The 230,686-nt window shown below is 70.9% G+C and carries 192 protein-coding genes and 7 pseudogenes (1 of these 199 only partly in view); 128 read left to right on the forward strand and 71 right to left on the reverse strand.

Annotated elements, in window-relative coordinates; all coding sequences use genetic code 11:
* Nucleotides 1-997: the 3' portion of a helix-turn-helix domain-containing protein gene (locus tag ABZ795_RS00410; protein ID WP_357527598.1), read on the forward strand. It extends 179 nt beyond the left edge of the window; the window shows 997 of its 1,176 coding nt (coding positions 180-1,176); its start codon lies beyond the left edge, outside the window; it ends in the stop codon at nt 995-997.
* On the opposite strand, the gene ABZ795_RS00415 is transcribed toward ABZ795_RS00410, so the two are convergent.
* Nucleotides 894-1,400, reverse strand: a complete 507-nt coding sequence (locus ABZ795_RS00415) for a hypothetical protein (protein ID WP_357527600.1) — start codon at nt 1,398-1,400, stop codon at nt 894-896. The genes ABZ795_RS00410 and ABZ795_RS00415 overlap by 104 nt on opposite strands.
* A gap of 223 nt (nt 1,401-1,623) precedes the next feature.
* Here ABZ795_RS00415 and ABZ795_RS00420 point away from each other — a divergent pair, with 223 nt between their 5' ends.
* The 3 genes from ABZ795_RS00420 to ABZ795_RS00430 all read left to right on the forward strand — a co-directional run bounded on the left by ABZ795_RS00420 (nt 1,624) and on the right by ABZ795_RS00430 (nt 8,820).
* Nucleotides 1,624-4,728: a hypothetical protein gene (locus ABZ795_RS00420; protein WP_357527602.1), complete on the forward strand. Its 3,105-nt coding sequence runs from the start codon at nt 1,624-1,626 to the stop codon at nt 4,726-4,728.
* Between the two features lie 124 nt (nt 4,729-4,852).
* Nucleotides 4,853-7,810, forward strand: a complete 2,958-nt coding sequence (locus ABZ795_RS00425; protein ID WP_357527604.1) for a BTAD domain-containing putative transcriptional regulator — start codon at nt 4,853-4,855, stop codon at nt 7,808-7,810.
* 65 nt (nt 7,811-7,875) lie between these two features.
* Nucleotides 7,876-8,820 (forward strand): acyltransferase domain-containing protein, encoded by a 945-nt coding sequence (locus ABZ795_RS00430; protein ID WP_357527606.1) that lies wholly within the window; start codon nt 7,876-7,878, stop codon nt 8,818-8,820.
* On the opposite strand, the gene ABZ795_RS00435 is transcribed toward ABZ795_RS00430, so the two are convergent.
* The 3 genes from ABZ795_RS00435 to ABZ795_RS00445 all read right to left on the reverse strand — a co-directional run bounded on the left by ABZ795_RS00435 (nt 8,759) and on the right by ABZ795_RS00445 (nt 12,024).
* On the reverse strand, nt 8,759-10,267 hold the full coding sequence (locus tag ABZ795_RS00435; protein ID WP_357527608.1) for a GNAT family N-acetyltransferase: 1,509 nt from the start codon (nt 10,265-10,267) through the stop codon (nt 8,759-8,761). The genes ABZ795_RS00430 and ABZ795_RS00435 overlap by 62 nt on opposite strands.
* Before the next feature lie 255 nt (nt 10,268-10,522).
* The gene (locus ABZ795_RS00440) at nt 10,523-11,290 is read right to left on the reverse strand and encodes an ABC transporter permease (RefSeq protein WP_357527610.1); all 768 of its coding nucleotides are present in this window, start codon (nt 11,288-11,290) and stop codon (nt 10,523-10,525) included.
* On the reverse strand, nt 11,287-12,024 hold the full coding sequence (locus ABZ795_RS00445; RefSeq protein WP_357527612.1) for an ABC transporter ATP-binding protein: 738 nt from the start codon (nt 12,022-12,024) through the stop codon (nt 11,287-11,289). The genes ABZ795_RS00440 and ABZ795_RS00445 overlap by 4 nt, the downstream gene beginning before the upstream one ends.
* Before the next feature lie 111 nt (nt 12,025-12,135).
* Between ABZ795_RS00445 and ABZ795_RS00450 the strand changes: the two genes are divergently transcribed.
* The 3 genes from ABZ795_RS00450 to ABZ795_RS00460 all read left to right on the forward strand — a co-directional run bounded on the left by ABZ795_RS00450 (nt 12,136) and on the right by ABZ795_RS00460 (nt 15,232).
* On the forward strand, nt 12,136-13,239 hold the full coding sequence (locus ABZ795_RS00450; protein WP_357527614.1) for a sensor histidine kinase: 1,104 nt from the start codon (nt 12,136-12,138) through the stop codon (nt 13,237-13,239).
* Nucleotides 13,236-13,880 (forward strand): response regulator transcription factor, encoded by a 645-nt coding sequence (locus tag ABZ795_RS00455; protein ID WP_357527616.1) that lies wholly within the window; start codon nt 13,236-13,238, stop codon nt 13,878-13,880. Before ABZ795_RS00450 ends, ABZ795_RS00455 begins: the two co-directional genes overlap by 4 nt.
* Before the next feature lie 173 nt (nt 13,881-14,053).
* Complete coding sequence (locus ABZ795_RS00460) at nt 14,054-15,232, forward strand: acyl-CoA dehydrogenase family protein (protein WP_357527618.1); 1,179 nt, start codon at nt 14,054-14,056, stop codon at nt 15,230-15,232.
* Between the two features lie 41 nt (nt 15,233-15,273).
* Here the strand turns inward: ABZ795_RS00460 and ABZ795_RS00465 are convergent, their stop codons facing one another.
* From ABZ795_RS00465 to ABZ795_RS00475, 3 genes are read right to left on the reverse strand one after another with little or no spacing between them, the layout of a single operon-like run.
* Nucleotides 15,274-15,840: a TetR/AcrR family transcriptional regulator gene (locus tag ABZ795_RS00465; RefSeq protein ID WP_357527620.1), complete on the reverse strand. Its 567-nt coding sequence runs from the start codon at nt 15,838-15,840 to the stop codon at nt 15,274-15,276.
* On the reverse strand, nt 15,837-16,631 hold the full coding sequence (locus ABZ795_RS00470; RefSeq protein WP_357527622.1) for an ABC transporter permease: 795 nt from the start codon (nt 16,629-16,631) through the stop codon (nt 15,837-15,839). The genes ABZ795_RS00465 and ABZ795_RS00470 overlap by 4 nt, the downstream gene beginning before the upstream one ends.
* Nucleotides 16,632-16,651: 20 nt before the next feature.
* Nucleotides 16,652-17,581, reverse strand: coding sequence for an ABC transporter ATP-binding protein (locus ABZ795_RS00475; RefSeq protein WP_357527624.1), 930 nt, complete (start codon nt 17,579-17,581; stop codon nt 16,652-16,654).
* Between the two features lie 114 nt (nt 17,582-17,695).
* On the opposite strand from ABZ795_RS00475, the gene ABZ795_RS00480 reads away from it, so the two are divergent.
* The gene (locus tag ABZ795_RS00480; protein WP_357527626.1) at nt 17,696-18,667 is read left to right on the forward strand and encodes a GNAT family N-acetyltransferase; all 972 of its coding nucleotides are present in this window, start codon (nt 17,696-17,698) and stop codon (nt 18,665-18,667) included.
* On the opposite strand, the gene ABZ795_RS00485 is transcribed toward ABZ795_RS00480, so the two are convergent.
* The 7 genes from ABZ795_RS00485 to ABZ795_RS00515 form a co-directional block, all read right to left on the reverse strand.
* Nucleotides 18,661-19,497, reverse strand: a complete 837-nt coding sequence (locus ABZ795_RS00485) for a metallophosphoesterase (RefSeq protein ID WP_357527628.1) — start codon at nt 19,495-19,497, stop codon at nt 18,661-18,663. The genes ABZ795_RS00480 and ABZ795_RS00485 overlap by 7 nt on opposite strands.
* Before the next feature lie 78 nt (nt 19,498-19,575).
* Nucleotides 19,576-20,694, reverse strand: coding sequence for a beta-eliminating lyase-related protein (locus ABZ795_RS00490; RefSeq protein WP_357527630.1), 1,119 nt, complete (start codon nt 20,692-20,694; stop codon nt 19,576-19,578).
* 139 nt (nt 20,695-20,833) lie between these two features.
* Nucleotides 20,834-22,714 (reverse strand): Xaa-Pro dipeptidyl-peptidase, encoded by a 1,881-nt coding sequence (locus ABZ795_RS00495; protein ID WP_357527632.1) that lies wholly within the window; start codon nt 22,712-22,714, stop codon nt 20,834-20,836.
* Nucleotides 22,715-22,882: 168 nt separating this feature from the next.
* Nucleotides 22,883-24,505, reverse strand: a complete 1,623-nt coding sequence (locus ABZ795_RS00500; RefSeq protein WP_357527634.1) for a bifunctional 3-(3-hydroxy-phenyl)propionate/3-hydroxycinnamic acid hydroxylase — start codon at nt 24,503-24,505, stop codon at nt 22,883-22,885.
* 102 nt (nt 24,506-24,607) lie between these two features.
* The gene (locus ABZ795_RS00505) at nt 24,608-27,850 is read right to left on the reverse strand and encodes a BTAD domain-containing putative transcriptional regulator (RefSeq protein WP_357527636.1); all 3,243 of its coding nucleotides are present in this window, start codon (nt 27,848-27,850) and stop codon (nt 24,608-24,610) included.
* Between the two features lie 121 nt (nt 27,851-27,971).
* Entirely contained in the window at nt 27,972-28,490 is a 519-nt protein-coding gene (locus tag ABZ795_RS00510) for a DinB family protein (RefSeq protein ID WP_357527638.1), read from the reverse strand.
* A gap of 94 nt (nt 28,491-28,584) precedes the next feature.
* Nucleotides 28,585-29,310: a DUF305 domain-containing protein gene (locus ABZ795_RS00515; RefSeq protein ID WP_357527640.1), complete on the reverse strand. Its 726-nt coding sequence runs from the start codon at nt 29,308-29,310 to the stop codon at nt 28,585-28,587.
* 243 nt (nt 29,311-29,553) lie between these two features.
* On the opposite strand from ABZ795_RS00515, the pseudogene ABZ795_RS00520 reads away from it, so the two are divergent.
* Nucleotides 29,554-30,969: pseudogene (locus ABZ795_RS00520) on the forward strand (hypothetical protein); the annotation flags it as partial.
* Between the two features lie 376 nt (nt 30,970-31,345).
* Here ABZ795_RS00520 and ABZ795_RS00525 read toward each other — a convergent pair.
* Nucleotides 31,346-32,959: a hypothetical protein gene (locus tag ABZ795_RS00525; protein WP_357527641.1), complete on the reverse strand. Its 1,614-nt coding sequence runs from the start codon at nt 32,957-32,959 to the stop codon at nt 31,346-31,348.
* Between the two features lie 177 nt (nt 32,960-33,136).
* Here ABZ795_RS00525 and ABZ795_RS00530 point away from each other — a divergent pair, with 177 nt between their 5' ends.
* From ABZ795_RS00530 to ABZ795_RS00540, 3 genes are all read left to right on the forward strand, one after another.
* On the forward strand, nt 33,137-33,463 hold the full coding sequence (locus tag ABZ795_RS00530) for a plasmid stabilization protein (RefSeq protein WP_327026263.1): 327 nt from the start codon (nt 33,137-33,139) through the stop codon (nt 33,461-33,463).
* Between the two features lie 157 nt (nt 33,464-33,620).
* Nucleotides 33,621-33,995, forward strand: coding sequence for an MmcQ/YjbR family DNA-binding protein (locus ABZ795_RS00535; RefSeq protein WP_327026262.1), 375 nt, complete (start codon nt 33,621-33,623; stop codon nt 33,993-33,995).
* A 182-nt stretch (nt 33,996-34,177) separates the two neighbouring features.
* Entirely contained in the window at nt 34,178-36,532 is a 2,355-nt protein-coding gene (locus ABZ795_RS00540) for an alkaline phosphatase family protein (protein ID WP_357527644.1), read from the forward strand.
* Here ABZ795_RS00540 and ABZ795_RS00545 read toward each other — a convergent pair.
* Nucleotides 36,465-37,046: a VTT domain-containing protein gene (locus tag ABZ795_RS00545; protein ID WP_357527646.1), complete on the reverse strand. Its 582-nt coding sequence runs from the start codon at nt 37,044-37,046 to the stop codon at nt 36,465-36,467. The two genes, ABZ795_RS00540 and ABZ795_RS00545, sit on opposite strands and share 68 nt — an antisense overlap.
* Nucleotides 37,043-37,804, reverse strand: a complete 762-nt coding sequence (locus ABZ795_RS00550) for an MBL fold metallo-hydrolase (protein WP_327026259.1) — start codon at nt 37,802-37,804, stop codon at nt 37,043-37,045. Before ABZ795_RS00550 ends, ABZ795_RS00545 begins: the two co-directional genes overlap by 4 nt.
* A gap of 368 nt (nt 37,805-38,172) precedes the next feature.
* On the opposite strand from ABZ795_RS00550, the gene ABZ795_RS00555 reads away from it, so the two are divergent.
* Complete coding sequence (locus ABZ795_RS00555) at nt 38,173-39,936, forward strand: family 43 glycosylhydrolase (protein ID WP_357528295.1); 1,764 nt, start codon at nt 38,173-38,175, stop codon at nt 39,934-39,936.
* A gap of 31 nt (nt 39,937-39,967) precedes the next feature.
* Here ABZ795_RS00555 and ABZ795_RS00560 read toward each other — a convergent pair whose 3' ends face one another.
* From ABZ795_RS00560 to ABZ795_RS00575, 4 genes are all read right to left on the reverse strand, one after another.
* Complete coding sequence (locus tag ABZ795_RS00560) at nt 39,968-40,141, reverse strand: DUF6767 domain-containing protein (RefSeq protein WP_357527648.1); 174 nt, start codon at nt 40,139-40,141, stop codon at nt 39,968-39,970.
* 115 nt (nt 40,142-40,256) lie between these two features.
* Complete coding sequence (locus ABZ795_RS00565; protein WP_357527650.1) at nt 40,257-42,701, reverse strand: M14 family zinc carboxypeptidase; 2,445 nt, start codon at nt 42,699-42,701, stop codon at nt 40,257-40,259.
* Between the two features lie 122 nt (nt 42,702-42,823).
* The gene (locus ABZ795_RS00570; RefSeq protein WP_350697899.1) at nt 42,824-42,904 is read right to left on the reverse strand and encodes a putative leader peptide; all 81 of its coding nucleotides are present in this window, start codon (nt 42,902-42,904) and stop codon (nt 42,824-42,826) included.
* Nucleotides 42,905-42,957: 53 nt separating this feature from the next.
* Entirely contained in the window at nt 42,958-43,317 is a 360-nt protein-coding gene (locus ABZ795_RS00575) for a metalloregulator ArsR/SmtB family transcription factor (protein WP_327026256.1), read from the reverse strand.
* 38 nt (nt 43,318-43,355) lie between these two features.
* On the opposite strand from ABZ795_RS00575, the gene ABZ795_RS00580 reads away from it, so the two are divergent.
* On the forward strand, nt 43,356-43,814 hold the full coding sequence (locus ABZ795_RS00580; protein WP_357527653.1) for an SRPBCC family protein: 459 nt from the start codon (nt 43,356-43,358) through the stop codon (nt 43,812-43,814).
* 59 nt (nt 43,815-43,873) lie between these two features.
* Here ABZ795_RS00580 and ABZ795_RS00585 read toward each other — a convergent pair whose 3' ends face one another.
* Both ABZ795_RS00585 and ABZ795_RS00590 read right to left on the reverse strand, forming a co-directional pair.
* Entirely contained in the window at nt 43,874-46,693 is a 2,820-nt protein-coding gene (locus ABZ795_RS00585; RefSeq protein ID WP_357527655.1) for a M36 family metallopeptidase, read from the reverse strand.
* 153 nt (nt 46,694-46,846) lie between these two features.
* Entirely contained in the window at nt 46,847-49,663 is a 2,817-nt protein-coding gene (locus tag ABZ795_RS00590; RefSeq protein WP_357527657.1) for a M36 family metallopeptidase, read from the reverse strand.
* Between the two features lie 239 nt (nt 49,664-49,902).
* On the opposite strand from ABZ795_RS00590, the gene ABZ795_RS00595 reads away from it, so the two are divergent.
* On the forward strand, nt 49,903-50,388 hold the full coding sequence (locus ABZ795_RS00595; protein ID WP_357527659.1) for an SRPBCC family protein: 486 nt from the start codon (nt 49,903-49,905) through the stop codon (nt 50,386-50,388).
* On the opposite strand, the gene ABZ795_RS00600 is transcribed toward ABZ795_RS00595, so the two are convergent.
* Together ABZ795_RS00600 and ABZ795_RS00605 are read right to left on the reverse strand one after the other, a co-directional pair.
* Nucleotides 50,370-50,897 (reverse strand): DinB family protein, encoded by a 528-nt coding sequence (locus ABZ795_RS00600; protein ID WP_357527661.1) that lies wholly within the window; start codon nt 50,895-50,897, stop codon nt 50,370-50,372. The genes ABZ795_RS00595 and ABZ795_RS00600 overlap by 19 nt on opposite strands.
* A 59-nt stretch (nt 50,898-50,956) precedes the next feature.
* Nucleotides 50,957-53,824, reverse strand: a complete 2,868-nt coding sequence (locus ABZ795_RS00605; protein WP_357527663.1) for a condensation domain-containing protein — start codon at nt 53,822-53,824, stop codon at nt 50,957-50,959.
* Between the two features lie 137 nt (nt 53,825-53,961).
* On the opposite strand from ABZ795_RS00605, the gene ABZ795_RS00610 reads away from it, so the two are divergent.
* The 5 genes from ABZ795_RS00610 (at nt 53,962) to ABZ795_RS00630 (ending at nt 65,202) form a co-directional block, all read left to right on the forward strand.
* Nucleotides 53,962-59,457, forward strand: coding sequence for an amino acid adenylation domain-containing protein (locus ABZ795_RS00610; RefSeq protein ID WP_357527665.1), 5,496 nt, complete (start codon nt 53,962-53,964; stop codon nt 59,455-59,457).
* Between the two features lies 1 nt (nt 59,458).
* Entirely contained in the window at nt 59,459-60,952 is a 1,494-nt protein-coding gene (locus ABZ795_RS00615; RefSeq protein ID WP_357527667.1) for an AMP-binding protein, read from the forward strand.
* Between the two features lie 29 nt (nt 60,953-60,981).
* Nucleotides 60,982-64,038: an amino acid adenylation domain-containing protein gene (locus tag ABZ795_RS00620; protein WP_357527669.1), complete on the forward strand. Its 3,057-nt coding sequence runs from the start codon at nt 60,982-60,984 to the stop codon at nt 64,036-64,038.
* A 2-nt stretch (nt 64,039-64,040) separates the two neighbouring features.
* Nucleotides 64,041-64,307, forward strand: a complete 267-nt coding sequence (locus tag ABZ795_RS00625) for an acyl carrier protein (RefSeq protein WP_357527671.1) — start codon at nt 64,041-64,043, stop codon at nt 64,305-64,307.
* Between the two features lie 223 nt (nt 64,308-64,530).
* A complete protein-coding gene (locus ABZ795_RS00630) occupies nt 64,531-65,202 on the forward strand; it encodes a hypothetical protein (RefSeq protein WP_357527673.1) in 672 nt (223 codons plus the stop codon).
* Between the two features lie 109 nt (nt 65,203-65,311).
* Here the strand turns inward: ABZ795_RS00630 and ABZ795_RS00635 are convergent, their stop codons facing one another.
* Nucleotides 65,312-66,616 carry an FAD-dependent oxidoreductase gene (locus ABZ795_RS00635; RefSeq protein ID WP_327027136.1) on the reverse strand — a complete coding sequence of 435 codons (1,305 nt, stop codon included), beginning with the start codon at nt 66,614-66,616 and terminating at the stop codon, nt 65,312-65,314.
* 346 nt (nt 66,617-66,962) lie between these two features.
* On the opposite strand from ABZ795_RS00635, the pseudogene ABZ795_RS00640 reads away from it, so the two are divergent.
* From ABZ795_RS00640 to ABZ795_RS00655, 4 genes and pseudogenes are all read left to right on the forward strand, one after another.
* Nucleotides 66,963-67,313 (forward strand): annotated as a pseudogene (locus ABZ795_RS00640) (metalloregulator ArsR/SmtB family transcription factor); the annotation flags it as partial.
* Between the two features lie 75 nt (nt 67,314-67,388).
* Entirely contained in the window at nt 67,389-67,667 is a 279-nt protein-coding gene (locus ABZ795_RS00645) for a metalloregulator ArsR/SmtB family transcription factor (RefSeq protein WP_357528297.1), read from the forward strand.
* A 1-nt stretch (nt 67,668) separates the two neighbouring features.
* Nucleotides 67,669-68,751: an ACR3 family arsenite efflux transporter gene (gene arsB, locus ABZ795_RS00650; protein WP_357527674.1), complete on the forward strand. Its 1,083-nt coding sequence runs from the start codon at nt 67,669-67,671 to the stop codon at nt 68,749-68,751.
* A 10-nt stretch (nt 68,752-68,761) separates the two neighbouring features.
* On the forward strand, nt 68,762-69,175 hold the full coding sequence (locus ABZ795_RS00655) for an arsenate reductase ArsC (RefSeq protein ID WP_357527676.1): 414 nt from the start codon (nt 68,762-68,764) through the stop codon (nt 69,173-69,175).
* 71 nt (nt 69,176-69,246) lie between these two features.
* Here the strand turns inward: ABZ795_RS00655 and ABZ795_RS00660 are convergent.
* The 4 genes and pseudogenes from ABZ795_RS00660 to ABZ795_RS00675 all read right to left on the reverse strand — a co-directional run.
* Nucleotides 69,247-69,636: pseudogene (locus ABZ795_RS00660) on the reverse strand (cellulose binding domain-containing protein); the annotation flags it as partial.
* A gap of 30 nt (nt 69,637-69,666) precedes the next feature.
* Nucleotides 69,667-71,433, reverse strand: a pseudogene (locus ABZ795_RS00665) (CotH kinase family protein); the annotation flags it as partial.
* Nucleotides 71,331-72,155 (reverse strand): polyphosphate polymerase domain-containing protein, encoded by an 825-nt coding sequence (locus ABZ795_RS00670; protein WP_357527677.1) that lies wholly within the window; start codon nt 72,153-72,155, stop codon nt 71,331-71,333. The gene ABZ795_RS00670 and the pseudogene ABZ795_RS00665, both read right to left, overlap by 103 nt.
* A complete protein-coding gene (locus ABZ795_RS00675; RefSeq protein WP_203221366.1) occupies nt 72,152-72,757 on the reverse strand; it encodes a DUF4956 domain-containing protein in 606 nt (201 codons plus the stop codon). Before ABZ795_RS00675 ends, ABZ795_RS00670 begins: the two co-directional genes overlap by 4 nt.
* 685 nt (nt 72,758-73,442) lie before the next feature.
* On the opposite strand from ABZ795_RS00675, the gene ABZ795_RS00680 reads away from it, so the two are divergent.
* Nucleotides 73,443-74,828 carry an endo-1,4-beta-xylanase gene (locus ABZ795_RS00680; protein ID WP_327026241.1) on the forward strand — a complete coding sequence of 462 codons (1,386 nt, stop codon included), beginning with the start codon at nt 73,443-73,445 and terminating at the stop codon, nt 74,826-74,828.
* Nucleotides 74,829-74,973: 145 nt separating this feature from the next.
* Nucleotides 74,974-75,366, forward strand: a complete 393-nt coding sequence (locus tag ABZ795_RS00685; RefSeq protein ID WP_327026240.1) for a nuclear transport factor 2 family protein — start codon at nt 74,974-74,976, stop codon at nt 75,364-75,366.
* Between the two features lie 229 nt (nt 75,367-75,595).
* Here ABZ795_RS00685 and ABZ795_RS00690 read toward each other — a convergent pair whose 3' ends face one another.
* Both ABZ795_RS00690 and ABZ795_RS00695 read right to left on the reverse strand, forming a co-directional pair.
* Nucleotides 75,596-77,155: a glycoside hydrolase family 43 protein gene (locus ABZ795_RS00690; RefSeq protein ID WP_327026239.1), complete on the reverse strand. Its 1,560-nt coding sequence runs from the start codon at nt 77,153-77,155 to the stop codon at nt 75,596-75,598.
* Between the two features lie 47 nt (nt 77,156-77,202).
* Nucleotides 77,203-77,739: a cupin domain-containing protein gene (locus ABZ795_RS00695; protein WP_327026238.1), complete on the reverse strand. Its 537-nt coding sequence runs from the start codon at nt 77,737-77,739 to the stop codon at nt 77,203-77,205.
* 280 nt (nt 77,740-78,019) lie between these two features.
* Here ABZ795_RS00695 and ABZ795_RS00700 point away from each other — a divergent pair, with 280 nt between their 5' ends.
* The 11 genes from ABZ795_RS00700 (at nt 78,020) to ABZ795_RS00750 (ending at nt 88,783) form a co-directional block, all read left to right on the forward strand.
* On the forward strand, nt 78,020-79,627 hold the full coding sequence (locus tag ABZ795_RS00700; protein WP_357527681.1) for an ABC transporter substrate-binding protein: 1,608 nt from the start codon (nt 78,020-78,022) through the stop codon (nt 79,625-79,627).
* A 12-nt stretch (nt 79,628-79,639) separates the two neighbouring features.
* Nucleotides 79,640-80,731 carry an ABC transporter permease gene (locus ABZ795_RS00705; RefSeq protein ID WP_357527683.1) on the forward strand — a complete coding sequence of 364 codons (1,092 nt, stop codon included), beginning with the start codon at nt 79,640-79,642 and terminating at the stop codon, nt 80,729-80,731.
* Complete coding sequence (locus ABZ795_RS00710; RefSeq protein WP_357527685.1) at nt 80,728-81,645, forward strand: ABC transporter permease; 918 nt, start codon at nt 80,728-80,730, stop codon at nt 81,643-81,645. Before ABZ795_RS00705 ends, ABZ795_RS00710 begins: the two co-directional genes overlap by 4 nt.
* A gap of 1 nt (nt 81,646) precedes the next feature.
* A complete protein-coding gene (locus ABZ795_RS00715; protein ID WP_357527686.1) occupies nt 81,647-82,627 on the forward strand; it encodes an ABC transporter ATP-binding protein in 981 nt (326 codons plus the stop codon).
* Nucleotides 82,624-83,586 (forward strand): ABC transporter ATP-binding protein, encoded by a 963-nt coding sequence (locus ABZ795_RS00720; RefSeq protein ID WP_357527688.1) that lies wholly within the window; start codon nt 82,624-82,626, stop codon nt 83,584-83,586. The genes ABZ795_RS00715 and ABZ795_RS00720 overlap by 4 nt, the downstream gene beginning before the upstream one ends.
* Before the next feature lie 10 nt (nt 83,587-83,596).
* A complete protein-coding gene (locus tag ABZ795_RS00725; protein WP_357527690.1) occupies nt 83,597-84,835 on the forward strand; it encodes an amidohydrolase family protein in 1,239 nt (412 codons plus the stop codon).
* On the forward strand, nt 84,832-86,505 hold the full coding sequence (locus ABZ795_RS00730) for a DUF885 domain-containing protein (protein ID WP_357527692.1): 1,674 nt from the start codon (nt 84,832-84,834) through the stop codon (nt 86,503-86,505). The genes ABZ795_RS00725 and ABZ795_RS00730 overlap by 4 nt, the downstream gene beginning before the upstream one ends.
* A complete protein-coding gene (locus ABZ795_RS00735) occupies nt 86,502-86,876 on the forward strand; it encodes a nuclear transport factor 2 family protein (protein WP_357527694.1) in 375 nt (124 codons plus the stop codon). Before ABZ795_RS00730 ends, ABZ795_RS00735 begins: the two co-directional genes overlap by 4 nt.
* Nucleotides 86,873-87,202 (forward strand): TIGR04076 family protein, encoded by a 330-nt coding sequence (locus tag ABZ795_RS00740; protein ID WP_357527696.1) that lies wholly within the window; start codon nt 86,873-86,875, stop codon nt 87,200-87,202. The genes ABZ795_RS00735 and ABZ795_RS00740 overlap by 4 nt, the downstream gene beginning before the upstream one ends.
* The gene (locus tag ABZ795_RS00745) at nt 87,199-88,185 is read left to right on the forward strand and encodes an LLM class flavin-dependent oxidoreductase (protein ID WP_357527698.1); all 987 of its coding nucleotides are present in this window, start codon (nt 87,199-87,201) and stop codon (nt 88,183-88,185) included. Before ABZ795_RS00740 ends, ABZ795_RS00745 begins: the two co-directional genes overlap by 4 nt.
* 100 nt (nt 88,186-88,285) lie before the next feature.
* A complete protein-coding gene (locus ABZ795_RS00750; RefSeq protein WP_357527700.1) occupies nt 88,286-88,783 on the forward strand; it encodes a DinB family protein in 498 nt (165 codons plus the stop codon).
* 22 nt (nt 88,784-88,805) lie between these two features.
* On the opposite strand, the gene ABZ795_RS00755 is transcribed toward ABZ795_RS00750, so the two are convergent.
* The gene (locus ABZ795_RS00755; protein WP_357527702.1) at nt 88,806-90,347 is read right to left on the reverse strand and encodes a DUF3592 domain-containing protein; all 1,542 of its coding nucleotides are present in this window, start codon (nt 90,345-90,347) and stop codon (nt 88,806-88,808) included.
* A 67-nt stretch (nt 90,348-90,414) separates the two neighbouring features.
* Between ABZ795_RS00755 and ABZ795_RS00760 the strand changes: the two genes are divergently transcribed.
* Complete coding sequence (locus ABZ795_RS00760) at nt 90,415-91,182, forward strand: NAD-dependent deacylase (RefSeq protein WP_357527704.1); 768 nt, start codon at nt 90,415-90,417, stop codon at nt 91,180-91,182.
* On the opposite strand, the gene prfH is transcribed toward ABZ795_RS00760, so the two are convergent.
* Both prfH and ABZ795_RS00770 read right to left on the reverse strand, forming a co-directional pair.
* Entirely contained in the window at nt 91,183-91,791 is a 609-nt protein-coding gene (prfH, locus tag ABZ795_RS00765; protein WP_357527706.1) for a peptide chain release factor H, read from the reverse strand.
* Complete coding sequence (locus tag ABZ795_RS00770; RefSeq protein WP_357527708.1) at nt 91,788-92,966, reverse strand: RNA ligase RtcB family protein; 1,179 nt, start codon at nt 92,964-92,966, stop codon at nt 91,788-91,790. The genes prfH and ABZ795_RS00770 overlap by 4 nt, the downstream gene beginning before the upstream one ends.
* 208 nt (nt 92,967-93,174) lie before the next feature.
* Between ABZ795_RS00770 and ABZ795_RS00775 the strand changes: the two genes are divergently transcribed.
* Nucleotides 93,175-94,008, forward strand: coding sequence for a DUF4253 domain-containing protein (locus ABZ795_RS00775; protein WP_357527710.1), 834 nt, complete (start codon nt 93,175-93,177; stop codon nt 94,006-94,008).
* Between the two features lie 215 nt (nt 94,009-94,223).
* Nucleotides 94,224-95,726 (forward strand): M20/M25/M40 family metallo-hydrolase, encoded by a 1,503-nt coding sequence (locus tag ABZ795_RS00780; RefSeq protein WP_357527712.1) that lies wholly within the window; start codon nt 94,224-94,226, stop codon nt 95,724-95,726.
* Nucleotides 95,727-95,812: 86 nt separating this feature from the next.
* Here ABZ795_RS00780 and ABZ795_RS00785 read toward each other — a convergent pair whose 3' ends face one another.
* Together ABZ795_RS00785 and ABZ795_RS00790 are read right to left on the reverse strand one after the other, a co-directional pair.
* Nucleotides 95,813-96,640 (reverse strand): SgcJ/EcaC family oxidoreductase, encoded by an 828-nt coding sequence (locus ABZ795_RS00785; protein ID WP_357527714.1) that lies wholly within the window; start codon nt 96,638-96,640, stop codon nt 95,813-95,815.
* A gap of 61 nt (nt 96,641-96,701) precedes the next feature.
* Nucleotides 96,702-97,721: a sigma-70 family RNA polymerase sigma factor gene (locus tag ABZ795_RS00790; protein WP_357527716.1), complete on the reverse strand. Its 1,020-nt coding sequence runs from the start codon at nt 97,719-97,721 to the stop codon at nt 96,702-96,704.
* 234 nt (nt 97,722-97,955) lie between these two features.
* Here ABZ795_RS00790 and ABZ795_RS00795 point away from each other — a divergent pair, with 234 nt between their 5' ends.
* On the forward strand, nt 97,956-98,522 hold the full coding sequence (locus tag ABZ795_RS00795) for a nuclease (protein WP_327026218.1): 567 nt from the start codon (nt 97,956-97,958) through the stop codon (nt 98,520-98,522).
* Nucleotides 98,523-98,632: 110 nt separating this feature from the next.
* On the opposite strand, the gene ABZ795_RS00800 is transcribed toward ABZ795_RS00795, so the two are convergent.
* Nucleotides 98,633-99,115 (reverse strand): HAD domain-containing protein, encoded by a 483-nt coding sequence (locus ABZ795_RS00800; RefSeq protein ID WP_357528298.1) that lies wholly within the window; start codon nt 99,113-99,115, stop codon nt 98,633-98,635.
* A 141-nt stretch (nt 99,116-99,256) separates the two neighbouring features.
* Here ABZ795_RS00800 and ABZ795_RS00805 point away from each other — a divergent pair, with 141 nt between their 5' ends.
* The 3 genes from ABZ795_RS00805 (at nt 99,257) to ABZ795_RS00815 (ending at nt 101,792) form a co-directional block, all read left to right on the forward strand.
* Nucleotides 99,257-99,769 carry a hypothetical protein gene (locus tag ABZ795_RS00805; RefSeq protein ID WP_327026217.1) on the forward strand — a complete coding sequence of 171 codons (513 nt, stop codon included), beginning with the start codon at nt 99,257-99,259 and terminating at the stop codon, nt 99,767-99,769.
* Nucleotides 99,770-99,964: 195 nt separating this feature from the next.
* Nucleotides 99,965-100,588 (forward strand): alpha/beta hydrolase, encoded by a 624-nt coding sequence (locus ABZ795_RS00810; protein WP_357527718.1) that lies wholly within the window; start codon nt 99,965-99,967, stop codon nt 100,586-100,588.
* A 151-nt stretch (nt 100,589-100,739) separates the two neighbouring features.
* Nucleotides 100,740-101,792: a questin oxidase family protein gene (locus tag ABZ795_RS00815; protein ID WP_357527720.1), complete on the forward strand. Its 1,053-nt coding sequence runs from the start codon at nt 100,740-100,742 to the stop codon at nt 101,790-101,792.
* Between the two features lie 134 nt (nt 101,793-101,926).
* Here the strand turns inward: ABZ795_RS00815 and ABZ795_RS00820 are convergent, their stop codons facing one another.
* On the reverse strand, nt 101,927-102,067 hold the full coding sequence (locus ABZ795_RS00820) for a DUF397 domain-containing protein (protein ID WP_357527722.1): 141 nt from the start codon (nt 102,065-102,067) through the stop codon (nt 101,927-101,929).
* 42 nt (nt 102,068-102,109) lie between these two features.
* Between ABZ795_RS00820 and ABZ795_RS00825 the strand changes: the two genes are divergently transcribed.
* Nucleotides 102,110-102,343: a hypothetical protein gene (locus ABZ795_RS00825; RefSeq protein ID WP_357527724.1), complete on the forward strand. Its 234-nt coding sequence runs from the start codon at nt 102,110-102,112 to the stop codon at nt 102,341-102,343.
* A 27-nt stretch (nt 102,344-102,370) separates the two neighbouring features.
* Complete coding sequence (locus ABZ795_RS00830) at nt 102,371-102,934, forward strand: hypothetical protein (protein WP_357527726.1); 564 nt, start codon at nt 102,371-102,373, stop codon at nt 102,932-102,934.
* A 189-nt stretch (nt 102,935-103,123) separates the two neighbouring features.
* Here ABZ795_RS00830 and ABZ795_RS00835 read toward each other — a convergent pair whose 3' ends face one another.
* Complete coding sequence (locus ABZ795_RS00835) at nt 103,124-103,654, reverse strand: TetR family transcriptional regulator (protein WP_357527728.1); 531 nt, start codon at nt 103,652-103,654, stop codon at nt 103,124-103,126.
* 92 nt (nt 103,655-103,746) lie between these two features.
* On the opposite strand from ABZ795_RS00835, the gene ABZ795_RS00840 reads away from it, so the two are divergent.
* On the forward strand, nt 103,747-104,163 hold the full coding sequence (locus ABZ795_RS00840; RefSeq protein WP_357527729.1) for a nuclear transport factor 2 family protein: 417 nt from the start codon (nt 103,747-103,749) through the stop codon (nt 104,161-104,163).
* Entirely contained in the window at nt 104,160-104,999 is an 840-nt protein-coding gene (locus tag ABZ795_RS00845) for an ergot alkaloid biosynthesis protein (protein ID WP_357527731.1), read from the forward strand. The genes ABZ795_RS00840 and ABZ795_RS00845 overlap by 4 nt, the downstream gene beginning before the upstream one ends.
* Here the strand turns inward: ABZ795_RS00845 and ABZ795_RS00850 are convergent.
* Nucleotides 104,996-106,390: a short-chain fatty acyl-CoA regulator family protein gene (locus ABZ795_RS00850; RefSeq protein ID WP_357527733.1), complete on the reverse strand. Its 1,395-nt coding sequence runs from the start codon at nt 106,388-106,390 to the stop codon at nt 104,996-104,998. The two genes, ABZ795_RS00845 and ABZ795_RS00850, sit on opposite strands and share 4 nt — an antisense overlap.
* 216 nt (nt 106,391-106,606) lie before the next feature.
* On the opposite strand from ABZ795_RS00850, the gene aceA reads away from it, so the two are divergent.
* Together aceA and aceB are read left to right on the forward strand one after the other, a co-directional pair.
* Entirely contained in the window at nt 106,607-107,878 is a 1,272-nt protein-coding gene (gene aceA / locus ABZ795_RS00855; protein WP_357527735.1) for an isocitrate lyase, read from the forward strand.
* Entirely contained in the window at nt 107,875-109,485 is a 1,611-nt protein-coding gene (gene aceB / locus ABZ795_RS00860) for a malate synthase A (protein ID WP_357527737.1), read from the forward strand. Before aceA ends, aceB begins: the two co-directional genes overlap by 4 nt.
* A gap of 35 nt (nt 109,486-109,520) precedes the next feature.
* Here the strand turns inward: aceB and sthA are convergent, their stop codons facing one another.
* Nucleotides 109,521-110,924, reverse strand: a complete 1,404-nt coding sequence (gene sthA, locus ABZ795_RS00865; protein WP_357527739.1) for a Si-specific NAD(P)(+) transhydrogenase — start codon at nt 110,922-110,924, stop codon at nt 109,521-109,523.
* A 125-nt stretch (nt 110,925-111,049) separates the two neighbouring features.
* Here sthA and ABZ795_RS00870 point away from each other — a divergent pair, with 125 nt between their 5' ends.
* From ABZ795_RS00870 to ABZ795_RS00885, 4 genes are all read left to right on the forward strand, one after another.
* Nucleotides 111,050-111,334 carry a metalloregulator ArsR/SmtB family transcription factor gene (locus ABZ795_RS00870; protein ID WP_327026208.1) on the forward strand — a complete coding sequence of 95 codons (285 nt, stop codon included), beginning with the start codon at nt 111,050-111,052 and terminating at the stop codon, nt 111,332-111,334.
* Nucleotides 111,316-111,705 carry a VOC family protein gene (locus tag ABZ795_RS00875; RefSeq protein ID WP_357527741.1) on the forward strand — a complete coding sequence of 130 codons (390 nt, stop codon included), beginning with the start codon at nt 111,316-111,318 and terminating at the stop codon, nt 111,703-111,705. Before ABZ795_RS00870 ends, ABZ795_RS00875 begins: the two co-directional genes overlap by 19 nt.
* Before the next feature lie 318 nt (nt 111,706-112,023).
* On the forward strand, nt 112,024-112,665 hold the full coding sequence (locus ABZ795_RS00880) for a biliverdin-producing heme oxygenase (protein WP_357527743.1): 642 nt from the start codon (nt 112,024-112,026) through the stop codon (nt 112,663-112,665).
* The gene (locus ABZ795_RS00885; RefSeq protein ID WP_327026205.1) at nt 112,662-112,976 is read left to right on the forward strand and encodes a DUF2470 domain-containing protein; all 315 of its coding nucleotides are present in this window, start codon (nt 112,662-112,664) and stop codon (nt 112,974-112,976) included. The genes ABZ795_RS00880 and ABZ795_RS00885 overlap by 4 nt, the downstream gene beginning before the upstream one ends.
* 47 nt (nt 112,977-113,023) lie before the next feature.
* On the opposite strand, the gene ABZ795_RS00890 is transcribed toward ABZ795_RS00885, so the two are convergent.
* From ABZ795_RS00890 to ABZ795_RS00905, 4 genes are read right to left on the reverse strand one after another with little or no spacing between them, the layout of a single operon-like run.
* Nucleotides 113,024-113,821 carry a heme ABC transporter ATP-binding protein gene (locus tag ABZ795_RS00890; protein WP_357527746.1) on the reverse strand — a complete coding sequence of 266 codons (798 nt, stop codon included), beginning with the start codon at nt 113,819-113,821 and terminating at the stop codon, nt 113,024-113,026.
* Nucleotides 113,818-114,846: an iron ABC transporter permease gene (locus ABZ795_RS00895; protein ID WP_357527748.1), complete on the reverse strand. Its 1,029-nt coding sequence runs from the start codon at nt 114,844-114,846 to the stop codon at nt 113,818-113,820. Before ABZ795_RS00895 ends, ABZ795_RS00890 begins: the two co-directional genes overlap by 4 nt.
* Nucleotides 114,843-115,850, reverse strand: a complete 1,008-nt coding sequence (locus tag ABZ795_RS00900) for an ABC transporter substrate-binding protein (protein WP_357527750.1) — start codon at nt 115,848-115,850, stop codon at nt 114,843-114,845. The genes ABZ795_RS00895 and ABZ795_RS00900 overlap by 4 nt, the downstream gene beginning before the upstream one ends.
* Nucleotides 115,847-116,692, reverse strand: coding sequence for a hypothetical protein (locus tag ABZ795_RS00905; protein WP_357527752.1), 846 nt, complete (start codon nt 116,690-116,692; stop codon nt 115,847-115,849). The genes ABZ795_RS00900 and ABZ795_RS00905 overlap by 4 nt, the downstream gene beginning before the upstream one ends.
* 135 nt (nt 116,693-116,827) lie before the next feature.
* Between ABZ795_RS00905 and ABZ795_RS00910 the strand changes: the two genes are divergently transcribed.
* Both ABZ795_RS00910 and ABZ795_RS00915 read left to right on the forward strand, forming a co-directional pair.
* On the forward strand, nt 116,828-118,330 hold the full coding sequence (locus tag ABZ795_RS00910) for an HtaA domain-containing protein (protein WP_357527754.1): 1,503 nt from the start codon (nt 116,828-116,830) through the stop codon (nt 118,328-118,330).
* 33 nt (nt 118,331-118,363) lie between these two features.
* The gene (locus ABZ795_RS00915; protein WP_357527756.1) at nt 118,364-119,365 is read left to right on the forward strand and encodes a DUF916 domain-containing protein; all 1,002 of its coding nucleotides are present in this window, start codon (nt 118,364-118,366) and stop codon (nt 119,363-119,365) included.
* Nucleotides 119,366-119,432: 67 nt separating this feature from the next.
* Here ABZ795_RS00915 and ABZ795_RS00920 read toward each other — a convergent pair whose 3' ends face one another.
* The 3 genes from ABZ795_RS00920 to ABZ795_RS00930 form a co-directional block, all read right to left on the reverse strand.
* Nucleotides 119,433-119,705, reverse strand: a complete 273-nt coding sequence (locus ABZ795_RS00920; protein ID WP_357527758.1) for a hypothetical protein — start codon at nt 119,703-119,705, stop codon at nt 119,433-119,435.
* A 329-nt stretch (nt 119,706-120,034) separates the two neighbouring features.
* A complete protein-coding gene (locus tag ABZ795_RS00925; protein WP_357527760.1) occupies nt 120,035-120,397 on the reverse strand; it encodes an ATP-binding cassette domain-containing protein in 363 nt (120 codons plus the stop codon).
* Nucleotides 120,394-120,576 (reverse strand): hypothetical protein, encoded by a 183-nt coding sequence (locus ABZ795_RS00930; protein WP_357527762.1) that lies wholly within the window; start codon nt 120,574-120,576, stop codon nt 120,394-120,396. The genes ABZ795_RS00925 and ABZ795_RS00930 overlap by 4 nt, the downstream gene beginning before the upstream one ends.
* A 12-nt stretch (nt 120,577-120,588) precedes the next feature.
* Between ABZ795_RS00930 and ABZ795_RS00935 the strand changes: the two genes are divergently transcribed.
* Nucleotides 120,589-120,714, forward strand: coding sequence for a hypothetical protein (locus ABZ795_RS00935; protein WP_357527764.1), 126 nt, complete (start codon nt 120,589-120,591; stop codon nt 120,712-120,714).
* Between the two features lie 25 nt (nt 120,715-120,739).
* Here the strand turns inward: ABZ795_RS00935 and ABZ795_RS00940 are convergent, their stop codons facing one another.
* On the reverse strand, nt 120,740-121,450 hold the full coding sequence (locus ABZ795_RS00940; protein ID WP_357527766.1) for a TetR/AcrR family transcriptional regulator C-terminal domain-containing protein: 711 nt from the start codon (nt 121,448-121,450) through the stop codon (nt 120,740-120,742).
* 118 nt (nt 121,451-121,568) lie between these two features.
* Between ABZ795_RS00940 and ABZ795_RS00945 the strand changes: the two genes are divergently transcribed.
* The 5 genes from ABZ795_RS00945 (at nt 121,569) to ABZ795_RS00965 (ending at nt 126,848) form a co-directional block, all read left to right on the forward strand.
* Nucleotides 121,569-122,585, forward strand: coding sequence for an NAD(P)-dependent alcohol dehydrogenase (locus ABZ795_RS00945; RefSeq protein ID WP_357527768.1), 1,017 nt, complete (start codon nt 121,569-121,571; stop codon nt 122,583-122,585).
* A gap of 21 nt (nt 122,586-122,606) precedes the next feature.
* A complete protein-coding gene (locus tag ABZ795_RS00950; protein ID WP_327026191.1) occupies nt 122,607-122,969 on the forward strand; it encodes a metalloregulator ArsR/SmtB family transcription factor in 363 nt (120 codons plus the stop codon).
* Nucleotides 122,966-123,469 (forward strand): SRPBCC family protein, encoded by a 504-nt coding sequence (locus ABZ795_RS00955; protein ID WP_357527770.1) that lies wholly within the window; start codon nt 122,966-122,968, stop codon nt 123,467-123,469. The genes ABZ795_RS00950 and ABZ795_RS00955 overlap by 4 nt, the downstream gene beginning before the upstream one ends.
* A 140-nt stretch (nt 123,470-123,609) precedes the next feature.
* A complete protein-coding gene (locus ABZ795_RS00960) occupies nt 123,610-125,871 on the forward strand; it encodes a catalase (protein ID WP_357527772.1) in 2,262 nt (753 codons plus the stop codon).
* Between the two features lie 158 nt (nt 125,872-126,029).
* Nucleotides 126,030-126,848 (forward strand): hypothetical protein, encoded by an 819-nt coding sequence (locus tag ABZ795_RS00965; RefSeq protein ID WP_357527774.1) that lies wholly within the window; start codon nt 126,030-126,032, stop codon nt 126,846-126,848.
* Nucleotides 126,849-126,869: 21 nt separating this feature from the next.
* Here the strand turns inward: ABZ795_RS00965 and ABZ795_RS00970 are convergent, their stop codons facing one another.
* From ABZ795_RS00970 to ABZ795_RS00990, 5 genes are all read right to left on the reverse strand, one after another.
* Nucleotides 126,870-128,129 carry a cytochrome P450 gene (locus tag ABZ795_RS00970; RefSeq protein ID WP_357527776.1) on the reverse strand — a complete coding sequence of 420 codons (1,260 nt, stop codon included), beginning with the start codon at nt 128,127-128,129 and terminating at the stop codon, nt 126,870-126,872.
* Nucleotides 128,130-128,171: 42 nt separating this feature from the next.
* Nucleotides 128,172-128,660, reverse strand: coding sequence for a GNAT family N-acetyltransferase (locus tag ABZ795_RS00975; RefSeq protein WP_357527778.1), 489 nt, complete (start codon nt 128,658-128,660; stop codon nt 128,172-128,174).
* Between the two features lie 23 nt (nt 128,661-128,683).
* Nucleotides 128,684-130,105 carry a rifampin monooxygenase gene (gene rox, locus ABZ795_RS00980; RefSeq protein ID WP_357527780.1) on the reverse strand — a complete coding sequence of 474 codons (1,422 nt, stop codon included), beginning with the start codon at nt 130,103-130,105 and terminating at the stop codon, nt 128,684-128,686.
* A 298-nt stretch (nt 130,106-130,403) separates the two neighbouring features.
* Complete coding sequence (locus ABZ795_RS00985; protein ID WP_357527781.1) at nt 130,404-131,681, reverse strand: multidrug effflux MFS transporter; 1,278 nt, start codon at nt 131,679-131,681, stop codon at nt 130,404-130,406.
* 361 nt (nt 131,682-132,042) lie between these two features.
* Entirely contained in the window at nt 132,043-133,638 is a 1,596-nt protein-coding gene (locus ABZ795_RS00990) for a GMC family oxidoreductase N-terminal domain-containing protein (RefSeq protein WP_357527783.1), read from the reverse strand.
* A 201-nt stretch (nt 133,639-133,839) separates the two neighbouring features.
* Between ABZ795_RS00990 and ABZ795_RS00995 the strand changes: the two genes are divergently transcribed.
* The 3 genes from ABZ795_RS00995 to ABZ795_RS01005 all read left to right on the forward strand — a co-directional run bounded on the left by ABZ795_RS00995 (nt 133,840) and on the right by ABZ795_RS01005 (nt 135,940).
* Nucleotides 133,840-134,502 carry a hypothetical protein gene (locus tag ABZ795_RS00995; protein ID WP_357527785.1) on the forward strand — a complete coding sequence of 221 codons (663 nt, stop codon included), beginning with the start codon at nt 133,840-133,842 and terminating at the stop codon, nt 134,500-134,502.
* A gap of 98 nt (nt 134,503-134,600) precedes the next feature.
* Entirely contained in the window at nt 134,601-135,110 is a 510-nt protein-coding gene (locus ABZ795_RS01000; RefSeq protein WP_357527787.1) for a sigma-70 family RNA polymerase sigma factor, read from the forward strand.
* Complete coding sequence (locus ABZ795_RS01005) at nt 135,107-135,940, forward strand: hypothetical protein (protein WP_357527789.1); 834 nt, start codon at nt 135,107-135,109, stop codon at nt 135,938-135,940. The genes ABZ795_RS01000 and ABZ795_RS01005 overlap by 4 nt, the downstream gene beginning before the upstream one ends.
* Before the next feature lie 85 nt (nt 135,941-136,025).
* Here ABZ795_RS01005 and ABZ795_RS01010 read toward each other — a convergent pair whose 3' ends face one another.
* Both ABZ795_RS01010 and ABZ795_RS01015 read right to left on the reverse strand, forming a co-directional pair.
* Nucleotides 136,026-136,280: a hypothetical protein gene (locus ABZ795_RS01010; RefSeq protein ID WP_357527791.1), complete on the reverse strand. Its 255-nt coding sequence runs from the start codon at nt 136,278-136,280 to the stop codon at nt 136,026-136,028.
* Nucleotides 136,277-137,470: a helix-turn-helix domain-containing protein gene (locus ABZ795_RS01015; RefSeq protein WP_357527793.1), complete on the reverse strand. Its 1,194-nt coding sequence runs from the start codon at nt 137,468-137,470 to the stop codon at nt 136,277-136,279. Before ABZ795_RS01015 ends, ABZ795_RS01010 begins: the two co-directional genes overlap by 4 nt.
* Before the next feature lie 305 nt (nt 137,471-137,775).
* On the opposite strand from ABZ795_RS01015, the gene ABZ795_RS01020 reads away from it, so the two are divergent.
* The 4 genes from ABZ795_RS01020 (at nt 137,776) to ABZ795_RS01035 (ending at nt 139,378) form a co-directional block, all read left to right on the forward strand.
* Nucleotides 137,776-138,615 carry a helix-turn-helix transcriptional regulator gene (locus ABZ795_RS01020; protein WP_357527795.1) on the forward strand — a complete coding sequence of 280 codons (840 nt, stop codon included), beginning with the start codon at nt 137,776-137,778 and terminating at the stop codon, nt 138,613-138,615.
* Entirely contained in the window at nt 138,612-138,797 is a 186-nt protein-coding gene (locus ABZ795_RS01025; RefSeq protein WP_357527797.1) for a DUF397 domain-containing protein, read from the forward strand. Before ABZ795_RS01020 ends, ABZ795_RS01025 begins: the two co-directional genes overlap by 4 nt.
* 45 nt (nt 138,798-138,842) lie before the next feature.
* Entirely contained in the window at nt 138,843-139,079 is a 237-nt protein-coding gene (locus ABZ795_RS01030) for a winged helix-turn-helix domain-containing protein (protein ID WP_357527798.1), read from the forward strand.
* Nucleotides 139,080-139,150: 71 nt separating this feature from the next.
* Nucleotides 139,151-139,378 carry a winged helix-turn-helix domain-containing protein gene (locus ABZ795_RS01035; RefSeq protein ID WP_357528300.1) on the forward strand — a complete coding sequence of 76 codons (228 nt, stop codon included), beginning with the start codon at nt 139,151-139,153 and terminating at the stop codon, nt 139,376-139,378.
* Nucleotides 139,379-139,603: 225 nt separating this feature from the next.
* On the opposite strand, the gene ABZ795_RS01040 is transcribed toward ABZ795_RS01035, so the two are convergent.
* Entirely contained in the window at nt 139,604-143,032 is a 3,429-nt protein-coding gene (locus ABZ795_RS01040) for a helicase-related protein (RefSeq protein ID WP_357527800.1), read from the reverse strand.
* 187 nt (nt 143,033-143,219) lie between these two features.
* Between ABZ795_RS01040 and ABZ795_RS01045 the strand changes: the two genes are divergently transcribed.
* The 12 genes from ABZ795_RS01045 (at nt 143,220) to ABZ795_RS01100 (ending at nt 156,637) form a co-directional block, all read left to right on the forward strand.
* Nucleotides 143,220-145,910 (forward strand): DEAD/DEAH box helicase, encoded by a 2,691-nt coding sequence (locus tag ABZ795_RS01045; protein WP_357527802.1) that lies wholly within the window; start codon nt 143,220-143,222, stop codon nt 145,908-145,910.
* 183 nt (nt 145,911-146,093) lie between these two features.
* The gene (locus ABZ795_RS01050; protein WP_357527804.1) at nt 146,094-146,735 is read left to right on the forward strand and encodes a M23 family metallopeptidase; all 642 of its coding nucleotides are present in this window, start codon (nt 146,094-146,096) and stop codon (nt 146,733-146,735) included.
* A gap of 80 nt (nt 146,736-146,815) precedes the next feature.
* Nucleotides 146,816-148,351, forward strand: a complete 1,536-nt coding sequence (locus tag ABZ795_RS01055; protein WP_357527806.1) for an ABC transporter substrate-binding protein — start codon at nt 146,816-146,818, stop codon at nt 148,349-148,351.
* 18 nt (nt 148,352-148,369) lie between these two features.
* Nucleotides 148,370-149,314 carry an ABC transporter permease gene (locus ABZ795_RS01060; RefSeq protein ID WP_357527808.1) on the forward strand — a complete coding sequence of 315 codons (945 nt, stop codon included), beginning with the start codon at nt 148,370-148,372 and terminating at the stop codon, nt 149,312-149,314.
* Nucleotides 149,311-150,204, forward strand: coding sequence for an ABC transporter permease (locus tag ABZ795_RS01065; RefSeq protein ID WP_357527810.1), 894 nt, complete (start codon nt 149,311-149,313; stop codon nt 150,202-150,204). The genes ABZ795_RS01060 and ABZ795_RS01065 overlap by 4 nt, the downstream gene beginning before the upstream one ends.
* Entirely contained in the window at nt 150,201-151,184 is a 984-nt protein-coding gene (locus ABZ795_RS01070; RefSeq protein WP_357527812.1) for an ABC transporter ATP-binding protein, read from the forward strand. Before ABZ795_RS01065 ends, ABZ795_RS01070 begins: the two co-directional genes overlap by 4 nt.
* Entirely contained in the window at nt 151,184-152,206 is a 1,023-nt protein-coding gene (locus tag ABZ795_RS01075) for an ABC transporter ATP-binding protein (RefSeq protein WP_357527814.1), read from the forward strand. Before ABZ795_RS01070 ends, ABZ795_RS01075 begins: the two co-directional genes overlap by 1 nt.
* Nucleotides 152,207-152,302: 96 nt before the next feature.
* Nucleotides 152,303-152,737, forward strand: a complete 435-nt coding sequence (locus tag ABZ795_RS01080) for an Rrf2 family transcriptional regulator (RefSeq protein ID WP_357527816.1) — start codon at nt 152,303-152,305, stop codon at nt 152,735-152,737.
* Nucleotides 152,738-152,939: 202 nt separating this feature from the next.
* Nucleotides 152,940-153,959, forward strand: coding sequence for a sulfate ABC transporter substrate-binding protein (locus tag ABZ795_RS01085; protein ID WP_357527818.1), 1,020 nt, complete (start codon nt 152,940-152,942; stop codon nt 153,957-153,959).
* Nucleotides 153,956-154,804: a sulfate ABC transporter permease subunit CysT gene (gene cysT / locus ABZ795_RS01090; protein ID WP_357527820.1), complete on the forward strand. Its 849-nt coding sequence runs from the start codon at nt 153,956-153,958 to the stop codon at nt 154,802-154,804. The genes ABZ795_RS01085 and cysT overlap by 4 nt, the downstream gene beginning before the upstream one ends.
* Complete coding sequence (locus ABZ795_RS01095; protein ID WP_357527822.1) at nt 154,797-155,630, forward strand: sulfate ABC transporter permease subunit; 834 nt, start codon at nt 154,797-154,799, stop codon at nt 155,628-155,630. Before cysT ends, ABZ795_RS01095 begins: the two co-directional genes overlap by 8 nt.
* Complete coding sequence (locus ABZ795_RS01100; RefSeq protein WP_357527824.1) at nt 155,627-156,637, forward strand: TOBE-like domain-containing protein; 1,011 nt, start codon at nt 155,627-155,629, stop codon at nt 156,635-156,637. Before ABZ795_RS01095 ends, ABZ795_RS01100 begins: the two co-directional genes overlap by 4 nt.
* A 50-nt stretch (nt 156,638-156,687) precedes the next feature.
* Here ABZ795_RS01100 and ABZ795_RS01105 read toward each other — a convergent pair whose 3' ends face one another.
* Entirely contained in the window at nt 156,688-157,716 is a 1,029-nt protein-coding gene (locus ABZ795_RS01105) for a LacI family DNA-binding transcriptional regulator (RefSeq protein ID WP_357527826.1), read from the reverse strand.
* A gap of 177 nt (nt 157,717-157,893) precedes the next feature.
* Here ABZ795_RS01105 and ABZ795_RS01110 point away from each other — a divergent pair, with 177 nt between their 5' ends.
* The gene (locus ABZ795_RS01110) at nt 157,894-159,039 is read left to right on the forward strand and encodes a serine hydrolase domain-containing protein (protein ID WP_357527828.1); all 1,146 of its coding nucleotides are present in this window, start codon (nt 157,894-157,896) and stop codon (nt 159,037-159,039) included.
* Nucleotides 159,040-159,107: 68 nt separating this feature from the next.
* Here the strand turns inward: ABZ795_RS01110 and ABZ795_RS01115 are convergent, their stop codons facing one another.
* A complete protein-coding gene (locus ABZ795_RS01115) occupies nt 159,108-159,569 on the reverse strand; it encodes a VOC family protein (RefSeq protein ID WP_357527829.1) in 462 nt (153 codons plus the stop codon).
* 177 nt (nt 159,570-159,746) lie between these two features.
* Here ABZ795_RS01115 and ABZ795_RS01120 point away from each other — a divergent pair.
* A pseudogene (locus tag ABZ795_RS01120) lies at nt 159,747-159,932 on the forward strand (fuconate dehydratase); the annotation flags it as partial.
* Entirely contained in the window at nt 159,929-160,807 is an 879-nt protein-coding gene (locus tag ABZ795_RS01125; RefSeq protein ID WP_357527831.1) for an amidohydrolase family protein, read from the forward strand. The pseudogene ABZ795_RS01120 and the gene ABZ795_RS01125, both read left to right, overlap by 4 nt.
* Here the strand turns inward: ABZ795_RS01125 and ABZ795_RS01130 are convergent.
* Nucleotides 160,759-161,511, reverse strand: a complete 753-nt coding sequence (locus tag ABZ795_RS01130; protein ID WP_357527833.1) for a FadR/GntR family transcriptional regulator — start codon at nt 161,509-161,511, stop codon at nt 160,759-160,761. The genes ABZ795_RS01125 and ABZ795_RS01130 overlap by 49 nt on opposite strands.
* A gap of 170 nt (nt 161,512-161,681) precedes the next feature.
* On the opposite strand from ABZ795_RS01130, the gene ABZ795_RS01135 reads away from it, so the two are divergent.
* The 8 genes and pseudogenes from ABZ795_RS01135 to ABZ795_RS01170 form a co-directional block, all read left to right on the forward strand.
* Nucleotides 161,682-162,707 carry an alcohol dehydrogenase catalytic domain-containing protein gene (locus ABZ795_RS01135; protein WP_357527834.1) on the forward strand — a complete coding sequence of 342 codons (1,026 nt, stop codon included), beginning with the start codon at nt 161,682-161,684 and terminating at the stop codon, nt 162,705-162,707.
* A gap of 2 nt (nt 162,708-162,709) precedes the next feature.
* Nucleotides 162,710-163,465, forward strand: a complete 756-nt coding sequence (locus ABZ795_RS01140) for an SDR family oxidoreductase (protein ID WP_357528302.1) — start codon at nt 162,710-162,712, stop codon at nt 163,463-163,465.
* A 145-nt stretch (nt 163,466-163,610) separates the two neighbouring features.
* The gene (locus tag ABZ795_RS01145) at nt 163,611-164,075 is read left to right on the forward strand and encodes a hypothetical protein (RefSeq protein WP_357527836.1); all 465 of its coding nucleotides are present in this window, start codon (nt 163,611-163,613) and stop codon (nt 164,073-164,075) included.
* Between the two features lie 329 nt (nt 164,076-164,404).
* Nucleotides 164,405-167,407 (forward strand): glycoside hydrolase family 95 protein, encoded by a 3,003-nt coding sequence (locus ABZ795_RS01150; RefSeq protein WP_357527838.1) that lies wholly within the window; start codon nt 164,405-164,407, stop codon nt 167,405-167,407.
* A 264-nt stretch (nt 167,408-167,671) separates the two neighbouring features.
* Entirely contained in the window at nt 167,672-168,799 is a 1,128-nt protein-coding gene (gene chvE / locus ABZ795_RS01155; RefSeq protein ID WP_327026151.1) for a multiple monosaccharide ABC transporter substrate-binding protein, read from the forward strand.
* 104 nt (nt 168,800-168,903) lie between these two features.
* Nucleotides 168,904-170,439 (forward strand): multiple monosaccharide ABC transporter ATP-binding protein, encoded by a 1,536-nt coding sequence (gene mmsA, locus ABZ795_RS01160; RefSeq protein WP_357527840.1) that lies wholly within the window; start codon nt 168,904-168,906, stop codon nt 170,437-170,439.
* A complete protein-coding gene (mmsB, locus tag ABZ795_RS01165) occupies nt 170,439-171,689 on the forward strand; it encodes a multiple monosaccharide ABC transporter permease (protein ID WP_327026149.1) in 1,251 nt (416 codons plus the stop codon). Before mmsA ends, mmsB begins: the two co-directional genes overlap by 1 nt.
* 75 nt (nt 171,690-171,764) lie before the next feature.
* Nucleotides 171,765-172,470: pseudogene (locus ABZ795_RS01170) on the forward strand (ROK family transcriptional regulator); the annotation flags it as partial.
* A gap of 107 nt (nt 172,471-172,577) precedes the next feature.
* Here ABZ795_RS01170 and ABZ795_RS01175 read toward each other — a convergent pair.
* A complete protein-coding gene (locus ABZ795_RS01175; protein ID WP_357528304.1) occupies nt 172,578-174,098 on the reverse strand; it encodes an RICIN domain-containing protein in 1,521 nt (506 codons plus the stop codon).
* A gap of 985 nt (nt 174,099-175,083) precedes the next feature.
* Here ABZ795_RS01175 and araB point away from each other — a divergent pair.
* From araB to ABZ795_RS01220, 9 genes are all read left to right on the forward strand, one after another.
* Nucleotides 175,084-176,769 carry a ribulokinase gene (gene araB / locus ABZ795_RS01180; RefSeq protein WP_357527841.1) on the forward strand — a complete coding sequence of 562 codons (1,686 nt, stop codon included), beginning with the start codon at nt 175,084-175,086 and terminating at the stop codon, nt 176,767-176,769.
* Nucleotides 176,766-177,440, forward strand: coding sequence for an L-ribulose-5-phosphate 4-epimerase (locus tag ABZ795_RS01185; RefSeq protein ID WP_357527843.1), 675 nt, complete (start codon nt 176,766-176,768; stop codon nt 177,438-177,440). The genes araB and ABZ795_RS01185 overlap by 4 nt, the downstream gene beginning before the upstream one ends.
* Nucleotides 177,441-177,568: 128 nt before the next feature.
* Entirely contained in the window at nt 177,569-178,576 is a 1,008-nt protein-coding gene (locus ABZ795_RS01190) for an ABC transporter substrate-binding protein (protein ID WP_357527845.1), read from the forward strand.
* A 187-nt stretch (nt 178,577-178,763) separates the two neighbouring features.
* A complete protein-coding gene (locus ABZ795_RS01195; protein WP_357527847.1) occupies nt 178,764-180,305 on the forward strand; it encodes a sugar ABC transporter ATP-binding protein in 1,542 nt (513 codons plus the stop codon).
* Complete coding sequence (locus ABZ795_RS01200; RefSeq protein WP_357527849.1) at nt 180,302-181,366, forward strand: ABC transporter permease; 1,065 nt, start codon at nt 180,302-180,304, stop codon at nt 181,364-181,366. Before ABZ795_RS01195 ends, ABZ795_RS01200 begins: the two co-directional genes overlap by 4 nt.
* The gene (gene yjfF / locus ABZ795_RS01205; protein WP_327026143.1) at nt 181,363-182,352 is read left to right on the forward strand and encodes a galactofuranose ABC transporter, permease protein YjfF; all 990 of its coding nucleotides are present in this window, start codon (nt 181,363-181,365) and stop codon (nt 182,350-182,352) included. Before ABZ795_RS01200 ends, yjfF begins: the two co-directional genes overlap by 4 nt.
* Nucleotides 182,353-182,379: 27 nt before the next feature.
* Complete coding sequence (araA, locus tag ABZ795_RS01210) at nt 182,380-183,882, forward strand: L-arabinose isomerase (protein ID WP_357527851.1); 1,503 nt, start codon at nt 182,380-182,382, stop codon at nt 183,880-183,882.
* 338 nt (nt 183,883-184,220) lie between these two features.
* Nucleotides 184,221-186,326: an RICIN domain-containing protein gene (locus ABZ795_RS01215; RefSeq protein WP_357527853.1), complete on the forward strand. Its 2,106-nt coding sequence runs from the start codon at nt 184,221-184,223 to the stop codon at nt 186,324-186,326.
* Between the two features lie 404 nt (nt 186,327-186,730).
* Nucleotides 186,731-187,720, forward strand: coding sequence for a LacI family DNA-binding transcriptional regulator (locus ABZ795_RS01220; RefSeq protein ID WP_357527855.1), 990 nt, complete (start codon nt 186,731-186,733; stop codon nt 187,718-187,720).
* Between the two features lie 52 nt (nt 187,721-187,772).
* Here ABZ795_RS01220 and ABZ795_RS01225 read toward each other — a convergent pair whose 3' ends face one another.
* Complete coding sequence (locus tag ABZ795_RS01225; protein WP_357527857.1) at nt 187,773-190,514, reverse strand: beta-L-arabinofuranosidase domain-containing protein; 2,742 nt, start codon at nt 190,512-190,514, stop codon at nt 187,773-187,775.
* Nucleotides 190,515-191,051: 537 nt separating this feature from the next.
* Between ABZ795_RS01225 and ABZ795_RS01230 the strand changes: the two genes are divergently transcribed.
* The 8 genes from ABZ795_RS01230 (at nt 191,052) to ABZ795_RS01265 (ending at nt 203,033) form a co-directional block, all read left to right on the forward strand.
* The gene (locus ABZ795_RS01230) at nt 191,052-192,131 is read left to right on the forward strand and encodes a glycosyltransferase family 39 protein (protein WP_357527858.1); all 1,080 of its coding nucleotides are present in this window, start codon (nt 191,052-191,054) and stop codon (nt 192,129-192,131) included.
* A 210-nt stretch (nt 192,132-192,341) separates the two neighbouring features.
* Nucleotides 192,342-194,207 (forward strand): glycosyltransferase family 2 protein, encoded by a 1,866-nt coding sequence (locus ABZ795_RS01235; RefSeq protein ID WP_357527860.1) that lies wholly within the window; start codon nt 192,342-192,344, stop codon nt 194,205-194,207.
* On the forward strand, nt 194,195-195,331 hold the full coding sequence (locus tag ABZ795_RS01240; protein WP_357527862.1) for a glycosyl hydrolase: 1,137 nt from the start codon (nt 194,195-194,197) through the stop codon (nt 195,329-195,331). The genes ABZ795_RS01235 and ABZ795_RS01240 overlap by 13 nt, the downstream gene beginning before the upstream one ends.
* Before the next feature lie 161 nt (nt 195,332-195,492).
* Nucleotides 195,493-196,716, forward strand: coding sequence for an MFS transporter (locus tag ABZ795_RS01245; protein WP_357528306.1), 1,224 nt, complete (start codon nt 195,493-195,495; stop codon nt 196,714-196,716).
* A 97-nt stretch (nt 196,717-196,813) separates the two neighbouring features.
* Nucleotides 196,814-197,710, forward strand: a complete 897-nt coding sequence (locus ABZ795_RS01250) for a bifunctional helix-turn-helix transcriptional regulator/GNAT family N-acetyltransferase (RefSeq protein ID WP_357527863.1) — start codon at nt 196,814-196,816, stop codon at nt 197,708-197,710.
* Complete coding sequence (locus ABZ795_RS01255) at nt 197,707-199,335, forward strand: isovaleryl-CoA dehydrogenase (RefSeq protein ID WP_357527865.1); 1,629 nt, start codon at nt 197,707-197,709, stop codon at nt 199,333-199,335. Before ABZ795_RS01250 ends, ABZ795_RS01255 begins: the two co-directional genes overlap by 4 nt.
* Nucleotides 199,336-199,877: 542 nt before the next feature.
* Complete coding sequence (locus ABZ795_RS01260) at nt 199,878-201,989, forward strand: cellulose binding domain-containing protein (protein WP_357527867.1); 2,112 nt, start codon at nt 199,878-199,880, stop codon at nt 201,987-201,989.
* Between the two features lie 108 nt (nt 201,990-202,097).
* Nucleotides 202,098-203,033: an oxidoreductase gene (locus ABZ795_RS01265; protein ID WP_357527870.1), complete on the forward strand. Its 936-nt coding sequence runs from the start codon at nt 202,098-202,100 to the stop codon at nt 203,031-203,033.
* A 78-nt stretch (nt 203,034-203,111) separates the two neighbouring features.
* Here ABZ795_RS01265 and ABZ795_RS01270 read toward each other — a convergent pair whose 3' ends face one another.
* Nucleotides 203,112-204,497, reverse strand: coding sequence for a PHB depolymerase family esterase (locus ABZ795_RS01270; RefSeq protein ID WP_357527872.1), 1,386 nt, complete (start codon nt 204,495-204,497; stop codon nt 203,112-203,114).
* A 336-nt stretch (nt 204,498-204,833) separates the two neighbouring features.
* On the opposite strand from ABZ795_RS01270, the gene ABZ795_RS01275 reads away from it, so the two are divergent.
* The 4 genes from ABZ795_RS01275 (at nt 204,834) to ABZ795_RS01290 (ending at nt 208,873) form a co-directional block, all read left to right on the forward strand.
* Nucleotides 204,834-206,123 carry an MFS transporter gene (locus tag ABZ795_RS01275; RefSeq protein WP_357527873.1) on the forward strand — a complete coding sequence of 430 codons (1,290 nt, stop codon included), beginning with the start codon at nt 204,834-204,836 and terminating at the stop codon, nt 206,121-206,123.
* A gap of 160 nt (nt 206,124-206,283) precedes the next feature.
* A complete protein-coding gene (locus ABZ795_RS01280) occupies nt 206,284-207,135 on the forward strand; it encodes a fumarylacetoacetate hydrolase family protein (RefSeq protein WP_357527875.1) in 852 nt (283 codons plus the stop codon).
* Entirely contained in the window at nt 207,132-207,914 is a 783-nt protein-coding gene (locus ABZ795_RS01285; protein WP_357527877.1) for an SDR family oxidoreductase, read from the forward strand. Before ABZ795_RS01280 ends, ABZ795_RS01285 begins: the two co-directional genes overlap by 4 nt.
* Entirely contained in the window at nt 207,911-208,873 is a 963-nt protein-coding gene (locus ABZ795_RS01290; protein ID WP_357527879.1) for an aldo/keto reductase, read from the forward strand. Before ABZ795_RS01285 ends, ABZ795_RS01290 begins: the two co-directional genes overlap by 4 nt.
* Nucleotides 208,874-208,880: 7 nt before the next feature.
* Here ABZ795_RS01290 and ABZ795_RS01295 read toward each other — a convergent pair whose 3' ends face one another.
* Together ABZ795_RS01295 and ABZ795_RS01300 are read right to left on the reverse strand one after the other, a co-directional pair.
* Nucleotides 208,881-210,152 carry a glycoside hydrolase family 95-like protein gene (locus tag ABZ795_RS01295; protein WP_357527881.1) on the reverse strand — a complete coding sequence of 424 codons (1,272 nt, stop codon included), beginning with the start codon at nt 210,150-210,152 and terminating at the stop codon, nt 208,881-208,883.
* A gap of 304 nt (nt 210,153-210,456) precedes the next feature.
* Nucleotides 210,457-210,999, reverse strand: a pseudogene (locus ABZ795_RS01300) (glycoside hydrolase N-terminal domain-containing protein); the annotation flags it as partial.
* Nucleotides 211,000-211,337: 338 nt separating this feature from the next.
* On the opposite strand from ABZ795_RS01300, the gene ABZ795_RS01305 reads away from it, so the two are divergent.
* Both ABZ795_RS01305 and ABZ795_RS01310 read left to right on the forward strand, forming a co-directional pair.
* Nucleotides 211,338-212,519 (forward strand): macrolide family glycosyltransferase, encoded by a 1,182-nt coding sequence (locus ABZ795_RS01305; RefSeq protein WP_357527883.1) that lies wholly within the window; start codon nt 211,338-211,340, stop codon nt 212,517-212,519.
* A 170-nt stretch (nt 212,520-212,689) separates the two neighbouring features.
* Complete coding sequence (locus ABZ795_RS01310) at nt 212,690-213,187, forward strand: N-acetyltransferase family protein (protein ID WP_357527885.1); 498 nt, start codon at nt 212,690-212,692, stop codon at nt 213,185-213,187.
* A 109-nt stretch (nt 213,188-213,296) separates the two neighbouring features.
* Here ABZ795_RS01310 and ABZ795_RS01315 read toward each other — a convergent pair whose 3' ends face one another.
* On the reverse strand, nt 213,297-214,469 hold the full coding sequence (locus ABZ795_RS01315; protein WP_357527887.1) for a 4-hydroxybenzoate 3-monooxygenase: 1,173 nt from the start codon (nt 214,467-214,469) through the stop codon (nt 213,297-213,299).
* Between the two features lie 136 nt (nt 214,470-214,605).
* Complete coding sequence (locus ABZ795_RS01320; protein WP_357527889.1) at nt 214,606-215,391, reverse strand: IclR family transcriptional regulator; 786 nt, start codon at nt 215,389-215,391, stop codon at nt 214,606-214,608.
* Nucleotides 215,392-215,609: 218 nt separating this feature from the next.
* Here ABZ795_RS01320 and ABZ795_RS01325 point away from each other — a divergent pair, with 218 nt between their 5' ends.
* From ABZ795_RS01325 to ABZ795_RS01365, 9 genes are read left to right on the forward strand one after another with little or no spacing between them, the layout of a single operon-like run.
* The gene (locus ABZ795_RS01325; protein WP_357527891.1) at nt 215,610-216,428 is read left to right on the forward strand and encodes a CoA-transferase; all 819 of its coding nucleotides are present in this window, start codon (nt 215,610-215,612) and stop codon (nt 216,426-216,428) included.
* A 23-nt stretch (nt 216,429-216,451) separates the two neighbouring features.
* Nucleotides 216,452-217,192, forward strand: a complete 741-nt coding sequence (locus tag ABZ795_RS01330) for a CoA-transferase (protein WP_357528308.1) — start codon at nt 216,452-216,454, stop codon at nt 217,190-217,192.
* A 26-nt stretch (nt 217,193-217,218) separates the two neighbouring features.
* The gene (gene pcaH, locus ABZ795_RS01335) at nt 217,219-217,956 is read left to right on the forward strand and encodes a protocatechuate 3,4-dioxygenase subunit beta (protein ID WP_357527893.1); all 738 of its coding nucleotides are present in this window, start codon (nt 217,219-217,221) and stop codon (nt 217,954-217,956) included.
* Nucleotides 217,949-218,518 carry a protocatechuate 3,4-dioxygenase subunit alpha gene (gene pcaG, locus ABZ795_RS01340; RefSeq protein WP_357527895.1) on the forward strand — a complete coding sequence of 190 codons (570 nt, stop codon included), beginning with the start codon at nt 217,949-217,951 and terminating at the stop codon, nt 218,516-218,518. The genes pcaH and pcaG overlap by 8 nt, the downstream gene beginning before the upstream one ends.
* Entirely contained in the window at nt 218,493-219,833 is a 1,341-nt protein-coding gene (gene pcaB, locus ABZ795_RS01345) for a 3-carboxy-cis,cis-muconate cycloisomerase (protein WP_357527897.1), read from the forward strand. Before pcaG ends, pcaB begins: the two co-directional genes overlap by 26 nt.
* Nucleotides 219,830-220,606, forward strand: a complete 777-nt coding sequence (gene pcaD, locus ABZ795_RS01350) for a 3-oxoadipate enol-lactonase (protein ID WP_357527899.1) — start codon at nt 219,830-219,832, stop codon at nt 220,604-220,606. Before pcaB ends, pcaD begins: the two co-directional genes overlap by 4 nt.
* Nucleotides 220,603-220,983, forward strand: coding sequence for a 4-carboxymuconolactone decarboxylase (pcaC, locus tag ABZ795_RS01355; protein WP_327026114.1), 381 nt, complete (start codon nt 220,603-220,605; stop codon nt 220,981-220,983). Before pcaD ends, pcaC begins: the two co-directional genes overlap by 4 nt.
* Complete coding sequence (locus ABZ795_RS01360) at nt 220,980-221,762, forward strand: IclR family transcriptional regulator (RefSeq protein WP_357527901.1); 783 nt, start codon at nt 220,980-220,982, stop codon at nt 221,760-221,762. The genes pcaC and ABZ795_RS01360 overlap by 4 nt, the downstream gene beginning before the upstream one ends.
* 39 nt (nt 221,763-221,801) lie before the next feature.
* On the forward strand, nt 221,802-223,400 hold the full coding sequence (locus ABZ795_RS01365) for a Na+/H+ antiporter (RefSeq protein ID WP_357527903.1): 1,599 nt from the start codon (nt 221,802-221,804) through the stop codon (nt 223,398-223,400).
* A gap of 9 nt (nt 223,401-223,409) precedes the next feature.
* Here the strand turns inward: ABZ795_RS01365 and ABZ795_RS01370 are convergent, their stop codons facing one another.
* Nucleotides 223,410-224,639 (reverse strand): helix-turn-helix domain-containing protein, encoded by a 1,230-nt coding sequence (locus tag ABZ795_RS01370; RefSeq protein ID WP_357527904.1) that lies wholly within the window; start codon nt 224,637-224,639, stop codon nt 223,410-223,412.
* A gap of 83 nt (nt 224,640-224,722) precedes the next feature.
* Between ABZ795_RS01370 and ABZ795_RS01375 the strand changes: the two genes are divergently transcribed.
* Nucleotides 224,723-225,814, forward strand: coding sequence for a ferredoxin reductase (locus ABZ795_RS01375; protein WP_357527905.1), 1,092 nt, complete (start codon nt 224,723-224,725; stop codon nt 225,812-225,814).
* A gap of 15 nt (nt 225,815-225,829) precedes the next feature.
* Nucleotides 225,830-226,975: an acyl-CoA desaturase gene (locus ABZ795_RS01380; RefSeq protein ID WP_327026109.1), complete on the forward strand. Its 1,146-nt coding sequence runs from the start codon at nt 225,830-225,832 to the stop codon at nt 226,973-226,975.
* A gap of 79 nt (nt 226,976-227,054) precedes the next feature.
* On the opposite strand, the gene ABZ795_RS01385 is transcribed toward ABZ795_RS01380, so the two are convergent.
* A complete protein-coding gene (locus ABZ795_RS01385; protein WP_357527907.1) occupies nt 227,055-227,231 on the reverse strand; it encodes a hypothetical protein in 177 nt (58 codons plus the stop codon).
* A 184-nt stretch (nt 227,232-227,415) separates the two neighbouring features.
* On the opposite strand from ABZ795_RS01385, the gene eccB reads away from it, so the two are divergent.
* A complete protein-coding gene (gene eccB / locus ABZ795_RS01390; RefSeq protein ID WP_357527909.1) occupies nt 227,416-228,798 on the forward strand; it encodes a type VII secretion protein EccB in 1,383 nt (460 codons plus the stop codon).
* On the opposite strand, the gene ABZ795_RS01395 is transcribed toward eccB, so the two are convergent.
* Nucleotides 228,795-229,688 (reverse strand): dihydrodipicolinate synthase family protein, encoded by an 894-nt coding sequence (locus tag ABZ795_RS01395; RefSeq protein WP_357527911.1) that lies wholly within the window; start codon nt 229,686-229,688, stop codon nt 228,795-228,797. The genes eccB and ABZ795_RS01395 overlap by 4 nt on opposite strands.
* A gap of 70 nt (nt 229,689-229,758) precedes the next feature.
* Here ABZ795_RS01395 and ABZ795_RS01400 point away from each other — a divergent pair, with 70 nt between their 5' ends.
* Nucleotides 229,759-230,664: a LysR family transcriptional regulator gene (locus ABZ795_RS01400; protein ID WP_327026105.1), complete on the forward strand. Its 906-nt coding sequence runs from the start codon at nt 229,759-229,761 to the stop codon at nt 230,662-230,664.
* Nucleotides 230,665-230,686: the final 22 nt, after the last annotated feature.

Raw genomic sequence — 230,686 nt, forward strand, 5'->3', positions numbered from 1 at the left:
GGTCGCGCTCGACCGTTTCCTCGACCTGGTCGGCACCGACGAGCCCGCGCTGCCGGGCTCCTTTCGGGAGGTCTTCGTCGCCCTGGGTGCGGCCGAGGCCCGCGAGGAACGCGGACCGGAGGCGCTGCTCGCCGCGCTGCGGATGGCGGCGCGGCAACTGCTGCGTACCGCGTCACAGTCACTTTCCCGGGTGCGTCCGGTCGGGACCGAGGAGTTGATCGACCTTTCCGACGCCGTCATCGCGTACGTCGACGAGTTGGCCGCCGCGAGCACCGACGGGTACGCCCTCCAACTGCGTGAGCAGGCCGGCGAGGGCGACCGTCGCCGACAACTCGCCGAGCTGCTGCTGCGCGGCGACGGCATGCCCAGCACGGTCGCTGCGGCGGCGGCCCGGATCGGCTGGCCCGACCTCGACGTCGTGGTGCCGGTGCTGCTGCCGCTGAACCAGGCCCGAGACCTGCGGTTCCGGTACGGCCCGGACGGGTTGGTGGTCGAGCGTGGCCGCGACGCGGTGCTGCTGCTGCGGGCCGGACCCCGCGCCACCCGGGCCGCGCTGACCGAGGCGCTGGCCGGGCGGTGGACCGTGGTCGGCCCGGCACTCGCGTGGTCCCAGGTGCCGGCGGCGGTCCGGCTCGCCGAGGTGGCCGCCGGGCTGCTCGGGCCCGACCCGGGCCCGATCTTCGTCGACGATCACCTGGTCGCACTGGCCCTGCGCGGGGAGACCGGTGCACTGGCGGTGCTCACCGCCCGCCGCCTCGCACCGCTGGCCGACCTGCGCCCCACGCAGCGGGAGAACCTGCTGCCCACCCTGCACAGCTGGCTGCGACACTGGGGCTCGCGGGCCGAGGTGTCCGCCGAGTTGTTCGTGCACCCGCAGACGGTCAGCTACCGGCTCAAGCGCCTGCGCGAGTTGTACGGCGACCAGTTGGACGACCCGAGCGCCCGATTCGAGCTGATGGTGGTGCTGGCCAGCCGGCGACGGGCGTACGACCCTTGAGCCGGTCCACCGACCAGATGGCGGCCGCCGGAGCGGCGAACACGGTGGCGAACACAGCGACCGTGGTCGCGCCGACGCCGATCCAGGCCATGGTGGAGAGCTCCTGCACGTGACCGAGCTCTTCGGAGGAGATGCCGATGGCGGGCACCATCAGAAACGCCGTCCCCACCGCTGCGGCGATCCAGCGCCACCGCCGCATCGTGATCGCGGCCGCAAGCGCGGCCGGTGCCACAGCGACGACGTAGATGAGCACGATGAAGAACGTCCCCGACCAGTTGAACCTGGGGTCACCGTCGGCCGCGAGGGTCACGAGGCGCATGAACAGGCGCGACAGCAGCCCCAGGACGACACCGGAGCCGATCGCACCGACAACCGCACTCGCCAGAACCTTGATTGCCCGCATGGAGGCGGAGTTTAGGCAGGTGAGCGGGTGATGGCCACACCATTGTCGATCTCCTTACCGAAGATCCATTGCCGGCAGTGCGGCATCAGCCGGTGGCGGCGCGGTTTCCCATTGAGTTCCCACTGGCCTCCCACTCACGCGGGTCAAGCTGCATCGACGGCCAAACGGCCGAGGATGATGAGGGTAGAAAGTGCACAGCCAACTCAATGCCACCGGTGGCGCGGTGGCATCCAGGGCGGACCTACCGGTCGGCCTGCAACGGGGCGGTCGACACCGCTGGTGGCGTAGCCGCGGTCTGCGGACCCTGACCGCGCTCGTGGTCGCAGTGGGCATGGCGGCGTCAGGCATCGTCGTCGCGCCATCGGCCTCCGCCAACAACGCCTCCGTCTCGGTCGACGATGCGAGCCTGCGTCGGGCCCTGTTCACCATGCACATGCGGGCGCGAATCAACGGCGCGGACGGCTTCAAGGACATGATGCTCAGCGCGGAGATGGTCGCCTACCGCCAGTTGCATCCGCAGGCCACCCGACAGCAGATCATCGAGCACTCCGTCATCCGGCGGAACTTCTACAACAGCCGGCTGACCGCGGACGACCTGGAGCGTCCGGCGTACCAGTTCGTGCTCAAGCTGCTGGAGCTGAGCGCGATGGCACCCGGCGGCACGGTCGCCGCGCCCATCATGCGGGAGTTGATGGAGTCGACCGTCGGCACCCAATTGCGCAACTACGGCTCGATGGTGGATCAAATCACCGCCGCGCAGTTCCAGCATTCCTGGTTCCAGCAGGCGTACGAGGTGCAGAACTGGATCTGGCACGGGGTAGCGAACCTCTCGCTGGCCGACAGCACCTTCCGTGACGCCTGGAATGCCACGTTCGGCGTGCAGTACAACGTGGACGGTGGGGCGACCATCGACAGTCTCGCCGCCGACCCGTACCTGGCGACCTGGCTGAACGTCAACGCGATCCTCGACAACCAGCAGAACAACCAGCAGTGGCTGGCCGACACGATGGCGCAGCTCGAAGACCTGCTGGGTGCGATCGGCGGCCGGGTGGACGGCTACAACGAGGCGTTGCGCGAGCTGCTGGAGCGCTTCCCGCTGGACAACGGGGCCCCGCAGCCCACCGCACAGGACCGCCAGGCCGCGATGCGGCAGGCCAACACCGCACAGCAGTGGATCAACGGGGCGGCCAGCGCGGTGGAGGTGCTCGCGCTACTCGCCGGCTTCGTCGACCCGCGGGCCGGGCAGACGGTCGCCGCGGTAGGCCGAGCGGCCAGCCAGATCGCCACGGCCATCAACCAGTATCTGCCGACCGTTGCGGGCCTCGGGCTCGGTGCGGCGCTGACCTCGATGAGCACGCTGGCGCTGACCGGCAACGTGCTGGGGGCGATCTCGGCTCTGCTGCCGATCTTCGCCGGTGGTCCCAGCCCGGAGGAGCAGATCCTGGAGCAACTGCGGGCGCTGCGGCAGGATGTAGCTGATCTGCGGACCAACATGAACGACCGCTTCGACCGGATCGAGCGCGGGCTGAGCACCATCTACGCCGACATGTTGGAGCAGTTCGGTGTGGTGATCGAGCTGCAGAACGCCACGAACAGCCAGCTCATCCAGATCAACGAGCGGCTCGCCAAGCTGACCGAGCAGGTCGACATGTGGGGCAGCGCCATTTTCGCCAACCAGAAGACGGCGGCGGTGAGCGACATCAAGCGTCGGATCAACCGGGGCGTCGGGTACGAGGCCCGGACCGGGCAGCGGCTGCCGTACTCCGACACCAGCGTCAACTACAGCGACCTCGCCGAGGACCTCGTCTTCGACGCCACCGAGGTGGCGCGCGACAGTCGATTCATCGCGCCACTGGGCGCGACCGACTCGAATCAGGCCCTGGACATGTACGGCACCTACGGCTCCATCGGTTACCTGCACAACTACGGCAAGGGCAACGGGCTCGGCTCGGGCAGCAACGAGGTGCACAACCCGGTCGACGCGGAGGCGTGGCTGCTGGCGGCCACCGGGTACCAGATGCTGCTGGCGCAGAACCCGCAGCATGGCGCCCGCACCGACAGCGAGCAGTCCGACCGGCTGCTCGCGGCCGGCAACCAGATTCAGGAGGCGGCGCGGGACCTGAGCCGGGCGAAGAAGGACCCGGTTGCGCCCTACGGCCACCTGAACGACCTCATGCGCAACGCCATCATGCAGTACCGGGTGACGGCGTGGGAGATGTCGAAGCGGGCCGCCGTGATCCGCGACGAGATCCGCGGTGGGGGCCAGCACAACCCGTTCGCGGGCCCGAAGCAGGACGTGCCGGCCGGCCAGAAGCCGACGGCTGACCCGGCCACCGTGCCGTCCTGCACGGACGGCGGAGTGGCCCTGAGTCGACCGAGTCAGGTCCGCTACGCCGACCTGCCGCAGGCGCTCTGGGTGGCGCAGTACGGCCGGGCCGACTCGCCGGTCCAGCTCTGCCACGATTCGGGTTGGACCAACGTGGACATCCGCACCTCCGGTCGGTGGGAGGTCACCACCGCCGATCTCCAGTTCACCATGCGGGTGCGGCAGAAGTGGAATGGCACCTGGCGGGTGGTGCGGGAGTGGAAGAAGGTCTTCGCTCTGGGTGAGGTCTGCCGGGTGCACGTGGACGGCACGCCCGGCGCCTGCCGTCGGGCGTCGGAGGACATCGCCAAGTGGGACTCCACCTACAAGGCGCAGTTCCAGCAGTCCGCCAGCTACGTCGACAACACCGAAGATGCCCGCGTACGGTCGACCAACTGGCTGCACCAGCAGGCCGCGGACTACTACACCCGGGTCAGCCGGGAGCTGACCAACCCCAACCCGACCAAGCCGGAGGAAACCCTCTACCACCTGAACCAGCAGCTCACCAAGCAGGCGCGGTTGATGACGTCGTACATCAAGCTCGGTTTCGGCACCGCCCTGCAACAGGATGAACGGATCAGCAGCAACCTGGTGGGTCGGTTGCGCACTCCGTCCGACATGGATGGAATGAACCTGGTCACCGGCCCGTACGAGCACGCGCGGTCGAACTACTGTGCCGACAACGCGTTCCCGTGCAAGCTGAAGCCGGAAGCCGCGATCGAGACGTCGCCGTTGACCGGCGAGTCCCGACTCGGCTGCAATCTCCAGACCACCCTCGACCCGGTCGCGTACTGCCTGGAGTACCTCACCTACCAGCGCACCGACGTGATGCGGGACCAGCTGGTGCTCTGGTCGAAGAAGCTGGCCGACAAGGAGTACGTGGAGGGACTGCCGGCGGTCGAGCTGGCGTTGCAGAGCATCCGCACCGCCCAGGCGGTCGCCGCGGCGACGCCGGTCCAGTAAGTCCACACCGATGAGATGGCAGATGCCCGGCGAACCGCCGGGCATCTGTCGTTCTCTGGATTGGGACTTGCCTGAACTCCCGGCACTCTGTTGTGATCATCGACGGCCGATGATCATAAGAGCAGTGGCACCCGGCGTCGCGGCCGACGCCGGTCCGGTGGGGAGATTCGTGCACGTCCACTTCCGGGTTCTCGGTCCGTTGGTCGCGGAGGTCGACGGCCGGGAAGTAGACCTTGGCGGCCCCCGTCAACGGGCCGTGCTCGCCGTCCTGCTGACCGCCCACGGCAGCAGCGTCTCGGCGGAACGGCTCCTGGCGCAGGTGTGGAGCGACCGGGAACCGCCCGCCATGACCACCCTCCTCGGCTACGTGGCCGCGTTGCGTCGGGCGTTGGAACCCGACCGGGCCGCGCGCGCCGCCGCTCGACTGCTGGTTCGTGAAGGCCCGGGATACGCGCTGCGGATCCCGGCCGAGGCAGTCGACGCGGAGCGCTTCACCCGCCTGGTCACCGAGGGCGGCCGACACCTGGACCGCGGTGAACCCCAGGCCGCCCTCGACCACCTCGACGAGGGGCTTGGGCTCTGGCGCGGACCCGCGTACGCCGATTTTCCCGACGCACCGTTCGCCGCCTCGACGGTGGCTCGCCTGGATTCGTTGCACGCGACGGCCCGGGAGCTTCGGCTCGCCGCCCTGCTCGACGTCGGCGAGCTTGCCACCGCGATCGGTGAGTTGCAGGCACTCGTCATCGAGCATCCGCTGCGTGAGCGAGGCTGGGAACTGCTGGCGATCGCCCTCTACCGGGCGGGCCGTCAGGGCGACGCGTTAGCCGTGCTGCGCGAGGCACGCGAGCGGCTCGCCACCGAACTCGGCACCGACCCCGGCCCGTCGTTGCTGCGGGTCCAGGACGCCATTCTGCGGCAGGACGAGGCGTTGGGCGCGGCTGCACCACCGGCACCCGCCAAGGCCGTCACCAGCATGCCGGCGAACCGGAACCTGCCCGCCGCCATCTCCTCCTTCGTGGGACGCACCACCGAACAGGCCCGACTGCACGCCCTGCTCGCCGCCCACCACCTGGTGACCGTGACGGGCCCCGGTGGGGTGGGCAAGACCCGGCTGGTCACCGAGAGCCTGCGCACCCGCACCGACCCCGACGGCCCGTGGCTGGTCGAACTGGCCGGGGTGCCCGACGACGCGTTGCTGACACGTACCGTCGCCGACGCCCTCGGCCTGCCGGTCCCGGCGGGTCCGGCCGAGCTGGCCCGGCTCGTCGGTCCACGGCGCACGCTCATCGTTCTGGACAACGCCGAGCACCTGGTGGGTGGGGTCGCCGAGCTGGCCAGCGGGCTGCTCAGCGCCGGTGAAGAGGTGCGAATCCTGGTGACGAGCCGAGAGCCGCTGGGCATTCCCGGCGAGGCGCTGCTGGAGCTGGCCTCGTTGCCGCCGGAGGACGCGGTGCGGCTGCTGATCGCCCGGATGGCGCTGGTGTTGCCCGGCGACGCGCAGACCGAGGTGGACTGGCCAGCCGCCCGGAAACTCTGCGAGGAACTGGACGGCCTGCCGCTGGCCATCGAACTGGCCGCCGCGCAGTGCCGGGCGTTGTCGTTGCGGGACATCCTGAGCCAGTTGGACGACCGCTTCGCGCTGCTCGGCACCGGGCCCTCCGGGAACCACCGGCACGTCACGCTGAAGCGGACCATCGAGTGGAGCTATCAGCTGCTCACCCCGGCCGAACAGCAGGTGTTCCGCCGACTCAGCGTCTTCGCCGGTGGGTTCGACCTGGACGCCGCCCAGCAGGTCGGCGCGAGCCCCGAGGTGCCCCGAGTCCTCGCGGTGCTGCTCGGTCTGGTCCGCAAGTCGCTGGTCACGGTCGAGGGCGCACACCAGCCCCGGCGTTACCGGATGCTGGATTCCATTCGGCACTACGCCGCCGATCTGCTGTCCGAGGCCGAAGGGGCGGCTCTGCGGCTGCGGCATCGGGCCTGGCTGCTCGGCCTGGTGGAGGCCGCCGAGCCGCGACTGCTCACCACCGACGGCGCGCACTGGATGCGGCGGCTCCGGCTGGAACGGGACAACATCGCGGCCGGCCTGGAATCGGCCCTGGCCGCCGGGGACACCCTCGGCGCGGCCCGGATCTGCGCCGCCCTGGCCTGGTTCTGGTTCCGGACCGGGCAGATCACCGACGGCACCCGGTGGGGGTGGGCCGCCGAGGCGGCCCTGCGTGACGAGGTCGCCTCCGACAGCGCACACGAGAAGGAACTGCTGCTGATCCGGGCCCGGCTGCTCCTCGCGATCGGCGGGGTCACCTACCTGGTCGGGGACCACGCCCAGGCGGCGGAGGTCTTCCGTATCTCGGCCGAACTCGCCGAGCGGGTCGATGCCCGAGACGTCCGGGCGACCGCGGTCAGCTATCTGGCGTCGATGCTCATGATGGGCGGCGACGTGCCCGGCGCGCTGAGCCTGGCCGACCAGGCCGTAGCGCTGGCCGAGGCGGTCGGAAACCCGGGCGCGCGGGCGGAGGCGCTCACCGTACGCGGCCAGATCAGTCGCGCCGTCGCAGACCTGGACCGGGCACACCGGGAGTTGACCGAGGCGAACCGGCTGGCCCGCGAATGTGGCCACTGGTGGGCCGTGCTCTCCTCGGCCTGGGCCGACAGCAAGGTCAGCGTCGACCAGGGGCGTCCGGAGCAGGCCCTGCATACGCTGCAGGCGCTGGCGCGCGAGACCGACCCGGGTAACGACCGGGCGAGTTGGCTGGCGCTCGTGCACTCCCTGGCCGGGGTGCTGGCCCGCCTCGGCCAGGCCGACCGCGGTGCGGTGCTGCTCGGCGCGGTGGCGGCGCTCGGCGCAGCCATCGGCTACTTCCCGGAGCGGATGGACCCGTACGACGCCCCGGCTAGCGCGCGCGCCGTCCGGGAGGCGCTCAGTGACGAGGCATACCAGGCGGCGACGGCACGGGGTCGCGTGCTGGACTGGGCGGAGTTGGTGTCGCTGGTACGCCAGGACGACCGCGGTCACCCCACGGCGGCACAGCGTGCGGATGCGGCCCCCACCGAGCCTGCTGTCGCGGCTGTCGTGAGGAGTTAGCCGGGGCGCGGTCCGCACGAGATGAGGCATGGTGCCCCGGGCCGCCGGTCGGTAGGGTCGGCCCCGTGGACGCTGTCGACACCGCCGCCCGACTCGGGGTGCCCGTCGAGGAGGTCGAGCGGGTGCACCGGCTCGCCGGTGACCGGCCGTCGGCGCCGCTACCCGCCAGAGCCGACGCACCGGCGTTGCTCGACCGGCTCGCGGTTCCGCCCGACGACGCCGCCGAGATCCTCGCGGGCTGGCCCGAATCCGGCTCACCACAGTGGACGCCGGAGCTGCGCTGGCTGCTCGACCGCTCGATCGCGCTGGTTCGCGCCAACCTCGGGGGCCACGGCTGGCTGCCGCCCGGTCCGGAGTTGCCCCGCGACCGAGGACCCGCCTGGCGGCACCTCTACGTGTACGCGTACCTGGCCCTGGTCGACGTCGTCATGGCGTACCACCGCGATCACGGCATCCCCGGCGCGGTGTCCTGGACGACCTTCGCCGACATCGGCCGGAACCTGGCGATCGACCGACGGATGAACGGCGAGGGCTGGCCGGTCATGCAGAGTTGGCTGACGCTGCACATGCGCGGCAGCCTGTACGAGCTTGGCAGGTTGCAGTACCACCGCGCCGGCACCACCATCGACCTGCACATCCCCGACTCCGGCCCGTTGACCCCGGAGGCGATCGACACGTCGCTCAACGAGGCCCGGGAGTTCTTCCCACGCCACTTCCCCGACGAGCACTACACCGCCTTCGCCTGCGGCTCGTGGCTGCTGGATCCGCAACTGGCGGAGTACCTGCCGGAGGACTCCAACATCGTCCGGTTCCAGCGCCGGTTCGAGTTGGAGCCCTACGAGCAGCCCGAAGGGCTGGATCCCGACGTCGAAGTCCTGCGGTTCGTCTTCCGTACCCTCACCACGCCGCTGGACGCCCTGCCCCGCCGTACCCTGCTGCAACGCGCGGTCATCGACCACCTGACGGCCGGTCGCCACTGGCAGTGGCGGCGCGGCCGATTTCCCCGCTAGCGCGGGCCGAACGGCGATCGCCGTGCCCTGCCGCCGCCAACACCTCGGCGAGCATCCGATGACCCTGGGCTTCGAACGACTCGTCACCCACCTGGTGGGCCCACGCCGCGGTGCCGATCGCCGCGCGGACCAGGGTGCGGTACCACGCGCCCGCCTCGCGCGGATCGGCGCCGTAGCCTTCGAGGAAGGCCGCTTCCAGGCGCGGATCCCGACGGAATTCCTGTACGGCCAGCCGGGCGAAGTCGGTGAACGCGGGCCGCAGCGCCGCCCGGCCGAAGTCGATGATGCTCACGACGCCGTCGTGCACGAGCCAGTTGCGGGGCTGCCAGTCACCGTGGGTGGGGACGAGGATCGCGGGCGGGGTCGGCCAGTCGGCGATCTCGGCCCGCAGCCGCGCGACGGTGCGCGCGGCGATCCGGTGCGGTCGGTCGAGCCAGAGCAGCGACCTCTCGTTCTCCCGCAGTTCGTAGTCGTCGTCGCTCACGGCGTTCTGGGCGTGCAGCAGCGCCAGCAACGCGCCCGCCTGCCGGTACGTGTCGGGCTGCTCAGCGTTGGTGGTGCCGAGCACCAGTTCTCCGGGCAGGTAGCGGGTGACCAGGAGTTTCTCCGGCACGCTGCCGTGCACCAGGGTCGGCGCGCGACCCCGGTCGGCCCAGGGCCGCAACCAGTGGCGGTGGGCGTGCAGTTCCCGCTCTGTCTGGCGGTCGTCGGCACCACCGGCCTTGACGATGAACCGTGACCCGGCGCAGGAAACCTCGATCACCCTCGTCGCCACCAGACCCCAGCTGTGGTCCCGCACGAGGGTCGCGCCCGGAAGCCACCGCCGCAGCAGGGCCCGCTGCCGTGGCGCGAGGGCCTCGTCCCAGCCCGGCACTGCGGCAGGAAACGGCCCGGTGCGATCGGCCCGGTCGGATGTCAGCCCCTCGTCGACCAGTTGGCCGGCGATGACGAACGCGGCGGCGGTGCCAGCGGTGTCCTTCGCCGACTGCGCCGTCGGAGGGTGGGCGTACTGCGTGATCCAGAGACCGGGGACGACCGCCACCTCGCCGGTGCGCACGAACCCGAGACCCTCGTACAGCCTTCTGGCGGGCCGGTTGTCCCGTCCCGTCGCCACGACGGTTCGACGGTGACCGGCCGAGGCGAGAACTGCGCCCACCAACGCCCGGCCGGCACCGCGCCGATGCGCCGCCGGATCGACGACGAGCCGGTCGATGTCCACCACCGAGTCGTCCTCCGACCAGCCGATCGCCCCGATCAGCCGGTGTTCCTGGAAGGCGCCGAGCCACTTCAGCGGCGCAGCACGCAACTCGTCGAGAGTCTCGTACAGCGGCGGGATCCGGTCGTCGCCGATGATCGCCGCCTCCACCGCGTACGCCGCATGCTGCACCGCCAGCAGCGCCCGTGCCAGGGACTCGTCCCCGCCGGGTGCGATCTCCCGGATCTCCATGGCTCGATCCCGCCTCCCGAATCAAATTTTGGGCGACCGCCCGATCCTGCACCATGACGGGCATGGGGAAGGCGCAGGTCGCCCGCCCATGATCGCGCTCGATCCGGGATCGAGTGGCTATCCTGCGATGGATAGCCACTCGATGCTAGATCGAGCGTGAACTCTCGCCGTCGTGGCCGGGTGGCCGCATGCGGGGTCAAGCGCCGCCGTCGTGGTCGCGGGGCGATGTCAGGGTGTCGCGGAGTCCGTCGGGGGTCATTCCCAGCGGAACAGGAGGGCGGCTACCAGGGTGCCGACGATCACTGTCGCGCCGAGACCGAGCAGGGGTGCTGCCTCGACGGCGGAGCCGGTCCAGGCGGACGAGATGGCCTCCACGGCGGCACCGAAGGGCAGCCAGCCACCGAGGTCGGCGAGCGGATCGGGCAGCGCGTCCCGGCCGCCGAACATGCCGCCGAGGGCGCCGAGAAGGAAGAACGCGACCAGGCCGAGGGCCACGGCCGAGTTGGGCGTCGGTGCGACCGCCGCGACCATCATGCCGATGGCGTACATCGCCGCCATCGTGAGCGCCAGCACGCCGAGCGCCACGGCGATGTCGGCGGGCGGGCGTGCGTCGAACACCAGCAGCGCCACCCCGGCGGCCAGCGTGATGCCGGTCAGGGTCTGTGCGATGCTCACGATCGCCTGGGCGGCCAGCACCAGAGCCGGCGAGACCGGGGTGACCGCCAGCCGCCGCAGGATGCCCGAGCGTCGGTAGTAGGCCAGGAAACTCGGCATGTTGATGATGCCGATCATCGCCACGACCATGGTGACCACCAGCGGGAGGACGTACACCTCCAACGCCGTACGCCCGTCGGCCACGACCTGGCTACCGGCGGAACCCGCACTGGTCAGCAGGATCAGCAGCGGCAGGCCCAGCGGGACGATCAGCCCGGCGGTGTCCCGTACGACCATCCTGGCCTCACATCCGACCAGGACCAGCAGGGCGCGCGCCCCGGGGCGATGGGGCAGGGCAGCGGTCGTCATGCCGCCTCCTCCAGGTTCTTGCCGGTCAACGCGACGAAGGCTTCGTCCAGGGTGTCGGTGCCGGCCCGACTGCGCAGACCGGCGGGGGTGTCCACGGCGATGACCCGGCCGGCGTCCAGGACGGCTACCCGGTCGCAGAGCCGTTCGACCTCCTCCATCGCGTGGCTGACCAGCAGAAGGGTGACCTGATCGGACCTGAGCCGTTCGATGGTGCCCCACATGCGGCGCCGGGCGGTCGGGTCCAGGCCGGTGGTCAGCTCGTCGAGGATGGCCACCCGGGGCCGCCCGACCAGCGCCAGGGCGATCGAAAGCCGCTGTTTCTGCCCGCCGGAGAGCTTCTCGAAGATGGTCCGGCGTTGCCGGGTCAGGTCGACCAGGTCCAGCAGTTCGTCCGTGGGACGGGGATCGGGGTAGAAGCTGCGGTACAGCTCGACCAGTTCGCTGACCCGCAGCGCATGATGCAGGTAGGCGTCCTGGAGCTGCACGCCGAGCACCTGCCGCAGCCGGGCCCGGTCACGGCGGGGATCCAGGCCGAGAACGCGTACCCGCCCCCGGTCGGGGACCCGGAGCCCGGCGATCATCTCGACGGTCGTCGTCTTGCCCGCGCCGTTGGTGCCGCACAGGCCCATCGTCTCACCGTGCGCGATGCGCAGGCTGACCCCGGTCACCGCCTGGACGCGGCCGTAGCGCTTGGCTAGGTCTTCGGCGAGGACCGCCGGCTCGGAACTGGTCATGTCCGCCACGCTACGAGCACAACCATGGTCGATTCCCGTACCGGAAGTCATGACCCCCGACCATGACTTCCGGCACCGGTTATCGGGGCGAAACCCATCTAGGGTGGCCACATGCGACGTGTCGGCACCGAGGAGTGGTCCGGTCTCGCGATGCTCGTGGTGGCGGTGGCCGTCGCCACCCCCGGTCTGTTCGGCGGCGCCGAACTGCGGATCGGGCGGGGCTGGTGGATCGCCCTGTTCGTGCTGCTGCTGGCGGCGCTGCTGACCGCACCGGCCGCGTCCGGGCAGCGCCGGGTGCGGCACCTGGCGTACGGGGTGGCGGTGGTCGCGGCCTGGGCGCTGGTGCTCACCATCCACCAGGTGGGGCTGCTGCCGGTGCTGCTGGTCCTCACCGCCGCGGTGAGCGTCTACCTGGTTCCGCTGCCGGTCGGGCTGGTCGTGGTAGCCCTCAACACGGGGGTGATCATCCTTGTCGCGGTGCCGACCACCCGTACGCCGGGGGAGCTGGGCCTGATAGTGGGTTTCTACCTGCTGATCCAGTTGGCCTCGCTGCTGAGTGCGATGACCCTGCTGCGGGAACAGCGGATGCGCCGGGAACTCGCCGCGGCCCATGTGGAGTTGAAGGCCGCCGGGTTGCGGTTGGAGGAGTCCGCCCGGACGGAGGAACGGCTGCGGATCTCCCGGGAGCTGCACGACCTGATCGGTCACCAGTTGACCGTGCTGACTCTGGAGTTGGAGACCGCCCGACACCTCGACGGCCCTGCGGCGCGACAGCATGTGGAGCGGGCCGACCGGGTGGCCCGGGAACTGCTCAGCGACGTCCGCACCACGGTCGGACACCTCAGGGCGGAGGCCGTCGACCTCGAGGAGGCCCTCCGGCGGTTGGCCCGTGACCTGCCCGGCCTGGAGGTGTCGATCGAGGTGTCACCGCAGGTGTGGGTGGACGACGAACGGGCAGCGGCCCTCGTCCGCGCCGCCCAGGAGATCATCACCAACACGATCCGGCATGCCGAGGCGCGCGAACTGCGGATCTCGATCACCGGTGACGACGCGGGGATCGTGCTCGACGCGCGCGACGACGGGCGGGGTGCGGGTGATCCGGCGTTCGGTAACGGGCTACGTGGCCTGCGGGAACGGTTCGAGGCCCTCGGCGGCGACCTGGCGGTGGAGGGCTCGGCCGGGTTCCGGGTGACCGCGCGGATGCCGACGCCATGATCCGGGTGGTGGTCGTCGACGACCAGACCCTGATCCGGCAGGGCATCCGTGGGCTGCTGGAGGTCGCCCAGGTCGATGTCGTCGGTGAGGCGGCCGACGGTCGGGAGGCCCTGGCGGTGATCGAGCGAACCGCACCCGACGTGATCCTGCTGGACCTGCGGATGCCCCGCTACGACGGCATCTGGACCATCGAGCAGTTGCAGGCCGCCGGCATCGACATCCCGGTGCTGGTGCTGACCACCTTCAACGACGACGCGCTGGTGCTGGCGGCCCTGCACGCGGGGGCCCGCGGCTACCTGCTCAAGGATGTGACCTTGGCACAGCTCACCCGGGCGATCCGCACCCTGGCCGACGGCGGCACCCTGATCGCCCCCTCGATCACCGAGCGGATGCTGCGGGCGATCCGCTCCGGTCCCTCCCCGGCCGGCCCGGACGCACCCAGGGTGGCCCGCCTGACCGAGCGGGAGCGGCAGGTGCTGCGGCTGGTCGCGCACGGCTACAACAACCGCGAGATCGCCGGTGCGCTGTTCCTGGCCGAGGGCACGGTCAAGAACCACGTCTCCACGATCCTGACCAAGCTGGGTGCCCGGGACCGGACGAACGCGGTGCTGCGTGCCCTGCACGAGGGCATTTTGGACTGACCCGGGGCGTCGATGTCCCGCACCCCGAGCCTGCGGACCTGCCGGGACCCTGCTAGACCATCCTCAGGGCCTGGCCACCGCGCACCGGGTGGCGGGGACCCTCGACGCGCTCGGCGCCACGGCCTGGCCGTGGCGTGATCGCGCACCTGAACCGCGCCGGAAGGAAACCGCCCGTGACCCTGACCGTACCCGCGTCCACCCTCGACTACTTCGGGATCGACTCCCTCATCGACGAGGACACCCGGCACCTCCAGGCCGCCGTGCGGGCCTTCGTCGACCGGCGGGTCCGGCCGCACATCGCCACCTGGTACGAGGACGGTCAGTTGCCGGCCCGGGAACTGGCCCGGGAACTCGGGGAACTCGGCGTGCTGGGGATGCACCTGACCGGGTACGGCTGCGCCGGCACCTCGGCCACCGCCTACGGGCTGGCCTGCTACGAGTTGGAGGCCGGCGACTCCGGGTTGCGCTCCCTGGTCTCCGTGCAGGGTTCCCTGGCCATGTACGCGATCTGGCGGTTCGGGTCGGAGGAGCAGAAGCAGCAGTGGCTGCCCCGGATGGCCGCCGGTGAGGCGATCGGCTGCTTCGGGCTGACCGAGCCGGACTTCGGCTCGGACCCCTCCGGCATGCGCACCCGGGCCCGCCGGGACGGCGGCGACTGGGTGCTCGACGGCACCAAGATGTGGATCACCAACGGGTCGATCGCGGACGTGGCCGTGGTGTGGGCCCGCACCGACGAGGGGGTACGGGGGTTCCTGGTGCCCGCCGGCACCCCCGGCTTCACCGCACCGGAGATCACCCGCAAGCAGTCCCTGCGCGCCTCGGTCACCTCCGAACTCGTCCTGGACGGGGTCCGGCTGCCCGCCGAGGCCATGCTGCCGGAGGCGGCCGGGTTGTCCGGGCCGCTGTCCTGCCTCAACGAGGCCCGGTTCGGCATCGTCTTCGGGGCCCTCGGCGCGGCCCAGGACTGCCTTCAGGCCACCATCGAGTACGCCCGCACCCGGCAGATCTTCGACCGGCCGCTGGCCGCGTACCAAGCCACCCAGCTCAAGCTCGCCGACATGAGCCTGGAACTGGGCAAGGGCATGCTGCTGGCCATGCACCTGGGGGTGGCCAAGGACGCCGGCACCCTGGACCACCGGCAGGTGAGTCTCGGCAAGCTCAACAGCGTCCGGGAGGCCATCGCGATCGCCCGGGAATGCCGCACCATCCTCGGGGCGGCCGGCATCACCCTGGACTATCCGGTCATCCGGCACGCCGCGAACCTGGAATCCGTGCTGACCTACGAGGGCACCTCCGAGGTGCACCAGTTGATCATCGGCCAGGTGCTCACCGGCCACTCCGCCTTCCGCTGAGCCGACCCGCCCCGGGGTTTCCCCCGGGGCGCACAGGCCGGTCAGCCGGTGCTGCGGGGGCGGGCGCCGTCGAGGAAGAGGGCGACGATCCGGGCCGGGCCGGTGTCGTCGGTCAGGTCGGCGGCGCGGGCCAGGTGCAGGAAGGCGTTCATCAGGAACTCCGGTTCCCCGGCGACCAGGCCCGCCTGTCGTGCCTCGGTGAAGAACTCGGTGACCGGGGCCAGCAGCAGGGCGACGTAGCGGGCCGAGACGTGGTCCCTGGTCGCCTCGCTGACCAGGGGAAGGGCGTCGTAGATGCGCTGTTCGAAGGTGATCGCCTCACCCTTCTGCCCGGCCACCACGGTGGCCAGGGCGTGCAGCCGCTGCTCGACCGCACCCGGGTCGGCCAGGGCGGCGGCGACCTGCCCGCCGACGGCCTGGATGTAGCGTTCGGCGACCGCGATGTAGAGGTCCTCCTTGCCACCGGGGAAGTGGTGGTAGATGGAGGGCTTCTGGATGCCGACGGTCCGCCCCACCTGCGCCAGGGAGATCCCCGGGTAGCCGGTGGCGGCCAGTTGCTCGGCGAAGGCGTCCATGATCTGGACGCGGGTGTCAGGCTGCGGACTCATCGGTTCTTCCTAGCGGTGCGCAGGGCCAGGGCACAGGCGGCCATCCCGGCGACGATCAGGACGGCGACTGCGGCCACCCCGGCGGGGGCGGCGGTCAGCGGGTCGCCGCCACCGAGCTGACGGGCGGTTTCGACGATATAGGTCAGCGGGTTGACCATCGCGATCACCCGCATCCAGGTGGCCAGGTCGTCCACCGGCGCGAAGACCCCGGTGAAGAAGGAGAGCCCGAACACGGCGAGGGTGACCAGGCCGGTGGTGGAGGCCGAGACCGACCGGATGGCCAGCGCGGTGCTCAGCAGCGCGACCCCGAGCCCCAGGGCCGCCAGCAACAGGAACACCCCCAGCACCCCGGGCCAGCTCTGCGGACGGTAGCCGATCAGGGCCGCGCCGAGGACCGTGACGACCATCTGCACGGCGACCGCCAGCAGGGCGGCGACGACCGGGCCGACCAGGAACGGCACCGTGCTGCCGTGGGCCAGCCGCAGCCGGTCCAGGTAACCGCTGGTCAGGTCGCGCAGGACCAGGGTGCCGGCGGCGCCCGCCCCGGTGGCCACCCCGGTGAGCAGGATCAGCGGCAGCAGGAAGGCGATGAAGTTCGTCCCGTGCAGGTAGCTACTGCCGACCGTGGTGAGCTGCCCGGCGTAGACGAGCAGGAAGAACAGGCTCTGCGCGACCGGTGAGATCAGCAGCGCGGGCGAGCGGAGCACGGCCCGGGTGGATCGGCGTACGGCGGCGAGAACGACCGGAGCCGGAGTGCGACGGGGCGGGGCGACCGCCAGCGGGAGGGTCATCGGATGCCTTTCGGTGGGGGTCAGCGGGCGGCCAGGGCGACGAACACGTCATCGAGCGAGGGTTCGCGCAGGTGCAGTCCGGTGAGGTCTCCGGTGCGGTCGCGGATCTCGTCCAGGGCGTCGCGCAGGGCGGCCGGGTCCTCGGAGATGCTCAGGCGTACCCGGTCGCCGTGCTCCTCGTCGGCATGGAAGCCGATCCGGGAGTGGGCGACGAGGGCCTTGGCGGCGGCCTCGCTGGTCAACTCCAGGGTCAGGGTGCGGGTGCCCACCCGTTGTTTGAGGGAGGTCGGGGTGCCCTGGGCGACCAGCCGTCCCTCGCGCAGCACCGCGATGTCGGTGGCCAGGACGTCGGCCTCGTGCAGGTCCTGGGTCGAGATGAGCAGGGTGGTGCCGCCCTGGTTGAGCCGGTTCAGTTCGGCCCAGAAGTCGAGCCGGGCCAGGGGGTCCAGGCCGGTGGTGGGCTCGTCCAGGATCACCAGCCTGGGCTCGGCGACCAGGGCCACGGCCAGGTCCAGCTTCCGGCGGGTGCCGCCGGAGAGGGTGGCCACCCGGGAGTCGCGGTGCTCGCCCAGGTCGAACAGGTCCAGCAGGTCGCGGGTGCGCTGGGTCCGCTGCCGCCGCCCCAACCCCAGGGCCACCGCCTGGAAGTCGAGCACCTCGGCCGGGGTGGCCAGCGGGTCCAGGGCGTTCGACTGCGGCGCCAGGCCGATCAGGCGTCCGGCCTCGCGGGCCTGGGTCACGGTGTCGAACCCGCCGACCCGGACCGAGCCGCTGGTCGGTACGCGCAGGGTGGCGATGATCTCCAGCAGGGTCGATTTGCCCGCGCCGTTGTGCCCGAGGACGACGAAGCGGCTGCCCGGCTCGACCCGGAGGGTCAGCTCGTCCAGGGCTCGGCGGGTTTTGTAGATCTTGGTGAGATCGGTGATCTGCACGATGGGATCCGGGGTCATGGCACCAGCCTACCTACCGATAGGTAGGGCGTTCGAACGGGAGTCGACCAGCCCCCGTGCGGGGCGCAAATACCCGGTGCCCGGGTGTGTTGGCGGGCACTAGGGTGTCGCCCCATGAGCCCTGCGGAGATTCGGCCCTTGGCCGCCGGTGACCTGACGGCCTGCGGCGAACTGCTGGCCCAGCGGCACCGTCGGCACCGCACCGCACAGCCGTTGCTGTCCGCGCGCTTCGAGACACCGGAGGCCGCCGTAGCCGAGGTCAGGGCCGCCTTCGAGACCCCGGAAGCCTCCGGGGCGGTGGCGATCCGGGCCGGGGTACCGGTCGGCTTCGTGCTCGGGGCGCCGAAGACCTCGCCGCTGTGGGGGCCGAACATCTGGGTCGAAGCGGCCGGGCAGGCGACCGTCGACCCCGAGGTGATGCGCGACCTGTACGCCGCCGCCGCGACCCGCTGGGTCGACGAGGGCCGTACCGCCCACTATGTCGTCGTACCGGCCCATGACGAGGATCTGGTCCGGGCCTGGTTCCGGCTGGGCTTCGGCCAGCAGCACGCCCACGCCGTCCGACCGGCCACCAGGCCGGCGGCGGCACCCCGGCCGGAAGGGCTGTCGGTGCGCCGGGCCACCCCGGCCGACATTCCGGACCTGGCCCGGCTCGACCTGGAACTACCGGTGCACCAGGGACTGTCCCCGACCTTCTCGGCCGGCCGGGTCGGCACCGTCGAGGAGGGCCTGGAGGACTGGGCCGAGGAGATCGACGACCCGGAGTACGTCACCTTCGTCGCCGTCCGCGACGGCAAGGTGGTCGGCTCCGCGATCGGGTGCGCCTTGGAGAGGTCGAGCGCTCACCTGGGCCCGGCCCGCCCGGACAACGCCGGGTTCCTCGGCTTCGCCGCGGTGTTCCCCGCCGCCCGTGGGGCCGGTGCCGGTCGGGCCCTCGGCACCGCCGTCCTCGACTGGGCGGTCGACAGCGGTTTCGACTGCGTGGTCACCGACTGGCGGGTGACCAACCTGCTGTCGTCGCGCACCTGGCCCCGGCTCGGCTTCACGGAGACCTTCCTGCGCCTGCACCGCACGATCGGCTACTGACCGGGGGCCCCGAAGATCCGGCGCAGGGGGTTGGGGGCCGGTCCTCGCTTGCTCCACTCCCGGGGATAGCCGAGCGAGACCTCCTCGAACCGTACCCCGTCGTAGTGGGTGGTGCGGGGGATGTGCAGGTGGCCGTAGACCACCGCGGCGGCCCGGAACCGGACATGCCAGTCCGCGGTGAGCACGGTCCCGCACCACTGGGCGAACTCCGGGTACCACAGCACCTCGGTGGGCTGACGCACCAGCGGCCAGTGGTTGACCAGCAGGGTCGGCAGGGCCGGGTCGGTGGCGGCCAGGCGACGTTCGGACTCGGCCACCCGGGCGTGACACCAGGACTCCCGGTCCGGATAGGGGTCCGGATGCAGCAGCATCTCGTCGGTGCAGACCACCCCGGTGGCGTACGCCTGCCGCAGCGCCTCCTCCTTGGTGGCCGCCCCCGGCGGCCGGAAGGTGTAGTCGTAGAGCAGGAACAGCGGCGCGATCGTCACCGGCCCGCCCGGCCCGTGCCAGACGGCGTAGTCGTCCTCCGGGGTGAGGACCCCGATGTCCCGACACATCCGGACCAGCTCCCGGTACCGGTGCTCGCCGCGCAGGCGTACCGGATCGGCGGTGTGGGTCCACAGCTCGTGGTTGCCGGGGGCCCAGATGACCTGGGCGAACCGGCTGCGCAGCAGGCGCAGGGTGGCCTCGATGTCCGCGAAGCGTTCGCCGACGTCACCGGCGACGATCAGCCAGTCGTCCGCCGACTCCGGCTCGATCCGGTCGACGATCCGTCGGTTGTCCGGGTACGCGACATGCAGGTCGCTGGTAGCGAAGAGTGATCCGGTCATCCCCCCGATCATGCCAGCCCGCCGGCCGTCCGACAGCCCTCGAAAGTGCCGTAGTGCCGCGCACCTGACCCTCGACCGTCAGGTGGCGTGCCTGAGCAGGTGATGCAGGAGGCTGACGACCTCCTCGGGAGTGAACTCCATGGCGTTCTCCCCGACGGTCACCTCGAACGAGCACCGGTCGGGGTCCGGCGCCGACCGGGTACGGCCGAACAGCTCCACCCCGGTGTCGGCGAGCAGGGTCTCGGCGGCCCGCTCGGCGGCGGCCGGGCCGACCGGCAGGTGCACATGGAACAGCGGCGTCTGCGGTGGGTTCGGCACCACCCGGGCCACCCCGTCGGCCGTGATGGCCGCCGCGATCGCCACCGCGTGGTCGCGGTATGCCGCCAGCCGGGGCAGGTGGGTGTCCAGGCCGTGCAGGGCGGCGAGCGCGATGGGCCAGGCGTCGTAGACGTCGCCACCGAGCCGACGCCGCCAGACCCGGGCCTCCGCTAGGAGGTCACGCGGCCCGGCGAGCACCGCCCCGCCGGTGCCCTGAAGCCCCTTGTAGAGCGAGACGTACGCGGTGTCGAACAATCCGGCGATCTCCGCGAACGGCCGGGCGTAGTACGTCTGGGCCTCCCACAGGCGCGCACCGTCGAGGTGGATCGCCGCACCCCGTTCGCGCATCGCCGAGGTCTGGGCGACCAGGTCCTCCCACTCCGGCAGCAGCCCGCCGATGTCGCGCTGCGGGAGTTCCCAGAGCACCGCCGCCAGCGGTTCGCCGAGGGCGGCCAGGTCGGTAAGGCGCATCAGCCGGTGCCGGTCGCCGACCGGGTGACACCGCAGACCGTGCACGACGGCGTACCCCTGATGCTCCCAGACCTCCAGGTGGCTCTGCGGATGGGCGGCGAACGCCCGACGCCCCCGGCGGTCGGCGTGAATGCGCAGGGTGACCTGCTGCGCCATCGTCCCGGACGGGAAGAACAGCGCCTCCTCCTTGCCGAGCAGCGAGGCGATCCGCCGTTCCAGGACGGCCACCGGACCGTCCGGGCCGTTGGGCGGTGTGTCGGCGTCGACCTGCGACAGCATCGCCCGCAGCAGCTCCTGCGGGCGGCGACGCAGGGCGGAGTGCAGGAACAGGGACCGTCGTACGGCCCGGGCCGGCGCGGGCTCCTGGGGCTGGCCGGCGTCCTGCGACGGAGAGGGCTCGGGGCTCATGCCGAGCAGCCTAGCTTGTTGCAAACTAGTTGCAATAGCCAAGATCATGTGATCGGGCGGGGCTCCCGACGAGAACGAGCGGGTCCGCCACCGCAGTACCGGTGGCGGACCCGTGGGTCGTACGTGGTGGGCTACCGGCTCAGAAGACGAGGGCCTTCTTGCCGCCGACCACCGGCAGGCGCAGCTCACTGTGCTTGGGTGCGACCCGCAACTCGGTGCCGCCCAGCGGCAGCAGGGTGTACGCCTGGTCGGTGGAGAAGACCACCACACCGATGCGGTGACCCGCCGGGAAGACGTAGTCCTTCGGCTCCAGGGTCCACGTGAAGTCGTACAGCTTGCCCTGCTTCAGCGGCTCGCTGCGCGAGGCGCTCTTGCGGTTCTGCGGGTCCATCCATCCCCGGGTCACCACGGTCGGTGCGGCGGTCGAGCCCTCCGGGCCGTAGTTGACCAGGTACGCGGTCAGGTTGGCGTTCGGCTTGTTCTCGATCGCCATCCGCAGCCGCATCTCGGCCCGCCCGGAGATCCGTACCTCCTCGGTCAGCGCCGGGGTGCGGTAGACCAGCCGGTTGGGGTTGGCCACGTCCGGGGCGGCGACCAGCGAGTTCGGCGTCAGGGTGCGGCCGTTGTCGACGAAGCTCTGCTCGGTGGTGGCGTCCTTGGGCCGCTTGCCGGCGGTCAGGGTGCCCGGGCCGGTCGGGTCGGTGGCGCCGAGCTGGAGCTTCACCTCCCGGGTGGCCGGGTCCGGCCAGTTGGCGTACGTGGCGTTGACCCGGTTCTCACGCTGCACCACCGCGGTGGGCTCGTTCATGATGCCGTTGGGCACGTTCCACAGCCAGAAGTCGAACCAGCGGTTCTCGGTCTGCTTGTAGGTCCAGGTCTGACCGTCCGGCAGGGTAACCGCGGCGGTGTTGCCGGGGGAGCTGTGCCCACCCTGGTGCAGCCAGATCTTGCGCGGCACCTTGTGCTCGGCCAGCTCGTCCCACCAGCCGGCGAACTGCTCGGTGCGCACGTTCCAGTCGTTGAGGCCGTGCACCACGAAGACGCTGGCCTTGACCTTCTTGGCGTCGAGGTAGTCCCGGTCGGCCCAGAACTTCGAGTAGTCGCCGGTGACCCGGTCCTGCTCCTCGGTCAGCTGCGCCATCTCGTCGGCGCAGTGGCCCTCGGAGCGGGCCCGGCCGGCGGTGTACTTGGCCAGGATGTCGGCGTCCTCGCCCTGGTAGCCGCCGGGGGCGACGACCAGGCCGTTGGCCCGGTAGTAGTCGTACCAGCTGCTGATCGCCGCGACCGGGACGATGGTCTTGAGACCCTTGACCCCGGTGGTGGCGACCTGGTTGGGCAGGGTGCCGTTGTAGGAGGCGCCGGTCATGCCGACCGCACCGGTGCTCCAGTCGGCCTTGGCCGGCGCGCCGGCGGCGTCGTAGCCCTCGGCCCGGCCGTTGAGCCAGTCGATGACCGCCTTGGTGCCGAGGGTCTCGGCCTGGTCACCGCTGGTCGGGCAGCCGTCCGAGTCGCCGGTGCCGACGCTCTGGCCGAGCACCACCGCGTACCCGCGCGGCACGTAGTAGTCGTCCAGCTGGCCGGGCAGGTTGGGCTTGGTCACCGCGCCCTGGTCCTCGACGTCGGCGGACAGCGAGGCGGACCGACGGGTCAGGCCGTTCTGCGGCAGGTCGTCGACCAGCACGCTGTGGTAGGGCACGCTGCCCCAGGTGCCCTTGCGGTACGGGCTGTGCTCGAAGATGACCGGCACCTTGAAGCCTTCGGTGGCGGTCTCCCGGGGACGGGAGATGTCGATCGCCACCCGGTCACGACGGCCGTCGCTGTCGGTGTCCAGCGGGGTCTCGACGTACACCCGCTCGACGATCGCGTCGGCGAAGGAGAAGACCGGCTGGGTCATGCCGTCGGCTACCACGATGCCGGGGGTGGCGGCGGGCGCGGGTTTCGCGGAGACCGGGCTGGCGCTGAGCACCAGGGCACCGGTCACACCCACGCCCACCAGGGCTAGATGGGGGGTTCGACGCACGTAAATTCCCTTCACTCGGCTGTTGGCCGAAGTCAACAAGGGGGTTGGGGGTTGATGATCCACATGCTAGACCTGGTCACCGGGCCGGCGGCACCCCCACTCACCCCAACTGACGTGCGAAAGTCTGAATGGGAGGCCGATGCCGTCTATTCGGTCCACCCTGGTGGGTCAGGCGGCCGCCGCCTGACCCACCGACCTGGACCCTCGCAGGGTCCCCGCCAGGGCGCCCAGCACCTCCACGGTGGAGCCGAGGGCGAAGACGAAACGGTCCGGTCGCAGCAGCACCGCCTCGCAGCGGTGCCGCCGCAGCCAGGGGATGATCACGCTGTCGAGGTCGATGACATGTACCCGCTCATCGGCGGGCTCTGCCCCGGGTGACGCCGGGCCGGCGGCGTCGCCGGGGTGCACCACGATCGCGCGGACCGGCGGACGAGCCGGTCCGCCGGCCGGTACAGAGGTGCCCAGCACCGCGAAACCGGCACCCAGCACCTCGTCCAGCAGGACCGGGACCCCCGACCCGAGCAGGGCCACCCGCGGCTGCGGGAACATCGTGCCCACCGCCCCGTAACGCCGCCCACCGGCGAACAACCCCTGGTCGTACGCCGGAAGGGGCTTGAACTCGAAACGTCGCACGAACCGGCGGACCCGGGGCAGGGTCTGCGCGGCCCGTAGCGCGGTGTCCCGCAGCCAGGCCGCGCGACGGTCGCGGGCCAGGAACACCCGCCCCAGCCGGACACTGGTGGCGGCCATCGCGGCGGTGTGTGGACGTCGCTCGGTCTCGTAGCTGTCCAACAGGGCCGGGTCCGCCTCCCCGTCCAGCACCAGGGCGAGTTTCCAGGTCAGGTTCGCCGCGTCACGCAGCCCGCTGCACAGCCCCTGACCGAGGAAGGGGGGCATCTGATGAGCGGCGTCGCCCAGCAGGAACACCCGACGCTCCCGCCACCGGCGGGCGATGAGCTGGTGGAAGGTGTAGATCACCGCCCGGGTGACGGTGAACCGGGCCGGATCGACATACGGCTCGACCAGGGCGGCGATCCGATCCGGTCGGGTCATCTCGGCCTCGGTCTCGCCCGGCCGGAGCATGAACTCGGCCCGGTAGCTACCCCGGGCACCGGGGGAGACGAAGGCCGGGCGCCGCCAGTCGCAGACGAAGGTGGTGTGCGCCCGGCGGATCCCCTCCGGCGGCACCTCACCGGAGACGGCCAGCCACGGTTCGGCGTAACTGGCCCCGGCCAGGGGGATGTGCACGGCCGCCCGGGTGGTGCTGCGGGCACCGTCGCAGCCCAGCACGTACCGGGCCCGCACCGGGTACGACTGGTCGGTGTGCACGTCGCGCAGCACCAGGTGCACCCGCTGGTCGTCCTGGTATAGGCTGACCAGTTCGGTGCCCAGCCGCAGTTCCACCTGGTCGTAGCGGTCCAGCCCGGCACGCAGTACCCCCTCCAGCCGAGGCTGGTCGAAGAAGTTCAGCGGGGCGTGGCCGAAGCCGAAGTCGACCTGGGAGAAGTCGATGGTGGCGAAGGTACGGCCGGCGGCGTTGAGATAGTCGGCCCGGGTCGGCTGGTGCAGGTCGGCACCGATGGAGTCCAGCAGGCCGACCTGCTGGTAGATCCGCAGCGCCTCGTCGTCGCAGGAGAAGGCCCGGGGCTGACCGTGCGGTGTCGTGCTGCGCTCCACCACCAGGGTGCTGACCCCGCGCAGACCGAGCAGGTTGGCGGTCAACGCCCCGACCGGGCCGCATCCGACCACCACGACGTCGACCTCTGCGGCTGCTGGCTGAGCGGGCTTCATGACTGTTCCTCCCACGGGACCGCCCGACGCTCCGGGCGTGGATCTGACCGGGTCAGCACAGCAACCGGGGGTGGAAGGCCCGTGGAGATGATGTGGAGGTGGTCAGGGACCGGCCGTGGAGAAACCGTTGAGCGGCGGTGGGAAGCGGGCGAGCAGCAGGCCGGCGCCCTGCGCCGCGGCGAGCCGGGCGCCGGTGGCCAGCGCGGCCGGATCCTCGCGGGCCAGACCGCGTACCCGGTGCAGTTCGGCGGCGAACACGGTCTCACCGAGCCGGTCGGCCACGGCCAGGCCCTCCCGCGCCAGCTCCGCCGCAGTGTCGCGGTCACCGGCGGCCAGGTACGCCTCCGCCATCCCGCCGTAGGTGACCGTGCGGGTGGCGCGCAGCCCGGGACGGTAGATGCCCTCCGCGGCGGCCCGCATAGCGGCCAGCCGCTCGGGGGCGCCGTCGCGGGCGGCGGCCCACTCCAGGAAGAACTCACCGGTGGCCACGAAGTGCGGCATACCGTGGGCCGCGCCGATCTCCCGGCATCGGTCGGCGGCGGCCCGCACGGTCGGCACCTCCCGCTCCTGAAGCCCCATCCAGGCGGCGAACAAGGCGGCGTTGGCCCGGCCGTACAGGTCGTCCGTCCGCTCGGCTAGCAGCTCGGCGTCGCGGATGTCCCGGCGGGCGGCCACCGGGTCACCGCGCAGGGACCGGACCAGGGCCCGGAAGTTGTGGGCGGCAAGCACCGGCAGCCGACCCACCTGCCGGCCGAGCTGCCGGGTGTCGACCCCCCGAAGCCGGTCGATAGCGGCGGTGAGCCGATCCTCGGCCACCTCCAGCCGCCCGGTGAAGTAGCCGACCACACCGAGCAGGTACTCACCGGCCGCGACCGTCAGCTCCGTACCGTCGCCCTCGGCCAGCCGCTCGGCCAGCTCGGCGGCACCGGCGTAGTCGGCCTGGTTGGCGGCCAGCTCACCCAGCGCCCACAGGGCCGGCCGCACATCGGTCTGCGGGTCGACCAGGGCCAGCAGGTCACGAGCCCGGGCACAGACCTGGTCGACGGCGTCGGCACCCACACCCACCGTCATCTGGAGCAGGGCGGCCCGGTGCAGTTGCACCTCGAGTTCGGTGCGGGCCGCCGCCGGGGAGGCGGCGACCCGGGCCAGCCGCTGCGCCGCCCGGTCCAGATGACCCAGGGCGTCCTCGTAGGCGAACCGGCGGGTGGCGTCGTCGGCCGCGGCCAGGGTCCACCGCAGATGCTCCTCCTCGTGACCGAGACCGACCGCCCGCCCGTAGTGGTGTGCCAGCTCGGCCGGGCCGACGACCCCGCAGCGCTCGTACGCCTGCGCCAACCGGGCGTGCAGGGTGGCCCGCCGGGGCGGGGCCAACTGCCCGTAGGCGACCTCGGCGAACAGGGGGTGCCGGAACCACACCGCGCCGGGCTCGGCCTCGGCCACCAACTCGGCGGTGTAGGCCGCGCTCAGCGCCTCGGCGATCTCCTCGGCCGGCATCCCGAGGACCTCGGCCATCGTGGTGGCATCCAGATCGCGCCCGGCCACCCCCAGCAGGGCCAGGCAGTCGCGGGCCGGGGCGGGCAGCCTGCCCAGGCGCAGTCGGACGGTGTCCCGGATGCTCGGTGGCAGGTCCGTGCCGGCCGGGTCGGCCCGCAGCAGTTCGGTGATGAAGAAGGGGTTGCCGCCGGTCCGGTTGACCAGCCGCGCCAGCACCGGCTCGGCCGGTGCGGCCCCGGTGCGCTGCCGCACCAGGTCGGCCACCGCCTCCGCCGCCAGCCCGGTCAGCCGCAGTTGGTCGAATCCCGGTCCGCGGGCCAGTTCCGCCACCGTGGCCACCAGCGCCGGGTCATGGTCGTACGGCCGCAGGGTGGCCAGGACCAGCGCGCGGGCACCGGCCAGGGCCGGGACGAGGAACCGCAGCAGCAGCAGGGAATCCGGGTCGGCGGCGTGCAGGTCGTCCAGCACCACGAGCAGCCCGGCCGGCTCGGCCGCCGCGCGGACCAGTTCCGCCACCGCCTCGTACGCCTGGAACCGGGCCGCCGGATCGGGGGACACCTGGCCGGTCGGATCGTGGGCCGGCCCGACGGCGAACCCCTCCAGGCCGGGTACCGATCCGCTGGTCCCGACCTGCGGCATGGCCACCAGGGCCCGCACCACCTGCCGCCACAGCCAGAACGGCGGCGCCTGCCCGAGATCGGGACAGCGCCCCCACACCACCGCCACCCCCTCGGCCTGGGCCAGGGCGGTGACCCTGGTGGCCAGGCTGGTCTTGCCGATGCCCGGCTCGCCGACCAGCACGGCGGTGCGGCCGTGCTCGCGGGTAGCCGCGGTCAACGCCGCCACCAGCCGGGTCAGCTCCGCGCCCCGACCCACCAGCGGCCCCGCAGGGTCACCGGGGGCCCTCGGCCCGAGGTGGGTGTCGGGGGTCCTGGGCGCGAGGTGGGCCCCGGGGGTCTCCGGCAGGTGGTGTGCGCCGGAGGTCCTCGGCAGGTGGTGGGCGTCGGGGGTGTCCGAGGCGGACAGCACGGCAGTCTGATCGCCGGTGCCGGTGCCGGTGCCGGTGCGGGGGAGGACCGGTGGGCCGGCGGCCGGCTCGACCGCCTGGTCCAGGATCGCGGCGTGCAGCTCACGTAGCTGCACCCCCGGATCGATGCCGTACTCCTCGGCCAGGATCCGACGCCCCTCGTCGTAGGCGGCCAGCGCCTCGGTCTGCCGCCCGGCCCGGTACAGCGCCAGCATCAACTGGGCGCGGGCGGCTTCGCGTACCGGGTGGTCGGCCACGAACTGGCGCAGCTCGGCGAGGACGGCGCCGTGCCGACCGGCGGCGACGGCCGCGGTGAACCGGCCCTCCTCGGCGATGAGCCGCAGCTCGGTCAGCCGCGCCGCCTCGGGACGCACCACGGTCAGCTCGGCGGCCCCGGTCATCGGCTCGCCCCGCCACAGCCGCAGGGCGTCGAGGTAGTCGCGTTCGGCGACCGCGGGTGCCCCGGCGCTCAGCCGGTCGGCCGCCCGGTCCACCAGTCGTCGGAACCGGACGGCGTCGATGTCGTCCGGGTCCACCCGCAGCTGGTAGCCCTTCGGCTGGCTACACAGGACCCGGGCCGCCTCGCCGGGGGAGCGGTGCGGCTCCACCGCCCGCCGCAGTCCGGCTACGTGGGTGCGTAGGGTGATCTCGGCACTGGGCGGGGGCCGGCCGTCCCACAGGGCGTCGACCAGCCAGTCGGTGGCGACGAACCGGTTCGGCCGAAGCAGCAGCAGCACCAGCAACGCCCGCTGTTTCGGCCCACCGAGCGGCACCACCTGCCCGTCCCGGACCACCTCCGGCGGCCCCAGCACCCGGAACTGCACCCCACCACCATCTTCGGCCCGACCTGGCCCGGCCGAGTATGCCAGGCGATGATCCGCCGGACCTGTCATCGCTCAACCGGTGTCCTGATCGGAATCCGACAGTCGTCGCGCTGGCGGAGGATCAGCCCATGCTCTTGGCGCCGTCGATGGCCTCGCGGATGATGTCGGCGTGACCGGCGTGCTGGGCGGTCTCGGCGATGAGGTGCAGCAGCACCCGACGGGCGGACCAGCGGGCCCCGGGGGTGAACCACGGCGCATCGGGCAGCGGCTGGCTGAAATCCAGATCCGGCAGGGTGCGGATCAGGTCGTCGGTCTGCTTGGCGGCCTCGTCGTAGGTCGCGAGCACGCCGGCCAGGGTCTCGCCCGGCGACATCTGGAACATCTTCGCGTACTGCTCGAGACTGGCCGGGTCACCGGCGTCAGGCAACGCGGTCGGCCCGGCCTGGATGAAGTTCACCCAGTTCCGCTCGGTGCCGGCGACATGCTTGATCAGCCCGCCCAGGCACAACTCGCTGACGGTGCTGCGCAGGCCGATCTGCTCGTCGGTCAGGTCACGCGTGGTGTTCCGCAGGAAGAACCGGTGCAGTTGCAGGGTCTCCAGCAGGTCGGCGCGCTCGGCGGACAGGGTGGGCTCGGCCATCACAGGCCCCTCTCGTCGGTGTCAGCCGCACGCTATCGGCCACCCCCGACACCTTCACCGGTCCCGACGAGCGCGACCGGTGCGGCACGGAGGGTCAGCTGCCCGCCAGTGCCTCGCGCATCCGGTTGATCTCGACGTTCTGCTCCACGATCACGCTGCTGGCCAGCTCGTTGACGAGGCGATCGGAGCCGAGCACGAGCACCTCCTCGGCCATCTTGATCGCGCCCTCGTGATGCTCGGTCATCATGGTCACGAACATCCGGTCGAACTCCGCCCCGCGAGCGGCGGTCAGACGGTTCAGCGCCTCCGCCGTCTGCATGCCGGACATGGTGTGGCGGTGGTCGCCGCCGGAGTTGCGGTTCAGACCGCGTTCGGCCAGCCAGGTCTCCATGTACTTGATCTCGGGTTCCTGGGCCGCCAGCATCCGTTCCGCCATGCGCTCGAGCTTCTCGTTCTCGGCCCGTTCGGCGACCAGTCGGGCCATCACCAGGGCCTGCTCGTGGTGCGGGATCATCATCGTCATGAATCGGACGTCGGCGTTGTTGTGCGGGTCCCGGGGCAGGGCCGACACCTCGTTCGCCGGCGCCGTCCGGGCCGCCTCACCGGGACGGCCGGGCATCAACACCGGTGCGGTGGAGTCCGGCAGGACGGGGGACTCGGTCGACTGCGAGGGGCTGGCGGTCGCCGCCGGCTCCGACCTGTCGTCCGGCAGCAGGAACAGCACCGCCGCCCCGACGACGGCCACCGCCAGTACCGCCAGTTCGATGAGGACGACCGCCCGCGACTGGCGGAGAACCTTGCCTATCCGTACGCCTTGCACGACTTGCCTCCCGCGGTGGACCTAGCCTGGCCGGGATCGTAACGCGACCTGCGGATATGACAGCAGGGGTTGGTGGCGAGAAAAAGGCGTCATTAGTCGTTCCTGCGGTTGTTCGTGCTCCCGGTGTTGCCTAATCGTGATCATGGTGTCCGGTCTACTGTGGCCCAAATCACAAAAATTCTCGGTGCCGCAGGTTATCGTCCCGCTACCCCCAATTTCACCCACGACGAAGGGTGTAACTACATGTCACAACCGACTGCGCGAGGGAAGCGGAGGGCCGTCCTCGGCCTCGCCGCCACTGGCGCCCTCCTCCTCAGCACGGTCGCGGCGGCGCCGGCAAGCGCCGCCGCGAACGTGATCCCGGGCGTTGACGAGATCGTCAGCAGCGCCAACCTCACCCAGATCGCCAACGTGCCGAAGTTCGGCGGCCTCGCCGCCGAGTCCTCGTACAACAGCGACCTGGCCTTCCAGGGCGACCACGTGTTCGCCGGCAACTACAACGGGTTCAACGTCTACGACGTCAGCAACCCGGCTTCGCCGCAGGTGGTCAGCCAGGTCATCTGCCCCGGCGGCCAGGGTGACCCGTCGGTCTTCGGTGACCTGCTGTTCTTCGCGGTCGACTCGGCCCGCAGCGACGACTCGTGCAACAGCGGTGCCGGCTCGGTGGCCAACCCGGACCACTGGGAAGGTGTGCGGATCTTCGACGTCAGCGACAAGGCGAACCCGCGGTACATCAAGTCGGTCCGCACCGACTGCGGTTCGCACACGCTGACGCTGGTCCCCGGCAAGGACAAGGTCGTCGGCAAGGGCAAGAAGGCCAAGACGGTCAAGGCGACGGACCTCTACGTCTACGTCCAGTCGTACAGCCCGTCGGCGACCGCGGCCTACTGCAAGACGCCGCACGACAAGATCTCGATCATCAAGGTTCCGCTGGCGAACCCGACCAGCGCCTCCGTGGTGTCCACTCCGGTGCTCTTCCCGGACGGCGGCGGCGCCCGCACCAGCGGTTGCCACGACATCACCGCCTACCCGGAGCTGGACCTCGCGGCCGGCGCCTGCATGGGTGACGGTGTGCTGATGGACATCTCCGACCGGGAGAACCCGGTGGTGCTGAGCCAGGTCCAGGACACGAACTTCGCGTTCTGGCACTCGGCCACCTTCAACAACGCCGGCACCAAGGTGATGTTCACCGACGAGCTCGGCGGCGGCAGCGGCGCGATCTGCACCTCGGCCTACCGGACCAACCAGGGCGCGAACGCGTTCTACGACATCGTCGGCTCCGGCGCCGACCGTCGCCTGGTCTTCGCGAGCTACTTCAAGATCCCGCGGGAGAACAGCAACACCGAGAACTGCGTGGCCCACAACGGCTCGCTGATCCCGGTGATGGGCCGCGACGTCATGGTCCAGGCCTGGTACCAGGGCGGCATCTCGGTGATCGACTTCACCGACTCCGCCAACCCGGTCGAGCTCGCCTACTGGGAGCGGGGCCCGCTGTCGGACACCACTCGCATCCTGGGTGGCTCCTGGTCGGCGTACTGGCACAACGGCTACATCTACTCGAACGACATCCAGAAGGGCTTCGACGTCCTCAAGTTGGACGACCCGCGTACCAACAACGCGCGGGCGATCGCCTTCGAGGAGCTCAACGTCCAGACCCAGCCCAGCTACCCGGCCTGCACCAAGGTGCTGACCGGTAAGCAGAAGAAGGGCAAGCTGGAGGTCAAGTCCGGCATCACCTGCATGGACGGGGCGAGCGTGAACGGCTCGATCAAGGTCAAGGAAGGCGCTGGCCTGATCATCTTCAACTCGACGGTGAACGGTTCCATCGACGCGAAGAAGGCCTCGGTGGTGTCGATCGTGGAGAGCACCGTCAAGGGCAAGGTCAAGACCGAGGACATGGACCACAAGCACTGCCACGTCCACAAGAGCAAGGTCACCGGCGGCGTGCACAAGCGCTGATCCGGTAGCTGTCAACAGCACCACAAGCTCCGGCCCGGCGGTCTCCCCGCCGGGCCGGAGCCCTTGGTGGTCCGGGTCAGTCCCGACACAGGGGTACGTCCGGCTCCACGACTGTGCGGTTGATGATGTCCTTGCTGATCAGGGTCGCCTCCTTCGGGATCGGCACCCCCAGCACGATCTCGATCGCCTTGGCCAGGGGTTGGGAGACGTTCAGGCCCTCACCGGCCCGGGCGGTCACCACCAGGGTGGTACCCCGACACTTCACCGCCGGCCCGGCCAGGGGCAGACCCACCCGCCCGGCCGCCGAACCGTTGGTCAACCCCAGGGAGGCCACCACGCCGACGAAGGGGCCCGCGCCGGCCACCGGCAGGCCGAGCATCAGACCGAAGCGGAACTCCGCGGCCACCACGATCGCCTCGACACCCACCGACACCCCGCGCAGGGACTGCATGATGCTCTCCTGCACGGAGAAGGTCGGGGTCAGCACCGAGCCCCCCTCGTACCCGATCGGGCCGGTCAGTCCCCACCGGCCGGTACCCGAGATGTTGCCGTTCTTGGCGGTGAAGGCCGTCTGGACCAGGAACTTGAAGGTCTGCTTGAGGGTGGCCGGGAAGCCACCGATGATGATCGGCTGGCTCAGCTCGATCGGCAGCTCGATCCGCGCCTTCTTGTTGTCGCTCAACCCGCCCTGGGCCCCGGCCGCGATCGTGATGGCCAGGCCCTGCACCCCGTCGATGCGGAACCGGGGGTGGGGGATCACCCCGTTGGTCACCTTCACCTTGCCGGACAGCCGCAGGTTGTCGAGCAGCAACTGGATGTCGAAGTCGACCTTGAGGCCGGAGGCCGCCGTACTGTGCTGAGCGGTCAGGCCCACCTTGGTCCGGCCCGCGTACGCGGTGACCCCCCACCCGCCGATCTTCCGTTCCATGCTGTGGGCCGCACCCGCCCCGCCCGGGGCCCGCGCCGGCCCGAGGACGATCGGGGGTACGGCCAGGTGCAGGTCGGACAGTCCGGCGGGGTCCGCGCCCAGGCCGCTAGCGCCGCTCCCTGAGCCGAGTGCGCTCCCGCCTGGGCCGATGGTGTTCCCGCCCAGGCCGATGGCGTTGCCGCCCAGGCCGATGGCGTTGCCGGTCAGGCCGGTGGCCTGCGCCGGGTCGGGCAGCACGGGGGTGGCCGGTGCCTCCTGCTCGACCACCTCACCGAGCAGGTCGGGTAGCGCACTGAACTGCTGCGTGGTCAGATCCAGCGGTTGGTCGATGGTGAGGTCCGCGTCCCGGATCACCTCGGTCAACTGCACCGGAGCCAGGGTGACCGCCCGGTCCCCGCCGGACTTCTGGACCCGTACCACCCGGCCGACCGCCTGACTGGTGGCAAACATGATCTTGCCGGGCTCCAGGTCCTCCGCTCCCGGCGCGTCCCCGTCGATGACATAGGTGAACCCGTCGTCGCTGACCGAGCGGATGACCTTGCCACCGCCCTCGACGAGCACCACGTCCGGCTGGTAGACCACGGAGTCGTCCGGCTTCGGGGCGTACCCGTACCGGTCGTCGGCCGCCCCGCCGCCACCCGGCAGCTTGACCCCGCTGCATCCGGCGGTCAGCACGACGGCACAGATCAGGGCCAGTGCACCGGCCGATCCACGACGGATGACGGCCGCGTCGACCCGGCCGGCGAACGGATTGCTCAGCATCTTGTGACGCTATGCCGGAGCAGGCCCGCGCCGAATCCGGTGTTTCCCTACGAATCACAGCTGACGCTTGTGTGGCCCTCTCCCGGTCGAGGCGTCGACTGTCGATATGTTTGGCCCCGCCGGGCCGGGGCATGTCTGCCCCCGAGAGGGCAACGTCCCAGGTCGCGGGAGGAAGCGATGCCAGCAGGATCGAGTCCCAAGCGGGAACGGCAGTACGAACACATCAAGGCCAGCGCCAAGAAGCGCGGGGTGGGGGAGCGCCGCGCCGAGGAGATCGCCGCGCGTACGGTCAACAAGGAACGGGCCCGCGCCGGCGAGTCGCGTACCGTCAGCCGATCGTCGCTCGACGACGTCTCCTCCGGCCACCGGGGCGGCAAGCGGTCGCACCGCGGGGCGCAGGGGCGCACCAGAGAACAGCTCTACAACGAGGCCCGCCAACGCGGCATCCGAGGCCGCTCCCAGATGTCGAAGGCCCAGCTGGAGAAGGCCCTGTCGGCTCGGTGAGGCCCGCCGCCATGACGCCGAAACGGCGGGGTGGGCAGCGGCGGGAAACCGCCGTTTCGGCGTAACGGAGTCGATCAGCCCGCGACCGGCGTCGGGATGTCCGACCCGCCCACTAGCCTGGGCGGTATGCAGCAGGCAGTGTCCGGTGGCGGCCCCCATGGCTGACGCCGAGGACGTACGGCGACTGGCGCTGGCGTTGCCCCAGGTGGTGGAGATCGAGAGCAAGGGCTTCGACTTCCGGGTGGCCGACAAGGGCTTCGTCTGGTCGTATCCCGAGCGTCGACCCGGCAAGCCCCGCGTCATCCGCACCGACATCGCCGTGCTGTACGTCGGCGACGAGGCCGAGAAGCAGGCGCTGCTGCTGGGGGAACCGGACAAGTTCTTCACCACCGGCGGCTACGAGGGGTTACCCCTGGTCATGCTGCGACTGGCGCGGGTGGACGCCGACCGCCTCGCCGAACTGGTCACGGACGCCTGGCGGATGCGCGCCCCGGAATCCCTCCTAGCCGAGATCGAGGAGCGCACCGGCTGACCCACGCCTCCGTCCAGACCAGGCCACCGCCTGCCCCGTTGAGGCTGCCGCCTGCGCCCTGACGTTGCTCCCGCTCAGTCGCGGTGCCCGCGCCGTTGAACCTGGCCTCGGGGGTGTCCGGGCAGCCGCCCACCGGACCCGCATTTTGGATCTTGGTGGTTCGGCTGTGGCATGGTGACGGAATGGAACCGCAGGTGGCAGCCGGACAGGCCCGACCCGAGACCGTTCGGCCCGGCCTGCGGTTGCTGCGGGACTACCACCGGCCGACCCTCGCCCGGATGCGGGCGCTGCTGCGCAGCATGACGACCTCGTTCGTGGTGCTCAGCGCGACATTCTGGCTGTTGCCCGGGGTGAACACCACCGGCCTGGTGGGCCTGCTGTGGCTGGTCGGTCTGGTCACCGCGGTCGGCGCGGTGCTACGACCCCTGCTGCTGGCGCTGGCCACCGCCCTCGGTGGACTGGGTGCCCTGGGCATCGGGGTGGGGGTGCAGGCCGTCGTGATGTACGTGGCGCTGCGGCTGGCCCCGGAGGCCCAGGTGGCCGGGTTCCCGGTGGCCTTCGCCGCCGCCTGGCTGGCGGTGGCGCTCGCCGCGCTGGTGAACTGGCTGGCCGACGCCGGCACGGACGACTCGTTCGTCAGTGAGATGCTGCGGTTGATGGGTCGGGTCCGCCGAAGCGCGGACGGCCGCCCGCACTGGCGACGGTGGCGCCGGCGTACGGTCGCGACCACCGGAACCACCGAGGTGGCCGAACCGGCCGAGGGGTTGTTGATCATCCAGCTCGACGGGGTGGCCACCCCGGTGGTGCAGTGGGCGGTGCGCGCGGGCAACCTGCCCACCATCGGCCGCTGGCTGCGTTCGGGCAGTCACCGGATGACCCGCTGGCACACCGGGCTGCCGGCCACCACCCCGGCCGCCCAGGCCGGCCTGCTGTACGGCGAGGTCAACCAGGTGCCGGCCTACCGCTGGTACGAGAAGGCCGATGCCGAGGGTGCACCGGGTCGGCTCGTGGTCACCAGCCGTCCCCGGGACGCGGCCGAGGTCGAGCGGCGGGTCTCCACCGGTCGGGGTCTGCTGCGCGACGGCGGGGTCAGCATCAGCACCGCCTTCTCCGGTGACGCTCCCACCAGCCTGTTCACCATCAGCCGCGCCGGGCTGCCGGGGCGCTCCACCCCGGGCTATGCGGCCTTCATGACCAGCCCGTACGGCTTCGCCCGGGCCTTGGTGCTCGGTGCCGGTCAGGTGTTGCGGGATGTGCACGGGGCCCGACGGCGGCGGGTGCGGGGGGTGCAGCCCAGAGCCGACCGGCGGGGGGCCTATCTGGCCCTGCGGCCCCTGGCCAATCTGCTCAACGACCTCAACGTGGCGCTCATCGCCGAGCAGATGGCCCGCGGTGCCCCCGTGGTCTTCTGCGACTTCGTCGACTACGACGAGGTGGCCCACCATGCCGGGCCGGCCCGGCCGGAGGCGATGGCGGCCCTGGAGGCGCTGGACCACACTCTCGGCATCCTGCAACGACTGGCCGCCGACGGGTCCCGGCGCTACCACGTCGTGGTGCTCAGTGACCACGGGCAGAGTCAGGGTGCCACCTTCCGCCAGCGCTACGGCGAGTCGCTGACCCAGTTGGTCCGGCGACTGAACTCCACCCAGGCGGTCCTGCCGGAGCCCACCGACGAGGAGCAGGCGGGACGCCCCGAGACGTGGGAGCGGGTAGACCGGCTGCTGACCGAGGTGACCGGCCGCAGCGGGATGACCGCCACGGCGACCCGGGTGGCGGTCCGGTCGGCGGCCGAACGCACCGAGCCGATGCGGGCGGCCGAACGCACCGAGCCGGTGCCGGCGGCAGGGCGCACCGAACCCGTGCCGGCGGTGGAGGATTCCGAGCCGGAGACCGTGGTGGTGGCCTCCGGCAACCTGGCGATGATCTACCTGGCCCGTCATCCGGGGCGGCTGACCCGCGACCGGGTCGACACCCTGGCCCCCGGGCTGATCGACGGCCTGGCCGCACACCCCGGCATCGGGCTGGTCGTGGTCGACTCGGCCGCCGGTCCGTTGGCCATCGGGGCGCGGGGGGTGCACCGGCTGCGCGACGGCCAGGTCGAGGGGGAGGACCCGCTGGCACCGTACGGGCCGCGAGCCCGCCAGGACCTGCTGCGCCACCAGCGGATGGCGCACGTCGGTGACCTGGTGGTGATCAGCGCCGTGGAGCCCGGTCTGGAGGAGGTGCCGGCCTTCGAGGAACTGGTCGGCAGCCACGGTGGGCTGGGCGGATGGCAGAACGAGGCGCTGCTCATCCATCCCGCCGACTGGCCGCAGGAGGGTGACCTGGTCGGGCCGGAGGCGGTGCACCACCAACTGCTGCGGTGGCTGCACCACCTGGACCTGCGCGCTCCGGACCCGGCCGAGCCGTCGGAGGAACTGGCCACCCCGGGTTCCGCCGACCGGGTGCACCGGCCGAGGCGGGTGCCGGCTACGGCGTCGCCGGTGGCTGCACCGGCACCGGCCGACGCCGTCCCCACCAGCCCAGTACCTGGCTGACCAGCAGCACGAGCACGATCGCGGCGATCACGCTCTGCCAGGGTTCCGGGAAGACGGCCCGGCCCAGCACCCCGATGGCGGCGTACAGGGCCGACCACAGCAGACTGGCCGGCAGGTTGAGCACGGCGAAACGACGCCAGGTCACTCCGGAGACCGCCGCGGCCAGCAGCACCGGCAACCTGCCGCCGGGGATCAGCCGGGACACCAGGAACAGTGATACCCCGGCCTCGCGTACCCGGGCGGAGACCCGGTCCAGTCGCTGCGGGCCGCGCAGCCAGCGCAGCCGCCGGGCGATGCGCTCCCCGCCCCAGCGAAGGGCCAGGTAGACCGCCAGGTCACCGAGGTAGGCCCCGATCGCCCCGGCCAGCACCACGAGCAGCACGATCAGCGGATCCTGGTACGCGGCCAGGGCGGCGGCACCGCTGACCGCCGCGCCGGTCGGCACCACCGGGACGACGGCCCCGAACAGCACCACCACTGCCAGCCAGGCCAGCGCGCCGAGGGTGGCGGTCATCGCTGCGGCACGGTGACGGACTGACCCGGGTGCAGCACCCGCACCCGGGTGCCGGGGGCGATGGTCGAGGTGTGCCGGGCGAAGTCCTCCCCGGGATCGAAGAACCGGTCCGGACGGATCCGTTCACACCCGACGGGCCAGAAGGTGCCGTAGTGGATGGGCACCGCCCAGGCCGCGGCGGCCCGGCGTACCGCCTCGGCCGCGCCCTGCGGGTCCAGGTGGCCGGGCCCGAGGGTGGGACCCCAGCCGCCGACCGGAATCAACGCCAGGTCGACCGGACCCAGGTCGGCCATCTGGTCGTGCAGGCCGGTGTCCCCGGCGAACCAGGTGCGGGTCCCGCCCTCGACCAGGTAGCCGATGGCGGGTGCCTGCTGCCGGGACCAGGGGCCCCGGCCGGCGGGGTGGACCGCCGGTACGGCGTGGACGGTGACCGGGCCGATGGTGGTCTGCCGGCCGGGGGCCAGTTCGATGCAGTCGCCCGCGGCCGGGCCCAGCCTGCGGCGGACCAGGGGTGCGGCGCCGGCCGGCACCACCAGCGGGGTCCGGGTGGGCAGCCGGCGTAGCGAGGCGAAGTCCAGGTGGTCGGCGTGCAGGTGCGACACGAGTACGGCGTCCGGGGTCCCGGACAGTCGGGGGGTGGGGCCGCGTCTGCGCCGCAGGTGGGCCAGCCGATCCCGCAGCAGGGGGTCGGTGAGCAGCCGCACGCCGGAATCCTCCAGCCACACCGTGCTGTGCCCGTGCCAGGTCAGATGGGCCACACCGACACCCGTACCGCCGCCATGCCTGCCACCGTATCCGCCCGGGTGACCGGCGCCCTCACCCGCCACCCACCGGGGACCGCGGGCCAGCCTTGCAGGAATCGATGAACTTCTTGTTGTGTGATCGCTCACATGTTAGCGTCACAAGCGGCTAGTGGGAGCCGAGAAACACTTGATGTTGGCGCTAACATCTACCAACTCCGATGGCCTTGGCGGTTCCCGGCCACCGCGGTCCCGTCCCGGACCGGCCAGGTGAACCCGAAGCCCACCACCACCCTCAGGAGCCCATGGTGAAACCCGTACCCTCGCTGCTGCCCGGCGCCAGAGGTCGGCGTCGGCTCGCCTGGCTGGCCGTACCCCTACTGCTGGTGACCTTCTTCGCCGCCCCGGCGAAGGCGGACAACCCCATCGTCCAGCACGTCTACACCGCCGACCCGGCACCCCTGGTGCACAACGGTCGGCTCTACGTCTACACCGGCCGCGACGAGGACGCCTCGACCTACTTCACCATGCGGGAGTGGCGGGTCTTCTCCACCACGGACATGTCGAACTGGACCGACCACGGGGTGCCGATGAGCCTGAGCACCTTCGCCTGGGCGGACGCGAACGCCTGGGCCGGGCACGTCATCGAACGCAACGGCCAGTTCTACTGGTACGTGCCGGTGCGGCAACGGTCGAACGGGCAGATGGTCATCGGGGTGGGGGTGTCGAACTCACCCACCGGGCCGTTCCGGGACGCCCTGGGCCGCCCGCTCACCGGCAACGGGGAGATCGACCCGCACGCCTTCATCGACGACAACGGGCAGGCCTACCTCTACTGGGGCAACCCGAACCTGTGGTACGTCCGGCTCAACCAGGACATGATCTCCTTCTCCGGCAGCCCGACCCAGATCCCCCTGACCACGGCCGGGTTCGGCACCCGCACCGGCAACTCCAGCCGCCCCACCCTGTACGAGGAGGGTCCCTGGGTCTACAAGCGCAACGGGATCTACTACAACGTCTTCGCGGCGGAGTGTTGCAGCGAGTTCATCGCCTACTCCACCGCACCCGGCCCCACCGGACCCTGGACCTACCGGGGGACGGTGATGCCCCGGCAGGGTGCCAGCTTCACCAACCACCCGGGGATCATCGACTACGCCGGAAATTCGTACTTCTTCTACCACAACGGTGCCCTGCCCGGCGGCAGCGGCTACACCCGCTCGGTGGCGGTGGAACGCTTCACCTACAACGCCGACGGGTCGATCCCGCTGATGAACATGACCACCGGTGGTGCGCCGCAGATCGGCACCCTGAACCCGTACGTCACCCAGGAGGCCGAGACCATCAACTGGGGCAACGGCATCGAGACCGAGGCCTCCAGCGAGGGCGGGGTGAACGTCGGCTGGATCGAGAACGGCGACTGGATCCGGGTCCGGGGTGTCGCCTTCGGCACCGGGGCCTCCTCCTTCACCGCCCGGGTGGCCTCCGGGTCCAGCGGCGGCAACATCGAACTGCGCCTGGACAGCGCCACCGGCCCCCTGGTCGGCACCTGCGCGGTCCCCGGCACCGGCGGCTGGCAGACCTGGACCAACACCTCGTGCGCCGTCAGCGGCGTCACCGGCACCCGCGACCTCTACCTGCGGTTCACCGGCGGCAGCGGCTACCTGTTGAACATCAACAACTGGCGGTTCACCGGCGGCTCGGCCACCGGCGGGAACCTGCTGACCAACGGCACCATGGAGAACGGCACGACCGGCTGGTCGGTGTTCGGCAGCGGCACCCTCTCCTCGGCCACCACGGTGTTCCGCAGCGGATCACGGTCCCTGCTGCACAGCGGGCGCACCGGCTCCTGGAACGGCCCCAGCCAGGAGGTGACCTCGGCGCTGACCAACGGGCGGACGTACACCACGACCGTCTGGGTGCGTTCGCAGAGCGGCACCCCCTCGGTCCGGCCCACCCTGGCGCTGACCGCCAACGGCACCACGAACTATGTGCAGCTGACCCCGGCGGCGACGGTCAACGCCAACGGCTGGACCCAGCTCACCGGTACGGCCACCGTGTCGTGGAGCGGCACCCTGACCCAGGCCCGCTTCTACGTCGAGACGGCCTCCGGCACCGACGGCCTCTACCTGGACGACGTCTCCTTCCAGTGACCCACAGGCACCACACCATCACCGGCCCGGATCAGCCCGGCCGGTGGTGGTGGGCGGCCTGTCGCGTACCGGCCCACAACTCCTCGTCGGTCATCACCAGGTAGACCAGCGGGCAGTCCTGCGGCCCGGTCACGTCCAGTTGGCACAGGGTGCACGGCTGCCCGGGGCGCAGCGGACATCTGGCATCGGGTTTCCGGCCCGTCATGCGCTCATGATGTCCACAGCGCAGACCCGGGACCAGGGCATTCGGTCCCTGTTCGGAGGGCGGAATGGCGGTGCGGGCCCCGGCGTGGTCGCCGGGGCCCGCACCAAGGGTCAACTCACGGTTGCGCGGCCCAGAGCAGGGCCCGGCCCAACTGCGGTTGCAGCCCCTTCGGGTGCAGCCGGAACGTCGGGTTGGTGCCGAAGAGCACCACCCCGTTGCCGCCCGCACTCACCGTGCGCACGATGCTGGCCTGGTTCGAGGCGGAGGCCTGCCCGTTGGCTCCGGTCCTCGCCCACCAGCCGGCCAGCAGCGGGTCCGCCGCGTACGACTGCTCCACGCTCACCCCGGCCCCGAGGTTGGTGAACCAGACCGGCTGGTTGATGAAGCTGTACGCGCTGGCCTCGGCGGTGACCGGTCCACCCCGGTTCACCACGTTGACCACCCCGCTGGCCAGCGACGGCCCGGCGGTGGCGGTGACGCTGAGCAGCGCGGTCGCGTTGCCGAAGTTCGCCCCGGCGGTGCCGAGGCCGACCACCCCGCCGCCGCGGGCCAGGAAGGCGTCCAACGCCGCCCGGTTGGCCGCAGTCAGGTTCGCCACGTTGAGGTTGCTCGCCACCAGCAGCACGTCGACGTCGTCGGTCAGCGTGTCGGCGAGGGTCGCGGCGGTGACCGCCCGGGTGGCGAAGCCGAGGGCGGCCACGGTGTCCCGGGCCTCGACGCCGCCCAGGTAGCCGACGACGATCTCCTTCACCGGGGTGCCCCGCCAGCGGGCCGGGGCCCGCTCGAAGGTGACCCCGTGGGTACGGACCGCCTCCTGCAGCAGCTTGCGGCTGCCCGGGGTGGTCTGCACCACCACGGACCCGTCGGCCAGCCGGTGCACCCGCAGGCCCTTGCGGATCAGCGAGTTGACCACCAGCAGGTCGGCGGAGTCCTGGAGGTTCAGCCGCACGTCGGTGTTGGCCGGCGGCAGGGTGCCGCTGGCCACCCCGTCGTACACCCGGGTCAGCTGCACCTTGGGCAGCTTGGCGTCCCACAGGGTGTCGACGGTGGCACCCCAGGTCAGCCCGTGGCTCCAGGCCGCCGGACCGGCGTAGAGGTCGTCCACCCGGTCGGTCAGATCGATGCCCGGTTCCAGCAGGGAGTTGACCAGGCCCCGCTTGGGTTGGTGCAGGTCGATGACGTACGAGCCGGCCGGGTAGCTCTTGCCGGCGGCCCGGAAGGGGTGCTTGGCCCGCCACACCCGGCCACCACTGCCGATCAGCAGGTCCACCAGGCGTGCGGCGGCCGGCTCGGAGCGCTGCCCGGCGCCGGTCGGGATCACGTACCCCCGGGGGAAGACCGTCTGGTAGTTGTCCTCCGGGCCCCAGCCCGGCACGAAGCCGTCCGGGATGTCCCGCAACGGCTCACCGGCCCAGCCGCGCCGGTAGACCTCCGCCTGGTCGAAGATCAGTTGGTTGCGGTGGTCCTGGATGTAGCGCAGCGAGGACTTGATCGCCACCTCGTGCACGTCGGTGTTGATGCCGGAGCGCCGAACCCGCTCCTGCGGGGTCAGGTTGGTCCCGCGCGGGTTCAGCGGCGCCTCGATGGTGTACGGGATGCTGCTCTGCAACAACGCGAAGGACGGCACGTAGATCGGCGGGAAGTCGTCCCAGACCCCCGGCGCGTCGTCCCGGAACGGGATGCGGGCCCGCTGGGTCTCGGGGTGGCCGAGCGCCCGCAGGTCCTCCTCGATGCCGAGGGCGTTCGGCAGGGCATGCTTGATGAACAGGTCGTACTCGTTGTTGACGTTGTGCGGCGGGGTGCTCGGGTGCAGCAGGGTCGGGTTGACGTAGCCGTGCAGATCCAGGGTGATGATCGGCTTGGTGTCGATGATCAGCTCGCGGATCAGGTTCGTCTCCGGCTGGGAGACGATGGTCAGATCCCGGTTGAGGTCGTACCCGTTGCCGTTGGGCCGGGTACCGGCGATCCGGCCGTCCGGGTTGGCGGTCACGTTGAAGATCAGGCGGTTGCGCTCCAGCAACCGGACCACCTCGGGGTCGCGGCTGGTGGCGAACTCCTCGATGACCCGCAGCGCCGCGTCGGTGCCCTCCCACTCGTTGCCGTGGAGGTTGCCGTTGACGAACAGCGGGGTCTTGTACCCGGCCAGCAGCTTGCGGTCGGTGCGCGCCCGGACCGGGTCCTCCTCGATGAGGCGCTTCCACTCCTCCTGCTGGCGGGCCTGCTGCCGGGTCTCCGGGGCGGTGACGACGACCGCGTACAGGTCGTATCCGCCGCTGGAGGTGCCGGCCACCCGGGCGGAGACCCGGTCGCTGGCGGCCTGCAAGGCGTTCAGCTTCGGGGCGATGTCGTGGTAGGGGATGACGCCGATCGGGATGGAGGCGTCGGCGGGGTTGGCCGGCCAGACCGGGAGCACGTTCTGCCGGGGGTAACCGGTGATCTGGTGAATGCTCGGTGAGGACGGTGGCACGGCCGGCAACGCCGAGGCGTTGGCCGGCGCGGCCCAGGCTGTCGTGCCGAGCAGGGCTAGGGAGAGCCCGGCGGTGGCCAGGCGTACGGACATGGTGTGCACGATGGACAGATCTCCTGTCGGATGAAGCGATTGCCGTACACGGGCGTGCGGATAGGGCCGGAGACCTACGGCAGGGAGTCGCCCGCTGCGGGCGGGAAGGGGATGACCCGGCGTCAGCGGCAGGGTCGACAGGCAGCGCTGGCGACGCGCAGGAGGTCGATGTGACCTCGCTTCGTCAGGTAGGCGCTTCGCACGACAATGATCTTTATGGAGACACGTCAGAGTGTCAAGGGCCATGCGCTGACCGTCATCCCGAGGTGGGCCGCTCCAGGGTGGACCTGAGGGCGGCCAGCCGGTCCACCGCCGCACTGGCGTACGCCCCGATCCACCGGTCGTGGATGCGCTTGATCGGCAGAGGGTCCAGGTGGTTCCACCGTTCGCGCCCCTTGCGTTGGGCGATGACCAGCCCGGCGGCCTCCAGCACCCGCAGGTGTTGCAGCACCGTGGTCCGGTCCAGGGGGGCCAGCCGTTCGCACAGGTCGCCGGTGGTGCGGGCCTGGTCCTTGAGCAGGTCGAGCAGGCGCCGTCGGGTCGGTGAGGCGAGTGCCTTGAACACCTCGTCCAGATCCTGGTCCGGGTTGTCGGGCTCGGCGCGACCGTCTGACATGTTATAAAAATACAACATGTCAGCGTGAGGAGATCAGCATGGACCTGCGGTTCAAGATCGCCGGCCGGATCAGCCGTCCGGTGCATGAGGTTTTCGAGGCCGTCGTCGACCCGGAGCAGCTCTCCCACTACTTCACCACCGGGGGAGCCAAGGGACGGCTGGCCACCGGGGCCACCGTCAGCTGGGACTTCGCCGACTTCCCCGGCGCCTTCCCGGTCGAGGTCGTCGAGGTGCAGCAGGACCGACGGATCGTGCTGCGCTGGGCGGCCGACGACGGCGAGGAGTCGACCGGGGCCTACCAGACCACCGTCACCATGGAATTCGAGCCGCTGGGCGCCGACCGCACCCTGGTCACCATCGCCGAGGAGGGCTGGCGACCCACCCCGCAGGGGCAGCGTGCCTCGTACGGCAACTGTGAGGGGTGGACGAACATGCTCTGCTGCCTCAAGGCGTGGCTGGAGCACGGCATCGAGCTACGGACCGGCTTCTACGCCTGACCGATGCCGACCGGGGAGCGTTCCGCGGCTCGGAACGCTCCCCGGCTCTCGGCCAACGGTCAGCCGACGAACTTGAAGTAGGTGCGGTACTGGAATCCGTTGTCGAGGGTCAGCACGAACTCCCGGCAGGTGCCGGCCCAGGCGGGGTCGGTCTTCCAGACGTAGTTGTACCGACCGTTGGCGTTGGCGGACATCTTCGAGTTACCCGGGTTGACCGCCTTGACCGGGGTCGGTCGCGGGGTGATGGTGCCGTCCGGGTTGACGGTCTCGAGGGTGTCGCAGTCGACCAGACGCGAGTACGGGGAGTTGCTGGCCAGGATGTCCAGGCCCCGGTTGCCGGCCAGTTGGAACTGCATCGGCACGGCCGATCCGGCGGTGATGGTGTTCATCCCCGAACGGTTGATGAAGTCGCCCCGGCAGGACGGGTGGGTGTCGAAGGCCTCGGTGTTGTCGTCGCGGTTGGTGGTGCCCTGCACGGCGCTGTAGCCCAGCCCACGGCGGGCGAAGGAGGCCCACAGGGTGCAGGAGTTCTCCCCGCCGGTGAGGGCGGCGTCCGCGGCGATGATGGCGTTGCGGCCGGTGACGAAGCCGGGGCCGCAGCCCTGCATCTTCAACCCGTCCATCACCAGTTGCAGGGCCAGGTTGTTGCCCCCGGTGTTCCACGGGTCGTAGACGTTCGGGTTGAACCCGTGCCGGTCGATCAGGTCCCAGGTCATGTCCCAGAGCACAGCGGCCCAGCCGTGACCGATGCCGTGCGGGGCAGCCAGGGAGGTGCCGTTGAGCCAGCCACCGGTCTTGATGCTGTCGTAGGTGAAGGGCTGGATCTCCATGTTCCGCGAGTACGGGCGCGGCCGGAAACCGTCACCGGTGCGGCTGTCCTGGAACAGGGCGTACTGCCCGTAGCCGCGCGGACCCTCGGGGTTGTCGAGGGCGGGGTTGATCAGGGAGACGATCGCGAGGAAGTCGCTCCAGCCCTCGCCCATCTGCTCGTTGCCGGTCAGGCAGTTGACCGTCGGGCCACCGGTGAGCCGCAGCGAGACCCCGTGACCGTACTCGTGGAAGATGGTCTCCGCGCGGAAGGAGGCGTCCCGCATGGCCGGGCGGTCCAGGTTGCGGTGCACCCGACCGGCGGAGGGCAGGGCGGCCTTGATGGCGTTGCCGTCGGCCTGGCTCACCATCACCGCGGGGATGCCGACCGCCGGGTTCATCGACCCGTTCATCACCACCGGGGCGCTGGCCACGTTGTTGACCACCACCACGGCGGCCGCCCCGGCCTGCTCGGCGTTGCTGACCTGGGTGTGGTAGTTGCAGCTGCTGCTGCGGTCGAGCACGGCGATCGCCCCGGCCGGCAGGCTGTACGCGGTGCAGCCGTCACCGGTGTTGCCGACACCGTCGTCGACAAGCGCCATGGCACCGGCGAAGCCGGCCCGGGTGGGCGCGGGGGTGAACCGGGCGTACTCCGCCTGGTAGGTCGCGGCGCCGGCACCCGAGCCGACCGTCACCGCGTTGGGCAGGCCGAACTGGTTGCCCGGCCAGAGGAACATCTGCATCCGGGGCCGGCCGCCGTCCATCGCCGGGGTGGAGAAGTTGGCGTTGTTCTGGCCGGAGCCGTCGTGCGCCTCGCACATCACGTCGTCGCCGCCGACCCCGCCACGGCCGTAGTTGTTGACCTGGAAGTTGCCGGCCGGCTCGTCGAATCCGTAGCCGTAGGTGAGGTCGTGGACGACGTTGCACCAGTAGAACTGGTTGACCACCGCGGCGTCCCGGTAGGTCTGCGGGTGCTCGTCCAGGTCGGCCGGAAAGTCGAAGTTCAGACCCGGTCCGCCGTCCGGGGAGCTGCCCGGGTCGACCTGGTTGTTGGCGTCCCGGTCGGTGTAGGCGTGGGCGTTGTTGCCCCGGGTGATGGTGTACTCCGGACCCGGGGTCCCGTCGGTGTCGTGCCAACCGTACGGCGAGGCGGTCCCCTCGGCCGGGTTGGTCACCAGGTTGCGCGGCCCCTCGTTGGCGTCGTTCTTCGGGAACTCGAAGACCCGGTAGCTGGACCCGTCGAGGACCTGGTTGCGCGGCAGGACGGCCGGGATCTCGATGTCCGCGGCGGTGGTGGCCGCCTGCTGCTCCGGCCGACCCAGGGTGGCGGCCAGGTCCTTGGGGTGGTCGTGGGTGGTCCAGTCGTCGCTGTCCAGCAGCTCACCGGTCTGCGCGTCGACGGCCACGTTCCACAGGTGCGGGTCCGAGGAGTCGTCGATGACCAGCTGCCAGGCCAGCCGCAGCCCCTCCTCGGTCGGCTGCCAACCCAGCTTCGCCGGAATCGGCTGCTCGGAGATGCCGCTGCCGGAGACCACGGTCCGCTGGGCCGCACCACCGGCCCGGCTCATCACCCGTGGGCTCTTGGGATCGGCCAGGTCCAGGGCCTCGGCCGCGGCCTCGACCGCCTCGACCGCGTCCAGCGAGGCCGCGCCGGAGGCCTTCTCGGCCAGGTCGGCCACCAGGCTGTCACCGACGAAGACGACACTGCCGTCCCGGGCCAGGTTCACCGTGGCGGTGGCCCCGAACACCTCCAGGTTCTGGTGCCGCTGGGCCAGGTTCACGTGGGTGACCCCGTTGTGTCGGCTGGTGTACATCGAGGCCACCGCGAGGTCGCTGAGGTCGGCGGCGTCGACCCCGTGCTGGACCGGGTTGGCCCGCAGGTAGTTGACGGCGAGGGCCTCCGGGGCACCCTCGTTCGGGCCGGTGAGGAAGATCGGGTTCGAGTTACCCGCGTCCTCCTCCGGCGCCGCGGAGGCGGGCGCGGAAACCGATGTCAGGGACACGACGAGGGTGGTGGACAACACCAGCGCGGCGTTGCGTCGACCACGAGATCTCCGGGGGGATGAGGGCACCAGAGGCTCCTTCGCTGTACGGGAAACGGCGGCTTGTCGCCGCGCTGCCCCGCGGCCCTGGTAAGCCGCGATGGCAGGGGCCGAACGCACCGGAGGGAGCGTTCCGACGTGCGGGACGCTCCCTCCGGCTCTACCTCAGATCGTTGCCGTGGATCAGCCGATGAACTTGAAGTAGGTGCGGTACTGGAATCCGTTGTCGAGGGTCAGCACGAACTCCCGGCAGGTACCGGCCCAGGCAGGGTCGGTCTTCCACACGTAGTTGTACCGACCGTGGGCATTGACGGACATCTTCGACTTTCCGGGGTTGACCGCCTTGACGGGGGTCGGCCGCGGGGTGATCGTGCCGTCCGGGTTGACGGTCTGCAGGGTGTCGCAGTCCACCAGCCGCGAGTACGGGGAGTTGCTGGCCAGGATGTCCAGGCCCCGGTTGCTGGCGAGCTGGAACTGCATCGGGGCAGCGTCGCCGGCGTCCAGGGTGGTCATCCCCGTACGGTTGATGAAGTCACCGCGGCAGGACGGGTGGGTGTCGAACGCCTCGGTGTTGTCGTTGCGGTTGGTGGTGCCCTGCACGGCGCTGTAACCCAGGCCCCGGCGGGCGAAGGAGGCCCACAGGGTGCAGGCGTTGTCGCCACCGGTGAGGGCGGCGTCCGCGGCGATGATGCCGTCGCGGCCGGCGACCAGGCCGGGGCCGCAGCCCTGCATCTTGAGGCCGTCCATCACGAGCTGGAGCGACAGGTTGTTACCGCCGGTGTTCCACGAGTCGTAGACGTTCGGGTTGAACCCGTGCCGGTCGATCAGGTCCCAGGTCATGTCCCACAGCACGGCGGCCCAGCCGTGACCGATGCCGTGCGGCGTGGCCAGCGAAGCACCGTTGAGCCAGCCACCGGTCTTGATGCTGTCGTAGGTGAACGGCTGGATGTCCATGTTCCGCGAGTACGGGCGCGGCCGGATGCCGGCACCGCTGCGGTCGTCCTGGAAGAGGGCGTACGGACCCATGCCGCGAACCCCGTCGGCGGTGTCGACGCTCGGGTCGAGCAGCATGGTGACCGCGAAGTAGTCGCTCCAGCCCTCACCCATCTGCTCGTTGCCGCTGAGGCAGTTGATGTTCGGACCACCGGTCAGGCGGTTGGAGATGCCGTGACCGTACTCGTGGATGATGATGCCCGCGTCGAAGTCGCCGTCGCGGATGCCCGGGTGGCTGGGGTGCTTGCGCACCGAGCCGGTCACGTCACCGGCGGCGATGGCGGCCTTGATGGCGTTGCCGTCGGCCTGGCTCACGGCGACCGCCGGGATGGCGACCGGCGTGCCGGTCATGGAGCCGGTCAGCACCGGCGCGGCGCTGGTGGCGTTGTGCGCCACCACGACGGCCTTGGCGCCGAGGGACTGGGCCACCTGGGTACGCAGCAGGTAGGTGCAGGCCGCAGTGCCGCCGTCGACGACCGCGATCCAGTTGCCGCTCGGCAGGGTCGCCGGGTAGGTGGCCGGGGTGCAGCCGGTGCCGCCGTAGACGTAGCGGTGACCCGGCAGACCGGCCACCGTGGGGGCGGGGCTGAACCGCGACCAGGTCGCGTCGAAGGAGCCCACGCCGTCCACGACGACCTGGTTCTGGGCACCGAACTGGGGGCCCGGCCACAGGAACATCTGCATCCGCGGGGCGGCACCGTCGGCGGCCGGGGTGGAGAAGTTGGCGTTGTTGGTGCCAGTGCCGTCGGCGGCCTCGGCCCGGACGTAGTCGCCGCCCACGCCGCCACGGCCGTAGTTGTTCATCTGGAAGTTGCCCGACGCCTCGTCGAACCCGTAACGGTGGGTGACGTCGTGGATGATGTTGTTCCAGTAGAACAGGTTCGCCGTCGCCGCGTCCCGGTAGTTCTGCGCGTGCTCGTTCAGGTCGACCGGGTTGTCGAAGGTCAGGCTCGGCCCACCGTCCGGGCTGCTGCCGAAGTCGGGGGCGTTGTTGGCGTCGGTGTCCTGGTACGCGTGGACGTTGTTGCCCTGGGTGGTGGTGTACTCCGCACCCGGGGCCCCGTCGGTGTCGTGCCAGCCGTACGGCGAGGCGACCCGGTCGGCCGGGTTGGTCACCACGGTGCGGGGGCCGTCGTTCGGGCTCTCGGCCGGTCCGGCGTACACGTTGTAGCTGGAGCCGTCCTGCACCGGCTCGTGGGTGTGGAACGCGGCCGTGTTCAGGGTCTTGGACCGGTTGGGGGCGAGGGCGTCCAGGTTCTCGGCGACCTCGTTGTGCTCGTGCTGGGTCGTCCAGTCGTCGACGTCGAGCAGCTCGCCGCTCTCCGCGTCGATGGTGGCGTTCCACAGGTGCGAGTCCGAGGAGTCGTCGATGACCAGCTGCCAGGCCAGGCGCAGCCCGTCCTCGGTCGGCTGCCAACCCAGCTTCGCCGGGATCGGCTCGTCGGAGATGCCACTCTCCGACACCATGGTCTTCTGCGCCGCGCCACCGGCCCGGCTGAGGACCTTGGGGCTCTTCGGCGTGGCCAGGTCCAGGGCGTCGGCGGCGGCCTCGACCGCGTCGACGGCGTTGAGGTCCGCCGTGCCGGAGGTGCCCTTCGCCAGGTCCGAGACCAGGGTGCCACCGGCCAGGATGACGCTGCCGTCCTTGGCGATGTTCACCGTGGCGGCCGCACCGAAGACCTCAAGGTTCTGGTAGCGCTGGGCCAGGTTGACGTGGGTGACACCGTTGTGCCGGCTGGTGTAGCTGGACAGGATGCTCAGATCGCTGAGATCCGCGGCGTTCACCCCCTGAGCGGCGGGGTTGCCGCGCAGGTAGCGAATGGCGATGTCCTCGGCGGCACCGTCGTTCGGGCCGGTGAGGAAGAACGGGTTCGACTGGGCCGGGGCCTCCTCGGGTGCGGCCGAGGCGGGATTGGCGGCGAGTGTGGTCAGTGACGCGACGAGGGTGGTGGTGAGCACCACTCCTGCGGCACGTCGGCCACGAGATCGATGGGGCTGTAGGGGCACCTTTGCTCCTTTTGGGGGTTGAAAGGACAGCGCGGGCTCCGATTCACCACCGCCGGGGCGGTCCGTCACGACTGTCCGCGACACTCGCCTGGTGGTCACTGTGCGTGACCGGGTCCGTGCGAGGTGAATCGCGTTGACGCTACGGTGCAGCTCACGACCGGTCATCCGACGGGTGACCAAACATTTCGATGATTCGCTTATACATATGTCGATTGCATCGGCCGTGACAGGATGGCAGGGTGCCCGACCGGTCGGCTCCCGCCATCGCTTTCGCGACAACCTTTCTGGTGTCCTCCTCTGTGGAGGAGGTCTTCGACCATCTCAGTGATCCGCACAGCTACCTCGGACTGTCGCCGTTGATCGTGGCGGTGGACGAGGTACGCATCAGCCGGGACCCCGAGGGCCGCACGGTGGCCGACTACGTCGCGGTCGAGCGGTTCCGGTTCCTCCGCCTGCTGCGCTGGGACAACCGGATCCGGGTACGCATGGTCACCACCCGGCCGGGCGCCCAACTGGTCAGCGAGGTGGCCAGCCCCGGAGGGGTGCGACTGCGGGCGGTGGTGGACCTGACCGCCGAGGCGACCGGGACCCGGGTGCACGAGCAGGTCACCGCTACCGCCCCGGCCCTGCTGCGGCGCTTCGTGGCCGACCAGGCCCGTCAGGTGGCGGCCTACCGGGCGGCCGAGTTGACCCGCCGGATGAAGGGTCAGGCCGGTTCCGCCTGATGCAGCAGCCGCAGCTGACCGATCTCGGCGACGTTCTTCATCAGCTCCGCGTTGACCCAGGCCAGCAGGTGCGCCACGGTGTGCTCCGGGTCGTGCGGCCACGGGAACGGCGCCACCCGGTCGAGGTCGGCCTCGGTGACCCCGTCCAGCATCTGCTGCCACTGCGTCCGTAGCTCACCCAGCCAGGCGATGGTGGGCGTACCGTCACCGGGCCAGTGAATCTCGGTGCGCTCGCGGGGTGTCCGGCCCTGCAGGTGGTCGAGGGCGACGCTCCACCACCAGCCGATGTGCCAGGTGAGCCAGGCGATGGTGGGCACGGGTATCGGATCGGGCTCGGTGTCGGCCCAGTCCGGCACCCAGTGGCCCGCCGGATCCCGGCGGACCGTCCAGCAGTGTGTGACCGGCTCCCAGCGGAACTGCTCCGGCGTCAACCGCTGAAGGTGGTGGTCGAACAACGACCAGGTCAGGTCGAACTGCCAGCGCAGCAGGTCGCGACGCGAGGAGGACATCGTCGGATCATCGCACCAGGACGTCGTACCGGCCGAGGGGTTTTCGACCGGCGGGCGGCTCACCCGGCGGCGGGCTGCGGCTGCCCGGCGGCGGTGCCGCGTGTCCAGGGCCAGGGCACCTCCCGGTAGGCCGCCTGCACCAGCAGCGCCTCGATGCCGCGCAGGAACGGCTCGATCCGCGCGGCCGGGAAGTACCGGGTATCGGCGGTGACGACCAACTCGATGCCCTCGGGGGCGTCGAGAACCTGGAGGCGGCATCGCCACGGGAAGTGATCAAGATCGGTCAACCAGCGGAAGCGGCTGTCCGGCAGCATCGTCCGCAGAGCGGCCCCGTCCGGGCCCGACCGCCCCGGGTCGACCTCGCGCAGCAGCCGGGCATCGTTGAGATAGCAGTAGGGCGCCAGGAAGGTCCGGTGATCGTGACCCAGGTCGGTGAAGGTGCGCTCCCACACCGCCGGGTCGTAGTAGGCGTGCCGGTAGGCGTCCAACGCCGCCCGCCCGGCCCGGGACAGCAACTCGGTGAAGCCGGGTCGGCCGGACAGGTCCAGTCGACACAACCCGATCTGGTTGAGGGTACCGATGGCCTCGGCGTGCCCGGGTTGGAAGCGGTTGTTGGCCATCACCACGATCCCGCAGGTCTGCTGGCCGTCGCCGGTCAGCCCGGCGGCGGTGGCCGCCAGGATCACGTTGGCGGTGCTGGTCCGGTTCCGCGCCGCCACCAGCCGCACCGCGTGGTGCGCCGCCGTGGACACCAGCGAGCCACGTCGGTAGCGGGGCTCCGGCGCCGGCCCGACCGGGTCGGACAGGCTGGGGGTGAGGTCCGCCAACTGCCGCACCCAGTACTCCACCGCCCGCTGTGAGCGCCGCTGCTCGACCTCGCGCTCCCGACCGGCCAGACCCAGCGACTGAAGGCCGGCAGCGGCGGGTGTGGAGCCGGCCAGCAACACCCGCAGATCGCGCAGCACCAGGTCGGCGGCGTGCACGTCGACGGTGGCGTGACTGAAGACCACCACCACCTGCCGTACCCGGCCGTCCACCGTGACCAGGGCGGCCCGCAGCGGCCACTCGGCCACATGGTCGAACCGGGGTGTCGCCAGCCGGGTGGTCAACCCGGTCGCGGCCGCCCGGCCGTCGGGGTCCTCGGCGGGCCGCGGCACCGGGTGTACGAGCACGGGCAGCCGACCCGAGGCAGCCGCCTCCTGATGCAGTTCGTCGTCACGGCGACGGAACCGGGTACGCAGGGACTCGTGCCGCTCCAGCAGGGCACCGATCGCCGTGACCGCCCGCGCGACCGTCAGCTCCGTGCGGGCGGGGACCGGCAGCTGACGGGGCAGGCACAGCGCCCGGTACCCGGCGGGGGAGTCGAACTCCTCCAGGCTGCGCCACATCGCCCGCTGCCCCCAGGTCAGCGGCGCGTTGGCGGCCCGTCCACCGGCGAAGGAGGCGGAGACGACCTCCTCGCCCTCGGCCAGGACCGCCACGCCCCCCGACTCGCCGCCGACCGGGGCGATGACGGGCGACGCACCGGTGGTGGCCCCCGGTGACCAGGGCCAGGGCACCTCGTCGTGGGCCGCGGCCACCACCAGTTCCTCCATCTCGCGCAGGTGGGTGTGCACGGCGTCCATCCCGATGTACCGGGTGTCGGCGGACAGGGTGATGCCCACCCCGCCGGGTTCGTCCACGACATGGGTCAACATGTGCCAGGCCGTCTGATCCAGCCCCTCCGTCCAGGACAGGGTGCTGGCGGCCATGGCGGCCCGAAGATCGGCGGGGGTAGCCGCCGGTGGCCGCCCGCCACCACCCACCGACAGCCGTACGTCGTTGAAGTAGTACTGCGGCCCGAACATCGCGTCGAAGTCGATGCCCTGCTCCTCGAAGGTCCCGCGTAGCGAGGCCGAGTGGTAGTAGGCGTGCCGCAGGCCGTTGAGCGAGGCGGTCCAGACCCGGGAGAGCACCTCGGTGAAGTCGGGCCGGCCGGACAGGTCCATCACGCAGAAGCCGACCTGACCCAGGTTCGCCACGGCCTCGGCGTAGTCGGTGCGGAATCGGTTGTGCGCCATCGGAAACAGGCCCACCAGGGTACGCCCGCTGTGCCGGGCGGCGACCGCGTGATAGGCCGCCAGCAGCACCGCGGAGGCGCTGACCCGGTGCCGGGCGGCGACCATCCGGGCGGCGGTGCCGATGGCGGACGAGACCAGCACCCCCCGACGTACCGGCGGGTCCAGCCCCGGGCCGGTCTCCTCCCATGGTTCCTGCGGCAGCCGCCGGTACTCCCGCAACCAGTAGGCCGCCGACCGCTCGGAGCGTCGGAGGTCCGGGCCGTGCTGGAGCAGGGCCACCTCGGTCGACTGGGGACCGGGTGGGGTGGGCAGACTTCCGCGCAGCAACAGCAGCCGGAGATCACGCAGCACCACCTCGGCGGCGTGCGCGTCCACCGTGGTGTGACTGAACACCAGCACCACCTGGCGTACCCGGTCGTCCACCGTCACCAGCGCCACCCGCAGGGGCCACTCGGCGCTGTGGTCGAAGGCGACGTCGCCGAGCCGGGTGGCGGCCGCCCGGGCCGCCTCGGCACCGTCGTCCACCCCGGGGCAGACCAGCACCGGTAGCACCCCGCTGGCCACCGCCTCCTGTCGCGGCTCGCCGTCGATCACCGGAAGCCGGGTGCGCAGCGCGGCGTGCCGACTGACCAGCGCACCCACCGCCCGCAGGGCCGTCGGCAGGTCCTTCGCGGCCCGCGCCGAGATCACGATGGTACGCCGCAGATTGAGGAAGCGATGGTTGGAGCCGAACCGGCTGATCGAGCGCCAGAGCACCTGCTGGGCCCAGGTCAGCGGCGCCGTGGCGGCGCCGGTACCGCTGAACTCGACCGGGGCCAGGGGCTCCGAGGCCCACTCGACCGGGATGACGACGTCCGCGAATGGCATTCCTGACGGTAAGACGGACCGTACGGGTGTCGGATCGATCGATCGAGTCTTGCACAGTGGACCGATCAGCCGATTCGCGCTTTCCGATGCGCGATGCAGACTACGGACTCCCATCCGTCATCGGAGTGAGGCGCTGCGTGACAAACGTTGACGCGCCGGCGTGGAGTCCTGCCCGCTCGCCGGAACTGCCCCGATCCACCGATCCCCCGCGTCTGTCGTTCGGCCAGGAGAGAATCTGGTTCACCGAGCAGCTGACCCCGGGCACCCCCGCCTACGTCATCTACTCGACGCTGCGACTGCACGGCCCGCTGGAGATCGATCTGCTCCGGGCCGCCCTGGACGCCACCGCCGCCCGACACGACAGCCTGCGGATGCGGTTCACCGAGAACGCCGACGGGGAACCGGTCGTGCAGGTGGCGCCCGAGGTGCGGGTACCGGTCACGGTCACCACCGCCGAATCCGACCAGGCCGCCCGGGAACTGGTCGCCGCCGCCGTCGACACCCCCTTCGACCTGACCGCCGCGCCGCTGCTGCGGGCCCTGGTGGTCCGGATCGACGACGAACAGCACCTGCTGCATCTGGCGATGCACCACATCGTCAGCGACGGCTGGTCGCTGGACATCGTGATCGGCGAGGTCGCCGCCACCTACGGCGCGCTGCGCGACGGCGGCACCGCCCCCACCGCCCCGACCACCGGGTACCTGGACTACGCCGCCTGGCAGCGGGCCCGACTGGACGGCCCGGCCAGCGGCGACGGGTTCGCCTACTGGCGTACGGCGCTGACCGAGGTGCCGCCGCTGGAACTGCCCACCGACCGGCCCCGCCCGGCCGTGCTGTCGTACGCCGGGGGCACCCACCGCTTCGCCTTCGACGCCGAGCTGACCGACGGGCTGCGCCGACTCAGCCGTACCCACCGCAGCACCCTGTACATGACGCTGCTCACCGGCCTGCAGGCCGTCCTGTTCCGCTACAGCGGCCAGCGGGACTTCGCCATCGGCTCCCCGGTCGCCGGCCGGGTGGTGCCGGAGCTGGAACGACTGGTCGGCCTGTTCGTCAACACCCTGGCCCTGCGCGCCGACCTGTCGCCGACCACCAGCGGCCCGGACACCCCCGCCGAACCCAGCTTCGCGGCCCTGCTCAAGCGCACCCGGGGCACGGTGATGCGGGCGCTGGCCCACCAGGAGGTCCCGTTCGAGCGGCTGGTCGCCGACCTCAATGTGGCGCGTGACGTCAGCCGTACCCCGGTCTTCCAGGTGTTGTTCACCCTGCAGAACTACGACCAGGGCGGCACCGGTTGGCCGGCCGGGCTGCGGGCCGAGGGGGTGGGTACGGACGCCGCGACCGCCCGGTTCGACCTGTCGCTGTACGTCGGGGAGAGCGCCGACGGCCTGCGCGGCATGTTCGTCTACAACAGCGACCTGTTCGACGCCGCGACCGTACGGCGACTGGCGGCCAGCTTCGAGACCCTGCTGCGCGGCGCGATCGCGGCACCGGACCGCCCGGTGGTCGACCTGGACCTGCTGGACCCGGCCGAACGGGACCGCACCCTGGCCCTGGGGCGACCCGACACCGACGACACCACCGGGGTCACCGGCGGCGCCACCACCCTGGCCGACCTGATCGACCGGCATGTCGCCGCCACCCCGGACGCCCCGGCGGTGGTCGGTGAACAGTCGCAGACCCTGACCTACCGGGAGCTGGACCGCCGGGCCAACCGACTGGCCGCCTGGCTGCGCGGGCGGGGGGTCGGCCCGGACAGCCTGGTCGGGGTGCTGCTGGAACAGTCCGTGGAGTTGGCCGCCACCCTGCTAGGGGTGCTCCGCGCCGGCGGGGCCTACCTGCCGCTGGATCCGGAGCAGCCGGCCGCCCGGCTGGGCCTGATGCTCGCGGACGCCCGCCCCAGCATCGTGCTGACCAGCGCCGACCTGCGAGACCTGCTGCCGGCCGAGCTGCACACGGCCTGCCTGGAGGAGGTGGCCGCCGACATCGCCGCCGGCCCGGACACCCCACCCGAGGCCACCGCGACCGGTGACAACCTGGCCTACGTCATCTACACCTCCGGCTCCACCGGCGTCCCCAAGGGGGTGGCGGTGGCCCACCGGCAGGTGCTGCGCTACCTCGACGGGGTAGCCGACCGGTTCGCCGTCGTCCCGGCCGCCCGGTACGGGCTGCTTCAGTCGATGTCCTTCGACTTCAGTGTCACCGTCTTCTATCTGGCCCTGGCCACCGGCGGTGCGGTGCACCTGCTGCCCCGCCGGTGCACCGGCGCGGAACTCGCCGAGCGGCTGCGGGCCCGGCACATCGACTACCTGAAGATCACCCCCTCGCACCTGACCGCGCTCACCGCCGACGCCGAACCGGATGACCTGCTGCCCGCCCGGGCGCTGATCCTCGGCGGGGAGGCCTCCGAACTGGAGCGGATCGCCCCCCTGGCCGCCGGTCCGGCCCGGGTGTTCAACCACTACGGCCCCACCGAGGCCACCGTCGGCGTGACCACCTACGAGGTACCCCCCACCGAGACCGGCGCCGGCCCGGTGCCGATCGGTCGGCCCCTGCCACACGCCCGGGTCTATGTCCTCGACGAGCGGATGCGCCCGGTGCCGGTCGGGGTGCCCGGCGAGCTGTACCTCGGCGGCGACCGGCTGGCCCGTGGCTACCTGAACCAGCCCGAGCTGACCGAGCAACGGTTCCTGCCCGACCCGTACGGCCCACCCGGCGCCCGCCTCTACCGCACCGGCGACCTGGCCCGCTGGCGCAACGACGGGCAGCTGATGTTCCTCGGCCGACGCGACCACCAGGTGAAGATCCGCGGCTACCGGGTCGAACTGGGGGAGATCGAAGCCGCCCTGCGGGACTGCCCCGAGATCCGGCAGGCGGCGGTGCTGCTGCGCGAGGACCGGCTGGTGGCCTACCTGGAACCGGCCACCGAGGTGGACCCGCCCCAACCGGCGCAGCTACGCCGCCGACTCGCCGAACGGCTGCCCGAGCACATGCTGCCCAGCCGCTGGGTGCTGCTGGACCGGCTGCCGTTGCAGGACCACGGCAAGGTGGACCGGCGGGCCCTGCCCGCCCCGACCGACGAGCCGACCACCGATGCCGAACAGGTGGCGCCGGAGGGGCCGGTGGAGATCCTGATCGCCGGGATCTGGCAGGCGGTGCTCGGGGTGGCCCAGGTCGGCGCCGGGGACGACTTCTTCGACCTGGGCGGGCACTCCCTGCTGGCCACCCAGGTGGTGGCCCGGCTGCGGCGGGAACTGCCCGAGGTGCTCGGCGCCGCCGCACCGACGGTCAGCGTGATGGACCTGTTCCGCCACCGCACCGTACGCGAACTGGCCCAACTGGTCGGCGGTGGCGCCACCGGCGACAGCGGGCTGCTGTACGAGCTGACCCCGCCGGTGCCCGCCGGAGCGCGCATCGCCACCATGGTCTGCGTCCCGTACGGCGGCGGCAGCGCGGTGGTGTACCAGCCGCTGGCCGACGCGCTGCCCCCCGGATACCGGCTGCTGTCCGTGGCCGTACCCGGACATGACATCGGGGTGGCCGACGACCCCGCGCCCATCGAGGAGGTCGCGGCCGAGGTCGTCGCGGAGATCCTGGACCGGGTCAGCGGCCCGCTGATCCTCTACGGACACTGCGGTCCCGGCGGGGCCCTGGCGGTGGAGGTGGCCCGGCGGCTGGAGACGACCGGCCGGGAGTTGGAGGCGGTGTATCTCGGCGCGGTCTTCCCCTTCGGCCGACCCGCCGGTGGCCTGCTCGGCCCGCTGCTGCGGCTGCGGCTGGCCGAACGGCTGCGCAGCGACCGGATCTACCGCACCTGGCTCCAGGCCCAGGGCACCAACATCGGGCAACTGGCCCCCGAGGAGGTGCGGTTCCTGATCCGGGCGATGCGCCACGACGCCGAGGTGTCCGAGGAGTACTTCACCGAGCTGATGCGCCAGCGGGTGACCCCACTGCGGGCGCCGATCATCTCCGTGGTGGGGGAGCGGGACCGGGGCACCGAGTTCCACGAGGAGCGCTACCGCGAGTGGCACTTCCTCAGCGACCGCACCGCCCTGGCCGTGATCGACGAAGGGGGCCACTACTTCCTCAAGTACCGGGCCCCCGAACTGGCCGAGATCGTCACCGAGGTGCACCGGCGCCTCGACACCCCCACCCCGGTGGTCGAGACCGGGGTCGACCCCGAGCCGGCCTGGCAGTTGGCCGCCGTCTCCGACCGGGGCGCCGAACCGCCGCCGACCGGCCGGAGCCGGACGGACACCGCGCCCCCACCGAGCATGCGGCGCTTCGGCATGGTCGCCGCCGGACAGATCACCTCCGGCCTGGGCACCGCGCTGACCACCTTCGCCGTACCACTGTGGATCTACACCCAGACCGGCTCACTGGCCCGGTTCGCGCTGTTCGCCGTCCTGGCGCTGCTGCCCGGCCTGCTCATCGCGCCGTTGGCCGGCGCGCTGATCGACCGGTTCAGCCGGCGGGCCGTCCTGCTGACGGCCTGCGCCGCCGCCGGCGGCGGCAACGCCGCGCTGGCCGTACTGGTGCTCCTGGACCGGGTCGAGATCTGGCACTTCTACCCCTTCACCGCCTGGCTGTCGGTGGCGCTGGCCTTCCAACGCCTGGCCTTCGTCTCGGCGGTGCCGCAACTGGTGCCCAAACGGTTCCTGGGTCACGCCAACGGCTTGGCCCAGACCGCCGTCGGCCTCACCCAGTTCGTGGTGCCGCTGGCCGCGGTGGCCCTGCTCCAGGCCGTCGGCCTACGCGGCATCCTCCTGGTCGACGTGGCCTGCTACCTCTTCGCCATCACGGTGCTGGCGGTGGTGAAGTTCCCCCGCACCCTGGCCCTGCAACGCCGCGAGAGCATCGGCGCGGAGATCCTCGCCGGACTGCGGTACGCGCTGCGCCGCCGGGAGTTCCGGGCCATGCTGGCCTTCTTCGCCGCCCTGAACCTCTTCCTCTTCCCGGTGCTGTTCCTGCTCTCCCCACTGGTGCTCGGCTTCGCCGGCCTCGACGAGGTGGCCCAGGTGGCCCTCACCGGCGGGATCGGGGCGGCCACCGGCGGCCTGGTGATGCTGGTCTGGGGTGGTCCCCGGCACCACCGGATGCGCGCGGTGCTGCTGGGCACCCTCGGCATCGCCGTGGCCGCCATGCTGACCGGGCTGCGCCCCAACCTGGCCCTGATCGCCGCCGGCGCCTTCGGGATGTACGCCTGTCTGGCCATCGTCAACGGGGTCTACGCCACGATCATCCAGACCAAGGTGCCGCCGCGCGTACACGGCCGGGTCTTCGCACTCAACCAGATGGTCGCGCAATCCACCCTGCCCCTGGGCTGGGGTCTGATCGCCCCGGCCGCCGCCCGGATCGCCGAACCGATGCTGCTGCCCGGCGGTGCCCTGGCCGACACGGTCGGCGTCGTCCTCGGGGTCGGCCCGGGACGCGGCCACGGCCTGCTCTACGTGCTGTTCGGGCTCTGCATCGCGGTCACCGCACTGGTCTCGCTGGTGATCCCGGTGCTGGCTCGCTTCGACGACCAGGTGCCGGACGCCCCGCCGGACGACCTGGTCGGCATCGAGGAACGCCAGGCCCGGGCCGCCGCCGTGACGACCAGCCCGGCACCGGCCCTCCGGAAGGCGGCCTGAGGTGGCCACGACGACCCCCGCCCCCCGTACGGTGCCGGACCTGCTGGACTGGCGCGCCGGCCTGCACCCGGAACAGGTGGCCGTCGAGGTGCACGGCGTGGCCACCCTGACCTTCGCCGACTGGGCCGCCGAGTCGAACCGGCTGGCCGCCGCCCTGCTGGCCCGGGGACTGTGTCGGGGGGACCGGGTGGGCCTGCTGTTCGGTGCCCACGACTGGACCCGCTTCGCGGTCGCGTACTGCGGGGTGCTGCGGGCCGGCGGGGTGGCCGTGCCCCTGTCCGACCGGCTGGCCGCCGGACAACTCGAGTACGCCCTGACCCACTGCGCGGCCACCGCCGTGCTGCACGGCGACGGGACCCCCGCCCCGACCGTACCGGCCGGGCTGCCGGTCTGGACCTGCGCGGACCTGCTCACCGAGGCGGCCCCTGTCGAGGCCACGGCGGCCCGCCCCGGTGACCTGGCCCAGATCCTCTACACCTCCGGCACCACCGGGCGGCCCAAGGGGGTGGCGGCCAGCCACGCCAACCTGACCGTCGGGGCACCCCGGCATCCCCGCCGGCTGGCCCTGGCTCACTCCCGGCGGTTCCTGCACGCCTTCGCCATCGGCACCAACGCCGGGCAGACCATGCTGCTCAACGCGCTCACCGCCAAGGCCGGTGCGCTGACCCTGCCCCGCTTCACCCCGGTCCGGTTCGCCCGGCTGGTCGAGGCACCCGGCACCGGCACCGTCTTCGTGGTCCCATCGATCGCCGTCGAACTGCTCGACTCCGGCGCCCTGCGCGGGCGGGACACCAGCGGGGTACAGCTGATCGGGTCCACCGCCGCGCCACTGGCACCGGCGGTCGCCGCCCGGCTGGCCGAGGTCTTCCCGGCGGCCACCATCGTCAACTACTACACCTCCACCGAGGCGGCCCCCGCGCAGACCACGATGATCTACGACCCGGCGCGGCGGGAGGCGGTCGGCCGACCGGTCGGCGGGCAGCTGATGGTCGCCGACGCCGACGGCAACCCCCTGCCGGTCGGCACCACCGGCGACGTGTGGCTGCGGGCCCCCTTCACTCGCGCCTACTACCGGGACGAGGCCGCCAACCGGGCCACCTTCCGCGACGGGTGGGTGCGGATGGGCGACATCGGCCGGCTGGACGCCGACGGCTACCTGTACCTCACCGACCGACACCAGGATGTGATCAAGACCGGGGCGTTCAAGGTCTCCACCCTGGAGGTGGAAGCGGCACTGTACGAACACCCCCTGGTCGCGGAGGCCGCCGTGGTGGGGGTGCCGCACCCGGTGCTCGGCTCGGCGGTCGCCGCCGCCCTGGTACCCCGCCCACCGGCCGGCCCGGACGACCTGACCCTGCCGGTGGTCCGCGGCTTCCTCGCCGACCGGCTGGCCGACTACCAGTTGCCCGCCCGGGTCCTGGTGCTCGACCGGCTGCCGCACAACGAGGGCGGCAAGGTGCTCAAACGGCAGCTCACCGACCTGTTCGAGAAATGACAGACACCAGCACAACCAGGGGAGCAGATGTGGGCACCGCCGAGGCGACCTACGCACAGCACGCGGTCTGGTTCACCGAGCAGGCCGGGACCGCCGGCACGGCGTATCACATGGCGTTGGGGGTGCGGTTCGGCGCCGAACTGGACACCCAGTCCCTCGTAGCGGCGTGCACCAGCGTGATCGAGCGGCATCCCATCCTGTCCGCCCGGCTCACCGGCGACGACGACGGCACCCCCCGCCTGGCCCCGGCCGACACCCGCCCCTCGGTCGGCTTCGGCGACCTGACCGATGCCCGGATCGCCGATGAGATCGCCCGCCCCTTCGACCTGCACACCGGGCCCCTGGCCCGGTTCACCCTGCTCACCGGCGCCGAGGGTGACCATCTGCTGCTGGTAGCCGCACACCATGTGGCCTTCGACGGCACCTCCAAGGACGTCCTGGCCCGGGACCTGGCCGTCGCGTACGCCGCCGCCCGGGCGCAGGAGCCCACCGAACCGTTGACCCGCGCGAACGACCACACCGACCTGGCCGCGGCCGAACAGCAGCGGGTCGCCGCCGACCTGCCCGCCGCCCGCGAGTACTGGGCCCGGCACTGGTCCGGCCCCGGTGACGTCGTCCTGCCCGGTCTGCGTCGGCTGCCCACCGGTGCCGAACCCGGTGTCGCCGTGGCCGCGGACCTGCCGGCCGACCTGGTCGAGGGGGTCGACCGGCTGGCCGCAACGCTGGGGGTGACCCGCTTCGAGGTGCTCTTCGCGGCCCTGCACGCCCTGCTGGCCCGCTACGGCAACCAGCACACCCCGGTGGGGGTGGCGCTGTCCACCCGTACCCCCGAACAGGCCGACCTGATCGGACTCTTCGTCAACGAACTGCCGGTCACCGCCGAGACCGGCCCGGCGACCTTCCGCGACCACGCCCAGGCGCTGCGGACCCGGCTGCGGGAGGTGTACCGGCACCGGGCCGTGCCGCTGGCCCATGCCGTGACCGGCCTGCGGCCGGCACCGGCGCTCACCCCGGTCAGCATCGGCTACCGGCGCCGTGGTGCCGAGCCGGTCTTTCCCGGGGTACCCAGCCGGGTGGAGTGGACCCTGTTCAGCGGTGCCGCCCGCAACGCCCTGCACGTGCAGATCGTCGACGCACCCACCGGCATCATGGTCAGCCTCCAGCACAGCCCCACCGCCATCGACACCGAGGCGGTACGCCGCATCGGCGGACACCTGCACACCCTGCTGGCCGCCGTGGTCGCCGACCCGGACCGGCCGGTGGCGCGGCTGCCGCTGCTGTCCGACGAGGAACTCGACCAGGTAGACCGGGCCGGCACCGACACCGCCCGCAGCTATCCGGTCGCGACCGTACCGGACCTGTTCGCCGCCCAGGTCGCCGCGGCCCCGGAGGCCCCGGCCGTGCTCGACGGTGACCTGACGTTGAGCTATGGCCGACTCGACGAGGCCGCCCGGCGGCTGGCTGGGGCGTTGCGGCAGCGCGGGGTCGGCCCCGCATCGCTGGTGGCGATGCCACTGGAGCGGTCCTGGCAGGCGGTGGTGACCATGCTGGCGGTGCTCCGCTGCGGCGCCGCCTACCTGCCGATCGACCCGGCTCACCCGGCCGCCCGGCAGGAGATGGTGCTGGCCGACGCCGCCCCGACCCTGGTGGTGACCGCCACCGGGACCACCTCGGACCGGCCCACCCTGGCCCTGGACGAGGTCGCCCTGCTCGACGGCCCGGTGCCGCCGGACCCGGCCGAACGCCCCGGCGCCGATGCGCTGGCCTATGTGCTCTACACCTCCGGATCCACCGGCCGTCCCAAGGGGGTGGCGGTGAGCCACGGGCCCCTGGCGAACATGCTGTTCGGGTTCCGGGACCTGCTGGACAGCGGGCCGGCCCACCGGTGGCTGCATCTGACCTCGCTGTCGTTCGACATCTTCGCGGTGGAGGTCCTGCTGCCCCTGGTCACCGGCGGGCAGGTGGTGGTGGCTTCGAAGGTCAGCGCCCTGGAAGGCGCGGCCGTGTCGGCGTTGATCCGCGCGGCCGGCGTCACCCACGCCCAGGCCACCCCGTCCGGCTGGCGGGTGCTGCTGGAGGCCGGCCTCGGCGCCCCGGACGACCCCACGCCGCCGCTGGTCGCCCTCGCCGGTGGCGAGGCCCTGCCGGTCACCCTGGCCCGGGAGCTGCGGGCCCGCACCGCCCGGTTGATCAACGCGTACGGGCCGACCGAAGCCACCGTGTACGCCACCGTGGCGGACATTCCCGCCGACCCCGCTGAAGTCACCATCGGCACCCCGCTGCCGAACGTGCGGGCGTACATCCTGGACGCCGCCGGTCTGCCCGCGCCCATCGGCCTGCCCGGTGAGCTGTACCTGGCCGGTGCCGGGCTGGCCCTCGGCTACCTGGGGCGCGACGACCTGACCGCGCAACGGTTCGTACCCGACCCCTACGGTCCGGTCGACGCCCGGATGTACCGCACCGGTGACCGGTGCCGGTGGCGGCCGGACGGGCAGATCGAGTTTCTCGGCCGCACCGATCACCAGGTCAAGATCCGGGGCCACCGGATCGAGTTGGGGGAGATCGACGCTCGGCTGCTGGACCACCCCGGGGTGGCCGAGGCGGTCACCGTGCTCCGGCAGGACACCGACGAGCCGCGCCTGGTCGCCTACCTGGTGCCCCGACCCGGCGCTCTGCCGGAGTCGGCCGACCTGCGGCACCACCTTGCGGCGAGCCTGCCCCAGGCGGCCCTGCCCAGCGACTACGTCACCCTGGACCGGTTGCCGCTGAGCGCCAACGGCAAGGTGGACCGGGCCGCCCTGCCCGCCCCGGCCGAGCGGCCGACCGAGCCCGAGGCCACCGCCCCGGTCGACGACGATCCGCTGATCGCGGAGTTGCGGCTGATCTGGCAGGAGGTGCTGCGGATTCCCGACATCGGGGTGCACGAGGACCTGTTCGACCTGGGTGGACACTCGCTGACCATCACCCGGATCAGCGGACGCATCCAGCAACGACTAGGGGTGGAGGTACCGCTGGACGCCTTCTTCGACACCCCGACCATCGCCGAGATCGCCGACATCGTCCGACAGTTGACGAAGGAGTCCTGAGAGTGGCTGACACTGAACTGCGCGAGCGGGTCGCGGCCCTGGTGGGCGAGGCCACGGCCGGCGAGGTGGCGGCGGCCGACGTACTGACCGGCGACTCCCTGGTCGCCCTCGGCGTCGACTCCCTGGCACTGCTGCGCCTGGTCGACGCGATCGAGCTGGAGTACGGCGTGGAGATCGACCTGGCCGCCGCGCCCGCCCTGGACACCCTCGACGACCTGGTGGCCCTACTGACCACCACCCACCCGGCGCCCACCCCCGACCAGGCCTGACCGGTCGACGGGGTCGGCGTCCGTCGTCGGCCCCGCCCTCGGCCCGGGGTGGGCCCCGCCATATCGGCGATATGGCGGTGTCACCTGCGGTGGGACACCGCCATTCCGACGTAACGGCGGCCTCCCACCGGAGGCCGCCGCCTGCCGGAGGTTGGTGATCGCATTGGTCGGCGCCGCTGTGCGCTAATCTCCCAGCCAGATGGTCGTCGATGCGAGGAGCGTGATGTCCCCCAAGACCGGAAGGCCCTCCTACCTGCTCGATCCGCCCGCCCGCAAGGCCTCTGCCCGGACCCGTCTACTGGCCGGCCTCGCCGCGGCGGCCCTGGTTGCCGGCCTGCTCGGTGGTCTGATCGGCTACTCCGTGGGACGGCCGGGCGAGACCGAGGCGAGCATCGCGCGGCTCCAGAAGGCCGAGGCCGAGCGCGACGTGCAGCAGATCATCGAGCTCACCGAGCTGGCCCACCGCACCGGAGAGGAGCTGTCGCCCATCCTCACCACCATCCGGCAGGCCTCGGAGGCCGGTCGCCCGCCGGAGGCGGCGCAGGTCGGCCAGTGGCAGCAGACCATGCGCCGGCTGGCCGAACAGTTCGCCGATCCGCCGTCGGGTACCACCGCCACCAACGTCGCCCGTGGCGGGCTGCGCAGCTCCGTGGAGCAGGCCGCCATCGCGGTCGACTCGCTGGCCCTGCCCGCTGCCGCGAACACAGCCGAGGAGCGGCTGAGGCTGGCCGCCCGGCAGGCGGCCGTCGCCGTGACCACCTGGTCGGTGGCCGCCACCCAGCTGGATCAGATCAACATCGACGCCGGACAGGGCCACCAGCACGTACACCTGGACACCGGTGGCGCGGACGGCGCCCTGACCCCCGACGGCGCGGCCGAGGGACACGGCGGCTGACCCGCCGCCAGCCCACCCCGGGCGGTGGCGACGGGTGCCGGGTCCGCAGTCCACATCCGGGTGGTCCCTGCCGGTATCGGCCCGGTGGGGATCCGGATGCCGTAGTCGGTCATCCTTCGCAGCAGCCGCCACCGGGGGAGAGGCTGACCAGCGGCAGGTCCCCGCTCGGGGTGACGGAGCAGACGCCGGTCTCGGGCAGGTCCAGCTGCACGTCACGGGCGGCGGTCCAGTCCCCGGCCAGGGCTGCGGCGATGGAGCGGACCTGCTCGTACCCGGTGGCCATCAGGAAGGTCGGGGCCCGACCGTAGGACTTCATGCCGACCGCGAAGTAGCCGGGTTCGGGTTGGGTCAGTTCGTCGACGCCGTGCGGGCGGACGGTGCCGCAGGAGTGGTCGTTCGGGTCGATCAGGGGGGCGAGGGCCCGGGTGCAGCCCAGCACGGGATCGAGGTCGAGGCGCAGTTCGGCGGCGATGCGGTGGTCGGGCCGGAAGCCGGTGGCGGCGATGATCCGGTCGGCGGTCAACGCCCGCCCGTCGGCGGCGGTCAACTGGAGGTGCCCGTCGACGGCGGCGACGGCGTGCACGGCGAAGCCGGTGACCAACCGGACCCGACCGGAGTCGACGAGCAGCTTGACTCCGGTGCCCAACGCCCCCCGGCCGGGTAGCGCGTCGGCGTCCCCGCCGCCGATCGCCCGGTCGATGGAGCCGCCCCGGGTGACCCAGGTGATGGTGGTGTCCGGCTCCTGCTCGGCCAGTTCGGCGAGCGCGAGCAGGGTGTTCGCGGCAGAGTGTCCCGCGCCGACGACGATGGTGTGCCGGCCGGCGTACCGCTCGCGGTCGGTGCCGAGCACGTCCGGCAGCGCCGGGTCGATCAGGGTCCTGGTCCGCGGGTCGGTCTCGCCGTGCGCGGGGAGTCCGTTGGCGCCGAGCACGTTCGGGGTGTGCCAGGTGCCGGAGGCGTCGATGACGGCGGCGGCGTGAAGGTCCTCGCCGGTGGCCAGCCGTACGACGAACGGCGCCTGTTCACGGCCGGCGGTCCGGACCCGGTCGACACCGACGCGGCCGATCGCCGCGACCGGGGCCTCGTAGCGGAGGTGCGGGGCGATCTGCGGCAGGGCCGCCAGCGGTCGCAGGTACGCCTCGACCAGCTCCGCGCCGGTGGGCATGAGTTCGAGGTCGGGGGTGGTCCATCCGGCGGCGGCCAGCAGCCGCTGGGCGGCCTGGTCGAGGTTGTACCGCCAGGGGGAGAACAGTCGCACATGTCCCCACTCGGCCACGGCCGCTCCGGCCGAGGGGCCGGCCTCCAGCACGGTGAAGGGCAGCCCCCGCTCGTACAGGTGGGCCGCCGCGGCCAGACCCACCGGCCCCGCGCCGATCACCACGACCGGGTACGGTCCCTCGACCCGTCCAGCCAGTGGAGCCGTCGCGCTGACATCAGGCGCGACTGATGTGTCGACCGGGTCGCAGCAGCCCGCCTCCGCCGTCACGTTCTCGCTCGGGCCGCAACCGGTGTCGGTCTGCCCAGTGGCCGCAACGGTGCCGCAGCATGCCGCGGCGGTCTGCTCCTCGCTCATGTTCACGACTCTCTCTGCTTGTTGACGTGGGCGGACGCGCGTCGCCGCGACCCGTCCGTCGATCAGGTGATCCGGCCCGCGACCGCGCCCCGGGCGCAACGCGTCAGCCTTCGATCGGTGGCTCGATTCCTGTCGAACCGGTGCCCACTACCTTGCATCCTGGCTAGACAACTGTCAAGCTAGACGCATGTCTGTCCTTCCCGTGCTGGACGCCGCGCCGGGCTGCTGCCCGCCCCTGGCGGTGCAGCCTCTCGCGCCCCCGGTGGCCGGCGAGCTGGCGCCGCTGTTCAAGGCCCTGGGTGATCCGGTCAGGCTGCGGCTGCTGTCCCTGATCGCCTCCAGCACGGAGGTCTGCGTCTGTGAACTGACCGAGGCCTTCGAGGTCACCGGGGCCACCATCTCGCACCACCTGCGGGTGCTGCGCGAGTCCGGCCTGGTCGACAGTGAACGCCGGGGCACCTGGGTCTACTACTGGGTCCGCCGGGAGGTCCTGGACCTGCTCGGCAACCTGCTGTCCGGCGACACCGGCACCCCGAGTCGTGGGGCGCCCGCGCCACCGCCTGCGCGACCCGAAACGCATCAGAATCCGCTGATATCAGCCAATCCTGATGTGGTGCGGTTGTTGGCGGATCCGTTGCGGGCGCGGATCGTGCAGATCCTCGCCGAGGGCCCGGCGACCACCTCGCATCTGGTCGCGGACACCGCAGCGAAGCAGCCCAACGTGTCCGGACACCTCAAGCTGCTGCGCGAGGCCGGTGTGGTGACCGCCGAGCCACGGGGACGCTTCACCTACTACCGGCTGGTCCCGGACCTCCTCCAGGGTGCCGCGCTGCACCTGGCCGACCTGGCCGCGCAGGCCCGGGCCAACTCCGAGAACTTCCGGGCCTGCTGACGTGAGGGCCACCCCGGCCGGCGGAGCACCGTCGGCGGTCGTCGCGCGGCTGTCGCGCCTCGACCGGTTCCTCCCGTTGTGGATCGGTCTGGCCATGGCCGCCGGCCTGCTGCTCGGCCGGCTCGTCCCCGGTCTGGACACCGCCCTGGAGGCGGTCACGGTCGGCGGGATCTCCCTGCCGATCGCCCTCGGCCTGCTCGTCATGATGTACCCGGTGCTGGCCAGGGTCCGCTACGACCGGCTCGACTCGGTCACCGGCGACCGCCGGCTGCTGCTGTCCTCGCTGCTGCTCAACTGGATCCTCGGCCCGGCTCTCATGTTCGCCCTGGCCTGGATCTTCCTGGCCGAGCACGCCGAGTACCGCACCGGCCTGATCATCGTCGGCCTGGCCCGCTGCATCGCCATGGTCATCATCTGGAACGACCTGGCCTGCGGCGACCGCGAAGCCGCCGCCGTCCTCGTCGCCCTCAACTCGGTGTTCCAGGTCCTGGCCTTCGGCCTGCTCGGCTGGTTCTACCTGTCCGTGCTGCCGAGCTGGCTCAACCTCAGCGGCGCCGAGTTGCAGATCTCCGGGTGGGACATCGCGGTCAACGTGCTGATCTTCCTCGGTATCCCGCTGCTGGCCGGCTACCTCACCCGCCGGTTCGGCGAACGCATGAAGGGCCGCACCTGGTACGAGCGCCGCTTCCTGCCGAGGATCGGCCCGGTCGCCCTCCACGGGCTGCTGTTCACCATCGTCATCCTGTTCGCACTACAGGGCGACGCCATCACCTCCCAGCCCTGGGACGTCTTGCTGATCGCGGTGCCGCTGCTGGTGTACTTCGCGGTCATGTGGGCCGGCGCCTACGCCCTCGGCCGGGCCATCGGCCTGACCTACGCCCGCACCACCACCCTCGCGTTCACCGCCGCCGGGAACAACTTCGAGCTGGCCATCGCCGTGGCCGTCGGCACCTTCGGCATCACCAGCGGCCAGGCCCTGGCCGGCGTGGTCGGCCCGCTCATCGAGGTTCCGGTGCTGGTCGCCCTGGTCTACGTCAGCCTCGCCCTGCGCCGCCGCCTCTTCTCCACTGGCCTCGACCGATAAGGAAGGTCTCGTGTCCGACGACAAGCCCAGCGTCCTGTTCGTCTGTGTGCACAATGCCGGCCGCTCCCAGATGGCCGCCGGCTGGCTGCGCCACCTGGCCGGCGACACCGTCGAGGTCCGCTCCGCCGGCTCCGCCCCGGCCGAGACCATCAACCACGCCGCCGTCGAGGTCATGCGCGAAGTCGGCATCGACATCACCGACCAGACGCCCCGGCTCCTGGGGTACGACACTGTGGAAGCCTCTGACGTCGTCATCACCATGGGCTGCGGTGATGTCTGCCCCGTCTTCCCCAGCAAGCGTTACGAGGACTGGAAGCTCGACGACCCGGCAGGCAAGGACGTCGAGGCCGTACGCCCCATCCGCGACGCGATCAGGACCCGCGTAGAGGCGCTGCTCGCCGACCTCCTGCCGACGACCACCTGAGGCGCGGCACGGTTCACGGGTGTTCCTGGCACCGAAGCGGGCTGCCCCGGTGCCAGGAACGGATCGGCCGGTCAGCTCGCCGTGCAGCTCGGGGTCGGGGCGGTGTTCGTGCCACCGAACGTGCCGAGGAAGCCGAACGTGGTGCTGGTGCCCGGGGCCAGGGTGCCGTTGTAGCTGACGTTGCGGGCGGTGACCGCCGATCCCTGGCTGGTGACGGTCGCGTTCCACGCCTGGCTGATCGTCTGCCCGTTGGCGAAGGTCCAGGTCACCGTCCAGTTGCTGATCGCGGCCGAGCCGGCGGTGACGCGTACCTCGGCCTGGAAGCCGCCGGTCCACTGGTTGGTCACCGCGTACGTCGCCGTGCAGGCCTCACCGCCCGGCGGCGGGGTGGTCGGGCCCGGCGGTGGGGTGGTGGGTCCCGGCGGTGGGGTGGTCGGCGGGGGAGTGGTGGTGGGGCCGCCCCAACCGGCGGTCGAGTCCAGCCAGGCGGCGCGGCGCAGCATCCAGTCCCGCAGGTACTGCACCTGTCCCTGCCAGGTGGGTGCGGTCGGGGTGATGAACGGGCCGATCATCCGCGTGCTCAGGTTGGGCCAGCGTTGGAAGTTGCGCTGTGCCGCGTTGGTCAGCGGCGTGCTGAGCGCGTTGAGGCGGGACTGCAGCGCCGCGTCGGACAGCGGGCCGCGGCGCAGCGTCTGCCAGCGCAGCCGGACCTGGTTGACGAAGGCGGGGTCGCGCAGCAGTTGCGTGAACCAGTCGTTGGCCAGTGGCTGTCGTCCCTGCTGGTGCTGCCAGCCGGAGGTCTGGTCGTTGGCGAAGTAGCCACCCACCCCGAAGCTGAGGTCGTAGTCCCACAGCGGCCCGGCGAAGATCTTGGTGTCCCGGTCCTTGTAGAAGTACGCGCTGCGCACGTACGAGTCCATCTCCCGGCTCAGCTCGTTGACGATGAGCTGATCGATGAAGGAGTCCACGTCGATGTACGCGCGATAGCCGGTCGTGGGGTCGGCGAAGTTCGGTGCCCGCAGCACGTTGTGGAACTCCTGGATGTGGTTGCGTAGCCAGTCGCGCTGTTCCGGCTGCAACGGCGACGGGTCGGCGACCTCCAGGTAGTTCCAGCAGGTGGCGGCGGGGCCGGTGCACGGCAGGGTCGGTTCCTCGGCGGCCATCCACTCGAATTTGAAGATGTAGCCGCCGGTGATCCTCGGCAGCGTCCGGTCGTCGGCGCGCAACTGCTTGAGGTCGAGGCGGTTCTTCGAGTTCTTGATCGTCTCGACGATCATGTAGACGCCCATGTAGTCGTCGGCGCCGACCGGTCCGGCGTCGGTGTTCAGATAAAACTCGGCGAAGGCGTACCGGGGGGCGGGCAGGCCCATCTCCCGACCCAGGTCGTAGACGAACGCCTCCCGGATCAGCGCCTTGTCGGTGAACGGGCCGCGCAGCACCCAGTCCGAGTCGGCCGGCATGCCCAGCACCGGGTAGTCGGCGTCATCGTCGTCGTTGTCCCAGAACTCGATCCGGTACGGCGTCTTGTCGAAGCTCGACGACGACTGCCCGCGCAGCCGGAACCCGGCGCGGGTCGCCACGGTGGGCGCGGCGGCCAGCGAGGTGCTGCCCCCACCAGGTTCGAAGATCATGGTGGCGGCGTCGAAGTAGTCCCGCTGGGGACGCCCGGCGCCGTACGAGTCGATCAGGATCACCGGCAGGTCGTGGGCGGTGGTGGTGTTACGGGCGACGTACATGGCGGTGCCGGGCGCGCCGGTGGCGGTCTGCCCGACGAAGGCCTGGGCGCGCAGTTGGGTGGTCCGGATCAGCCGCAGCGGTGCGCCGGAGTACAGCGTCGACGCGGCGGTGGGCAGCCGGCCATCGGTGGTGTAGCGGATCTGGGCGCCGCTGACGGTGGTGCCCAGCGAAACCGTGACCTCGCCGGCGAAGGTGCCGCTGGGAACGGAGAAGGTGATGTCACCGACCAGGTCGTCGGCGGCGGCAGCCGCGACGGCATCGGCCGTGGCGCTGGCGGGGTGGTCGCCGATGCCGGCGGTGGCTGGTTCGGCGCCGGCCGGGGGCGGTGCCGGGACGAGCAGTCCGGCGACCAGCACGGCGGCGACGACGCCGCCGATAGCGCGTGCCGGGGCGGCTGCGATGCGTGTTCTGCGGGCGGTCAGACGCACGATGCCTCCTGGACGGATCGGGGGATGGTGGATGGGGCGGTGCCTGCCGACGGTCTGCTGTCGCGGAAGTGCCGGCGTAGCGTCCGTCGCCACGGCGAGTCCGGCAGTTCCGGGCGCAGGGCGGCCAGCCCGGTGGCGTACTTGGAGATGCGGACGGGCCGCGTTCCCCGCTGCCACAGCATTCGATCGGCCGGTGAGGCGGCCCGGCTGGTCTTGGTCTCGACCACGGCGAGGTCGGGCAGCCGCAGCGTGCGGTCGCCGTCCTGCCAGGTCAGTTCGGTGTCGATGGTGACCCGGCTGGCCGTGGCGGGCAGCAGCAGGGTCATCCGCTGATAGGTGGTGACGAGCACCGGATCCAGCGTGCTGCCCGAGGGCGGACAGATCGCCTCGCGTGCCAACGCCTCCTGCACGAAATCACGTCCGGGATGCACGGTGGCGCGGTCCTGCGGCCGGTACGGCAACCGGTGCTTGGTGATGCTGCCCCGCGCTCCACTGATCTTGACTTCCAGCCAGCACTGCGCGGAATCCAGGTAGCTGCGGGTGCGCACCTTGAAGCGCCTGCGTCGTCGGTACGCCGCGCAGTGGTAGCTGGCCAGCACCGGGGTGTCGAAGTACACCGACTCGTAGCGGAAGGCGCGGACACCATCGATCTCCAACACCCGGGCGTGCGGGGACAACTGGGCCAGCAGGTGCGGGACCTCGTCGAGGGGTACGACGTACTTGCGGTCGATGCGGGTCTGTAGCGCGGCCTGGTCGACGAGTTCGGTCAGCCCGACCGGCGCGAGTTCCGCCAGCGGAGCGGTGATCGGGGTCATCGACCCGCTCCCGCCTGGGCCGGCCTGCCGGCCGCCACCGGGGCGCCACCTCGACCCCGCACCGAGTACCGCACGTCGACCAGGGTGGTCTCGTTGACCAGGTCGAGTCGTTGCACGGTGGCGGTGTGCACCCGGGCGCCGAGCAGCTGTTCCAGTTGGGCGACGAGCGTGACCTGATCGGTGACGGCGGAGTCGAGCACGATGATCTGGTGCCGGTAGTGGCGGAGCAGCCGGGGATGGTCGCCGAGGAACATCACCACGAGGATGAGACCCATCAGGCCGCCGCTGAGCCAGACCGAGGTGGTGCTCAGCGCACCGAGGATGCCCAGGGCCAGGGCGGAGAAGTAGTAGGCCACCTCGTGCTGGTCGAGCTCCGTCGACCGCAGCCGGATGATCGACAGTACGCCGAACAGCGCCAGCCCCAACCCGAGCCCTGCACCGACGTTGCTGGCGCTCAGCGCGCTGGCCACGGCGAGGACGCCGACGTTGACGCCCAGATAGGCGACGACGAGATCGCGGCGACGGTGGCGTGGGAAATAGAGCCCGAAGACGAGCAGTACCACCGCGCAGATGTCGATGGCGAACAGGACGAGCTGCGGCATCTTCTCCGTCCTCCTGGGTCGCTGCCGCGCCGGCCTGGCATCGTCCACGCGATGTGCCGTGCGCGAGTGACGAGCGGCCGAACACGGCCGGAACTTCCGGTGAACTTGCGGGAACGATTGCGGAATCGTAAGCCTATGCATCGAAATAGGTCAATGCTGATCACATGGTCGCCATTGCGACGGCGCTGCCTCCGGCGGTGGTCGGCCGGGTTGATCGGTAGCCCCCGCCTGTCGGAACGGCTAGTTGGTCGGCGGCCTGGCCGGCTGTGCCGCGGGCGCGAGGGCCTCGGTTCCGAAAGCCTTCAGAGCCTTATTGGTATTTGCACTTCCACTGCCGGAATTCGCCGAACCACCATTGATAGACGTCGATCATCTGAGGCGTCCTGCTAGGGGGGTTCAGGTGATCACGGGTCGTGGGGTGCTCGTCGGAGACGAGTGCGGCACCTTCCGGAGCTCCGGCCGTACGGCACCCGGTTCTCCGGGTGTCGTCAACCGTGGGGTAGGCGACGTCGAAACTTCCGAAAAACTTCCGGAAGTCATTGACGTACGTGAAACCGCGCTGTAATACTTCCGGCCAGTAAGGCCGATGCGATCCCTTTGTCAGGGAATCGCGGGCATCGTCCCTAACCCGCGAGTCCGGATTCACGCTGCCCACTCGGGCCACCGGACCCGGAAGGAGCACCAGATGAGCAAGGATTCCCGAGCACCCGGCCGGCCGAGACGGCTGCGGGCGGCCCTGGCGCTGTCTGCTGTCGGTCTGATGGCCGCGGCGGGTGCGGTGGTGTTGCCGAGCAACGCCAGCGCCGCCGAGACCACCCTCGGTGCCGCAGCAGCGCAGAGCGGCCGGTACTTCGGTACCGCCGTGGCGGTGAACCGACTCAACGACGCGGCCTACACGAACATCCTGAACCGCGAGTTCAACCAGGTCACCGCCGAGAACGAGATGAAGATCGACGCCCTCCAGCCGCAGCAGGGGCAGTTCAACTGGGGCAACGGCGACCGACTCGTCCAGCACGCGCGCAGCCGCAACATGCAGGTCCGGGGCCACACCCTGGCCTGGCACTCGCAGCAGCCCGAGTGGATGCGCAACATGTCCGGTCAGCAGCTGCGCAACGCCATGCTCAACCACGTGACCCAGGTCGCCACCCACTACCGGGGCCAGATCGCGTGGTGGGACGTGGTGAACGAGGCATTCGAGGACGGCTCCAGCGGCGCCCGCCGTAACTCCAACCTGGAGCGCACCGGTAGCGACTGGATCGAGGCGGCCTTCCGGGCGGCCCGGGCGGCCGACCCGAACGCCCAGCTCTGCTACAACGACTACAACATCGACAACTGGAACGACGCGAAGACCCAGGCCGTCTACCGGATGGTGCGGGACTTCAAGCAGCGGGGCGTGCCGATCGACTGCGTCGGTCTCCAGTCGCACTTCACCGGTGGCTCGAACTACCCGAGCAACTATCGCACCACCCTGTCCAGCTTCGCCGCCCTCGGCGTCGACGTGCACATCACCGAGCTGGACATCCGCAACGCGCCGAGCGACGCCTACCGCAACACGGTGAACGACTGCCTGGCCGTGCCGCGCTGCAAGGGCATCACCGTCTGGGGCATCCGGGACTCCGACTCGTGGCGTTCCAACGAGAGCCCGCTGCTGTTCGACGGTGGCGGCAACAAGAAGGCCGCCTACACCGCGGTGCTCAACGCCCTGAACAGCGCCGCCCCCGGTGGCGGCGACCCGACCACCCCGCCGCCCGGCACCACCCCGCCGCCCGGCACCACTCCGCCGCCCACCAACCCGGGTGGCTGCACCGCGACGATGACCCCCGGCCAGGTCTGGGGTGACCGCTACAACACCTCGGTCACGGTCAGCGGAGCCAACAACTGGTCCGTGGTCGTCAACATCACCCCGCCGCAGCGGATCTCCGCCACCTGGAGTGGCAGCCCCACCTGGGACGGCAGCGGCAACGTGATGACGATGCGCTCCAACGGCAGCGGCAACACCTTCGGTTTCACCACCATGATGAACGGCAACTCCGGGGCTCGACCCCAGATCGTGTCCTGCACCGCAAGCTGATCACACCACCACCGGTCGTCGGCCGTGCGGGGATCTCCCCGCACGGCCGACGCCCTTTCGGTGCTGCGGCGGCCAACCACCCGCTCGGATACCGTCAGCGCGCCGAACCGGCGTCGAATAGGCGAGGGGTGGCAGGCTGGCAGGCATGGACAGGGAGCAGGTGACCGGCTGGATCGCGGCCTACGAGCGGGCCTGGCGTACGCCGGGCACGGAGGCGCTCGCCACGATCTTCACCGAGCAGGCGAGCTACCGGCAGGGGCCGTACCGGAAACCGGTGGTGGGTCTGCCGGCGATAGCCCGGATGTGGGAAGCCGAGCGGGACGGCCCGGACGAGGTGTTCCAGATGACCAGCGAGGTCGTCGCGGTCGAGGGCGACACCGCGGTGGCGCGACTGGAGGTCCGGTACGGCGACCCGGTCGACCAGGAGTACCGCGATCTGTGGATCATGCGGTTCGCCGAGGACGGGCGGTGCGCGTCCTTCGAGGAGTGGCCCTTCTGGCCGCCGAAGCCGACCGCCGCCCAACCCACCGAAAGCTGACGCCGCAGCGCCTGCCCACGACCTGACCGGCCGCCCCCGTCACCCCGCCGTGCAGGACCGCGACCGGCGGCGGTGAAGCCCACCGGCTCGCCGATGCCGGGTTGCTGGTCGTCGACCGGCCGGTGCGGGTGGCGCCGAGCTTGTCGCCCGGCGCTCCGGAGCAGCTTCACCTGCGCCGCGAGCGTCCGTCCGGCACACCCGAGGCGGACGCCCGCGAACTGGTGGCCGGTCAGGATCGGGCGCTCGGGCGGTAGTCGAACCAGTCGAAGGCCGCGCTGCCCTCGGTGACGTAGAGGCCGAACACCCGACCGGTGAAACCGGCCGCGACCTCGGTGGACAGGTACCGTCCGTCGAGTTCGGCGAGCACTACCGGCCCGGTGTCGGTCAGCACCTCGAAGCTGACCGTGTCGCAGCCGGCCGGGCGTACCCCGAAGGGGGCGCCGGGGGCCGTCACCTGGTCGGCGGCGGTCACCGTCGGGGGGAGCAGGTCATCGGTACGGGTGGCGATGGTCAGGGTGACCGGGCCGGTCGGCACCGACAGCTCGCCGAAGACCTGCCGGAAGGGTCCCACCCGGCCGATCACCTGCACCAGTCCGTCGGCGACCTCGATGTCGTAGTGGTGGGCCTCGTCGATGCGCAGGGTCAGTCCGGCCCGTCCCGCACCGGGGTCCAGGTGCACGCCGGCCCGGCAGTCGTGGTGCTGCTGCCGACGGGCGACCAGGGTGGCCCCGGACCGGTCCAGGGTCGTACCGGTGGCGTGCAGGGTCAGCCAGCCGGGCCGCTCGGTCAGCGACCAGCTCTCCTTCGGCCGCTCCCGCAGCGAGATCCACTCCGGCGTGAGCGCCTCGGTGGCGTCGAAGTCGTCCCGATAACCGCCGGTAGCGGGCGGTGCGGCCAGGGCGGGTGGGCTGCCGGCCGGGGCGGTCATGGTCTCCTCCACCGGGTCCACCACCGGCCAGCCGTCCACCCAGCGCACCGGCACCAGGAAGGTCTCCCGGCCGAGTACGTGGTACGGCGGCCACTGGCCCTTGGCCCGGATGCCCAGCAGCACCATCCACCAACTGCCGTCGGTGGCCTGCACCAGATCGGCGTGGCCGGTGGCCTGCACCAGCCGATCCGTGCTGCGGTGGGTCAGGAAGGGGTTGACCGGGCCGGGCTCGAAGGGGCCCCGGATGCTGCGCGAGCGGGCGATGGAGACGGCGTGCCCGGTGTGCGTACCGCCCTCGGAGACCAGCAGGTACCACCAGTCGCCGATCCGGTACAGGTGGGGGGCCTCCGGGTACTGCCCGCCGGTGCCCGACCACATCGGCACCGGACCCTCCAGCACCGCGCCGGTCTCCGGATCGATCCGGTACGACTCGACCCCGGACACCGTCAACCAGCAGTCCCCGTTGTCGTCCCAGGTCAGCGAGGGGTCGATGTGCGGCACGTCGAGGTGGACCGGCTCCGACCAGGGGCCGGCCGGGTCGGTGGCGGTGACCAGCAGGTGGCGGCCGGTGGTGACATTGGTGGTCACCATGTAGAAGTGGCCGTCGTGGTGCCGGATGGTCGGGGCGTAGATGCCGGCGGAGGCGTGTGTGTCCGGCGGCAGTTCCAGTTGGCTGGGCCGGTCCAGCACGTTGCCGATCTGCCGCCAGTTCACCAGGTCCCGGCTGTGGAAGATGGGTACGCCGGGGAAGTACTCGAAGCTGGAGCAGACCAGGTAGTAGTCCTCGCCCACCCGACACACGCTGGGATCGGGGTGGAAGCCGGGTACGACGGGGTTGCCGAAGGTGGCGGAGTCGGTCATGTGCATCGATGCTAGGCGGCACCCTGCCCGACTCGTACCCCCGGTTCTCAGGGGTTGGGTGGGGTGACCGCGATGATCAGGTGGGCCGGCTCGTCGCTGGCGTTGCGGTAGAGGTGGGCCAGGCGGGAGTCGAAGGTGACCGCCTCCCCGGCGGCCAGGGCGTGCTTCTCCCCGCCGATCTCGGCGACCACCTCGCCGGTGATGACGATCGCGCACTCGGTGGAGGGGTGGGCCCAGGGCTCGGCCGAACTGGCGTCGCCCGGGGCCAGGTAGGCCTGCAGCACCTCCAGGTCCCCCCGTCCCGGGGTCAGCCGTTCGTAGGTGATCTGGCCGGGGGGAGCGGTCAGTCGGCTGCGGGTGCCGGCGCGGCTCAGGTGCACCGCGGGGGCCTCGGGTTCGGAGAACAGTTCGGCGATCGAGGTGTCGAAGACCTGGGCGAGTTTCCGCAGGGTGGCCAGGCTGGGGTCGGTAGCGCCGTTCTCGATCTGGCTGAGCAGCGCGGGGGACACCTCGGCGGCTGTGGCGAGCTGACGCAGCGTGAGGGAGTGCTGCTGTCGGAGGTCGCGGAGCCGGTCACCGAGCATCTAGAACCTCGATCCGATAACAGTGTGGCTGAAATTGTTTGACCAAGCTATACAGGCCTGTCTAGGGTGGTCAAACAACATCCGGGCAATGTTTGGTGTAGGTATACACGCCTCGTTCGGGCAGGAACCGGACGAACGCGAGTCCAGCTACATCCAACCCTGAGACGACGTTCCTGAAAACCCGAGACACCGCGACCGGCGACACCGGCGTCACGTCCCAGGTCGTTGACAATTCGCGGCCCACCCTCAGCGGACCGCGCCGTACGAAGGTAGGAACAGCATGTCGGTGTTCCCCCGCCGGCTTCGCGTCGGAGCATCCGCTCTGGCGGCGCTGGCCATCATCTCCACCACCGCCTGCACGGCCGGCGGCGGTGGCGGAAACGCTACTGGTGGCGGCGCGGCCACCCTCACCGTCAACACCTCGTTCGTCCTCAAGACCCTCGACCCGGGTCGGGTGTACGAGGCCACCGGCCTGACCGCGGTGCACGCCCTCTACGACACCCTGCTCACCTTCGAGGGCTCGGACGTCAGCAAGCCGGTCCCGGCCCTGGCCGAGTCGTACGAGGTCTCTCCGGACGCCAAGACCTTCACCTTCAAGCTGCGCCAGGGGGTGAAGTTCTCCGACGGCAGCCCGCTCACCGCCGACGACGTGGTGTTCTCCCTCAACCGGCTGAAGAACCTCAAGGCCAGCCCGGCGGTCACCGTCAGCGAGCTGAGTGTCAGCAAGACCGACGACAGCACCGTCGTGGTCACCTCGGCGACTCCCAACCCCAACGTGCCGGTGGTGCTGTCGATGCCCTCCACCGCCGTGATCAACTCCGAGGTCGCCCAGCAGAACGGCGCCAAGGACGGCGAGGACGCCGCGCAGGGCGACACCGCCCAGCAGTACCTCGACACCACCTCCATCGGCAGTGGCCCCTACCTGCTCAAGTCGTACGAGCCGGAGTCCCAGGTGGTGCTGGAGGCCAACCCCGAGTACTGGGGTGACAAGCCGAAGTTCGACCGGGTCGTGCTGCGCAACATGGACGTGCAGACCCAGAAGCTGACCATGCAGCGGGCCGAGGCCAACGAGATCTCCCTGGACATCTCCGGCCGGCTGCTCGACGGCCTGCCGGACACCCTGCAGACCTCCGGGGTGCAGGACACCGTCTACTTCCTGTTCCTCAACGCCGACCCGGCCGTGTCCGCGGTGACCGCCGACCCGAAGTTCAACCAGGCCCTGCGGGCCGCCATCGACTACCAGGGCATCGCCGCCCTCTACGGCACCGGTGCCGCACCGGGCGCCGGGCTGGTCGCCCCCGCCTTCCCCGGCGCGCTGCCCGAGGGTGAGGCCTCGACCCGGGACCTGGCCAAGGCCAAGGCGCTGCTGGCCGAGGCGGGCCTGACCAACCCCAAGGTCACCTTCAGCTACCCGGCCATCACCTACAAGGGGGTGGACCTCGGCACCGTGGCCACCAAGGTGCAGGGCGACGCCGCCGAGGCCGGCATCACCCTGGAGTTGAACCCGCAGCCGCTGACCACCTTCCTGGACGAGATGCGCGCCGGGAAGATGCCGATGGGCTTCACCCCGCAGAGCCTGAACTACCCGGTCGCCGACTCCCTGATCAACAACATGGCGCCCGGACAGCCCACCGCCCTGCGGTCCGGCTGGACGGTGGAGCGGGCCGACCCGGCGGTCGTGGCCGCCGGCAAGCAGGTCACCGAGACCCTCGACCTGGCCCAGCGGGCCACCGCGATGCAGGAATGGCAGCGACTGATGAACCAGTCCTCCCCGTACATCGTGCTGGCCAGCAACTCCTCCACGGTGGTGGCCACGGCCGACCTGACCGGTGCGGACTACACCGCGGCCGGCTGGCAGGTCGACGTCGCCGCGGTCGGCCGCAAGTAGCCGGCAGCACCGATGACGACAGTGCAGGACGGCGAGCCGGGCGCGGTCACCACGACCGCGTCCCGGCCCCGGCCGGGCCGCGCGTACCCCCTGCTGGTCTTCCTGGCCAAGCGGCTGGCGATCACCGCGGGCCTGCTGCTGGGGGTCACCGTGGTGACCTTCGGGCTGGTCAACGTGGTGCCCGGTGACCCGGTCACGGCGAACCTGTCCGACCAGGCCCTCAACGATCCGGCCACGGTGGCCGCCTTCCGCGAGAAGTGGGGCCTGGACCAGCCGCTCTGGGCGCAGTACTTCCAGTACCTGGGCAACCTGGTCACCGGTGACCTGGGCATCTCCCAGCAGACCGGCCGCTCCGTCCTGGACGACCTGGTGCGGTACGTGCCGGCGACCATGGAACTGGCCATCCCCACCATGGTGCTGGCGTTGCTGATCGGCACCGGCGTCGGCATGCTCGCCGCGGTCCGCAACGGCCGGTTCACCGACCAGTTGGTCCGGGTGGGCTCCCTGCTGGGCCTGTCCACCCCGCCGTTCTGGCTGTCCCTCGTCGTGCTCTACGTCTTCTTCTACAAACTGGGCCTGGCCCCCAGCGGGGGAAGGCTCTCCACCGCCTTCAGCCCACCACCCACCGTCACCGGCATGTACACCGTCGACGCGGCCCTGGCCGGGCAGTGGGACGTGGCCTGGGACGCCGCCCAGCACCTGGTCCTGCCGGTGCTGGTGCTGACCTCCCTGACGGTGGCGCTGCTGGTGCGCTTCGTCCGCTCCGCCATGCTGGAGGTGCTCCAGCAGGACTACATCCGCGCCGCGTACGCCAAGGGTCTGCCGACCCGGGTGGTGCTGCGCCGGCACCTGCTGCGCGCCGGCCTGGTGCCGGTGGTCACCGTCTCCGGCCTGGCCTTCGCCTCCCTGCTGTCCGGCACCGTGCTGGTGGAGAGCATCTTCGGCTGGCCCGGCCTCGGCCAGTACGCCTACCGCAGCGCCACCGCCCTGGACCTGCCCTCGATCCTCGGCGTCAGCCTCTTCGTGGCGCTGGTCTACACCCTGGTCAACCTGACCGTAGACCTGCTGTACGGCCTCATCGACCCGAGGATCCGGCTGTCATGACCACGATCGCACCGGACCCGGTGGCCCCGGACCCCAAGGTGGACCGGGCCCTGAACCGACGTCGCTGGCTGGGCCGGCTGCGCGGGGGGTCGACCGGTCGGCCGATCTGGCGGCAGCCCATCGCCCTGGTGGCCCTGATCATCCTCGGCGGATGGCTGCTGGTGGCGCTGTTCGCCCCGCTGATCGCCCCCTACGACCCGCTGGCCCAGAGCCCGCAGGCGTACGCCCCACCCTCGGCGACCCACTGGTTCGGCACCGACTCCCTGGGCCGGGACATCCTCAGCCGGGTGATCCACGGCGCCCGGCTGTCCATCCCCCTGGCCCTGGCCATCGTCTGCCTGGCCCTGCTGATCGGCGGCCTGCTCGGGCTGCTCGCCGGCTACCTGGGCCGGTTCGTCGACGAGGCGCTGATGCGCCTGACCGACCTGGTCTTCGCCTTCCCCCAGATCATCCTCGCGATGGCGGTCACCGCCGCCTTCGGCCCGAACACCCGCAACGCCGTCCTCGCCCTGGTCATCGTCTCCTGGCCGGTCTACGCTCGGGTCATCCGCAGCGCCGTGCTGAGCATGCGCGGCGACGACTACCTCAACGCCGCCCGGCTGCTCGGCGTCGGGCCGGTCAAGGCCCTGCGCCGCGACGTACTGCCCAACAGCATCGGTCCGGCGATCGTGCTGGCCACCCTGGAACTCGGCAACGCGGTGCTGCTGCTGGCGGCGCTCTCCTTCCTCGGCCTGGGGCCCCGACCACCGGCCGCCGAATGGGGCTCGATGGTCGCCCTCGGCTCCCAGGACCTGTCGATGTGGTGGGTCAGCGTCTTCCCCGGCCTGGCCATCCTCACCGTCGTGATGGCGTTCAACGTGCTCGGCGACGCACTGCGCGACCGGCTGGACCCCCGCTACGCGAAGGGACGCTGAGATGGCGCCGCTGCTCGACGTCGACTCCCTGGCCGTCACCCTGCCCGGCCCGCGCGGCCCACTGCCGATCCTGCACGACGTGTCGTTGACCGTCGAGGAGGGCGAACTGGTCGGCATCGCGGGGGAGAGCGGCTGCGGCAAGAGCCTCACCGCCCAGACCCTGCTGGGTCTGCTGCCGGCCGGTGCCAGGGTCAGCGGTTCCGCCCGGTTCGCCGGCACCGACCTGCTCGGCCTGGACCAGCGCGGCTGGCAGCGGGTCCGGGGGGCGGGCATCGCCATGGTCTTCCAGGACCCCACCGCGGCCCTGCACCCGATGCTCACTATCGGCCGGCAGCTCACCGAACACATGCGGGTGCACCTGCGGATGGACCGCCGGACCGCGAACCGGCGGGCGGTGGAACTGCTCGACCAGGTCCGTATCCCCGACCCCGAACGGGCCCTGCGTTCCTACCCCCACCAGTTCTCCGGCGGAATGCGGCAACGGGCGGCCATCGCCATCGCCCTGGCCGCCCGCCCCCGGCTGCTGATCGCCGATGAACCCACCACCGCCCTGGACGTCACCGTGCAGGCCGGCATTCTCACCCTGCTGGACCGGCTGCGCGCCGAGACCGGCCTGGCCGTCGCCTTCATCACCCACGACCTGGGGGTGCTCAGCGCGTTGACCACTCGGGGCTACGTGTTCTACGCCGGGCGGGTGGTGGAGACCGGCCCGACCGGGGCCCTGCTCACCGCACCCACCCATCCGTACACTGCGGCGCTGCTCGGCGCCCGCCCGCACGGCACCCAGGCCGTCGGTACCCTGCGGCCCATCCCGGGCGGCCCACCGGCACCCGGCCAGGCCCCGCCGGGCTGCCCGTTCCAACCCCGCTGCGGGTACGCCGAACCCGCCTGCGGCAACGCTCCACCGCCCCTGGCCCCGGCCGGTGAGCACCGGTCGGTGGCCTGCGTGGTCCGCCCACACCTGGAGGTGGCAGCGAGATGAGCGACCTGCTGCGGATCAGTCAGGTGCAGGTGGAGTACCGCGCCCGGGGCGGTGGGCGGGTCCAGGCGGTCGCCGGGGTCGACCTTCAGGTGGCCCCCGGCCAGATCGTCGGCCTGGTCGGCGAATCCGGCTGCGGCAAGTCCTCGCTGGCCCGGGTGGCCGTCGGGCTGACCCCGCCGAGCGCCGGGGAGGTCAGCTTCGCCGGCCGCCCGATCACCCCGCTGGGCTGGCGGCGCAGACCGGAGACCGAAATCGGTCTCCAGATGGTCTTCCAGAATCCGTACGCCTCCCTCAACCCCCGGCGCACCGTCGGCGCCCAACTGCGCGACGGCATCCCGGCGACGGTCACCGGCGCGGCCCGCGAGGCGCGAGTGACCGAACTGCTCGACCGGGTGGGCATGCCCGCCGAGGCCGCCGACCGCTACCCGCACCAGTTCTCCGGCGGGCAACGGCAACGACTGGCCATCGCCCGGGCCCTGGCCCCGCAACCCCGCATGATCATCGCGGACGAGCCGGTGACCGCCCTGGACGCCTCCTCCCAGGCCCAGGTGGTCAACCTGCTGGTCGGGCTGGTCCGGGAACTCGACATGGGCATGCTCTTCATCTCCCACGACCTGGCCCTGGTCCACGAGATCGCCGACGTCACCGCGGTGATGTACCTGGGCCGGATCGTGGAGACCGCACCCACCCGGGACCTGTGGCGCGACCCCCGCCACCCCTACACCCGGGCCCTGATCGACGCGGTGCCCCAGATCGGCCCCACCCCCCGGCTGCCCGCCACCCTCGCCGGAGAGGTACCCGACCCGGCCAACGCACCCACCGGCTGCCGGTTCCGGCCCCGCTGCGCCCACGCCTTCGCCCCCTGCGGTGACCAGCCACCCCACCTCGACCTCGGCGGACGCAGCGCCGCCTGCTGGCTCAACGACCCCACCACGGCCCCGTCCGTGGCCGCCCACTGAGGACGCCGCCATGCATCACGCAACCGAACAGGTCCTGGTCAACCTCGCCCTCTACGACGGCATCGACGACCACCTCCAGTCCGACCGGGGCGTCTGGATCGGCGCCGACGGGATGATCCGCGCCGTCGGCCCGGTCGACGAGGTGCTCGCCGAGGCCGGCGACGTCCGGGTGGTCGACCTCGGCGGTGACGTGGTGATGCCCGGCCTGACCAACATGCACGTGCACCTCTCCCTGGGCCTGCCCGGTCACCTGGCCGACGAGGTGCACCGGTCCAACCTGGCCGAACTGGTGCTGCTGATGGCCGACTCGGCGCGGCGCACCCTGCACGCCGGGGTCACCACCGTCCGGCTGGTCGGCGAGGGCCGCTACGCCGACTTCGCGCTGCGTAAGGGCATCGAGGCCGGTGCGGTGGACGGTCCCCGGATCTTCACCGCCGGGCACGCACTCTGCTGCACCGGGGGCCACGGCTGGGAGGCCGACGCCCTGGAGGCCGACGGGGCCGACGGGTTCCGCAAACTGACCCGAGCCCAGATCCGGGCCGGCGCCGACCTGATCAAGGTGTGCATCTCCGGCGGCATCGCCGGCCAGTACGAGGCCATCGACACCCCGCAACTGCTCGACGACGAGATGGCCGCCGTCATCCAGGTCGCCCACGACTGGGGCCGCAAGGTCACCGCGCACGCCGGCCCGGCCGACACCGTACGCCGGGCGGTCCAACTGGGCCTGGACTGCGTCGAGCACGGCTACGAGCTGACCGACGAGGTCACCCGGCTGATGGCCGAACGCGACGTCTGGTACGTCCCGACCATCGTGGTCAGCCGCTGCGAACAGTTCTTCCGCGACTCCGGGGTGCCCGGCTGGCTGATGGAGCGGGCCCTGGGGGCCGGCCCTCGGCACTGGGAGAGCCTGCAACACGCCATCCGCAACGGGGTGCCGATCGCCCTGGGCAGCGACATGCCGCCGCACGCCGGCTACGACGAGACCACCGCCACCGTGCGGGAGTTGGAGTTCATGGTGGAGGCCGGGATGCCGGTCGCGGACGCCCTGAAGGCCGCCACCATCCGCCCCGCCCAGTGGCTCGACGCCGACGACCGGCTGGGCAGCCTCACCGCCGGCAAACACGCCGACCTGCTGGTGCTGCGCGACGACCCGACCCGGTCGGTGTCCGCCCTGCGTACCCTGCACACGGTCATGAAGGGCGGGGTCGTCTACCGCGACGACCACGGCCGTACCCGGACATCCCGATGACCGCCGTCGGTGCGGTCGCCGACGACTACCTGGCCGCGCTGGCCCACCTGGACCCGCAGGCCGCCGAGGCGGCCGGGGGCACCCCGGAGTCGCAGTTGGCGGACCTCTCCCCGGAGGCCTTCGAGGCCCGCGCGGCGCTGGCCCGGCGGACCGCCGCCGCGTTGACCACGGCGACCGCCCAGGACCCGGCGCAGCGGGCCCTGGCCGGTGCCCTGGCCGAGCGGCTGGACAGCGAGATCGCCCTGCACGAGGCCGGTTTCACCACCCGGCTGCTGGCCCCCCTGGCCACCCCGGTCCACCTGGCCCGGCAGGTCTTCGACAACCTGCCCCGGAACACCGCCGCCGACTGGGCCGACCTCGCCGCCCACCTGCACCGGCTCCCCACCACTTTGGACCAGTACGCCGCCACCCTGCGCCACTGCGCCCAGCGCGGCCACCTGGCCGCCCGACGGCAGGTGCGGGTGGTCGCCGAGCAGTGTGCCGACTGGACCGCCACGGACTTCTACGGTCGCCTGATCGCCGGCTACCCCGGCGGCCCGCTGGCCGACCGGCTAGGCGAAGGGGCCCGCCGGGCCACCGCCGCCACCGAGGGGTTCGCCGCCTTCCTGCGCACCGAACTGGCCCCGATGGCCTCCGATGTGGACGGTGTCGGCCGGGAGCTGTACGAGGTGACCTCCCGCGCCTTCCTCGGTGCCACGGTCGACCTCGACGAGCTGTACGCGTACGGCTGGGAGGAGCTGGCGCGCACCGAGGCCGAACTGCACGCCGCGGCGGCCGACTGCGGCTACCCGGACCCGGTCACGGCCCGCACCGCCCTGGACGCCGACCCCGCCGGGCGGGTACCGGTCGGACCGCTGCTGGAACAGTGGCTGCGCAAGCGCACCGCTCTGCTCACCGACCAGCTCGACGGCACCCACTTCGACATCCCGGCGGCCACCCGCCAGGTCGAGTGCCGGATCAGCCCGGCCGCCTCCGGGGTCATGTACTACACCCCGCCGGACGCCCACCTGACCCGCCCGGGTGCCATCTGGTGGTCCGTGCCCCCGGGCCAGTCCAGCGTGCCGGTGTGGCGGCATGTAGGGACCCTCTGCCACGAAGGGCTGCCCGGTCACCACCTGCAACACGCCATCACCCTGACCACCGCCGAGCTGCATCCCTGGCAGCGCCACCTGTGCCAGGTGCACGGGTACGCCGAGGGCTGGGCCCACTACGCCGAACGCCTCGCCGACGAACTGGGCCTCTTCGCCGGCCCCGGTGAACGCCTCGGCATGCTCGACGGGCAGATGTGGCGGGCCGCCCGGGTCGTCATCGACCTCGGTCTGCACCTGGACCTGCCGATCCCGGCCGGCAACGGATTCACCGACGCCGACCGGTGGACCCCGGCCGTGGCCGTGGACCTGCTGACCCGGGTAGCCGGGCTGGATCCCGCGACCGCCCGCTTCGAGGTCGACCGGTACCTGGGCTGGCCGGCCCAGGCCCTGGCCTTCAAGGTGGGGGCCCGGCTGTGGCAGCAGACCCGCCGGGACGCCGAACGTCGCGCCGGTGCCGCCTTCGACCGCAAACGGTTCCACCACACCGCCCTGGCGCTCGGGCCGATGGGCCTGGACCCCCTGCGCGCCCGCCTGGCCGAGACCCTGCCCCCGCGACCCGAGCCGGAAGTGACCCGATGAGCATCGACGAACTGACCAGCACCATCAGCGACATGTACCGGTCCCTGGGCGACCGGCCCGCCTTCGACGCCCACCTGCACCCCGAGCTGACCATCTGGGAATCCGACGCCGAGGACCTGCTGACCGGCCTGGCCGCCCTGGACGACCTGCGGGACTCCCGGGCCGCCGCCGCCATCGGCCCGGCCCCGACCAGCGTGGCGCCGGAGCAGATGCAGGCCGAGAGCTGGGGCGACACCGGCCTGGTCCGGTACCTGCTGCGGGCCCGCTTCGGCGAGGGCCGCCCGGACACCTGCTTCCGGGTCACCGACGTACTGCGCCGCGACGACACCGGCTGGCGCATCGTGCACCACCACGCGGAGGCGATCCGATGAGCACCGAGGAAGAACCCACCACCCAGGTGTACGACCTGCGGGTCGTGGTCGAACGGATCGAGGGCCGCTCGGTGTGCGGCATGAAGGTCGGCGACCACATCGACCTGACCGAATCCAGCCGGCTGAGCCTCCCCGAAGGCCAACACTTCTGCATGTACGCGCTGGCCGCCTGCCTGCCGCTGCTGCCCGCCAAGCAGCGGGCCCTGGCCGAGGGGGACTGGATGGCCCAGGACAGCCATGTGGCCTGCCCGGACCCCGAGGAGCGGCTCATCATGCGCATCGAACGCACCGACCTGCGGCAGATCCCCACCGAGGAGTTGACGTGACCGGCGAGCACCTGGTCGGCATCGGCCTACAGTCGGACAAGTCCGCCGACGAGTACGCCGAACTCGCCGAGTTGACCGAACAGCACGGCTTCGACGTGCTGTCGGTCTTCGGTGACCTGATGTACCAGCCGCCGGTCTTCCCGCTGCTGGTGGCCGCCCGGCACACCCGCCGGATCCGGCTCGGCGCGGCCTGCCTCAACCCGTTCACCCTGCACCCCGTGGAGATCGCCGGTCAGGTGGCCGCCCTGGACCTGGCCTCCCACGGCCGGGCCTACCTGGGCCTGGCCCGGGGCACCTGGCTCCAGGAGGTCGGGGTCACACAGGCCCGGCCGCTGCGACGCATCGCCGAGACGGTGCAGATCGTCCGGCGGCTGCTGGCCGGTGACGACAGCGGTTTCCAGGGTCGGGAGTTCACCCTGGCCCCGGGCACCGCCCTGCGCTACACCCCGGCCCGTCCCGACGTGCCGGTGCTGGTCGGCACCTGGGGGCAGCAGACCGCCCGATCCGCAGCCGGATACGCCGCCGAGGTCAAGGTCGGTGGTTCGGCGAACCCGGCCATGGCCAAGACGATGCGGGCCTGGCTGGACGAGGCGGCCGGTCACCGCACCGGGGTGGTGCTGGGCGCGGTGACCGTGGTCGACCTGGACGGGGAACTGGCCCGGCGGGTGGCCCGCACCGAGGTGGCCATGTATCTCGCGGTGGTCGCCGCCCTGGACCCCACCGTCGAGGTGGACCCGGAACTGCTGGCCCGGATCCAGGAGCATGTGGCCCGCCGGGAGGACGCCGAGGCAGGTGCCCTTATCGGCGACGACCTGCTCGACCTGTTCGCCTTCTCCGGCACCCCTGAACAGGTTGCCGCGCAGGCGGCAGCGGTGTTCGACGCGGGGGCGAGTCGGGTCGAGTTCGGCACCCCGCACGGACTCACCCCGCGTACCGGGATCGACCTGCTCGGCCGGCGGGTGCTGCCGCTGCTGCGCGGCTGACCAGCGCCACCCGGAACGGCCCAGCTCGCATCGGGAAGGGTCGCCGCCCGCGTCGGCCCGGTGCGTTGCCACCGGCGGGCGGGCTTGGGATGCTGACCGCATGTCCTCCCTGCCGACGACGTCCGTCGATGACGTGCGTGACCAGCCGATCCGGCCGCAGTTCGAGGTCTTCCTCGACCAGCACCGCGCCGCGCTGAACGCCTGCCTGGACGGGCTCACCGAGGAGCAGGCCCGCCGCTCGCTGGTGCCCTCCCGCACCACCCTGCTGGGCCTGGTGAAACACGCGACCTTCGTCGAACAGGTCTGGTTCGACGAGGCGATCACCGGCCGCTCGCGCGCCGAGATCGGCATCCCGGCGACCCCGGACGAGTCCTTCGTCCTCGCCGACACCGACACCATCGCCGACGTGCAACGCCGGCATCGGCAGGTCTGTGAGCAGTCCCGCCGGGCCACCGCGCCGCTCGACCTGGACGACCTGGTGTACGGCAACCGGCGCGGCCCGCTGCCGTTGCGCTGGGTGTACCTGCATGTGCTGCGGGAGTTGGCCCAGCACTGCGGGCACGCCGACATCCTGCGCGAACAGATCCTGGCCGAGTGATCCGGCCGGGCACCAAGCGACGTCAGCGGCGCAGGGCGTAGAAACCGCGCCAGGGTGCCCCACCACCCCACAGTCGGTAGCCGCCGATCAACGCCAGCAGGTAGGCGGCGGTGGCCGGACCGGCCAGCAGCCAACCGCCTCCGGCCAGGACGGTCAACGCCAGCAGAATCGCCAGGTGTCTGCCCGTCGGCTCGGCGAGGCCGAACAGGTGCAGCTCGACCGGGCTCAGCGCACAGTCGCGGGGCGGCCGGGCCCGGGCGGTGCTCGCCGGCCAGAGCCGCCCCACCCCGGCGACGTCGACCAGGTACATCCGCCGCAACCCTGGGCAGCGGCGCAGCTCGACGCTCAGCGGCAGCTGCGCACCGCCGGCCGGGTCACCGGCCAGCCGGCGCACCAGCCGACGATCCCAGACGATCCGCTGGTACCAGATCCGGTCCTCGTCGCGTAGTTCGAGCCAGAACGATGTCGGCTCGATGCCCCAGTGCCGTTGCGCCACCATGACCCAAGCCTCGGCCGGTCGACCACGACGCCACGCGCCGAGCAGCCAGCGCCCGAGCCGCCACGTCCACGCCCAGGCCAACACGTACCCGGGCAGCAGCACCAGATGGACGAGCACCTCCCGCCCTCGTGATTCGATCTCGAAGAACTCGGGATAGGCCGGCATCACCTCGTACGGCTGAGCCGGGTCGTACCGCACCGGCACCTGGCCGCCCTCCCGGTAGCTGTCCGGGTCCACCGGCTTCCACCGCACCCGCCATTCGGCTCCGGTGGCGTCGTGGTAGGCGACCTCGATCCGGTCCTCCGCGCCGAGCCGGGCCCCGGTGACCGTGCCCAGGGCCTGCCCGGTCAACGACGCCACCTCCTGGCGCTCCCACTCCATCAGGTGCCACACCGTGCCGGCGATGGTCAGCACCAGCAGCAGCCAGCCGATCAGCACCTTCCCGACGGTGAGGTTCGCCCGCTTCGGTGCGTCGACGATCGACACCGGTGGCGGCGCTGCGGCTGCCGGGGCCGACGGCGCGAGGACGTGTTCCCACTCGATGAGGAACGCGCGGGCCCGTGCGGAGATCGCCGCGAGTTCGGGATCGACCGGCGGCGTCGCCACCTCGCGCTCGATTCGCAGGGCGGAACGCAGGGAGTAGACGCCGATCCCGAGGAAGAGGACGGTGAACCCGGTTCCCCACATCCAGAACCGGCCGTCGGTGTGCAGAGTGTCCGCCGTAGGGCTGCTGACCCGTCCCGTCACCGTCACACCGTCTTCGAGGGGGTCGCCGTGGCGGGGCGTGAGCTTCACCGCGTCGATGCGGACGGCGCCGTCGGCGGAGACGAACGGCCCGGAACAGGTCCACTGGGGTCCGTCCTCGGTGTCGGCGTACACGCAGTCCTCGACGGTCACCGCACCGGCCACCCCGCCGTACGTCGCCCGCAACGAGTCGACCGCGAGGACGGCCATCCAGATCGCGACACCGAAGATGACCGTGACGCACGAGAGCATCAACCAGTGGTGCAGCTCGAACGCGGGCATCCGGCGCAACGGCCCTCCCCGATCGTCGTCTCGTCGCATGGCGACAGGGTGATCCGACACTGTAGGCGAGCCCGGCGAGCGACCCGAGCGCCGATAGTCTCGACGGATGACCGATACGGCTACAGCGCAGGCCGCGAAGCTGCTCGGCCGGGCCCGACGGGTGGTGGTCTTCACCGGCGCGGGCATGTCCGCCGAGAGCGGGGTGCCGACCTTCCGCGACGCCCTCACCGGCCTGTGGCAGCGCTACGACCCCCAGGAGTTGGCCACCCCGGAGGCCTTCGAGGCCGACCCGGCCCTCGTCTGGGGCTGGTACGAGTGGCGGCGCGCGATCGTCGCGCGGGCCCAACCGCACCCGGGGCACCTGGCCGTGGCCGCGATCGAGGCCCACGTCCCGCACACTCTGCTGGTCACCCAGAACGTGGACGATCTGCACGAGCGGGCCGGCTCCACCGACCCGCTGCACCTGCACGGCAGCCTGTTCGCGTCCCGCTGCTCCGCCTGCGCCCATCCGGCACCGACACCCCCGGCAGATGATCCGACCGAGGGACGCCGGCTGCCCCCGCCGCGCTGCGACCGCTGTTCGGCGCCGGTCCGACCCGGGGTGGTGTGGTTCGGTGAGGGGTTGCCGCAGTCGGCCCTGGAAGCCGCCGCCGAGGCCGCCGCCTCCTGCGAGGTACTGCTGACCGTCGGCACCTCCGGCCTGGTCTATCCGGCCGCGGAGATCCCGCACGTCGCGGCCCGCTCCGGCGCCACGGTCATCCAGATCAATCCCGAACCGACCCCACTGGACCCGGTGTGCGAGATCAACCTGCGTGGCCCGGCCGCCCGGGTGCTTCCCGCCCTGGTCGAGGCCGCCTGGGGCGACGCCGGGTGACTACGGGCGTTCGACCCGGACCGGGTCACCGCGTACCAGCCGGTCGTGCAGCTGCCACCGCGCGGTGGTGGCGTCGCGTACCGCGCTCTCGTCCCGGTCCGCGAGCCGCTGCCGCAGCAACCGCAGTGCGATCCGGCGGTTGAGGCTGAACTGCCGCTCGGTGTCGACCACGACCACCAACCCGGTCGGGCGGTGGGTCGCCCGTACCGCCGTGCTGGCCTTGTTCCGGTGCTGACCACCGGGCCCGCCGGTGCGGCAGGCGACGACCTCCACCTCGGACTCCTCGAAGGAGGTGGCCTCCGTGTCCGCCGGGCAGGGCTGGGCGGTCACGTACCAGTTCTTCCGACCGACCCCGGCCCGGTACGGGCTGGGGGCCTGCCAGCACAACGTGCCGGTCCAGGAGGCGGTGAAGCCCTCGGCACCCGCGCCGTCGATCTCCACCAGCACCGAGCGGTAGGTGCCGGGCCGGTCACCGGCCACCGTGTCGATGCGGTGTACCCCTAGCCGCCGCCGTGCGGCCTCGGCTTCCAGGCGTCGCAGCAGCTGGGCCAGCGCCCAGGCGCATTCCTGCGGGCCGCGTCCGGCCGACAACAGCAGGCGTACCCTCATCGCCGGCCCCGCCGCCGTCGCTCGTCGCGCCGCGACCCGACCGCCAGGTCGGCCGTCTTGTACGTGACCAGGGGAATGGTGGTCGCGATCGGGGTGGCCAACCGGTGCGTGACCAGGTCCGCGATCACCTGCTCGATCCGTTTGTACGCCCCCGGCGCCTCCTCGAAGAGCAGTTGGCGGTCGCCACACACCACCAGGGACCCCACCGGGGTACGCCGAAGCTCCTCGACGGTGTGCTTGGCCCGCCCCCGACGCAGCGCGTCGGCCCGGGACATCTTCCGCCCGGCACCGTGCGCCACCGAGTAGTTCGCCTCCGGACCGGCATGTGCCGCCACCAGATAGGAGGGGGTACCCCGGGTGCCGGCGATCAGCACGTCCCGGCCGTCACCCGGTGCCGCACCCTTGCGGTGCAGGTAGCCGCCGTCGCGTACCTCCACCAGGTTGTGGCACTGGTCCACGATCGGCTCGCTCGGCGCGGCACCCAGGGCGTACGCGACCCGGGCGGCCAACAGCCGACGGTTCAGCGCACCCCACCGTACGGCCTCGTCGTGCCGGGCCAGGTAGGCCTGCGGATCCGGGGCCGGGCCCGCGCCGTGCCCTTCGGTGTGCTCCCGCAGGATCCGCTCGCCCAGCCCTCGGGAACCGGAGTGCACGACGAGCACCAGGTCATCGGCGGCCAACCCGAGCCGACCAGCGTGGGTGGGGTCGAGCACCGTCCCGATCCGGGCCAGCTCGACGAAGTGGTTGCCCCGGCCCACCGTGCCCAGGCCCTCGAGGTGGCCGGCGGGTATCTCGCCGGTCAGCACCGTCCAGGCCGGATGGTCGGCGTCCAGGTCGGGATGCAGCGGCCGGTCCAGGTCGGGGAACCGGGCGGCCAACTTCTCCGGTACGGGTCGCTTGAGCCGGATCGGGAACACCCCGATGCCGCAGCCGATGTCGGATCCGACGAGGAACGGATACAGCACGCGAGACGTCATCGCGGCCCCGATCGGGGCGCCCTTACCCGGATGCAGATCGGGCATGGCGGCGACGTGGATCATGCCGTCGAGGGCGGCGACCTGACGGCACTGGGTGTGGGCGTCGGACTCGATCCAACTGGTGGGTGAGGCGAAGACGCTGATCGTGGCGGGGGCGGAGGCGGGCAGCGTCGACTGCCGCAGGTGCAGCTCAGACAAGGAGTTCTCTCCCGAGGAGAATGAGGAGGCACGGACGGTGGGTGAGGGCACGAGGGGGCGCGCGGAGGGGTCTCGGCGCGGCGGGGTGCGATCCGTCAGTACGTCATGCGCCCACCCTGGCGCAGCCCACCGCCCCGGGCAACCGGTTTTAAGGTGCCGCCGCGCGGAGCGCGGAAAAAGTCAGCCCCGGCCGCTACTCTCACGCCTCGTGACGTCGCAGTTGAACGAGATGCCCGCCGACCTGCTGGAACTGTTCCCGGACGATGCTCCGCGAACCCTCGCCGTGCCGCTGCCGCCCGGCCAGACCGTACGCGGCAGCGAGGGTGTCGACGATCGGCCGGTGTTGTGGATGAGCGAGGAGCCGGCACCGGCCGGGCTGTGGTCGCGCCTGCACGCCGCACATCAGGACTCCGGGTTGTGGCCGGTGCTGCTGGACGGGCTCGGCGGTGACATGTCCCGCCCCTGGACAGACGGTGAGCTCTGGCCCGCGGCCTCCACCCCCGACCAGCATGACGTCGAGGGGGTGCTCACCGACCGGTGGGCCGCGCTGACCGACGACGACTCGCCGCCCCCGGCCGATGAGGATTCCCTCACCGCCCCGTACGGCCGGACCTGGCCGGGCCTGGCCCCGGCGCTGCCGTCCCGGGTGGGGGTGCGACAGCACGCCGACCACTGGGCCGAGCAACTGTCGCAGGCCCAGCCGGAGATGCATCTCGGACTGGTCGCCGCGCCGCGCGGCAGCGACGTGTTGGCCACCCTCGGGTGGCACGGCGCGATCAACCACATCGGGGTCGCCGAACTGTGCGCGGTGCTGCGCAGCTGGGAGGACCGCTTCGGGGTGCGAGTGATCGGGGTCGGCTTCGCCGAGCTGTACCTCAGCGTCGCCGCGCCGCCTAGCAACCTGGACGAAGCGCTGCCCATCGCCGCCGAACACTTCGCCTTCTGCCCGGACAACATCCTGCAAGGGCAGCGTCCGTACACTCTCGCCGCCTACGCGGAGCGTCTCGTCGACGCCCCGACCTGGGCCTTCTGGTGGGACTGAGCCCCCTGCTCAGACCTGCGGCTTCGGCGGCCGGCGGGCGGTCAGGGTGACCAGAGGCGCGACGTGGGCGGTGGTCCGGTCGCAGACTCCCACCTAGCTCCTCGTCACGCTATGGATAAAGCGGTATAGGGCGATGTGTTTACGCCATTCTCCGCACGGTCCTAATCTGCGGCTGCCGGTGGTGCCGGCGTTTCCCTACCCGGTAGGAGAAGACGTTGCGAGTAACTACGGTGTTGCGTGCCTGCACGGCACTGGCCCTGACCCTCGTCGCCGTGGTCGCCGTGCCGACCACCGCTCCCGCTACCACCCCGGTGGCTTCCGCCCTGGCGGTGCCGGACATCTCGCTGACCAACACCAAGGCGCACATTCAGCAGTTCCAGACGATCGCGAACAACAACGGCGGCAACCGACGCGCCACCGGCGCCGGCTACACCGCCTCGGTGACCTACGTCTACAACAGACTGGCCGCCGCCGGGTTCACCGTTACCCGACAGAACTGCACCTCCGGCTGCACCAGCGGCGCCGGTCCTAACGTGATCGCCGACTGGCCGGGTGGTGGGGACCCGAACAGCATCTACATGTTCGGCGCCCACCTGGACGGGGTGTCGGCCGGTCCCGGCATCAACGACAACGCCTCCGGCTCGGCGACCCTGCTGGAGATCGCCCTGACCCTCGCGGCGACCAATCCGAGCCTGACCAGCCGGGTCCGGTTCGCCTTCTGGACCGACGAGGAGCAGGGCCTCAACGGGTCCCGGTTCTACGCCAACTCCCTGTCCAGCACGGAACGGGCGAAGATCAAGGCCTACTTCAACTTCGACATGGTCGGTTCCGTCAACGGCGGCTACTTCATCAACCGGATCACCTCCGTGCCCGGCCAGACCCTGAAGGCGTACTACGACTCCATCGGGGTGCCGACCGAGGAGAACACCGAAGGCGCCGGCCGTTCCGACGACGCCCCCTTCAACGCGATCGGGGTGCAGACCTCCGGGGTGGCGGCGGGCGCCTCCCGGGTGAAGACCGCCGCGGAGGTGACCAAGTGGGGCGGCACCCAGAGCGCCTTCGACCCCTGCTACCACCGGTCCTGCGACACGTACCCGAGCAACATCTCCGACACTGTGCTCAACCGGGCCGGTGACGCCGCCGCGTACGCCCTCTGGACCCTGGCCGCCGGCACCCCGGCGACGACGGTCTGGTCGGACACCTTCGAGACCTCCACCGGCTGGACCACCAACCCGGCCGGCACCGACACCGCCACCAGTGGAAACTGGGAGCGCGGCGTGCCGCAGGCCACCAACTCCAGCGGCGCCAAGCAACTCACCGCCCTCTCCGGCACGAACAGCCTGGTCACCGGCCGACTGGCCGGCACCTCCGCCGGCGACCACGACATCGACGGCGGTACGACCAGCGTCCGCTCACCCGCCATCACCCTGCCCGCCACCGGCCCGCTGACCCTGAAGATGTCCTGGTACCTGGCCCACGGCAGCAACGCCACCAGCGCCGACTACTTCCGGGTCTCCGTGATCCACAACGCCGGCACCACCCCCCTCTTCACCCAGTCCGCCACCGCCACCAACCGCAACGCCACCTGGACCTCAAGCAGTTGGAGCCTGACCCCCTATCCCGGCCAAACTGTAAGAATCCTCATCGAAGCCGCCGACGCGGGCACCGCCAGCCTGGTAGAGGCCGCCGTAGACGACGTCACCATCACCCAGGGCTAACCCTCGCGTCGACATCCGCTAGCACCATCTCCGTTGATCATGAGGTTGGCGGCAGCGTGGATCAACGACTGCCGTCAACCTCATGATCAACCATTGCGGGCGGGGGGTGGGGGTGGGAGAGGGTGGGAGAGGTGTTGGTGGGTCAGGCGCCAGGTGCCAGCGCGGCGGGTGAAGATTCGGGTGCCGCGGGACCAGGTTTCCGTGCTTTCGCCGTCGGGCGGGGTTACTCGTATGCGGTTGAGGCCCCAGGAGACGGCCAGGTCGCCGGCTATCAGGATGGTCTGGTTGGGGATCTCCCAGGTCACCTTGCCGTCGGCGGCGGCGTCCAGACCGGCCTGGCAGACCTCACGTACCGCTGGTGCGCCCACGTATTGCAAGGGGCCGTCGTGTTCGTACGACACGATGTCGGGGGCGATGGGCTCCATCAGGGCGTCGAGGTCCTGGGCGGCGGTCGCGGCGAACCACCGCTGGTGCAGTTCGCGTAGCTCCCGTTCGTCGGCGGCCGGGTCCCGCACGGCGGTGTCGAGCGGGAAGGAATGGTGCTCGTGGGTCACCACCCAGCGCCCGTCCTGACGGCGCAGACCCAGCGTGAGGCGTAGTCGCCGGTCAGGCGCCGCGGCGAGGTCCGCCGCCGTGCCGCAGCGCAGCAGGGCGTACGCGAACGCCACCTCGCCGCCGGCCGTGACCTCCAACGACTCGATCTCGAACGAGGCGCCCTGGGCCTGCCAGCGGAAGAACGGCGGCCAGCTCTGCCGGTAGGCGGCCAGCCCTCGTACCCCCTGCTGCGGCGGCGGCACGTCGAACATCACGATGTCCTCGGCGTGGTCGGCCAGCACGGCATCGAGGTCGCCGCGGTGCACCGCGGCGACCCAGCGTTCGATCAGGGTGCGGATCTGTTCCTCGTCAGTCGCCATGATCGGTCCTTCCGGGTCGTTCGGGGTCCGTCACCCCTACAACCCGGGCCGGGCGGCAAACTCATCGCACCCCGGCTGGCTCGCCGTCGAGTCGGGCCGGCAGCCCGTAGCGTGGGAAAGCGGCGTCGAGGAATGAGACCACCTCGGCGATCCGGGCGCCGCGCAGCGTGAGCAGGTCCAGACCCGCCGGCAGGTAGGCGCCCTGGGCTTCGTCCCAGCGGTACGTGCCGAACGCCAGCTGCCCGTTGGCCCGGCCCGGCAGGAAACGCCAGCGGTACGAACCCACCACCTCGACGAGGAAACCTCGGATCGCCGGCCGGCCCTCGTACCAGACCCGCAGTGGCGGCATCGAGTACCGCGCGTCGTCGGTCAACATCGCCACGATGGCCTCGACGTCACCGGCCTCCCAGGCCGCCGCGTACCGGAGGGCCAACTCCCGCTGTCCCGCGTCGCCGAGCGCCCCCAGGGTCCGTTGCTGGGTCTGCTCGGGCAGCAGACCGGTGAGGACCGCGCGGGCCCGCTGCAAGGCGCTGTTGACCGCCGCGACTGTGGTGCCCAGCAGGTCGGCGGCCTCCCTGGCCGAATAGCCGAGCACCTCGCGCAGCAGCAGCACCGCCCGCTGCCGGGCCGACAGATGCTGCAACGCGGCGACGAACGCCAGCTCCAGGCTCTCCCGGGCGATCATCCGGGTCTCCGGGCCGAGCTGCTCGGTCCACCCCATCAACCGCTGGGGGTACGGCTCCAACCACGCCAGCTCGGCCGGCGCCGCGGCGTCCGGTCGAAGGTCGGTGGGCAACTCCCGGCGCCCCCGCCGCTCGATCAGGGTCAACGCCCGATTCGTGGCGATCCTGTAGAGCCAGGGCCGGATCGATCCATGGTCATCCTGGAACCGGGCGAGGTTCCGCCAGGCTCGATCCAGGGTGTCCTGGACGGCGTCCTCGGCGTCGTGCAGGGACCCGAGCATCCGGTAGCAGTGGGCGCGCAACTCCTCGCGCAGCGGCCCGACCAGCCGCCCGAACGCCTCCCCGTCGCCCGCCCGCGCCGCGTCGAGCAGTTCCCCGTACCCCTGCTTGCGCTCCATCATCGGCAGGCTACGCCGACCCTGACCCCGCCTGCCGCCGGCGACCGTGCGTGAGTCGGCATCACTCTCCGGTACGACACGGAGACCCCCGGTGGCCGGAACCCCCGACTCTCGAGGCTGCCGAGGTGCGGCGGCCGGTCAGCCAATACCCTTGACCACGAGCATGGCTTCTGGCACGTCACACGCTCGGGCTGGACCGGTCCGCGCTGGCTGCTCCACTCGAGAGGTACCTCTATGCCCGGTATATCGGAATCCGTCACGTACCTCATCGTGGACGGGGAGAACATCGACGCCACTCTCGGCAACAGTGTTCTGGAGCGCCGGCCGGCCCCTGCGGAGCGACCCCGGTGGGAGCGTCTGCGGGAGTTCGCGCGCGACACCTGGCGGCAGCCGGTGAAGGGCCTGTTCTTCCTCAACGCCTCCGGTGGCGTACTGCCGATGCCGTTCGTCCGGGCCCTGCTGAGCATGGATTACCGGCCCATCCCGCTAGCTGGTTCATCGGATCAAAAGGTGGTGGACATCGGCATCCAGCGGACTTTGCAGGCCATCGCCCGGCGCCCGGGCAATGTGATGCTGGCCAGCCACGACGGTGACTTCCTGCCGCAGCTCGGCGAGCTGCTGCTCGACGGCGATCGTCAGGTCGCGGTCGTCGGGTTCAAGGAATTCCTCAACGCCGGCTTCGCCGAGCTGCCGGGCCTACAGATATTCGACATCGAGGAGGACGCGGACTGCTTCACCAACGTGCTTCCTCGGGTCCGCATCATCGACCTCGAAAGCTTCGACCCGGAGCGCTTCCTGTAGGCGGCGCGAGCTGGCCGGCGGAGCGGCCTTCACCACCGCGCCGCCGGACCGGATCCGCGTACCGGCCGCCAGGGCTGTGGTCGCCGCGCTGCTGCGGCACGGCGGACCGATCAGCCGTGCCGGTCCAGCCAGCGACTCACCGCCGCGAGGTCGATCCGGGTCAGTCCCCGGTCCGGGTCGACACGATGCGGGAGTGCAGGTTGCGGATGCTGGGCGGCCACCCATCGCCGGTCGGCGTCGCTGATCTCGTCGTCCAGCCAGACGAACGGGCGACCTGCCGCCCACCGCACCAAAGGCTTGGTCTTCCAGTGCACTCCACGTGGTGGTTCCTCGCCATCGTCGGGCCAGTCGACGAAGGGTAGAGCGGGCAGACCGATCCGGGGCGCCACGACCTCGTTGGCCTCGGCCACCCAGGTGCTGGCCCAGACCAGCTCACCCGGCAGGGCCAGCAGCCGATCACCGTCGGCAGGATCGAGACGGTCCAACAGCGGATTCCCGTGCTGATCCGGACCGTCGTCATGCCCACCAGCACAAACTGCGTACGGCCGGGACCGTAGCGGGATCAGCACCCCGTCGATGTCCACGAAGATCAACGATGGTCCGACGCTGCCAGCCACCGCCGAACCGTACCGCCCGAGTGGTGCACGCAGGAACGCGAGCACGGTTACCAGGCGGCCGATAAACGCCTACGGCATGACAGGGCATATAGCGCGCCATGATCCATGATGGCTGGCATGCGAACCGTCCCCACCGGCCCAACTCCCAGTCAGACTGTTCGCGGCCGGCTGCGCTCGCTGGCTGCCCTGGAACTCATAAACATCCCACTGCAAGCTTGGATATGGTTCGGCCTGGTCGGGCTCCCAGCCACGGCAACCAACCTGCTCGGCTTCGCCTTGTTCGCGCTCCTGCTGATCGAAGGCGCCGCCTACTGGGCAGCCAAACTGCATCGGCTCAACGCCCGCCACCCCCACCTCCCGGCGCTACCGGCCTTCCGCGCAGCCCGCACCGCCAACCCACTGCTCCTAGCCGCCGCCCTCCTGGCCACCGGCTACGCAGCCGTGACAACCCCAGGCCGCACCTCCTGGCCGGGACTGGCCTTCGCCCTGTTCGCCATCCTGGAACACATCAACTACTTCCACCTCCAACTGATGTACGACACCCCCACAGACCTCCGCCGTCTCCGCTCAACCGGCCCCCGCCCCTCCCATCTGGCCCGCGACCTCACCCGCCCAACCCCTCCCCGTTGATCATGAGGTTGGCGGCACTGTGGAGATCAACAACTGCCGCGAACCTCATGATCAACGGGGAGGAGGGGGGTCTGCTGGGAGCGGAATCGGTTGGTGTCCAGCGGCGATGTCAGTGATGGTTGCCTGGTGCCCGATCTGATTGACGTCGCGCTCGGTGATGTTCGCCTTTCGTTGCGGGTGTGGCCAACTGGTGGTGTGGGCCGTATCCCGGTGGTGCTGTTGCCCGCCACCGGCCGGACGGCCCAGGACTGGGACGTGATCGCGGCGGAACTGGCCGCCGAGCGGACGGTGTACGCCGTCGATCTGCGCGGTCACGGAGGCAGCGACTGGCCTGGTGAGTACCGGCTGGAACTGTTCGCCCGGGACGTCCTGGGCCTCCTCGAACGCCTCGATATCGGCCCGGTCGACCTGATCGGCCATTCCCTCGGCGGCCTCATCGCCTGCCGGGCGGCGGCGGCAGCCGGACCGCAGCACCTCCGTCGCCTGGTGTTGGAGGACATCGGCTTTCCGCGCCCTCGTCCACCTGCGCCACCGGAGCGGCCGGCGGGGGAGTTGCCATTCGACTGGCGGGTGGTGGAGCAGGTCCGCCCCGAGATCGACGACCCATCCTCAGAATGGCCCGACATCATCGCCCGGATCACCGTACCCACCCTGCTGCTCGGCGGCGGCCCGTCGAGCCCAGTGCCCCAGCGACACGTCGCCGAACTCGCCGACCGGTTGGCCGACGCCCGACTGGTCACCATCGACGCCGGGCACTTGGTGCACGAGACCGAGCCGGATGCCTACCTCGACACGGTGATCGCGTTTCTCGACGCGTAGCCGCAGCGACGGCGAGCGGATGGGCGGGATGGTGACGTCGACCCAGTCTCTGCCCGCCTCCCACCGTCGTGGCCACGACCCGCTGGCACTGGGCCCGGACGGCATCGGTCGTGGTTGACCTCAACCTTCCTTCAGCTCCTACCGTCAGCGCATGAGTGAACTCGACGAGGCTTACCAGCGGGTCCGGCTCTCCGGCCCGGAACGAAACGGGTGGCTCTCCAACCACGCACCCATGGCGGTCGAGGCCATGGCCCGCCACGGCCACGGCGAGGCGCTGCACCGCTGGTTGGACGGGTACGCCGACCGGCTGGAAGACCGGCCCCGGGGGATCGCGCCCATCGCCGCCGACGAATGGCGCGACCCGCTCGGCGACCCGGTGCGTACCGGTGACTGGCTCGACTACTTCGACCGCGAACTCGCCGACGAGCCCTGGCGGCAGGTGCTCGCCCGATGGTGGCCCCGCCTACTGCCGGGCATCGCCGCCGGCGCCACCCATGGCGTGATCCGGGTCGGCCACGCGGTGCGCGCCCTGTTGGAGCAGGAAACCGCACCCCGGGTCGCTGAACTCGGCCAAGGACTGGCCTACTGGGCAGCCCGCTGGCAGCCCCTCGCACCGCCCGGCGCCGGCCCGTACCGGGCCACCGACCCACGCACCGCGCTCGACGCGGTGCCACGCGTACCCGACCAGCGTTTCGGAATCCGGTCCCGCCTCGCCCAACTCGCCGACCTTCCAGGCTGGCCGGCGGCGGCCGGGGCGGTGCCGTACCTTGAGGAACCCGTCGGGCAAACCACCGATGAAGACGACGTCCCGGCCCGGCTGGCCGGCATCGTGCACGCGGCGGTCGTCCGGCACGGCACCCACGGGTACGCCGAGCCGGTCATGCTGGTGCACGCCGCGACCGCGCCGAACGCGGTCCTGCGTACCCTGCCCGCTCTGCCCGGGACGCTCTGGGCGGCCAGCCTCGCTGCCGCCTGGGCCGCCACGGCGGCCGTCACCGCCGCGTATGCCCCGGCAACCGGACACCCCGCTCCGCCGGCCGCACCCGACGTAGGCCCCGCCGAAGTCATGCGGCGCGCGGTGGACTCCGCCGGAGCGCACGCCATCAAGTTCGCCGACACCGCCCTCGACGCGTACGCCGGCACTAGCGACACCACCGTCCTCGCAGCTTCGCTTCACGCGACCGTACAGACCGGACGGTGGTGAGAACCTTGAAGTGCCTCTGGTTCTCCAGTCCCGGATGTTCCGGGTTGCACTACGCAGTCCTCGACGGCGGGCCTGCCAGCGGACGAATCGCTTGCGGTTGCCGGGCTCGATGTCGGCTGCACCCGGCGTCGCGTTCAGGCGTCGAACTTGCCTGACTTGATGCGCTGGACGAAGTCGGTCCACTGGTCGGCGGTGAAGGCCAGCGTCGGCCCCTGCCGGTCCTTGCTATCGCGGATCGTGACGGCAGGACTGCGCGTCGCCCCGCCATCGGCCATCAACAAGCCGCTCCCTGGATACCGCCGTCGATCACGAGGTTGATGGCGGCTTGGAGATCACGCTCGTTCCATGAGAAGCGGCGTGAGCACGGCTGTCGGCGTGCCCAGGTCTATTTCGATCCTGACGATGCGCGGCGGACGTGGTGCATCTTCGACTGGGACGCGAAGGGCTATGAAGGGTTCCTCGCCGACCCGGAGATCCCGGCAATCGCACGGCAGCTCGGGATTCAGGCTCCGCCCGGTTACGCGACCGCCGTGGTCGACCTCGACGCATGACTCCTCAGTCAGCGGAAGGATTTCGACATGTCTGACACGTCCGCGCAGGTCCGCCGGTTCAGCTCGGTGATCGACGACGAAGATGCCGTCCGCTTCGGCGACAAGATTCTGATCGCGCCAGGGCTGCGTAAAGAGGTCGGCCGGTCGATGAGCGCCTACCCGGCGTTCTTCCCTGCCGGGGCGCGTGCCGACCTGCCGGCCCCTTATGCGGAGGTCTGGGTGGTGATCAGCGGTGTGTTACGGGTGGGTGCCGAGGGCGACGCCGTGACGGTTCGTGCGGGCGACTTCGTGCATGTGCCGGAGCGGGCTCCGGGGATCGTCGAGGCACTTGAGGACACCACCATGGTCTGTGTCTCGGTGCCCGCCCATATTGACCGCGGGCGACGATGTTCCCCGTACGGAGGGCATGTCGGGCCAGGCGGGGCTGGCCGCCGACCGGTCGGTGTACGCCGTCGACCTGCGCGGCCACGGAGACAGCGCGATCCGGATCCACGCTGGGGCGACCTCGTCGCCCGATCACCGCACCTACCTGCTGATCGGCGGTGGCCCGTCGAGCCCGGTATCCCAGCAGCACGTCGCCGAACTCCCTGACCGGTTGGCCGACGCTCGTCTCGTCACCATCACCGCCGGCCACCTGGTGCACGAGACCGCGCCGGCCGCTGCCTCGACGCGGTGCCGCATTCCTCGTTGCGTAGGCGCAGCGACGAAGGTTGCATGGACGTTTGGGGCTACGGCACCGGCGGGCGACAGCCCAACGCACCTGAGGGAACCTGCCGAGCGCTAGCCGAGCACGTCGTACACCAGCTCGCGCAGGCCGGCTTCGGCGTCGATTTCGGGGTGGTTGCGCAGGTGCTCGATGAGGTCGCTCCGCACGGCGGCGATCAGCGCGTGGGCCAGGAAGGCGGCGTTGTCGGTGCCGCGTGCCTGGCCGACGAGGTCGGTGAGTTGGGCGTGTAGTTGGGTGTAGCCGCTGTTCTGGTACGGGCTGCCAGAGCCCTCCCGCTCCAGGGCGAGGGTGAGGATGCGATGGCGTTGTTTGAACCGCCAGGTGCGGGTCAACAGTTCCAGGGCGGTCTGCGCCGGCGTCTCTTCGGCGACCGGCGCGGTGAGTTCACGGTCTATGTGCTCCTGGTAGAGCGCGAGAAGCAGACCGCGCCGGTCACCGAAGCCCCGGAAGATCGTGCCCTTGCCGACACCTGCGGCGGCGGCGACGGCGTCCATCGAGACCTCATCCGGGTGGGTGGCCTCGTGAAACAGGCGGGCAGCGGCAGCCAGCACCATGTCCCGGTTGCGCGCCTTGTCGACTCGCATGGCACTCCCTTGACAAAACGGACCGTCAGTCCGCTACAGTGAAGCGGACCAGTGGTCCGAATCTTAGCGGCCACCGATCCGAGGAGGAACCTGTGTCCGACACCCCCGTGGAGATCTTCCGCCGCGCCACCGACCGCCTGCTCGCTCACGACATGGCCGGGTTCACCGCGCTGTACGCGGACGACGCCGTCATGGAGTTCCCGTTCGCGCCACCAGGCTGGCCGCAACGCCTCGACGGGCGCAAAGCCGTCGAGGCATACCTGGACGGCTACACCGATCGGCTGGACGTCCAGCGCGTGCACGACGTCGTCGTGCACGAGACCACCGACCCGGACGTCATCGTCGCCGAGATGGCGATCAGCGGCCGGATCGTCGCCAACGGCGAGCCGTACACCGTCCGCTACGTCGCCGTGCTGACCATCGCCGGCGGACTCATCCGGCATTACCGCGACTACTGGAACCCCCTCATCCTCACCGAGACCATGATGGAGACGGAGGTATCGGCATGACGGTGTTGGTGACCGCAGCGACCGGGACCACCGGCAGCCGTCTCGCCCGGCGACTGGCCGGCGAGAACATCCCGGTACGCCGGGCCGGCCGCTCGCCGGGCGCGGACGTGCGATTCGACTGGGCCGATCCCACCACGTACCCACGGGCCGTCGACGGCGTGCGGGCGATCTACCTGGTGGCACCACCGGGCGCCGTCGACCCCGAGCCGGTCGTCGTGCCGTTCCTGGAGCAGGCCCGGCGGGCCGGCGTACGCCGAATTGCGCTGCTCAGCTCGTCGGCAGTGCCGATCGGCAGTCCTGGTCTCGGCATGTTCGGCGCGCGTCTCGCCGATTTTGTGCCGGAGCCGGTGGTGCTGCGGCCGACCTGGTTCGCCAGCAACTTCACCGGCGACCGCCCACACGCTCAGTCCGCCCGGCGCGACGGCGAGATCGTCAGCGCCACCGGCCGGGGGCGGATCCCATTCATCGACCCCGGGGACATCGCCGCCGTCGCCGCGCGGGCACTCACCGACGCCGAGGTGCCCGGCGGCGACCTCGTCCTGACCGGTCCGGAGCCGCTGAGCTTCGACGAGGTCGCCGAGATCCTGAGCGACACCACCGGCCGGGCCGTGCGCCACCGCGAGGTCACCTCGAAGGAGCTCTCCGAGCGGCACCAACGGAACGGCGTGCCGGCCGCCTTCGCCGACGTCCTCGCCGCCATGGACGTGATGATCGCGGAGGGCGCCGAGGACCGGACGACCACCACCGTCGAGGACGTGACAGGTGTGCCGCCGCGATCACTACGGCAGTTCCTCCTGGCCGAACGCATGGCGACGGCTCTGCCCTCGACGCCCTAGTCGCGGAGGGGGTAGGGGACGAAGGTGCTGCGGTTCTCGTCCACGTCCAGGTGGCGGCTGATGGGTGGGGCGGCGCGTTGGGGGCAGGTCATCCGGTCGCAGGTCTTGCAGCCGGGGCCGATGGGGGTGGCGGCCTCGGCGGCGTGCAGGTCCACCCCGGTGGAGTAGACCAGGCGGCCGGCGTGGCGGGTCTCGCAGCCCAGGCCGATGGCGTACACCTTGCCGGGTTGGCCGTAGCCGCCGTGGTGGCGGGTGATGGTGCGGGCGATCCACAGGTAGCGTTGCCCGTCCGGCATCGCGGCCACCTGGGTGACCACCCGGCCGGGCGCGCCGAACGCCTCGTAGACGTTCCATAGTGGACAGGTCCCGCCGGTACGGGAGAACGGGAAGCCGGTGGCGGACTGACGCTTGGACATGTTGCCGGCCCGGTCCACCCGGACGAAGGAGAAGGGCACCCCGCGGGCCCGGGGCCGCTGCAACGTGCTCAGCCGGTGGCAGACCGTCTCCCAGCCGATCGCGTAGTGCTGGGTGAGCAGTTCGATGTCGTACCGGCGCTGCTCGGCAGCGGTCAAAAACTGTTCGTACGGCAGGATCAGCGCCGCCGCGAAGTAGTTGGCCAACCCGACCCGGGTGAGGATCTGGGTCTGCGGGTCGTCGAAGTGCTCCGATTCGACGATCTCGTCGATGACGTCGGCGAATTCCAGCAGCGCGATCTGGGCGGCCATCCGCATCGCCTCCTGCCCGCCGCGCAGCGAGGTGGACAGGTGCAGGGTGCGGGTCTGCGGGCGGTAGCGGTGCAGTTCCCCGCCGAGGGTGCCGGCGTCCTCGCGCAGGATGCGTACCCCGTGCCGCTGGGCCAGCCGGTCGCGCAACCTGCCGCGGACCTCGCCGCGCCGCAGCCCTGTCGCCGCGGCCAGCCGCTCGGCCTCCTCGTCCAGCTCCGGTACGTAGTTCTGCCGCCGGTAGAAGAACTCGGTGACCTGGTCGTGCGGGCTGCGCCCGAGCCGTTCCCGGTCGCCGACCAGCTCGGCGAGCTGCTCGTCGGCCTGCTGGTAGCGCCGGTGCAGGTCGATGACGGCGGCGGCGACCTCGGGCAGCCGGGTGGCCAGCTCGGTCAGGTCGGCGAGGCTGGCCCGGCTGGGCAGAGCCTCCCGCAGCCCGGTGACCAGGCGCGGGGTGTCGTGGGCGGCGAAGACGGTGGGGTCGACCCCGAACAGTTCGGTGATGCGCAGCAGCACCGGCACGGTCAGCGGCCGGGTGTCGTGCTCGATCTGGTTGAGGTAGCTGGGGGAGATGCCCAGGTGCCGGGCCAGCTCGGTCTGACTGAGTGCCCGTTCCTCCCGCAGCCGGCGTAGCCGGGCCCCGGCGAAGGTCTTGCTGATCGTCCCCACCTCCCACCCCAGCAGGTTTGTCGGGTCACATTAGCACCGCTGCCAATAGGGCAATTAACAACTTTGCAAAACGCCTCTCAGGATTTACAAGAATTGGCATTTTCCGTCCCTCGACCCGGCTGACGAGCCCATGTGACCGTGGGTTCCACACCGGCGGCCGGCAGCGGCGCTTGAGCGGCAACGGTGTGGCCACGAATTGTGAAGGGACGAGAGACGATGCCTACCCCGGTCGAGCAGTTGCAGCACGAATGGGACACCAACCCCCGCTGGCGGGGTGTGCGACGTAGCTACCGCGCCGAGGACGTGGTGCGGTTGCGGGGCGCGATCCAGGAGGAGCACACCCTGGCCCGGCACGGCGCCAACCGGCTGTGGCGCCTGCTGAACAGCGAGGACTACATCCACGCCCTCGGTGCCCTCACCGGCAACCAGGCCGTGCAGATGGTCCGGGCCGGGCTCAAGGCGATCTACCTGTCCGGCTGGCAGGTGGCCGCCGACGCCAACCTGGCCGGCCACACCTACCCCGACCAGAGCCTCTACCCGGCCAACTCGGTGCCCGCGGTGGTCCGCCGGATCAACAACGCGCTGCTGCGCGCCGCCCAGATCACCACCGCCGAGGGGGACCCCTCCGGCATCGACTGGCTGGCCCCGATCGTCGCCGACGCCGAGGCCGGTTTCGGTGGGGTGCTCAACGCGTACGAGCTGATGAACGCCATGATCGCGGCCGGCGCGGCCGGGGTGCACTGGGAGGACCAGCTAGCCAGCGAGAAGAAGTGCGGCCACCTCGGCGGCAAGGTGCTCATCCCCACCGGGCAGCACGTCCGCACCCTGGAGGCGGCCCGGCTGGCCGCCGACGTGGCCGGGGTGCCGAGCGTGGTCATCGCCCGAACCGACGCCCAGGCGGCCACCCTGCTCACCACGGACGTGGACGAGCGTGACCAGCCCTTCGCCACCGGCGAGCGGACCGCCGAGGGCTTCTACCGGGTGCGCAACGGCATCGAACCGTGCATCGGCCGGGGCCTGGCGTACGCCCCGCACGCCGACCTGCTGTGGATGGAGACCAGCACCCCGGACCTGGAGGTCGCCCGCCGCTTCGCCGAGGCGATCAAGGCGGAGTACCCGGACCAGCTGCTGGCCTACAACTGCTCGCCGTCGTTCAACTGGCGCAAGCACCTCGACGACGCCACCATCGCCAAGTTCCAGCGGGAACTCGGCCACATGGGCTACAAGTTCCAGTTCATCACCCTGGCCGGGTTCCACGCCCTGAACTACTCGATGTTCGACCTGGCCCGGGGCTACGCCGCCGAGGGCATGTCGGCGTACGTGTCGCTGCAGGAGCGGGAGTTCGCCGCCGAGCCGGCCGGCTACACCGCAGTCAAGCACCAGCGCGAGGTGGGTACGGGCTACTTCGACCTGATCAGCACCGTGCTCAACCCGACCGCCGAGACCACCGCGCTGCGTGGCTCCACCGAAGAGGAGCAGTTCGCATGAGGTACGAGATCATCGGCCCGATGGCCGAACGCTTCGACGAGGTGCTCACCCCCGAGGCGCTGGAGTTCCTGGTCACCCTGGACAGCGAGTTCGCCGCCCGGCGGGTGGCCCTGCTGGACACCCGCCGGGCCCGGCGGGACCGGTTCGCCACCGGTCAGCTGCCCGACTTCCTGCCGGAGACCATCGGGGTGCGGGCCGACCCGACCTGGCGGGTGGCCCCACCGGCACCGGGGCTGGAAGACCGGCGGGTGGAGATCACCGGCCCCCCGGAGCGCAAGATGACCATCAACGCGTTGAACTCCGGCGCCAAGGTGTGGCTCGCCGACTTCGAGGACGCCACCGCCCCGACCTGGCACAACGTCATCTCCGGGCAGCTCAACCTGATGGACGCCCTGGACCGGCGGATCGACTTCACCGACCCGCGCGGCAAGCGGTACGCCCTCGGCGAGGAGTTGGCCACCATCGTGGTCCGGCCGCGCGGCTGGCACCTGGTGGAGAAGGGCATCGTGGTGGACGGCCGGCCGATCTCGGCCAGCCTGGTCGACTTCGGGCTCTACCTGTTCCACTGCGCCCGTCGGCAACTAGCCGCCGGTGCGGGACCGTACTTCTACCTGCCGAAGCTGGAGGACCACCGCGAGGCGCGGCTCTGGAACGACATCTTCGTCTTCGCCCAGCACTACCTGAAGCTGCCGCAGGGCACCATCCGGGCGACCACCCTGATCGAGACGATCACGGCGGCCTTCGAGATGGAGGAGATCCTCTACGAGCTGCGCGAGCACTCGGCCGGATTGAACGCCGGCCGGTGGGACTACATCTTCAGCATCATCAAGAACTTCGGGCAGTGGCCGGACTTCGTCCTGCCGGACCGGGCCGCGGTCACCATGACGGTGCCGTTCATGCGGGCGTACACCGAATTGCTGGTGCGGACCTGTCACCGGCGCGGCGCCCACGCGATCGGGGGGATGGCCGCCTTCGTGCCGGCCCGTGACCCGGAGGTCAACGCCACCGCCCTGGCCAAGGTGCGGGCGGACAAGCAGCGGGAGGCCGGCGACGGGTTCGACGGCTCCTGGGTGGCCCACCCCGGCCTGGTGTCGACCTGCCGGGAGGTGTTCGACGCGGTGCTCGGCGAGCGCCCGAACCAGCTCGACCGGCAGCGTGACGAGGTGTCCGTGACCGCCGCCGACCTGCTCTCGGTGGACAAGACCCCGGGTCAGGTCACCGAGAGCGGTCTGCGCTCCAACATCGCGGTGGCGCTGCACTACATCGACGCCTGGCTCGGGGGAGCAGGCGCGGTGGCGCTGTGGAACCTGATGGAGGACGCCGCCACCGCCGAGATCGCCCGCTGCCAGCTGTGGCAGTGGCTGCACCACGGTACGCCGCTGGCCGAGGGGGGCAGCGTCACCGAGGAACTGGTGCGGGCGATGTTGGCCGAGGAGGTGGCGACCCTGTCCGAGGGGCGGGGGGAGGCCGAGCGGGAACGCGCCGCGCAGGCGGCGCGCATCGTCGAGGAGACCGCGCTGGGCGAGGGACTGCCGGCCTTCTTCACCACCGGCGCGTACGCCCGGCACCTGGGACCGCGCCGCCGGTCACTCGCGACGGCCGGCTGAGAACGACCGGGGTGGGGCTTTGTGCCCCGCCCCGGTCAGCCGTCGATGCGGGTGATGTTGCGGATCTTGTTGGCGGCGTCCAGGGCGGCCACCTTGTACGCCTCGGCGAGGGTGGGGTAGTTGAACACCGCGTCGATCAGGTAGTCGACCGTGCCGCCGCAGCCCATCACGGTCTGTCCGATGTGTACGATCTCGGTGGCGCCGGTGCCGAAGACGTGCACACCCAGCAGGCGTCCGTCGTCCGGCGAGACGAGCAACTTCAACATTCCGTACGAGTCACCGACGATCTGCCCCCGGGCCAGCTCGCGGTAGCGGGCGATGCCGACCTCGAATGGGGTGGCGCTGTCGGTCAACTCCTGCTCGGTCCTACCGACGAAGCTGATCTCCGGGATGGTGTAGATCCCGATCGGCTGCAACTGGTGCATGGCCCGCACCGGCTCGCCGCAGGCGTGCTGGGCGGCCAGCCGACCCTGTTCCATCGAGGTCGAGGCCAGCGCCGGGAAGCCGATCACGTCACCGACGGCGTAGATGTTCTCCACGGCGGTGCGGTAGTTCGCGTCGACCTCGATGCGACCCCGCCGATCGGCGGTCAGGCCGGCGGCATCCAGGTCCAGCCCGTCGGTCTGCCCCTGCCGCCCGGCGGAGTACATCACCGTGTCCGCGACGATCTTCTTGCCGCTCCTGAGGATGCACAGCGCGGCGGTCTGGTGCTTCTCCACCGCGGCGACCTCCTCGCCGAAGCGGAAGGTGACCGACAGGTCCCGCAGGTGGTACTTCAGGGACTCGACGATCTCCTCATCGCAGAAGTCGAGCATCCGCTCCCGGCGTTCGACCACGGTCACCTTGGTCCCGAGGGCGGCGAACATGGAGGCGTACTCCATGCCGATCACCCCGGCGCCGACCACCACCATGCTGCGCGGTACGGCCTGGAGGTTGATCACGCCGTCGGAGTCCACGATGGTGCGGTCGTCGAAGTCGACGCTGTCCGGGCGGGCCGGGCGGGTGCCGGCGGCGATGATCGCCTTGTCGAAGGTCACCTTGGATTCCTGGCCGGATCCGCCGTCCACCCAGACCGAGTGGGGGTCGGCGAACCGCCCGGTGCCGGTGATCACCGCTATCCGGTTGCGGGCCAACTGGTTGCGGATCACGTCGGTCTGCCGGTTGATCACGTGCTGGGTGCGGGCGGCCAGGTCGCTGACGGTGATGTCTTCCTTGACCCGGTAACTGCTGCCGTACAGGTCTCGCTGGTTCAGGCCGGTCAGGTAGAGCACGGCCTCGCGCAGGGTCTTGGAGGGCACGGTGCCGGTGTTGATGCACACCCCGCCGATCATGTCGCGTCGTTCCACCAGGCCGACCCGTCGGCCGAGCTTGGCGGCGGCGATCGCGGCCTTCTGACCGCTGGGTCCGGAACCCAGCACCAACACGTCGTAGTCGTACACGAGCGTAAGGGTCGCAAGATGCGTCCGCCCGCGCCAGGCCAGTGGGCCGTCCGGGGCCAGGGTTTACCTACTCGGAACATCGTCGATGTTTGACATGCAAGTGAGCACTTGCCTATGGTGCCGTGGTGGGCGACGTGTACAAGGCGCTGGCAGATCCCACCCGGCGGGCCATCCTCGACGAGTTGCAGGAACGCAGTGGCCAGACCCTGTTCGAGTTGTGCGTCCGGTTGACGGGTAAGGGGTTCACCTCCACCCGCCAGGCCATCTCCCAGCACCTGGCGGTGTTGGCCGAGGCGGGGCTGGTGGTGCTGCGCCGTCAGGGCCGGTACACCTTCATCGACCTTGACACGTCCCCACTTCAGCAGATCTATCGGAGATGGCGGGTGGGACCATGCGAATCGGACACGTGAGTGTTCTCGTCGACGACCAGGCCAAGGCCCTGGCCTTCTACACCGGGGTGCTCGGCTTCACCAAGAAGACCGAGGTGCCGCTGGGCGAATACAGCTGGTTGACCGTGGTCTCCCCGGAGGACCCGGAGGGGGTGGAACTGCTCCTCGAACCGGATCAGCACCCGGCCGCCCTCGCCTACAAGAAGGCCCTCGTCGCCGACGGGATCCCGGTCACCATGTTCACCGTCGCGGACGTGTCGGCCGAGTACGAGCGGCTGACCGCGCAGGGAGTGACCTTCACCCAGCCGCCGTTGGACGCGGGGAGCGTGACGACCGCCGTCTTCGACGACACCTGCGGCAACCTCATCCAGATCGTGGCGCCGCACGGGTAGGGCTGTCACCTACCGGGGCGCCCCGGCGGGCGGGACGGGGGCTTGCGCCGGTGGCGTACGCCCGCCCGCCGGGGCCGACCTGCGCCTCAGCAGTTGGCCCCGCTCCCCGTCACCGGGCGGCGCGATCACGTTGTCGGAGAACTCGGCGTCCGAGGGGGCCAGTTCGCCCAAGCGGTGTCAACGTTCCTCGCGCGTCGCCATGCCGGGGCGTCGGTAGAGGTGGTTTCCCCTGTCCAGGCGTCCGGGCTGGCACTTTCGGCCATCTCCACGAAGAAGCTTGATCATGATAGGTTAGGCTTACCTAACCAGGAGGTGCTTATGGGGTTCGCCGCAGAGGTGCGTGAGCTGACCAGGGCGGACCATCGGGCCGCGCAGAGTGTGACGTACTTCGACGCGTTGTTGTCGGGACATCTGGACCGGGCCGGGTATGCTGCGCTGCTCGAACAGCTGCATGTGGTCTACCAGACCTTGGAAGAGGCCGCCGACACGATGCGCGACGATCCGGTGGCCGGCCCGTTCGTCGTCGACGAACTGCGTCGACTGCCGCGCATCGTCGATGATCTGTCCTTCCTGCACGGTCCGGACTGGACCGGTCGGGTCACCCCGAGTGACGCCACCGCGCAATACCGGGCACGCCTGCGCGAGGTGGCCTTCTCCTGGCCGGCCGGTTTCGTCGCCCACCACTACACCCGATACCTGGGTGACCTCTCCGGTGGTCAGGTGATGGCCCGCGCGCTGCGCCGCACCTTCGACTTCGACACCGACGGGACCCGCTTCTTCATCTTCCCCGGCCTGGACGCGCGTACCGTCAAGCAGCACTACCGCGAACTGCTCGACGCGGCGCCCTGGGACGCCGTCGAGCGGCAACGCTTCCTGGGCGAGGTGTCGTACGCCTACCGGCTGAACACCGCCATGCTCGACGACCTGGGGCTGGCGGTCACGCAAGGGAGCGCGGCGTGACCGCTACGAACCCCGTCACCCCCGAGGTGGTCGTGGCGGTGCTGCGACACATGAACACCGACCACGCCGACGACTGTCGGGTGATCTGCCAGGGGTTGGGCGGCCAGCCGACGGCCACTGCGGCCACCATGTCGGGCATGGACGCCGAAGCGATGGAGTTCCTGGCCGTCGTGGACGGCGTCGAGGTGCCGGTCCGCATTCCGTTCGCCGACCGGATCGTCGAGCGCCGGCAGATCCGCGCCGAGGCCGCCCGGATGTACCGCGAGGCGTGCGCCGCGCTGGGCCGTACCCCACGACCGGACGCCAGCTGAGCTGACCGGATCACCGTAGACCTGACGCCCCTGACCAGCCCGGCTGGTCAGGGGCGTACCGGCAGCACGAGCGGGACACCGGTGTGCGGGTGCGGCAGCACCTCGACCTCGTGCTGGTAGACCTCGCTGAGGCGATCGGCGGTGAACACTGTGCCCGGTGGCCCGTCGGCGACCAGCCGGCCACCGGCCAGCAACGCGATGCGGTCCGCGTACGCCGCCGCCAGGCCCAGGTCGTGCAGCACGATCACGACGCTGCCACCCTGCCGGGCCCGATCGCGGGCCAGCCTGAGCACCAACTCCTGGTGATGCAGGTCCAGTGCGGCGGTCGGCTCGTCCAGCAGCAGCATCGGGGTGCGCTGGGCGAGCACCCGGGCCAGTGCCGCGCGTGCCTGCTCGCCACCGGAGAGCGCGGAGAACACCCGGCCGGCGAACGCCTGCATCCCGGTCAGCCGCAACGCCTCGGCCACCGCGTCGTCGTCCTCGGCGGCGAGCCGCGTACCGGCCCACGGGGCACGTCCCATCGCGACGACCTCGGCCACGGTGAACGGGAACGACATGGTGGCGCGCTGCGGCAGCATGGCGCGCAGTCGGGCCAGCTCGACCGGTGCCCAACGGGTCAGCGGCCGGCCGGCGAACTCGATGGTGCCGGTGGCGGGAGCCAGGTCACCGCAGATCGCGGCGAGCAGGGTGCTCTTGCCGGCACCGTTGGGGCCGGCCAGCGCCAGCAGTTCGCCGGGGCGCACCGCGAGGGACACCTCGGACAGGATCGGTCGCGTGTCGCGCCGGATGCTCAGGCGCTCGACCCGCAGGCCGATCTGGTCCGGATCGACATCGGTCCACATCATCCCCAACCTCCCGCTCGGGCCCGAGTCCGGCGCAGCAGCCAGAAGAAGCACGGTCCGCCGACCACGGCGGTCAACACGCCCAGCGGCAGTTCCTGGTAGTCGACCAGGGTGCGGGCGGCCAGATCCCCGGCGACGACCACGATGGCCCCGCCCAGGGCGCTGGCCGGCAGCAGCAGCCGGTGTCCGGGGCCGGCGACCATCCGGACCAGGTGCGGCACCACCAGACCGACGAAGGAGATCACCCCGGTGAAGGCCACGGCCGCGGCACCGAGCAGGGCGGTCACCGCGACCATCGCCAGCCGCAGCCGTTCGACGTGGACGCCGAGGTGCCGGGCCGACCGGTCGCCGAGGGCGAGCAGGTCGAGGCGGCGGGCGGCGGCGACAGCGACCGCGATGCCGACCGCCGCGCACGGGGCGGTGACCGCCACCGCCGCCCAGTTCGCCTGCGCCAGGCTGCCGAGCTGCCAGAAGGCGATGGCCCGTACGGCGTCCGCGTCACCGAAGAACATCAGCAGGCCGATCAGCGCGCCGGCCACCGCGTTGACCGCGATGCCGGTCAGCACCAGGGTGACCACCTCGGTCCGCCCGCCGACGCGCGACATCGAGTAGACCACGGCGGTGGCGGCGAGACCGCCCAGGAACGCCCCGGCGGCCACGGTCCAGCCGCCGAAGGTGGCCGCTCCGGTGATGATGACCGTCGCTGCGCCGACCGCCGCGCCGGAGGAGACGCCGATGACGCCGGGCTCGGCCAGGGGGTTGCCGAAGACGCCCTGCATCAGCGCACCGGCACAGCCGAGCGCGGCCCCGACGATCACGGCGAGCACGACCCGGGGGAAGCGCACCACCCACAGCGCGCTCTCGCCGTGGGTGGCGCTCGGTGTCGGTCCGATGTCGAGGCCGATGCGGTGCAGGATCGAGCCGAGCACCTCCGCCGGGGGGACCCGGACCTGCCCGGTGCCGGCGGCGACGAGGCAGAGCAGCAGCAGGGCGACCGCGAGGCCCGCGACCAGGCTTACCCGTCTCACGCGCATGATCCGTACACCGCGTCGGCCAACGCCCGGATGGCCCGGCCGGTACGCGCGCCGAAGGTGAGCAGCAGCCCGTCGTCCATGTCCACGATGCGGCGGTGCTGACCGGCCGGGGTCTGGGCCACCCCGGGCAGGGTGAGCAACCCGTCGACACCCTTGACCGACTCCAGCCCTTCGGTCATCACCAGGATGACGTCGGGTGCCGCGTTGATCAGTCCTTCGCTGGTCAGCGGCCGGAAGTGGGACAACCCGATCTCGGTGCCGGCGTCGGTGGCGCCGATGGCGCGGATCATCTCGTCGGATCCGGCGCCCCTGCCACCGATCAGGTAGACCCCGGCGGTGCCGCGGACGTACAGGAACGCGATGCGCAGTGGTGCGACGTCGGGTGGTGCGACCCGGCGGGCCGCGGCGATGTCGCTCTCCACCCGGGTCACCAGCAGTTCCCCGGCCTCCGGTACGCCGAGCGCGGCGGCGATGGTCCGGATGTTGCGGCCGATGGCGGCCAGGCTCTGGTCGTCGTCGACGAGGACCACCGGGATGCCGGCGCGGCGCAGTTGGGCGAGCACCTCGGGCGGGCCGATGCTGTCGTCGGCGAGTACGACGGTGGGGTTGAGGCGCAGAATGGCCTCGGTGGACAGGTCGTGTCCGGCCGGGGTGACCACGGGCAGGTCGCTGGCGGCCGGGAAGGTGGTGGAGGTGTCCCGGCCGATGACCCGGTCACCGAGCCCGAGACTGAACACGATCTCGGCGATCGAACCGTAGAGGTTCACCGGCAGGATGCGGCTGGCGTCGGTGACCGTCACGCTGGAGCCGTCGGCCGAGGCGACCGTGGCCGGCAGGGTGCTGCCGGGATCGACGCCGATCGGCGCGATGTCCACGTCGGTGACCACGGCCGTGGTCGGTCCGCAGCCCGTCGTCGGGGCCGCCGTCGAAGCGGCGGGCGCACAGGCGGCGAGGCCGAGCAGCGCGGGCAGCGTCAGCAGCGTCAGGCACCTTCTCATCGCTGTTCCCGGCGTCGGCCCCGCATCCGCAGCGCCACCACGACGACCAGCAGCACGGCAAGTCCCGCCAGGACCGCGGTGAACCAGCCTCCCGCGCCGGAGGTGTCGCTGACCTGCGTGGTGAGCAGGGGCTGTTCGGCGCCGGGTGCCGGTGCGGCCTCGCCGCCGGCGGCGTCGGTGGCCCCGGCAGCGGCGGCCGAGCCGACGATGGCTGCGGGCGCCGAGCCGGTGGCGGCCGGTGTGGTCGAGGTGGAGGTGTTCGTCGGCGCGGCGGAGGTGTTCGTGGGCGCGGCGGGAGCGGGTGCGGCCGGGGCGGCAGCGGGTGCGCTCGGGCTGGCCGGGGTGACGAAGGTTACCGGCACCTTGACGTCCTGGGAGCGGTCCGAGGCGCGGGTGTGGTCGTTGCGGCTGGCCACCACGCAGCGGCCGGTGGTGCAGTCCACGTCACCGATCTTCGAGGTGATCTTCACCTGCACGGTGAACGATCCGCCCGCGCCATACGCGACGGTCAGCCCTTCGGCGTACGAGGGTGGATTGGAAGAGATCCAGTGCGAGGCGCCGGTGGAGCCGGTGGTGTCGACGCCGCCGCCGCAGGGTGAGGGTGCCATGCCCGCGCCATTGTCGACGCAGTACGCGACGTAGATCCCCTTGCTGGTGTCGTAGCCGGAACCGGTGACGGTGACGGTGGTGCCGACGAGCGGAATCCCATTCGTCTTGCTGACGGAGAGCCGTTGACCGTTTGGTCCCTCGCCGACCGTGTTCGCGTACGCGGGGCTGGCCGGAAGGGTGCCGAGGGCCAGCAGTATCGCGCTGACCAGGGCGGCGGCTAGGCGGGCAGGCATGACTAACCTCCGTTGGTATGGTTAGGCTAACCTAAGTCGATCTTGCCAATCGCGCAAGAGGGCGTCCGGGGGATTCTCCAAAAAGTTAGGTGAGCCTAACCTAACCCTGCCCTCCCCCTGCTGAGAGGAAGACACATGTCCGTACCCAGACCCGGCGGTGTTCGCCGACGGTCGTACCGGTGGGTGACGGCCGCGGTACTCGGTGCCGCCGCCGCACTGACCGTGGTGACCCCGGCCACGGCGGCACCCACCGCTGTCACCGGGGGAAGCCTCGACTGGGGCTTCAAGAGTTCATTCCGCGCCTACGTGTCGACCGGCAACGGCAACCCGCCGATCGCGGTCACCGACGGTGCGACCCGCAACGCCGACGGCACCTTCAAGTTCCCGGCCACCGGCGGCACGTACGACAGTGCCACCGGAGCGACGACGGTGAACTACGGCGGCACGGTGGTGTTCTCGTACCCTGCGCACTTCTTCACCATCACCCTGGCCAACCCGACCGTGGTCCTCGACGGCGCCGGCGGCTCCCTGCTCGCCGACGTCGACCTGCAGGCCAGCGGCGGTGGCTTCCAGCCGGTGCGCATCGAGCAGGCGGCCATCGCCACCCTCGCCACGAGCAGCCCGACGGCCTCCGGCGGCACGGCCTCCTGGAGCAACCTCACCACCACGCTCACCGAGACCGGGGCCACCGCGTTCTCCGGCTTCTTCACCGCCGGCACCGTGCTCGACCCGGCGTCGTTCACCCTCACCACCGGCGTCGATGGCGGTCCCGCCGCCCCGTCGGTGACGGTGAACCCGTCCGCCGCTCTCGACCCTGAGGGCGCCACCGTCACCGTCACCGGTACCGGCTTCGACCCGGAGGCCAACGGTGGCGTCGGCTTCTACCTGGCCTTCGGGCCCAAGGGCGAGAACCACTGGACGAACTCGCGTCCCTACAAGCCGGTCAAGTGGGTGCACAAGAACGCCTCGTCGTCCGCCGCCCAGGTGCGGCTGCCCGCCGACGGCAGCTTCTCCACCACCCTGGACCTGGTGCCGACCTACATCGACGGCAACGGCAACAGCGTCGACTGCACCGCGATCCAGTGCTACGTGATGACCTTCGCGGCGCACGCCTCCAGCGACCGCAGCCAGGACACCTTCACCCCGATCACCTTCGGCGGTGGCCCGAGCGGCGCCGAGCAGCAGATCACCGCCGAGGTGCTCCAGTCCGGCCCGCTGACGCTGACCGCCTCGGGCCGCAGCGTTGCACTGTCCGCCGTACACCCCGGCGCCTTCGCCGGCGGCGCACTCCACGCGGTGACGGTCAGCGACCTGCGCGGCACCAACGCCGGCTGGAACGTCGTCGGTCAGGTGGAGGAGTTCACCAGCGCGCTCGGTGGCGCCATCGCCGCCGACAACCTCGGCTGGACGCCGAGCGCGTCCGTGCTCGCCGACGGTCTGGTGGGCGCAACCGGGGTGGTCAACCCCGGTGCCCCGGCCAACCCGGGTAACGGCCTGGGCAGCGCCCGTACGCTGTGCGCCGCCGGGGCCGGGGCCAGCGCCGGCAGCTTCCAGTGCGGTGCCGACCTGAGCCTCGGGGTCCCGCCCGCCGCCGCGCCGGGTGACTACACCGCCACCCTCACCCTGACCCTGTCCTGACGCGTGGAAGGGCACCTTGTTGTGCGCAGACTGATGACGAGGTGCCCTTCTCCGCACCTGGTCGCCGCGACCGCGGTCCTCACCGTGCTAGCCACCGTCCTGGCCGGCGGCCCGGCCGCCGCGTCGGCACCCGCCCCGACCCCGAGCGCCACCGGCTTCACCTGGGCGGTCCAGCCCTCCGGCCCGTCCGGGCCCACCGGGCGCAGCTACTTCGTCCACGATGCCGAACCCGGCCGGCGCATCGACGACCGGGTCGCCATCACCAACCTGAGCAAACGCGCGATGACCTTCGCGGTGTACGGCGCCGACGCGTTCACCACCACCGACGGCGGGTTCGCCCTGCAACCGGCCAGTCGCCCCGCCACCGACGTGGGCGCCTGGACCACCTTCGCCGAGCGGACCTACCGGGTGCCCGCCGGGGAACAGGTGATCCTGCCGTTCCAGATCACCGTGCCGGCCAACGCCACACCCGGCGACCACGCCGGCGGCGTGGTCGCCTCGATCGCCCAGGTGCAGTCCGCCGGCGACGGGGGACAGGTCAACCTGGACCGGCGGGTCGCGGCCCGGATCTACCTGCGGGTGGCCGGCCCGGTCCGTCCCGGCCTGCAGGTCGAGGCGATGCGGATCGGCTACGACAACCCGCTCAACCCGTTCGGCACCGGCCCGGTCGTGGTCAGCTACCGGTTGCGCAACACCGGTAACACCCGACTGACCGGCACCACCCAGGTACGCCTGACCGCCCCGTTCGGTCTCCGGCTGGCCCGTACCGTACCCGTCGACGTGCCCGAACTGCTGCCCGGCGCGGCGATCACCATCACCAAACAGATCAACGGCGTGGCACCAGTCGGTCGGCTGACCGCCGCCGTGGTCGTCGACCCGGCCACCCCCGACCAGATCCTGCCCACGGTGCGCCGTACCGTCGGCACCTGGGCCGTACCGTGGGTCTGGGCCGCCGTCCTGCTCACCGGTCTCGGCTGGCTGCTGGTCATCCGGCTGCGCTCGGCGCGGCGTCGACCGCCGACGGTCGAGAAGTGAGGCTCCCGACCTCCGCTCTCGCCCTGGTCGCCGCCCTCGCCCTGACCGGCGCCCCGGATCCCGGCCCTCACGTCGGCGTGGACCGGACCGAGGCGAAGTCGGGGGAGCAGGTGCTGGTCCGGCTCACCGGCTGGCCCGGCGGTACGGTCCGCATCGAGCTGTGTGGCACGGGCACGCCGGCACGCTGCGCGGTGGACAGTTCGGCACAGATCCACCTGCCGGCTGGCGGCACCGGTGGGACTCCGCTGACCGTCGTGGCGCCACCCGGCGGTTGTCCCTGCCAGGTGCGAGTGATCACTCTGGACAACTCGCTGTCGGCCACCGCGCCGCTGGTCGTCACCGGGGCACCCGCACCGGTCGATGACACCGTCCGGCAGGCGGCCACCCGGCCCCCGACCGTCCTCGCGGCGCATCTGGAACGCGCCGACGGGTGGACCGCCCACTTCGGCGCGCCGGCCCGCCGGACGCTCGTGCTGCGACTGCGCAACGAGCAGCCCGCACCGGTGAACGTGGCCTGGTCGTTCAGCGTCGGTCGAGGCCCGGACCCGACCGGCTTCGTCATCCCACCCGACCCGGACGAATTCGCCGCCGGGGAGGAACGTGAGATCCGGGTGCCGGTCACCCTGCCGGCCCTCGCCGTCGGCAATTACCAGATCCAGGGCGACATCGTCACGGCGGGAGCGGCGAGCCGGGTGACGGCGAGTACCGACCACCAGCCCTGGGGACTGGCCGGAATGCTCGGGTTCGTGCTGACCGCGCTGGCGGTGGTCCGACCGCGTCGCCGTCGCAGGCCGCACCCGCGCGTGCCTTTGCCGACCGCAATCGGCTCAAGGGTGCGTCTGCAGGATGGTCGCTACCGGAGCTGGGCCGCAGCAGACCGGTCATGACGTTGATCAGTGTGGACTTTCCTGCACCGTTGGGGCCCAGCAGTCCGAGTACCCGCCCGGCGGGGATATCCAGGGTCACGCCGTCCAGCGCGGTCGTGTCGTTGTATCGGCGAGTGAGGTCGAGTGCGCGGGCGAGGACGGTCATGAGGCGGCCTCCGGGATCTGTCGGTTCGGGTCGGACATGATCGACGGGATACCGGGGAAGGCGAAGGCGCCCGGCTCGCCGTGCGGCACGACCGGCCACGCCTGTCCGGTCCCGCCGGAGGCCAGCACCAGTTCGGCGACCTCGGCGACCCGTTCGGGCGAAAGGACCGCCACTCCCATGTCGGCGCAGCGGTGCTGAAAGTCGAACTGCTGCCCGCCCGCTACCCGAAGGCGGAGGTGTCGCCGGCCGCGTACGCCGGCAGTGTCGCCGCCGAGGGCCGGCTACCCGAGGCGGACGGATCACAACAGCCGGACTGAGCGCCGCGGCCGGCACCGACCGTTCTCACCGATGCACTGAGGTCCATCCCTGCTGCTGCAACCGTTCGATGCCGTCCAGCAGCAGGTCCAGCGCGAACTCGAACTCGAACTGGTCGTCGCAGCCGGATCCCACCACCGAGGCGTCGTCGTGGGAGGCGGCCGTGGCGATCGCCGCGAGGTGCGGGAACCGGGCTGCGACCTCCGGCGGCAGGGCGGCCGGCTGCGGCACGGTGGCCGGGCCGGACCGGCCGGCGTCCCGGGCGGTGTCGAACAGTTCCTGGCTGAAGCCGAGGACCCGGCTGCCCAGGGCGTGCATCACATGGTGGGCCAGGTCGGCGGAGAGGCCGCCGGATCGCAGGGTGGCGACCACCGAGTCGAGGTAACCCAGGATCGCCGGGGTCGCCATGTTCCGGGACTCGATCGCCAGCGCCGCCCAGGGATGGCGTCGCAACGCCGCCCGCGCCGAGAGGATCCCTCCCCGGACGGACTGCTTCCAGTCGGCGTCGGGCGTCGGCGGGTCGATCTCGCCGACCACCATGTCGATCATGGCGTCGAGCAGTTCGTCCTTGTTGGCCAGATGCTTGTAGAGGGCCATGGGCACCACACCCAGTTCCTGGGCGAGGTTGCGCATGCTCAGCGACTCGATCCCGGCCGTGTCGGCGAGAGCGACGGCGGTGCGCAGGACCCGGTCTCGGCTCAGCGGCGTCCGCCGGGGCGTTCCTGCCTGCTCAGCCATCGTGATCCTCGTCTTTCCGGGTGCCGGGAGAACCATAACCGCCTTGACAGGTGTACGGCGTACACCTATCGTCAAATCGCACAGGTGTACGCCGTACACCCCCGATGGGGAGGCCATGATGAGAGCGATCGTCCAGGACCGGTACGGACCGCCGGAGACCCTGCACCTGGCCGAGGTCGAGGTGCCGGTGCCCGCCGCCGACGAGGTGCTCGTGCGCATCGAGGCGGCCGCGGTCAACGCGTACGACTGGCATGTCATGCGGGGCGATCCGCGGATGGCCCGGCTCAGCCTGGGCCCGGTGAAGCCCCGGGCCCGGATCCGGGGCCGTGACTTCGCCGGGCGGGTGAGCGCCGTCGGCGCTGAGGTTCGGCGGCTGCGCCCCGGCGACGCCGTCTTCGGTGACCTCGGCGAGGCCAACGGGGCCTTCGCCGAGTACGCCTGCGTACCCGAGAAGCTGGTAGCGCAGGCGCCGGTCAACCTGACGCCGCAGCAGGCGGCTGCCCTGCCACTGGCCGGGGTCACCGCCCTGATGGGACTGGCCGACGTCGGAGGGGTCGAGCCGGGTCAGCAGGTCCTCATCAACGGCGCCTCGGGCGGGGTCGGCACCCTGGCCGTGCAGTTGGCCAAGGCCCTCGGCGCGACCGTCACGGCGGTGTGTTCCACCCGCAACGTCGACCTGGTCCGCACCCTGGGGGCCGACCACGTCATCGACTACACCCGCGACGATTTCACCCGCGCGGGTCGCCGCCACGACCTGGTGTTCGACCTGGTCGGCAACCGCTCGCTGGCCGCCCTGCGGCGCGCGGTGACCCCGACCGGGACCCTCCTGCTCTCCGGCGGAGGGGTCTACCGGGACGGCAGTCTGCTCGGGCCGGTCTGGCTGCTGGCCCGGGGGCGGCTGCTGGCGCCCTTCGTCCGGCAGCGCATCGCCGTCCTGACCACGACACCCAGCCGCGCGCACCTCGACACCCTCCGCGGGTACGCCGAAGCCGGGCAGTTGACCCCGGTCATCGACCGGAGCTACCCCCTGGCCGAGGTGCCCCAGGCCATCGGCTACCTCGAGGGCGAACACGCTCGAGCGAAGGTGGTCATCGCCGTTGCGCACGCTCCCGCCGCGGCGATGGAAAACCCGTAACCCATCGGTTACGCTTTACCGGTGGACGAGATAGCGGCCGCCATCGCCGATCCGGTGCGTCGGCGGATCATGGAACTGCTGCGGGAGGATCGGCTCACGGCCGGTCGGATCGCCGCGCACTTCGAGATCAGCCGGCCGGCGGTCAGTCGTCACCTGCGCGTACTGCGGGAGAGTGGTCTGGTGCGCGACACCGTGGTCGGCCGCGAGCGCCGCTACGAGCTGGACCCGACCCGGCTGGTCGATCTGCTCCAGTGGCTGACGCAGTTCACCCGGGCCGAGGCCTGGGAGCGCCGGTTCGACGCGCTGGAAACCGAGGTTCACCGTACCCGCCGCGAGCGCCGCACCGGCGGCTCGCCGACATCCCGTGAGGAGCGGACAGCTTGACTCCCATACCAACCGGACGCCTCGTCGACACCGAGAGCGGTCCCGCCCTGATCGTCACCCGGGAATTTCGGGCCCCGATCTCCGATGTCTGGGCCAGCCTGACCGAACCTGATCGCACCGCCCGCTGGTACGGCCGCTGGTCCGGCCAGGCCGGACCCGGTCGAAGCATCCAGGTGCAGATGGGCTTCGAGGAGGGACAGCCGTGGTCCGAGATGCGGATCGACACCTGCGATCCACCCCACCGGCTCGCCCTCTCCAGCCAGGACGAATCCGGTCTCTGGCGGATGGAGGTGCTGCTCACCCCGCAGGGAGAGCGGACGGAACTGCGCTTCGTCCAGCACCTGGACACGGTCGAGGGGCTCGGTGAGATCGGGGCCGGCTGGGAGTACTACCTGGATCGCCTCCTGGCCGTCCACAACGACACCCCGATGCCCTCGTTCGAGGACTACTACCCGGCGATGAAGGCCTATTTCGATCAGTTCACCGGGTCGCCCGGCTGAGCCGCCGGGCCGGCAGGTGACCGGTCCGCCGGATGTGATCCATACGGCAGCGTCGAGTGCCTTCGGCCCGTTTTGTTCTCTCTGGCCCGGGTACCGCCCCTGGGGTCTGCTCGTTGTGTTCCAGGGAGGTACCCGCAGAGATGGAATCGCGTAACCCCGCCAAGGCGGTCAAGGATGTCGTGGAGTCAGCCGCCGAGAAGGTCACCGAGGCGCTGACCCCGCAGGTGCCCGGTGCCCCGGGCAGCGCCCCGCCGTCCCTGGCGGAGCCGACCACCCCGCACGACCCCCTGCCGCCCAAGCCGGAGCAGGGCACCCCGCAGACCCGTACCCCCACCGGGGCGAAGACCGGTGTCCCCGCGAAGGCCAAGGGTCAGCAGGGTGCCTACCTCACCACCGCGCAGGGGGCGCGGCTGCGCGACACCGACCACTCGCTGAAGGCGGGGCCACGCGGACCGGTCCTGCTCCAGGATCACCACCTGCGGGAGAAGATCACCCACTTCGACCACGAGCGCATCCCGGAGCGGGTCGTGCACGCCCGGGGCGCCGGCGCGCACGGCATCTTCACCGCGTACGGCACCGCGGAGAACGTCACCCGGGCCGGCTTCCTGCGTAAGGGCCGCGAGACCGAGGTCTTCGTCCGCTTCTCCACCGTGCTCGGTTCGCGCGGTTCGGCCGACACGGTACGCGACACCCGTGGCTTCGCCACCAAGTTCTACACCGACGAGGGCACCTTCGACCTGGTCGCCAACAACATGCCGGTCTTCTTCATCCAGGACGCCATCAAGTTCCCGGACATCATCCACGCCGCCAAGCCGCACCCGGACCGGGAGATCCCGCAGGCGCAGAGCGCCCACGACACCTTCTGGGACTTCGTCTCCCTGCACACCGAGGCGCAGCACCACACCATGTGGAACATGTCCGACCGGGGCATCCCGCGCTCGTACCGGACCATGGAGGGATTCGGCGTCCACACCTTCCGCCTGGTCAACGCGGCGGGGGAGACGGCGCTGGTGAAGTTCCACTGGAAGCCCAAGCTGGGTGTGCACTCCCTCGTCTGGGAGGAGGCGCAACTGCTGAACGGGATCGACCCGGACTTCCACCGCCGGGACCTCTACGACGCCATCGAGGCCGGCGCCTTCCCCGAGTGGGAACTCGGAATCCAGGTCTTCCCGGACACTCCCGAGGAGACCTTCGCCGGCATCGACCTGCTCGACCCGACCAAGATCGTGCCGGAGGAACTCGCGCCGGTGCAGCCCGTCGGCCGGCTGGTGCTCAACCGCACCCCGACGAACTTCTTCGCCGAGACCGAGCAGGTCGCCTTCCACGTCGGCCACCTGCCGCCGGGCATCGACGTGACCAACGATCCGCTGTTGCAGGGCCGGCTCTTCTCGTACGTCGACACCCAGCTGACCCGTCTCGCCGGGCCGAACTTCTCCCAGATCCCGATCAACCGGCCGCACGCTGCGGTCAACGACATGCTGCGCGACGGCTTCCACCAGCACGCCGTGCACGCCGGGGTGGCGCCGTACCGGCCGAACTCCCTCGACGGCGGCAACCCGTTCCCGGCCGGCGACGACGACCACCCGTTCGTCGACGTACCGGTCCAGGTGGCCCAGGCACCGAAGGTACGGCAGAGCCCGGCGTCTTTCGACGATCACTTCAGTCAGGCCCGACTCTTCTGGTTGAGCATGTCCCCGGTCGAGCAGGAACACATCATCCGGGCCTACACCTTCGAGCTGGGCAAGTGCTACCACCAGGCGATCAAGGAACGTCAGCTGCAATGCCTGGCCAACATCGACCCGGTGCTCTGCGCCCAGGTCGCCACCGGCCTGGGGCTGCCCGCGCCGGAGCCGACCGTGCCGCTGGCCGACGTCACGCCCAGTCCCGCGCTGTCGCAGGTCGGTCGGCAGTGGCCGGTCGACGGCCGGGTGGTCGGCGTCGTGGTGACCGACGACACCGGCCTCGACACCGTCCACCAGGTGCGTCGGGCCGTCTTCGCCGCAGACATGGTGCCGCTGCTGATCGCCGGGCACGGTGGCATGGTCGGCGACCTGCCGGTGCAACGCACCTTCGCCACCGGCCGCTCGGTCGAGTTCGACGCGCTCCTGCTCGCCGCGGCGCCGCCACCGGCCCCGGACGCGCTGCCCGCCCGCGACGCGAAGGCCGGTGCGGCGAACTCCGCCACCGTCGACCCCCGGGTGTTGCTGCTGGTCGAGGAGGTCTGGCGGCACGCCAAGCCGATCGGCGCCTGGGGCACCGGCGTCACCGTCCTGGAACAGGCCGGTGTGACCGGCAGCCCGGGTGTGCTCACCGGCGACTCCGGCGACGACGTCTTCGGCACCGTCCAGCAACTGATGACCAACCACCGGGTCTGGGAGAGGTTCCCCGCCTCGGTGTCCTGACCCCGCTGCCAGCACCCATGTGAGGCCGCCCCGCCGAATTCCGGCGGGGCGGCCGCACGTCTGCTTGCCGGCGTGGATCCTGATGTCCGCCCTCAGATGGGGGCCTCCCTGGCGGGTGATCTTGGTCGTCGTGGGACCGTTTCGGCGCGGATTCTCATATGCGGCTCGTTGTCTTCTGGCAGGATGCTCTCTCGCGACTAGCCGCCCGTGACTGCATCGAATCCGTCCTTCTGCTGCGGCACCCGTTCGTAGAGCGGTTCGCGTCGGCGGTGAACTCGGTCGACGAGAGGCAGCGACGTGGTCTGCGGGAAGCGCCATCGGTGACACGATGGTGGTGGTCGGCGGCGCCGCCTCCGCCGGCCCGGGCGCCCGATCTCGGTTCGGCGACCGCCTCGGGTGTGGCGGCGGAAGTCTGGAGGCAGGCGACCGCGGCGGGCCTGCTGCCCTTCGACAACGTGACTTTCGACGGGGCCGGCATGGATGGCATCCTCGGGCGCCTACGTTTCCAGGTTGTGCTCACCGAGCCGGTGGTCGTCCGACCGTGGATCGATGTCGTGATGGTCCCGGTCGAAAGGGCCTACCATCAACTTCTCGGTGCGCAGCCACCCGTCATGTTCACCGCTACGGTGAGCGTCCTCGCCGGAAGGATGCGGGAGGTGGGCGTACACCTGCCGCTCCACAGGGGACCCGGAGCGGTCAAGGATGCCGTCGCTCGCCACATCGGGTCATTTTTCGACGTCCTCCGCCGTACGACTCCCGAGCTTGTGATCGACGACCTGTTGCGGCAGCGGCGCTTCACTGGCGGGATCCGCTCCGAATGGCGGCTGCCCTTGGCGTTGCTGTGCTACGGCCGTCAGCACGAGGCCCGCCAGGTGCTTGATGGGCTCATTGCGGCTGCCGCCAGCCGCCGCCCATTCGGCCGCGTACGTCATGAACTGCAATGGCTTTCTCGCAGGTTGCCGGAGATCACTGCATGACGCGGTGCCGGACGAAGCTGATCAGTGGGTGCCCAGTGGCGCGGCGCTGCGGGCGGGCACGGCCATCACCAGACCGCTGACCGGCCGGGTCGGGATGCGGTGCAGCGGAATGTCCAGGTCCTGGTCGGGCACCTGGTGCTCCAGGCGGGCCAGCCGTACGGCCAGGGCGGTCAGCAGCGCGACCGTGATCTGCTCCCCGGGGCAGCGGTGGCCGGTACGCGGATCGCCGCCGCCCTGCGGTACGAGGTCGAAGGCACCGATCTGCCGACCGACGAAACGGTCCGGGTCGAACCGGTACGGGTCCGGCCAGAGTCGGGCGTCGTGGTTCTGGCCGTACAGGTCCAGCAGGACGATCGCGCCGGTGGGGATGTCGATGCCCCGCCAGGTCAGGTCGGTCCTGGCCCGCCCGCCGATGAAGGGTGCGAAGGGGTAGAAGCGCCGTACCTCGTGGGCGAACGCCTCGGCGAAGGCGGCATCGCCCTGTCGGAGCCGGTCGCGGTGCTCGGGCCAGCGGTGCAGGGCGTGCCCGGCGAAGGTCACGAACCAGGTCACCGCGACCGTCGGCCGGATGATGTTGAGCAGTTCCACCGCGGCGATCCGCGGGTCGAGCAGTTCACCGTCGCTGTCCCGGTGCGCGGCCACGGCCGCCAGCGCTGAGCCCGACGGCACGGCCAGCTCGCCTCGCCGGACCTGGGTGACGATGTCGGCCAGCCGGCGCTCCCGGCGTCCCCGTGCGCGGCGGGCCCGCCAGTGCCGGGGCCCGGCGGTGGCGAAACCGTCGACCAGCGCGACCAGGTCGGCCGCGAGTGCCGGGAGGTCCTGCGGCTGCACGGGGATGCCGGTCCATTCGCAGACCGCGCGGGCCAACACGGGGGCCGTCTCGTCGAACAGCACCACCTGCCGCCCCGCCCATGATCGGGTGGCCGCGTCCCACGCCGTCTCGGCCCGCTCCACCAGGCCGTCGTAGCCGCCGTTCATCAGCAGGGCGGTGAACATCGCCTTGCGCACCCGGTGCGGCTCGCCGTCGAGGGTGTGTACGGCGCCTTTGCCGAACAGGGTCCCCCGCAGCGGCTCGGGAAGGGCGCCGTGCCGCCGGATGTGCCGCTCGTCGTAGAAGAACCGGACGGCCTCGGGCCCGCGCAGCGCCACCGTGGTCTGACCGAGCAGACGGGTCCGCAGCACATCGTCCGGACTGTGGCGCAGGCGGTTGGGCAGCCATCCGTAGCCTTGGATCGCCAGGGTCAGGGTGTCGTCCATACGTCCCATCAGGTCAACCAGCATGTCGCTGGTCCTGCCCACTGCGGCCGTGGTCAAACCAGCGACTCACTCCTGCGCCACCAGGGTCTTACGCATCTGCTGGGTGACCACCCGGTATCCCGAACTGCCGTACAGCCCGACGGCGCGGGCGTTGTCACCGAAGACGTTGAGTTCGATGGCACCGAACCCGTGCCGGCGAACCGCGTCCTCACCGGCGGCCAGCAGGGTCCGCCCGTAGCCCTCGCCACGGTGGTCCGCACCGATCTCGATGTCGTAGAGGAAGGCGCAGTCCGGGACGCCACGCGGATGGGTGAGCCCGATCCACAACACCCCGATCGGGGTCCCGTCGCGGAGTTCGCCGAGGAGGAACAGCATCCCGGGGGTGCGGAAACCCTCCGGCAGCAGGGTGTCGTTGTTCTGTCGGGCCAGTTCCTGGGCTTCCTCGGCGGGCCAGTTGCCGGCCGCCACCTGTGCGTCCGCGAAGGACCGCACGATGCCGGCCCGCCACCGGTCGAACTCGGCCTCGGTCATCGATCGCACCGTCAGTTCAGACATGCGGGCGATGCTCGCACATCAGGTCAATCGGTCGGGGTGCCGAACCAGCGGGGCAGCTGGGCCAGCAGTTCCTGCTGGTCGGTACCGGCCCAGGCGACGTGACCGTCGGGTCGCAGCAGGACGGCGGGCACCTCCAGCTCGGCACTGGTGTCGACGTGGTGGTCTACCCGGTCGGCCCAGCCGTCGACGCAGAGTCGACCGGTCTGGTCGAGCAGCAGCCCACGACCGCTGCGGGTCAGCTCGTAGAGGCGTCCCCGGCTCAGTGTCACGTCCCGCATCCGGCGGCCCAGCAGGTCATGCCCCGGGCCGAAGTCGTACCGCACCCGGATGGCGGTGATCTTCTCGGTCAGGTAACGGTTGACCTCCTCGAAGTCCATCAGCTCCGACAACAGTCGGCGCAGGGACTGCGGGCCCGGCTCGGTGGAGAGCAGCTCCATCTGCGCGCGGGTGTTGTCCAGCACCTCGGCCGCCACCGGGTGCCGTTCCGTGTGGTAGGTGTCCAGCAGCCCTTCCGGCGCCCACCCGTGGATCTCGGCGGCCAGCTTCCAGCCGAGGTTGAAGGCATCCTGGAGGCCGAGGTTGAGGCCCTGCCCGCCGGTCGGGGGGTGGATGTGCGCGGCATCCCCGGCCAACAGCACCCGACCCACCCGGTAACGCTCGGCAAGCCGGGTGGCGTCGCCGAAGCGCGACAGCCAGCGGGGCGAGTGCACCCCGAAGTCCGTGCCGGCGTACGCCCGCAGTTGTTGTTTGAACTCGTCAAGCGTCGGCGCGACGGTCCGGTCGACGGCCACTTTCTCGGCGGGCACGACGACCCGGTACACCCCGTTTCCGATGGGCCCGAGACCGAACCGCTTCTGGGTCTTGCGGATCTCGGTGACCTTGGCGACGATCGTGTCCAGCGGGGCATCCGCCTCCATCTCACCCAGCAGGGTGTCGACCCGGCTCGGCTCGCCGGGGAAACCGACCCCGAGCAGATTGCGTACGGTGCTGCGCCCGCCGTCACAGCCGACCAGGTAGCGGGCGCGCAACCGGGTGCCGTCGGCCAGTTCGGCGATGACCCCGTGCTCGTCCTGGCTCAGCCCGACCACTTCGCAGCCGCGCCGCAGATCCGCCCCGACGGCCACGGCATGCTCAGCGAGCAGGCGGTCGGTGGTGGTCTGCGGGATTCCGAGCACGTAGGCGTGTGCGCTGTCCAGTTCGGGCGCCGGTTTGTCGATGGCGGCGAACCCGCCTACCGGGTACCGCTGGCCGTTGGCGAGGAAGGTGTCCAGCAGTCCGCGCTGGTCCAGCACCTCGATGCTGCGTACGTGCAGGCCGAGCGACCGGACGAAACTGGTTGGCTCCGCGTCCTTCTCCAAGACGACGACCTGTACCCCGTGCAGCCGCAATTCTGCGGCCAACATCAGGCCGGTCGGTCCGCCACCTACAACGATCACGTCAAACATGCGCCGCCCGATCACATGGAGTGGATGAGTCGGCCATCGCGCGCTGCCGCACGGTAGGGAGATCTCCCCCTCCGTTTCCGCAGCTAGTGGCCTCGGTCGCAGATTCTGCGGCATCACCCGGGTCTTGCCGCAAGACCCCATGTGCGCTATAAGTTAAGAGTGGCAGGAAGCGACCGCTTCCTGCTTTTGTATTTCTCCGGCGATGCGGGCCGTCGTTGCCGGGCGCGCGCCCGGTCGAGCTGAGAGCGTGCACGGATCGCGGTGCCCGGCCATGGATGCACCGGCGTCAGTACCAGGGTCAGTGCAGTGCGACGGCCACCGGCTCAGCCTCCACCGCGGCGAGCTGGTCGGGCCGGGCCACGACGAGCAGGGCGAGCAGTGCCGAGGCCAGGCCGCCGGCGATCACCGCGGCCATCGCCACCGCCCCGTTGCCGAGCACCCCGACCAGCGGGGCGGCCACCGCACCTACCCCGAACTGCACCGCACCGAGTAGGGCGGAGGCGGTACCGGCCGCCTCGCCGTGCCGGGTGAGCGCCAGGGCGGGCGCGTTGGGCAGGGCCAGACCGGTGGCGGCCAGCACCAACCACAGCGCGGCCAGCAGCGCCGGCAGCCCACCGAAACCGGTCAGGGCGAGCGCGACGAGCACCAGAGCCGCGCCGGTACCGGCGAGCAGGGCGACCAGCAGGATGCGTTGCGGGGTGTAGCGGCGCAGCAGTCGTACGTTGCCCTGGGTGGCGGCGATCAGACCGATGGCACCGGCACCGAAGGCGAATCCGAACTGCTGCTCGTCCAGGCCGTACTGCTCCTGCATCACGAAGGAGGAACCGGCGACGTAGGCGAACAGGGCCGCCATGGCCAACCCGGCGACCATGATCAAGCCGACGAAGGCGCGGTCGCGCAGCAGGGATCCGTAGAGCCGCGCGATGTGCGCCGGCCCGCCGCGTTGCCGCCGCGCGGGCGGCAGGGTCTCCGGCAGGCCCAGCAGAGCGATGAGCATCAGCAGTACGCCGAAGACCGCCAGGGCCGCGAACACGCCACGCCACTGGGTCCAGCGCAGCAGTTCACTGCCGAGGGTGGGGGCGAGCACCGGTGCGGCCCCCATCACCAGCAGCAGGCGGGAGAGCATCCGGGCGAAGGCCGTACCGGTGAACAGGTCGCGGACCACGGCGGTGGCGATCACGGCGGCCGCCGCCGCGCCGAGGCCCTGCACGACCCGCAACCCTCCGAGGACGGTGACGTTCGGGGCCAGTGCGCAGCACACCGAGGCGACGATGTGCAGGGCGGTGCCGGCGATCAGGGGTTTCCGACGGCCGAAGGCGTCGGAGAGGGGACCGATCAGCAGTTGACCCAGGGCCAGACCGATCAGGGTGCCGGTGAGGGTCAACTGCACCGCCGCCGAACTGGTCCCGAAGTCGTCGACGATCGCGGGCAGCGCCGGCAGGTACATGTCGATGGTCAGCGGCCCCACCGCGATCAGCGACCCGAGTACGAGGATCAATCGCAGGCGCTGCCGGGGGCTCATCAGGTCGCCGGGCATCACCGGCGGCGGCGCGACGGCGGGGTCGACAGTCGTCATCGGGTCGTCTCCACCGGTCGGGCGGTCAGGGCAGGTAGCGGTGCGATCGTCACAACTGGCTGCAACCTCAGATCGCCGACCTGATTCCCGGTCCAGCCATTGGTAAGGCAGGTCACAGCCTGTCCTCACCGATCCTCGCACCCCCAGCCTGCCCATTGGATCAGGACCCACCGAGGGGTACGGCGGCACCCGCACCGGGCGCCAGCCCCGCAACCTATCTGCCTAGGAAGCTCTACGGGTGGTGCGGCGGGCGACACCGGCTGCCGTTCGACGGGGAACCACCAGCGGCGGGGGGCATGAAGGGTCGGCACGGCGAGGTCAGGCCGGTCGGGTCGGCCAGGGTGGGGCAGGCCGGGGCAGGTCAGCGGTCGGCGCGGATCAGGTCGGCGGCGCGCCAGGCCAGGGCCATCACCGGGGCGTTGAGGTAGCCCGAGACGAGGATCGGCAGTACGGAGGCGTCCACGATCCGCAGACCCTCCACCCCGCGTATCCGCAACCGGGGGTCCACCACGAAGTCGTCGCCCGGCCCCATCGCACAGGTGCCCACGGCGTGGTACCCGCAGTAGCCCTGGGCCAGCCCAGCCTCGATGATCTCCTCGTCCTGCTGTACGGCCGTTCCGGGCAGGGTCTCGGCCACGATCCGCCCAGCGATCGGCGCGGTGCCGAACAGCTCCCGGACCCGCCGGAAGGCCCCGACGGCGACCCGCCGATCGTGGTCGGCGGTGAAGTAGTTCGCCACGATCGCCGGTGGGGTGCCGGGGTCGGCCGAGGTGATGGCCAGGCTGCCTTCGCTCTCCGGTCGGGTCACCGTGACCTGGGCCATCAGCCCGGCCTCGGCTTCCAGTTCGAGAGCCCGCCCGGGTCGCCGGGGCGCCGCCGAGAAGGGGGCCAGCAGCAGTTGGGCGTCCGGATGTGCCACCTCCGGGGCGGAGCGGAAGTACGCCCCGACGTCGTACACCGGCAGGGCCAGCAGTCCTCGTCGGGTTGACAGGTACCGCAGCATCTCCCGGGCCTGCCCTAGCGGGCTGCGCAGGCGGGCGTTGTAGCCGGCCCGGCCGGTCAGCCGGAACTGGAGGGGGGTGGTGCGGTGCTCCCGCATCCCGATCCCTACCCGCGGGCTGTCCAGCAGCACCGGGACCCCGGCCCGACGCAGGGTGTCGGCCGGGCCGATGCCGGAGACCTGCAACAGTTGCGGGGTGGCCAGCGCCCCGGCGGCGAGGATCACCTCGGCGGTGGCCCGGTGGTCGAGGTCCTGTCCGCCTCGGCGGGTGCGTACCCCGACGGCGCGTCCGTTCTCGACCAGCAGGCGTACCACGATGGTGTCGACCACGACGGTGAGGTTGGGGCGGTTGCGGACCGGATGCAGGAAGGCGTCCGCAGCGTTGCTGCGGCGGCCCTCGCGGATGGTCGCCATCAGGTAGCCGATGCGCTCGTCGTCGGTGGCGTTGAGGTCGTCCACCCGGCGCCAGCCCAGTTTCTCCCCGGCGGCGATGGCCTCCTCGCAGACCTCGTCGGTGCCGGTGGCGGTGGAAAGACGCAACGGTCCCCCGGTGCCGCGTACCTCGGAGGCGCCGAGCGGATTGTCCTCCAGGCGCTTGAAGATCGGCAGCATGGTGTCCCAGCCCCAGCCGGGGTTGCCGAGCCGTTCCAACTCGTCGTAGTCGATCCGGTCGCCCCGGCCGTACACCATGCCGTTGATGGAGCTGGACCCGCCGATCAGCCGGCCGCGCTGCCAGATCTCCTGCTGGCCGGCGCGGACCTGCGCCGGATAGTGCCAGGCGGTGCGCCGGTCGTCCATCAGCCGGCTGAATCCCTTGGGGATGCGCACCCAGGGGCTGCGGTCCCAGCCGCCGGCCTCGATGAGCAGGACCCGGATGTCCGGGTCCTCGGTCAGTCGGTTGGCCAGTACGCAACCGGCAGCGCCGGCACCGACCACGATGTAGTCGAACTCCGCCATGCTGCCCCCCGGTCGCGGCCTGTCGTAGCGCACCCACCGTAGTGCGTTGATCACCGATTGGGGAAGGTGCTTCATGTCGGAGAAATCCGACGCAGGGGTGAAACCCGCCGCCCGAGGTGGGCGTCATCAGGATGAATCGACCGAGGACCGGCCGCCGACGGGGCTGCTGGCGACAGCGGTCGGGACCACCGGGAGGCAACCGTGGTGCTGGGTAGGTGGCTCGCTGGGGCGAGTCTGGTGGCGCTGACCGGCGTCACCGCGATGATGTACGGGGCGACCTCGCCGGCCGGGGAGGCGACGGCGTCGGCGGTAGAGCCGGCGGCTGAGGCGGGGACGGCGGCTGAGGTGGTGGCGGTGGCGCAACCGCCGGCCGCGAAGCCCAAGCCGAAGCCGAAGCCGACCGCGAGCCCCGATCCGGTGCTGTCCGGCGAGCGTCGGGTCACGATCGTACGGGTGGGGGCCTTCGAGTCCGGTCTGTCCCTGCTCGACGGTGGTCGACTGGCCGAGGTGGACGGCGCCGAGGGACGGCAGGTGTTCGTGCCGACTCCGCTGGGGGCGGGGGAGTACCTGATCAAGGCGTACTACGGTGGCGGCACCGGCAAGCCGGTCTGCTGGCAGTCGCACAATCCGCAGAACACCCAGCCGCTGTATGTGCGGGGTGCCACCTGCCGGGCGGGTGACCCGGCGCAGCGGTTCGTCATCGCCCCCGCCGAGGGGGGAGGCCCCCGCGAGTACGTGATCAGCAACCGGTGGGCGTACCTGCGTGATTCGGCCCGCTCCGGGCTGATCCTGGAGGAGTTGGGCGACGCCGCGCCGTTCAGCAGCTTCCGATTCAACGACACCGGACCGGCCCCGCGCAAATGACCCCCGCGGCGACCCGGCCACCCACCTCGGGCCGGGTCGCCACCGGCGTGGCCAGGCAGTTGTCTCATTCAACCCGGTCAGGTGGGAGACTTGTATCGATGCGTGACGCGGCGGAGTTCGATGCCTTCTACGCCGGCTCCGTGCAGCGGGTGCTGGGTCAGCTGTACGCGATGATCGGCAACCGGGCCGAGGCCGAGGACGCGGTGGCCGAGGCGTACGCCCGGGCTTGGGACCGGTGGGTCTCGGTGCGCGAGTGCGACAGCCCGGAGGCCTGGGTACGCCGGGTGGCCTACCGGGTGGCGGTCAGCTCGTGGCGCAAGACCGTGAACCGGCTGCGGGCCCACCGGCGGGACGCCACCGGGCAGCAGGTGGCGGCCACCTCGGTCGATCATGTCGCCGTGGTGACGGCCCTGCGGCGGATCCCCACCGAGCAGCGTCGGGTGGTGGTGCTGCACCATCTGGTCGGTCTCAGTGTCACCGAGATCGCGACGGAGGTGGGCAGCAACGAGAACACCGTCAAGACCCGGCTGGCCCGGGGCCGTCGGGCGTTGGCCGCCCACCTGACCGAGGAGAGCAGTTCCCAGATGGACGGAGGGCGGCAGCCGTGAGCTTCGACAACCAGCTCGACGACGCCCTGCGGGCGTTGGCGCGCGACGGGGGGCAGGAGGGCCGGATTCGGGCCGCCACCGACATCCGGCGACGCGGCGACATCAGGCGTCGCCGCCGCCGTACCGCCTCGGTGGCGCTGGCCGCCACCGCCGTCGTCGCGCTCGGTGCGGGTGTCGCCCTGGCCCGCCTCGGCGGGCCCACCCAGCCGACCCCGATCGGTCCGGCGAACCCCTCCACCGTCACCGAACCCTCCGCCGACCCCAGCGTCGTGCCGTCCAGCCCGTCCTCCTCGCCCACGGCTTCGCCCGGAACGCCCAGCAGCTCACCCGCCGCGCCCAGCAGTTCTGCCGCCGCGCCGAGCAGTTCGGCCGCGGTGCCGCCGAACACCGATCGGCTGCTGTCCGGCACCCGCCAGGTGGCCATCGTGCGTACCGACGCCTTCGAGTCGGCGGTGTCCATGCTCGACGACGGTCGACTGGCCGAGGTCGACGGCGTAGAGGGCCGGCGGCTGTTCGTGATCACGCCGCAGGGCCCCGAGAGCTACCAGATCCGCACCGCCGCCGACCCGGACACCGACCTGACCGACATCTGCTGGGAGGTCCGCTCCGCAGGCAGCCAGCCACTACGCGTCGAAGGCGTCCCCTGCGACCAGGACGAACCCCGACAGCGTTTCTCACTCGACCCCGCTGCCGGAGGCACGTACCTGATCAGCAGCAACTCCGCCTACCTGCAGAACTCCCCGACCCGAGGCCTGATCCTCGAGGAGGCCGGCGACGCCCCGGTGACCACCCGCTTCCGCCTGGTAGACAACGGCCCCGCCCCGAACTGACACCCGACCCCACCCCGCCCCACCCCACCCCACCCGCGCTCCCCGTCGATCATGGAGTTTTGGTCGCCGGAATACGGCATATCGACTATTCGTCCCGACCGAAACTGCATGATCGACGGGGAGGAGGGGTGGGGGAGAGGGCGTCTGGGTTGGGCGGGCTCCAGTGGGTCTGCTTGATCGTGGTGAGCACGTCGCGGGCGGCGGCGGCCACGGCACAGTCCGGGACGCGGCACAGCGGGCAGCGGCCGTCCGGGCCGGGCTGGTGATCCCGCACGGTCCAACGGGCGGTCAGGGTGAGCCGGTTGAGGATCTGGGCCAGGGTCAGGAAAGGGGCGGTCATCCTCGGGTCACCCCCAGGGTGGCGGCCAGCGCGAGAATCGTGGTCGGGGCGTCGGGGTGACGGAGGGTGTCGGCGAGCACCTGCCGGGCGGCGGGCCGGTGGCGTACCTCGGCTGGCGCGATCCGGTCGGCCTCCAGCAACACCCGACCGGCGCCGACCGGGTCGGCATCCTGAAGGTACGCGCGGGCGACGTCGATCAGGTGAGCGGCGCGATGCTCGGGCGGCAACCACCGCCAGCCCGCACGTTCCACCGCCTCCTCGTGCCGGGCGATGGCCTCGTCGGTCGTACCCGACTCGACTGCGACCGTGACCCCGGCGAGAGCCACCGCCGTCGGTCCGAAGCCGGTGTGCTGGTGGTCGTGCCCGTCGCCGACCTCGGCGGCCAGGTCGGCGGCCTCGTCCAGGCGGGCGGCGGCGGCCGGTTCGTCGCCGTGCCGGGCCGCCGCGAGCGCCGCCTGCACGAGCAACGTCCCACACAACGACAGTCGCGCCGGGTCGGGGTCGCCCTGACCGATCCGGTACGCGGCGGCGAGGGTGGCCCGGCCCGCCTCCCGCGCCCGACCCCCGGCCCGCAACACCTGACCGAGTTGCACGGTGGCCGCCGCCACCAACACCGGATCACCGGCCGCCACGCTCATCGCCCGGTCGGCGGCCAGCCAGCCCAACTCGCTCTCACCCAGCTTGACCAGCAGCGAGGCGGTAAACCGGTACGCCTCCACCAGCGACACCCGACCCTCCTGCGGCTCGCGGGCATACCCCCGCTGCGCGCCGGCCACCAGTCCGGGCAGCAACCCGATCAGCGGCGGGTACCGGGCAAGCTGGTAGCTGGTCCAGGCGTGCGCCACCGAGCCAGCCAGCGCGGCCCCGTCCGGCGGGTTCCGGCCCGCCGTCGGCCGATCAAAAGCGATGTCGTACGCGCACAGCGCCGCCCGGATCGACTCCACGCCCTCGACCCTGGTGGTCACCTCGACGGGCCGACTGTCCTGGCCGAGCAGCATCGCCTGGTCGATGCGCAGCGCGGCGGCGATGTCCCGCAGGGTGGAGACCTTGTCCAGTGTCCGTACGCCCCGCTCGACCTTGTCCACCCAGCTCTTCGACTTGCCGAGCCGATCGGCGAACACCTGCTGCGACATCCTCCGCCGCACCCGCCAGTACGCCACCCGCCGCCCGACCGGCACCTCACTCTCCACGCCGCCACCTTCCGTCGGGTAGTGCCCGAGTCGTCTCCGTGACCGGTATCCGGGCCGCCTCGGCTTGGGCAAGCAGCCGCCGCCTTGCGGCCTCCCGTTCCGCTGTCTGAATCTGCTCTGCTGCGCTCTGTTGGGCGGTGTCACCCCGACCTCTCATGCCTGCCTCCGCTGGCGCCACCGGACCAGTCCGCTGTGACCAGGTCATTACAGAGAGGATTCCATGACGCACCTGCTCCAGACAACTGTCTGGAGCAGGTGTCCAATAAGATCATGGCCCTGGTCTTCTGGGCCGTAGACTGTCCGACGTGGCAAGTCCTACGGCGCGACGGAAGCTGGGCATTGAACTCAAGGGGTTGCGTGAAGCAGCCGGCCTCAACATCGAACAGGCAGCAACTGCCGCTGGCATCTCCGATTCGCATCTGAGCCGCATCGAACGAGGCCGAGTTGGCGTCCGACCTTTGACGCTCAAGGCATTGCTCCAGAGCTACGGCGCCGATGCTGAGGTCACGGAGCGGCTCGCCAGGAGCGCTGCCGACACCACCAGACGTGGAGATCGGGGATGGTGGCAGCCGTACGCTGCCTCGATCTCCGACAAGTACGCCAGCCTGATCGCCTTCGAGAGTGAAGCGATCTCGATCAGGGCCTTCGGCCCGATGATCGTGCCAGGTCTGCTCCAGACCGAGGACTATGCTCGCGCTGTGCTGCAACGCGGACCCGTCCGCCTCAAGGCCGACGAGATCGACACTCGCGTGGAGGTGCGGACCCACCGTCAGGCCATCCTCGACCAGCCCGATTCACCGAACCTCTGGTTCATCCTTGACGAGGGAGTCATCCGCCGCATGGTCGGCGGGCCCGAGGTGATGCGCCGACAATTGCTTCACCTGGTGGACGTCGCCACCCGGTCCAATGCCGACCTTCAGGTGGTCCCGTACTCGTCCGGTGCCCATGCTGGCACGCTCGGGCCGCTCGTGATCCTCGGCTTTGCCGAGGGCGAGGATGTCGTGTACTGCGAAACGTACGCGGGAGACCTCTACCCGGAGGCGGTAGCATCGTACGGCGACGTGTTCAACCGGTTGGCGCAGGATGCGTTGTCGGCTGACCGCTCGATCGAGATGCTGCGCAGTGCCGCCGAGGGGATGAAGTGAACGGCCTGACGGAAGACTGGAAGAAGTCGACCAGGAGCAACGGCAGCGACAGCTGCGTCGAGGCTCGCTTGGGTGACAGTGGCGTGCAGGTCCGAGACTCCAAGGATCGCAACGGCTCGATCCTTTCGTTCGACCGCGACAGCTACGCCAACTTCCTGACCTGGCTGACGACCCGTCAGTAATACTCGCGTTGGTGTGTTTAAGCCAGCTAACCAGCGGAGACCCATGTGCCCGTTGAGAGAGTGGACTACCGGCGCATAGCGAACGAAATTACGAGCCAGATCAAATCTGGTGAGCGTGCGCCGGGGGAGAAGCTGCCGTCCACCCGTCAGCTTGCTGAGCAGTACGGCGTGCACATCTCCACGATCCACCGTGTCATGTCGCTCCTCAAGGACAGGGAACTGGTCGAGGGGCATCCAGGTAAGGGCGTCTACGTGACTGAGCCCGAGCACAAGTCCGAGTGAAGTGGGTCGAGCTTCCTCGCGATCACCGGGACGGACAGGGGCGCCCAACCCACGCGGAGGCGCGTAAGAAATTGCCCATACCGGCTGGCGGCTACCGCGAGGTCACGGAGGACCTGACCGCCCGCATCAAAGCCGGCGAGTACGGCCCGGGCGATCGCCTGCCGACGTACCGGGAGCTTTCTGATCTGTATCAGGTCAGCGTGACGACCGTGCAGCGAGCGGTGATCATCTTGCAGGATCGTGGCCTGATCGTCGGCCTGCAGGGACGCGGACTGTGGGTGGCCGAGCGTCGGGAGTGACTGCCCCGCCGGCGGCGACGGCGAACGACTGGGTAGCAGCACTGATTAAGATCACGCTCGATCTGAGATCGAGTGGTGTCGGAGTGCTGAATAGCCACTCGATCTGAGATCGAGCGTGATCTTTGTGCCCGGCAGCCCGATCGCTCCCGGTGTGACAGGGGCCGCACGGCCACTCGCGAGCCATCGGTCGTGCTGGTCCCCCATAACGGTGCCGAACTCTTCAACTCAGCAGGGTGGGGTGCCGCCGGCCCAGGTCTTCGGCCAGTTGATCCGGATGCCGGTGGCGGCGAGGTCGCCGAGGTCGATCCCTGCGAACGGGTTGGCGACGTACCGCACCTGGTCATGTTCGGGCCCAGCCTTGCTGACGGTGACCAGGGCAAGCCGGTAGTGGGGGGCGGCGTTCTTGCCGGTGAAGACCTCGTTGTGGGTGACGAAGAAGTCCTCCGCACCCTCGATGCGGGCCTTGACCTCGATGCGGATCGACGGGCCGCCGTCCGCGGGCAGGGACAGGATATCGTACCCGGGATTGTTGAAGGCCTCTTCCCGGGGATCGCGGCCGAGTGCGCGCTCGGTGGCGAGCACCAACTCGATTCCGCGCCGTTCGACGGCCCTCGTCTCCTTGGCGTGGATGGGAGCGTCGGCGGGGATGTCGGCACCGACGGCCGACAACGGCAGCACCAGAGCGGCCGTCATGATGCGTGGGGGCTTGGTGGCCAAACGGGCCTGCTGGTCGAGCAACGCCAACCGCGACTCCCGGCGAGCCTGGAGTTCCTGTGCCTTACGCAAGAGGCCCTCGGAGCTCTCTGCGGGCTTGATGCCGGCCTGTTCTTTGTCCCGGGCGGCCATCGCCTCGCTGATGAGCCGGTTGGACTCGTGCACAAGCCGCTGATCGACCCGAGCACGGGTGCGCTCGATCTCGGCCAGGCGGCGCGGCGAGACCTCTGCCAGGTAGTCCTTCAACTGGTGGCCGATGATCCAGGTCCGGGCCTTGGCCTCGGCATCATCCAGCCAGGGCAGCCGCTTCGCGGCGGTCACCGCCGGGGTGGGCGGGGCGGCCATGCAGTCCAGGTACGGTGCCGGGCCGGCGGGCCTGACCTGGCCGGTGGCGTCGACATAGGCGTAGCCGAAGCGGCGGGCGATGCACTCCTCGGTGCCGTCGACGACCTCCTCCACCACTCCGACCAGCAAGGTCGGCTCCTCGACCGAGGGGGAGACCAGCACGGTGCCGCGTTCAAGGGTGGGCCGTAGTCGACTGATGATCAGCTCCGCCACGGCGTCGTGCAGGGGATGCCCGGGGGCCAGCAGGTCCGCGCGGGGTCGGTCCGCCACGCTGATGTGGTCGAGTTCGAAGGTGACCCGCTCGTAACGACTGGCCACCGGGCCATGCTTGGTCACCGCGCGGATGGCTGGGGGGACGTGGCCGATCTCGTAGCGGCCACGTTCACGTCGGGCCAACCGGCCACCGAGGCGCTGGAAAGCGAACCGGAAAGCCCACTCGATGTAGTGCGGTTGCAGTCGACGCGCCCGCGCCTCCTCCATGAGGCGTTGCATCTGGGTCAGGTCGGCGTCGGACATCGCATCGCGGGTCAGCGCCCGCTCCTCGAGGAGCTCTTTGAGGCCGTTGGCGACCGAGGCGTCAATGACCTTCTCCATCTTGGCCCGGGTCTCCGGGAGGTCGCCGTACCGGATGGCTTCGATGAGCAGGTCCCGCAGCGGGGTCTCGTCGAAGGCCGAACCCAGAACGTCGAAGACCTTGCCACCGTACGCCTTGCGCTGCTCTTCGACCTTCTGCAGCAGCCGGGCGAAGACCTCGCCCTCGCGGGTGTTCGCGGCGACGAGGTTCCACAGTCGGCACACCTCGGTCTGGCCGATTCGGTGGATTCGCCCGAAGCGTTGTTCGATGCGGTTCGGGTTCCATGGCAGGTCGTAGTTGACCATGAGGTGTGCGGCTTGGAGATTGAGACCTTCACCGGCCGCGTCGGTGGCCAGCAGGATCTGACAGGCCGGGTTCTTGGTGAACTCCTCGGTGATGGCCCGCCGGTCCACGCGTCGGACCCCACCATGGATAGCCTGCACCGCCTCCGGCTTACCGAACAGGGATCGGATCTTGCGGGCCAGATAGTTGAGTGTGTCCCGGTGCTCGGTGAAGATGATCAGCTTTCGGGGATTCTCGGCGCCGGGATGGATGAGGTCGTTGTCTTCGAGGATCCTGCGTAGCTCGACCCACTTGCGATCAGTGTCGAGGTTGCGGACCCAGCGGGCGGAGTCGATGAGCTTGTCGAGGTCGGTCAGTTCCGCGTTGAGTTCCTCGATGGTGCGGGCCGCGGTGGCCGCGTCGAGCAACTCCTCCTCGATCTGCTCGACCTCTTCGGCGCTGCGCTCATCGCTGTCCCAGTCCCGTGGGTCGATCAGGACCGGCCCTGCTCCCGCGACACGGCCGTGGATCAGCTCGTCGCGGTGGCGCTTGAGTCGTCCGGCGCGTCGGACCAGCGACTGATGGATCGCCTCAGGGCTGGAAGCCAGTCGGCGTTGAAGCACGGTGAGCGCGAAGCCCACGGTGTTGCGGCGTTTGTCGTCCAGCCGGGCGGCCCGGTTCATTCCCTCGCGTACGTACTCGGTGACCCGCTCGTAGAGGTCCCGTTCGTCCGCAGTGAGCTCGTAGGGCACGGTCTGGGCGATGCGCTCGGGGAAGAGTGGCCTGCCCTCGAAGGTGAGCAGATCCTCCTTGACCATGCGCCGCATCAGACCGCTGGTGTCAGGGTTGTGGACCCCCGCCTTGAACCTGCCCTCGAAACCGTCGCGCTCCAGCAGGGTGAGGAAGAGCTGGAAATCCTCCTCCTTCCCGGCGTGTGGGGTGGCTGTCATCAGCAGCAGGTGACGGGTGCGGTCGCGTAGCTTCTCCCCCAACTGGAAGCGCCGGGTCTTGGTCAGCTTGCCGCCGAAGTAGTGCGCGCCCATCCGGTGCGCCTCGTCGACCACGACCAGATCGAAGTCGGCCTCGTCAAGGTGGCTCGCCAGACTCTCGTTGCGGGCCAACTGGTCCATTCGAGCGATGAGCAGCGGGTGCTGCTCGAACAGGTTCGATCCGAGTGCGGCGTCGACCATCGTCATGGTCAGGATGTCGAAGCGTAGGCCGAACTTGAAGAACAGTTCGTCCTGCCACTGGTCGACGAGTCCGCCGGGGGCCACGATCAGACAGCGCTGCACATCGTCCCGGAGCAGCAGTTCCTTGATGTAGAGGCCGGCCATGATGGTCTTACCGGCACCGGGGTCGTCGGCCAGCAGGAAGCGCAGCGGCGTCCGGTCGAGCATGTCGCCATAGACAGCCCGGATCTGGTGGGGGAGGGGCTGCACGTCGCTGGTCGCCACCGCCAGCATCGGATCGAACAGACCGGCCAGGGAGATCCGCTGCGCCTCGGCGACCAGCCGGAACTCCTCGGCGCTGGCATCGAATGGTCGACTGCCCGCGTCAGACGGACTCAGCTGGGCCTCGTCGGCCCGGAAGATCACCTGCTGACGGAGAGCCCCGTCAAGGGTCTTGTAGGTCAGCTCCACGGCATCACGCCCATGCCACTGCACCGCGAGCACCGACACGGTCTCACCGGGCACCACCCCGGTCAACCGGACACCTGACGAAAGCTCCTCGAGCCGCACCCGCCACCTCCCCAACGACAGCTCGCGAGAGCCTACCGGTGATCATCGGCCCGACTGGCCGGCGCAACCTCGACATAGGCCACGCCACCAGCCGTTATGGCGCTGGCGTCGGCTTTGTGACAGCCACCGCCGAGGGCTGGAGGGTGCACTACGATACCGTCCTCAATCCCTCGATCATCAGGTGCGCATGAACAAGACCGAGCGTGAAGAGATGCGCCGCCTCACGGCGGACTTCGATCAGTGGAGTCACCTCGCTGGGGACGCCCAAGGTTGGCACCGGGCTGTCCGGGACAGCGCCAGCGGTGCAGAAGAGACTCTGCGCGCACGCGGCGTCGTGGTCACCCGGTCCGGGCAGCCCGCGTGGCAGGTGCTTGCACTCTCCGACAGCGACCGGAATCTCGTCCACCGACTGTGGGAGCGGGCCATGCTGCCCGCGACGACGAACGCCGATCGCGCCCTGCTGCGCTTGCTCACCGACGACATACCCCGCGCCGTCGCCGATGTCGTACCCCTGCTCGGTGTGCGGCGCTTCTTCACCGGGGCCGCAAGGCGGCAGTCAGCGGTCACTGCGGGTGAATTCCTGCGGAGCAGGCACGCGGAGATCATCGGGATCGGTGGACCGGAGCGCCTGGCCCAGCTTGGCGTCTACACCGCCCCCCTCGACCCGGCCCGGGCCAGGATTGACGACCTGCTCCACCCGGCTCTCCGCTTCGACCTCGTCACCGGACTGACCGGTCCGCAACCGGAACTCATGCCCCGGGCGGTTTTCGAGGGATTGCCGGAGGCGCTGGCCACTGTCGCCAAGGCGATGGCCGGTGAGGAGTCGTACCGCTCGGGGGCGCGCGACGCCGGTGACAAGGTCAGACGTGCCGAGGTCGAACGGCTGTTGCAGGAGATGCCGGTGGAGGCGTTGAAGGCCGCCACCCGCGACCGGCTCCGGCTCGGGCCCCTCGCGGAGGCAGGCATCACCACCGTGCAGGGCGTGCTGCGTGTCGGCACCTCGTTGCAGGCGCTTCCGGGGGTGGGGGAGACCTCGGCTCGACGGATGATCGGCGCTGCCCGTGCGATCTGGCAGACGACATACGACGAGATGCCGGTCCGCATCGACATCAGCCACCGCCGGTCGGAAACCACGAACCTGCTGCGTAGCCTCGCCGTCTGGGACGCGTACCGGCAGACCCGAGGGGCGGCAGCCGACCTCGAACGCGCCGCCGAACTCGCGCCGCTGGCTAAAGTCGTGAACCACGCCACGAGTCACCTGCTCGTGATCCCGACCCGGGGCCTAGCCGCCGCAGGGGTGCGCGAGGGCATCCAGATTGTCATGCGGCGAGCCGAACTGCTCGGCATGTCGACCACATCCGGCCGGCAGAGCATGTCGGCAGACCCGTGGGACGACTTTCTCGCCCGACCCGCCGACTACTTCGCGATGCTCGCCGAGTTGGGTTTCATCACCGACGACGAGGAGGCGGCACACGGCGACCTCCCCGAAGAGATCATTCAGGCCGTCCGTGACCAGGCACTCGACGGTGAACACCTGACCGCGTCGCTGCGTGGCTACCAGAGCTTCGCCGCCCGGTTCGCCCTCGTGCAACGCAAGGTGATCATCGGGGACGAAATGGGCCTCGGTAAGACCGTCGAGGCCATCGCCGTCCTGGCCCATCTGCGTAGCCGGGGAAAGACCCACTTCCTGGTGGTGTGCCCAGCCTCCGTGGTGACCAACTGGATCCGCGAACTCGGCGGCAAGTCGACGTTGCGACCGCACCGGGTCCACGGCCCGGAACGGGATCGCGCGGCCCGCCTCTGGCAGCGGGACGGGGGAGTGGCCGTCACCACGTACGAGACGCTGGCCTGGTGGGAGTCGGAGCTACAGAAGTGCCGCCGGTTGGCCTGTGTCGTGGTGGACGAGGCCCACTACATTAAGAACCCGTACGCCCAGCGAACGATGAGGACGAAGGAGCTCATCGCGCGTGCTGAGCGGGCCATTCTGCTCACGGGTACGCCGCTGGAGAACAAGGTCGACGAGTTCCGCAACCTTGCCTCCTACGTACGTCCCGATCTCACCGTGGACGCGACCGACCTGTCACCCAAGCGCTTCCGGCGGCAGATCGCGCCCGCGTACCTGCGCCGTAACCAGGAAGACGTGCTGACCGAACTCCCGCAACTCATCGAGGTTGAGGAGTGGCTTCCGATGTCCGAGGCGGACCTGTCCCGATATCGGGGGGCCGTCCAACGCGGTAACTTCATGGAGATGCGTCAGGCGGCCATGCTTGAGGGACCAAAGTCCACGAAGCTGCAACGCCTCATCGAGATCGTCCGCGAAGCGGAGGACAACGAGCGGCGAGTCATCGTGTTCTCCCACTTCAGGGAGGTGCTCGACCTGGTCGCCCGGTCTGTTCCCGGGCCGGTGTTCGGGCCACTCACCGGGTCGGTCCCGCCGAGCCACCGCCAGCAGATGGTGGACCGGTTCTCGGCTGCCCGACACGGCGCCGTCCTGGTGGCCCAGATCGTCGCCGGGGGCGTGGGACTCAACATTCAGTCCGCGTCCGTCGTCGTCATCTGCGAGCCTCAACTCAAGCCGACGACCGAGGCGCAGGCTATCGCGCGCGCCCATCGGATGGGGCAGGTGCAGTCGGTGCAGGTTCACCGACTGCTCTCCGACGAGGGCGTCGACCAACGCATCACCGAACTGTTGGCGGACAAGCGCCGCATATTCGACGACTTCGCCAGGGTCAGTGACATGGCCGATTCAAGCCCGGAGGCAGTGGACCTCACCGAGGCGGAACTCGTCCGAGAGGTGCTGGCAGCCGAGCGTCGACGCCTGTTCGAACGCGCTTCCCCCCGCACCGGCACCCAGGACAGTACGCCGGCACCGTCCTGAACATGGCGCTTCCCGCGCGTGCTGGAAGCGCGTGACGGTGTAGACCTCCTGCTGACGACCATGCCCGATCCGTTCTCGCTCTCAGCTCGACAGGGCCGGCACACCACCTGGCTCGGCGACCACCGTGGGGCGTTCCCGTAGGGCAGGCGAGTGGCGTTGTCGACGTCTGAGATGCTTCGGGGCGTGACAACCGGCCGACCCCGAGCACACCGGCGACGCCGTCGGCGTCTGCCCTGGCTGCTGCTGGTCGTCGGCTTGGTGGGGGTGCTCGGCGCGGTCGCGTACGTCGTGGTGCCGCAGGTGTTGCCGCCGGGGCCGCGACCCTTGTTCCAGATGCCGGTGGGGTGCGGGGAGACCTGGCAGGTGGGCACCTATCCCGGTCACGGCGACAACGACGTGGACTTCTTCCCCCTCACCGGTGACCCGTGGGGGCAGCCGGTGCTCGCCTCGTACGAGGGCACGGTCACCGTGGCCGGCATCAACGGGTCCCTCGGTGGGCGTACGCCGGAGAATCCGGAAGGTCCGAGCGGTCGGGGCGGCGGCTACTGGGTGAAGATCGACCACGGCGGGCGGTGGGAGACCCAGTATCTGCATCTGCTGGAACCGCCGATGGTGCAGGTCGGGCAGCGGGTCGCCCAGGGGCAGCAGATCGGGCGGATCGGCAGCACCGGCAACTCCGGGGCCCCGCACCTGCACTATGAGCAGCGGGCGGGTTGGCGGAAGGTGGAGACCTGGTTCGACGGTCGACCGTCCGGAATCACCCATGACGATGCCGAGTACACCGTGCGTCTGACCAGCAACAACTGCCCCGCTGCCGGTAATTGACGCCGGTCGTGCCCTGCCGGATGACCGGTTTGCGGCTAGGTTGGGATCAAGCAGTGGCCGCAGGACCCTGGGGGAGGACCATGTCCAGCACCAGATTCAGGTTGGCCGGCGCGACACTCGCCTTGCTGCTCACCGCCACGGTGGGTTGTAGCGCGGGTGAGGGCGTCGATGTCGACGGCGGGAACGCAGCCGGCGCGGGGGGTGTCCTGAACGCCGCCATCGGTGGTGAGCCGGACCAGCTCGACCCGCACAAGACCTCGGCCTACTACAGCTTCCAGGTGCTGGAGAACGTCTTCGACACCCTGGTCGAGCCGGACGCCAACCTTGCGATGCAGCCCTCGCTGGCCACGGAGTGGACCACCAGTGACGACCAGCTGACCTGGACCTTCACCCTCCGCGAGGGGGTCAAGTTCTCCGACGGTGCGCCGTTGACCGCCGAGGACGTCGTCTACTCGTACAACCGGATCATCAACGAGAAGCTGAACACGGCGTACAAGTTCGGCACGGTCAAGTCGGTGACCGCCTCGAACCCGACCACGGTGGTCATCACCCTGACCGCCCCCACCCCGAACCTGCTGGCCAACCTGGGCGGCTTCAAGGGGGTGGCGATCGTGCAGAAGGCCAACGTGGAGTCCGGGGAGATCACCACCAAGCCGATCGGCAGCGGACCCTTCGCGCTCAGTGGCTACACCTCCGGCGACAACATCCAACTGGTCCGCAACGACAACTACTGGGGTGAGCGGCCCAAGCTCGACGGGGTGCGCTTCACCTTCGTCAGCGACCCCACGGTGGCCTTGCAGAACCTGCGCGGCAACGAGGTGCACTGGACGGACAACCTGCCACCCCAGCAGGTGCCCGCGCTGCGTGACGGCGATGAGCCGAAGGTCGAGTCGGTGCCGTCGACGGACTACTGGTACCTGGCCCTCAACCAGGGACGCAAGCCGTACGACGACGTGAACGTGCGGCGGGCGATCGCCTTCGCCCTGGACCGGGAGGCCATCACCAAGGCCGCCAAGTTCGGGTTGGCGACGGTGAACCAGACCGCCATTCCGCAGAACAGCGCCTTCTACTACGAGTACGCCCCGTACTCGCACGATGTGAACCAGGCCCGGCAACTGCTAGACCAGGCCGGGGTCAGTGACCTGACCATGGACCTGATGGTGACCAGCGAGTACCCGGAGACGGTCACCGCGGCCCAGGTCATCGCCTCCCAGCTGGAAGGGATCGGGGTCACCGTCAAGATCCGTACCCTGGACTTCGCGCAGTGGCTGGACGAGCAGGGCAACGGCAACTTCGACTCGTTCATGCTCGGCTGGCTGGGCAACATCGACCCGGACGAGTTCTACTACGCCCAGCACCACAGCGGCGGGACCTTCAACTTCCACAAGTACCGCAACCCCGCCGTCGACCAGATGCTGGACCGGGCCCGCACGGAGACCGACCAGGGCGCCCGCAAGCAGCAGTACGAGCAGGTGGCCAAGCAGATCGTCGACGACGCCAGCTACATCTACCTCTACAACCCGGACGTGGCGCAGGGCTGGTCGAAACAGGTCACCGGCTATCAGGTACGCACCGACCGGGCGATCCGGTTCCGCGACGTGGCGCTGACCAGGTGATCGGGCAGGGGACTGCAGGTGGCCCGCTTCGTGCTCCGTCGACTGCTCCAGTCCTGCGTGGTGCTGCTCGGGGTCACCCTGGTGGTGTTCCTGCTGCTGCAACTGGTGCCGGGTGACCCCGTCCGGGTGGCGCTGGGCACCCGGTTCGACCCGCAGACCTACGAGGCGCTGCGGGCGCGGGCCGGGCTGGACCAGCCCCTGGTGGTGCAGTATTTCGACTACCTGCGGCGGGCCCTGACCGGCGACCTGGGGGTCAGCTTCCGCAGCGGCCAGCCGGTCACCTCCATCGTGCTTGCGCGGCTGCCGGCGACCCTGTCGCTGGCGCTGACCGCGGTGCTGTTCGCCCTGGTGATCGCCGTGCCGCTGGGCATCGTCTCGGCGATGCGCAGCGGGTCGGTCGTCGACCACGCGGCCCGGGTGTTCAGCCAGTTCGGGGTCTCCGTGCCGGACTTCTGGATGGGCATCATGGGCATCCTGCTCTTCGCCGGGGTGCTCGGCTGGTTGCCGCCGTCGGGCTACGTGGCGTTGACCGAGGATCCGGCCCGGTGGGCCTCGCATGTGGCCCTGCCGGCGGCGACCGTGGGGCTGGTGACGGCCTCGATCCTTACCCGGTTCATCCGCTCCTCGATGCTGGAGGTGCTGTCGGAGGACTACGTCCGCACCGCGCAGGCCAAGGGGCTGCGTACCCGGGTGGTGGTGCTGCGGCATGTGCTGCGCAACGCCCTGATCCCGGTGGTCACCGTGGTGGCGGTGCAGTTGGCCAGTCTGCTCGGCGGGGTGATCGTGATCGAGGTGCTGTTCGCCTGGCCGGGCATCGGTCGGCTCACCTACGACGCGGTCCAGGCCCGGGACTATCCCGTACTCCAGGGGGCGGTGCTGCTGGTAGCGGCGCTGTTCCTGCTGGTCAACCTGCTGGTGGACATCCTCTACGCCCGCCTGGACCCGAGGATCACGGTCAAATGAGCGCCCCTACCGTGCACCGGAGCGAGGGTCAGTTGCGGCGGGCCCTGTCGGCGCTGCGCCGCGACCCCCTGGCCCTGACCGGTACGGCGGTCCTGGTGGTGCTGATCGTGGTGGGGGTGGCCGGGCCCTGGCTGGCCCCGACCGGCATCAACGAGGTGGATGTCGACCGGATGCTTGAGCCGCCCAGCCGGGCGCATCCGTTCGGCACGGACGAACTCGGCCGCGATGTGCTCAGCCGGGTCATGGTCGCCGCCCGGGTGTCCCTTCAGGTCGGTGCGGTAAGTGTCGGCATCGCCCTGGTCGCCGGGGTCACCCTGGGCCTGTTCGCCGGCTACTACCGGGGCTGGCTGGACAACCTGCTGATGCGCTGCATGGACGTGCTGTTCGCCTTCCCGGTGCTGCTGCTGGCGGTGGCCATCGTGGCGGTGCTCGGGCCGGGCCTGCTCACCGCGATGATCGCCATCGGGGTGGTCTACACCCCGATCTTCGCCCGGGTCACCCGGGCCGGGGTGCTGGCCGTGCGGGAGCAGGTCTTCGTCCGGGCGGCGGTCTCCATCGGCGCCTCCGACCTGCGGATCATGCGCCGGCATGTGTTGCCGAACATCGCCGCGCCGCTGATCGTGCAGACCTCCCTGTCGCTGGCCTTCGCGATCCTGTCCGAGGCGGCCCTGTCCTTCCTCGGCCTGGGGGTGCAGCCACCGGCGCCCGCCTGGGGTCGGATGCTGTTCGACGGCCGGGGTTTCGTCACGGACGCCTGGTGGCTGGGGGTGTTCCCCGGTGCCGCCATCTTCTGCACCGTGCTGGCGTTCAACCTGGTCGGTGACGCTCTGCGCGATGTGCTCGACCCCCGGCAGCTCACCGTCAACGAGGCCCGCAGGAGCACCGGATGAGCGACGCCGTACTGGCCGTGTCGGACCTGACCGTCACCATCGGCACCCGACGCGGCCCGGCCCGGGCGGTGGCCGGGGTCGACTGGTTGGTCGAGGCGGGGCAGACCCTGGCGTTGGTGGGGGAGTCCGGCAGCGGCAAGAGCATGAGCGTGCTGGCCGCCACCGGCCTGGCACCGCGCGCGGCGAAGGTGACCGGAGAGGTACGGCTGCTCGGCACGGACTTCACCGCGCTGTCGGCGGATCGGCGGCGGCGGATGCGGGGGCGGCATGTCGGGTTCGTCTTCCAGGATCCGATGACCTCGCTCAATCCGGTGCTGACCGTGGGCCGGCAGGTCACCGAGGCCGCCGAGGAGCATCTGGGGCTGACCCGACGGGCCGCCCGCACCCGCGCCGTGGAACTGCTCGACCTGGTCGGCATCCCCTCGGCCGCCCAGCGGGTGGACGCCTACCCGCACCAGTTCTCCGGCGGGATGCGCCAGCGGGTGGGGATCGCGATGGCGCTGGCCTGCGAGCCCGATCTGCTGATCGCCGACGAACACACGACCGCTCTGGACGTCACCACCCAGGCCCAGATCGTCGAGCTGGTCGCCGACCTGCAACAGCGGTTGGGCACCGCGGTCGTCTGGATCACCCACGACCTGGGGGTGGTCGCCGGCATAGCGGACACGGTGGCGGTGATGTACGCCGGGCGGATCGTCGAACAGGGGCCGGTGGACGCGGTGTTCGGGACTCCGGGGCACCCGTACACCTCCGCTCTGCTCGCCGCCCGGCCCGACCCGGACGCCGGTGGTGGTGACCTGGTCACCATCGCGGGGGCCCCGCCCAGCCCGCTGGCCCTGCCGGCCGGCTGCGCCTTCTGGCCCCGGTGCCCGGTGCGCGGCGACGCCCGCTGTGAGCGGGAGTTGCCGCCGCTGGTGTCGATCTCCTCGGCTCACCGGGTCCGCACCTTCTACCCGCAGCGACCCGAGGGGGAGGGCTGATGAAACGCCCTGAGGTGCAGGTGCCGACGCAGCGTGGACCGGCCGAGGTGGTCGCCGAACTGGAGGACCTGCGGGTGTGGTTTCCGACCTCGGCCGGGGTGGTCCGGGCGGTGGACGGGGTGTCCTTGCAGGTACGCCGGGGCGAGACGGTGGGGCTGGTGGGGGAGTCCGGCAGCGGGAAGTCGACCACCGGGCTGGCGCTGCTGCGGTTGGTCGATCCCAGCACCGGCAGTGTGCGGGTGGCCGGGGAGGATGTGACCGGCTGGTCGCGGCGGCAGTTGCGGGCCCTGCGTCGTCGGGTGGCGATGGTGTTCCAGGACCCGCAGGCCTCGCTGGATCCTCGTCGTACCGTCGGGTCCAGCATCGCCGAGCCGTTGACCGTGCACCGGCTGGTGCAGGGTTCCGCCGCCCGGCGCAACCGGGTCGAGGAACTGCTGGACATGGTGGGGCTGGGTGGTGACCTGGCCGACCGGCATCCGCACGAGCTCTCCGGCGGGCAGCGGCAGCGGGTCGGCATCGCCCGCGCGTTGGCCGGCGAGCCCGATCTGATCGTCCTGGACGAGCCGATCGCCTCCCTGGACCTCAGCGTGCAGGCCCAGGTGATGAACCTGCTGCGGCGCCTGCAACGGGAGTTGGGGCTGACCTACCTGTTCATCGCCCACGACCTGGCCGCCGTGGAGCACATGAGCGATCGGATGGCGGTGATGTATCTGGGTCGGATCGTGGAGAGCGGTACCCCGGCCCAGATCTGGCGGGAACCGGCCCACCCGTACACCGCGGCCCTGCTGTCGGCGATTCCGGTGGCCGATCCGCAGGTCGAGCGGCAGCGGCGGCGGGTCATCCTCAGCGGGGACATCCCCAGCCCGGTGAACCCGCCGGGCGGCTGCCGGTTCCGGACCCGCTGCCCCCAGGCCCGACCGGACTGCGCCGAGACCGATCCGCCGTTCGTCGAGGTCGCCGCCGGGCACCGGGCGGCCTGCCTGTACGCGGGGGAGGCCGTGCGGGAGATGCAGGTGTCCTGACCCGCCCCGACGGCGACCTGCTCTTGACGAGCGGGACACCCTTGTCCAGTATTCCTACATGTCTGATGGAGTATATGGGATAACGGGGGTTCCGGCGTGTACGTGTCGGCACGATCGGACTACGCCGTGCGGGCCATGCTGGCGATGGCGCATCGGCATCCGGATTTGGTGACCGCGGCCGTGCTGGCGGCCGGCCAGGACATCCCGTACTCCTTCCTCCAGGGCATTCTGCTGGATCTGCGGCGGGCCGGCCTGCTGCACAGCGCGCGTGGCTCGGACGGGGGCTACGCCCTGACCCGGCCGCCTGCGGAGATCACCGTGGGTGATGTGTTGCGGGCCACCGGCGGGCCGTTGACCACTGTGCGGGGTGCGCCGGCCGAGGTGGCGACGTATCACGGGGTGGCGGCCGGGTTGGGTCAGGTGTGGCTGTCGGTGCACCGGGCCATCGAGGGGGTGGTCGACCGGGCCACCCTCGCCGACCTGCTGGCCCCGGTCGAGGGTGCGGCGGGCGACCGGCGCGGTGTCGGGTGACCGACTCGCAGGCGGGCCGGACCTGGCCGACTAAGGCTTGAAAACCTGTCGAGTTAGTGGGATATTCGGTGCGCGGTCGGGGCGGTGGCCCGTGACTGCGACCCCACGGTGTTTCTCGCTGGCAGCTAGAAGCGGGCAAATTCCCTATTTAATCGGTCGGATTTATATAGTGCGGCATGCACTGGAGGAGGACACGACTGCGATGAGGCACCGGATCAGAACGGCCCTCGCCCTCGCCATGGTCACCGGCCTGGCCCTGTCGGGCTGCGGCGGCGGCAGCTCGGCGAGTGACTCCAGCACCTTGAACATCGTCGGTTTCGCGGTACCCGAGGCGGCCAACAAGGCCATCGCGGCCCAGTGGAACAAGACCGAGGCGGGCAAGGGGGTCCGCTTCAAGTCCTCCTACGGCGCCTCCGGTGACCAGAGCCGGGCGGTGGTCTCCGGCCTGAAGGCCGACTATGTGCACTTCTCGGTCAGCAGTGACGTGACCCGACTGGTCGACGCCGGTCTGGTAGAGGAGAGCTGGGACGACGGCCCGAACAAGGGCATCGTCTCCTCGTCCGTGGTGGTCCTGGCCGTACGCAAGGGCAACCCCAAGAACATCCAGGGCTGGGACGACCTGATCAAGCCCGGCATCGGCATCGTCACCCCCAACCCGGCCTCCTCCGGTGCCGCCCGCTGGAACGCCCTGGCCGCCTGGGGGCACATCGCCGCCAACGGCGGCACGGACGCCCAGGCCGAGGAATTCCTGACCAAGCTGTTCGCCAACGTGGTGTCGTTGCCGGGCAGCGGACGAGACGCCACCACCACCTTCCTCGGCGGTACCGGTGACGTGCTGCTGGCCTACGAGAACGAGACGATCCTGGCCCGGCAGAATGGTGAGGACCTCGACTGGATCCTGCCCGCCACCACCATCCTGATCGAGAACCCGGGCGCCATCCTCAAGGACGCCGATCCGAAGGCCAAGGAATGGCTGGACTTCGTGCTCGGCCCGCAGGGGCAGCGGCAGTTCGCCCTGACCGGCTTCCGCCCGATCATCGACGGCGTCGACACCAACGGCATCGAGGGGGCCCTCGACCCCGCCAACCCGTTCCCGGCACCGCAGAAGCTGCTCACCGTCGACGCGGACTTCGAGAGCTGGTCGGCACTGTCCAAGAAGTTCTTCGACGAGAACGAGGGCATCATCACCAAGGTCATCGCGGCCTCCGGGAAGGCGAAGTGACCTCGGCGACTCTCGCTCCGGACCGACCGGCGGCCCCCCGCCGGTCGGTCCGGAGCGGCCTGCCGCTGACCCGGGTGTCCGGGCTGGGCCTCGGCGTGGCGATGGTGTGGTTCAGCCTGCTCGTGCTGATCCCACTGGCCGCCGTCGCGGTGACCGCCGCCGAGGGCGGCTGGGCCGGCTTCTGGCGCGCGGTGACCAACGAGCAGACCGCCGCCACCATCCGGCTGACGGTGGGCACCGCCCTGCTGGTCACCCTGGTCAACATCGTGATGGGCACCCTGATCGCCTGGGTGCTGGTCCGCGACAACTTCTTCGGCAAGCGGGCGCTGGAGATCCTCATCGACGTGCCGTTCGCGTTGCCGACCATCGTCGCCGGCCTGGTGCTGCTGTCGCTGTACGGGCCGACCAGCCCGCTCGGGGTCAACATCGCCAACACCCGGATCGCGGTCTTCCTGGCCTTCCTCTTCGTCACCCTGCCCTTCATCGTGCGGACCGTGCAGCCGGTGCTGGCCGAACTCGACCCGGAGGTGGAGGAGGCCGCCGCCTCGCTGGGAGCCAGCCGGTACACCACCTTCCGGCGCATCGTGCTGCCCAGCCTCACCCCGGCCATCGCGGCGGGCGCGGCCCTGTCCTTCGCCCGCGCGGTCGGCGAGTACGGCTCACTGGTCCTGCTCACCGGCAACCTGCCGATGCGTACCGAGGTTGCCTCCGTACGCATCCTCAGCAGCATCGAGAACGACAACATCGACAGCGCGGCGGCGGTCGCGGTGGTGCTGCTGGCCATCTCGTTGGCCGTCATCGTCGTGCTCGACGTCATTCAGCGGAGGGTGGTGCGCCGTGGCTGAACACTCGATCACCCGTACCCCGGTCGGTCGCCGTCCCGGCCGGTACGTGCTGCGCGCGGTGGTCACCGCGTACCTGTTCCTCCTGGTGGCCTGGCCGTTGTACCTGGTCGGCCGCAACGCCCTCGCCGACGGCTTCACCAGCCTGGGCGACATCCTCACCGATCCCGACGTCACCCACGCGCTGCGGCTGACCGTGGTCATCGCGGTGACCGCCGTCGTGATCAACACGGTGTTCGGGGTGGGCATCTCCCTGCTGCTGGTCCGCTACGACTTCCCCGGCAAGCGGACGCTGAACGCCCTGCTGGACATGCCGTTGTCGGTCTCGCCCATCGTCGTCGGGCTGGCCCTGGTGCTGGTCTACGGCGGTCGCGAGGGCTGGTTCGGCCCGACCCTCGAGGCGGCAGGTCTCCAGATCATCTTCGCCACCCCGGGCATGGTGCTGGCCACCGTGTTCGTGGCCCTGCCGCTGGTCATCCGGGAGGTCGTACCGGTCCTTCAGGAGATCGGCGACGAGCAGGAGCAGGCCGCCCACAGCCTGGGCGCCAACGCCGTGCAGACCTTCCGCCGGATCACCCTGCCGGCGATCAAGTGGGGCGTGATCTACGGCGTCGTGCTCAGCCTCGCCCGCTCCCTGGGTGAGTTCGGCGCGGTGAAGGTCGTCTCCGGCAACGTGCTCGGCGAGACCCGGACGGCCACCCTGGTCGTCGAGGAGAAGTACCTGAACTTCGACAAGGGCGGCTCGTACGCCACCGCGTTCCTGCTGGCCCTCGTCGCTGTCGCCTGCATCATCGTCGTGTCCGTCCTCAGGCCGAAGGAAGACCGTTGAGCATCGAGATCGTCAACGTCGGCAAGCGTTTCGGCGACTTCGTCGCCCTGGACGACGTGTCGGTGAGCATCCCCTCCGGCCGCCTCACCGCCCTGCTCGGCCCCTCCGGCGGCGGCAAGTCCACCCTGCTGCGCATCATCGCCGGCCTGGAACGCGCCGACACCGGGAAGGTGGAGATCGAGGGGGTGGACGCCACCGGGCTGCCGCCGCAGAAGCGCAATGTCGGGTTCGTGTTCCAGCACTACGCCGCCTTCAAGCACCTGACCGTACGCCGCAATGTGGCCTTCGGTCTGGAGATCCGTAAGCGGCCCAAGGAGGAGATCCGGCGGCGGGTCGACGAACTGCTGGCCCTGGTCCACCTGGAGCAGTTCGCCGAGCGGCTGCCCGCGCAGCTCTCCGGCGGGCAGCGGCAGCGGATGGCGTTGGCCCGGGCGCTGGCCGTCGAACCGACCGTGCTGCTGCTCGACGAGCCCTTCGGTGCCCTGGACGCCAAGGTACGCAAGGAGTTGCGGGACTGGCTGCGCCGGCTGCACGACGAGGTGCACGTCACCACGGTCTTCGTCACCCACGACCAGGAGGAGGCCCTGGAGGTGGCCGACGAGATCGTGGTGATCAACGAGGGGCGGGTGGAGCAGATCGGCTCACCGGACGACCTGTACGACCGGCCGGCCAACGAGTTCGTCATGCGCTTCCTCGGCCCGGTGACCCAGCTCGGCGAGGAGTTGGTCCGCCCGCACGACCTTCAGGTGTCCACCGGCGGCGGCACCGGGGTGAGCGCCCGGGTCACCCGGATCACCCGGATCGGCTTCGAGATCCGGGTAGACCTCACCACGACCGGGGGCCAGCCGGTCACGGCCACCCTGACCCGCAACGAGTTCCTGGCCCTGGGCATCGCGGTCGATTCCGAGGTGCGGGTCCAACTGGCCCCGGGCAGCCCCAGCACCCGGGTGGGCGCCCCGGCGCAGGGCTCCGCCGCCGAGACCAGCCTCGCCGCCACCGGCTCCTGAACCCGGCCCGGTACGGGGATCGGGTGAATTGCCACCCGGTCCCCGTACGGTCATCTGCGCGGCGGGGCCACCGAGCGACGCCGTCGCAGCGGCATCGGCACCCGGACCTGCTTCGGGGCCTGGCCGTCGAGCAGCAGTTCCACCGCCCGTCGCCCCATCTGCTCGTGCGGCAGGGCGGCCGTGGACAGCCGGGGCCGCAGCCAGGAGGCGGTGGGATCGTCGTCGAAGGAGATCACCGAGATCTCCTCCGGGATGCGCAGTCCCGCCTCACCCAGGGCCTGGTACGCCCCGAAGGCCAGCCGGTCGTTCATGCAGATGATCGCGGTCGGCCGGTCGGGTCGGCCCAGCAGGGCGCGGGTTGCGGTGTAGCCGTGTTCGGGCAGCCAGTCGGGGCAGAACCCCTCCACCTGCAGGCTGACCCCGGCGGCGGCCAGGGTGGCCCGGATGCCGCGCAGGCGGGCCTCGGCGGCCAGCGAGATCTCCGGATCGCGTTCCTTGCGCCGGTTGCGGCCGATCAACGCGATCCGGTCCCGGTGGCCGTACCCGATCAGGGTCTCGGCGACGGTGACCCCGGCCCCCTCGTCGTCCGGCAGCACCCCGGGCAGCTCCGCCGCCGCGCTCGTCGCGTTGAGCAGCACCACCGGGCCGCTGAGGATGGCCGGCGGCACGGACAGCCGGCGGGTGGCCATGGCCGCGTAGATGACCCCGTCGACCTGGCGATCCAGGATGGTCTCGATGGCGTACCGCTCGAAGGCCGCGTCACCCTGGGTCTCGGCGATGAGCAGGACATGGTCGTGTTCCCGGGCCGCGTCCAGGGCGCCGCGGATCAGGTCACCGGCGAAGCGGGTGGTGGCCACGATGTCGGAGACGAAGGCGATGGTGGCCGTCTTACGGGTCCGCAGGCTACGTGCCGCCACATTGGGGCGGTAACCGAGTTCCTCGGCCGCCGCGAAGACCCGCTGGTGCGCCTGGGCGGACAGCCGAGTGCCCTCCCGCCCGTTGAGCACCATCGAGGCGGCGGTCTTGGACAAGCCCGCCCGCTTCGCGACATCGGCCAGGGTTGCTCGGTCGTGGCCCATCAGTCCTCCGATCGCGGCGGTTCGGTCGGGCGCCGCCGTCGTCCATCATGATGCGTCGCGGCACCGAACCTCTGGTGCCCCGGACCCGGTTTCAGGGACAGTGGGCACGGACCCGGATCGACCGTGGTGCTGATCCTCCACCGACAGTCCAGCAAGACTCACTGAAGGGACAGCGGCTTGACCGACACCCAGATCCACGGCCATGTCGACGACGGCTTCGGTCCGGTCGCCGACGTGTTCCGTGACAACTTCGCCCACCGCCGGGAGGTGGGCGCCGCGGTCGCGGTCTACCTGCGCGGTCGCAAGGTCGTCGACCTGTACGGGGGAACGGCAGACCCCCGCTCCGGCCGCCCGTGGACCGCCCAGACCCCGACCGTGGTCTTCTCCTGCACCAAGGGGATCATGGCGATCTGTGCCTACCTGCTGGTCCAGCAGGGCCGGCTGGACCTGACGGCGCCGGTCACCCGCTACTGGCCGGAGTTCGGCCAGAACGGCAAGGCGGAGATCCCGGTGAGGTGGCTGCTGACCCACCAGTCCGGCCTGCCGGCGCTGGACAAGCCCTTCACCCGCGAGGAGGTCCTCGCCTGGGAGCCGGTGATCCAGGCCATCGAGGCCCAGGCCCCCCTGTGGAAGCCGGGCACCGCGCACAGCTATCACCCGATCACCTTCGGCTGGCTGATCGGCGAGGTGATCCGCCGGATCACCGGCGAGCTGCCGGGCACCTGGTTCGCCCGGTACCTCGCCGAGCCGCTGGGTCTGCGTACCTGGATCGGGTTGCCGGCCACCGAACGGGACACGGTGGCCTGGATGCTGGCACCGCCCGGTGACTTCGCCGCGCCCGACCCGGTCTCCGACCGGGCCGCCACCATGGGCGGGGCCTTCCCCTTCCCCGCCGACCCGGAGGGCTGGGTCAGCTTCAACGACCCGGCCATCCAGGCGGCCCAGATCCCCGGCGCGGGGGCGGTCAGCACGGCCGAGAGCCTGGCCCGCCTCTACGCCGCCTGCGTCGGGGAGCTTGACGGGCCCCGGCTGCTCACCACCGCCTCCATCGACGACGCGATCACCGTCCGTGCCGCCGGTCAGCAGGTGTACGGCTATCCCGACGCCGGACACCGCTGGGGCACCGGGTTCCTCCTGCACTCGCCGCCCCGGCCGATGCTCGGCGAGCGCAGCTTCGGCCACGACGGCGCTGGCGGGCACCTGGCCTTCGGCGACGACACCCACCAGGTCGGCTTCGCCTATGTGGTCAACCAGATGGGAGATGGTGAGGACGAGCGGGCCAACCTGCTCAGCGCCGCCGTGCGCGACTGCCTGGGCGGGTAGGCGGTCGCCGCCGACCTCGGGGCCGGGCGTGGCCCCGAGGTCGGGCGGGTCGCCCTCGTTGGAGCCAGTCAGTCCAGGCAGAACTCGTTGCCCTCCGGGTCGGCCATCACGATGAAACCGGCCTCGAAGGGCGGCTCGGGTTCGACCCGGCGTAGCCGGGTGGCGCCCAGAGCTAGCAGCCGATCACATTCGGCCTCCAGCGCGGTCATCCGTTCCTCGCCCTGCAGGTCGGGGGCGACCCGCACGTCAAGGTGAACCCGGTTCTTGACGACCTTGTCCTCGGGTACCTGCTGGAAGAACAGTCGGGGTCCCGACCCCTCGGGGTCCTCGATGGCCGATCGGGTGTTGCGTTGCTCCGGTGGCACCCCCAGTTCGGCGAGGAAGTCGTCCCAGTCGGCCAGCGGGTCGGCGCCTTCGGGTAGGTCTACCCCGGGTGGACCGGGATGCACGTAGCCCAGCACCTCTCGCCAGAACGACGACAGTCCTTTCGGGTCACGGGCGTCGAAGGTGACTTGGATATTCCGACTCATGCCCCTCACCCTGCCAGGTGGGAGGGGCTGAATCCGTCCCGTTTCCGGTAGCTGCTGTGCGGGAGGCGGGCCCACCGACGGGCCGGTCGACCCGGGAGCCCGTCCGGGCTGGTGATCAGAAATCATCGATGTTAGCGTTCGCACGAGGTTTCCCGGTGGGAAAACAGCCGTCGATCGATGGCTGAGTACGTCGACCACCTGCACGAACACTTCGTCGACCCGGTACGGATCCGCGGCGGACGCTACCTGGCCCCCACCCTCCCCGGGATGAGCGCCCAACTCGTACCCGCCGCGCTGGCCGACTACCGCTATCCCGACGGCCCGGAATGGGCCGCCCCGACCATGGCGGGAGCACCCGCATGATCATCGACTCGCACCATCACCTGTGGCGCCCGGAGCGCGGCTACACCTGGCTCGACGAGCCGGGGCTGGAGGTCCTCCGCCGGCCCTTCACCCCGCCGGACCTGACCGCCGAGCTGACGGCCACCGGGGTGCAGGGCACCGTGCTGGTCGAGGGCGGCCGGTGCCATCCCGACGAGGCGGCCGAGTTCCTCGGCTACGCCGCCGACACCGCCCCGATCCTGGGGGTGGTGGCCTGGCTGGATGTGGGCTCCGGTGAGGTCGGCGAGACCATCGCCGGGTACCGGCGGCTGCGCGGCGGGCAGTTGCTGGTCGGGCTCCGCTCGCAGGTGCAGGGAGAGACCGACCCCGACTATCTGGACCGACCGGAGGTACGCCGAGGACTGGCCGAGATCGCCGCCGCCGGGCTGGTGTTCGATCTGGTGATCCGGGCCGATCAGCTGCCCTCGGCCGTCCGGGCGGCGCGGGCCCTGCCGGAACTCCGCTTCGTCCTGGACCATCTGGGCAAGCCCCGCATCGACGAGGGGGCGGCCGGGCTGCGCCGCTGGCGTACCCCCTTCGCCGACCTGGCCGCCCAACCGAACGTGACCGCCAAGCTGTCCGGTCTGGTGACCGAGGCCGCACCGGACTGGTCCCCGGTGGACCTGCGGCCCTTCGTCGAGGTGGCGGTCGCACAGTTCGGCCCGCAACGTCTGATGTTTGGCTCGGACTGGCCGCTGTGCCTGCTCAGAGCGGACTACCCCGGGGTGCTGCGGGCGTTGCAGGCGGCCCTGCCCCCGCTGGCCGACCGGCAGCGCTACGAGATCTTCGCCGGTACCGCCCTGCGCACCTACGACCTGGCCGGCCGGCGGGACCCCGCCCCGGCCGGCCCCGCGTGACCGGGGCGTTGGGACCGGGTCGGCTTGGCCGCCAGCACCGTACGCAGCCAGGCCTCGGAGGTGTTCACATGGATCAACGCACTGGCCTGGGCGAGCAGTTGGTCCCGCGAGCGCAGGGCCTGATAGATGGCCTGGTGCTCGTCGATGGTCTTGTGGGCCGCGTTGCCCTCGATCAGCCCTCGCCACACCCGGGCCCGCAGGGTCCGGCTGGAGAGCCCGTCCAGCAGGGAGGTCAGGGTCTCGTTACCGGTGGTCGCGATGACGGTGTGGTGGAAGGCGCTGTCGAACTGGATCAGCTTCTCGGCGTCGTCCGCCGCCGCCCGCATGTCCTGCAGGATCTGGGCCAGCTCGTCGAGTCGGGTGTCGGTCATCCGCAACGCCGCCAGGCCGGTGGCCACCGGCTCCAGCATCCGCCGGACCTCCATCACCTCCAGCAGGGTGTCGTCGCGCAGCAGTTCCACCGCCAGGCCCAGCCCCTCCAGCAGCAGCCGGGGTGCGAGGCTGGTGACGTAGGTGCCGTCGCCCCGTCGGACGTCGAGCACCCGGGCCGATTCCAGCACCTTGACCGCCTCGCGGACCCCGCTGCGGGACAACCCCATCTGGGCGGCCAGTTGTGGCTCCGGTGGCAGCCGCGCCCCCGGTGGCAACTCACCGCTCTGGATCATGCTGCGGATCTTCACGATCGCGTCGTCGGTCAGTGCCATCCACGCCCCCTTCGCCACCGGCCCGCCGGGCACCCCCGACGCGGATCCGCCGCCGGCGATCGGCCCCACCACTATAGAGACGTCGGACGTTTGCCGTGGTCGTGGTCCACGCCGGCCGGACGGTGTCCCCGCAGCATCCCCCACCAGCGGCACCGGACCGAGGAGGCGGCGTGAACCGCAGCGCGTACTACATCGGTGAGCAGACCTTCGTCGTCGAGGAGACCGAACTGGTGCCCCCCGAGGCGGGACAGGTCCGGATCGAGGTCGCCTACACCGGCATCTGCGGCACCGACCTGCACATCGCCCACGGGGCGATGGACCAGCGGGTCCGGGTACCGGCGGTGATCGGGCACGAGATGTCGGGCCGGATCGCCGAGGTGGGCGCGGGGGTCGAGGGTCACCGGGTGGGTGATCCGGTGACGGTGATGCCGCTGGACTGGTGTGGCCGCTGCCCGGCCTGCCGGGCCGGGCACACCCACATCTGTCACCGGCTGACCTTCGTCGGGATCGACTCCCCGGGGGCCATGCAGCGGTCCTGGACGGTGCCGGCCCGGCTCCTGGTGCCGCTGCCGGAAGGGTTGCCGCTGACCCACGCCGCCCTGGTGGAGCCGACCGCGGTGGCCGTGCACGACGTACGACGCTCCCGGCTGGTCGCCGGGGAACACGCAGTGGTCATCGGCGCCGGCCCGGTCGGGCTGCTGATCGGCACGGTGGCGCGGGCCACCGGGGCCGAGGTGACCGTGCTGGAACTGGACCCCCGACGCCGGGAACTCGCCGCCGAGATCGGCCTGACCACGGTCGACCCCGGCACGGTCGATGTGGTCGGGTACCTGCACGAGATCACCGGGGGAGCCGGGGTCGAGGTGGTGTACGAGGTGTCCGGCTCGGCCGCCGGGGTCCGCACCGCCACGGACCTGCTGGCCGTACGCGGGCGGCTGGTCGTGGTGGCGATCCACCCCACCCCCCGGGAGGTGGACCTGCACCGGATCTTCTGGCGGGAGCTGGAGCTGATCGGGGTACGGGTCTACGAGCACGCCGACTACGTGGAGGCGGTCCGGCTGGTGCACGAGGCCCAGGTGCCCGCCGATCGGCTGATCTCCCGGATCGTGCCGCTGACCGAGGTGGCCCAGGCCTTCGAGGCGCTGGCCGCCGGGGGTGACGTCAAGGTGCTCATCGACTGTGGAGGAGACAGGTGACCATGTTCGACCTCACCGGCCGGTTGGCCGTGGTGACCGGCTGCCGTCGCGGCATCGGTTTGGCCATGGCGGAGGCCCTGGCCGCCGCCGGTGCCGACGTGATCGGGGTGAGCGCCGCGCTGGAGGAGACCGGCAGCGAGGTCGCCCGGCGGGTGCAGGCGTACGGCCGGGTCTTCCTGCCGTATCGGGCGGACCTGTCCGATCGGGACGCCGTGCGGACGCTGGCGCAGTGGCTCGGGCAGCGGGACCGGCCGGTGGACATCCTGGTCAACAACGCCGGCACGATCCGCCGGGCACCCGCTGCCGAGCATGCCGACACCGACTGGGACCACGTGCTGGAGGTCGACCTCAACGCCCCGTTCGTGCTGGCCCGGGAGGTCGGTCGGGGCATGATCGCGCGCGGCACCGGCAAGATCATCTTCACCGCCTCGATGCTGAGCTTCCAAGGGGGTGTCACCGTCCCCGGCTACGCCGCGGCGAAATCCGGGATCGCCGGTCTGACCCGGGCCCTGGCCAACGAGTGGGCCCGGCACGGGGTCAATGTCAACGCCATCGCCCCGGGCTACATCAGTACGGACAACACCCAGGCGCTGCGCGAGCAGCCGGAGCGCAACCGGGCCATCCTGGAGCGGATTCCGGCCGGCCGCTGGGGCCGTCCGGAGGACCTGGCCGGCATCACGGTCTTCCTGGCCTCCGACGCGGCGGCCTACCTGCACGGCGCGGTGATCCCGGTCGATGGCGGCTGGCTTGCCCGCTGACCAGCGCCGATGTCATTGGCCCTTGCCTTGTTATCGATAACATTTTATCTTTCGGCATCAGGAGTGTGACACCTTCGTCGCCTGCGACGGCCCACCGTCGAAGTCGGAGGCAATTGTCGGGACTTCGCTGGTAGAAGGGGGTTTCATGCGGCTGCCAGGCCCTGTGGGGTACGCGGGACGCAGGTCGAACGGCACGGTCGCCGCGTTCATCGAGCTCGATCGGGTGCGGCAGCAGCCGGTCGCCGCGTCCGGGGAACAGTCCTGCGCGAATGTCGCCTTCGAGTCGACCTACCGGGCCCTGCCGGCCAGCCGGCGACGACTGTTCCGGTATCTGGGCCTGCATCCCGGGCCGGACTTCGACGTGTGCGCGGCAGCGGCGTTGGGCAATCTGACCCCGGTGCACGCCCGACGCACCCTGGCCGACCTGTGCGAGCGTCGACTGGTCGTCGAGTGCGGCACCCGCTACCGGATCCCGGATCTGATCGCTGAGCACGCCCGGCGGCTTGCTTACGAGGAACCCGCCGTGCTCCGTGCCGCCGCCCTGGCCCGCCTGGCCAGTGCGGATCGGAGCCTGGCCCCTCGCCGTGGCCGTCCGGGCGACCGACACTGAACGGCCGTCCTCCCGAATACATCTGATGTAAGCGGCCGCTGACATCCGATCCCCTGATCGCCGAGGGTGGGTCTGACCCTGCCCTGTGAGCTGTTCAACCAGCATCTCCCGCCAGTTCAGGTCAGCTGAATGCCATTGCATTGACCATTGCCTATCTCTGGTGGCGGGAGTAACATTTCGGAAACACATCAGATGTCTGCCTGTCTCGCAGGCTATCGGCTACCTGACGCGTCGCGGCCGGGATTGGCGTCCACCGGCTGATCCAGCAGGTGCCCATTCACGTTTCCGCGCTTCGGGTGGCCGGGGTCGGTCACCCCTTTGGAGGATCGATGTCAGATCTGACCCGACGGCAGGCTCTCACAATCGGCGCGGCGGGTGCCGGCGGAGCCCTGTTGCCGCTGCCCTGGACCGCCACCGCCCGGGCCGGCTCGGTGGCGCCCCCGCAGGTGTCGGCGGCCGGCGACCTGGCCCTCTGGTACGACCGGGGGGCCGGCACCGACTGGCTGCGGGCCTTACCGATCGGCAACGGCCGACTGGGAGCCATGGTGTTCGGCAACAGCGACACCGAACGCCTGCAACTCAACGAGGACACCGTCTGGGCGGGCGGCCCCCACGACTCCAGCAACCCCCGGGGCGCCGGCTCGCTGGCGGAGATCCGCAGACTGGTCTTCGCCAACCAGTGGTCCCAGGCCCAGAACCTGATCAATCAGACCATGCTCGGCAACCCGGTAGGACAGCTGGCCTATCAGACCGTCGGCAACCTCCGACTGGCCTTCCCCGGTGCCACCGGCACCTCCCAGTACCACCGGCAGTTGGACCTGACCACCGCGACCACCTCGGTCACCTATCTGATGAACGGGGTGCGCTACCAGCGGGAGGTCTTCGCCAGCGCGCCGGACCAGATCATCGCGATGCGGCTGACCGCCGACCGGTCCGCCTCGATCACCTTCACGGCCACCTTCGACAGCCCGCAGCGGACCACCGTGTCCAGCCCGGACGGGGCGACGATCGGTCTGGACGGGATCTCCGGCAACCAGGAGGGGGTCAACGGGGCGGTCCGGTTCCTGGCCCTGGCCCACGCCACCGTCAACGGCGGCACGGTCAGCAGCTCCGGCGGGACCCTGCGGGTCACCGGGGCCACCAGCGTGACCCTGCTGATCTCGATCGGCTCCAGCTATGTCAACTTCCGCAACGTCGGCGGCGACTACCAGGGCATCGCGCGACGGCACCTCACCGCGGCCCGGGCCAGCAGCTACGACCAGTTGCGCGCCCGGCATGTCGCCGACTACCAGGTGCTGTTCGGCCGGGTGAGTCTCGACCTGGGGCGGACCTCGGCGGCCGACCAGCCGACGGATGTACGCATCGCCCAGCACAACACCGTCAACGACCCGCAGTTCTCGGCCCTGCTGTTCCAGTACGGCCGGTACCTGCTGATCTCCTCATCGCGGCCGGGCACCCAACCGGCGAACCTCCAGGGCATCTGGAACGACTCGCTGACCCCGGCCTGGGACTCGAAGTACACCATCAACGCGAACCTGCCGATGAACTACTGGCCGGCGGACACCACCAACCTGTCCGAGTGCTACCAGCCGGTGTTCTCGATGATCCAGGACCTGACGGTCAGCGGGGCCCGCACCGCCCAGGTGCAGTACGGCGCGGGTGGCTGGGTCACCCACCACAACACCGACGCCTGGCGGGGCGCCTCCGTGGTCGACGGCGCCTTCTGGGGGATGTGGCAGACCGGCGGGGCGTGGCTGGCCACCATGATCTGGGACCACTACCTGTTCACCGGGGACCTGGACTTCCTGCGCGCCAACTACCCCGCCATGAAGGGTGCCGCCCAGTTCTTCCTCGACACCCTGGTCACCGAACCCACCCTCGGCTACCTGGTCACCAACCCCTCCAACTCACCCGAGATCGGCCATCATGCCGACGCCAGCGTCTGCGCCGGTCCGACCATGGACAACCAGATCCTGCGGGACCTCTTCGACGGCTGCGCCCGGGCCAGCGAACTCCTCAACACCGACGCCACCTTCCGGGCCCAGGTCCGGGCCACCCGCGACCGGCTGGCCCCGACCCGGGTCGGCTCGCGCGGCAACATCATGGAGTGGCTGTACGACTGGGTGGAGACCGAACGCAACCACCGGCACGTCTCCCACCTGTACGGCCTGGCCCCCAGTAATCAGATCACCCGGCGGGGCACCCCCCAACTGTTCCAGGCCGCCCGACGCACCCTGGAGATCCGCGGCGACGACGGCACCGGCTGGTCCCTGGCCTGGAAGATCAATTTCTGGGCCCGCCTGGAAGAGGGCAACCGGGCGCACGACCTCATCCGCTACCTGGCCACCCCGGCCCGGCTGGCCCCGAACATGTTCGACCTGCACCCACCGTTCCAGATCGACGGCAACTTCGGCGCCACCGCCGGCATCGCCGAGATGCTGCTGCACAGCCACGCCGGTGAACTGCACCTGCTGCCCGCCCTACCGACCGCCTGGCCCACCGGATACGTCAGCGGCCTGCGCGGGCGGGGCGGCCACACCGTAGGCCTCACCTGGAGAAACGGCCAGGCCACCGAGATCCTCGTCCGGCCGGACCGGCCCGGCACCGTACGCCTGCGGGCCCGGATGTTCACCGGCACCTACACCCTGGTCGACACCGCCGACGGCACCTCGCCCCGGACCACCCGGATCGAGCCCGACCTGATCGAGGTCACCGTGCAGGGTGGGCGCACCTACCGGGCCACCGGCTCGGTGGGTACGCCCACCGCACCGACCCTGGAGCAGAGCTTCACCAACGCCGGCACCAGCAACGACAGCAACACCGGGGTGGCCAACTTCGACGGCAACGGCGCCAGCCTCTCCGCCCAGGCCCTGGCCCAGGCCGGGGTAACCCCGGGCAGCACGGTGAGCCGCAACGGGGTGAACTTCCGCTGGCCCGCCGTGGCCCCCGGCGGCGCGGACAACGCGGTCGCCTCCGGCCAGTCGATAGGGGTCACCGGCACGGGGCGTACCCTCGGGATCCTCGCCACCGGTACCTACGGTGCGGTGTCCGGCACGGCCACTGTGGTCTACGCCGACGGGACCCGGCAGAGCTTCACCCTGAGCACCCCGGACTGGTACGGCGGACCGCACGCCGGTGGCTCCGCCGCCATCGTGATGGCATACCAGAACCGCCCCGGCAACCAGCGGCACAACGTCTCCGCCTGCATCTACTACGTCGGGGTGGGGTTGCAGAACAAGCCGGTGAGCCGGGTGGAACTGCCCAACATCAGCGCCCGGCCGGCGGCCAACGTACCGACCATGCACATCTTCGCCATCGCGATCGGAGACTGAGAAACCCGCGCGACTGCGGACCGGCGTGCCGGCCACGGGGGGTGCCGTGGCCGGCACGCCCTGTTCCCGGGGGATCTCAGCCCTCGCCACCGGCCGCCACCTGCGGTTCCCCAGCCGATCGGGGGAGTGGCGGGAACGTTACGAGACCGTGACCGCTGGATCTCAGAACAGGTGTTGACCTGGTCGATGTGAGCGCTAACACTTGGCCTCCAAGTGCGACCCATGCCGCCGGGGCGACGGCGCGAGTTCAGATTGGGGAAGCCAGTGAGCAGAAGAATCCTGGCCGCTCTCGGTAGCGCCGTGCTGGCGCTGAGCCTGGCGGCGTGCAGTGGTGAGGGCGCCGGCAGCGGTAACGACAGCGACAAGCCCGGTGATCTGACCATCGGCGTCTCGATGCCCACCCAGACCTCCGAGCGATGGATCGCCGACGGCAACTTCGTCAAGGAGAAGCTGGAGGCCAAGGGCTACAAGGTGGACCTCCAGTACGCCGGCGACGACATCCCCACCCAGTCCCAGCAGGTCGACCAGATGATCACCCGTGGGGCCGACGTGCTGATCATCGCGGCGATCGCCGGCACCGCGCTCAGCGGGCAGTTGCAGGCGGCGGCCGACGCCAAGATCCCGGTGATCTCCTACGACCGGCTCATCCGGGACAGCCCCAATGTCGACTTCTACGTCAGCTTCGACAACTACAAGGTAGGGGTGGCCCAGGCCACCGCCTTGCTGGTCGGGCTGGGCCTGCAGACCAAGGACGGCGCCAAGGGTGAGGCGACCGGGCCGTTCAACATCGAACTGTTCGCCGGCTCCCTGGACGACAACAACACCCAGTACTTCTTCGGCGGGGCGATGGACACCCTCAAGCCGTTCATCGACGCCGGCACCCTGAAGGTGAAGTCCGGGCAGAACAAGATCGATCAGGTGGCGATTCTGCGCTGGCAGCAGGAGGGCGCGCAGAAGCGGATGGAGGATCTGCTGACCTCCAGCTACAACGACGGCACCAAGGTGCACGGGGTGCTCTCGCCGTACGACGGTCTCTCCCGGGGCATCATCACCGCCCTGCAGAACGCCGGCTACCGCGACGACATGCCGGTGGTGACCGGGCAGGACGCCGAGATCGCCTCCGTCAAACTGATCAACGACGGGGTGCAGGACTCCACCATCTTCAAGGACACCCGACTGCTGGCCGAGCAGGCCGCGATCGCCGCGGAGTCCTTCCTGCAGGACAAGACCCCGCAGGCCAACGACACCGAGACCTACGACAACGGGGTCAAGGTGGTGCCGTCGTACCTGCTGCCGATCGAGACCGTGTTCGCCGACGACATCAAGCCGGTCCTGATCGACTCCGGCTACTTCACCGCCGAGGAGGTCGCCGCCGGCCAGGCCAAGGGCTGACGGCGTCATCCCCGGGCTCGGCGGCGAGCACTCGCCGCCGAGCCCGGATCGCTTACCACCGCACACTTCGCCCGCACCCTGATCGAGACCGCAGGAGGGTGAGCATGGACGACCACATCCTCGAGATGCGTCGCATCACCAAGACCTTCCCGGGGGTGGCGGCGCTGCAGGACGTCACCCTCGCCGTACGCCGTGGCGAGATCCACGCCATCTGCGGTGAGAACGGCGCCGGCAAGTCCACCCTGATGAAGGTGCTGTCCGGGGTGTACCCCACGGGCAGCTACTCCGGTGAGATCCTGCTCGACGGCAAGCCGGTGGACTTCCGGGGCATCCGCGACAGCGAGGCCCACGGCATCGTCATCATCCACCAGGAACTGGCCCTGGTGCCGTACCTGTCCATCGCCGAGAACATCTTCCTCGGCAACGAACGCCGGGGCCGCAGCGGCCTGATCGACTGGAACCGCACCAACGCCGAGGCGGCCGAACTGCTCGCCTCGGTCGGCCTGCACGAGAACCCGGTCACCCCGGTGGTGCAGCTCGGGGTCGGCAAGCAGCAACTGGTCGAGATCGCCAAGGCGCTGTCCAAGAAGGTCAAACTGCTGATCCTGGACGAGCCGACGGCCGCCCTCAACGACATCGACTCGGCACACCTGCTGGACCTGATGCGCCGGCTGCGCGACCAGGGCATCACCTGCATCATGATCTCGCACAAGCTGAACGAGATCACCGCCATCGCCGACTCCACCACAGTGCTGCGCGACGGCCGGACGGTGCGGCGGCTGGAGATGGGCTCGGGCCAGGTCACCCAGGAGCAGATCATCCGGGACATGGTCGGCCGGGACCTGGACAGCTTCTATCCCGACCGGGTCTCCTCCCCGGGCGCGGAGGTGCTGCGCATCGAGGACTGGACCGTCCGGCACCCCACCCAGGACCGGCTGGTGGTCGACCGGGCCAGCCTGAACGTACGGGCCGGGGAGGTGGTCGGCATCGCCGGGTTGATGGGGGCGGGCCGCACCGAGTTGGCGATGAGCGTCTTCGGGCGCTCCTACGGGCGGGACATCTCCGGTCGGCTGTACCTGCACGGCAGACAGATCAGAGCGCGTTCGGTGGCCGAGGCGATCGGCAACGGCATCGCGTACGCCACCGAGGACCGCAAGCGCTTCGGGCTCAACCTCATCGACGACGTACGGCACAACGTCTCCTCGGCGGGCCTGCGCAAGCTGTCCCGGGCCGGCTGGGTGCACGACAACGAGGAGACCCGGGTGGCCGAGGACAGCCGCCGGGACATGAACATCAAGGCCCCCAGTGTGCTGTCCGTGGTGGGCAAGCTCTCCGGCGGCAACCAGCAGAAGGTCGTCCTGTCCAAGTGGCTGTTCACCGATCCGGACGTGCTGATCCTGGACGAGCCGACCCGGGGCATCGACGTCGGGGCGAAGTTCGAGATCTACACGATCATCAACCGGCTGGTCGCCGAGGGTAAGGCGGTCGTCATGATCTCCTCCGAGCTGCCGGAACTGCTGGGCATGTGCGACCGCATCTACACCCTGTCGGCGGGTCGGATCACCGGCGTACTGCCGGCGGCCGAGGCGACCCAGGAGAAGCTGATGGAACTCATGGCGAGGGACAAGGAATCCGTCTGATGACCAGCACCAAGCCCTCCTCGGTCCACAAGGGCGGGTCGGCCGAGGCTACTCCCGCCGCTGTACTGCACGTCGGCAGCAGCGACCCGCGCGCCCTGATCATGAACAATCTGCGGCAGAGCGGCATCTTCGCGGCGCTGGTCGTCATCGTCGCCCTCTTCGCCGTTCTCACCGAGGGTGTCTCGCTGAGTCCGGGCAACATCACGAACATCGTCCTGCAGTACTCGTACATCCTCGTGCTCGCCATCGGCATGGTCATCGTGATCATCGGCGGGCACATCGACCTGTCGGTCGGCTCGGTGGTGGCGCTGACCGGCGCGGTCAGCGCCGTGGTCATCATCCGGCAGGGGCAGCCCTGGTGGGTCGGGGTGCTGGCGGCGGTGGCCGTCGGGCTGGCGGTCGGCGCCTGGCACGGCTTCTGGGTCGCGTACGTCGGCATCCCGGCCTTCATCGTGACCCTGGCCGGCATGCTGCTGTTCCGGGGTCTGACCCTGCGGGTGCTGGAGAACGTCTCCCTGTCGCCCTTCCCGGCCGAGTACAACCAGATCGCGGCCGGCTTCCTCAACGGACTCATCGGCGGCGACGGCTACGACGCCTTCACCCTGCTCATCGGCGGCATAGCGGTGGCCGGTTACGTGGTGAGCGGCTTCCGGACCCGGGTGGCGCGGATCCGCTACCAGCAGCCGGTGGAGTCCTTCGCCCTGTTCGTCGCGCGGATGGTCCTGGTCGGTGCCGTGGTGATGTGGTTCGCCTGGCAGTTGGCCAACGCCCGGGGCCTGCCCATCGTACTGATCATCCTGGCCGTGCTGGTGCTGGTCTACGGGCTGCTCACCCGCCGTACCGTCTTCGGTAGGCAGGTCTACGCGATCGGCGGCAACCTGCCGGCGGCGATGCTGTCCGGGGTGAAGGTCCGTACCGTCAACTTCTGGATCTTCGTCAACATGGGCTTCCTGTCCGCGGTGGCCGGGGTCATCTTCTCCTCGCGTTCCAACAGCGCGCAGCCGGCCGCGGGCAACATGTTCGAGCTGGACGCGATCGCGGCGGCCTTCATCGGCGGAGCGGCCGTCACCGGTGGGGTGGGTACCGTGGTGGGTGCCATGGTGGGTGGCCTGATCATGGCCGTGATGAGCAACGGTATGCAGTTGATGGGGGTCGAGCATTCGACGCAGTCGGTGGTCAAGGGGCTGGTGCTGCTGGTCGCGGTGGCCTTCGACGTCTACAACAAGCGCCGGGCCGGCGCGAGTCGTTGACCCCCGCCGCACACCTTGACGTCACGGCGGGTGGTGACCACGCTGCCTCCCGTCGGACCGGCCGCATCGACGCTGATGCCGGAGGATCGGGTGGTCCCGGAGGAGATCCGTCGGCGTAACGCCGGCACACTGCTGCGCCACGTCCATCATCGCGGCGCGATCTCCCGTGCCGAGCTGGCCACCCGGATGGGGCTCAACCGCAGCACCATCCGGGCGCTGACCACCGAGCTGGCCCGACTGGGCCTGGTCGAGGAGGAGTCACCCGCGGAGACCGGCCGGGGATCATCGTCGGTGGCCGGTTGCTGGGCGGGGACGGCGGCTACGGCTGCGAAGTCGGGCACATGGTCGTCAACCCGTACGACGGACGGGCCTGTGGTTGTGGCTCGTCCGGCTGCCTGGAGGCCGAGGTCGGTGAGCGGGCCCTGCTCGACGCCGCCGGGCGGGCCGCCGAGCTGTTCGGCCGTGCGGCGATCCGGGCGGTGACCGACGACGCCGACCGGGGAGATCCGGCCGCCCGTGAGGCGCTGCGCCGGATCGGCGACTGGCTGGGCATCGGGGTGGCCAACCTGATCAACCTGTTCAACCCCGGGATGGTGGTGTTCGGCGGGATGCTGTGCGACCTGTACCCCGGGGCGGCCGAGCAGGTCCGGGCCGCATCGCCCGCAACGTCCTGCCGGTGGCCCGCGAACACGTCAAGCTGCGTACCGCCGCCCTGGGCGACGACGCCACCCTCATCGGCGCCGCCGAACTGGCCTTCACCCCCCTCCTCACCAACCCCCTCACCCCCGCCCCTCTCCCCGCCGATCTTGCACTTTCTGTCCCGACGAAAGATGTGAATGCCGGCATATCGGCGACCAGAAGTGCATGATCGACGGGGAAGGGGGTGGGTTAGGTGCGGGTCCAGCGTTGGTTGGGGGCGGTGTGGCAGGTCCAGACGATGACGGGGGTGCCGTTGGCGGTGCCGTTGTTGTTGACGTCCAGGCAGAGGTTGGGGGAGCGGACGTTGCTGATGGTGCCGTTGCCGTTGAACGTCCACTGTTGGTTCGTGCCGCCGTTGCAGTCCCAGATCTGCACCGGGGTACCGGGGGTGGCGGTCGGGGAGATGTCCAGGCACTTGCCGAGCACCTGGAGGGCCTGACCGTTCTGGGTGAAGCTCTGGTTGCTGGCGGTGTGGCAGTCCCAGATCAACGTCGCGGTGCCGTTGGCGGTGCCGCTGTTGTTGACGTCCAGGCAGCGGCCGGCCGACTCACTGCGTAGCCGGAAGGTGGGCGGCGGGGGCGGGGGAGTGGTCGTGGTGCCGCCACTGACCCGGTAGACCACCGTGCCGTGCGCCGGCACGCTGGCCGAGATCGTCCCGGTGCTGGTCGAGGTGGTGTTGGTCCAGGCGTCCCGCAGGGTGAACGAGGTGCCGGACTTGCCGACGGCCGCCGCCGTGGTGGACACCGTGGTGGTGGAGTTGCCCTGGTTGAACAGGGCCACGGCCACGTCCCCGTTGGCCAGCCGCTTGGCCAGCACCCGGCGGGTGCCGTCGTGGGAGACCTGCACGGCCTGCAGCGCCAGGGAGTCCTGGTTGATGGCCACCAGGTTCTGGTTGCGCAGGATGTCCAGGGTCGCGGCGTTGGCGTTGCGGATGTCGTTGCCCGCGATCAGCGGTGCCGCCATGATCGCCCAGAGGGCGAAGTGGCTGCGCATCTCCGTGTCCGTCATGCCGCCGTTGCCGACCACGAGCATGTCCGGGTCGTTGAAGGAGCCCGGCGAGGCGTACGAGGCGATCGGCACGTTGACGTTGACGATGTTCTGGATGCCCATCGGGTAGCCGTTGGTCTGACCGGTGTTCCAGGCGTTGGTGATGTCCTCCGTGGTCCGCCACATGTTGGCGATGTCCCCCCAGTTGCGCAGGGGGCCGGTCTTCTCGTGGATGCTGTTCGGGTTGATGCTGTAGACGATGGGCCTACCGGTGGCCGCCAGGGCGTCACGCATCAGCGAGAACCCGGCTATCTGGTCGTTGATGGTGCCCCAGGGTGAGCACCAGTCGTACTTGAGGAAGTCCACCCCCCAGGCGGCGAACTGCCGGGCGTCCTGGTATTCGTGGCCGAGACTGCCGGTGGAGCCGGGCCAGGCGCCGAAGTACTGCGCGCAGGTCTTCTCCCGGGGCACCTGGTAGAGGCCGAAGAGCAGGCCACGGGAGTGCAGGTAGTCGCCGAGGGCCTTCATGCCGCTGGGGAAACGGCCGGCATGAGCCTGGAGGTTGCCCTGGGCGTCGCGGTTGGGATCGAACCAGCAGTCGTCCACGACGACGTACTTGTAGCCGAGATCGCGCATCCCGGTGTTGACGATCGCGTCGGCCATCTGCCGGATCAGGGTCTCGTTGATGTTGCAACCGAAGGTGTTCCAGGTGTTCCACCCCATCGGCGGGGTACGGGCCACCCCGTTGTTGAGCGCCTGCGCGGGTTTCGGTGTGTGGAGCCCGTCGACGACGACCGTGGTGAGTGTCAGCACCAGCACACTCAGAACGGCCAACCATCGTGGTCGTGCGCGCATTCGATCCTCCTCGGGACAGGGACGGATGGGTGTCGGTCATGGATCACCGACCGCGGGTCGTCGGGCGGCCCAGACGGTTCGTCGGGTGGGCGCGGGCAGGCATGGCCTGCTCACGGTCAGATGGGTCGGAGTGCCGCCACCCGTGGCGGGGACGCCGGCGCCCAGAGATCGAGTCAGCCGGGTGTCGTGCGGCGACGCCGGCGGTGACGGTGGTGGTTCTCCCGGACAGGGCCCTCCGATGTCTGGGATGTTATCGCTGACATCCAGTTATGTAAATCACCGTCAATGTCTGCGAAACGCCGGATCGCTGCTTGATCAAAAGAGGCTGGACGGCGGAGAAATCGGTGAATTCCCATGTGGGAGCGATTCGAATATGTGGTGCTGCGGCTTTCCGAAGCGGCGCGGCAGGGTCGTCGGTTTGATCCACTGAGCCACACCTGCGATCGAAGGATGTTAACGCTCATATGAGGGCGTGAAGATCCGTCGCGGCGCCTCGGCGCGGGTGCCGGGCGGGCCGGCGAAGGGTCCGCAGGGGAGGCTCGCCGTCCGGGTGGCACCGAGGTGCGCGCCGCCGGGGATCGGGGCGGCGGGGTGACCCGTCCCCTGAGGGTGGTCGGAGACGTCGCGGCAGGCGTCGACCGGTGTGGATGAAATGGGCGACGGCTGGCAGGGTCGTACCTCTGGCGCGGGACCCGGCGGATGCCGCAAGGTGGGTGGTGCAGGTGTCGGTTCGGCCGGTGTCAGGTGATCACGACGGGCCCCGTACTCCGTTACGGAGCTGTTGCCGGACGGTGTCTTGACGACGCCTGATGTGAGCGTTAACACTGAGGTCCGTCATCGGCCGGAGGTGAGCATGAGCGGTGTGGACGAAGTCGGCGACCGGTATGTCGTCGGCGTCGACTACGGGACCCTGTCGGGGCGGGCCCTGGTGGTCCGCGTACGCGACGGGGCCGAGCTGGGGACGGCGGTGCACGAGTACCGCAACGCCGTCATCGAGTCCACACTGCCCGACGGTGGTCCGCCCCTGCCCCCCGACTGGGCCCTGCAGGACCCGCAGGACTACCGCGACGTGCTGCGCCACGCCGTACCGGCGGCCGTCGCCGCCGCGGGGGTCGATCCACGCCAGGTGGTCGGCATCGGCATCGACTTCACCGCCTGTACGGTCCTGCCGACCCTCGCCGACGGCACCCCGCTGTGCGAGCTGCCGGACCTTCGGCACCGTCCACATGCCTGGGTGAAGCTCTGGAAACACCACGCGGCCCAGCCGCACGCCGACCGGATCAACGCCCTGGCCCACGAACGCGGCGAGCCCTGGATCGGCCGCTACGGCGGCAAGATCTCCGCCGAGTGGCAGTTCGCCAAGGGATTGCAACTGCTGGAGGAGGACCCGGAGGTCTACCGGCGGGCCGAGCGCTTCATCGAGGCCGCCGACTGGATCGTCTGGCAGTTGTCCGGCGTCGAGACCCGCAACGTCTGCACGGCCGGCTACAAGGGCATCATGCAGGACGGGCAGTACCCCTCGACGGACTACCTGACCGCCCTGAACCCCGACTTCGGTGACTTCGTGACCAAGCTGGACGGTCCGCTGATGCCGCTGGCCGGCAAGGCCGGTGAGCTCACCGCCCAGGCCGCCGCCTGGACCGGCCTGCCGCAGGGCATCGCGGTGGCCGTCGGCAATGTCGACGCGCACGTCACCGCCGCCGCCGCGCAGGCCCTGACGCCGGGCCGGCTGGTGGCGATCATGGGCACCTCCACCTGCCACGTGGTCAACGGCGCCCACCCGGCCGAGGTGGCCGGGATGTGCGGGGTGGTCGACGGCGGCATCAGCGCCGGGGCCTGGGGCTACGAGGCCGGCCAGAGCGGGGTCGGGGACATCTTCGGCTGGTTCGTCAAGCACGCCGCCCCGGCCGGGGTCGCCTCCCACGAGCGACTCACCGAACTGGCCGCCGCCCAGCCGGTCGGCGCCCACGGCCTGGTAGCCCTGGACTGGTGGAACGGCAACCGATCCCTGCTGGTCAACCACGATCTCAGCGGGATGATCGTCGGCCTGACCCTGGCCACCCGCCCGGAGGACGTCTACCGGGCGCTGCTGGAGGCGACCGCGTACGGCACCCGCATGATCATCGAGGCCTTCGTCGAGGCCGGGGTGCCCGTCGACGATCTGGTGATCGCCGGTGGGCTCACCTCGAACGAGTTGCTGATGCAGATCTACGCCGATGTCACCAACCGGCCGCTGGGCATCATCGGCTCCGCCCAGGGGCCGGCCCTCGGCTCGGCCATCCACGCCGCGGTGGCCGCCGGGGCGTACCCCTCGATCCACGAGGCCTCGCAGGCGATGGGCCGGATCAGCGCGGCGGTCTACCGCCCCGACCCCGACCGGGTACGCGCCTACGACGCCCTCTACGCCGAGTACCGCACCCTGCACGACCACTTCGGTCGCGGCGCCAACGACGTGATGCTGCGCCTGCGGGCGATCCGGAACGCGGCCGCCGGGTCGGTCGGATCGACGAACGAGACCGCGCTGGAGGTGGTCGCATGATCGAGCGTGAGTTGCGGGAGACGGTGGCTCGGCTGCACGGTGAGCTGACCCGCTACGGGCTGGTGGCCTGGACGGCCGGCAACGTCTCCGCCCGGGTACCCGGGCGGGACCTGATGATCATCAAGCCGAGCGGGGTGGACTACGACGACCTGTCCGCCGACAACATGGTGCTCTGCGACCTGGACGGGATGCCGGTAGAGGGTGACCTGTCCCCGTCGAGTGACACGGCCGCGCACGCCTACGTCTACCGGGCCATGCCGGAGGTCGGCGGGGTGGTGCACACCCACAGCACGTACGCGACCGCCTGGGCGGCCCGGGGCGAGGCGATCCCCTGCTGGCTGACCGCCCAGGCGGACGAGTTCGGCGGGGAGATCCCGGTGGGCCCCTTCGCCCTGATCGGCGGAGACGACATCGGCAAGGGGATCGTCAGCACCCTGACCGGGCACCGCTCGCCCGCGGTGCTGATGCGCAACCACGGGGTCTTCACCATCGGGCGGACCGCCCGGGCCGCGGTCAAGGCCGCGGTGATGTGCGAGGACGTGGCGCGAACCGCCCACCTGGCCCGCGCCCTGGGGCAACCGGTGCCGATGGCCCAGGCCGACGTGGACGCCCTCTACGACCGCTACCAGAACGTCTACGGCCAGCGTCCCGCACCGGCGGCGAACACCTGACCCGGGTCGCGGCCCGCCCGGGTCGCGACCGACTACGCGCACCCGCGCACAGACACCACACCACAAGTACGCCACTCCGCCTGCCTCGGCCGGCGGCGTGGAACCCGCACCCCACCCGAGGAGATCCGATGAGAAACATGCGAATGTCCCTCGCGCCTCGGCGCGCAGTCGCGGCGCTGGCCGCCGTGCTTCTGGCCGGCGGCATGGCAGCCTGCGGCAACAGCGACACCGGGACCGACGCAGGAGGAAGCGGCGACGACAAGATCGTCATGGGCTTCTCCCAGGTCGGCGCGGAGAGCGGCTGGCGGACGGCCAACACCAACTCCATCAAGGAGGCGGCTGCCGAGGCGGGCATCGACCTGAAGTTCGACGATGCCCAGCAGAAGCAGGAGAACCAGATCAAGGCCATCCGCAACTACATCCAGCAGAAGGTCGACGTGATCGCCTTCTCGCCGGTCGTGGAGTCGGGCTGGGACACCGTGCTCAAGGAGGCCAAGGACGCCGGCATCCCGGTCATCCTGACCGACCGCGCAGTGGACTCGGCCGACAAGTCGCTGTACAAGACCTTCCTCGGTTCGGACTTCGTCAAGGAAGGCCGGTTGTCGGGGGAGTGGCTGGTCGAGAACTCCAAGGACGCGACCGGTGACGTGAACATCGTCGAGCTGCAGGGCACCACCGGCTCGGCCCCGGCCAACGACCGCAAGAAGGGCTTCGCCGAGGCGATCGCCGCCGACCCCAAGCTCAAGGTCATCGCCTCCCAGTCGGGTGACTTCACCCGCGCCGGCGGCAAGCAGGTCATGGAGCAGTTCCTCAAGGCCCACCCGAAGATCGACGTGCTCTTCGCGCACAACGACGACATGGGTCTGGGTGCCCTAGAGGCGATCACCGCAGCCGGCAAGGAGCCCGGCAAGGACATCACCATCATCACCATCGACGCGGTGAAGGACGGCATGCAGGCCCTCGCCGACGGCAAGTTCAACTTCATCGCGGAGTGCAGCCCGCTGCTCGGCCCACAGCTGATGGACCTGGCCAAGAAGATCCACGCGGGTGAAGAGGTGCCGCCGCGGATCGAGACCGAGGAGACCACCTTCACCCAGGAGCAGGCCAAGGAGGCCCTGCCCAACCGCAAGTACTGATCGACGCCCGGGGTCGCCACGCTGACTGGTGGCGGCCCCGCCGCGTCACCCGCTTCCCCGACGGACCGGCGGCACGACACCTCCGGTGCCACGTCCGCCCGGCCGACCCCTCAGGGGCGGTCGGGCGGACGTCACGGGAAGGCCGTAGCCCCCGAAACGACCCAAACCCAGAAGAAGGCCTGATGGGATGACGGATAGCCGTCCGGTCCTGACGATGACCGGGATCAGTAAGTCCTTTCCCGGAGTGCGCGCACTCCACAATGTCGACTTCCGGCTCTTTCCCGGTGAGGTGCACGCCCTGATGGGCGAGAACGGCGCCGGCAAGTCGACCCTGATCAAGGTGTTGACCGGGGTCTACGGCATCGACGAGGGCACCATCACCCTGGGCGACGAGCAGGTGGCCTTCTCCGGCCCGATGCAGGCCTCCGCCGCCGGGGTGAGCACGGTCTACCAGGAGGTCAACCTCTGCCCGAACCTCTCCGTGGCGGAGAACATCTTCATCGGGCGGGAACCCCGTCGCCTCGGCGCCGTCCGCTGGGGTGAGGTGCGCCGCCGGGCCCGGCAACTGCTGGCCCGCCTGGATCTGGACATCGACGTCACCGCCCCGGTGGCCAGCTACTCCCTGGCGGTGCAGCAGATGGTCGCCATCGCCCGCGCCATCGACGTACAGGCCCGGGTGCTGATCCTCGACGAGCCGACCTCCAGCCTGGACGCCGACGAGGTGGCGCAACTGTTCCGCATCATGCGTCAGTTGCGCGACGAGGGGATCGCGATCCTGTTCGTCACCCACTTCCTCGACCAGGTGTACGGCATCGCCGACCGAATCACCGTGCTGCGCAACGGCACCCTGGTGGGTGAGTACCCGATCGGGGAGCTGCCGCAGCTGGCCCTGGTCGAGAAGATGATCGGCAAGGAACTCGACGTCCTGGAACGGCTCGAGGAGCAGCCCCGACGGGAGTTGGCGGCCGTGGAGGGCGGCACCCCCTTCGTAGCGGTCTCCCAGCTGGGCCGTAAGGGCGCGGTGGCCCCCTTCAGCCTGACCATCCATCCCGGTGAGGTGGTCGGTCTGGCCGGTCTGCTCGGCTCCGGTCGGACCGAGGCGGCGCGGCTGTTCTTCGGCGCGGACCGGGCCGACCGCGGCGAGGTGACGGTCAACGGCAAGCCGACCAGCCTGCGCAACCCGGTCCAGGCCATCGACAAGGGCATCGGATTCTGCTCGGAGAACCGCCGCGCGGAGGGGATCATCCCGGACCTGACCGTCCGGGAGAACATGATCCTGGCGATGCAGGCCGCCCGGGGCTGGCTGCGCCCGATTCCGCGGCGCCGCCAGGACGAACTGGTCGAGCAGTACATCAAGGCGCTCAGCATCCGCCCCGCCAACCCCGAGGTGCCGGTACGCAACCTGTCCGGCGGCAACCAGCAGAAGGTCCTGCTGGCCCGCTGGCTGATCACCGAGCCTCGCCTGCTCATCCTGGACGAGCCGACCCGTGGCATCGACATCGGCGCCAAGGCCGAGATCCAGAAGCTCGTCGTGCAGCTCTCCGACGGTGGCATGGCCGTGCTGTTCATCTCCGCCGAACTGGAGGAGGTGCTGCGGCTGAGCCACAAGGTCGTGGTGATGCGGGACCGGGAGATGGTCGCCCAGCTCGACAACGACGACACCCTGGACGCCGAGCGGGTCATGCAGACCATCGCCAGCGGATCGATCAAGCAGGAGGCGAAGCCGTGAACGAGCGTCTCAGGTCGATGGCGACACACCGGCTGTTCTGGCCGGTGATGGTCCTCGTGGTGATGCTGGCCGCGAACACCGTCTACCGTCCCGGCTTCCTGGCCGTCGAGGTCAACAACGGGCACCTCTACGGCACTCCGATCGACATCCTCCGGTTGAGCGCCCCGCTGATCCTGGTCGGGCTGGGCATGACCCTGGTCATCTCCACCGGCGGCATCGACCTGTCGGTCGGTTCGATCTGCGCCATCAGCGGCGCCATCGCCTGCCTGCACATCAGTCAGGCGCCGGATCAGAACAGCATGGTCACCGTGTTCACCGCGCTGGCCATGGCCCTGGGTGCCGCACTCGTGCTCGGCGCCTGGAACGGGGTGCTGGTCTCCGTGATCGGCATCCAGCCGATCATCGCCACCCTCATCCTCATGGTGGCGGGCCGGGGTCTGGCCCAGTTGGTCACCGAGGGGCAGATCATCACGATCAACTCGGGGCCGTACCGGGCGATCGGGTTGGGCCACTTCCTGACCCTGCCCCTGGCGATCTTCATCGCGTTGGGTGCGGCCCTGCTCATCGCGGCGCTGACCCGGCGTACCGCCCTGGGCATGATCATCGAGTCGGTGGGCGGTAACCGGGAGGCCAGCCGACTGGCCGGCATCCGGTCGGCCCGGATGGTCTTCCTGGTCTACGTGGTCAGCGCGGCGTGCGCGGCCGTCGCCGGCTTCATGATGACCGCGAACGTCTCCAGCGCCGACGGCAACAACGCCGGTCTCTGGGTGGAGCTCGACGCGATCCTCGCGGTCGTCATCGGCGGCACCTCCCTGGCCGGCGGCCGGTTCTACCTCAGCGGCACCATCCTCGGTGCGCTGATCATCCAGACCCTCACCACCACGGTGTACGCCATGAACATCTCCCCGCAGACGGCCCTGCTGTTCAAGGCGGTGGTCGTGATCGCGGTCTGCCTGATCCAGGCACCCTCCTTCCGCGCCAAGTTCAGTCGACGCAAGCGGGGTACCCCGCCCCCGCCGGCCCCGACCCCACAGCGTCAGAAGGAAGAGGTGACGGCGTGACCACGACCTCGCTGACCACCGGCCCGAGTTGGGCCCGGCTGCCCCGGCGTCACGTGCCGGTGCTGGTCACCCTCGCCCTGCTGTTGGTCATGTACGGCATCGGGGTGTCCCAGTACCGGGCCTTCTCGAACATCCAGGTCATCTTCAACGTCTTCATCGATAACGGTTTCCTGCTCGTGGTCGCCGTCGGGATGACCTTCGTGATCCTCACCGGCGGCATCGACCTGTCGGTCGGCTCGGTGGTCGCGATGACCGCGATGGTCTCGGCCTGGTTGCTCCAGTCCGGCCTGCCGGCGTTGCTGGTGCTGGTCATCGCCCTGCTCATCGGGCCGACTCTCGGGTTCCTGATGGGTTGTGCGATCCACTTCTTCGACATCCAGCCCTTCATCGTGACATTGGCCGGGATGTTCTTCGCCCGGGGCATGTGCACCTTCATCAGCGACTCCTCGATCCGGATCACGGACGGGTTCTGGACCACGATGGCGCAGCACCGGATCGGAGATCCCCGAGGCAACTTCGTCTCGGTCAGCGTCCTGATCGCCTTCGCGGTCGTCCTGATCGCCGCGTACGTGCTGGCCTACACCCGGTTGGGGCGCAACGTGTACGCCATCGGCGGCAACCCCCAGTCGGCCCTGTTGATGGGGCTGCCGGTGGGGCGTACCCGGATCCTGGTCTACACCATCAGCGGGCTCTGCTCGGCGATCGGCGGGATCCTGCTGTCCTTCTACACCCTGTCCGGGGCGCCACTGATCGCGGTCGGCATGGAACTCGACGTGATCGCGGCCGTGGTGATCGGCGGTACCGTCCTGACCGGAGGAGCGGGCTACGTCTTCGGCACGGTGCTCGGGGTGCTGGTGCTCGGCGTGATCCAGACCCTGATCACCTTCGACGGCAGCCTCAACTCCTGGTGGACCAAGATCGTGATCGGAGGTCTGCTCTTCGCGTTCATCCTGTTCCAGCGCCTCATCGGCATCCGCTACAAGTGACCGCCCCTCTCGCGGAAGGCAACCCCCATGGCAGCACAACCTGAACCCGAGGTCTGGTTCCTCACCGGAAGCCAGGCGATGTACGGCGAGGACACCCTCCGCCAGGTGGCCGAGCAGTCCCGTCAGATCGCCGCCCTGCTCGACGACTCGCCGCACATCCCCGCCCGGGTGGTCTGGAAGCCGGTCCTGACCACCAGCGCCGACATCCTGAAGGTCTGCCAGGACGCCGGCGTGCAGGGGGCGGTCGGGGTCATCGCCTGGATGCACACCTTCTCCCCGGCGAAAATGTGGATCACCGGCCTGGACGCGCTGCGTACCCCGCTGCTGCACCTGCACACGCAGGCCAACGTCCAGCTGCCATGGCAAGAGATCGACATGGACTTCATGAACCTCAACCAGGCCGCCCACGGCGACCGGGAGTTCGGGTTCATCCAGACCCGGCTCGGGGTGGCCCGCAAGACGGTCGCCGGGCACGTCACCGACCCCCGGGTGGTCTCCAGGGTCGGCGCCTGGACCCGGGCTGCGGTCGGCTGGTCGGCGATGCGTTCGCTGCGCCTGGCCCGCTTCGGCGACAACATGCGCGACGTGGCGGTGACCGAGGGGGACAAGGTGGAGGCCGAGCTGCGCTTCGGCGTCTCGGTCAACACCTACGGGGTCAACGACCTGGTAGCCGTGGTCGACCAGGTCGCCGAGGCCCAGATCGACGACCTGGTCAAGGAGTACGACGACACCTTCCGGGTGGCCGCCGAGTTGCGCCCCGGCGGCGACCGGCACGACTCGCTGCGCTACGCCGCCCGGATCGAACTGGGGTTGCGTACCTTCCTGGAGGCCGGCGGCTTCCGCGCCTTCACCACGAACTTCGAGGACCTCGGGGGTCTGCGGCAACTGCCCGGCATAGCGGTGCAGCGGCTGATGGCCGACGGGTACGGCTTCGGTGGCGAGGGTGACTGGAAGACCTCCGTGCTGGTGCGCACCGTCAAGGCGATGGCGGTCGGCGCGCAGGGTGGCACCTCCTTCATGGAGGACTACACCTACGACCTCACCCCGGGTCAGGAGATGATCCTCGGGGCGCACATGCTGGAGGTGTGCCCGACGATCGCCGCCGGGGTGCCCAACGTCGAGATCCACCCGCTGAGCATCGGTGGCCGGGAGGACCCGGTCCGCCTGGTCTTCGACGCCGAACCCGGCCCGGCCGTGGTGCTCGGTCTGGCCGACATGGGGGAGCGGTTCCGGCTGGTCGCCAACGAGGTCGACGTGGTGCCACCCCCGCAGCCCCTGCCCCGGCTGCCGGTGGCCCGGGCCGTCTGGCGGCCCCGCCCGCACCTGGCCGGCTCGGCCGAGGCCTGGATCACCGCGGGGGCTCCGCACCACACCGTGCTGTCCCAGGGCGTCGGGGTGGAGGAACTGCACGACCTCGCCGAGATGGCCCGTACCGAACTGGTCGTCATCGACGCGGACACCGACCCGCGTCGCTTCGCCGACGAACTGCGCTGGAACCAGGCGTACTACCGCCTGGCCCGCGGCTTCTGAGCGGGGTGTGACGGGTCCTGCCGCTCGCGGCGGGACCCGTCACCACCGTGGCCGCACGCCCTCGTCCGGGGCCTTCCTCGCGCCACCCGCCCGCCATCGTCGCGGCGCGCGTTACGTCTTGACTAACGTGGTGTTATCGCTCACAGTCGATAGTGACGACGGACGATATCTGCGGCTGTCCGGGCCGCTGCGCGTCTCTCCTCAGTAGCCGATCTCATGTCATCCCCTGGGCACCGGGTGACATGTTAACGATCACATGGGCTGCTGGAGATCACCATGACGCTCGCCGCAGTGCAGGCCGTCCCGGTCGTACGGCTTGTCATTCCCGAAGGAGGATCATGGTTGCCATTGGCGAGGTCTCAGGACCCGCGCCGCGTCGGCGTGGGTGGTGGTCGCGGATGTGGGCGGCGGTGGCGGCGGCGGTGATGGTCGGCGGCACCCTGGTGGCGGTGGCGGCGACACCGGCCTCGGCGGCGACGGTGGACACCAACGCCTGGTACGTGTTGGTCAACCGCAACAGCGGCAAGGCCCTGGACGTCTACAACCTGGCCACCAACGACGGAGCGCGGATCACGCAGTGGTCGCGTAACGACGGAAACCAGCAGCAGTGGCAGTTCGTCGACTCCGGCGGCGGCTACTACCGGCTCAAGTCGCGGCACTCCGGCAAGGTGCTCGACGTCTACAACTTCTCCACCGCCAACGGCGCCTCGATCGTGCAGTGGTCCGACCACAACGGGACCAACCAGCAGTTCCGGCTGGCCGACTCGGCCGGTGGCTACGTACGGCTGATCAACCGGAACTCGAACCGGGTGCTGGAGGTGCAGAACGCCTCGACCGCCGACGGCGGCAACATCGTCCAGTACGACGACTGGAACGGCGCCAACCAGCAGTGGCAACTGGTCCGCATGGGCGACGGGCCCACCCCCGGGCCGACGACCCCGCCGCCCACCGGTGGCAACTTCACCAACCCGGTGGTCTGGCAGGACTTCGCCGACGTCGAGGTGATCCGGGTGGGCGACGTCTACTACATGACCGCCTCGACGATGCACTACTCGCCCGGGGCCCCGATCCTGCGCTCCTGGGACCTGGTGAACTGGGAGTTCGCCGGGCACTCCGTGCCCCGGCTGGACTTCGGCACCAAGTACGACCTGCCCCCCGGGCAACAGGCGTACGTGGAGGGCATCTGGGCCTCGACCCTGAGCTACCGGCCGAGCAACCAGACCTACTACTGGGCCGGGTGCATCAACTTCGCCCAGACCCACATCTACACCGCCAAGGCCGTCGACGGCGCCTGGACCCGGCACGCCACCCTGCCCTGCTACTACGACGCCGGCATGCTCATCGACGACAACGACACGATGTACGTCGCGTACGGCAACGGCACGATCAGCGTGGCGCAGCTCTCCGCCGACGGGCGCAGCCAGGTACGCGCCCAGCAGGTCTACCAGACCCCCTCGAGCATCGGCACCCTGGAAGGCGCCCGGTTCTACAAGCGTAACGGGGCCTACTACATCTGGTTGACCCGCCCCGCCAACGGCCAGTACGTGCTGAAGTCCACCAACGGGCCCTTCGGCCCGTACGAGCAGCGGCAGGTGCTGCTCAACATGCAGGGCCCGATCGCCGGTGGTGGCGTACCCCACCAGGGTGGCCTGGTCCAGACCCCGAACGGCGCCTGGTACTACATGGCCTTCACCGACGCCTACCCGGGCGGGCGGGTGCCGACCCTGGCCCCGATCAACTGGACCGCCGACGGCTGGCCCCAGGTGCAGACCGTCAACGGCGCCTGGGGGGTCAACTACCCCAACCCGTTGCCGCTGCGCCCGGTCAAGCCCCTGACCGGGGTGGACACCTTCGCCGGCACCACCCTGGGCCCGCAGTGGGAGTGGAACCACAACCCGGACAACAGCCGGTGGTCGGTGAACAACGGCCTGCGCCTGCAGACCGCCTCGGTCACCAACGACCTCTACCAGGCCCGGAACACGGTCACCCACCGCATCCAGGGGCCGACCTCCACGGCGACCGTCGAGCTGGACTACTCCACCATGCGCGACGGTGACCGCACCGGCCTGGCTATGCTGCGCGACGTCTCGGCCTGGATCGGGGTCCGCCGCGACAACGGGCAGACCCGGGTGGTCATGACCAACGGGCTGACCATGAACAGCAACTGGGACACCACCAGCACCGGCAGCGAGATCGCCAGTGCGGCGGTCTCCGGCGGGCGGATCTGGTTGCGGGCCAACGCCGACATCCGGCCGGGATCGGGTCGGCAGGCCCGCTTCTCGTACAGCACCGACGGGGTCAACTTCGTCTCGTTGGGCAACGCCCTGACCCTCAACAACAACTGGACCTTCTTCATGGGGTACCGGTTCGCCATCTTCAACCACGCCACCCAGGCCCTGGGAGGTGCGGTGACGGTGCGACGCTTCGAGCTGGCCACCCCCTGACCTCGCTCAACACACCGCTCTCGGACTGGGTACGGCGTTCTCCTCCGGCAACGCCGCCCACCGGGCACCGGTGACGCGCGGGTGGCGCCCACGCCAGGGCGCCACCCGCGCGCTGCGTGACGTGGCCCGCATTCTCCACAGGGAGGACGCCATTGATCAGGGCAATCGAAAACCCCATTTACTGATCGGAGATGCGATATCCGTGTTGGGCGACTGACCTGTCGGCGATTGATGTCCCTGCTGTCGTAGACTGTGCGTGATCTAGCGAAAACCACCCCGGCTGGCACGGGCCGGCGTGGGCGCCGCGAGAGGGATCGTGAATCAAAGCCGCTCCGGTCAGCGTCGACGGGTCGCGGCGACCCACGGGCATGCGGGAGTGTGAGATGGCCGTACGCGATCCTGCGATGACGGACGTGGCTCGCCTCGCTGGCGTCTCCCACCAGACGGTTTCGCGAGTGCTCAACGGCCACCCCAACGTGCGGGAACAGACCCGGCTGCGGGTCCAGGCGGCAATAGCCGAGCTGGGCTACCGGCCGAATCGGGCGGCGCGTGCGCTGGTCACCGGTCGCTCTCAGGTGATCGGTGTCGTCGCGCAGAACACCACCCTCTACGGGCCGGCGTCACTGCTGGCCGCCTTGGAACAGACCGCCGCGGAGGCCGGCTTCGCGGTCAGTGTGGGCAGCGTCAGCGACCTGGACCATCGGTCCATCTCCGCGGTCGTCGAACGGCATCTGGCCCACCGGGTCGCCGGCATCGTGGTGATCGCACCGGTGGAGTCGGCCGGTGAGGCGCTGGAACGGCTGCCCCACGACGTGCCGCTGGTGACGGTCGACGGTGATCCGCGTCGGCCGATGCCGCTGGTGACGGTGGACCAGGCCGCCGGAGCCCGAGCCGCGACCCAGCACCTGCTCGACGCCGGTCACCGTACGGTGTGGCATGTCTCCGGGCCGTCGGACTGGTTCGACAGCGCGGGCCGGATCGAGGGCTGGCGGGCGGCCCTGCTGGCGGCCGGGGTCGAGATCCCGCCGCTGGTGCCGGCGGACTGGTCGGCGGCGGCCGGTTACCGGTGTGGGCAGATGCTCGCCCGGATGCCGGACGTGACCGCGGTCTTCACCGCCAACGACCACCTGGCCCTGGGGGTGTTGCGGGCCCTGCACGAGCACGGCCGCCGGGTGCCGGACGACATCAGCGTGGTCGGCTTCGACGACGTGCCGGAGGCGGCGTACTTCATCCCACCGCTGACCACGGTCCGGCCGGACTTCGTAGCGGTCGCGCGGGCCAGCCTGGAGATGCTGCTGGCGCAGATCGAGTCCGACAGCGGCGGCGCACTCCGGGAGACCATCGCCCCCTCCCTGGTCTCCCGCCAGTCCGTAGCCCCCCCACCCCACCGCTGACCCCGCGCCCCCTCCCTCCACCAGGGCGGGGGAGGGGGTGCGGGGAGAGGGGTCAGATGAAGCGCCAGCGGTGGTCGGCGGCGCCGTTGTCGTCCCAGATGACGATCTGGGTGCCCTGGGTCGACGATGCGCCGAGTACGCCGAGCACCCGGCCGCCGTTGGCGGACTGGATCCGGAAGTAGCCGTTAGCGCCGTACCGCAGCCGCCAGCGGTGGGCGGTCGAGCCGTTGTCGGCCCACTGCACCACCCGGGCACCGGCGGCGCTGCTGCCGTTCTCCACCCCCAGCACCTTGCCGCTGTGCGAGTTGCGCAGCCGCAGGTAGCCGCCGCTGTCCACGATCGCGGTCCAAAGGTGGTCGGCGGTGCCGGTGTCACCCCACTGGATGACCAGGCCGCCGTCGGCGGTGGACATGTTCTGCACGCCGAGGACCAGGCCGGTGGCCAGGTTCTGGATCCGGCGGGCGCCGTTGGGGACGAACCGCCACTGGTTGTCGAGGGTGCCGTTGTCCGGATCCTGCACCACCCGGGCACCCTGCGCGGTCGAGCCGCCCAGGACGCCCAGCAGCTTGCCGCTGTTGCCGTTGCGGATGCGGTGCGAGCCGTCGCCGGCGTCCACGATCGTCCAGCGGTGGTCGGCCGTGCCGGTGTCCGACCATTGCAGGACCTGCGCGTTGTCGGCGGTGGACATGTTCTGTACGCCGAGCACCTTGCCGCTGTTGGCGTTGCGGAACCGGACCGCGCTGCCGTCGACGATCAGCTGCCAGTCGTGGTCGGCGGTGCCGTTGTCGGCCCACTGCAACGCCGGGGCCCCGTCGGCGGTGGACATGTTCTCGATCCCGAGCACCAGCGCGCTGGCGGCGTTGACCAGCCGGAAGGTGGCCCCGGCCGGGCCGGTGGAGCCACCGGTGCTCCAGTACACGGTGTAGTTGTGCCCGTGCGCGTCGTAGAACGGGAGCAGGTTGACCTGTGCGCCGTTGGCGGTGGCGGTGAAGGCCAGCGCCGTGGTGCTGGTGCGGGTGACCGAGGCGGTGGCCAGTGCGGGCAGGGCCGACAGGGCGGTGTTGCCGTAGTTGCCGGAGAGCACCGTCGGGCCGTACCGCAGCGCCACGACGTTCGGGTTGTCGTTGGCCGGCTCCGCGACCACCCGCATCGGCAGCCGCACGGTCACCGTGTCGCCGGAGGTCCAGGACCGGGTCAGGGAGGCGTACGTGCCGGGGGTGGTGGCGATGTTCTGCACGGTGCCGTTGACGCTGACGGTGGCGTCCTGGGTCCAGGCCGGGATGCGGATGCGCATCGTCCACGAGCCGCCGACCGTGCCGGTGACGGTCAGGGTGCTGGTGTCGCCGGCCGGGAAGTTGGTCGACTGGGTGACCGTGATGCCGCGCTGGGACCAGTTCAACACCGAGGGCATGAACAGGTTCACCGTCAGGGTGCTGCCGTTGTGGAAGTAGATCGAGTCCATCAGGGTGGTGTTGCTCTCCAGGCCGGTGCCCTGACAGCACCAGAAGGAGTTGTAGTCCGTACTCCAGGTGCCGCCACCCCAGGCCGGTCCCACCCCGCGCCGTCCGCCCGGCTGCAGGGGGGTGAAGTAGGTGATGTGGCCGTGGTCGTCGGCCGGGTTCTGTGCGCCGATCAGGTGGTTGAGCAGGGCCCGCTCGTAGAAGTCGAAGTACGCCACCCGGTTCGGGTCGAGCAGCCACAGCTCCCGGGTGAGCTTGAGCATGTTGTACGTGTTGCAGTGCTCGCAGGTGTCGTTGCGCAGGTACCCGGAGATGGCGTTCGGGGCCCGGAAGTGTTCCGCCTGGCTGTTGCCGCCGATGGCGTAGGTGCGGGTGTTGACGGTCAGGTTCCAGGCGTTGTTGGCGATGTCGCGGTAGCGGGTGGTGCCGGTGGCCTTGAACTCGCGGGCCGCCCCGATCCACTTGGGGATCTGGGTGTTGGCGTGCAGCCCGTTGAGCTGGTCTTGATTGGCGGCGAGGGGGTTGAACACGGCGGCGTGGTCGAAGCGTTGGGCGACGGTCAGCCAGCGGGCGTCGCCGGTCTGCTGGTACAGGTCGGTCAGCACGGCGTTCATGCCGCCGAACTCCGTGCCCAGCATGGCCTGCATCTGGGCCGAGCTGAGCCGTCCGGTACGCCAGTCGACCCACCCGGCCAACGCCAGCAGCACGTCGCGGGCCTGGTTGTTGCCGATGTGCCGCCACACGTCGAGCAGGCCGACCAGGGTCTTGTGGATGGTGTAGTACGGCACGTTGCCGTTGCTGAGGGTGCGGGCCTCCACGGCGGTGAAGTCGGATTCGGGGTAGCCGCAGAGGTAGCCGGGGTTGAATCCGGCGGCGGCATTGTTCGCCTGACACTTCGCCAACTCGGCCACCAGGTAGTTGGCCTTGTCCCGGCAGGTGGTGTCGCCGAGCACGGCCCACATGTGTGACCAGGCGGTCAGGAAGTGCCCCTGGGAGTGGGTCCGGAACGGGAAGCTGGGGGCCTCCCAGCCGCCGAGGGCCGCCGCCCCGGCGGTGGACAGCCGGTGGTTGGCGCGGAAGTTGTAGAGCAGCCGGTTGACGTCGATGAAGCGCAGGTAGTTGAGGGTGCGGTTCTGGTTGTCCAGCCAGCGGCTGGCGGTCAGTCGTACCTGGCCCATCTCGAAGGGGTACGCGGCGACGCCGAGGTCGGGGCGGACCGGCGGGAGGGCCGCGCTGGCGGTGCCGCCGCCCAGGGCGGGGCCGACCGCGGTGGCCAGGGCGGCCGCGCCGGCGGCCTGGAGCACATGTCGACGGTTGAGGGACGGGTAGGGCATCACGGCCTCCGCAGTTGCGGGTGAGGGGGTGGCGGTACATGCACGACCCGGGCCGGGAATTCGGTGCTACCCGGGCCGGTGGACCGTTACGAGGTGATTTGGTAGGTGGCGTGGCGGTGATCGGTGGTGGGGCACGGCGGAGCGTCGGAGACGGCGGAACCGCAGGCGATCCACGAGCGTCCGGCCGGGTGGTGTGTGTCCGTGGCGGCGGGGTGCCCTCGCCCGTCTCCACGGATGGAGTTCCGAAGCATTATGCATCGGCATCGATGTTATCGCTAACATATGGGTTCCGGTGACGGGTGCGCAAGCCTCGGGTTTCCGGCCGGACACGGGGACGAGATCCTCCCGCAACACGCCTGGTGTTCACGTCGGTCGGCGGGGGAGGTGCGGCGGGCATCGTACGGCGACCTGCTCAGGCGACCAGAGTTGTTCGTCGCTTTAGTGATGTGCGTACCGGTTTGGTGGGTTTTGTGGGCATAGCGCCCTCGGTGGTGAGATCCGTTCAATACGCTCCTGGATCCAGGGGAAGCCACGGAGATGCGTGAGGGACAGATGAAGGACGCCGACACCATCGTCCTGCCCCGAATCGATGTGCCGGAGGCCGCCGAGGACCCCTGGGGGGAGGGGCACGGCGAGGCACCGGGCGAGCCGGTGAACGGTACCCGCCGAATGAGGCTGGCCGCCTGGCTGGTGCCGGCACTGCTGATGGGTGCGCTCGGCGCCGTACGGGCCGACACGCCCGGGCCACGGATGGCGGACCTCGCGACCTGGGCCGGGCCGACATCGTCCTGGCGGGACACCTGGTCGATGCTCCGCTCGGGCGACGGCCTGCTCCACCACCTGCTGCTGCGGGCCTGGGCGGAGTACGTCGGCACCTCGGAGCTGGCGCTGCGAGGGCTCTGGGTCCTCGTCATGGTCACCGCGGCAGCGCTCGTCGGAGGGCTGGCCGCCCGGATGTTCGCACCGGGCACCGGTGTCCTGGCCGGCGTCATCTTCGCCCTGCTGCCGACGTCCGCGCGATACGCCCAGGAGGCCCAGCCGTACGCGCTCACCCTGCTCGCCGCAGTCCTCGCCACCTGGCTGCTCCAGGCCGCCGTGGATCGGCCGAGACTCTGGCGCTTCGTGCTCTACGCCACCGTGGCGGGTCTGCTGGGCCTGTGTCAGGTGACCGCCCTGCTGCTCCTCGTCGGACATGGCTGGACCGTGCTCGCCTTCCGGCGCGAGGTGGCGCTGCGCTGGCTGGCCGCTGCGGTGGTGGGCGCGCTGCCCGGGGTCGGCCTGCTGTGGCACGCCACGCGGCAGGGGGTACGGCTAGCGCAGACGTCGAGCCCGAGTCTGTCCGAGTTGGCCGCCACGCCGGGTGAACTGTTCGGTGTCACCGCGCTGGGTGCGGTGCTGCTGGTGCTGGCGCTGTTCAGCCTTCCGCTGCGCTACCCCGCCGCCGTGTTCACCGCCTGGGCGGTGGTGCCGCCGCTGACCCTGCTGCTCGCCGCGCAGGTGACACCGACCTGGCGGCCGGAGTTCCTGCTGTTCACGCTGCCGGCCTGGGTGACGCTCGGCGCGGCCGCGCTCGCCCGCTGCGGGTCAGCCGGCTGGCGGGTGTTCCGGCGGCGATAGCCGGGCACCGGCCCTCACCGCAGGAACTCACGGCTCTACGGTCAGGGCACAACGGGCGGAAATAGCCCTTTGGGGGCGAACCGAGCCATCTGAAAAGTTTGTCGGCACCTGTCTCCTTACGATCAGCTTGGCCGGGTTCGTGAAGGCCAGGGAACTGCGACCCTTGGGGGCAATGTGGGCGTCGGGACCGATACACGCCTGTCTCGGGAGGTGGCGGAGAGGCCGCCCGGAGGCGGGCCCGTCGAGAGCGCCGCGGTCCGGCCGTCACCCGCCCGACGCCCCGACCGTCGTCAACTCAACATCAGTGCTCGCATCGCGTACGCGAGTTGCGGGGCGAGCGCCGGAACTCTCGTCGCGCCTCGACATCCGCAGGCGGCGGTCGAGTTCCGATCCGTCCTGTCGCCTGCGGCGCGGCTCGTACTGACCCTGCTGGTCCTGGTCAACAGCGCGGCCGGACTGCTGCTCGTCGGCTGGCTGCTGCTTCCCCAGCACGTACCCGGCCCTGGCGCAGCCGGGTTCGGCGACTGGCAGACCGCCGTGGCCCGGCTCGGCTTCTGCGTGATCGTCGGCGTCGAACTGATCCGCCTGGTGCAGAACATGGTCGTCTGGTTGTTCGCGTACCACGCCAAGGACCCGATCCCGGTCGATCCTCCGGTTGGCCTGCGGGTGGCGCTGCTCACCACGATCGTGCCGAGCAAGGAGCCGATCGACGTCGCCGAGCGGACCCTGCGGCGCATGCGGCAGATCGTCTACTGCGGGCAGGTCGACGTCTGGATCCTCGACGAGGGCGACGATCCGGCGGTGAAGGAGATGGCCGCGCGGCTCGGCGTACGCCACTTCAGCCGCAAGGGACGACCGGAGTACAACCAACCCGCCGGAGAGTTCCGCGCCAGGACGAAGTCCGGCAACCACAACGCCTGGCGGGCCGAGCACGAGCACCACTACGACGTGGTCGCCAACGTCGATCCGGACCATGTCCCGCTGGCCAACTTCCTGGAGCGTACGCTCGGCTACTTCCGCGACCCGGACGTCGCCTTCGTGGTGACGCCGCAGGTCTACGGCAACATGCACCAGAACCTGGTCGCCCACGGCGCGTCGGTCCAGCAGTACCTCTACAACGGACTGATCGCCCGTGGTGGCAACGGGCTGGACGCCCCACTGCTCACCGGCACCGGCCACCTGTACCGGCCGTCGGCCTGGCGCGGCATCGGCGGCTACCAGGATTCGATCATCGAGGATCACCTGACCAGCATCCGGATCCACGCTGCGGTGAACCCGCAGACCGGCAACCGGTGGAAGGGCGTCTACACCCCAGACGTGGTGGCCATCGGGGAAGGCCCGACATCGTGGGCGGACTACTTCAACCAGCAGAAGCGGTGGGCGGCGGGGATCTGCGAGATCCTGGTCCGCCCCGAGTTGCGGGCACCGCGCGAACTGCCCTCCCGACGGCGCTGGCACTACCGGCTGCTCCAGTTCTACTACCCGAGCGTCGCGGTCAGTCTGTTGCTGGGCAATTTCGCCACCGCCGCGTACCTGCTCACCGGGGTGAGCGCGGCCCGGGTCGACATCGCCGTGTGGTCGGTGCTGTGGGGCGCCACCATCTGCACCTGGTTCGTGCTCTGGCTCTGGCTGCGTCGATTCAACATCGCGCCGCACGAGCGGGAGGAGATCGGCCTGGTCGGCATGGCGTTGGCGCTGTTCGCCGGCCCGATATACGTGGCGGCTGCCGTCGGTGCGCTGCTGCGCCGCAAGCTCGGATTCGTGGTGACCGCCAAGGGCAGGTTACGCACCACCGAATCGCTCGGCACGTTCCGGCTGCACCTGGGCTGGGCGGCCTTCGCCGCCGGCCTGCTCGCCGTGAGCTTCATGCTGGAACACGGCCGCACACCGCTGCGGGTATGGCCGGTCCTGACCCTCCTGACCGGCCTCGCCCCACCGCTGATCGCGTGCGGGTCGGCCCTTCTCACCCGGCGCTCGCAGCGCGCCGGTCCGACCGGGCGACCTGCCGTCCGCAGCCGGCGGGTCCGGGCGACGGCACCGGTGATCGCTTCCCGGGAGGTGCCATGGCACGGCTGACTCTGCCGCGGGTCGCCATGTCGCTGGTCGGCGCGCTGCTGCTGGCGTACGCCTTCGCCATCGCACCGGGTGCCGGGCCCAGGGGATGGGAACCCGTGCCGGCGGACCCGGCGGCGGTACGCGAACCGAGCCCTTCGCCGTCCCCGTCCCCGTCGGCGATCTTCCCGCCGACGGAGAAGGTGTTCGTCGGCATCGCGACCAAGGAGGGACCGCACGACTTCACGCCCGTGGACACCTTCACCGCAACGGCGAAGCACCATCCACAGGTCATGCTCTTCGGCTCCGGCTGGGCGACCGACACCTTCGACCGGACGCTGTTCGACGCGGTCCGCGACCGGGGCATGCTGCCGATGCTGGCCTGGGAACCATGGGACTACCGGTTGGACGAGGAGGCCCGCAAGAAGGGGGCCGCCCGCGGCACGATCGACCGGCTCCGCTCCCATCAGCCCGACTACCGGTTGTCCCGCATCGCGCGCGGCGACTTCGACGACTACCTGCGCACCTGGGCCGAGGGAATCAAGGCACTCGACTACCCGGTGGCCATCCGGTTCGCCCACGAGATGAACGGCAACTGGTACCCCTGGTGCGAGAGCGCCAACGGCAATCGGCCGGGCGACTACGCCAAGGCCTGGCGCCACCTGCACGATCTGTTCAAGGCCGCCGGAACGACCAACGTGATCTGGGTGTGGAGCCCGAACGCCAGATGGGACGGCTCGACGCCGAAGCTCGCCGCGCTCTACCCGGGAGACGAGTACGTCGACTGGATCGGCATCTCGGGCTACTACGGCATGGGCGCCTTCTCGAAGTACCGGTCCTTCGACGCGATCTTCAAGGAGACCATCGGGGAGATCCGTGCCTTCAGCGCCAAACCGCTGGTCATCACCGAGACCGCGGCCTCCGACATCGCCGGCCGCAAGGCGGAGTGGATCACCGAGACCTTCCGGTTGCTACCCGGGTACGAGGACATCATCGGGCTCATCTGGTTCGAGGTGAACAAGGAACAGGACTGGCGGATCGTCAGCTCCCCGGCCGTCTCGACGGCCTTCGCCCAGGCCGTGTCCGATCCGCGCTACCGCTTCACCTGGTCGCCCGAGATGCTCCCGCGCACCGAGTCGGCCGACTGACGGTCGTCTGTCGGGGCCGGCTTGACCCTCGACCGGGTCGAGGCCGGACAGTGCCGGACGCGAGACGCTGACCGGCACCGGTCGGCGCGATTCGGTGATCGGGAGGAACTGTGGCGGCGGCGACTACCGGTAGGGCGCCAACGAGCGGCAGTGCGAGGGCGGTGCCGGGCGCGTACTGGGCATGGCTGGGCGGGACGACGCTGTCCCTGGTCGGCGTTCAAGCCATGGCGTTCGCGATGGCCTGGGTGGCGGCCGGAGCAGGTGGCGGCTTCGCCGCGCTGGTGCTCACCGCCGTCAACCTGCCCCGGGCCCTGCTCCTGCTGGTCGGCGGCGCGGTGGCCGACCGGCTGGGCGCCTGGACCGTCATGGTGGTCTCGAACGCGGCGATGGTCGTCGTCACCGTGGCGTTGGCCGCCGCCGTGTGGTCGGCGGCGGATCCGTGGCTGCCACTGCTGCTGGCCGCCCTGGCCATCGGGGTGGTGGACGCCTTCTACCTGCCCACCACGGGCTCGATGCCCCGCCGACTGGTGCCGCCGGCCGGTCTGGCGCGGGCGATGTCGGCCCGGCACCTGGCCGGTCAACTCGCTCTGTTCGTCGGGCCGGCGGCGGGCAGCCTGCTGCTGGCCGCCCTCGGGCTCGCCGCAGTGGCGCTGGCCAACGCCGCCGGCTTCGCCCTGATGCTGCTGGTCCTGATGGTGCTTCGGGCGGCCCTGACGGTGCGGCCGGACGAGTCGCCGGGCCAGCCGGCTGGGCAACTGCCGGGCCGGCCGGTGGCGCAGCCACTGTGGCGGGCCGCCGTGGACGGACTGCTGCTCGCCGCCGCGCATGCCGTACTGCGGCCCGCACTGCTGCTGGTCGGGGTGGCCGCCGGTTTCCTGCTGCCGGTGTCCAGCCTGCTCGTACCGTTGCTCGGGCGGGAGCGGATGTGGTCGTCGTCGGCCACCGGTGCGGTCGTCGCGGCGTTGGCGCTGGGCACCGCGACCGTCGCGATCCTCGTGCTGGTGCGTGGCGCCCTGCCCGACCCCGGTCGGGTCAGCGGTGCCGCGCTGCTGGTGGCCGCCGGTGGCGTGGTCACTCTGGCGGCGGCCGGTTCGTTGCCGACCTCGGTCGCCGCCGGGATGGTGATCGGTGTCGGATCGGGTGGCTTCGCCACCCATGTCGGCCCGTTGATCCTGGCCGTCGCCCCGGACACACACGTGTCCCGGGTGCAGTCGGTGCTGGTGCTCGTGCAGAGCCTGCCGTTGCTGCTCACCCTCAACGTGCTCGGTTCGTTCGCCGAGGTCGTGCCGGTGGCGGCGCTGCTGTACGGCTGCGGCGGTGTGCTGGCCGTGACGGCGGTGACGGCACTGACCTCGCCCTCCCTGCGCCGCCCTGACCGGCGGTGACCGGCGTTGGGCTTTCGGCTGCCCGGTGGGGTGCTCCGGGTGTCGAGTGCGGACCAGCCCTACCGATGGGCAGAATAGTTGACTAAAGTCAGACAACATGGAGCGTGAACTGGTGGATGTGGTGCGGGGCTTCAACCGCACGGTGACCCAGCGCGTCGGAGCGCTGGACGACAAGTTCCTGGCCCGCGACCGGCCGCTGGCCCAGTCGCGGCTGCTCTGGGAGATCGGCCCGGCCGGGGCCGAGGTGGCGGCGCTGCGTAACCGGCTCGATCTCGACGCGGGCTACCTGAGCCGGCTGCTGCGCACCTTGGAGGGCGCGGGACTGGTGACGGTGACACCGGCCGAGGGCGACGGACGGGTACGCGTGGCCCGGCTCACCGAAGCCGGCCGGGCCGAGTGGGCGCTTCTCGATCGCCGCTCCGACGAACTGGCCTGGTCGATGCTCGCCCCGCTGACCGTCGGCCAGCGTGACCGGCTCACCACCGCGATGAACGAGGTGCAACGGCTGCTGATGGCCTCCATGGTCACCGTCGAGGTCTGCCCGCCGACCGATCCGCGCGCTCGTGCCTGCCTGCGGGCGTACGCGGGGGAGTTGGCCGAACGGTTCGAGTCCGGGTTCACCCTCGACACCGACGACGACGACCAGTTCGTCCCGCCCGCCGGGGCGTTCCTGGTCGCCACCCTCGCCTCCGAACCGGTGGGCTGCGGCTCGGTCCGCTTCGACCCCGACGGACCCGCCGAGATCAAACGCCTCTGGGTCTCCGGCTCGGTACGCGGGCTCGGCGTCGGCCGACGACTGCTCACCGAGCTGGAGAAGCACGCCGCAGCGGCCGGTGCGGACTGCGTACGCCTGGACAGCAACCGCACCCTCACCGAGGCCATCCGGCTCTACCGCAGCGCCGGCTACCAGGAGATCCCCCGGTACAACACCAGCCCGTACCCTGATCACTGGTTCGCCAAGCAGCTCCACCGCGCACCGGAGGTGTCCCCGTGACCACACACGAGGTGGCCAACCAGGTCCCCCCACTGGTCGACTACGGCACCGCGGACGATCCGGCACTGCTGGAGGGCCTCGTCCGGGAAGGTGCCGACTGGGCCGTCGGGGAGGTCCACGACCTCGGTCGGCTCGCCGGCAGCCAACCCGCCCTCGAGCACGGCCGGCTGGCCAACGAGTACCCGCCGGTGCTGCGCACCCACGACCGCTACGGCCACCGCATCGACGAGGTCGAGTTCCACCCCTCCTGGCACGCGCTGATGCGTACCGCCGTCGAACATGGCCTGCACGCCGCCCCCTGGGCCGACGAGCGGGCCGGGGCGCATGTCGCCCGCGCGGCCAAGTTCTACACCTGGCGTCCGGACGCCGGGCACGGCTGCCCGATCTCGATGACCTACGCGGCGGTGCCCGCGCTGCGCCACGCCCCGGACCTGGCCGCCGACTACGAGCCGCTGCTGACCACCCGGACGTACGACTTCGGGCTGCGCCCGCCGCGCGCCAAGCGGGGGCTGCTGGCCGGCATGTCGATGACGGAGAAGCAGGGCGGCTCGGACGTACGGGCCAACACCACGGCCGCCCACCCGCAGCCCGACGGCAGCTACCGGCTGGTCGGGCACAAGTGGTTCACCTCCGCGCCGATGTGCGACCTGTTCCTCACCCTCGCCCAGGCACCCGGCGGGCTGACCTGCTTCCTGGTGCCCCGGGTGCTGCCGGACGGCACCCGCAACCCGATGCGACTGATGCGCCTGAAGGACAAGCTGGGCAATCGCTCCAACGCCTCCGCCGAGGTCGAGTACGAGCACGCGGTGGCCTGGCGGGTAGGTGACGAGGGTCGGGGCGTACGCACCATCATCGACATGGTCAACCTGACCCGCCTCGACTGTGTGATCGGTGCGGCGGCCGGGATGCGCCAGGGGGTGATCACCGCCGTGCACCACGCCGCGCACCGGCGTGCCTTCGGCCGGTCCCTGCTCGACCAGCCGCTGATGCGCAACGTGCTGGCCGACCTGGCGATCGAGTCCGAGGCGGCCACCCTGCTGATGATGCGGCTGGCCGGGGCCACCGACCGGGCCGCCCGGGGAGAGCAGACCGAGGCGGCCTTCAAGCGGATCGCCCTGGCGATCGGCAAGTACTGGGTCTGCAAGCGCTGGCCGGGACACGCCGCCGAGGCCCTGGAATGCCTGGGCGGCAACGGGTACGTCGAGGAGTCCGGCATGCCCCGGCTGTTCCGCGAGTCGCCGCTGAACTCCATCTGGGAGGGCTCCGGCAACGTGGCCGCGCTGGACGTGTTGCGCGCGCTGGCCGGTGCACCCGAGGTGCTGGCGGCGTTGCGCGCCGAACTGGAGGCCGCCGCCGGGGCCGACGCCCGCCTGGACGCGGCGGTACGCCAGGTCGAGGCCGCCCTAGCCGACCCGGCCGACCGGGAGGTACGTGCCCGGCGGCTGGTCGAGCAGTTGGCCCTGGTGTTGCAGGGTGCCTTGCTGGTGCGCCACGGCCACCCGGCGGTGGCCGACGCCTTCTGCGCCTCCCGACTGGCCGCAGACCGGGGCCACGCCTACGGCACCCTGCCGCCCGGCGTCGACTTCCCCACCATCCTCGCCCGCGCCACCCCGACGTTGAGCTGACCCCGCCCGCTGCCCCTGCCCTGTTCACTGCGGGCAACCCGGCACCCAGACCACAACGCCACCGGCCCTGTCGAGCTGACCCGCCTGCGCTATCAGGCTGCGGGGCTGGCTTTGGGTACATCTGTTGTCGCCAGGGCAGCAACAAATGCACCCAAAGCCGAGGTGACTGTCCCGACCGGTCGGGACTCGGTCAGCGAATCGCCGGTGCGGGCCAGATGGGGAAACGGCCGGCTCTCATACCCCGCTCCCGTGCGGGAGGCTCGCCTTCGCCGGATGTCCCGGTGCAGGTGGATCCCCGGCGCGGTGTTCGGGATGGCCTCGGCCCGAAGGTGGGTGGGCAAGAGGCGTTGAGTGATCGCCGTACGCTGTGCCATTCTGATCCGTCGATGTGTTTGTCGGGCGCGAGTGGCCGTCATCCGATGGGCAGCCGGGGCCGTTCTGGCCTGCGGCGGGTGACGGCAGGTGAGTTGGTCGTTCTCGTATCGCCGCTGGTCGTGGGCTTCGGCCGGGCGGCTCCCGCTTGTGATCGAAAAAGGACATCCATGAGAATTCCGAACAGGCACGGTGTTCGACCCTCCGCCCGATCGAGGCGGCTGCCCCGGCGCGGAGGCGCGCTGCTCGTCGCGGGCCTGCTGCTGACCACCGGCGCACTGACCGGGGCCACCGCCCCGAGCGCTGACGCGGCGGTCGCGCCGGTGACGGTGACGGTGAATACGCGGGCCGGGCTGGCCACCGTGCCCGACACCGCGCTCGGCGTCAACCACGCCATCTGGGACCAGTATCTGGCCACCGAGGAGACCTCGGATCTGCTGCGCGACGCCGGGGTGCAGATGCTGCGCTACCCGGGTGGCTCGTACGCCGACATCTACCACTGGCGCGACCACACCGCGCCCGGCGGCTACGTGGCCCCCGGCACCGATTTCGACACCTTCATGGGGGCGGCGCGTCGGGTCGGGGCCGAGCCGATGATCATCGCCAACTACGGCACCGGCACTCCGCAGGAGGCGGCCGACTGGGTGCGGTATGCCAACGTGACCAAGGGCTACGGCGCGCGGTACTGGACGGTCGGCAACGAGAACTACGGCAACGGTCACTACGGGTCCGGCTGGGAGGCCGACCACCATCCCGACAAGAGTGCCACCTACTACGCGAACCTGGTGGTCGACTACGCCGAGGCGATGAAGGCCGTGGACCCGACCATCAAGGTCGGCGCGGTGCTCACCATGCCGGCCAACTGGCCGGACGGCCTGACCGCCGGCAACGACCCGGGCCCGTGGAACCAGACCGTGCTGTCCATCGCCGGGCCCTCGATCGACTTCGTGGACGTGCACTGGTACCCGGGTGGCAGCCCCGCCGAGTCGCTGCCCCGGACCAGCCACATCAACGACGCGGTGTACCTGCTGCGCCAGCAGATCACCCGGTACGCCGGCCCGAACCCCGGCCGCATCGGGATCAGCCTCACCGAGGTCAATGTCACCTCCGAGGGCATGACCAGCCAACCGGCCGCCCTGTTCCTGGCCGACGCCTACAGCGGTCTGCTCGCCAACGGGGTGTTCACGGTGCACTGGTGGAACGTGCACAACGGCATCGGCCGGGTGAGCACGGTGGCGGGGCAGACCGACTACGGCGACTTCGGTTTGCTCTCCAGCGGCACCTGCACCCCGGACGGCTCGGTCTGCGAACCCCCGGTCAACACCCCCTTCGCGGCCTACCACGGGTTGACCATGATGAGCCGGTTCGCCCGCAGCGGTGACCAGTTCATCCGGGCTGAGACCGACCAGCCGCTGGTCAGCGCGCACGCGGTGCGGCGGGCCAACGGGGAGGTGGCGGTCCTGCTGATCAACAAGGACCCGGACAACGCCCACCCGGTCACCATCGACTACGCCGGGTTCGTCCCGGCCGGCGGGGCGCCGACGGTGCACACCCACACCAACGGGGCCACCGAGGTCACCACCGCCCGCAGCGGCGAGGCGACCAGCCGTACCCTGCCGCCGTACTCGCTGACCACCCTGGTGGTGCGGCCGGCGACCGCGGTCACCGGGGCCCCCGGCGCCCCCGGCCAGCCCACCGCTACCGGCGTCACCGACCGGGAGGTGACGATCACCTGGCCGGCCGCCACCGCCGGGGCCGCCCCGATCGCCAAGTACGAGGTGCACCGGCAGAACGGTGCGGTCAGTGAGCAGCTCGGCGAGACCTCCGGGACCAGCCTGACCGTCGGCAACCTCGTCCCGGGGCGCAGGTACACCGTCAACGTGCTGACCCGCGACACCGCCGGACGGGTCTCCTGGTCCTCGCCGCCGCTGACCTTCACCACCGGCAGCCCGGCTACCAGCGGCTGCACCGTCCGTTTCGCCAGCACCACGGACTGGGGCAACGGCTACGTGGCCAACGTCGACATCGTCAACGACAGCGAGCACACCATCGACGGGTGGACCCTGACCTGGACCTGGCCCACCTCCTGGCAGCGGGTCGGCAGCGGATGGAGCGCCACCTGGGAACAGGTGGGCGACACCGTGCGGGTGACCAACAACGACGACAACCGTCGGCTCTCCGCCGGGGCCTCGACCACTGTCGGCTTCGTCGGCGAGTACAGCGGACCGAACGTCCGGCCGACGGCCTTCCGGCTCAACGGCACCCTCTGCACCATCGGCTGACCCTGAGCGGTCCGCCGGCGGCCATCCCGCCGGCGGACCGCGCCGGTCGCCCTGACGAGCCCGACCTGGTCGCCCCGGCCGGGCCCCGCGCGCACCGAGGAGCGACAGATGACCCACTGGGCGTACGACGACATTCCCGACCAGCGGGGACGCACGGTGATCGTCACCGGGGCCAACAGCGGGCTCGGCCTGGAGACGGCGCGAGCGTTGGCCGGCAAGGGTGCGCGGGTGGTGCTCGCCTGCCGGGATCGCGGCAAGGGTGAGGCCGCGGCCGAGGCGATCCGCGCCCGGCACCCGCACGGCGAGGTGCACTGCCGTCGCCTCGATCTGGCCGACCTGGACTCGGTGGCCGCCTTCGCCACCGCCTACCGGGCCGAGCACGACCGGCTGGACCTGCTGGTCAACAACGCCGGGGTGATGTATCCGCCGTTGCGGCGTACCCGGCAGGGCTTCGAACTTCAGTTCGGCACCAACTACCTGGGTCATTTCGCGCTCACCGGCCTGCTGCTGCCCCTGCTGCTCGCCACCGAGCAGGCCCGGATCGTCAACGTGGCCAGCAACGCGCACCGCACCGGGCGCATCAACCTGGACGACCTGAACTGGCAGCGGCGCCGCTACGCCCGGTTCGCCGCCTACGGGCAGAGCAAGCTGGCGATGCTGCTGTTCACCCTGGAGCTGCACCGACGGCTGACCGGGTTCGGATCGTCGTTGCGGGCCACCGCCGCCCATCCCGGATGGACCTACACCGGGCCGAGTCAGGGCCGTCACCGGCTCGTCACAATCGTCAACGGCATCGGCCGATACCTGGCGATGCCGCTGGCCGAAGGGGCGCTGCCGATCCTGCGCGCCGCCACCGACCCGGAGGCCGAGGGCGGCAGCTACTGGGGCCCGGCGTACCGGGCGGAGAACGTCGGGCCGCCGGTGCCCGCGACCCGCAGCGCCCGCGCCCTCGACGTCGGGGTGGCACAGCAGCTGTGGGCGCAGAGCGAACGCCTGACCGGCGTCCCGATCGACCTGCCGCCGGTCGAGGCGACGGAATCCTGAGCGGTAGGCCGTCGGGGTGGACCGGGCGCGCCGGTGCCCCGGCCGATGACGGCCGGGGCACCGGATCTGGTCGAGGGGTCAGCTACAGGCTGCCCCGTTCAGGGTGAAGCGGTCCGGCGGGGTGCTGGTGCCGGTGTGGGTGGCCTGGAAACCGAAGGTGATGCTCTGGTTGGCCCCGATGGTGGCGTTGTAACCGACATTGCGGGCGGTCACCTGGCTGCCGGTCTGGGTGATCGTGGCGTTCCAGGCGTTGGTCACCTGCTGGCCGCTGGCCGAGGTCCACTGCACCGTCCAGCCGTTGATCGCGACCGGGCTGGTGTTGGTGACGGTGAGGTTGGCGACCAGGCCGTTGTTCCAGGTGTCGGCCGTCCACTGCACCCGGCAGGAGGTGGCACCCGGCGGCGGGGTCGTCGGCGGGGGAGTGGTGGGCGGCGGCGTGGTGGGCGGCGGAGTCGTCGGCGGCGGCGTGGTGGGCGGCGGAGTCGTCGGCGGCGGGGTGGTGGGCGGCGGGGTGCTGCTGGTCAGACCGAAGAAGTCGATCGCGGCCCGAGCCATGCCGGTCGAGGGCAGGCTGTGCCCGGCACCCTGGATGGCGTACGCCTCCACCCGCACAGTGCCGGTGGAGTCGGCGAACTGACGCCGGTTCCAGTTCGCCTGTGGGGTGTCCGTGCGGGTCGGGTTCTGGCTCAGCCCGGCCACGTTCGTCCACTGCTCCACCGACTCCTGCAGGAGCTGGAAGGGGATCAGGTTGTCGTTGGTGCCGTGCCACAGCTGCACCCGGGGGCGAGGCCCGGTGTAGCCGGGGTACGCCTGCCGGACCGCGTCACCCCACTGCTGCGGGGTCCGGTCCATCCGGCCGTTGACGCACTGGCTGTTGGTGGGCGGGAAGTCCGCGGCGTTGGCGAAGCAGTTGAACGGCACGCCCATGAACGCCGCCCCGGCCTTGTAGACGTCCGGGTAGAGCGCCATCAGGGCCTGGGTCATCATGCCGCCCGAGGAACTGCCGGTGGCGTACACCCGCTGCGGGTCGCCGCCGTACTGGCGCTGGGCGTAGCTGACCATCGACATGATCGACACGGGGTCGCTGCCGCCGTTGCGCACCTTCGAGGCGGCGGACCACACGTCGAAGCAGTTGCCGAAGCCGGCCTGCTGGGTGGCGGTGGGGTAGATGACCACGAAGCCGTACTGGTCGGCGAGGCGGCCGAACTCACTGCCGGAGTAGAACCCGGGGCCGTTGCCGCCGCAGCCGTGCATGGCCACCACGACGGCGGGATTGGCCGGCCGGACGTCCGGCACGTAGATGTGCATCCGCATGTTGCCCGGGTTGGTGCCGAAGTTGGTCACCTCGACCAGGGACGCGGCGGAGGCCGGTGACGGGGCGAAGAGCACGCCCGTCACGGCGAGAAGGGACGCGGCAGCCAGGGATCCCAGCGCCGCTACGGTTCGTTTCACGTCCACCTCCATGGACTACGACAGCGCGCCGGACCGGGCCACGGCAAGCGTGGACCGAGGACGAGGACCGGCGTCGCGATGCGCGAGGTGCTGCCCTACGGAGCCTGGTGTCCGTCCACCTCGCCGTACCAACGGTGCAATTCGTGCCAATCCGCTGCTTCGCGTGTAGCCAAAGTATGGGCGCGCACCATGGGTCGGAGCAAGATGCTTGTGAATATCGATAATTCCGGTCATCCATGATCCCTCTTTTCCACGGTCCTCTCCGGCCGGTCGGTCGCCGCGCACCGGCGGCCTCGCGCGGGGGCCGAGCGAGGGCGCGGGGTCTGCGATGATTCGGCGGTGACGGGGGTGGAAGAACCAGTAGCGACCACGCAACCGGCCGGCTCAGAGTCGGCCGGCTCAGAGTCGACCGGTGCGGAGTCGAGCGGTCTGGGTGGCCGGTACTGGCGGCTGTGGTGGGCATCGGCGGTGTCCAACCTGGCCGACGGGGTCGTCAAGGTAGCTCTGCCGTTGGTCGCCGTCGGGTACACGACCTCACCGGTGCTGGTCGCCGGGGTGGCTGCCGCGTTCAGCCTGCCGTGGCTGCTGTTCGCCCTCCCGGCCGGCGCGCTCGTCGACCGGCTCGACCGGCGGCGGGTGATGGTGGCCGCCAACAGCCTGCGGGCGGCCCTGCTCGGGGCGCTGGCCCTGGCCGTGGCCCTCGACGCCGGCTCGATCTGGCTGCTCTACCTGGTGGCCTTCGGCGCGGGCACCGCAGAGACCCTGTACGACACCTCCGCGCAGTCGATCCTGCCGCAACTCGTCCCGCGAGCGGCGCTGTCCCGCGCCAACGGACGGCTGTACGCCGTCGAACTGGCCGCCAACCAGTTCGTCGGCCCGCCGCTGGCCGGTTTCCTCGTCGCCGGCGCAGTGGCGTACGCGATGCTCGGGCCGGCCGGGCTCTGGGCCGCCGCGGTGGTCGCCCTGCTGCTGGTCGGCGGCCGGTTCCGGGTCGCGCGACAGGGCACGAGCACACTGCGCGCCGACATCGCCGAAGGCGTACGGTTCCTCTGGCGACACCGACTGCTGCGGACCCTGGCGCTGATGGTCGGGGTCAGCAACCTCACCACCACGGCCACCTTCGCGGTGCTGGTGCTGTACGCGGTCGGGCCGAACTCGGCCATCGGGCTCAGCGAGCCGGGCTACGGCCTCCTGCTGACCACCCTGGCGGGGGGCATCGTGCTCGGGTCACTCGTCGCCGCGAGGATCGAGCGGCTGCTCGGCCGGGCCCGCGCGCTCGGCGTAGCGATGGTCGCGATCGCGGTCGTCGTGGGCGCTCCGGCGCTGAGCACCAACCCGTTCGTCCTCGGCGGAATCTTCTTCGTCGGCGGGATCCTGCTCACCGCCTGGAGCGTCATCACGGTCTCGCTGCGCCAGCAGATCACCCCGGACCGCCTGCTCGGGCGGGTCAACAGCGGATACCGGCTGCTGGCCTGGGGGAGCATGCCGGTGGGAGCGTTGGTCGGGGGCGGGCTGGCCGAGCTGTTCGGCCTGCGGGCGGTCTTCGTCATCATGGGCGTACTGGCCCTGGCCCTGCTGGTCGGCATGTTCTGGGTCACCGACGCCGCCATCGAAGCCGCCGAACGCGCCACCACCTGACCACCGGGCGGAGCATTCTCGACCTCAGACCCGCCGGGTCGTGACGCACCCTCGCAACGGACGCGGCTTCGCCGTTCGTTTGCGGCTGGGCCTTGCCGTTTACTCATCGATGCGGATAGAACCAGGCGGATAGATCTGATGTCTGGCCGAAGGGTGTGCCGTGAAGCTACTTCGAGTGGGAGCCCTCGGGCGGGAACGGCCGGCCGCGCTGGACCCGGCCGGTCGGCTGGTCGACCTGTCCGGCCTGGTGTCCGACATCGACGGGGCCTTCCTCGACGGCGACGGCATCGAGGAGGTACGTGCGGCGGTGCAGGGCGGCAGCCTTCCGCAGGTTGATCCCACGGTCCGCATCGGTGCCCCGGTCGCCCGACCCGGCAAGGTCGTCTGCGTCGGGTTGAACTACTTCGATCATGCCGCCGAGATCGGTGCGAGACCACCGGCCGAGCCGGTCCTGTTCCTGAAGGCGTCGTACACCGTGGTCGGCCCGAACGACCAGGTGCTGGTACCCCGGGGCAGCCGCAAGACCGACTGGGAGGTCGAACTCGCCGTCGTGATCGGCCGCACCGCCCGCTACCTGACGAGCCCGGCCGAGGCCCTGGCCTGTGTCGCCGGGTACACGATCTCCAACGACCTCTCCGAACGCGAGTTCCAGCTGGAACGCGGCGGCCAGTGGGACAAGGGCAAGTCCTGCGAGACCTTCAACCCTCTCGGACCCTGGCTGGTCACCCCGGACGAGGCGCCCGACCCGCAGCAGCTGGGCCTGAGGTGCAGTGTCAACGGCATCCTGCGCCAGGACGGCAACACCAAGAACATGATCTTCGGGGTGGCCGAGATCATCCACTATGTCAGCCAGTTCATGGTGTTGGAACCGGGCGATGTGATCAACACCGGCACCCCGGCGGGGGTCGCCCTGGGGATGCCCGACCCCAAGCCGTACCTGCGCGGCGGTGAGGTGATCGAGATGGAGATCGACGGGCTCGGTCGGCAACGCCAGCCGGTCGGCACCGCGTGAGCGGGGAGTTCACCGGGCTGGCCGCCGTGGTGACCGGCGGAGGATCGGGCATCGGCCTGGCGACCGCCGAGCTGCTGGCCGCGCGGGGTGCCGCCGTGGCCTGCCTCGATCTGGACCCGTCGAACATACCTCCGCCGCTGCACGCCATCGCCTGCGACGTCAGCGACCCCGACTCGGTGCAGGCGGCCGTGCCCGCCGCCGCGGATCGGCTCGGCGGGTTGGATGTGCTGGTCAACAACGCCGGTGTCGGGGTACAGGGCACCATCGAGGCCCAGTCGGACGACGAGTGGCATCGGGTGTACGACGTCAACGTGGTCGGCATCGTCCGGGTCACCCGGGCAGCTTTGCCGTACCTGCGGGTCTCCTCGGCCGCCGCGATCGTCAACATCTGCTCGATCGCGGCGACCGCCGGCCTGCCCGGCCGGGCCCTCTACAGCGCCACCAAGGGCGCGGTGCAGGCCCTGACCCTGGCCATGGCCGCCGATCACCTCGGCGAGGGCATCCGGGTCAACTGCGTCAACCCCGGCACGGTAGACACCCCCTGGGTACGCCGACTGGTCGACGCCGCCGCCGATCCCGCCGCCGAGTACGCGGCCCTGCGCGCCCGCCAACCCCTCGGGCGGCTGGTCACCCCGGTCGAGGTGGCGGCGGCGGTGGCCTACCTGGCCGGTCCCTCGGCCGCCGCCACCACCGGGACGGTGCTCGCGGTCGACGGCGGAATGCAGGGTCTGCGGGTACGCCCACCGACAACTGCCCCCGGTGAATCGAGGCAGCCATGAGACGGCTGGGCAGTACGCAGGTAACGGTCAGTCAGCTCGGATTCGGGTCCTCCGGGATCGGCAACCTGTACCGGGCCGTGGACGAGGAGACCGCCCTCCGCACCGTGGAGGCGGCCTGCCAGGCGGGCATCCGCTACTTCGACACCGCCCCGCACTACGGCCTCGGCCTGGCCGAACGCCGGCTGGGCGCCGCCCTGGCCGACCGGCCCCGTGCCGGGTACACCGTGTCCACCAAGGTCGGTCGGTTGCTGGTGCCCTCGCCACAGACCGCCCACCTGCGCGATGAGGAGGGCGGCTTCGACGTCCCGGCCGACCATGTCCGGCAGTGGGACTTCAGCGCCGAGGGGGTACGCCGATCCCTGGAGTCCAGCCTGGACCGGCTGGGCCTGAACCGGATCGACGTGGTGCTGCTGCACGACCCGGACCAGCACTGGCGGCAGGCGGTCGAGCAGGCGTACCCGGCGTTGCACGAGCTGCGGGCCCAGGGGGTGGTGGGTGCCATCGGCGTCGGCATGAACCAGTGGCGGATGCTGCACCGGTTCGTCCGGGAGACCGACATCGACACCGTCATGCTGGCCGGGCGGTACACCCTGCTGGACCAGTCGGCGCAGGACCACCTGCTGCCGGCCTGCGAGGAACGGGGGGTGTCCGTGCTCGCCGCCGGGGTCTTCAACAGCGGGGTGCTGGCCACCGATCAACCCGGCCGGATGTACGACTACCGTCCGGTGCCGCCGCCGATCCACGACCGGGCGGTACGCATCGCCGCTACCTGCCGACGGCACGGGGTGAGCCTGCCGCAGGCGGCGATGGCCTTCGTGGCCCGGCATCCGGCGGTGGCCACTCTGGTCGTCGGCGCCACGAGTGCCGAGCAGGTGAGACGCAACGCCGAACTGCTGGCCAGGCCGGTCCCGGACGCCCTCTGGGTGGACCTGGTCGCCGAGGGCCTGCTCTCCTCCTGAAACCGGGTCAGCGGGGTTCGACGAGCAGTTCCCGGCCCTCGATGCAAACACGCACCGGGGCCCGGCGCCGGGTGCGATCGGCGGTGATCGTGAAGTCGGTGACCCGACCGGCCCGCCAGACACAGTCGACCCGGTAGCCGCCCCGGGCCCGCAGCCCCGCGAAGCTGCCGTCGGCCCAGTGCGGCGGCAGGGCGGGCAGCAGGTGGATGACGCCCTCGTGGCTCTGCAGCAGCATCTCCGCGATAGCCCCGGTGATGCCCAGGTTGCCGTCGACCTGCATCGGGGGGTGGGTGCACAGCAGGTTGTCCAGGGTGTTGTGCCGCAGCAGACCCCGGAGCATGGACCAGGCCGGCTGCGCCTGGCCCAGCCGGGCGAAGATCGCCGCCCGCCAGGGCCAGGTCCAGGACCGGCGGCTGTCCCCGGTGACGGTGTCGTCGCTGACCGGGCCGCCGTCGCTTCGGCCGCAGCGGGCCCGCAGGGACACCAGGGCCGCGGCGGCGAGTTCCGGGGTACCGGCGGGGGTGATCTGGCGGCCCGGGTAGACCCCGAACAGGTGGGAGGTGTGGCGGTGCCGGTCGTGCGGGTCGTCGCGGTCCGTCCGCCACTCCTGAAGCTGACCCCACCGCCCGATCCGGTCCGGTGCCAGCCGGGCCTGCCGGTCGGCGACCGTGGCCCGGAACTCGGCGTCGACCTCCAGGGCGGCGGCGCAGTCCAGGTAGTTCTGGAACAGGTCCCAGATGATCTGGTGGTCGTACGGCACCCCGTCCTCACGGGGGCCGTGCTCCGGCGACCACCCCTGCGGAGCGAGGAGGTGGCCGGTGCCGTCCTCGACCAGCCGGTCGGTCCAGAACTCGCAGATCTCCCTGATCAGGGGATAGGCGGTGTCCCGCAGGTATCCGAGGTCCTGGTTGAAGGCCCAGTGCTCGTAGAGGTGCTGGGCGTACCAGGCGCTGGCCACGGTGTTCCACTGCCACGAGTTGCCACCGAAGATGCTCTGGCTGGTGCGGGCCGTCCAACCCCGGATGTTGGCGCCGAAGGCGCTGCGGGTGGCCACCCGGCTGGGTACGGCCACCTGCCGGATGAACTCCACGAGGGCCCGGTGGCTGTCGGCCAGGTCGGTGGTCTCGGCACACCAGTAGTTCATCTGGACGTTGATGTTGGTGTGGTAGTCCGCCGCCCAGGGCGGCTGGTTGCTGTCGTTCCACAGTCCCTGCAGATTGGCGGGCAGCCCGCCGGGTCGGGAGGAGCTGTGCAGCAGGTACCGGCCGAACACGAACATGGTCTGCTCCAGTTCGGGGTCGGCGTCGCCCGCCCGGTAGCGGGCCAGCCGCTGGTCCGTCGGCAGGGGCGGTGACCTCGTCGGGGCTTACCCCCCAGTGCACCCGTACCCGGTCGGCTGTCGACCGGGCCTGCGCCACATGGGCCGCGCGCAGCACGGCGTGGGGTTGCCCGGCGGCCCGGTCCAGGGTGGCGCGTACCACCGGCTCCGGATCTGCCCCCCGCCACCGCGCGGCGGCGTCCAGCCGGTAGTCCGTACGGGCGTCCAGCAGCAGGGTCAGCCGGGTGGCCGAGCGTACCCGCAGGTGGTGGCCCTCGGCGGTGACCTGCCCGTCGGTGGCCGCCACCCGGACGGCGGCGGCGTACCGCAGCCCGTTGCCCAGCACACCGCGAAAGGCGATGGTCCCGGCGTGGGCGGTCGTGGCTGCCGCCTGTGCGCTGGTCAGGGTGATGTCGCAGTCCAGGGCCCCGGGCCGCTCGGCCGTGTAGTGCAGGACCAGCAGGTCGGCGCCGCGACTGGCGAAGGCCTCCCGCAGCACCCTCTGACCGGGTGCGCCGAAGCGGGTGCTGTGCAGGCCGGATTCCAGGTCCAGATCCCGGCGGTAGTCGATGTCCGGCTGGGGGTGGAAGCGCAGGTGCAGGTCGCCGAAGGCCAGGTAGCAGCCGAAGCCGGTCATGCTCGGGTCGAAGACCTCGTCGGGCTGCCCGGCCAGGGCGTTGTCGTAGTCCGCTACCCCGCCCCACAGGCTCTGCTCGTTGAACTGGATCCGCTCGTGGTCGGGCCGGCCGAAGAGCATGGCACCGAGGCGGCCGTTGCCGATCGGCAGGGCCTGGGACTGCCAGTCCACGGCGGGCCGCCGATACCAGAGCAGGTGCCGACCGGTCGGGGTGGCGGCGGAGGAGTCGGTGCCTATCGCCGGAAGGTACCGCCGCCGGTGCCCGGCCGACAAGACCCGCCGGCGTCAACCGGGTTGACCGACCCGGCCCGGTGCCACTACGGTCGTACTCATGATCATCGCATTCATGCGCCTGCGTTCCGCCTGAGGCGACGCCTGACGCCGGTCGTGCCTCGACCGGTGCCTTCCTCGGCCCGACGACGCCCTCGCCACGGCGAGTGGCCCGGGCCCGGTCCGCGTCGCCTCCCTCGGATGACACCGTCTCTCCGACTCGACAGGACCTTTCTCCAATGCGTAAGCCAGCTCATATCGCCATGGTCGGCGCCACCGCGCCCAGCCACATCTACCCCTCGTTGGCGCTGATCCGCGAACTGGTCGACCGGGGTCACCGGGTGACCTACGCGGTCGGCGAACCCCTGACCGACCTGGTCGCCTCCACCGGGGCCGAGCCGATCGCCCACCCGACGATCCTGCCCCAGGGGGACACCCCATGGCCGGAGGACCCGGCCACGGCCATGCGGGTGTTCCTCGACGAGGGCATCGCGGTGCTGCCGCGACTGACCGCCCGCTACGACACGGACCGGCCGGACCTGGTGCTCTACGACATCGGCGGGCTGCCCGGCCCACTGCTGGGCCACCGGTACGGGGTGCCGGCGGTGCAACTGTCACCGACGATGGTCGCCTGGACCGGTTACCAGCAGGACATGGCGGACTTCTTCACCGCGCTGACCTCCTCGGACTCCGGGCGGGACTACTACGCCACCTTCGACGCCTGGCTGGCCGACCACGGCATCCCCGCGGATTCGCGTACCTTCGTCACGTTCCCCGAGCGGGTGCTGTCGCTCATTCCCCGGGTGATGCAACCGAACGCCGACCGGGTCCCGGACACGGTCCGGTTCGTCGGCCCGTGTCTGGACCCGGCCCGGCTGACCGAGCCGGGGTGGACCCCACCGGCCGACGGGCGGCCGGTCCTGCTGGTCTCCTTCGGTACGGCGTACAACGATCAGTTGCCGGTGTACCGGGCCTGCCTGGAGGGGTTCGCCGACTCGCCCTGGCAGGTGGTGATCGCCCTCGGCGACAAGGTGGACCCGGCTGACCTGGGGCCGCTGCCCGGCAATGTCGAGGTGCATCGCCGGGTGCCGCAGCTGGTGGTGCTGGCCCACGCCTCGGCCTTCGTCACCCACGCCGGCATGGGCGGCTGCACGGAGGCCCTCTGGTTCGGGGTGCCCACGGTCGCGGTCCCGCAGGCGGTCGACCAGTTCGCCAACGCGCAACAGCTCCTCGACGCCGGCCTGGGTCGGCTGCTGCCCGCCGAGGAGGTCACCGCCCAGGCCCTGCGGGCGGCGGTCGACGCGGTAGCCGCCGACACCGCCGTGCGGGACCGCCTGGCCCAGGCAAGCGCCGAGGTACGGGCCAACGGCGGCGTCACCGCAGCGGCCGACGCGGTGCAGGCGCACCTCACCGAACACTGACCCCGACCGGTCGACCCGCTCCCGAGGAGTCCTCCGGAGCGGGTCGGCCGGGAGGCGACGGCCGACCCGGCGCAATGCCGGAGTACGGTGGGCCCCGGCCCGCGATCTTCGGCGTGCCGGGGCGACGAAAACCGCCCCTGAGCAGGTACGGGGCGAACGGGGTGAGGCCGATGGCCGAGGTGATGCTGCGGCCGATGACGGCCGCCGACGCCGACCGGGTGCTGGCGATCTACCAGGCGGGGCTGGACGGTGGACAGGCCAGCTTCGAGACCGTCGCCCCCAGTTGGGCCGCCTTCGACGCCGGGCGCCTCCCGGCGCACCGCCTGGTGGCGGTCGACGACGCGGGGACCCTGCTCGGCTGGATCGCGGTGTCTCCCACCTCTACCCGGCTGGTCTACGCCGGGGTGGTGGAACACTCCGTCTACGTGGACCCGGCGGCGCAGGGGCGGGGAGTGGCCCGGCTGCTGCTCGACGGCCTGATCGCCTCGACCGAGGCGGCCGGCATCTGGACCATCCAGTCCGCGGTCTTCCCGGAGAACACCGCCAGCCTGGCACTGCACCGTCGGGCCGGCTTCCGGGTCGTCGGGGTCCGCGAGCGGGTGGCCCGCCACCACGGCCGCTGGCGCGACGTGGTGCTGCTGGAACGGCGCAGCCCGGTCGTCGACTGACCCGCCGCGATGATCGACTCCGGCATGCCGTCGCCCGTCCGCCATCTTGCGCTGCGCCGTTAAGAAGGGCACCTTCCTCTACCCGAGGCGTTAAGAAGGTGCCCTTCCTTCACACCTCCGCCAGCCCGACGTAGTTCTCCGCCAGGCTGGTGGCGTACGCGGGGGAGGTGATCAGGTAGCGCAGGTTGGCCTCCTGGAGTTTCGCCTCGTACGGGTCGTCGGCGTTGAGGCGGTGCAGCATCGAGGTCATCCACCAGGAGAACTGCTGGGCCCGCCAGACCCGGCGTAGGGCGGTACGCGAGTAGTCGCCCAGCAGGTCGGTGCGACCCTCGGCGTACCAGGCCGCGAAGGCGTCACCGAGCAGCGCCACGTCGGCCAGGGCCAGGTTCATCCCCTTGGCGCCGGTGGGGGGCACGATGTGCACGGCGTCCCCGGCCAGGTACAGCCGCTGCCACTGCATCGGCTCGACCACGAAGCTGCGCAGCGGGGTGATCGCCTTCTCCAGGATCGGCCCCTCGTTGAGGGTCCAGCCCGGCACGGTCTCCAGCCGGGTCCGCAGTTCGGCCCAGATCCGCTCGTCCGGCCAGTCGGCGATGTCCTCGTCCGCCGGGACCTGGAGGTAGAGCCGGGAGATCTGCGGCGACCGCATGCTGTAGAGGGCGAAGCCGCGTTCGTGGTGGGCGTAGATGAGTTCCTCGACCGCGGGTGCGGCGGCGGCCAGGATGCCCAGCCAGGCGAAGGGGTAGGTGCGTTCGTAGGTGTGCAGCACCCCCTCCGGCACGGCCGCCCGGCTGACCCCGTGGAAGCCGTCGCAGCCGACCACGAACTCGCAGTGCAGTTCCTCCTCCCGCCCCTCGTGCCGGTAGTGCACCACCGGCGAGGGCGACTTCAGGCCGGACAGGCCGGTCGCCTCGGCGGAGAACAGGATCGTGCCCCCGGCGGCCAGCCGGGCGGCGATCAGGTCCTTGACCACCTCCTGCTGCCCGTACACGGTGATCGCCCGGCCGGTCAGCTCGGTCATCGCCACCCGGTGCGACTCCCCGGCGAAGCGCAGTTCGATGCCCTCGTGCCGCAGGCCCTCCCGGTCCAGCCGGGCCCCCAGGTCGGTGGCGCGCAGCAGGTCGACCGAGCCCTGTTCGAGCACCCCGGCGCGGACCCGGTGTTCCACGTACTCCCGGCTGCGGCTCTCCAGCACCACCGAGGAGATGCCGCGCCGGTGCAGCAGGTGCGACAGCATGAGACCGGCCGGTCCCGCTCCGACGATGCCGACCTGGGTACGCATCCGTGCCTCCTTGATCGTCGGCGACCTCGTCGCCGTCTCCCACCGCCCTCAGCCTGCCCGCTGCCGACCCGGGCCGCCGCTGTCGGTTTCCGCCCAGTGGAAGGCTGATCTCCGCCGTACCGGCTCCCTGCGCCGGTCAGGCGGTGGCGTGCTGGGTCGCGGGCGGTTCGTCGGCCAACCGGGCCGCGACCTGGTCGGCCGCCGCCCTCAGCGCCGGGACCAGCCGCTGCGGCCCTCCACCGAGGCTGTGCCCGACCACCCCGATGGCGGCCAGGGCCGCGCCGTCGGGCCCCCGCACCGCGACCGCGACCGAGCAGGAACCCAGGGTCATCTCCTCGTGGGTCCGCGCCCAGCCGCGTTCGCGGACGGCGGCCAGCTCCCGGGCCAGTCGACCCGGCTCGGTGATGGTGTACGGCGTGCAGCGGCGCAACGGCCCCCGCAGGTGGGCGGCGATCACCTCCGGTGGGGCGTACGCCAGCAGGGCCTTGCCGACCCCGGTGGCGTGCAGCGGCAGTCGGCCCCCGGCCCGGGAGACGGTCGGCACCGCGCGGTGGCCGGTGACCTTCTCCACGTAGAGCGCCTCGCCGCCGTCCCGGACCGCCAGGTGCACGTTCTCCTGCACGGTGGTGTACAGCTCCTGCAGGTAGGGCAGGGCCACCTCGCGGAGTTGGCCGTGCAGCGGGGAGAGCAGCCCGATCTCCCACAGCCGTACCCCGATGCGGTAGCTGCCGTCGGCGGCGCGCGACAGGGCCCGGCCGCTGACCAGTTCGGCGACCAGCCGGTGGGTGGTGGCCAGCGGCAGGCCGCTACGCCGGGCGATGTCGCTGAGGGTCAACGCCGGATGGGTGGCGTCGAAGGCGCCGAGCACGGCCAGCACCCGTGAGGTCACCGAGGCGCCGGGGGAGCGGCTGCCGCCCGCCATCGCTGCCTCCCGGAGCTGTTCGGAAGCCGAACGGTTGTTCTCTTGCAGAACATGGCACGGGCCCTCGGCTTAGTCAACGTCACGCCGGCGGGCATCCGCGCACCGTTGTCCGGCGCGTTGACGGACCTCGACTCGGGCCACTACGTTCGAGATGTGTACGCGAGTCCGCATACCGAACACCCGGCGGCGGGCCTGGACCTCAACGAGGGCGGAAGCTGATGGCGAAGCTCGTCTCGCTGGCCGAGGGGGTGGCGGACCTGATCCGCGACGGGGACACGGTGGCCCTGGAGGGATTCACCCACCTCATCCCCTTCGCCGCCGGCCACGAGATCATCCGGCAGCGGCGACGCGACCTGACCCTGGTCCGGATGACCCCGGACGTCATCTACGACCAGTTGATCGGGGCCGGCTGCGCCCGTCGGCTGGTCTTCTCCTGGGGCGGCAACCCCGGGGTCGGTTCCCTGCACCGGTTCCGCGACGCCGTGCAGAACTCCTGGCCGGTGCCGCTGGAGTTGGAGGAACACAGCCATGCCGGGATGGCCAACCGGTACGTCGCCGGTGCCAGCGGCCTGCCCTTCGCGGTGCTGCGCGGCTACACCGGCACCGACCTGCCCCGACACACCGCCAACATCCGCCCGATCGAATGCCCCTTCACCGGGGAGCGGCTGACCGCGGTGGCCGCCCTGCGACCGGATGTGACAGTGGTGCACGCCCAACGCGCCGACCGGGCCGGCAACGTGCAGATGTGGGGCATCACCGGGGTGCAGAAGGAGGCCGTCCTGGCCGCCCGGCGGTCGCTGGTCACCGTCGAGGAGATCGTCGACGACCTGGAGCCGGTACCCGGGCAGGTGATCCTGCCCGGCTGGGCGGTCACCGCGGTGGCACACGTGCCCGGCGGGGCCCACCCCTCGTACACCCAGGGTTATTCGGTCCGGGACAACGACTTTTACCTGGCCTGGGACGCGATCAGCCGGGAGCGGGCCGGCTTCCAGGAGTGGATCGCCCGGCACGTGCTCGATGCGGAGGTACCGGCGTGAGCCCCGACTACACCGCCGACGAGATGATGACCGTGGCCGCCGCCCGCCAGTTGCGCGACGGCGCCGCCTGCTTCGTCGGCATCGGCCTGCCCAGCACGGCGGCCAACCTGGCCCGGGTCACCCACGCCCCGAACCTCGTGCTCATCTACGAGTCGGGCTGCCTGGGCGCCAAGCCCGACCGGCTGCCGCTGTCCATCGGCGACGGGGTGCTCGCCGACACCGCCGACGCGGTGGTCTCCGTGCCGGAGGTCTTCAACTACTGGTTGCAACCCGGCCGCATCGACGTGGGTTTCCTCGGCGCCGCCCAACTCGACCGGTACGGCAACATCAACACCACCGTCATCGGCGGCGACTACACCGATCCGAAGGTACGCCTGCCCGGTGCCGGTGGCGCTCCGGAGATCGCCGCCTCCTGCGGCGAGGTGGTGGTCATCGTCCGGCAGAGCCTGCGTGCCTTCATCGACCGGGTCGACTTCGTCACCTCGGTCGGCTACGGCACCGGTCCGGGCGACCGGGAGCGGCTGGGCCTGCGCGGCGGCGGCCCGAAGACCGTCATCACCGACCTGGGCGTGCTGACCGCCGACCCGGTGACCTGCGAACTCACCCTCACCCGGGTGCATCCCGGTGTCACGGTCGACCAGGTCCGGGCGGCCACCGGCTGGCCGCTGGCCGTCGCCGAGGAGGTGACCGTCGGCGAGCCGCCCACCGCGGCGGAACTCACCGTGCTGCGCGCCCTGGAAGCGACCAAGAAGGCCCCGCACTGATGCGCCGGCCCCCGGAAGGGACACCCATGAACGAGACCACCCCGGCGCTGCTGCTGCCCGACTACCGGCGCGACGACGTCGAGGCCCACCCCCCGCTGCTCAGCCCCGGCTACAAGTCCACCGTCAGCCGGGCCCCAAGCCAGCCGTTGATCTACCTGCCGCAGCGGCTCACCGAGATCACCGGCCCGCTGCTCGGCGAGGGCCGCCTCGGCGAACTCGACCACGACCTGACCCGGCAGCACGACGGCGAGCCCCAGGGGCAGCGGATCATCGTGCACGGCCGGGTCCTCGACGGCGACGGCCGGGCCGTACCGCACACCCTGGTGGAGATCTGGCAGGCCAACGCCGCCGGCCGCTACCGGCACGCCGTCGACAACTGGCCGGCACCCCTGGACCCCCACTTCACCGGGGTCGGGCGGGCCCTCACCGACGACCAGGGACGGTACGAGTTCGTCACCGTGCAGCCCGGGGCGTACCCCTGGCGCAACCACGACAACGCCTGGCGGCCGGCACACATCCACTTCTCGCTGTTCGGCCGGGCCTTCACCCAGCGCCTGGTGACCCAGATGTACTTCCCCGGCGACCCGCTGTTCAGCCAGGACCCGATCTTCAACTCGGTGCGGGACCCGCAGGCCCGCCAGCGGATGGTGGCCCGCTACGACCACACCGCCACCCGACCGGAGTGGGCCCTGGCCTACCGGTTCGACATCGTGCTGCGGGGCCGGGAAGCCACCCCCTTCGAGGACGAGGACGACGATGAGTGACCGCCTGGGCGTGACGCCCGCCCAGACCGTCGGGCCGTACCTGCACATCGGCCTGAGCTGGCCCGACGGCCCGTACGTGGTGCCGGAGGGCACCCCGGGGGCCTGCTGGATCCGGGGCCGGATCACCGACGGCAACGGCGCCCCGGTCATCGACGCGATGGTGGAGAGTTGGCAGGCCGACCCGGACGGGCACTTCGACCACCCCGACGACCCGAGGGGGGCTAGAACGCCCACCCTGCCCGGCTTCCGGGGCTTCGGCCGGGCCGACACCGACGCCGAGGGCTGCTACGCCCTGCACACCGTACGGCCCGGACCCCTGCCCACCCCGGAGGGCGAGATCGAGGCCCCGCACCTGAACCTGTCGGTGTTCGGCCGAGGGCTGCTGCACCGCCTGGTCACCCGGATCTACTTCCCGGACGAGTCCGCCAACGCCACCGACCCGGTGCTGCGTACGGTCGAGGCCGACCGCCGCGACACCCTCGTGGCCCGGCCGGCCCCGGACGGCTACCGGTTCGACATCCGCTTGCAGGGAGAGCATGAGACCGTCTTCTTCGCCGTCTGAGGCCCTGCTGCGCGGGCTGTCCGGCGCGGTCGAGGTGGACGCCGAACTCGACGACCGGCACCTGTTGCAGGCCCTGCTGGACGCCGAGGCCGCCCTGGCCCGAGCCGGTGCCGACGCCGGTCTGCTGCCCGCCCCGGTAGCCGAGGAGATCGCTGGGCACTGCCAGGCCGACCGGTACGACCCGGCGGCCCTCGGCGCGGCGGCAGACGCCGCCGGCAACCCGGTGGTTCCCCTGGTCCGCCGGCTGACCGAGGCCGTGTCGCCTTCGGCCCGCCCCTGGGTGCACCACGGCGCCACCAGTCAGGACATCCTCGACAGCGCCCTGGCCCTGGTGGTGACCCGGGCCGCCGTACCCCTGCTGGGTCACCTCGACACCGCCGCAGGCGCCGCCGCCGACCTGACCCGGACCCACCGCGACACCCTCATGGTGGCCCGCACCCTGGGCCAGCAGGCCGCCCCGACCACCTTCGGACTCAAGGCCGCCGGTTGGCTGCTCGGCCTGCACCAGGCCCGGGACCGGGTGGCCCAGGCGTGCGCCGCCCTGCCGGCGCAACTCGGCGGTGCGGTGGGCACCCTGGCCGGGTACGGGTCGACCGGCCTGGCGGTGGCGGACCGGTTCGCCGCCCATCTGGGCCTGGCGGCCAGCCCGCTGCCCTGGCACACCCGCCGACAGCCCGTGCTCGACCTGGCCGCCGCCCTCGGCGGGCTGCTGGCCGCCACCGGCAAGATCGCCCTGGATGTCGGGCTGCTGGCCCAGACCGAGATCGGCGAGGTGACCGAGGGCGGGGCGGGACGCGGCGGCTCCTCGGCCATGCCACACAAACGCAACCCGGTCGACTCCGTGCTGGTAGCCGCCGCCGCCCGGCGGGGTCCCGGACTCGTGGGCACCCTCTTCGCCGCCGCCGGGCAGGAACACGAACGGGCCACCGGCGGCTGGCACGCCGAATGGGAACCCCTGCTGGACCTGGTGCACCTGGCCGGTGGGGCGGCCGCCCGTACCGCCCGGATGCTGACCGACCTGCGGGTGGACCCGCAGCGGATGCGGGCCAACCTGGACGCCACCGGTGGCCTGCTGCTGGCCGAGGCCGTCGCCACCCGCCTGGCCCCGGCCCTGGGCCGGGCCACCGCACACCAGGTGGTCGCCCGGGCCACCACCGGCGCCGGTTTCCGGGAGGCCCTGCTGGCCGACCCGGAGGTGACCGCCCACCTGTCGGTGACGGACCTGGACGCCGCGCTGGATCCGGCCGGGTGGCTCGGCAGCGCCGCCGAACTCGTGGACCGTGCCCTGGCGATCCATGAAGGGGGGAGCGGATGAGGTTGCACGCCACCATCGACGGGCCGCCCGAGGCGCCGGTGCTGCTGCTGGGCAGTTCCCTGGGCACCACCGGTGCCATGTGGCAACCCCAGGTGGCCGCCCTGGCGGCCCGGTTCCGGGTGGTCCGCTACGACCACCTGGGTCACGGCCGTTCCCCGGTGCCGCCGGGGGCGTACACCATCGACCTGCTCGGCCGGGCGGTGCTGGAGCTGCTGGACGACCTGGGGGTCGTCTCCGCGCACTATGCCGGGCTCTCCCTTGGCGGCATGGTCGGGATGTGGTTGGCCGCGCACGCCCCCGACCGGATCGACCGGCTGGCCCTGCTCTGCACCTCGGCCTTCCTGCCCCCGGCGCAGGGGTGGCGGTCCCGGGCGGAGACCGTCCGGGCCGGCGGGTTCGGCGACATCGCCGATCCGGTGGTGTCCCGCTGGTTCACCCCGGGCTTCGCCGCCGCCCGACCCGACACGGTCGCCGACCACCGGGCCATGCTGACCGCCACCCCGGCGGCCGGCTACGCCGCCTGCTGTGAGGCCATCGCCGCGATGGATCTGCGGGCCGACCTGGCGGGGGTGCGCGCACCCACCCTGGTGATCGGCGCCGCCGAGGACCCGGCCACCCCACCCGAGCACGCCGCGGACCTCGCCGCCCGGATCCCGTCCGCCCGGCTGGTCGTCCTGGACGATGCCGCCCACCTGGCCAATGTCGAACAGCCCGCCGTCGTGGCCCGGCTGCTCGGCACCCACTTCACGCCGGAGGGCGGGAGGAACCCGTGAACGACCAGCAGCGACACGAGGCCGGCATGGCCGTACGGCGGCAGGTGCTCGGCGACGCGCATGTCGACCGGGCGATCGCCAACACCGACGAGTTCACGGCCGACTTCCAGGACCTGATCACCCGCTACGCCTGGGGTGAGATCTGGACCCGGCCGGGTCTGGATCGGCGTACCCGAAGCTGCATCACCCTGGCCGTGCTCGCCACCCTGCATCATGACGAGGAACTGGCGATGCACGTCCGGGCGGCGTTGCGTAACGGACTGACCCCCCAGGAGGTCGGCGAGGTGCTGCTCCAGGTGGGCGTCTACGCTGGCGTGCCGGCCGCGAACCGGGCGTTCAAGGTGGCTCAGGAAACCCTGCGGCAGGAGGCCCAGTGACCGACGCGGCGCGATCGGGGGAGTTCGTCCAGTCCCTGGAACGGGGCCTGGCCGTGATCCGCGCCTTCGACGCCGAACACCCGCAACTCACCCTCAGCGAGGTGGCCCGGGCCACCGGACTGACCCGGGCCGCCGCCCGCCGATTCCTGCTCACCCTGGTCGAGTTGGGCTACATGCACACCGACGGGCGGCTGTTCGCCCTGCGCCCGCGCATCCTCGACCTCGGCTACGCCTACCTGTCCAGCCTGAGCCTGCCGGAGGTGGCCCAGCCCCACATGGAGGCCCTGGTCGCCGAGGTACACGAGTCCTGCTCGGTCTCCGTCCTGGACGGCGACGAGGTGGTCTACGTCGCCCGGGTACCGACCAAGAGGATCATGACGGTCGGGATCGGTGTCGGCACCCGATTCCCGGCGTACGCCACCTCGATGGGGCGGGTGCTGCTGGCCGCCCAGCCGACCGAGTGGCTGGACCACTACCTGGCCACCGCGCAGCTGCGCCAGTTGACCCGGCGCACCATCACCGACCCGGCGAAGCTGCGTACCGCCCTGAACCGGATCGCCGGCCAGGGGTACGCCATCGTCGACCAGGAGTTGGAGGAGGGGCTGCGGTCCCTGGCCGCCCCGATCCACGGCGAGGACGGCGCGGTGATCGCCGCGGTGAACGTCTCCGCCCACGCCAGCCGCGGCACCTTCGACGCGATCCGCCGGGAACTGCTGGCACCCCTGCTGGCCACCGCCCGCCGGATCGAGGAGGACCTGGCCGCCGGCTCCCGCCGGTAGCCGGCGAATCGACCCGGCGGGGCCCCGGCGCGTACCACGATGTGGTGGGCGACGAACGGGGGCGACGTGCACGGGGTGCTGCTGGCCATCATCCTCGGGGTCACCGTGCTGGTCGGTACGACCATCGGTGGCCGGTACCGGGTGGCCCCACCGGTCCTGCTGATCAGCTTCGGTGCCCTGCTGGCCCTGCTGCCGCCCTTCGCGCGGGTGACGCTCGCGCCGGAGGTGGTGCTGCTGATGTTCCTGCCGGCCATCCTGTACCGGGAGAGCCTGACCACCAGCCTGCGGGAGGTGCGGGCGAACATCGTGGTGATCGCCGCCCTGGCGGTCGGGCTGGTCGGGGTCACCATGGTGGCGGTGTCCCTGGTCGTGCAGCGGTTCGGGGTAGACCCGGCGGTGGCCTGGGTGCTCGGGGCGGTGCTGGCCCCGACCGACGCGGCGGCCGTGGCCGGGCTGGCCAAGCGGATGCCCCGGCGGCTGCTCACCACCCTGCACACCGAGAGCCTGATCAACGACGGTACGGCCCTGGTGCTGTTCGCGGTCGCCCTCGGTCTGCTCGGCGGCGGGACCGCACCGAACGCCCTGGAACTGGTCGAACGCATCGGCCTGTCCTTCCTCGGCGGCATCGCGGCCGGGGCCCTGGTCGGGGTCGTGGTGATCGCGATCCGCAAACGGCTCGACGATCCCCTGCGGGAGGGGGCGCTGAGCGTCCTGACCCCCTTCACGGCCTTCTTCCTGGCCGAGGCCATCCACGAGAGCGGGGTGCTGGCGGTGGTGGTGTCCGGGCTGCTGCTGGCCTACGCCAGCCCCCGGGTGATCCGGGCCCGGTCCCGGGTGCTGGCCCTGTCCTTCTGGGACCTGACCACCTTCCTCATCAACGGCGGGCTGTTCGTGCTGGTGGGGCTCCAGATCCCCCGGGTGGTACGCGAGGTCAACAGTCTGACGCTGACCCGGGCGATCGTCATCGCGGTGGTGGTGGCCGTGGTGCTGGTGGTGGTCCGCATGCTCTGGGTGCACCTGACGGCCGGGGTGACGCGCCTGGTGGACCGGCGTCGGGTCGGCCGGGAACGGCGGGTCAACTGGCGGATCCGTACGGTGGCCGGGTGGGCCGGGTTCCGGGGTGCGGTCTCCCTGGCGGCGGCCCTGGCGGTCCCGCTGAACGTCGACGGCCGACCGGTCCCGGACCGAGACCTGATCATCTTCTGCGTCGCCGCGGTCATCCTGTTGACCATGCTGGTCCAGGGCACCACCCTGCCGCTGCTGATGAGCTGGGCCAAGCTGACCCCGGATCCGGACCACGCCGAGGAGAAACGGCGGGCGCAGAGCCACGCCATCCGGCAGACCCTGCACGCCCTGCCGGACATCGCCGACCGGGTCGGGGCCGACCCGGACACCGTGCGACGGATCCGCGACGAGTACGAGAACCATCTGGACCTGCTGCACGCCGACCCGCAGGACGGCACGGCGGCGGCCCGGGAGACCGAGCGCCAGTTGCGCCTGGCGGTGCTCGACCACAAGCGACGCGAGATCATCCGACTGCGGGACCGCCGGCAGATCGACGACGCCGTACAGCGGGAGCTGGAGGCGCGGCTGGATGTCGAGGAGATCCGGCTGCTCGGACCCCGGAACCTGGAGTGAGGCGCCCGGTCAGCCGGCGGGGGTGGTCGCCCCCGGCAGGGCCAACGCGACCGTGAGGTCCAGCAGGCTACGCGGGTCGGTCAGCCGTTCGCCGAAGAGCTGACGTAGCTGCCCCATCCGGTAGCGCACCGTCTGGGGATGCACGAACAGGTCGGCGGCGATGTCGTCGCGTCGCCCCTGGTGCAGCAACCAGGAGCGCAACGTCTCGGTGAGCCGTTCCGCGGTGGCCGCGGGCAGTTCCGCCAGCGGTTGCAGGACCCGGGCCCGCAGGTCCGCCAGGGCCTCGGCGTCGGCGCTGAGCAGCAACTCGGCCAGGTGCCGCTCGGTGTCCAGGGGGTCCCCCTCGGCGGGTGGGGCGATACCCAGATCGAGCACCCGTACCACCCGGCGGTAGGAGGAACTGGCCTGCGCCCACGGGCGGGCCGGGCCGAGCACCGCACGGCGGCCGTGCAGCATCCGGGCGAGTTGACGGCGCCGGTCACCGTGCATGTTCGGCACCAGCAGCACGACGGTCTCCTCACCGGGCTCACCGGCGGGCAACTCCTCGCTGCTCTCCAGGGTGTGCTCGCCCAGCAGCGCCAGGGCGCCGCGCAGCTTCGCCTGCGGCAGCAGCACCACCGTGAGGGTCTCCGGGACGGGCCAGTTCGCCCGCTCGGCGCTGCGCAGCAGCACCTCCTGCGGCTCCCCGGCGAGCAACTGCTGGGCCAGTCGTTCCAGGTTGCGGCGCTGGGCCCGGCCGGCGCTGGCTAACTCGTCGGCGTGCCCGGCCACGCTGGCCGCGGAGAGTTCGTCGATGTAGGCGAACATCAGCTCGGCGAACTCCGCTACCGTGGCCGCCGGCAGCCCCAGCGACACCGTGGCCGCGGCCATCTCCCGCCAGGAGACCCGGGCCCCGATCCGGTAGGCGGCCAGCAGGGCGTCCACGCTGCGACCGGAGCGGGCCTCCCCGCTGCCCAGCGCGTACGCCGCCTCCAGGGCCGGCACCAGGGGAGTGCTGGCCGCACCGGCGTGCGGACGTTCCAGCAGTTGCAGGAAGGTGCCCAGCGCGATCTGCACGGCGTTCTCGATCTTGTCCCGCATCTGGCCGGTCAGGGTGCCGGAATAGCTCGGCACCTCGGCCGTGATCGCGCTTACCGTCTGTGCGGCTACCAACGGTAACCGGTCGACCAGTTCACGGGCGACCCGCCGCTCAAGTGCCAGGCGGGCGACCCGATCAGTGGTTCCGGAGTTCTCCGCCACGTTGTTCTCCCCGCACAAAAGGGATGGAGTGCTTTACCTTCGCTGGCCAAGATTTTATGCCAGCGGGCCGCGACGATCGTTGTATGGCCGCCACCGCTCCACCACCGGGCACGAAGGGATCCTTCCGGCGCCGCCTGATGCGGCTCGCCGAGACGGTTACCACCCCGGTACTGCCCGCAGACTACCTGGACATGGTCGCACCGCTGCGGGCCGGCGCCGACCTGCGCGGACGCATCGTCGAGGTCCGTCCGGAGACCCCGGACGCGGCGACCGTGGTGATCCAGCCCGGCCGTAGCTGGCGCGGCCACCAGCCGGGCCAGTACATCCGCCTCGGGGTCGACGTCGACGGGGTACGCCAGTGGCGGGCCTACTCGGTGACCTCCCCGCCCGGCGGACGGACCGATCCCATCTCGGTGACGGTCAAGGCCATCCCCGACGGGGTGGTCAGCAACTTCCTGGTGCGACGGGTCCGTCCCGGCACCATCGTGCAGCTCGACCAGGCGACCGGTGACTTCGTCCTGCCTCAGTCGGCGCCGTCGCGGGTGTTGTTCCTGACCGCCGGCAGCGGCATCACCCCGGTCGCCGGGATGCTGCGCAGCGGTGCCCTCACCGGCAGCGACGTGGTGCTGATCCACTCCGCGCCGACCTCGGCCGACGTGGTGTTCGGCGCGGAACTGCGGGAGCTGGCCGCCCGCGGGGCCATCCGGCTGGTGGAACGGCACACCTCCGTCGACGGCCTGCTGGAGGTGGCCGAACTCGACACCCTGGTGCCGGACCACTGCGAACGCGAGACCTGGGCCTGCGGCCCGATCGGTCTGCTGGACGCGGTCGAGCAGCACTGGGCCGCGCGGGGCGCCACCGACCGGCTGCACACCGAACGCTTCCGACCGACCATCATCACCGCCGGTGACGGCGGCACGGTCACCTTCACCCGCTCGTCGGTCACCATCGAGGCCGACGGCGCCACGCCTCTGCTCGACGCCGGAGAAGACGCCGGCGTTCTGATGCCCTCAGGCTGCCGGATGGGTATCTGTTACGGCTGTGTGCTGCCGATGCGCCAAGGCGCGGTCCGTGACCTGCGTAACGGGCAGCTCACCACCGCCCTGCCGGGCGACGGCGTACGCGTGCAGACCTGCGTGTCGGCCGCGGCCGGCGCCTGTGAACTCGAAATTTGATCGGAGAACGTCGACGTGACCGTCATCCAGAAGAAAGCCGTCAACCCGATCGCGCACCTCAGCGCCGAGGACATCGAGACCCTCGGCAAGGAACTCGACGCCATCCGGGAACGGGTGATCGCCGACCGGGGTGAGCGGGACGCCGCCTACATCCGCAAGGTCATCTCGACCCAGCGCAAGCTGGAGGTCGGCAGCCGGGTCGTACTGCTGTTCTCCCTGTTCCCGCCGGCCTGGATCGTCGGCACCGCCGGGCTGTCCCTGGCGAAGATCCTGGAGAACATGGAGATCGGGCACAACATCCTGCACGGCCAGTGGGACTGGATGCGCGACCCGAAGATCCACTCGACGACCTGGGAGTGGGACCACGTCAGCCCCGCCGAGCAGTGGAAGCAGTCGCACAACGAGCTGCACCACCGCTACACCAACGTCGTCGGCAAGGACAACGACCTCGGCTACGGCATCATGCGGGTCGACGAGGACCAGCCCTGGCACCCGGCCCACCTGGGTCAGCCGTTCTACAACTTCGTCAACGCCTGCTTCTTCGAGTACGGCATCGCCGCGTACGACCTGGATCTGGGCACGAAGCTCAAGGACGGCAGCTACAAGAACAACCCGGAGTTCCGGGCCAACCTGAAGGCCACCGGCCGCAAGCTGCGCCGCCAGGTGCTCAAGGACTACGTGCTCTTCCCGGTGCTGTCCGGTCCCTCGTTCTTCCACACCATGGCGGCCAACTTCACCGCGAACCTGGTCCGCAACCTGTGGAGCCACGCGGTGATCATGTGCGGGCACTTCCCGGAGGGGGTGGAGACCTTCGAGAAGAACTCGATCGAGGGTGAGACCCGCGGCGAGTGGTACCTGCGGCAGATGCTCGGCTCGGCCAACATCAGCGGCAGCCGGCTGATGCACATCATGACCGGCAACCTGTCGTACCAGATCGAGCACCACCTCTTCCCGGACCTGCCGAGCAACCGCTACCAGGAGATCGCCCCGGAGGTGCGGGCCCTGTTCGACCGGTACGGGCTGAAGTACGTCACCGGCTCGCTGCCCCGCCAGGTCTTCTCCGCCTGGAAGAAGATCTTCCGGCTCTCCCTGCCGAACCGTCGTCGGCGCGACGTCATCGAGGAGAACCCGACCCCGGCCCTCGTTCCGGCCGGCACCTGATCCCGATGCGGCCTGCGGTGGCGCGGCGCTTCGACGGGCTGGACCCGGCTGAGCGCGCGGCCACCGCAGCGCCGTCTGATCAGTGCCGACTCGGGTAGTTCTGCGCCGACTGGCGACCCCGCACGAAGGCCAGGACGATCACCACGGCCAGCGCGATCAACCCGATGATCACCAGCCAGCGGACGGCCTCCAGGACCAGGCCGAGCAGCAGGATGATCAGCCCGACCACCCCGACGACCCACAGCAGCGCGCGCATTCCTCCACCTCCCGAACCCGCCGCCGGGTGGATCCGGACGGCCTACCGGGTCAGCTACCCGGCAAAGGCCCAGCTCATGCCGAACGACGGCGGTGGGCAGGGGAGGGCTGTCGCAACTGAGGGTCAGCGAGACATCGACGCAACGCATATCCTGTCCGCCGATCCGCTCGCCGGAAGGGAAGCGATGCCGTCGCGGCAGGACCAGCTGCACTCGTACCAGTTCACCCTACAACGGGTGGTCGCCGCGCTGGTGATGCGGGAGACCGACCCCGCCCAGTCACCGTTTCGCCGGCTGGCCGGGGCGGGCCTGGCCAGTGTCCTGGTGGCCGTCATCGGGCTGGGCGGCTTCGCCCTCTACGGCCTGTTCACCGGTGGGGGCACCACCTGGCGCGACACCGCGGCCGTCATCGTGGAGAAGGAGTCCGGGGCCCGGTTCGTCTACCGGGAGGACCGGCTGCACCCGGTGCCCAACTACACCTCCGCCCTGCTGGTCATCGGGGCCGAACAGCCGAAGACCGTGCTCGTGTCGCGGCGGGCCATCGACGGGGTACCCCGGGGGCTGCCCCTGGGCATCGCGGACGCCCCCGACTCGTTGCCGGCGGCCGACCGGCTCTCCACCGCGCCCTGGACGGTCTGCTCGACCGGCCCGCAGACCGGGCGGCGCGATCCCCGGTCGGTGCTGCTGATCGGCACCGGCGACCCCGGCGGGCGGGCGTTGGGCGACGAGGCGCTGATCCTGCGGGACCCGGACGGCCGGCTGCACCTGGTACGCCAGCAGCGCCGACACCTGATCCGCGACCCCGACCGGGTGCTGGCCGCCCTGGCCACGACCCGGGCCCGGGCTGTCCCGGTGGCTGCGGCCGTGCTCAACACCGTGCCCGCCGGGCTGGACCTGGCCCCCCTGACCCTGCCCGGCCTGGGGGAGCCCTCCGACCGGGTGGCCGACTCCCGGATCGGGGACGTCCTGCTGGTCAGCAACTCCGGCGGCGGACGCCAGTACGCCGTGGTGCTGCGGGACGGACTAGCCGGGGTCACCGAGCTGCAGGCCGCCCTGCAACTGACCCGGACCGGCCAGCGGGCCCCGGAGCAGATCAGCCTGGGGCGGTTCGCCGCCCTGCCTAAGCTGCCCGACCTCGCGCCCACCGGCCCCGAGGCGCCCCCGAGCACGCCGCCCCGACTGGCCGCCCCCGCCGCCCCGGTGCTCTGCGCCATCGTCGGTGCCGAGGCGACCGAGGTAGACCTGCGCCTGGACGCCACCCTGCCGGACCTGACCGCCGCCACCCCCACCGTCGCGGCGACAGCCGGTCGGACGGTGGCCGATCATGTGCTGGTCGAGCCGGGGCGCGGGGCCCTGGTAGAGGCCGTGGCGACCCCGGGGGCGTCCGGCGGTGCCCTCTGCGTGATCACCGACCTGGGGCGGCGCTACGTGCTCGCCGACCCCGAGGTCTCCGCCATGCTCGGCTACGGGCAGACCCGTCCCGTCCGGCTACCGGCGGGCCTGGTCAGCCTGGTCCCGGCCGGAGCGAGCCTGGACCCCCAGGCCGCCCGCCGGGCCGTAACCTCCTAGGCTGCCTCGGCGTCGGCCCGTGGCCCGGCCAGCTGCTCGGCGCACGTCAGCGCTCGGGCGGTGGCCTCGGCGGTGGCGGGCAGCAGTGGTGGGCGCGGTGCCGGTGACGGGATGCGTCCCTGGGCGTGCAACACGGCCTTGATGACGGCCGGGTTGGGTTCGGCGAACAGCGCCGCCGAGAGGGTGGCGAGCCGGTGCCCGAGCGGCCGGGCGCGGGGAAGATCCCCCTCGCGCCAGGCCGTGACCAGGGCGGCGTGGTCGGCGGTGGCCAGGTGCGCGGAGGCGACGATGCCGCCGGGTGCGCCGAGGGCCAGCAGCGGCGAGAGGTACGCGTCCTCGCCGCCGAGCACCGCGAAGTCCGGTGGCGGGTCGGCCAGCAGGGCGATGGTGTCCGCGTCGATGCCGCCGACGGCGTGCTTGACCCCCACCACCTGCGGCAGCTCGGCTAGGCGACGCAGCGCCCCGGCGGAGAGAGTCTGCCCGGTGCGGTACGGCACGTGGTAGGCGACCAACGGCACCGGGGAAACCTCCGCCAGCCGGGCGAAGTGTGCCAGCACCGCCTCCTCCCCGGGTCGCAGGAACGGCGGCACCAGACAGAGCGCCGCGGTGACGCCGGGCCGCCCGGCCAGGGCGCGCAGATCCTCGGCGGTGTGCGCGCCGACCATGAACCCGGCGCGGTGCCGCCGACAGGTCGCCCCGACGAGGTCGAGCACCGTCCGTTGCTCGGCGGCGCTGAGGGCGTGCGGTTCGCCGGTGGTGCCGAGGGCCACCAGACCCTCGGCCCCCTCGGCCAGCACCTGGTCGGCCAGGCGGGTCAGTGCCTCCTGGTCGACCTCGCCGCGCGTGTCGAAGGGCGTGATCAGCGGTACGTACAGGCCGGTCGGTGTCATGTCACCAGCCTGCGACCGCACAGGATGAAGCACCAGTTCCGATTACTCCACCAATCCGTAAGCTGAGCTGATGCTTGACGTCCGTCGCCTGCGTCTGCTGCGCGACCTGGCCCGGCTCGGCACCATCGCCGCCGTCGCCGAGGCGCACACCTACTCACCCTCCGCGGTCTCCCAGCAGTTGGCCGCGCTGCAACGGGAGACCGGCGTCGTGCTCCTGGAACGAGCCGGTCGAGGGGTACGCCTCACCGCCACCGCCACCGCACTGGTCCGGCACACCGAGGTGATCCTCGCCGGGCTGGAGGCCGCCGAGGCCACCCTGGCCGCCGCTCGCGGTGGACTGCTGGGCACGGTACGCATCGGGGCGTACCCCAGCGCGGTGCGTCCGCTGCTGCTGCCCGCCCTGGTCGAGCTGGCCCGCGAGCACCCCGGGCTGGATCTGCTGGTCACCGAGCTGGACCCGGTGGCGGTGCCGGCCGCGCTGCGCGAGCGGCGCCTGGACGTAGCCCTCGTGCACGACTACGACATAGTGCCGGTGGCCCCCGATCCGGCCCTGGACTCGACCCCACTGCTGGACGAGACCGTGTTCCTGGCCCTACCCGCCGCCGATCCGGTGCCCGCCGACCCGATGCGCGCGGTACGCGACGCCGACTGGATCATCGGCAGCCCGGGGACCCTCTGTCACGCGGTCACCCTGCACGCCTGTGAACTGGCCGGATTCCGCCCCACCGTCCGCCATCACGCCGACGACTTCACCGCCGTGCTGGCCCTGGTCGCCGCCGGTCAGGGCGTCGGCCTGGTGCCCCAGTTGGCCGTCGAGGGACCACCCGCCGGCACCCGCCTGGTCCCCCTGACCATCCGCCGCCGCACCCGGATCGCCTATCGACAGGGCTCCGCCGACCATCCCGCCGTGCTGGCCAGCGTCGCCGCCCTGCGCAGCGCCGCCACCGATCTACCCGAAGCACCGCCACCCAGCTGAAGATCCCACCCCCAGCGCTGGC

The sequence above is a fragment of the Micromonospora sp. NPDC047134 genome (assembly GCF_040643455.1).
In the GTDB taxonomy this organism is placed as follows: domain Bacteria; phylum Actinomycetota; class Actinomycetes; order Mycobacteriales; family Micromonosporaceae; genus Micromonospora.

Excerpts from the sequence above, each read along its gene's own strand:
- ABZ795_RS00415 (WP_357527600.1), bottom strand. The coding sequence starts at position 1,400 with ATGCGGGCAATCAAGGTTCTGGCGAGTGCGGTTGTCGGTGCGATCGGC.
- ABZ795_RS00435 (WP_357527608.1), bottom strand. The coding sequence starts at position 10,267 with ATGGAGATCCGGGAGATCGCACCCGGCGGGGACGAGTCCCTGGCACGG.
- ABZ795_RS00440 (WP_357527610.1), bottom strand. The coding sequence starts at position 11,290 with ATGACGACCGCTGCCCTGCCCCATCGCCCCGGGGCGCGCGCCCTGCTG.
- ABZ795_RS00445 (WP_357527612.1), bottom strand. The coding sequence starts at position 12,024 with ATGACCAGTTCCGAGCCGGCGGTCCTCGCCGAAGACCTAGCCAAGCGC.
- ABZ795_RS00450 (WP_357527614.1), top strand. The coding sequence starts at position 12,136 with ATGCGACGTGTCGGCACCGAGGAGTGGTCCGGTCTCGCGATGCTCGTG.
- ABZ795_RS00455 (WP_357527616.1), top strand. The coding sequence starts at position 13,236 with ATGATCCGGGTGGTGGTCGTCGACGACCAGACCCTGATCCGGCAGGGC.
- ABZ795_RS00465 (WP_357527620.1), bottom strand. The coding sequence starts at position 15,840 with ATGAGTCCGCAGCCTGACACCCGCGTCCAGATCATGGACGCCTTCGCC.
- ABZ795_RS00470 (WP_357527622.1), bottom strand. The coding sequence starts at position 16,631 with ATGACCCTCCCGCTGGCGGTCGCCCCGCCCCGTCGCACTCCGGCTCCG.
- ABZ795_RS00475 (WP_357527624.1), bottom strand. The coding sequence starts at position 17,581 with ATGACCCCGGATCCCATCGTGCAGATCACCGATCTCACCAAGATCTAC.
- ABZ795_RS00480 (WP_357527626.1), top strand. The coding sequence starts at position 17,696 with ATGAGCCCTGCGGAGATTCGGCCCTTGGCCGCCGGTGACCTGACGGCC.
- ABZ795_RS00485 (WP_357527628.1), bottom strand. The coding sequence starts at position 19,497 with ATGACCGGATCACTCTTCGCTACCAGCGACCTGCATGTCGCGTACCCG.
- ABZ795_RS00490 (WP_357527630.1), bottom strand. The coding sequence starts at position 20,694 with ATGAGCCCCGAGCCCTCTCCGTCGCAGGACGCCGGCCAGCCCCAGGAG.
- ABZ795_RS00500 (WP_357527634.1), bottom strand. The coding sequence starts at position 24,505 with ATGAAGCCCGCTCAGCCAGCAGCCGCAGAGGTCGACGTCGTGGTGGTC.
- ABZ795_RS00510 (WP_357527638.1), bottom strand. The coding sequence starts at position 28,490 with ATGGCCGAGCCCACCCTGTCCGCCGAGCGCGCCGACCTGCTGGAGACC.
- ABZ795_RS00525 (WP_357527641.1), bottom strand. The coding sequence starts at position 32,959 with ATGCTGAGCAATCCGTTCGCCGGCCGGGTCGACGCGGCCGTCATCCGT.
- ABZ795_RS00530 (WP_327026263.1), top strand. The coding sequence starts at position 33,137 with ATGCCAGCAGGATCGAGTCCCAAGCGGGAACGGCAGTACGAACACATC.
- ABZ795_RS00535 (WP_327026262.1), top strand. The coding sequence starts at position 33,621 with ATGGCTGACGCCGAGGACGTACGGCGACTGGCGCTGGCGTTGCCCCAG.
- ABZ795_RS00540 (WP_357527644.1), top strand. The coding sequence starts at position 34,178 with ATGGAACCGCAGGTGGCAGCCGGACAGGCCCGACCCGAGACCGTTCGG.
- ABZ795_RS00545 (WP_357527646.1), bottom strand. The coding sequence starts at position 37,046 with ATGACCGCCACCCTCGGCGCGCTGGCCTGGCTGGCAGTGGTGGTGCTG.
- ABZ795_RS00560 (WP_357527648.1), bottom strand. The coding sequence starts at position 40,141 with ATGACGGGCCGGAAACCCGATGCCAGATGTCCGCTGCGCCCCGGGCAG.
- ABZ795_RS00565 (WP_357527650.1), bottom strand. The coding sequence starts at position 42,701 with ATGTCCGTACGCCTGGCCACCGCCGGGCTCTCCCTAGCCCTGCTCGGC.
- ABZ795_RS00575 (WP_327026256.1), bottom strand. The coding sequence starts at position 43,317 with ATGTCAGACGGTCGCGCCGAGCCCGACAACCCGGACCAGGATCTGGAC.
- ABZ795_RS00580 (WP_357527653.1), top strand. The coding sequence starts at position 43,356 with ATGGACCTGCGGTTCAAGATCGCCGGCCGGATCAGCCGTCCGGTGCAT.
- ABZ795_RS00600 (WP_357527661.1), bottom strand. The coding sequence starts at position 50,897 with ATGTCCTCCTCGCGTCGCGACCTGCTGCGCTGGCAGTTCGACCTGACC.
- ABZ795_RS00605 (WP_357527663.1), bottom strand. The coding sequence starts at position 53,824 with ATGCCATTCGCGGACGTCGTCATCCCGGTCGAGTGGGCCTCGGAGCCC.
- ABZ795_RS00630 (WP_357527673.1), top strand. The coding sequence starts at position 64,531 with ATGTCCCCCAAGACCGGAAGGCCCTCCTACCTGCTCGATCCGCCCGCC.
- ABZ795_RS00670 (WP_357527677.1), bottom strand. The coding sequence starts at position 72,155 with ATGACCCCGATCACCGCTCCGCTGGCGGAACTCGCGCCGGTCGGGCTG.
- ABZ795_RS00675 (WP_203221366.1), bottom strand. The coding sequence starts at position 72,757 with ATGCCGCAGCTCGTCCTGTTCGCCATCGACATCTGCGCGGTGGTACTG.
- ABZ795_RS00680 (WP_327026241.1), top strand. The coding sequence starts at position 73,443 with ATGAGCAAGGATTCCCGAGCACCCGGCCGGCCGAGACGGCTGCGGGCG.
- ABZ795_RS00685 (WP_327026240.1), top strand. The coding sequence starts at position 74,974 with ATGGACAGGGAGCAGGTGACCGGCTGGATCGCGGCCTACGAGCGGGCC.
- ABZ795_RS00690 (WP_327026239.1), bottom strand. The coding sequence starts at position 77,155 with ATGACCGACTCCGCCACCTTCGGCAACCCCGTCGTACCCGGCTTCCAC.
- ABZ795_RS00695 (WP_327026238.1), bottom strand. The coding sequence starts at position 77,739 with ATGCTCGGTGACCGGCTCCGCGACCTCCGACAGCAGCACTCCCTCACG.
- ABZ795_RS00700 (WP_357527681.1), top strand. The coding sequence starts at position 78,020 with ATGTCGGTGTTCCCCCGCCGGCTTCGCGTCGGAGCATCCGCTCTGGCG.
- ABZ795_RS00705 (WP_357527683.1), top strand. The coding sequence starts at position 79,640 with ATGACGACAGTGCAGGACGGCGAGCCGGGCGCGGTCACCACGACCGCG.
- ABZ795_RS00710 (WP_357527685.1), top strand. The coding sequence starts at position 80,728 with ATGACCACGATCGCACCGGACCCGGTGGCCCCGGACCCCAAGGTGGAC.
- ABZ795_RS00715 (WP_357527686.1), top strand. The coding sequence starts at position 81,647 with ATGGCGCCGCTGCTCGACGTCGACTCCCTGGCCGTCACCCTGCCCGGC.
- ABZ795_RS00720 (WP_357527688.1), top strand. The coding sequence starts at position 82,624 with ATGAGCGACCTGCTGCGGATCAGTCAGGTGCAGGTGGAGTACCGCGCC.
- ABZ795_RS00725 (WP_357527690.1), top strand. The coding sequence starts at position 83,597 with ATGCATCACGCAACCGAACAGGTCCTGGTCAACCTCGCCCTCTACGAC.
- ABZ795_RS00730 (WP_357527692.1), top strand. The coding sequence starts at position 84,832 with ATGACCGCCGTCGGTGCGGTCGCCGACGACTACCTGGCCGCGCTGGCC.
- ABZ795_RS00735 (WP_357527694.1), top strand. The coding sequence starts at position 86,502 with ATGAGCATCGACGAACTGACCAGCACCATCAGCGACATGTACCGGTCC.
- ABZ795_RS00740 (WP_357527696.1), top strand. The coding sequence starts at position 86,873 with ATGAGCACCGAGGAAGAACCCACCACCCAGGTGTACGACCTGCGGGTC.
- ABZ795_RS00750 (WP_357527700.1), top strand. The coding sequence starts at position 88,286 with ATGTCCTCCCTGCCGACGACGTCCGTCGATGACGTGCGTGACCAGCCG.
- ABZ795_RS00755 (WP_357527702.1), bottom strand. The coding sequence starts at position 90,347 with ATGCGACGAGACGACGATCGGGGAGGGCCGTTGCGCCGGATGCCCGCG.
- ABZ795_RS00760 (WP_357527704.1), top strand. The coding sequence starts at position 90,415 with ATGACCGATACGGCTACAGCGCAGGCCGCGAAGCTGCTCGGCCGGGCC.
- prfH (WP_357527706.1), bottom strand. The coding sequence starts at position 91,791 with ATGAGGGTACGCCTGCTGTTGTCGGCCGGACGCGGCCCGCAGGAATGC.
- ABZ795_RS00785 (WP_357527714.1), bottom strand. The coding sequence starts at position 96,640 with ATGGCGACTGACGAGGAACAGATCCGCACCCTGATCGAACGCTGGGTC.
- ABZ795_RS00790 (WP_357527716.1), bottom strand. The coding sequence starts at position 97,721 with ATGGAGCGCAAGCAGGGGTACGGGGAACTGCTCGACGCGGCGCGGGCG.
- ABZ795_RS00795 (WP_327026218.1), top strand. The coding sequence starts at position 97,956 with ATGCCCGGTATATCGGAATCCGTCACGTACCTCATCGTGGACGGGGAG.
- ABZ795_RS00805 (WP_327026217.1), top strand. The coding sequence starts at position 99,257 with ATGCGAACCGTCCCCACCGGCCCAACTCCCAGTCAGACTGTTCGCGGC.
- ABZ795_RS00815 (WP_357527720.1), top strand. The coding sequence starts at position 100,740 with ATGAGTGAACTCGACGAGGCTTACCAGCGGGTCCGGCTCTCCGGCCCG.
- ABZ795_RS00820 (WP_357527722.1), bottom strand. The coding sequence starts at position 102,067 with ATGGCCGATGGCGGGGCGACGCGCAGTCCTGCCGTCACGATCCGCGAT.
- ABZ795_RS00825 (WP_357527724.1), top strand. The coding sequence starts at position 102,110 with ATGGCGGCTTGGAGATCACGCTCGTTCCATGAGAAGCGGCGTGAGCAC.
- ABZ795_RS00830 (WP_357527726.1), top strand. The coding sequence starts at position 102,371 with ATGTCTGACACGTCCGCGCAGGTCCGCCGGTTCAGCTCGGTGATCGAC.
- ABZ795_RS00835 (WP_357527728.1), bottom strand. The coding sequence starts at position 103,654 with ATGCGAGTCGACAAGGCGCGCAACCGGGACATGGTGCTGGCTGCCGCT.
- ABZ795_RS00845 (WP_357527731.1), top strand. The coding sequence starts at position 104,160 with ATGACGGTGTTGGTGACCGCAGCGACCGGGACCACCGGCAGCCGTCTC.
- aceA (WP_357527735.1), top strand. The coding sequence starts at position 106,607 with ATGCCTACCCCGGTCGAGCAGTTGCAGCACGAATGGGACACCAACCCC.
- aceB (WP_357527737.1), top strand. The coding sequence starts at position 107,875 with ATGAGGTACGAGATCATCGGCCCGATGGCCGAACGCTTCGACGAGGTG.
- ABZ795_RS00875 (WP_357527741.1), top strand. The coding sequence starts at position 111,316 with ATGCGAATCGGACACGTGAGTGTTCTCGTCGACGACCAGGCCAAGGCC.
- ABZ795_RS00880 (WP_357527743.1), top strand. The coding sequence starts at position 112,024 with ATGGGGTTCGCCGCAGAGGTGCGTGAGCTGACCAGGGCGGACCATCGG.
- ABZ795_RS00890 (WP_357527746.1), bottom strand. The coding sequence starts at position 113,821 with ATGATGTGGACCGATGTCGATCCGGACCAGATCGGCCTGCGGGTCGAG.
- ABZ795_RS00900 (WP_357527750.1), bottom strand. The coding sequence starts at position 115,850 with ATGAGAAGGTGCCTGACGCTGCTGACGCTGCCCGCGCTGCTCGGCCTC.
- ABZ795_RS00905 (WP_357527752.1), bottom strand. The coding sequence starts at position 116,692 with ATGCCTGCCCGCCTAGCCGCCGCCCTGGTCAGCGCGATACTGCTGGCC.
- ABZ795_RS00910 (WP_357527754.1), top strand. The coding sequence starts at position 116,828 with ATGTCCGTACCCAGACCCGGCGGTGTTCGCCGACGGTCGTACCGGTGG.
- ABZ795_RS00915 (WP_357527756.1), top strand. The coding sequence starts at position 118,364 with ATGACGAGGTGCCCTTCTCCGCACCTGGTCGCCGCGACCGCGGTCCTC.
- ABZ795_RS00925 (WP_357527760.1), bottom strand. The coding sequence starts at position 120,397 with ATGACCGTCCTCGCCCGCGCACTCGACCTCACTCGCCGATACAACGAC.
- ABZ795_RS00930 (WP_357527762.1), bottom strand. The coding sequence starts at position 120,576 with ATGGGAGTGGCGGTCCTTTCGCCCGAACGGGTCGCCGAGGTCGCCGAA.
- ABZ795_RS00940 (WP_357527766.1), bottom strand. The coding sequence starts at position 121,450 with ATGGCTGAGCAGGCAGGAACGCCCCGGCGGACGCCGCTGAGCCGAGAC.
- ABZ795_RS00945 (WP_357527768.1), top strand. The coding sequence starts at position 121,569 with ATGAGAGCGATCGTCCAGGACCGGTACGGACCGCCGGAGACCCTGCAC.
- ABZ795_RS00960 (WP_357527772.1), top strand. The coding sequence starts at position 123,610 with ATGGAATCGCGTAACCCCGCCAAGGCGGTCAAGGATGTCGTGGAGTCA.
- ABZ795_RS00965 (WP_357527774.1), top strand. The coding sequence starts at position 126,030 with ATGCGGCTCGTTGTCTTCTGGCAGGATGCTCTCTCGCGACTAGCCGCC.
- ABZ795_RS00970 (WP_357527776.1), bottom strand. The coding sequence starts at position 128,129 with ATGCTGGTTGACCTGATGGGACGTATGGACGACACCCTGACCCTGGCG.
- ABZ795_RS00975 (WP_357527778.1), bottom strand. The coding sequence starts at position 128,660 with ATGTCTGAACTGACGGTGCGATCGATGACCGAGGCCGAGTTCGACCGG.
- rox (WP_357527780.1), bottom strand. The coding sequence starts at position 130,105 with ATGTTTGACGTGATCGTTGTAGGTGGCGGACCGACCGGCCTGATGTTG.
- ABZ795_RS00985 (WP_357527781.1), bottom strand. The coding sequence starts at position 131,681 with ATGACGACTGTCGACCCCGCCGTCGCGCCGCCGCCGGTGATGCCCGGC.
- ABZ795_RS00990 (WP_357527783.1), bottom strand. The coding sequence starts at position 133,638 with ATGGCGGAGTTCGACTACATCGTGGTCGGTGCCGGCGCTGCCGGTTGC.
- ABZ795_RS01000 (WP_357527787.1), top strand. The coding sequence starts at position 134,601 with ATGCGTGACGCGGCGGAGTTCGATGCCTTCTACGCCGGCTCCGTGCAG.
- ABZ795_RS01010 (WP_357527791.1), bottom strand. The coding sequence starts at position 136,280 with ATGACCGCCCCTTTCCTGACCCTGGCCCAGATCCTCAACCGGCTCACC.
- ABZ795_RS01045 (WP_357527802.1), top strand. The coding sequence starts at position 143,220 with ATGAACAAGACCGAGCGTGAAGAGATGCGCCGCCTCACGGCGGACTTC.
- ABZ795_RS01055 (WP_357527806.1), top strand. The coding sequence starts at position 146,816 with ATGTCCAGCACCAGATTCAGGTTGGCCGGCGCGACACTCGCCTTGCTG.
- ABZ795_RS01065 (WP_357527810.1), top strand. The coding sequence starts at position 149,311 with ATGAGCGCCCCTACCGTGCACCGGAGCGAGGGTCAGTTGCGGCGGGCC.
- ABZ795_RS01070 (WP_357527812.1), top strand. The coding sequence starts at position 150,201 with ATGAGCGACGCCGTACTGGCCGTGTCGGACCTGACCGTCACCATCGGC.
- ABZ795_RS01075 (WP_357527814.1), top strand. The coding sequence starts at position 151,184 with ATGAAACGCCCTGAGGTGCAGGTGCCGACGCAGCGTGGACCGGCCGAG.
- ABZ795_RS01085 (WP_357527818.1), top strand. The coding sequence starts at position 152,940 with ATGAGGCACCGGATCAGAACGGCCCTCGCCCTCGCCATGGTCACCGGC.
- ABZ795_RS01105 (WP_357527826.1), bottom strand. The coding sequence starts at position 157,716 with ATGGGCCACGACCGAGCAACCCTGGCCGATGTCGCGAAGCGGGCGGGC.
- ABZ795_RS01115 (WP_357527829.1), bottom strand. The coding sequence starts at position 159,569 with ATGAGTCGGAATATCCAAGTCACCTTCGACGCCCGTGACCCGAAAGGA.
- ABZ795_RS01125 (WP_357527831.1), top strand. The coding sequence starts at position 159,929 with ATGATCATCGACTCGCACCATCACCTGTGGCGCCCGGAGCGCGGCTAC.
- ABZ795_RS01130 (WP_357527833.1), bottom strand. The coding sequence starts at position 161,511 with ATGGCACTGACCGACGACGCGATCGTGAAGATCCGCAGCATGATCCAG.
- ABZ795_RS01140 (WP_357528302.1), top strand. The coding sequence starts at position 162,710 with ATGTTCGACCTCACCGGCCGGTTGGCCGTGGTGACCGGCTGCCGTCGC.
- ABZ795_RS01145 (WP_357527836.1), top strand. The coding sequence starts at position 163,611 with ATGCGGCTGCCAGGCCCTGTGGGGTACGCGGGACGCAGGTCGAACGGC.
- ABZ795_RS01150 (WP_357527838.1), top strand. The coding sequence starts at position 164,405 with ATGTCAGATCTGACCCGACGGCAGGCTCTCACAATCGGCGCGGCGGGT.
- mmsA (WP_357527840.1), top strand. The coding sequence starts at position 168,904 with ATGGACGACCACATCCTCGAGATGCGTCGCATCACCAAGACCTTCCCG.
- mmsB (WP_327026149.1), top strand. The coding sequence starts at position 170,439 with ATGACCAGCACCAAGCCCTCCTCGGTCCACAAGGGCGGGTCGGCCGAG.
- ABZ795_RS01175 (WP_357528304.1), bottom strand. The coding sequence starts at position 174,098 with ATGGGGTGGAACACCTGGAACACCTTCGGTTGCAACATCAACGAGACC.
- araB (WP_357527841.1), top strand. The coding sequence starts at position 175,084 with ATGAGCGGTGTGGACGAAGTCGGCGACCGGTATGTCGTCGGCGTCGAC.
- ABZ795_RS01185 (WP_357527843.1), top strand. The coding sequence starts at position 176,766 with ATGATCGAGCGTGAGTTGCGGGAGACGGTGGCTCGGCTGCACGGTGAG.
- ABZ795_RS01190 (WP_357527845.1), top strand. The coding sequence starts at position 177,569 with ATGAGAAACATGCGAATGTCCCTCGCGCCTCGGCGCGCAGTCGCGGCG.
- ABZ795_RS01195 (WP_357527847.1), top strand. The coding sequence starts at position 178,764 with ATGACGGATAGCCGTCCGGTCCTGACGATGACCGGGATCAGTAAGTCC.
- araA (WP_357527851.1), top strand. The coding sequence starts at position 182,380 with ATGGCAGCACAACCTGAACCCGAGGTCTGGTTCCTCACCGGAAGCCAG.
- ABZ795_RS01215 (WP_357527853.1), top strand. The coding sequence starts at position 184,221 with ATGGTTGCCATTGGCGAGGTCTCAGGACCCGCGCCGCGTCGGCGTGGG.
- ABZ795_RS01220 (WP_357527855.1), top strand. The coding sequence starts at position 186,731 with ATGACGGACGTGGCTCGCCTCGCTGGCGTCTCCCACCAGACGGTTTCG.
- ABZ795_RS01225 (WP_357527857.1), bottom strand. The coding sequence starts at position 190,514 with ATGCCCTACCCGTCCCTCAACCGTCGACATGTGCTCCAGGCCGCCGGC.
- ABZ795_RS01230 (WP_357527858.1), top strand. The coding sequence starts at position 191,052 with ATGCGTGAGGGACAGATGAAGGACGCCGACACCATCGTCCTGCCCCGA.
- ABZ795_RS01240 (WP_357527862.1), top strand. The coding sequence starts at position 194,195 with ATGGCACGGCTGACTCTGCCGCGGGTCGCCATGTCGCTGGTCGGCGCG.
- ABZ795_RS01250 (WP_357527863.1), top strand. The coding sequence starts at position 196,814 with ATGGAGCGTGAACTGGTGGATGTGGTGCGGGGCTTCAACCGCACGGTG.
- ABZ795_RS01260 (WP_357527867.1), top strand. The coding sequence starts at position 199,878 with ATGAGAATTCCGAACAGGCACGGTGTTCGACCCTCCGCCCGATCGAGG.
- ABZ795_RS01265 (WP_357527870.1), top strand. The coding sequence starts at position 202,098 with ATGACCCACTGGGCGTACGACGACATTCCCGACCAGCGGGGACGCACG.
- ABZ795_RS01270 (WP_357527872.1), bottom strand. The coding sequence starts at position 204,497 with ATGGAGGTGGACGTGAAACGAACCGTAGCGGCGCTGGGATCCCTGGCT.
- ABZ795_RS01290 (WP_357527879.1), top strand. The coding sequence starts at position 207,911 with ATGAGACGGCTGGGCAGTACGCAGGTAACGGTCAGTCAGCTCGGATTC.
- ABZ795_RS01295 (WP_357527881.1), bottom strand. The coding sequence starts at position 210,152 with ATGTTCGTGTTCGGCCGGTACCTGCTGCACAGCTCCTCCCGACCCGGC.
- ABZ795_RS01305 (WP_357527883.1), top strand. The coding sequence starts at position 211,338 with ATGCGTAAGCCAGCTCATATCGCCATGGTCGGCGCCACCGCGCCCAGC.
- ABZ795_RS01310 (WP_357527885.1), top strand. The coding sequence starts at position 212,690 with ATGGCCGAGGTGATGCTGCGGCCGATGACGGCCGCCGACGCCGACCGG.
- ABZ795_RS01315 (WP_357527887.1), bottom strand. The coding sequence starts at position 214,469 with ATGCGTACCCAGGTCGGCATCGTCGGAGCGGGACCGGCCGGTCTCATG.
- ABZ795_RS01320 (WP_357527889.1), bottom strand. The coding sequence starts at position 215,391 with ATGGCGGGCGGCAGCCGCTCCCCCGGCGCCTCGGTGACCTCACGGGTG.
- ABZ795_RS01325 (WP_357527891.1), top strand. The coding sequence starts at position 215,610 with ATGGCGAAGCTCGTCTCGCTGGCCGAGGGGGTGGCGGACCTGATCCGC.
- ABZ795_RS01330 (WP_357528308.1), top strand. The coding sequence starts at position 216,452 with ATGATGACCGTGGCCGCCGCCCGCCAGTTGCGCGACGGCGCCGCCTGC.
- pcaH (WP_357527893.1), top strand. The coding sequence starts at position 217,219 with ATGAACGAGACCACCCCGGCGCTGCTGCTGCCCGACTACCGGCGCGAC.
- pcaG (WP_357527895.1), top strand. The coding sequence starts at position 217,949 with ATGAGTGACCGCCTGGGCGTGACGCCCGCCCAGACCGTCGGGCCGTAC.
- pcaB (WP_357527897.1), top strand. The coding sequence starts at position 218,493 with ATGAGACCGTCTTCTTCGCCGTCTGAGGCCCTGCTGCGCGGGCTGTCC.
- pcaD (WP_357527899.1), top strand. The coding sequence starts at position 219,830 with ATGAGGTTGCACGCCACCATCGACGGGCCGCCCGAGGCGCCGGTGCTG.
- ABZ795_RS01365 (WP_357527903.1), top strand. The coding sequence starts at position 221,802 with ATGTGGTGGGCGACGAACGGGGGCGACGTGCACGGGGTGCTGCTGGCC.
- ABZ795_RS01375 (WP_357527905.1), top strand. The coding sequence starts at position 224,723 with ATGGCCGCCACCGCTCCACCACCGGGCACGAAGGGATCCTTCCGGCGC.
- ABZ795_RS01385 (WP_357527907.1), bottom strand. The coding sequence starts at position 227,231 with ATGCGCGCGCTGCTGTGGGTCGTCGGGGTGGTCGGGCTGATCATCCTG.
- eccB (WP_357527909.1), top strand. The coding sequence starts at position 227,416 with ATGCCGTCGCGGCAGGACCAGCTGCACTCGTACCAGTTCACCCTACAA.
- ABZ795_RS01395 (WP_357527911.1), bottom strand. The coding sequence starts at position 229,688 with ATGACACCGACCGGCCTGTACGTACCGCTGATCACGCCCTTCGACACG.
- ABZ795_RS01400 (WP_327026105.1), top strand. The coding sequence starts at position 229,759 with ATGCTTGACGTCCGTCGCCTGCGTCTGCTGCGCGACCTGGCCCGGCTC.